Source organism: Streptomyces sp. NBC_00354 (assembly GCF_036106915.1).
Lineage (GTDB): Bacteria > Actinomycetota > Actinomycetes > Streptomycetales > Streptomycetaceae > Streptomyces.
Genome location: NZ_CP107983.1, coordinates 568,729 through 793,716, shown reverse-complemented (window position 1 = coordinate 793,716; position 224,988 = coordinate 568,729). Strand labels below are relative to the sequence as shown.

207 protein-coding genes, 1 tRNA gene, 3 pseudogenes and 1 riboswitch (2 of these 212 cut by a window edge) are annotated in these 224,988 nt (G+C 72.3%); of the genes and pseudogenes, 104 read left to right on the top strand and 107 right to left on the bottom strand.

The window, feature by feature from the left end:
- A protein-coding gene (locus OHT74_RS03835; RefSeq protein ID WP_328619314.1) for a bifunctional nitrate reductase/sulfite reductase flavoprotein subunit alpha crosses the window boundary here: on the bottom strand, positions 1-2,887 show its 5' portion. It extends 1,322 nt beyond the left edge of the window; only the first 2,887 of its 4,209 coding nucleotides appear in the window; it begins with the start codon at positions 2,885-2,887; its stop codon lies beyond the left edge, outside the window.
- Between the two features lie 250 nt (positions 2,888-3,137).
- On the opposite strand from OHT74_RS03835, the gene OHT74_RS03830 reads away from it, so the two are divergent.
- The gene (locus tag OHT74_RS03830; protein ID WP_266660608.1) at positions 3,138-3,929 is read left to right on the top strand and encodes an N-formylglutamate amidohydrolase; all 792 of its coding nucleotides are present in this window, start codon (positions 3,138-3,140) and stop codon (positions 3,927-3,929) included.
- Between the two features lie 70 nt (positions 3,930-3,999).
- On the opposite strand, the gene katG is transcribed toward OHT74_RS03830, so the two are convergent.
- The gene (gene katG / locus OHT74_RS03825; protein WP_328619313.1) at positions 4,000-6,186 is read right to left on the bottom strand and encodes a catalase/peroxidase HPI; all 2,187 of its coding nucleotides are present in this window, start codon (positions 6,184-6,186) and stop codon (positions 4,000-4,002) included.
- A 278-nt stretch (positions 6,187-6,464) separates the two neighbouring features.
- Between katG and qcrB the strand changes: the two genes are divergently transcribed.
- Positions 6,465-8,159: a cytochrome bc1 complex cytochrome b subunit gene (gene qcrB / locus OHT74_RS03820; protein WP_328619312.1), complete on the top strand. Its 1,695-nt coding sequence runs from the start codon at positions 6,465-6,467 to the stop codon at positions 8,157-8,159.
- A gap of 14 nt (positions 8,160-8,173) precedes the next feature.
- On the opposite strand, the gene ctaF is transcribed toward qcrB, so the two are convergent.
- Together ctaF and ctaD are read right to left on the bottom strand one after the other, a co-directional pair.
- Entirely contained in the window at positions 8,174-8,560 is a 387-nt protein-coding gene (gene ctaF / locus OHT74_RS03815) for an aa3-type cytochrome oxidase subunit IV (protein WP_266660602.1), read from the bottom strand.
- A complete protein-coding gene (gene ctaD, locus OHT74_RS03810) occupies positions 8,557-10,224 on the bottom strand; it encodes an aa3-type cytochrome oxidase subunit I (RefSeq protein ID WP_443047267.1) in 1,668 nt (555 codons plus the stop codon). The genes ctaF and ctaD overlap by 4 nt, the downstream gene beginning before the upstream one ends.
- Before the next feature lie 306 nt (positions 10,225-10,530).
- Here ctaD and OHT74_RS03805 point away from each other — a divergent pair, with 306 nt between their 5' ends.
- Both OHT74_RS03805 and OHT74_RS03800 read left to right on the top strand, forming a co-directional pair.
- Positions 10,531-11,004, top strand: a complete 474-nt coding sequence (locus tag OHT74_RS03805; protein WP_328619311.1) for a DUF6328 family protein — start codon at positions 10,531-10,533, stop codon at positions 11,002-11,004.
- A 123-nt stretch (positions 11,005-11,127) separates the two neighbouring features.
- Complete coding sequence (locus OHT74_RS03800) at positions 11,128-11,343, top strand: hypothetical protein (RefSeq protein WP_328619310.1); 216 nt, start codon at positions 11,128-11,130, stop codon at positions 11,341-11,343.
- A gap of 20 nt (positions 11,344-11,363) precedes the next feature.
- Here the strand turns inward: OHT74_RS03800 and OHT74_RS03795 are convergent, their stop codons facing one another.
- Positions 11,364-12,086, bottom strand: a complete 723-nt coding sequence (locus tag OHT74_RS03795; RefSeq protein ID WP_328619309.1) for a DUF72 domain-containing protein — start codon at positions 12,084-12,086, stop codon at positions 11,364-11,366.
- Between the two features lie 508 nt (positions 12,087-12,594).
- Here OHT74_RS03795 and OHT74_RS03790 point away from each other — a divergent pair.
- The 3 genes from OHT74_RS03790 (at position 12,595) to OHT74_RS03780 (ending at position 15,175) form a co-directional block, all read left to right on the top strand.
- Positions 12,595-13,311 carry a tRNA-dependent cyclodipeptide synthase gene (locus OHT74_RS03790; RefSeq protein WP_266660594.1) on the top strand — a complete coding sequence of 239 codons (717 nt, stop codon included), beginning with the start codon at positions 12,595-12,597 and terminating at the stop codon, positions 13,309-13,311.
- Positions 13,308-14,525, top strand: coding sequence for a cytochrome P450 (locus OHT74_RS03785; RefSeq protein WP_266660592.1), 1,218 nt, complete (start codon positions 13,308-13,310; stop codon positions 14,523-14,525). The genes OHT74_RS03790 and OHT74_RS03785 overlap by 4 nt, the downstream gene beginning before the upstream one ends.
- 128 nt (positions 14,526-14,653) lie before the next feature.
- Positions 14,654-15,175 (top strand): putative immunity protein, encoded by a 522-nt coding sequence (locus tag OHT74_RS03780; RefSeq protein WP_328619308.1) that lies wholly within the window; start codon positions 14,654-14,656, stop codon positions 15,173-15,175.
- Positions 15,176-15,191: 16 nt separating this feature from the next.
- Here the strand turns inward: OHT74_RS03780 and iolD are convergent, their stop codons facing one another.
- From iolD to OHT74_RS03715, 13 genes are all read right to left on the bottom strand, one after another.
- Positions 15,192-17,120, bottom strand: a complete 1,929-nt coding sequence (gene iolD, locus OHT74_RS03775) for a 3D-(3,5/4)-trihydroxycyclohexane-1,2-dione acylhydrolase (decyclizing) (protein WP_328619307.1) — start codon at positions 17,118-17,120, stop codon at positions 15,192-15,194.
- Complete coding sequence (gene iolB / locus OHT74_RS03770; protein ID WP_328619306.1) at positions 17,120-18,061, bottom strand: 5-deoxy-glucuronate isomerase; 942 nt, start codon at positions 18,059-18,061, stop codon at positions 17,120-17,122. The genes iolD and iolB overlap by 1 nt, the downstream gene beginning before the upstream one ends.
- 52 nt (positions 18,062-18,113) lie before the next feature.
- The gene (locus OHT74_RS03765) at positions 18,114-19,037 is read right to left on the bottom strand and encodes a Cgl0159 family (beta/alpha)8-fold protein (protein WP_266672461.1); all 924 of its coding nucleotides are present in this window, start codon (positions 19,035-19,037) and stop codon (positions 18,114-18,116) included.
- A 5-nt stretch (positions 19,038-19,042) separates the two neighbouring features.
- A complete protein-coding gene (gene iolC / locus OHT74_RS03760; protein WP_328619305.1) occupies positions 19,043-20,116 on the bottom strand; it encodes a 5-dehydro-2-deoxygluconokinase in 1,074 nt (357 codons plus the stop codon).
- Positions 20,113-21,030 (bottom strand): TIM barrel protein, encoded by a 918-nt coding sequence (locus OHT74_RS03755; protein WP_328619304.1) that lies wholly within the window; start codon positions 21,028-21,030, stop codon positions 20,113-20,115. Before OHT74_RS03755 ends, iolC begins: the two co-directional genes overlap by 4 nt.
- On the bottom strand, positions 21,027-22,076 hold the full coding sequence (locus tag OHT74_RS03750; protein ID WP_328619303.1) for a Gfo/Idh/MocA family protein: 1,050 nt from the start codon (positions 22,074-22,076) through the stop codon (positions 21,027-21,029). The genes OHT74_RS03755 and OHT74_RS03750 overlap by 4 nt, the downstream gene beginning before the upstream one ends.
- Before the next feature lie 54 nt (positions 22,077-22,130).
- Positions 22,131-22,943 carry an ATP-binding cassette domain-containing protein gene (locus OHT74_RS03745; RefSeq protein ID WP_328619302.1) on the bottom strand — a complete coding sequence of 271 codons (813 nt, stop codon included), beginning with the start codon at positions 22,941-22,943 and terminating at the stop codon, positions 22,131-22,133.
- Positions 22,940-24,016 carry an ABC transporter permease gene (locus OHT74_RS03740; RefSeq protein WP_266660576.1) on the bottom strand — a complete coding sequence of 359 codons (1,077 nt, stop codon included), beginning with the start codon at positions 24,014-24,016 and terminating at the stop codon, positions 22,940-22,942. The genes OHT74_RS03745 and OHT74_RS03740 overlap by 4 nt, the downstream gene beginning before the upstream one ends.
- Complete coding sequence (locus tag OHT74_RS03735) at positions 24,013-25,068, bottom strand: sugar ABC transporter substrate-binding protein (RefSeq protein WP_328619301.1); 1,056 nt, start codon at positions 25,066-25,068, stop codon at positions 24,013-24,015. The genes OHT74_RS03740 and OHT74_RS03735 overlap by 4 nt, the downstream gene beginning before the upstream one ends.
- A 216-nt stretch (positions 25,069-25,284) precedes the next feature.
- Positions 25,285-26,028: a GntR family transcriptional regulator gene (locus OHT74_RS03730; protein ID WP_266660573.1), complete on the bottom strand. Its 744-nt coding sequence runs from the start codon at positions 26,026-26,028 to the stop codon at positions 25,285-25,287.
- 129 nt (positions 26,029-26,157) lie between these two features.
- On the bottom strand, positions 26,158-27,093 hold the full coding sequence (locus OHT74_RS03725) for an alpha/beta fold hydrolase (protein ID WP_328619300.1): 936 nt from the start codon (positions 27,091-27,093) through the stop codon (positions 26,158-26,160).
- Entirely contained in the window at positions 27,090-27,833 is a 744-nt protein-coding gene (locus OHT74_RS03720) for a TetR/AcrR family transcriptional regulator (protein WP_328619299.1), read from the bottom strand. The genes OHT74_RS03725 and OHT74_RS03720 overlap by 4 nt, the downstream gene beginning before the upstream one ends.
- 12 nt (positions 27,834-27,845) lie before the next feature.
- On the bottom strand, positions 27,846-28,619 hold the full coding sequence (locus tag OHT74_RS03715) for a class II aldolase/adducin family protein (protein ID WP_266672460.1): 774 nt from the start codon (positions 28,617-28,619) through the stop codon (positions 27,846-27,848).
- Positions 28,620-28,788: 169 nt separating this feature from the next.
- Here OHT74_RS03715 and OHT74_RS03710 point away from each other — a divergent pair.
- Positions 28,789-28,968 (top strand): annotated as a pseudogene (locus tag OHT74_RS03710) (amino acid permease); the annotation flags it as partial.
- Between the two features lie 332 nt (positions 28,969-29,300).
- On the opposite strand, the gene OHT74_RS03705 reads toward OHT74_RS03710, so the two are convergent.
- Positions 29,301-30,071, bottom strand: a complete 771-nt coding sequence (locus tag OHT74_RS03705; RefSeq protein WP_328619298.1) for a CAP domain-containing protein — start codon at positions 30,069-30,071, stop codon at positions 29,301-29,303.
- Between the two features lie 699 nt (positions 30,072-30,770).
- Between OHT74_RS03705 and OHT74_RS03700 the strand changes: the two genes are divergently transcribed.
- Positions 30,771-31,538, top strand: coding sequence for an NPP1 family protein (locus tag OHT74_RS03700; protein WP_266660569.1), 768 nt, complete (start codon positions 30,771-30,773; stop codon positions 31,536-31,538).
- Between the two features lie 227 nt (positions 31,539-31,765).
- On the opposite strand, the gene OHT74_RS03695 is transcribed toward OHT74_RS03700, so the two are convergent.
- Positions 31,766-32,143 carry a hypothetical protein gene (locus OHT74_RS03695; RefSeq protein WP_328619297.1) on the bottom strand — a complete coding sequence of 126 codons (378 nt, stop codon included), beginning with the start codon at positions 32,141-32,143 and terminating at the stop codon, positions 31,766-31,768.
- A 212-nt stretch (positions 32,144-32,355) separates the two neighbouring features.
- On the opposite strand from OHT74_RS03695, the gene OHT74_RS03690 reads away from it, so the two are divergent.
- On the top strand, positions 32,356-33,048 hold the full coding sequence (locus OHT74_RS03690) for a hypothetical protein (protein WP_266660567.1): 693 nt from the start codon (positions 32,356-32,358) through the stop codon (positions 33,046-33,048).
- Between the two features lie 361 nt (positions 33,049-33,409).
- Here OHT74_RS03690 and OHT74_RS03685 read toward each other — a convergent pair.
- The 6 genes from OHT74_RS03685 to OHT74_RS03660 all read right to left on the bottom strand — a co-directional run bounded on the left by OHT74_RS03685 (position 33,410) and on the right by OHT74_RS03660 (position 41,387).
- A tRNA-Trp gene (locus OHT74_RS03685) sits at positions 33,410-33,484 on the bottom strand.
- 45 nt (positions 33,485-33,529) lie between these two features.
- Positions 33,530-34,669, bottom strand: a complete 1,140-nt coding sequence (locus OHT74_RS03680; protein ID WP_443047266.1) for a substrate-binding domain-containing protein — start codon at positions 34,667-34,669, stop codon at positions 33,530-33,532.
- 46 nt (positions 34,670-34,715) lie between these two features.
- Positions 34,716-35,795 carry an ABC transporter permease gene (locus tag OHT74_RS03675; RefSeq protein ID WP_328619296.1) on the bottom strand — a complete coding sequence of 360 codons (1,080 nt, stop codon included), beginning with the start codon at positions 35,793-35,795 and terminating at the stop codon, positions 34,716-34,718.
- Entirely contained in the window at positions 35,792-37,378 is a 1,587-nt protein-coding gene (locus OHT74_RS03670; protein ID WP_328619295.1) for a sugar ABC transporter ATP-binding protein, read from the bottom strand. The genes OHT74_RS03675 and OHT74_RS03670 overlap by 4 nt, the downstream gene beginning before the upstream one ends.
- A 169-nt stretch (positions 37,379-37,547) precedes the next feature.
- Positions 37,548-40,292, bottom strand: a complete 2,745-nt coding sequence (locus tag OHT74_RS03665) for a SpoIIE family protein phosphatase (RefSeq protein ID WP_328619294.1) — start codon at positions 40,290-40,292, stop codon at positions 37,548-37,550.
- 117 nt (positions 40,293-40,409) lie between these two features.
- Positions 40,410-41,387: a cyclase family protein gene (locus tag OHT74_RS03660; RefSeq protein ID WP_328619293.1), complete on the bottom strand. Its 978-nt coding sequence runs from the start codon at positions 41,385-41,387 to the stop codon at positions 40,410-40,412.
- Between the two features lie 251 nt (positions 41,388-41,638).
- On the opposite strand from OHT74_RS03660, the gene OHT74_RS03655 reads away from it, so the two are divergent.
- The 4 genes from OHT74_RS03655 (at position 41,639) to OHT74_RS03640 (ending at position 46,634) form a co-directional block, all read left to right on the top strand.
- Positions 41,639-42,688, top strand: coding sequence for a PP2C family protein-serine/threonine phosphatase (locus tag OHT74_RS03655; protein ID WP_266660562.1), 1,050 nt, complete (start codon positions 41,639-41,641; stop codon positions 42,686-42,688).
- A gap of 255 nt (positions 42,689-42,943) precedes the next feature.
- Positions 42,944-44,353: a family 2B encapsulin nanocompartment shell protein gene (locus tag OHT74_RS03650; protein ID WP_328619292.1), complete on the top strand. Its 1,410-nt coding sequence runs from the start codon at positions 42,944-42,946 to the stop codon at positions 44,351-44,353.
- A 137-nt stretch (positions 44,354-44,490) separates the two neighbouring features.
- Positions 44,491-45,738: a family 2 encapsulin nanocompartment cargo protein terpene cyclase gene (locus OHT74_RS03645; RefSeq protein WP_328619291.1), complete on the top strand. Its 1,248-nt coding sequence runs from the start codon at positions 44,491-44,493 to the stop codon at positions 45,736-45,738.
- A gap of 14 nt (positions 45,739-45,752) precedes the next feature.
- Positions 45,753-46,634: a geranyl diphosphate 2-C-methyltransferase gene (locus tag OHT74_RS03640; protein WP_443047265.1), complete on the top strand. Its 882-nt coding sequence runs from the start codon at positions 45,753-45,755 to the stop codon at positions 46,632-46,634.
- A 64-nt stretch (positions 46,635-46,698) separates the two neighbouring features.
- On the opposite strand, the gene OHT74_RS03635 is transcribed toward OHT74_RS03640, so the two are convergent.
- On the bottom strand, positions 46,699-47,376 hold the full coding sequence (locus OHT74_RS03635; protein WP_328619290.1) for a TetR/AcrR family transcriptional regulator: 678 nt from the start codon (positions 47,374-47,376) through the stop codon (positions 46,699-46,701).
- Positions 47,377-47,474: 98 nt separating this feature from the next.
- Here OHT74_RS03635 and OHT74_RS03630 point away from each other — a divergent pair, with 98 nt between their 5' ends.
- Together OHT74_RS03630 and OHT74_RS03625 are read left to right on the top strand one after the other, a co-directional pair.
- On the top strand, positions 47,475-49,790 hold the full coding sequence (locus OHT74_RS03630) for an MMPL family transporter (RefSeq protein WP_328619289.1): 2,316 nt from the start codon (positions 47,475-47,477) through the stop codon (positions 49,788-49,790).
- An 11-nt stretch (positions 49,791-49,801) separates the two neighbouring features.
- Positions 49,802-50,530, top strand: coding sequence for an LmeA family phospholipid-binding protein (locus OHT74_RS03625; RefSeq protein WP_266660556.1), 729 nt, complete (start codon positions 49,802-49,804; stop codon positions 50,528-50,530).
- Here OHT74_RS03625 and OHT74_RS03620 read toward each other — a convergent pair.
- Genes OHT74_RS03620 through OHT74_RS03605 form a run of 4 tightly spaced genes read right to left on the bottom strand, consistent with a single transcriptional unit; the run spans position 50,523 to position 55,885 of the window.
- Positions 50,523-51,332, bottom strand: coding sequence for a class I SAM-dependent methyltransferase (locus OHT74_RS03620; RefSeq protein WP_328619288.1), 810 nt, complete (start codon positions 51,330-51,332; stop codon positions 50,523-50,525). The genes OHT74_RS03625 and OHT74_RS03620 overlap by 8 nt on opposite strands.
- 35 nt (positions 51,333-51,367) lie before the next feature.
- Complete coding sequence (locus OHT74_RS03615) at positions 51,368-52,339, bottom strand: antibiotic biosynthesis monooxygenase (RefSeq protein WP_266660554.1); 972 nt, start codon at positions 52,337-52,339, stop codon at positions 51,368-51,370.
- A 4-nt stretch (positions 52,340-52,343) separates the two neighbouring features.
- On the bottom strand, positions 52,344-55,061 hold the full coding sequence (locus OHT74_RS03610) for a molybdopterin-dependent oxidoreductase (protein WP_328619287.1): 2,718 nt from the start codon (positions 55,059-55,061) through the stop codon (positions 52,344-52,346).
- Positions 55,058-55,885: an FAD binding domain-containing protein gene (locus OHT74_RS03605; RefSeq protein WP_328619286.1), complete on the bottom strand. Its 828-nt coding sequence runs from the start codon at positions 55,883-55,885 to the stop codon at positions 55,058-55,060. Before OHT74_RS03605 ends, OHT74_RS03610 begins: the two co-directional genes overlap by 4 nt.
- Before the next feature lie 190 nt (positions 55,886-56,075).
- Here OHT74_RS03605 and OHT74_RS03600 point away from each other — a divergent pair, with 190 nt between their 5' ends.
- Positions 56,076-58,580: an MDR family MFS transporter gene (locus tag OHT74_RS03600; protein WP_328619285.1), complete on the top strand. Its 2,505-nt coding sequence runs from the start codon at positions 56,076-56,078 to the stop codon at positions 58,578-58,580.
- A 33-nt stretch (positions 58,581-58,613) separates the two neighbouring features.
- On the opposite strand, the gene OHT74_RS03595 is transcribed toward OHT74_RS03600, so the two are convergent.
- The 4 genes from OHT74_RS03595 to OHT74_RS03580 form a co-directional block, all read right to left on the bottom strand.
- Positions 58,614-61,055 carry an ATP-binding protein gene (locus tag OHT74_RS03595; protein ID WP_328619284.1) on the bottom strand — a complete coding sequence of 814 codons (2,442 nt, stop codon included), beginning with the start codon at positions 61,053-61,055 and terminating at the stop codon, positions 58,614-58,616.
- 18 nt (positions 61,056-61,073) lie between these two features.
- The gene (locus OHT74_RS03590) at positions 61,074-61,514 is read right to left on the bottom strand and encodes a hypothetical protein (RefSeq protein ID WP_328619283.1); all 441 of its coding nucleotides are present in this window, start codon (positions 61,512-61,514) and stop codon (positions 61,074-61,076) included.
- Between the two features lie 190 nt (positions 61,515-61,704).
- Complete coding sequence (locus OHT74_RS03585) at positions 61,705-63,057, bottom strand: cytochrome P450 (protein WP_328619282.1); 1,353 nt, start codon at positions 63,055-63,057, stop codon at positions 61,705-61,707.
- A gap of 14 nt (positions 63,058-63,071) precedes the next feature.
- A complete protein-coding gene (locus OHT74_RS03580; protein WP_328619281.1) occupies positions 63,072-64,004 on the bottom strand; it encodes a terpene synthase family protein in 933 nt (310 codons plus the stop codon).
- Positions 64,005-64,794: 790 nt separating this feature from the next.
- Between OHT74_RS03580 and OHT74_RS03575 the strand changes: the two genes are divergently transcribed.
- Positions 64,795-65,244 (top strand): hypothetical protein, encoded by a 450-nt coding sequence (locus OHT74_RS03575; RefSeq protein WP_328619280.1) that lies wholly within the window; start codon positions 64,795-64,797, stop codon positions 65,242-65,244.
- Positions 65,245-65,812: 568 nt separating this feature from the next.
- On the opposite strand, the gene OHT74_RS03570 is transcribed toward OHT74_RS03575, so the two are convergent.
- On the bottom strand, positions 65,813-66,622 hold the full coding sequence (locus tag OHT74_RS03570; protein WP_328619279.1) for a dienelactone hydrolase family protein: 810 nt from the start codon (positions 66,620-66,622) through the stop codon (positions 65,813-65,815).
- Between the two features lie 427 nt (positions 66,623-67,049).
- On the opposite strand from OHT74_RS03570, the gene OHT74_RS03565 reads away from it, so the two are divergent.
- Both OHT74_RS03565 and OHT74_RS03560 read left to right on the top strand, forming a co-directional pair.
- On the top strand, positions 67,050-68,516 hold the full coding sequence (locus OHT74_RS03565) for a lipase family protein (RefSeq protein ID WP_328619278.1): 1,467 nt from the start codon (positions 67,050-67,052) through the stop codon (positions 68,514-68,516).
- Between the two features lie 57 nt (positions 68,517-68,573).
- Complete coding sequence (locus OHT74_RS03560; protein WP_328619277.1) at positions 68,574-70,070, top strand: hypothetical protein; 1,497 nt, start codon at positions 68,574-68,576, stop codon at positions 70,068-70,070.
- Positions 70,071-70,321: 251 nt separating this feature from the next.
- Here the strand turns inward: OHT74_RS03560 and OHT74_RS03555 are convergent, their stop codons facing one another.
- Positions 70,322-71,101 carry a lysophospholipid acyltransferase family protein gene (locus tag OHT74_RS03555; RefSeq protein WP_328619276.1) on the bottom strand — a complete coding sequence of 260 codons (780 nt, stop codon included), beginning with the start codon at positions 71,099-71,101 and terminating at the stop codon, positions 70,322-70,324.
- 165 nt (positions 71,102-71,266) lie between these two features.
- On the opposite strand from OHT74_RS03555, the gene OHT74_RS03550 reads away from it, so the two are divergent.
- The 9 genes from OHT74_RS03550 (at position 71,267) to OHT74_RS03510 (ending at position 80,834) form a co-directional block, all read left to right on the top strand.
- Positions 71,267-71,518: an acyl carrier protein gene (locus OHT74_RS03550; RefSeq protein ID WP_328619275.1), complete on the top strand. Its 252-nt coding sequence runs from the start codon at positions 71,267-71,269 to the stop codon at positions 71,516-71,518.
- 102 nt (positions 71,519-71,620) lie between these two features.
- Positions 71,621-73,726 carry a SpoIIE family protein phosphatase gene (locus OHT74_RS03545; RefSeq protein WP_266660539.1) on the top strand — a complete coding sequence of 702 codons (2,106 nt, stop codon included), beginning with the start codon at positions 71,621-71,623 and terminating at the stop codon, positions 73,724-73,726.
- Between the two features lie 40 nt (positions 73,727-73,766).
- Positions 73,767-74,378 carry a nucleoside/nucleotide kinase family protein gene (locus OHT74_RS03540; protein ID WP_328619274.1) on the top strand — a complete coding sequence of 204 codons (612 nt, stop codon included), beginning with the start codon at positions 73,767-73,769 and terminating at the stop codon, positions 74,376-74,378.
- Between the two features lie 345 nt (positions 74,379-74,723).
- Positions 74,724-75,302 (top strand): RNA polymerase sigma factor, encoded by a 579-nt coding sequence (locus tag OHT74_RS03535; RefSeq protein WP_266660535.1) that lies wholly within the window; start codon positions 74,724-74,726, stop codon positions 75,300-75,302.
- Positions 75,303-76,258: 956 nt separating this feature from the next.
- Positions 76,259-77,062 carry an IclR family transcriptional regulator gene (locus tag OHT74_RS03530; RefSeq protein WP_328623247.1) on the top strand — a complete coding sequence of 268 codons (804 nt, stop codon included), beginning with the start codon at positions 76,259-76,261 and terminating at the stop codon, positions 77,060-77,062.
- 140 nt (positions 77,063-77,202) lie between these two features.
- A complete protein-coding gene (locus OHT74_RS03525; protein ID WP_266660533.1) occupies positions 77,203-77,835 on the top strand; it encodes a hypothetical protein in 633 nt (210 codons plus the stop codon).
- Positions 77,836-77,942: 107 nt separating this feature from the next.
- The gene (locus OHT74_RS03520) at positions 77,943-78,185 is read left to right on the top strand and encodes a ferredoxin (protein WP_328623246.1); all 243 of its coding nucleotides are present in this window, start codon (positions 77,943-77,945) and stop codon (positions 78,183-78,185) included.
- The gene (locus OHT74_RS03515) at positions 78,178-79,569 is read left to right on the top strand and encodes an NAD(P)/FAD-dependent oxidoreductase (protein ID WP_266660531.1); all 1,392 of its coding nucleotides are present in this window, start codon (positions 78,178-78,180) and stop codon (positions 79,567-79,569) included. Before OHT74_RS03520 ends, OHT74_RS03515 begins: the two co-directional genes overlap by 8 nt.
- 26 nt (positions 79,570-79,595) lie before the next feature.
- Positions 79,596-80,834 carry a cytochrome P450 gene (locus OHT74_RS03510; RefSeq protein WP_266660529.1) on the top strand — a complete coding sequence of 413 codons (1,239 nt, stop codon included), beginning with the start codon at positions 79,596-79,598 and terminating at the stop codon, positions 80,832-80,834.
- A gap of 93 nt (positions 80,835-80,927) precedes the next feature.
- On the opposite strand, the gene metE is transcribed toward OHT74_RS03510, so the two are convergent.
- The 4 genes from metE to OHT74_RS03490 all read right to left on the bottom strand — a co-directional run bounded on the left by metE (position 80,928) and on the right by OHT74_RS03490 (position 86,471).
- Positions 80,928-83,246, bottom strand: a complete 2,319-nt coding sequence (metE, locus tag OHT74_RS03505) for a 5-methyltetrahydropteroyltriglutamate--homocysteine S-methyltransferase (protein WP_328619273.1) — start codon at positions 83,244-83,246, stop codon at positions 80,928-80,930.
- Positions 83,247-83,402: 156 nt separating this feature from the next.
- Positions 83,403-83,620, bottom strand: a riboswitch (cobalamin riboswitch).
- Between the two features lie 140 nt (positions 83,621-83,760).
- Positions 83,761-84,444 carry an HAD family acid phosphatase gene (locus OHT74_RS03500; protein WP_328619272.1) on the bottom strand — a complete coding sequence of 228 codons (684 nt, stop codon included), beginning with the start codon at positions 84,442-84,444 and terminating at the stop codon, positions 83,761-83,763.
- Between the two features lie 115 nt (positions 84,445-84,559).
- Positions 84,560-85,318: a 3-hydroxybutyrate dehydrogenase gene (locus tag OHT74_RS03495; RefSeq protein ID WP_266660523.1), complete on the bottom strand. Its 759-nt coding sequence runs from the start codon at positions 85,316-85,318 to the stop codon at positions 84,560-84,562.
- Between the two features lie 112 nt (positions 85,319-85,430).
- The gene (locus tag OHT74_RS03490; RefSeq protein ID WP_328619271.1) at positions 85,431-86,471 is read right to left on the bottom strand and encodes an alpha/beta hydrolase family esterase; all 1,041 of its coding nucleotides are present in this window, start codon (positions 86,469-86,471) and stop codon (positions 85,431-85,433) included.
- An 85-nt stretch (positions 86,472-86,556) separates the two neighbouring features.
- Here OHT74_RS03490 and OHT74_RS03485 point away from each other — a divergent pair, with 85 nt between their 5' ends.
- The 5 genes from OHT74_RS03485 to OHT74_RS03465 all read left to right on the top strand — a co-directional run bounded on the left by OHT74_RS03485 (position 86,557) and on the right by OHT74_RS03465 (position 90,831).
- Positions 86,557-87,525, top strand: coding sequence for a LysR family transcriptional regulator (locus OHT74_RS03485; RefSeq protein WP_328619270.1), 969 nt, complete (start codon positions 86,557-86,559; stop codon positions 87,523-87,525).
- Positions 87,522-88,394: a serine hydrolase gene (locus OHT74_RS03480; protein WP_266660517.1), complete on the top strand. Its 873-nt coding sequence runs from the start codon at positions 87,522-87,524 to the stop codon at positions 88,392-88,394. Before OHT74_RS03485 ends, OHT74_RS03480 begins: the two co-directional genes overlap by 4 nt.
- Positions 88,395-88,512: 118 nt before the next feature.
- The gene (locus OHT74_RS03475; protein ID WP_328619269.1) at positions 88,513-89,724 is read left to right on the top strand and encodes a sensor histidine kinase; all 1,212 of its coding nucleotides are present in this window, start codon (positions 88,513-88,515) and stop codon (positions 89,722-89,724) included.
- Positions 89,721-90,386 carry a response regulator gene (locus tag OHT74_RS03470; RefSeq protein ID WP_266660513.1) on the top strand — a complete coding sequence of 222 codons (666 nt, stop codon included), beginning with the start codon at positions 89,721-89,723 and terminating at the stop codon, positions 90,384-90,386. The genes OHT74_RS03475 and OHT74_RS03470 overlap by 4 nt, the downstream gene beginning before the upstream one ends.
- Positions 90,387-90,531: 145 nt before the next feature.
- Positions 90,532-90,831 (top strand): SHOCT domain-containing protein, encoded by a 300-nt coding sequence (locus OHT74_RS03465; protein WP_328619268.1) that lies wholly within the window; start codon positions 90,532-90,534, stop codon positions 90,829-90,831.
- A gap of 76 nt (positions 90,832-90,907) precedes the next feature.
- On the opposite strand, the gene OHT74_RS03460 is transcribed toward OHT74_RS03465, so the two are convergent.
- Positions 90,908-91,414 (bottom strand): GNAT family N-acetyltransferase, encoded by a 507-nt coding sequence (locus OHT74_RS03460; protein ID WP_328619267.1) that lies wholly within the window; start codon positions 91,412-91,414, stop codon positions 90,908-90,910.
- 169 nt (positions 91,415-91,583) lie between these two features.
- On the opposite strand from OHT74_RS03460, the gene OHT74_RS03455 reads away from it, so the two are divergent.
- Together OHT74_RS03455 and OHT74_RS03450 are read left to right on the top strand one after the other, a co-directional pair.
- The gene (locus tag OHT74_RS03455) at positions 91,584-92,345 is read left to right on the top strand and encodes a carbonic anhydrase (protein WP_328619266.1); all 762 of its coding nucleotides are present in this window, start codon (positions 91,584-91,586) and stop codon (positions 92,343-92,345) included.
- A 109-nt stretch (positions 92,346-92,454) separates the two neighbouring features.
- Positions 92,455-93,135, top strand: a complete 681-nt coding sequence (locus OHT74_RS03450; protein ID WP_328619265.1) for a hemerythrin domain-containing protein — start codon at positions 92,455-92,457, stop codon at positions 93,133-93,135.
- Between the two features lie 28 nt (positions 93,136-93,163).
- On the opposite strand, the gene OHT74_RS03445 is transcribed toward OHT74_RS03450, so the two are convergent.
- A complete protein-coding gene (locus OHT74_RS03445) occupies positions 93,164-96,103 on the bottom strand; it encodes an AfsR/SARP family transcriptional regulator (protein WP_328619264.1) in 2,940 nt (979 codons plus the stop codon).
- 119 nt (positions 96,104-96,222) lie between these two features.
- Between OHT74_RS03445 and OHT74_RS03440 the strand changes: the two genes are divergently transcribed.
- Genes OHT74_RS03440 through OHT74_RS03430 form a run of 3 tightly spaced genes read left to right on the top strand, consistent with a single transcriptional unit; the run spans position 96,223 to position 98,748 of the window.
- A complete protein-coding gene (locus OHT74_RS03440; RefSeq protein WP_328619263.1) occupies positions 96,223-97,659 on the top strand; it encodes a zinc ribbon domain-containing protein in 1,437 nt (478 codons plus the stop codon).
- A gap of 24 nt (positions 97,660-97,683) precedes the next feature.
- A complete protein-coding gene (locus OHT74_RS03435) occupies positions 97,684-98,055 on the top strand; it encodes a hypothetical protein (RefSeq protein WP_328619262.1) in 372 nt (123 codons plus the stop codon).
- Between the two features lie 54 nt (positions 98,056-98,109).
- A complete protein-coding gene (locus OHT74_RS03430; protein ID WP_328619261.1) occupies positions 98,110-98,748 on the top strand; it encodes a hypothetical protein in 639 nt (212 codons plus the stop codon).
- A gap of 25 nt (positions 98,749-98,773) precedes the next feature.
- Here OHT74_RS03430 and OHT74_RS03425 read toward each other — a convergent pair whose 3' ends face one another.
- Complete coding sequence (locus OHT74_RS03425; RefSeq protein ID WP_266660497.1) at positions 98,774-99,493, bottom strand: beta-glucanase; 720 nt, start codon at positions 99,491-99,493, stop codon at positions 98,774-98,776.
- Positions 99,494-99,576: 83 nt separating this feature from the next.
- The gene (locus tag OHT74_RS03420; protein ID WP_266660495.1) at positions 99,577-99,981 is read right to left on the bottom strand and encodes a DUF5997 family protein; all 405 of its coding nucleotides are present in this window, start codon (positions 99,979-99,981) and stop codon (positions 99,577-99,579) included.
- A 58-nt stretch (positions 99,982-100,039) separates the two neighbouring features.
- Between OHT74_RS03420 and OHT74_RS03415 the strand changes: the two genes are divergently transcribed.
- Positions 100,040-100,849, top strand: coding sequence for a LysR family substrate-binding domain-containing protein (locus tag OHT74_RS03415; RefSeq protein ID WP_328619260.1), 810 nt, complete (start codon positions 100,040-100,042; stop codon positions 100,847-100,849).
- 84 nt (positions 100,850-100,933) lie between these two features.
- On the opposite strand, the gene OHT74_RS03410 is transcribed toward OHT74_RS03415, so the two are convergent.
- The 3 genes from OHT74_RS03410 to OHT74_RS03400 all read right to left on the bottom strand — a co-directional run bounded on the left by OHT74_RS03410 (position 100,934) and on the right by OHT74_RS03400 (position 103,360).
- Positions 100,934-101,674 carry a PP2C family protein-serine/threonine phosphatase gene (locus OHT74_RS03410; RefSeq protein WP_266660491.1) on the bottom strand — a complete coding sequence of 247 codons (741 nt, stop codon included), beginning with the start codon at positions 101,672-101,674 and terminating at the stop codon, positions 100,934-100,936.
- Between the two features lie 73 nt (positions 101,675-101,747).
- Positions 101,748-102,881, bottom strand: coding sequence for a site-2 protease family protein (locus tag OHT74_RS03405; RefSeq protein WP_328623245.1), 1,134 nt, complete (start codon positions 102,879-102,881; stop codon positions 101,748-101,750).
- Positions 102,882-103,000: 119 nt separating this feature from the next.
- Entirely contained in the window at positions 103,001-103,360 is a 360-nt protein-coding gene (locus tag OHT74_RS03400) for a hypothetical protein (protein WP_266660490.1), read from the bottom strand.
- Between the two features lie 315 nt (positions 103,361-103,675).
- Here OHT74_RS03400 and OHT74_RS03395 point away from each other — a divergent pair, with 315 nt between their 5' ends.
- Positions 103,676-105,793 (top strand): hypothetical protein, encoded by a 2,118-nt coding sequence (locus OHT74_RS03395; protein WP_328619259.1) that lies wholly within the window; start codon positions 103,676-103,678, stop codon positions 105,791-105,793.
- A gap of 51 nt (positions 105,794-105,844) precedes the next feature.
- On the top strand, positions 105,845-107,491 hold the full coding sequence (locus OHT74_RS03390) for an ABC transporter substrate-binding protein (protein ID WP_328619258.1): 1,647 nt from the start codon (positions 105,845-105,847) through the stop codon (positions 107,489-107,491).
- Positions 107,492-107,605: 114 nt separating this feature from the next.
- On the opposite strand, the gene OHT74_RS03385 is transcribed toward OHT74_RS03390, so the two are convergent.
- Complete coding sequence (locus OHT74_RS03385) at positions 107,606-108,505, bottom strand: alpha/beta fold hydrolase (RefSeq protein ID WP_328619257.1); 900 nt, start codon at positions 108,503-108,505, stop codon at positions 107,606-107,608.
- A gap of 209 nt (positions 108,506-108,714) precedes the next feature.
- Here OHT74_RS03385 and OHT74_RS03380 point away from each other — a divergent pair, with 209 nt between their 5' ends.
- The 16 genes from OHT74_RS03380 to hypE all read left to right on the top strand — a co-directional run bounded on the left by OHT74_RS03380 (position 108,715) and on the right by hypE (position 124,460).
- Positions 108,715-109,188 (top strand): hypothetical protein, encoded by a 474-nt coding sequence (locus OHT74_RS03380; protein WP_328619256.1) that lies wholly within the window; start codon positions 108,715-108,717, stop codon positions 109,186-109,188.
- 227 nt (positions 109,189-109,415) lie between these two features.
- Positions 109,416-111,185: an enoyl-CoA hydratase-related protein gene (locus OHT74_RS03375; protein WP_328619255.1), complete on the top strand. Its 1,770-nt coding sequence runs from the start codon at positions 109,416-109,418 to the stop codon at positions 111,183-111,185.
- A gap of 97 nt (positions 111,186-111,282) precedes the next feature.
- Positions 111,283-112,341 (top strand): hydrogenase expression protein HypE, encoded by a 1,059-nt coding sequence (locus tag OHT74_RS03370; RefSeq protein ID WP_266660478.1) that lies wholly within the window; start codon positions 111,283-111,285, stop codon positions 112,339-112,341.
- A gap of 97 nt (positions 112,342-112,438) precedes the next feature.
- Positions 112,439-114,223: a nickel-dependent hydrogenase large subunit gene (locus OHT74_RS03365; RefSeq protein WP_266660476.1), complete on the top strand. Its 1,785-nt coding sequence runs from the start codon at positions 112,439-112,441 to the stop codon at positions 114,221-114,223.
- Positions 114,220-114,741 carry a hypothetical protein gene (locus OHT74_RS03360; RefSeq protein ID WP_328619254.1) on the top strand — a complete coding sequence of 174 codons (522 nt, stop codon included), beginning with the start codon at positions 114,220-114,222 and terminating at the stop codon, positions 114,739-114,741. Before OHT74_RS03365 ends, OHT74_RS03360 begins: the two co-directional genes overlap by 4 nt.
- Positions 114,742-114,827: 86 nt before the next feature.
- Positions 114,828-115,445, top strand: a complete 618-nt coding sequence (locus tag OHT74_RS03355; RefSeq protein ID WP_328623244.1) for a DUF5947 family protein — start codon at positions 114,828-114,830, stop codon at positions 115,443-115,445.
- The gene (locus OHT74_RS03350) at positions 115,442-116,143 is read left to right on the top strand and encodes a DUF6084 family protein (protein ID WP_328619253.1); all 702 of its coding nucleotides are present in this window, start codon (positions 115,442-115,444) and stop codon (positions 116,141-116,143) included. The genes OHT74_RS03355 and OHT74_RS03350 overlap by 4 nt, the downstream gene beginning before the upstream one ends.
- Complete coding sequence (locus OHT74_RS03345) at positions 116,140-117,570, top strand: hypothetical protein (protein WP_328619252.1); 1,431 nt, start codon at positions 116,140-116,142, stop codon at positions 117,568-117,570. The genes OHT74_RS03350 and OHT74_RS03345 overlap by 4 nt, the downstream gene beginning before the upstream one ends.
- Positions 117,567-118,097: a hydrogenase maturation protease gene (locus tag OHT74_RS03340; protein WP_266999011.1), complete on the top strand. Its 531-nt coding sequence runs from the start codon at positions 117,567-117,569 to the stop codon at positions 118,095-118,097. The genes OHT74_RS03345 and OHT74_RS03340 overlap by 4 nt, the downstream gene beginning before the upstream one ends.
- 9 nt (positions 118,098-118,106) lie before the next feature.
- Positions 118,107-118,211, top strand: a complete 105-nt coding sequence (locus OHT74_RS42070) for a DUF6893 family small protein (RefSeq protein ID WP_383513973.1) — start codon at positions 118,107-118,109, stop codon at positions 118,209-118,211.
- A 132-nt stretch (positions 118,212-118,343) separates the two neighbouring features.
- Positions 118,344-118,751, top strand: a complete 408-nt coding sequence (gene hypA / locus OHT74_RS03335) for a hydrogenase maturation nickel metallochaperone HypA (RefSeq protein WP_266660466.1) — start codon at positions 118,344-118,346, stop codon at positions 118,749-118,751.
- 3 nt (positions 118,752-118,754) lie between these two features.
- The gene (gene hypB, locus OHT74_RS03330) at positions 118,755-119,513 is read left to right on the top strand and encodes a hydrogenase nickel incorporation protein HypB (protein ID WP_266660464.1); all 759 of its coding nucleotides are present in this window, start codon (positions 118,755-118,757) and stop codon (positions 119,511-119,513) included.
- Complete coding sequence (hypF, locus tag OHT74_RS03325; protein ID WP_266660462.1) at positions 119,513-121,930, top strand: carbamoyltransferase HypF; 2,418 nt, start codon at positions 119,513-119,515, stop codon at positions 121,928-121,930. The genes hypB and hypF overlap by 1 nt, the downstream gene beginning before the upstream one ends.
- The gene (locus tag OHT74_RS03320; RefSeq protein ID WP_266660460.1) at positions 121,899-122,252 is read left to right on the top strand and encodes a HypC/HybG/HupF family hydrogenase formation chaperone; all 354 of its coding nucleotides are present in this window, start codon (positions 121,899-121,901) and stop codon (positions 122,250-122,252) included. The genes hypF and OHT74_RS03320 overlap by 32 nt, the downstream gene beginning before the upstream one ends.
- Positions 122,249-123,382 (top strand): hydrogenase formation protein HypD, encoded by a 1,134-nt coding sequence (gene hypD, locus OHT74_RS03315; RefSeq protein ID WP_328619251.1) that lies wholly within the window; start codon positions 122,249-122,251, stop codon positions 123,380-123,382. The genes OHT74_RS03320 and hypD overlap by 4 nt, the downstream gene beginning before the upstream one ends.
- Before the next feature lie 88 nt (positions 123,383-123,470).
- The gene (hypE, locus tag OHT74_RS03310) at positions 123,471-124,460 is read left to right on the top strand and encodes a hydrogenase expression/formation protein HypE (protein ID WP_443047685.1); all 990 of its coding nucleotides are present in this window, start codon (positions 123,471-123,473) and stop codon (positions 124,458-124,460) included.
- A 75-nt stretch (positions 124,461-124,535) separates the two neighbouring features.
- Here the strand turns inward: hypE and OHT74_RS03305 are convergent, their stop codons facing one another.
- Positions 124,536-125,375 (bottom strand): class II glutamine amidotransferase, encoded by an 840-nt coding sequence (locus OHT74_RS03305; RefSeq protein WP_266660456.1) that lies wholly within the window; start codon positions 125,373-125,375, stop codon positions 124,536-124,538.
- Between the two features lie 491 nt (positions 125,376-125,866).
- Between OHT74_RS03305 and OHT74_RS03300 the strand changes: the two are divergent.
- A pseudogene (locus tag OHT74_RS03300) lies at positions 125,867-125,974 on the top strand (MnhB domain-containing protein); the annotation flags it as partial.
- A 280-nt stretch (positions 125,975-126,254) separates the two neighbouring features.
- A complete protein-coding gene (locus OHT74_RS03295) occupies positions 126,255-128,153 on the top strand; it encodes a serine/threonine protein kinase (protein WP_328619249.1) in 1,899 nt (632 codons plus the stop codon).
- Positions 128,154-128,213: 60 nt separating this feature from the next.
- Here OHT74_RS03295 and OHT74_RS03290 read toward each other — a convergent pair whose 3' ends face one another.
- A complete protein-coding gene (locus OHT74_RS03290) occupies positions 128,214-128,591 on the bottom strand; it encodes a low affinity iron permease family protein (RefSeq protein WP_328619248.1) in 378 nt (125 codons plus the stop codon).
- Positions 128,592-128,876: 285 nt separating this feature from the next.
- Between OHT74_RS03290 and OHT74_RS03285 the strand changes: the two genes are divergently transcribed.
- Together OHT74_RS03285 and OHT74_RS03280 are read left to right on the top strand one after the other, a co-directional pair.
- Positions 128,877-129,521: a DUF4360 domain-containing protein gene (locus tag OHT74_RS03285; protein WP_328619247.1), complete on the top strand. Its 645-nt coding sequence runs from the start codon at positions 128,877-128,879 to the stop codon at positions 129,519-129,521.
- 64 nt (positions 129,522-129,585) lie between these two features.
- Positions 129,586-130,254, top strand: coding sequence for a DUF4360 domain-containing protein (locus tag OHT74_RS03280; RefSeq protein WP_266672447.1), 669 nt, complete (start codon positions 129,586-129,588; stop codon positions 130,252-130,254).
- A gap of 60 nt (positions 130,255-130,314) precedes the next feature.
- Here the strand turns inward: OHT74_RS03280 and OHT74_RS03275 are convergent, their stop codons facing one another.
- The 3 genes from OHT74_RS03275 to OHT74_RS03265 all read right to left on the bottom strand — a co-directional run bounded on the left by OHT74_RS03275 (position 130,315) and on the right by OHT74_RS03265 (position 132,960).
- Positions 130,315-131,484: an Ig-like domain-containing protein gene (locus tag OHT74_RS03275; protein WP_443047684.1), complete on the bottom strand. Its 1,170-nt coding sequence runs from the start codon at positions 131,482-131,484 to the stop codon at positions 130,315-130,317.
- Between the two features lie 510 nt (positions 131,485-131,994).
- The gene (locus OHT74_RS03270; RefSeq protein WP_266660447.1) at positions 131,995-132,222 is read right to left on the bottom strand and encodes a DUF6296 family protein; all 228 of its coding nucleotides are present in this window, start codon (positions 132,220-132,222) and stop codon (positions 131,995-131,997) included.
- Between the two features lie 72 nt (positions 132,223-132,294).
- Positions 132,295-132,960, bottom strand: a complete 666-nt coding sequence (locus OHT74_RS03265) for a maltokinase N-terminal cap-like domain-containing protein (RefSeq protein ID WP_328619245.1) — start codon at positions 132,958-132,960, stop codon at positions 132,295-132,297.
- A gap of 187 nt (positions 132,961-133,147) precedes the next feature.
- Between OHT74_RS03265 and OHT74_RS03260 the strand changes: the two genes are divergently transcribed.
- Entirely contained in the window at positions 133,148-133,573 is a 426-nt protein-coding gene (locus OHT74_RS03260) for a ribonuclease domain-containing protein (RefSeq protein WP_266660443.1), read from the top strand.
- Positions 133,574-133,603: 30 nt separating this feature from the next.
- Here OHT74_RS03260 and OHT74_RS03255 read toward each other — a convergent pair whose 3' ends face one another.
- Together OHT74_RS03255 and OHT74_RS03250 are read right to left on the bottom strand one after the other, a co-directional pair.
- Entirely contained in the window at positions 133,604-134,224 is a 621-nt protein-coding gene (locus tag OHT74_RS03255; protein WP_328619244.1) for an L-threonylcarbamoyladenylate synthase, read from the bottom strand.
- Between the two features lie 9 nt (positions 134,225-134,233).
- Positions 134,234-134,956, bottom strand: coding sequence for a TetR/AcrR family transcriptional regulator C-terminal domain-containing protein (locus OHT74_RS03250; protein WP_328619243.1), 723 nt, complete (start codon positions 134,954-134,956; stop codon positions 134,234-134,236).
- Positions 134,957-135,078: 122 nt separating this feature from the next.
- Between OHT74_RS03250 and OHT74_RS03245 the strand changes: the two genes are divergently transcribed.
- On the top strand, positions 135,079-135,825 hold the full coding sequence (locus OHT74_RS03245) for a DUF4386 domain-containing protein (protein WP_328619242.1): 747 nt from the start codon (positions 135,079-135,081) through the stop codon (positions 135,823-135,825).
- On the opposite strand, the gene OHT74_RS03240 is transcribed toward OHT74_RS03245, so the two are convergent.
- The 6 genes from OHT74_RS03240 to OHT74_RS03215 form a co-directional block, all read right to left on the bottom strand.
- On the bottom strand, positions 135,750-137,393 hold the full coding sequence (locus OHT74_RS03240; RefSeq protein ID WP_328619241.1) for an FAD-dependent monooxygenase: 1,644 nt from the start codon (positions 137,391-137,393) through the stop codon (positions 135,750-135,752). The genes OHT74_RS03245 and OHT74_RS03240 overlap by 76 nt on opposite strands.
- Before the next feature lie 166 nt (positions 137,394-137,559).
- Positions 137,560-138,894: a diaminopimelate decarboxylase gene (lysA, locus tag OHT74_RS03235; protein WP_328619240.1), complete on the bottom strand. Its 1,335-nt coding sequence runs from the start codon at positions 138,892-138,894 to the stop codon at positions 137,560-137,562.
- Between the two features lie 15 nt (positions 138,895-138,909).
- On the bottom strand, positions 138,910-139,272 hold the full coding sequence (locus tag OHT74_RS03230) for an SAV_915 family protein (protein ID WP_266999028.1): 363 nt from the start codon (positions 139,270-139,272) through the stop codon (positions 138,910-138,912).
- A 208-nt stretch (positions 139,273-139,480) separates the two neighbouring features.
- Complete coding sequence (locus OHT74_RS03225) at positions 139,481-141,886, bottom strand: excinuclease ABC subunit UvrA (protein WP_328619239.1); 2,406 nt, start codon at positions 141,884-141,886, stop codon at positions 139,481-139,483.
- A gap of 174 nt (positions 141,887-142,060) precedes the next feature.
- The gene (locus tag OHT74_RS03220; protein WP_328619238.1) at positions 142,061-142,417 is read right to left on the bottom strand and encodes a VOC family protein; all 357 of its coding nucleotides are present in this window, start codon (positions 142,415-142,417) and stop codon (positions 142,061-142,063) included.
- A gap of 113 nt (positions 142,418-142,530) precedes the next feature.
- The gene (locus OHT74_RS03215; RefSeq protein WP_443047263.1) at positions 142,531-143,559 is read right to left on the bottom strand and encodes a cation diffusion facilitator family transporter; all 1,029 of its coding nucleotides are present in this window, start codon (positions 143,557-143,559) and stop codon (positions 142,531-142,533) included.
- Between the two features lie 70 nt (positions 143,560-143,629).
- Here OHT74_RS03215 and OHT74_RS03210 point away from each other — a divergent pair, with 70 nt between their 5' ends.
- Both OHT74_RS03210 and OHT74_RS03205 read left to right on the top strand, forming a co-directional pair.
- Positions 143,630-143,986: an ArsR/SmtB family transcription factor gene (locus OHT74_RS03210; RefSeq protein ID WP_266660418.1), complete on the top strand. Its 357-nt coding sequence runs from the start codon at positions 143,630-143,632 to the stop codon at positions 143,984-143,986.
- 10 nt (positions 143,987-143,996) lie between these two features.
- Entirely contained in the window at positions 143,997-144,956 is a 960-nt protein-coding gene (locus OHT74_RS03205) for an alpha/beta fold hydrolase (protein ID WP_328619237.1), read from the top strand.
- A 44-nt stretch (positions 144,957-145,000) separates the two neighbouring features.
- On the opposite strand, the gene OHT74_RS03200 is transcribed toward OHT74_RS03205, so the two are convergent.
- From OHT74_RS03200 to OHT74_RS03160, 9 genes are all read right to left on the bottom strand, one after another.
- Positions 145,001-145,252 (bottom strand): hypothetical protein, encoded by a 252-nt coding sequence (locus OHT74_RS03200; RefSeq protein WP_266660414.1) that lies wholly within the window; start codon positions 145,250-145,252, stop codon positions 145,001-145,003.
- Positions 145,249-147,183 (bottom strand): peroxidase family protein, encoded by a 1,935-nt coding sequence (locus OHT74_RS03195; protein ID WP_328619236.1) that lies wholly within the window; start codon positions 147,181-147,183, stop codon positions 145,249-145,251. The genes OHT74_RS03200 and OHT74_RS03195 overlap by 4 nt, the downstream gene beginning before the upstream one ends.
- Positions 147,184-147,242: 59 nt before the next feature.
- A complete protein-coding gene (locus OHT74_RS03190; protein ID WP_328619235.1) occupies positions 147,243-148,598 on the bottom strand; it encodes a lipase family protein in 1,356 nt (451 codons plus the stop codon).
- A 132-nt stretch (positions 148,599-148,730) separates the two neighbouring features.
- A complete protein-coding gene (locus tag OHT74_RS03185; RefSeq protein WP_328619234.1) occupies positions 148,731-150,170 on the bottom strand; it encodes a cytochrome P450 in 1,440 nt (479 codons plus the stop codon).
- Positions 150,167-151,573 carry an FAD-binding oxidoreductase gene (locus OHT74_RS03180; protein ID WP_266660406.1) on the bottom strand — a complete coding sequence of 469 codons (1,407 nt, stop codon included), beginning with the start codon at positions 151,571-151,573 and terminating at the stop codon, positions 150,167-150,169. The genes OHT74_RS03185 and OHT74_RS03180 overlap by 4 nt, the downstream gene beginning before the upstream one ends.
- Positions 151,574-151,612: 39 nt before the next feature.
- Complete coding sequence (gene mdlC, locus OHT74_RS03175) at positions 151,613-153,220, bottom strand: benzoylformate decarboxylase (RefSeq protein WP_328619233.1); 1,608 nt, start codon at positions 153,218-153,220, stop codon at positions 151,613-151,615.
- Between the two features lie 296 nt (positions 153,221-153,516).
- Positions 153,517-153,903, bottom strand: a complete 387-nt coding sequence (locus tag OHT74_RS03170) for a VOC family protein (RefSeq protein WP_266660402.1) — start codon at positions 153,901-153,903, stop codon at positions 153,517-153,519.
- Positions 153,904-153,954: 51 nt separating this feature from the next.
- A complete protein-coding gene (locus tag OHT74_RS03165) occupies positions 153,955-154,287 on the bottom strand; it encodes a hypothetical protein (RefSeq protein WP_328619232.1) in 333 nt (110 codons plus the stop codon).
- Between the two features lie 97 nt (positions 154,288-154,384).
- Positions 154,385-154,858 (bottom strand): MarR family winged helix-turn-helix transcriptional regulator, encoded by a 474-nt coding sequence (locus OHT74_RS03160; RefSeq protein ID WP_030293644.1) that lies wholly within the window; start codon positions 154,856-154,858, stop codon positions 154,385-154,387.
- Between the two features lie 123 nt (positions 154,859-154,981).
- Here OHT74_RS03160 and OHT74_RS03155 point away from each other — a divergent pair, with 123 nt between their 5' ends.
- Positions 154,982-155,392, top strand: coding sequence for an organic hydroperoxide resistance protein (locus tag OHT74_RS03155; RefSeq protein WP_054220897.1), 411 nt, complete (start codon positions 154,982-154,984; stop codon positions 155,390-155,392).
- Between the two features lie 149 nt (positions 155,393-155,541).
- Entirely contained in the window at positions 155,542-156,162 is a 621-nt protein-coding gene (locus OHT74_RS03150) for a hypothetical protein (protein ID WP_266660394.1), read from the top strand.
- Positions 156,163-156,226: 64 nt separating this feature from the next.
- Here OHT74_RS03150 and OHT74_RS03145 read toward each other — a convergent pair whose 3' ends face one another.
- The 6 genes from OHT74_RS03145 to OHT74_RS03120 form a co-directional block, all read right to left on the bottom strand.
- Positions 156,227-157,282 carry a M4 family metallopeptidase gene (locus OHT74_RS03145; protein ID WP_328619231.1) on the bottom strand — a complete coding sequence of 352 codons (1,056 nt, stop codon included), beginning with the start codon at positions 157,280-157,282 and terminating at the stop codon, positions 156,227-156,229.
- Positions 157,283-157,386: 104 nt separating this feature from the next.
- The gene (locus OHT74_RS03140; protein WP_328619230.1) at positions 157,387-158,112 is read right to left on the bottom strand and encodes an alpha/beta hydrolase; all 726 of its coding nucleotides are present in this window, start codon (positions 158,110-158,112) and stop codon (positions 157,387-157,389) included.
- Entirely contained in the window at positions 158,109-158,918 is an 810-nt protein-coding gene (locus OHT74_RS03135) for a DUF1295 domain-containing protein (protein ID WP_328619229.1), read from the bottom strand. Before OHT74_RS03135 ends, OHT74_RS03140 begins: the two co-directional genes overlap by 4 nt.
- Complete coding sequence (locus tag OHT74_RS03130; RefSeq protein ID WP_443047261.1) at positions 158,915-160,192, bottom strand: class I SAM-dependent methyltransferase; 1,278 nt, start codon at positions 160,190-160,192, stop codon at positions 158,915-158,917. The genes OHT74_RS03135 and OHT74_RS03130 overlap by 4 nt, the downstream gene beginning before the upstream one ends.
- Positions 160,189-160,992, bottom strand: a complete 804-nt coding sequence (locus OHT74_RS03125) for a DUF1365 domain-containing protein (protein ID WP_328619228.1) — start codon at positions 160,990-160,992, stop codon at positions 160,189-160,191. The genes OHT74_RS03130 and OHT74_RS03125 overlap by 4 nt, the downstream gene beginning before the upstream one ends.
- Positions 160,986-162,290, bottom strand: a complete 1,305-nt coding sequence (locus OHT74_RS03120; RefSeq protein WP_266660384.1) for an NAD(P)/FAD-dependent oxidoreductase — start codon at positions 162,288-162,290, stop codon at positions 160,986-160,988. Before OHT74_RS03120 ends, OHT74_RS03125 begins: the two co-directional genes overlap by 7 nt.
- 270 nt (positions 162,291-162,560) lie before the next feature.
- Here OHT74_RS03120 and sigK point away from each other — a divergent pair, with 270 nt between their 5' ends.
- From sigK to OHT74_RS03095, 5 genes are all read left to right on the top strand, one after another.
- The gene (gene sigK / locus OHT74_RS03115; RefSeq protein WP_443047260.1) at positions 162,561-163,181 is read left to right on the top strand and encodes an ECF RNA polymerase sigma factor SigK; all 621 of its coding nucleotides are present in this window, start codon (positions 162,561-162,563) and stop codon (positions 163,179-163,181) included.
- The gene (locus OHT74_RS03110; RefSeq protein WP_328619227.1) at positions 163,178-163,927 is read left to right on the top strand and encodes an anti-sigma factor; all 750 of its coding nucleotides are present in this window, start codon (positions 163,178-163,180) and stop codon (positions 163,925-163,927) included. The genes sigK and OHT74_RS03110 overlap by 4 nt, the downstream gene beginning before the upstream one ends.
- Before the next feature lie 270 nt (positions 163,928-164,197).
- The gene (locus OHT74_RS03105; RefSeq protein ID WP_328619226.1) at positions 164,198-164,641 is read left to right on the top strand and encodes an RICIN domain-containing protein; all 444 of its coding nucleotides are present in this window, start codon (positions 164,198-164,200) and stop codon (positions 164,639-164,641) included.
- 201 nt (positions 164,642-164,842) lie between these two features.
- The gene (locus tag OHT74_RS03100) at positions 164,843-166,357 is read left to right on the top strand and encodes an alkaline phosphatase (protein ID WP_328619225.1); all 1,515 of its coding nucleotides are present in this window, start codon (positions 164,843-164,845) and stop codon (positions 166,355-166,357) included.
- Positions 166,358-166,422: 65 nt separating this feature from the next.
- A complete protein-coding gene (locus tag OHT74_RS03095; RefSeq protein ID WP_328619224.1) occupies positions 166,423-166,974 on the top strand; it encodes a hypothetical protein in 552 nt (183 codons plus the stop codon).
- Between the two features lie 51 nt (positions 166,975-167,025).
- Here the strand turns inward: OHT74_RS03095 and OHT74_RS03090 are convergent, their stop codons facing one another.
- On the bottom strand, positions 167,026-167,649 hold the full coding sequence (locus OHT74_RS03090; RefSeq protein ID WP_266999050.1) for a helix-turn-helix domain-containing protein: 624 nt from the start codon (positions 167,647-167,649) through the stop codon (positions 167,026-167,028).
- 137 nt (positions 167,650-167,786) lie between these two features.
- Here OHT74_RS03090 and OHT74_RS03085 point away from each other — a divergent pair.
- Both OHT74_RS03085 and OHT74_RS03080 read left to right on the top strand, forming a co-directional pair.
- A pseudogene (locus tag OHT74_RS03085) lies at positions 167,787-167,957 on the top strand (SAM-dependent methyltransferase); the annotation flags it as partial.
- Positions 167,958-167,992: 35 nt separating this feature from the next.
- Positions 167,993-169,441 (top strand): MFS transporter, encoded by a 1,449-nt coding sequence (locus OHT74_RS03080; protein ID WP_266660373.1) that lies wholly within the window; start codon positions 167,993-167,995, stop codon positions 169,439-169,441.
- 2 nt (positions 169,442-169,443) lie between these two features.
- Here the strand turns inward: OHT74_RS03080 and OHT74_RS03075 are convergent, their stop codons facing one another.
- Positions 169,444-172,701 carry an amidohydrolase family protein gene (locus tag OHT74_RS03075; protein ID WP_328619223.1) on the bottom strand — a complete coding sequence of 1,086 codons (3,258 nt, stop codon included), beginning with the start codon at positions 172,699-172,701 and terminating at the stop codon, positions 169,444-169,446.
- Positions 172,702-172,930: 229 nt separating this feature from the next.
- Here OHT74_RS03075 and pgm point away from each other — a divergent pair, with 229 nt between their 5' ends.
- From pgm to OHT74_RS03055, 4 genes are all read left to right on the top strand, one after another.
- The gene (gene pgm, locus OHT74_RS03070; protein ID WP_328619222.1) at positions 172,931-174,571 is read left to right on the top strand and encodes a phosphoglucomutase (alpha-D-glucose-1,6-bisphosphate-dependent); all 1,641 of its coding nucleotides are present in this window, start codon (positions 172,931-172,933) and stop codon (positions 174,569-174,571) included.
- Between the two features lie 178 nt (positions 174,572-174,749).
- Complete coding sequence (locus OHT74_RS03065) at positions 174,750-175,967, top strand: FAD-dependent monooxygenase (RefSeq protein WP_328619221.1); 1,218 nt, start codon at positions 174,750-174,752, stop codon at positions 175,965-175,967.
- Between the two features lie 198 nt (positions 175,968-176,165).
- Entirely contained in the window at positions 176,166-176,825 is a 660-nt protein-coding gene (locus OHT74_RS03060) for a hypothetical protein (protein ID WP_328619220.1), read from the top strand.
- A gap of 412 nt (positions 176,826-177,237) precedes the next feature.
- Entirely contained in the window at positions 177,238-177,966 is a 729-nt protein-coding gene (locus OHT74_RS03055) for an SOS response-associated peptidase (RefSeq protein ID WP_328619219.1), read from the top strand.
- Between the two features lie 40 nt (positions 177,967-178,006).
- On the opposite strand, the gene OHT74_RS03050 is transcribed toward OHT74_RS03055, so the two are convergent.
- Positions 178,007-178,255, bottom strand: coding sequence for a hypothetical protein (locus OHT74_RS03050; protein ID WP_328619218.1), 249 nt, complete (start codon positions 178,253-178,255; stop codon positions 178,007-178,009).
- 133 nt (positions 178,256-178,388) lie between these two features.
- Here OHT74_RS03050 and OHT74_RS03045 point away from each other — a divergent pair, with 133 nt between their 5' ends.
- Positions 178,389-178,970: a TetR family transcriptional regulator gene (locus OHT74_RS03045; RefSeq protein ID WP_328619217.1), complete on the top strand. Its 582-nt coding sequence runs from the start codon at positions 178,389-178,391 to the stop codon at positions 178,968-178,970.
- A gap of 192 nt (positions 178,971-179,162) precedes the next feature.
- On the opposite strand, the gene OHT74_RS03040 is transcribed toward OHT74_RS03045, so the two are convergent.
- The 6 genes from OHT74_RS03040 to OHT74_RS03015 all read right to left on the bottom strand — a co-directional run bounded on the left by OHT74_RS03040 (position 179,163) and on the right by OHT74_RS03015 (position 183,442).
- Positions 179,163-180,368: an anhydro-N-acetylmuramic acid kinase gene (locus tag OHT74_RS03040; protein ID WP_328619216.1), complete on the bottom strand. Its 1,206-nt coding sequence runs from the start codon at positions 180,366-180,368 to the stop codon at positions 179,163-179,165.
- A complete protein-coding gene (locus OHT74_RS03035) occupies positions 180,365-181,663 on the bottom strand; it encodes an MFS transporter (protein WP_328619215.1) in 1,299 nt (432 codons plus the stop codon). The genes OHT74_RS03040 and OHT74_RS03035 overlap by 4 nt, the downstream gene beginning before the upstream one ends.
- Before the next feature lie 92 nt (positions 181,664-181,755).
- Entirely contained in the window at positions 181,756-182,082 is a 327-nt protein-coding gene (locus OHT74_RS03030) for a DUF4288 domain-containing protein (RefSeq protein ID WP_266660354.1), read from the bottom strand.
- A gap of 9 nt (positions 182,083-182,091) precedes the next feature.
- Positions 182,092-182,394 carry a hypothetical protein gene (locus tag OHT74_RS03025; RefSeq protein ID WP_266660352.1) on the bottom strand — a complete coding sequence of 101 codons (303 nt, stop codon included), beginning with the start codon at positions 182,392-182,394 and terminating at the stop codon, positions 182,092-182,094.
- A 3-nt stretch (positions 182,395-182,397) separates the two neighbouring features.
- Positions 182,398-182,847 carry a hypothetical protein gene (locus OHT74_RS03020; protein ID WP_328619214.1) on the bottom strand — a complete coding sequence of 150 codons (450 nt, stop codon included), beginning with the start codon at positions 182,845-182,847 and terminating at the stop codon, positions 182,398-182,400.
- A gap of 70 nt (positions 182,848-182,917) precedes the next feature.
- Complete coding sequence (locus OHT74_RS03015) at positions 182,918-183,442, bottom strand: DUF5133 domain-containing protein (RefSeq protein WP_266660348.1); 525 nt, start codon at positions 183,440-183,442, stop codon at positions 182,918-182,920.
- A 293-nt stretch (positions 183,443-183,735) separates the two neighbouring features.
- Between OHT74_RS03015 and OHT74_RS03010 the strand changes: the two genes are divergently transcribed.
- Complete coding sequence (locus OHT74_RS03010) at positions 183,736-183,987, top strand: EF-hand domain-containing protein (RefSeq protein WP_266660346.1); 252 nt, start codon at positions 183,736-183,738, stop codon at positions 183,985-183,987.
- A gap of 23 nt (positions 183,988-184,010) precedes the next feature.
- Here the strand turns inward: OHT74_RS03010 and OHT74_RS03005 are convergent, their stop codons facing one another.
- Complete coding sequence (locus tag OHT74_RS03005; RefSeq protein ID WP_266999066.1) at positions 184,011-184,565, bottom strand: DoxX family membrane protein; 555 nt, start codon at positions 184,563-184,565, stop codon at positions 184,011-184,013.
- Positions 184,566-184,867: 302 nt separating this feature from the next.
- Positions 184,868-185,152, bottom strand: coding sequence for a hypothetical protein (locus OHT74_RS02995; RefSeq protein WP_328619213.1), 285 nt, complete (start codon positions 185,150-185,152; stop codon positions 184,868-184,870).
- Positions 185,153-185,422: 270 nt separating this feature from the next.
- Between OHT74_RS02995 and OHT74_RS02990 the strand changes: the two genes are divergently transcribed.
- Positions 185,423-186,313 carry a calcium-binding protein gene (locus OHT74_RS02990; protein ID WP_328619212.1) on the top strand — a complete coding sequence of 297 codons (891 nt, stop codon included), beginning with the start codon at positions 185,423-185,425 and terminating at the stop codon, positions 186,311-186,313.
- A gap of 29 nt (positions 186,314-186,342) precedes the next feature.
- On the opposite strand, the gene OHT74_RS02985 is transcribed toward OHT74_RS02990, so the two are convergent.
- Entirely contained in the window at positions 186,343-187,023 is a 681-nt protein-coding gene (locus OHT74_RS02985) for a TetR/AcrR family transcriptional regulator (protein WP_328619211.1), read from the bottom strand.
- Positions 187,024-187,153: 130 nt separating this feature from the next.
- Here OHT74_RS02985 and OHT74_RS02980 point away from each other — a divergent pair, with 130 nt between their 5' ends.
- Positions 187,154-188,716 carry an FAD-dependent monooxygenase gene (locus OHT74_RS02980; RefSeq protein ID WP_328619210.1) on the top strand — a complete coding sequence of 521 codons (1,563 nt, stop codon included), beginning with the start codon at positions 187,154-187,156 and terminating at the stop codon, positions 188,714-188,716.
- A gap of 89 nt (positions 188,717-188,805) precedes the next feature.
- On the opposite strand, the gene OHT74_RS02975 is transcribed toward OHT74_RS02980, so the two are convergent.
- The gene (locus tag OHT74_RS02975; RefSeq protein WP_328619209.1) at positions 188,806-189,810 is read right to left on the bottom strand and encodes an NADP-dependent oxidoreductase; all 1,005 of its coding nucleotides are present in this window, start codon (positions 189,808-189,810) and stop codon (positions 188,806-188,808) included.
- 71 nt (positions 189,811-189,881) lie between these two features.
- Here OHT74_RS02975 and OHT74_RS02970 point away from each other — a divergent pair, with 71 nt between their 5' ends.
- Both OHT74_RS02970 and OHT74_RS02965 read left to right on the top strand, forming a co-directional pair.
- Positions 189,882-190,886: a GlxA family transcriptional regulator gene (locus tag OHT74_RS02970; protein ID WP_328619208.1), complete on the top strand. Its 1,005-nt coding sequence runs from the start codon at positions 189,882-189,884 to the stop codon at positions 190,884-190,886.
- Between the two features lie 140 nt (positions 190,887-191,026).
- The gene (locus OHT74_RS02965; RefSeq protein ID WP_266660328.1) at positions 191,027-191,362 is read left to right on the top strand and encodes a hypothetical protein; all 336 of its coding nucleotides are present in this window, start codon (positions 191,027-191,029) and stop codon (positions 191,360-191,362) included.
- A 14-nt stretch (positions 191,363-191,376) separates the two neighbouring features.
- Here the strand turns inward: OHT74_RS02965 and OHT74_RS02960 are convergent, their stop codons facing one another.
- The 3 genes from OHT74_RS02960 to OHT74_RS02950 all read right to left on the bottom strand — a co-directional run bounded on the left by OHT74_RS02960 (position 191,377) and on the right by OHT74_RS02950 (position 194,833).
- Entirely contained in the window at positions 191,377-191,784 is a 408-nt protein-coding gene (locus tag OHT74_RS02960) for a VOC family protein (protein WP_328619207.1), read from the bottom strand.
- A gap of 214 nt (positions 191,785-191,998) precedes the next feature.
- Positions 191,999-193,468: a polyprenol phosphomannose-dependent alpha 1,6 mannosyltransferase MptB gene (gene mptB, locus OHT74_RS02955; protein WP_328619206.1), complete on the bottom strand. Its 1,470-nt coding sequence runs from the start codon at positions 193,466-193,468 to the stop codon at positions 191,999-192,001.
- Between the two features lie 132 nt (positions 193,469-193,600).
- Positions 193,601-194,833 (bottom strand): cytochrome P450 family protein, encoded by a 1,233-nt coding sequence (locus OHT74_RS02950; protein ID WP_328619205.1) that lies wholly within the window; start codon positions 194,831-194,833, stop codon positions 193,601-193,603.
- A gap of 222 nt (positions 194,834-195,055) precedes the next feature.
- On the opposite strand from OHT74_RS02950, the gene OHT74_RS02945 reads away from it, so the two are divergent.
- Positions 195,056-195,643 carry a GNAT family N-acetyltransferase gene (locus OHT74_RS02945; protein ID WP_328619204.1) on the top strand — a complete coding sequence of 196 codons (588 nt, stop codon included), beginning with the start codon at positions 195,056-195,058 and terminating at the stop codon, positions 195,641-195,643.
- A gap of 52 nt (positions 195,644-195,695) precedes the next feature.
- On the opposite strand, the gene OHT74_RS02940 is transcribed toward OHT74_RS02945, so the two are convergent.
- Positions 195,696-198,011, bottom strand: a complete 2,316-nt coding sequence (locus OHT74_RS02940; RefSeq protein ID WP_328619203.1) for a family 20 glycosylhydrolase — start codon at positions 198,009-198,011, stop codon at positions 195,696-195,698.
- A 153-nt stretch (positions 198,012-198,164) separates the two neighbouring features.
- Positions 198,165-199,553: a glycosyltransferase family 87 protein gene (locus tag OHT74_RS02935; RefSeq protein ID WP_328619202.1), complete on the bottom strand. Its 1,389-nt coding sequence runs from the start codon at positions 199,551-199,553 to the stop codon at positions 198,165-198,167.
- Between the two features lie 113 nt (positions 199,554-199,666).
- On the opposite strand from OHT74_RS02935, the gene OHT74_RS02930 reads away from it, so the two are divergent.
- Complete coding sequence (locus tag OHT74_RS02930; RefSeq protein WP_328619201.1) at positions 199,667-200,815, top strand: molybdopterin-dependent oxidoreductase; 1,149 nt, start codon at positions 199,667-199,669, stop codon at positions 200,813-200,815.
- Entirely contained in the window at positions 200,815-201,219 is a 405-nt protein-coding gene (locus tag OHT74_RS02925; protein ID WP_328619200.1) for a hypothetical protein, read from the top strand. The genes OHT74_RS02930 and OHT74_RS02925 overlap by 1 nt, the downstream gene beginning before the upstream one ends.
- Positions 201,220-201,301: 82 nt before the next feature.
- On the opposite strand, the gene OHT74_RS02920 is transcribed toward OHT74_RS02925, so the two are convergent.
- Genes OHT74_RS02920 through OHT74_RS02910 form a run of 3 tightly spaced genes read right to left on the bottom strand, consistent with a single transcriptional unit; the run spans position 201,302 to position 203,333 of the window.
- Positions 201,302-201,961 carry a class I SAM-dependent methyltransferase gene (locus OHT74_RS02920; RefSeq protein WP_266660310.1) on the bottom strand — a complete coding sequence of 220 codons (660 nt, stop codon included), beginning with the start codon at positions 201,959-201,961 and terminating at the stop codon, positions 201,302-201,304.
- A complete protein-coding gene (locus OHT74_RS02915) occupies positions 201,958-202,611 on the bottom strand; it encodes a TIGR04282 family arsenosugar biosynthesis glycosyltransferase (RefSeq protein WP_328619199.1) in 654 nt (217 codons plus the stop codon). Before OHT74_RS02915 ends, OHT74_RS02920 begins: the two co-directional genes overlap by 4 nt.
- Positions 202,608-203,333 (bottom strand): glycosyltransferase family 2 protein, encoded by a 726-nt coding sequence (locus OHT74_RS02910; protein WP_328619198.1) that lies wholly within the window; start codon positions 203,331-203,333, stop codon positions 202,608-202,610. Before OHT74_RS02910 ends, OHT74_RS02915 begins: the two co-directional genes overlap by 4 nt.
- 196 nt (positions 203,334-203,529) lie before the next feature.
- Between OHT74_RS02910 and OHT74_RS02905 the strand changes: the two genes are divergently transcribed.
- Both OHT74_RS02905 and OHT74_RS02900 read left to right on the top strand, forming a co-directional pair.
- Entirely contained in the window at positions 203,530-204,309 is a 780-nt protein-coding gene (locus tag OHT74_RS02905; RefSeq protein ID WP_266672439.1) for a response regulator transcription factor, read from the top strand.
- Entirely contained in the window at positions 204,302-205,417 is a 1,116-nt protein-coding gene (locus OHT74_RS02900) for a sensor histidine kinase (RefSeq protein ID WP_328619197.1), read from the top strand. The genes OHT74_RS02905 and OHT74_RS02900 overlap by 8 nt, the downstream gene beginning before the upstream one ends.
- A 28-nt stretch (positions 205,418-205,445) precedes the next feature.
- On the opposite strand, the gene OHT74_RS02895 is transcribed toward OHT74_RS02900, so the two are convergent.
- Positions 205,446-206,453: an NAD-dependent epimerase/dehydratase family protein gene (locus tag OHT74_RS02895; protein ID WP_266660302.1), complete on the bottom strand. Its 1,008-nt coding sequence runs from the start codon at positions 206,451-206,453 to the stop codon at positions 205,446-205,448.
- Positions 206,454-206,590: 137 nt separating this feature from the next.
- Between OHT74_RS02895 and OHT74_RS02890 the strand changes: the two genes are divergently transcribed.
- On the top strand, positions 206,591-207,163 hold the full coding sequence (locus OHT74_RS02890; protein ID WP_328619196.1) for a MepB family protein: 573 nt from the start codon (positions 206,591-206,593) through the stop codon (positions 207,161-207,163).
- A gap of 9 nt (positions 207,164-207,172) precedes the next feature.
- Here OHT74_RS02890 and OHT74_RS02885 read toward each other — a convergent pair whose 3' ends face one another.
- The 3 genes from OHT74_RS02885 to OHT74_RS02875 all read right to left on the bottom strand — a co-directional run bounded on the left by OHT74_RS02885 (position 207,173) and on the right by OHT74_RS02875 (position 212,283).
- Positions 207,173-208,276 (bottom strand): mechanosensitive ion channel family protein, encoded by a 1,104-nt coding sequence (locus tag OHT74_RS02885; RefSeq protein ID WP_328619195.1) that lies wholly within the window; start codon positions 208,274-208,276, stop codon positions 207,173-207,175.
- A 219-nt stretch (positions 208,277-208,495) separates the two neighbouring features.
- A complete protein-coding gene (locus tag OHT74_RS02880; RefSeq protein ID WP_443047258.1) occupies positions 208,496-211,318 on the bottom strand; it encodes a glycosyl hydrolase 2 galactose-binding domain-containing protein in 2,823 nt (940 codons plus the stop codon).
- Positions 211,319-211,500: 182 nt separating this feature from the next.
- Entirely contained in the window at positions 211,501-212,283 is a 783-nt protein-coding gene (locus OHT74_RS02875) for a class I SAM-dependent methyltransferase (RefSeq protein WP_328619193.1), read from the bottom strand.
- Between the two features lie 245 nt (positions 212,284-212,528).
- Here OHT74_RS02875 and OHT74_RS02870 point away from each other — a divergent pair, with 245 nt between their 5' ends.
- The 4 genes from OHT74_RS02870 to OHT74_RS02855 all read left to right on the top strand — a co-directional run bounded on the left by OHT74_RS02870 (position 212,529) and on the right by OHT74_RS02855 (position 216,629).
- Positions 212,529-213,698, top strand: coding sequence for an aminotransferase class V-fold PLP-dependent enzyme (locus OHT74_RS02870; RefSeq protein ID WP_328619192.1), 1,170 nt, complete (start codon positions 212,529-212,531; stop codon positions 213,696-213,698).
- A 147-nt stretch (positions 213,699-213,845) separates the two neighbouring features.
- On the top strand, positions 213,846-214,265 hold the full coding sequence (locus tag OHT74_RS02865; protein WP_266999092.1) for an Ig domain-containing protein: 420 nt from the start codon (positions 213,846-213,848) through the stop codon (positions 214,263-214,265).
- A 189-nt stretch (positions 214,266-214,454) separates the two neighbouring features.
- Positions 214,455-215,036, top strand: a complete 582-nt coding sequence (locus OHT74_RS02860; RefSeq protein ID WP_328619191.1) for a hypothetical protein — start codon at positions 214,455-214,457, stop codon at positions 215,034-215,036.
- Positions 215,037-215,207: 171 nt separating this feature from the next.
- A complete protein-coding gene (locus OHT74_RS02855; protein ID WP_266660286.1) occupies positions 215,208-216,629 on the top strand; it encodes an NADP-dependent succinic semialdehyde dehydrogenase in 1,422 nt (473 codons plus the stop codon).
- 77 nt (positions 216,630-216,706) lie between these two features.
- On the opposite strand, the gene OHT74_RS02850 is transcribed toward OHT74_RS02855, so the two are convergent.
- The 3 genes from OHT74_RS02850 to OHT74_RS02840 form a co-directional block, all read right to left on the bottom strand.
- The gene (locus OHT74_RS02850) at positions 216,707-217,060 is read right to left on the bottom strand and encodes a PRC-barrel domain containing protein (protein WP_328619190.1); all 354 of its coding nucleotides are present in this window, start codon (positions 217,058-217,060) and stop codon (positions 216,707-216,709) included.
- Between the two features lie 118 nt (positions 217,061-217,178).
- Complete coding sequence (locus tag OHT74_RS02845; RefSeq protein ID WP_328619189.1) at positions 217,179-217,583, bottom strand: hypothetical protein; 405 nt, start codon at positions 217,581-217,583, stop codon at positions 217,179-217,181.
- Between the two features lie 69 nt (positions 217,584-217,652).
- Entirely contained in the window at positions 217,653-217,994 is a 342-nt protein-coding gene (locus tag OHT74_RS02840) for an STAS domain-containing protein (protein WP_328619188.1), read from the bottom strand.
- Positions 217,995-218,256: 262 nt separating this feature from the next.
- Here OHT74_RS02840 and OHT74_RS02835 point away from each other — a divergent pair, with 262 nt between their 5' ends.
- The 7 genes from OHT74_RS02835 to OHT74_RS02805 all read left to right on the top strand — a co-directional run bounded on the left by OHT74_RS02835 (position 218,257) and on the right by OHT74_RS02805 (position 221,873).
- Positions 218,257-218,571, top strand: a complete 315-nt coding sequence (locus tag OHT74_RS02835; RefSeq protein ID WP_266660274.1) for a helix-turn-helix transcriptional regulator — start codon at positions 218,257-218,259, stop codon at positions 218,569-218,571.
- 151 nt (positions 218,572-218,722) lie between these two features.
- Positions 218,723-218,998 (top strand): isoamylase early set domain-containing protein, encoded by a 276-nt coding sequence (locus tag OHT74_RS02830; RefSeq protein ID WP_266672437.1) that lies wholly within the window; start codon positions 218,723-218,725, stop codon positions 218,996-218,998.
- Between the two features lie 162 nt (positions 218,999-219,160).
- On the top strand, positions 219,161-220,150 hold the full coding sequence (locus OHT74_RS02825) for a hypothetical protein (protein ID WP_328619187.1): 990 nt from the start codon (positions 219,161-219,163) through the stop codon (positions 220,148-220,150).
- Between the two features lie 71 nt (positions 220,151-220,221).
- Positions 220,222-220,611 (top strand): hypothetical protein, encoded by a 390-nt coding sequence (locus OHT74_RS02820; protein ID WP_266660270.1) that lies wholly within the window; start codon positions 220,222-220,224, stop codon positions 220,609-220,611.
- Positions 220,575-220,964, top strand: a complete 390-nt coding sequence (locus tag OHT74_RS02815; protein WP_328619186.1) for a flavin reductase family protein — start codon at positions 220,575-220,577, stop codon at positions 220,962-220,964. The genes OHT74_RS02820 and OHT74_RS02815 overlap by 37 nt, the downstream gene beginning before the upstream one ends.
- Before the next feature lie 144 nt (positions 220,965-221,108).
- The gene (locus OHT74_RS02810; RefSeq protein ID WP_266660268.1) at positions 221,109-221,264 is read left to right on the top strand and encodes a DUF6131 family protein; all 156 of its coding nucleotides are present in this window, start codon (positions 221,109-221,111) and stop codon (positions 221,262-221,264) included.
- Positions 221,265-221,507: 243 nt separating this feature from the next.
- Positions 221,508-221,873, top strand: coding sequence for an SH3 domain-containing protein (locus tag OHT74_RS02805; protein WP_328619185.1), 366 nt, complete (start codon positions 221,508-221,510; stop codon positions 221,871-221,873).
- Here OHT74_RS02805 and OHT74_RS02800 read toward each other — a convergent pair.
- A complete protein-coding gene (locus OHT74_RS02800) occupies positions 221,870-223,066 on the bottom strand; it encodes an FUSC family protein (protein ID WP_328619184.1) in 1,197 nt (398 codons plus the stop codon). The genes OHT74_RS02805 and OHT74_RS02800 overlap by 4 nt on opposite strands.
- A 282-nt stretch (positions 223,067-223,348) precedes the next feature.
- On the opposite strand from OHT74_RS02800, the gene OHT74_RS02795 reads away from it, so the two are divergent.
- Together OHT74_RS02795 and OHT74_RS02790 are read left to right on the top strand one after the other, a co-directional pair.
- Positions 223,349-224,086 (top strand): VOC family protein, encoded by a 738-nt coding sequence (locus OHT74_RS02795; RefSeq protein WP_328623242.1) that lies wholly within the window; start codon positions 223,349-223,351, stop codon positions 224,084-224,086.
- 15 nt (positions 224,087-224,101) lie between these two features.
- Positions 224,102-224,314 (top strand): hypothetical protein, encoded by a 213-nt coding sequence (locus tag OHT74_RS02790; protein WP_266660262.1) that lies wholly within the window; start codon positions 224,102-224,104, stop codon positions 224,312-224,314.
- 160 nt (positions 224,315-224,474) lie between these two features.
- Here the strand turns inward: OHT74_RS02790 and OHT74_RS02785 are convergent, their stop codons facing one another.
- Positions 224,475-224,988: the 3' end of a glycoside hydrolase family 18 protein gene (locus OHT74_RS02785; RefSeq protein ID WP_328619183.1), read on the bottom strand. Its footprint extends 983 nt past the window's final position; the window shows 514 of its 1,497 coding nt (coding positions 984-1,497); the start codon falls outside the window, past its right edge — the gene reads right to left on this strand; the stop codon is at positions 224,475-224,477.

The following is a 224,988-nucleotide window of genomic DNA, read 5'->3' as shown; positions in this document are numbered from 1 at the left end:
AGTTGGAGTCGCCGAGCGCAAGGACCGCGTACCGGACGTCCTCGAGCCGGGGCGCGTCGGACTCCTCGAGGGCCTCCCAGAACGGGGCTCCGTTGTCCGGGGCATCGCCGTCGCCGAAGGTGCTCGTGACGACCAGCAGATCCGTGCCGGGAGTGAGGGAGGCGGGGGTGCGGTCCGCCATGCTGTGCACGGTCGCCGCGGTGCCGCCGGCGGCCAGTTCCGTGCCGATGGAGGCGGCGAGGTCCTCTGCGTTCCCCGTCTGGGAAGCCCAGAGGATCACGGTCTGCCGGGTGGGCGTACCCGGTGCGGCGGGGACCGGAGCCGCGGCGGCCGGAGGCGTGGCGGCCAGGGCCGTCGCCGTACGCGAGTACGTACCGGCGAGTACTCCGTCGACCCACAGGGCGTGCCCGGCCTCGAAGGGGGCACCGGCAGGAAGGGCCGGGACGCCCGTGCCGGGCGGGGCGGAGGCGAGCCCGGCGAGGAATCCGGCGAGGTACTGGCGTTCGCGGTCGCAGAGGGCGGGCGGTGTGTGGCCCTCCAGCCCGAACAACGAGGTGAGGGCGGGTGCCACCGCGCTCGCCGCGGTCACCGGGGCGGTTACGGGACGCGTCAGCGTCGCAATGACACCGCCCGGGTGCGCCCCGGCGGCGGCGGGGCTGCCGAGGGCGGGCTCGGCAGCGGGCAGGGCCACGGGAACCGGGGTCCGTGTCTTCGTCAGCGTCACCGCGCACATCTTGAACCCGGGCTGGAAGGAAACCGGGTCGACGGCGTCGTCGGTGACCGCGTTGACGCTGAGGTACTCGCCGAACAGGTCGTTCCAGTGGAAGGGGGCGAAGCAGTTCCCCGGCCGGACCCGGTCGGTGACGACGGCGGGCAGCACGGCCCGCCCGCGCCGGGAGGCCACCTCCACCCCGTCGCCTGCCACGATCCCGAGAGCGGCCGCGTCCTGCGGGTGGATCTCCACGAACGGCCCGGGGTTGAGCTTGTTCAGCTTGGCGACCTTGCCGGTCTTGGTCAGGGTGTGCCACTGGTGTTGCAGGCGGCCCGTGTTGAGCACGAACGGGTAGTCGTCGTCCGGGAGTTCGGCGGCCGGAAGATGGGGGCGGGCGAAGAACACGGCCCGTCCCGTGGCCGTGGGGAACAGGAGACGGGGGCGGCTGCCGTCCGGGCGCTCCGCCAGGTTCTGGCTGACGCCGTCGTTGAGGTAACGGACCGGGTTGCGGTCCGGCCCGCCCGGGGCGGCCGGCCACTGCACCGGGCCCGCGCGCAGCCGCTCGTACGTGACGCCGCGCAGGTCCCAGCCGGTCTTCGGGTTCCAGGCCTGCCGCAGCTCCTCGAACACCTCCTCGGCGCAGCCGTACGTGAACGCCTCGGCGAATCCCATCGCGCAGGCGACCCGGGCGATCAGCTGCCAGTCGGGCAGGGCCTGGCCGGGCGGGTCGGCGGCCCCCTGCACCAGGGTGAGGTTGCGCTCCGAGTTGATCATCACGCCGTCCGCCTCGGCCCAGAGGGTGGCGGGGAGCACGATGTCCGCGTAGGCGTTCGTCTCGGTCTCCGCGAACACGTCCTGCGTGACGACCAGTTCGGCGGTCTCCAGCGCCTTGATGACCGTGCTGCGGTTGGCGACGGAGGCGACCGGGTTGGTGCAGATGATCCAGCACGCCTTGATCTCACCGGCGGCCATCTGCTCGAACATCTCGATGGTCCCGCGTCCGACGTCGGTGCGCAGGGTGTTCTCCGGCAGGCCCCACAGCTTCTCGGTGAAGTCGCGGTCCTCGTCGACCAGTACCGAGCGCTGGCCCGGCAGGCCGGGCCCCATGTAGCCCATCTCGCGGCCGCCCATGGCGTTGGGCTGGCCGGTGAGGGAGAACGGGCCGCTGCCGGGACGGCAGATGGCGCCCGTGGCCAGGTGCAGGTTGACCAGGACGTTGGTGTTCCAGGTGCCGTGGACGGACTGGTTGAGGCCCATGGTCCAGCAGCTCATCCACTCGCCCGCCTCGCCGATCCAGCGGGCGGCCAGCCGGATGTCCGCCTCCGGTATGCCGGTGATCTCGGCGACCTTCGCGGGCGGGTACTCCCGCAGGAAGGCCGGCATGTCCTCCCAGCCCTCGGTGTGCTCGGCGATGAAGTCCGGGTCGGTCCAGCCGCCCTCGACGAGCAGGTGCAGCAGCCCGTTGAGGAGGGCCAGGTCGGTGCCCGGCCGGATCTGCAGGAACAGGTCGGCCTTGTCGGCCGTGGCATTGCGCCGGGGATCCACCACGATCAGCTTGGCGCCGGCGGCCTTGACGCGGTCCATCATCCGCAGGAAGAGGATGGGGTGGCAGTCGGCCATGTTGGCGCCGATGACGAGGAACGTGCCCGCCCGCTCGAAGTCCTCGTACGAGCCGGGCGGCCCGTCGGCGCCCAGCGAGAGCTTGTAGCCGCTGCCGGCGCTCGCCATGCACAGCCGCGAATTGGACTCGATCCGGCTCGTCCGCAGGAACCCCTTGGCCAGCTTGTTGGCGAGGTACTGGGCCTCCAGGGACATCTGGCCGGAGACGTAGAGCGCCAGCGCGTCGGGGCCGTGCGCGTCGAGGATCTCCCGGAGGCGACGGGCCGTCTCGGCGACGGCCGCGTCCACCGCGACGGCGGCGGGCCCGTCACCCCGCTCGCCGCGGATCAGCGCGGTCTCCAGCCGGCCGGGCGCGGCCAGCATGTCGGCGTGCGTGGCGCCCTTGGTGCACAGGCGCCCGGCATTCGCGGGGTGCTCCTTGTCGCCGCTGACCTTGGCCACCGTACGGCGCCCGTCGGCGCCCCCGGCGATGTCCAGTACGACCCCGCAGCCGACGCCGCAGTACGAGCAGACCGTCCGCACCTGTTGACCGGTCGCGGCCCTCGCCTCCGCCACAGCAGACCTCCTCGCGCCGCCGGCCGACCCCACCGCCAGGGGCCGCTGCGGCCGTGTGCAGGTCGATCCCGTTGCGGCCCAAGGTAGAAAGTCGGTGTTGCGTGCATGTGACGGGCGGTGCCACCCGGGGGTTACAAGCGTCTGCGCCAAGGTCATCACGGGAGGTGAGACACCTCCCACGGGGTGCCTGCCGACCGGACATCATGTCGGTGGCACCTTGATCCGTACGCGACACGCAGCGAGGAACCAGATGAGCGACGCAGCCGCCCTCCTCCACCCCGGGGCTCCCGACTCGCCCGTGATACTCCACATGCCGCACTCGTCCCGCGCCATACCCGCGGACGTCCGCGCCGGGATCCTGCTGGACGACCGGGCACTCGAAGGGGAGCTGGACCACATCACCGACTCGCACACCGCGGAGATCGCGGCCAGGGCGGCCGAGGCCGCCCGCGTCACCCCGTGGCGGTTCGAGAACCGGCTCTCGCGGCTGGTCGTCGACCCCGAGCGGTTCCCCGACGAGCGGGAGGAGATGCTGGCGCGGGGGATGGGCGCGGTCTACACACGGACGACGCACCGCGACGAGCTCCGCCCGGCCGACTTCGACGGACGACCGCTGATCGAACGGTACTTCCACCCGTACGCGCAGGCGATGACGGAAGCGGTGGAGGAGCGGCTGGGGGCCGTCGGACGGGCGGTCATCCTCGATGTGCACTCGTATCCGGCGAAGGCGCTGCCCTACGAGCTCCACGGTGACGGACCGCGCCCGCCGATCTGCATCGGCACGGACGCCTTCCATACGCCCCGACCCCTGCTCGAGGCGGCGCAGCAGGCGTTCGCGGGTTTCGGCGGCACGGGGCTGGACAGCCCGTTCGCGGGAACGTACGTGCCGCTGCGCCACTACGGAAAGGACGCGCGGGTCGGCGCGCTGATGGTGGAGATCCGGCGGGACCTCTACATGAGCGGGCCCGGAGGACCGGCGGGCCCTGGCCTCGACGCCCTGGCGGGCGCGCTGGCCGCTCTCGTCGAGTGGGCGACGGCGTGACGTGAAAGGTATGCCGGACGTCCCGATCGGCCGGTGCGGGGCCGTCCGGGACGTCCGGCGAGGCTCGGGTTCAGGCGAGGTCGAACCGGTCGAGGTTCATCACCTTGTCCCACGCGGCGACGAAGTCACGCACGAACTTCTCCCCACCGTCCCCGGACGCGTAGACCTCTGAGATGGCTCGCAGCTGGGAGTGCGAACCGAAGACGAGGTCGACGGCGGTGGCGGTCCACTTGGCCTCGCCCGTGGCACGGTCCCGGCCCTCGAACACGTTCTCGGTCGAGGTCGACGGCTTCCACTCCGTGCCCATGTCGAGCAGGTTGACGAAGAAGTCGGTGGTCAACGCCTCCGGCCGGTCCGTGAAGACGCCGTGCGGGGATTGCCCGAACCCGGTGTTCAGGGCCCGCATGCCACCGATGAGGACCGTCATCTCGGGAGCGGTGAGCGTCAACAGGTTGGCGCGGTCCAGCAGGAGGGTCTCCGGCGACAGCTTCTCCCCCTCCCGCAGGTAGTTGCGGAACCCGTCCGCCGGGGGTTCGAGCACGGCGAACGACTCCACGTCGGTCTGCTCCTGCGAGGCGTCCGTACGCCCCGGTGCGAACGGGACCGTGATGTCGTACCCGGCGTTCTTCGCGGCCTGCTCGACAGCCGCGCACCCGCCCAGGACGATCAGGTCCGCGAGCGAAACCTTCTTGCCGCCGGCCGAGCCGTTGAACTCCTGCCGGATCTGCTCGAGGGCCTGCAGCACCTCGGCCACCTCGGGTACGGCGTTGACCTCCCAGTCCCGTTGCGGAGCGAGCCGGATCCGCGCCCCGTTGGCCCCGCCCCGCTTGTCGGTGCCGCGGAAGCTCGCGGCCGCCGCCCAGGCGGTGGTGACCAGCCGGGGGACGGACAGCCCGGAGGCGAGGATCCTGCCCTTGAGGGCGGCGATGTCCGCGTCCCCGACCAGCTCGTGATCGACCGCGGGGACAGGGTCCTGCCACAGCTGCGGCTCGGCGATCCACGGGCCGAGGTAGCGCGGCAGGGGCCCCATGTCGCGGTGCAGCAGCTTGTACCACGCCTTGGCGAAGGCCACCGCGAGCTTGTCCGGGTTCTCGTGGAAGCTCTTCACGATCGGCGCGTAGACCGGATCCATCTTCAGCGCGAGGTCCGTCGTCAGCATCATCGGCGCGTGCCGCTTCGACGGATCATGGGCATCGGGCACGGTGTCCCGGGCCGACGGATCCGTGGGAGTCCACTGCTGCGCACCGGCGGGGCTCGTCGTCAGCTCCCAGTCGTACCTGAACAGGTTGTCCAGGTAGCCGCTGTCCCACTTCGTCGGCTCGGTGGTCCATGCGCCCTCGAGCCCACTGGTCAGCGCGTTGACGCCCGTGCCGCTGCCGCACGTGTTCCGCCAGCCGAGGCCCTGCTGCTCGATGGGGCCGGCCTCGGGCTCCGGGCCGATGCAGCCGGGGTCGACCGCACCGTGGCACTTGCCGAACGTGTGGCCGCCGATGATGAGCGCAGCCGTTTCCTCGTCGTCCATGGCCATGCGCGCGAACGTCTCGCGAATGTCCTTCGCGGCGGCCATCGGATCCGGGTTGCCGTTGGGCCCTTCCGGATTGACGTAGATCAGGCCCATCTGTACGGCGCCGAAAGGACCGGTGAGTTCCCTGTCGCCGGCGTAGCGCTCATCTCCGAGCCACGTGTCCTCGGGCCCCCAGAAGATTTCCTCGGGTTCCCAGGTGTCCTCCCGCCCGAAGCCGAATCCGAACGTTTTGAAACCCATCGATTCCATGGCACAGTTTCCGGCGAAAATCAGCAGATCGGCCCAGGAGATCTTCCGGCCGTACTTCTGCTTGACCGGCCAGAGCAAACGGCGTGCCTTGTCCAGGCTCGCATTGTCCGGCCAGCTGTTGAGGGGGGCGAAGCGCTGGGATCCGGCGCCGCCACCGCCCCGGCCGTCGGCGATGCGGTACGTCCCCGCGGCATGCCAGCTCATCCGGATGAACAGCGGCCCGTAGTGGCCGTAGTCGGCAGGCCACCAGTCCTGGGACGCCGTCATCACCTCGAAGACGTCCTGCTTCAGCGCGTCGACGTCGAGGGCCGCGAATTCCTTCGCGTAGTCGAAGTCCTCGCCCATCGGATCGGACAAGGGCGAATGCTGGTGGAGGACCTGCAGGTCCAGCTGATTCGGCCACCAGTCCCGGTTCGTTCTGGGGCGGGTCGGCGCGGGGGTCGGGGAGGGGATTGCTGGGTTCTCGCTTTCGCTGCCGGACACGTCCGCCCTTCTTCCTGTCTCGGTGTTTCTTCGATGGTCGCGCACCGTGGACCGCGCGGCGGCGAGAACACGCAGAGCGCCGCTTCGTATGAAGAACTCGCGCGTGAGCAAGGGAGGTTTATTCACATGATCGGGATCATTGCGCGGTCCGCGGCGGGGCTGTCCGCGTGCTTCCGGCCGGCGGGCTGCGTGCCTACCCGGCCGTGGGACGCGGGCGCGCGATGCTCCTCCCACGCCGTTCGGGCTCGGTCGGCGGATGTGAGGAGGGCGTGGAGCCGGTGGTTCTCGAAAGGAAGAAGGCCCGTGCGGTCCGCGTGCTGCGACGCTCGGCCGGACGTACGGTGCTCGGCCTCGACGCCCGGCTGCCCCTGCTGGACGTGGCCAAGGGCGGTGTGCGGAAGGCCTTTCCGGACCACTGGGCGTTCCTGCTCGGCGAGATCGCCCTCTACAGTCTGGTGGTGCTGCTGCTGACCGGCACGTACCTCACGTTCTTCTTCGACCCGTCCATGCGCGAGGTCACGTACAAGGGTTCCTACAGCCCCCTGAGCGGCCTGCCCGTTTCATCCGCCTACGCCTCCACGCTGCGCATCAGCTTCGATGTGCGGGGCGGTCTGCTGATCCGGCAGATGCACCACTGGGCGGCCCTCGTGTTCGTGGCCGCGATCGGCGTTCACCTTCTGCGGGTGTTCTTCACCGGTGCGTTCCGCAAGCCCCGCGAGGTGAACTGGACGGTCGGCGTCACGATGCTGCTGCTCGCGCTGGTCGAGGGTTTCGCGGGCTACTCGCTCCCCGACGACCTGCTGTCGGGTACGGGCCTGCGCACGGCCCAGGGCATCATGCTGTCGCTGCCGGTCGTGGGCACTTACCTGAGCCTCTTCGTCTTCGGCGGTGAGTTCCCGGGCGAGGACATCGTGTCCCGGCTCTACCCGGTGCACATCCTCCTCGTACCAGGACTGCTGGTCGCCCTGGTCTCGCTGCACCTGTTGCTGGTCGTGCACCTCAAACACACCCAGTGGGCGGTGCCCGGCAGCAGCGGCCGCAACGTGGTGGGCAAGCCGTTCTTCGCCCAGTACACGGCGAAGTCCGCGGGACTGTTCTTCATGGTCGCCGGCGTGCTGTCCGTGCTCGGGGCGCTGGCGCAGATCAATCCCGTGTGGGCGTACGGGCCCTACCGCCCCGACCTCGTATCGACCGGGTCCCAGCCGGACTGGTACGTCGGCTTCCTCGAAGGGGCCTTGCGGCTGATGCCGGCCTTCGAAACCCGCCTGTGGGGCCACACGCTGAACTGGAATCCACTGATCGCGGGCGTCGTCCTGCCGGGACTGCTGTTCACCGGCCTGTACGGCTATCCGTTCTTCGAACGCTGGATCACCCCCGAGGGCGGGGAGCAGCACCTGTGCGACCGGCCTCGCCACCGGTCCGCCCGCACCGCGCTGGGGGTCGCCGTGCTCGCCGCCTACACGATCCTGCTGGTGGCCGGCGCGCAGGACATCGTCGCCTTCGTCTTCGAGGTCCCCCTCCAGGCGATCACCTGGTCGCTGCGCTGCGCCGTGCTCGTCGTTCCCCCGGCAGCCTTCTGGCTCACCCGTCGGATCTGTCTCGCCCTCCAGGAGGAGGACGTCAAGGCGCTGGGGAGCGGACTGCCGACGGACGAAGTACACCAGTCGGTCGAGGGCGCGTTCCACCCCACGCACCGGCCGCCGACGGGGGCGGAGCGGTACGTACGGGCCGTCCACCGCGTGCCGGCGCCCGTACGGGTACCCCAGCCCGGGCGGCCGGCAGCGGAGCGGCGGACGGCAGGCGAGCGGCGTCGGGCCGTACGGGGCTTCGCGGAGCGGCTGAGGCAGGGCCTGAGCCACTGGTACTACCGCGACCAGCTGGTGCCGCCGCTGACCGAGACGCAGCGCCGCCGCGTCGCCGCCGTGCTGGCCGGCCCTGACGACGAGGGAGCCGGGGCCGGCGGCGAGCACTGACCCCGGGTGCGGGATCAGGCGTCCTGGCCCGGGCGGAACACGAACCCGTAGAGTCCGGGGATCACGACGCCGCCGCCGATGAGGGCCAGCCAGAGCCCCTGAACGGCGCCGATGCCCATGAGCGCCGTGCCGACGGCGGTGATCACGGGCGCGAAGCTCCTCGCGGGGAACGAGAACTCCCTGCCCCCGCCCGTACGGATCTCCGCATCGGCGGTGTCCTCGGGCCGTCGGCCGCCGCGGCCGTACTGCCGCCACAGGAACGCGGCGACCAGCGCCGACATGAGGAACGACACCGCCAAGGCGGCAATCCCCGCAGGATCACGGGAGAACACCGCGTAGACGCCGCCGGTGACGGCGAAGAAGACCGCCACACCGCTGAACAGCCACGCCTCCGCCTTCATCGCGGCACCACTTCGGGGTGGTGCAGGTCGAAGGCGGGCGAGTCCGACCGGATCCGGGGCAGTGCCTCGAAGTTGTGCCGGGGCGGCGGGCAGGAGGTGGCCCACTCGAGGGACCGGCCCCACCCCCACGGGTCGTCCACGTCCACGCGCCGGCCGTGGCGATGCGTTTTCCACACGTTGTAGGCGAACGGCAGCACGGACAGCCCCAGGAGGAAGGATCCGATGGTGGAGAGCGTGTTGAGCAGGGTGAACCCGTCGGCCGCCAGGTAGTCGGCGTACCGGCGGGGCATGCCCTGCTCGCCCAGCCAGTGCTGGACGAGGAACGTCAGCTGGAAGCCGGTGAACAGGGTCCAGAAGTGCATCCGCCCCAGGCGTTCGTCGAGCAGTCTGCCCGTGAACTTGGGCCACCAGAAGTAGAACCCGGCGAAGGTGGCGAACACGATCGTGCCGAAGAGCACGTAGTGCAGGTGAGCGACCACGAAATAGCTGTCGGTGAGATGGAAGTCCATCGGGGGCGAGGCCACCAGGACCCCCGTCAGACCGCCCAGCAGGAACGTGACCAGGAATCCGATGCACCACAGCATCGGCGTCTCGAACGACAGCGACCCGCCCCACATCGTGCCGATCCAGTTGAAGAACTTCACCCCGGTCGGAACGGCGATGAGGAACGACAGCAGGGAGAAGAACGGCAACAGCACGGCGCCGGTGGCGAACATGTGATGGGCCCACACCGTCGCGGACAGACCCGTGATCGCGATCGTCGCACCGACCAGGGCGGCGTAGCCGAAGATCGGTTTCCGGCTGAACACCGGGATGATCTCGCTGACGATCCCGAAGAACGGCAACGCCACGATGTACACCTCCGGATGGCCGAAGAACCAGAACAGGTGCTGCCACAGCAGCGCGCCGCCGTACGCCGCGTCGAAGACGTGCGCCCCGAACTTCCGGTCCGCCTCCAGAACCAGCAGCGCTGCCGTGAGCACCGGAAACGCCAGCAGCGCCAGAATCGAGGTGAACAGCACGTTCCAGGTGAAGATCGGCATCCGGAACACCGTCATGCCAGGTGCCCGGAGGCACACGATCGTCGCGATGAAGTTCACCGCACCGAGGATCGTGCTCAGCCCCGACACCGCCAGCCCCATCACCCACAGGTCGGCGCCCACACCGGGGGAGTACGCCGCCGCGTTCAGCGGGGCGTAGGCGAACCAGCCGAAGGCGGCGGATCCGTTCGCGGTCAGGAGCCCGCTGATCACGGTGAGGCCCCCGAAGAGGTACACCCAGTACGTGAAGGCGTTCAGGCGGGGGAAGGCGACGTCCGGGGCGCCGATCTGCAAGGGCATGATCGCGTTGGCGAAGCCCGTGAACGTCGGGGTGGCGAACAGCAGCATCATGATCGTGCCGTGCAGGGTGAAGAGCTGGTTGTACTGCTCGGCGGAGACGATCTGCAGGCCGGGCCGGGCCAGCTCCGCCCGCATGACGAGCGCCAGCACGCCGGCGAACAGGAAGAAGCCGAAGGCGGTGACCAGGTACATGTTGCCGATCACCTTGTGGTCGGTGGTCGACAGCAGGCGCAGCACGTATGACCCCGCCCGCACCCGTCGACCGGTGACCCGGTCCTCGTCCTGCTCCTCCGCTGCTGCCGACAACGGGTCAGTGAGCGACACCAGGGCCTCCAGAAGCGACGACGGACCGGTCGGCCGACGGCCTGTCGGCCAGCCTGGCATCCGGCGTCACCTCCACCGACCAAGCGGGACGGCGCGCCGCCGAGAGTTACCCGCATCGAGGAGCGGCCGCGGTACGGGAGGGCGACGGAAGCGTCTCAATCAGCGCCGCCGGAGCGGTGGGGCCGCCGGAGGACCGCTCAACTCGCCGACATCGTGTTGCCGGGCTCCCGGCGCGGCGTCGCCATAGGCTCGGGAGCGGCAGGTGCCCGTGACCTGCTGTTTCCCTATGCGGAGGAGGTCCGCCCCATGTCGGACGATCGGGACGAGACCCCTGCGGAGCGGGCCGACCGCCGCTGGAACGAGACGCTGCAGGAGGTCCGCGTCGCCCAGACCGGAGCCCAGATCCTCTTCGGCTTCCTGCTCAGCGTCGCCTTCACCGCCCGCTTCGACGAGCTGGGCCATTTCGACCGCGGCCTGTACGTGGTGACGGTGGCGCTGGGCGCCCTGGCGACCGGGACCCTGATCGCCCCGGTCGCGTACCACCAACTGCTCGCCGGGCACCACCTCAAGCCGCAGCTGGTCAAGGCGGCCGGCCATCTGGTCTCCGTCGGCATCGTGCTCCTCGCGCTGACCGTGACCTTCTCGGTGCTGCTCCTGCTGCGGGTCGCCACCTCGCACTGGATCGCCTGGCCGGTGACCGCCTGTGTCACCGGCTGGTTCGCGATCTGCTGGCTGGTCATGCCGAGCCTGCTCCTGCGCAGCAAGGCCGGGCGCGGCTGAGGCGCACCGCCTCGTACGCCGTGTGAACAGCCGGCCGCGCAGGGCGACCGCAGGTTTTCGGCCGTGGCGTCGGGGCAGGCGCCGGGTATCGGGGACCGTACGACGTACGAGGAGGGACGGGCCATGGACGACCAAGGCGGCGCCGGAGGCGTTCCCCTGCACGGCCACGACGACAAGGAACGGCGTCGCGCCCCGCACGTCCCGCCCGCGGGCGGGGCCGGCGGCAAGGACCTGCGGCCCGTCCGAGCGGCGGACACGGACGAGGCGAGCCGTCTGGACCGGCCGAACGAGGCGGCCGAGCCGCCACGCAAGACCCGCCGCCGGGAGTCCGGAGGCTGATCTCGTCACCGGACCGCTCGTCACCGGACCAGTCGGGCGAAGGCGCGGGCGTTGACGACGGCGGCCCCGCCCGCGTCGTTGTTGAAGTACACGAAGACATCGGCGTCCGGGGGCCAGGTGCCGCCGATCCGGTCGGCCCAGGAGCGCAGCGCCGTCCGACCGTACCGGGGTGCCGGATCGGCCCGTCCCTCGTGGAACCGTACGTATCCCCAGTCGGCGGTCCGCCACAGCGGGGTCACGGGGCGTGAGCCGCGGTCGGCCCAGCACAGGGCGGCCCGGTGGTCCGCGAGGACCGCGCGCACGTCGGCTGTCCACCACGACTCGTGCCGCGGTTCGACGGCGATGCGGGCGCCGTGGGGGAAACAGGCAAGGCAGGCGTTCAGCACCTCCGGGTCGGCCTGCAAGGTCGGCGGCAGCTGGAGCAGGATCGGCCCCAGCCGGTCGCCCAGGGCCGCCGCGTGTGTCATCAGCCGGTGGACCGGTTCCTCCGGGTCGTGCAGTCGCTTGATGTGCGTCAGGTACCGGCTGGCCTTCACGGCCATGACGAAGCCCTGGGGCGTGCGTTCCCGCCACTGGGCGAAGGTCTCCGGAGAAGGCAGCCTGTAGAACGCGTTGTTGCTCTCCACGGTGGCGAAGTGCTCCGCGTACGCCTCCAGCCACAACCGCTGGGGCCGGTCGGGCGGATAGAGGACCCCTGCCCAGTCCCGGTACTGCCATCCGGAGGTGCCGACGCGCACGGCCATGTCGTCACCGGCTCACGGGGAATCCGTCGCGTCCGCCGGCGGTGATCCGGGTGGTGAGGTACCGGTCGTCGCGGGAGTACTCCTTGCCTCGCGTCACATGGCTCACGCCGTCCGCCTACCCGAGAACCACGGCGGCGAACGCGGATGCGGCCCGGAACCCGCCGCGGTTCAGTAACGCAGGGCGGTTGCCGTGTCGAGCCGGTTCCCGCCGGTGTCGCGGGAATCGACGGCCGCCGCGGCATTCAGCCGGCCGCGTGACGACGCGCGGCCAGGTGCCGGAATCCGCAGCTCCGGGCGACTGTCGAGCAGGTGACCTACGGGTGAACCGCCGGTGCCGTCAACGCCTGCCCGCCTTCGGGGCCTGCCGCCGACCACAACGAAATCCGTAGAGTAACCAGCCGGTAGCTCTAGATCATCTGATGGTTTCTCGGCTACCGTCGTGTCTGGCGCCGCCACACCCAGGGCACACGGCCCTGCTGGGACTAGCGGCGCAGGGGAATTACTCACGTTGACGACTGCCATTCAAGGCATCTTCGCCGTCCGTCCCTACACGCCTCACTGCCAGGTCATCCACGACGAGGGTGACCATGCCGTCATAGGCATCTCGTCCGGGAACTCCTACTTCACCCACGACCGCGTGCTCGATCTCGCCCGGTGGGGGCTCGAACACTTCCGGCAGGTCGATCTCATCTGGACCGACATGCACGTGGCCGAGATGTTCGTGGCCCTCGGCTATCCCGAGGTCGAGGCGCAGCGCAAGGCCGTGAAGAACCTCCGCGGCGTCCGCGCCAAGGTCACAGCCGCCGTCGCCACCCTCGACCCCGAAGGAGAGCGGCTGCGCGGCCGCCCCATGTCCGCGCTCCTGGAGCTGCCGGCTTACCAGCGCATCCGCTCCCGGCTCGACATCCTCATGACCGACGACCCCGAGTTCCGCGAGGTGTGCGACCAGCTCGCGGCCCGGTTCCTCGCCGACAAGCTGAACGGGCAACCGCCCACCGAGCTGCAGCGTGAGGTGTGCATCAAGTACGTGTGTGCCGAGGTACCCCTGTTCCTCGACACCCCGGCCATCCTCGGGGTCTCCTCCTCGCTCAACTGCTACCACCAGGCACTGCCGTTGGCAGAGCTGCTGTACGCACGGGGCTGGGGTCTGCGTGCCTCGCGCAATCAGGGCCACGCCGTCATCACCCCCGCCGAAGCACCCGAAGAACAGGACCGCTCCGCATGACCACCACCGTCGACCCCACCCCGGCCGCCCCGGCCGACGAGCTCACCCGGTTCCCGTTCGACGCCAACGGCACGCGACTGCCCGACGAGATCACGCACCTGCTCACGAATGAGCCGGTCAAGAAGGTCCGCACCATCGCCGGATCAGAGGCCTGGCTGGTGTCCTCGTATCGACTGTGCAGGCAGGTGCTCGACGACCCGCGGTTCTCCCTCAAGGACACGTCCGCCCCGGGCGCGCCCCGCCAGTACGCGCTGACCATCCCCCCGGAGGTGGTCAACAACATGGGGAACATCACGGGTGCCGGGCTCCGCAAGGCCGTGATGAAGGCCCTCAACCCGAAGGCCCCCGGGCTGGAGGAGTGGCTGACCGGCCACGCGCACGCGCTCGTCGACCAGTTGGTGGCGACGGGAGTGCCGGCGGACCTGCGCCGCGACTTCACCGTCCCCTACTCCACCGGGCTGCACTGCCACATCCTCGGCATCCCCCAGAGCGACGGCCCCGACCTCTACCGGTCGCTGCACGTCGCGTTCATGAACAGCCCCCGCACCATCCCCGCGGCGGGCATCAACTGGGACCGCGACATGGGCCACATGGTCGACCGTCTCAACGACCCGGCGACGACGGGCCTCATGGCCGAACTCGCCGCCCTGCGGGACGACCCCGACTACGCGCACCTGACGGACGAGATGCTCGCCACCGTCGGCGTCACGATGTTCGGCGCGGGCGTCATCAGCGTCATGGGCTTCCTCACCATGGCACTCGTCTCCCTGATCCAGCACCCCGAACTCAAGGACCGGTTGATCGCCGACCCGGCCCTCATCCCGGCCGCGGTGGACGAACTGCTGCGCATCAACCTGTCGATCGCCGACGGCCTGCCCCGGATCGCCACCGAGACCATGCAGCTCGGTGACGTCACCGTGCAGAAGGGGGAGCTCGTCCTCGTCCTGGTCGAGGCCGCCAACCACGACCCCGCCGAATTCGAGGACCCGCACACCGTGCGCCTCGACCGGCCGAACCCGAACGCGCACCTGTCGTTCGGCGGAGGCGGCCACTACTGCCCCGCCACCGCCCTCGGCAAGCGGCACGCACAGATCGCCGTCGAGGTCCTCCTCGAGCGGCTGCCCGGTCTCGACCTCGCCGTGCCGATCGAGCAACTGGTGTGGCGCACCGGGTTCATGAAGCGCATCCCCGAGCGGATGCCCGTGCTCTGGTGATGCCGGGCTAGGTTCCTTCGGACACCGGCAGCCGGACACCCGGCTGCCGGTGTCCGGTACCCCGTATTCCGTACGCAACAGGACGCAATTGCGGCGACAGGGGACACCGGAACCGGCAGGATGTGCGGGTGAACAGTGTGACCATCAGTGAGGAAGACCGCCGGTCCCTCGGACGCTGGGCTGCCGACTGCGCCGAGCGGGTGCTCCCGCTGTTCGAGGCGAAGGCTCCCTCGGACACCCGCCCGCGCGAGGCCGTCGAGGGTATCCGCTCCTACGCGCGCGAGGAGCTGAGGAAGGGGCCGCTGCGCTCCCTCGCCCTCGCGGCCCTCACCGCCGCGCGTGAAGTCGGGGATCCGGCTGCCACAGCCGCCGCTCGCGCCGCGGGCTACGCGGCGGCGACCCCTTACATCCATGCCTTGGCCACCCCTCACCAGGCGAAACACGCCCTGGGGCCCGCCATGTACGTGGCACGCGCTCGCGAGCTCGCGGCGGACGAGGACACCGGCGTGGGCGACCAGGAGATCCGGTGGGCGATCGAACACGCCCCGCCGGAAGTGCGCGGGATCCTGCGGCAGATGCCGGTTTTCGCCCCGGGGCGCAGCCGGCTGGACGATCTCCGCCACGAGCTCGACGCAGCTCTTCGCCACTGAGGGCCGTCCTTGCCGGTCACAGGTACCGGCGCTGGGCACACCTCGCGCTCTCGTAGCGTTCCCGGGCTTCCCGGGCGGCGGGGGACGCGGAGACCTCCGCCACCGCGACCTCCCACCAGGCGTGCGACTCCAGGGCCGGCAGGTCCGGCTCCGGGGGAACGGTCTCGACGTAGATCGCCGTGGGCCGCTCCGCCTTCCTGGCGTCGAGCACCGCCTGCCGCAACTCCGCGACCGTGCGCGGGCACAGCACGTCGACTCCCAGGCTCTCCATGTTGGCGGCGAGGTCGACCGGCAGCGGATGGCCCGCATAGCGGCCGTCCGCCGTGCGGAAGCGGTAGTCGGTGCCGTAGCGTTCCGCGCCCACGCTCTCGGACAGGGCCCCGATGGAAGCGTAGCCGTGGTTCTGCACCAGCACGGGGACGATCTTGATGCCTTCCTGGACGGCCGTCACCAGTTCCGTCGGCATCATCAGGTACGTGCCGTCGCCCACCAGCGCGAACACCTCGCGCTCCGGCGCGGCGAGCCGGACCCCGAGCGCGGCCGGGATCTCGTAGCCCATGCACGAGTAGCCGTACTCGACGTGGTACTGGCGGCGCTCGCGCGGACGCCACAGCCTGTGGAGGTCGCCGGGCATCGATCCGGCCGCGTTGACGACGACATCGGTCGGCTCAAGGAGTTCGCCCAGGATGCCGAGCAGCTGGGCCTGCGTGGGCCGGCGGCTGCCGTCAGGCGCCGCGACGGCCTCGTCGACGGCGCGCTGCCAGCGCGCCACCCCGTCGGCGTACTGCGCCCGATGGCTCTCCGGGACCCGGTACGTGCCCAGGCGCGCGGTCAGCGCCTCCAAGGCGACGCGGGCATCGGCGACCAGCGGCTGCCCGGCGAGCTTGTGCCCGTCCGAGGCGGCGACGTTGACATTGACGAAGCGGACGCCGGGCTCGGCGAACAGCGTGGCCGAGGCCGTGGTGAAGTCGCTCCAGCGGGTGCCGACCCCGATCACCACATCGGCCCGTCGCGCCACCGCGTTGGCCGCCGCCGTACCGGTGTGGCCGAGGCCGCCGAGGGCGCACGGGTGGTCCCACTCCAGCGCGCCCCGGCCGGCCTGGGTCTCCGCGACCGGGATCCCGGTGGCGTCCGCCAGCGCGCGCAGCGCATCCTCGGCGGCGCTGTGGTGGACGCCTCCGCCGGCCACGATCAGCGGGCGCTCGGCGGCGCGGACGAGCCGTACGGCGCGCTCCAGTTCGCCGAGATCGGGCTGCGGACGGCGGATGCGCCACACCCGGTCGGTGAAGAACTCCGCAGGCCAGTCGTGGGCCTGCGCCTGGACGTCCTGGGGCAGGGCCAGGGTGACGGCGCCGGTGTCCACCGGATCGGTGAGCACCCGCATGGCCTGGAGCGCCGCCGGGATCAGCATCTCCGGCCGCCAGATCCGGTCGAAGAAGCGGGAGACGGGCCGGAGCGTGTCGTTCACGCTCACGTCGCCGGCCCACGGGGTCTCGAGCTGCTGCAGTACGGGGTCGGCCGGGCGGCCCGCGAAGACGTCACCGGGCAGGAGCAGCACCGGGATCCGGTTGATCGTGGCGAGGGCGGCTCCCGTGACGAGGTTGGTCGCACCAGGGCCGATCGAGGTGGTCACCGCGTGCGTGCTCAGGCGCCCGCTCTGGCGGGCGAACCCGACGGCGGCATGGACCATCGACTGTTCGTTGCGGCCCTGGAGGAAGGGAAGGGACGCCGGGTCCTGTGCCGCGGCCTCGACCAGTGCCTGGCCGAGGCCGGCCACGTTCCCGTGGCCGAAGATGCCCCAGCAGGCCGTGATCAGGCGCTGCCGGTGGCCGTCGCGCTCCGTGTACTGGCAGGAGAGGAAGCGTACGAGCGCCTGGGCGGTGGTCAGCCGGACCGTGCCCGCGGGGGAGACGGTCGCGGGGGTGGTGTCGGGCGGGGTCAGCATCAGTGCGTGCCTTCCGGGGACGGGGCGGTGTAGAGGGGCAGCCGGGGGTCCGCGGGCTCGTCCGGCCAGGTCCCGCGGACCCAGGCGTGCGCGGGGTCGTCGCAGATCAGCCAGCGCCGCTCGGCGCCCGGACCGGCCATCACGTTGAGGTAGTACATGGGGTAGCCGGGGGCGGCCATGGACGGGCCGTGCCAGCCGTCGGGGACCAGGACGGCGTCACCCGTGCGGACTTCGGCCAGGACGTCCGAGGGACCGCCCGCGCCCGAGGGGTACACCCGGTGGTAGCCCATGCCCTCACCCTCGCCCTCACCCATGCCCCCGCCCATGCCCTCGCCCTTGCCCCCGCTGCCGTCCGGCCCCCCGCCGATGGCGAACCAGTAGACCTCCTCCAGCCGGCACTCCTCGCCCGGCCGGTCCTCGTCATGCTTGTGCGGCGGGTACGAGGACCAGTTCCCGGCCGGGGTCAGGACCTCGACCGCGATCAGCCGGTCCGCCTCGAAGGCCTCGGCGGAAGCGAAGTTGTTGACCTGGCGGGCGGCCCGGCCCGCCCCGCGGATCTCGACCGGCACCCCGGACGCCGGTCCGTAGCGCAGCGGCAGCTTCGAGGTGCACCGGGCCCCGCAGAGCGCGAAACGGCCTCCTCCCGCCGAGTCCACCCGGGCCGTCGCGTCCCGCGGCAGGTAGGCGAAATCGCTGACGGCGCTGAACACGTCCGGACGGCCGTGCAGCCGCAGCCGCGCCCCGTCGCACACGACCTCCGCAGAGCCGGACAGCGGCAGCAGGATCCACTCGCTGTCGCCGGTTTCGAGGGTGTGCGAGGCGCCCGGCGCCAGGTCGAGGATGCGCAGGGACGTGTGGGTCCAGCCGGCGGACTCCGGGTCGATCCGGCAGCGGTACCCGTCCCGCGCCGCGGCGCCGTCGGGCAGGTGGAGTTGTGTCACGTGGTGCTCCAGGTGCAGGGGCGGGGCGAGGGCGGGACGAGACGGCAGGGGTTCAGCGGTCCAGCAGGCCGACGGCCGTGTCGACGGCCCGGGCGACGTCCCCGTCCGGCGGATACAGCACGGTGCGCCCGATCATGAGCCCGCGTACCTGCGGGATGCGCAGGGCCTGACGCCAGGACTCGTACATGGCGTCGCGGTCCGGGCCGCCCTCGCCGCCCAGCAGCATCGTCGGCAGCGTCGTCGAGGACATCATCCGTTCCATGTCCGCGACGATCGGGAGCTTCAGCCAGGTGTGCGCGGTCGTACGGCCCAGGCCCTGGGCGATGTTGTTCGCCCACATCTGCTCGTCCGCGGTCAGCAGGTTGACGATCCTGCCCCGCTGCCGGCGCGAGCTGAACGGTTCGACCATGGCCATGAGGGATCGCTCGTTCAGGGCGTCCACCGCCCGGGCGGCGCTCTCCAGGGTCCGGATGGTGCGCGAGTCGTGCGGATCGATGCGCAGCAGCATCTTCCCGCCGTCGAGACCGGAGTCGGCGATGCCGGCGGCGTCGTACCCGGTGAACCGGTCGTCCATCTCGAACGTGGCGCCGCTCAGACCGCCCCGGTTCATCGAGCCGAGCACCAGCTTGCCGTCGAGGGCTCCGAGCAGCGTCAGGTCCTCGACCAGGTCGGCGGTTCCGAGGAAGCCGTCCACACCGGGACGGGCGAGTGCCTCGGCGCAGCGGGCCAGCAGCTCGTGCCGGTCGCCCATGGCGGCGGGGTCGCCGCCGGCGGCCATCGCGCCGCGGGCCGGATGGTCGGCGGCCAGGACGAACATCGGGCGGGCCAGCCGTTCCCGGTCGAACCGCGGGCGCTGGCGGACCAGCCGGCGGACGGCCTCGGGGTCGCAGGCCCGCAGCTCGGTGAGGGAGCTGAGGTCGAACGGCCGCCGCTGGAGGGGCGGGGAGCATGCGGTCGGCGCGGCGGCCACGGACATCTCGGTCATACGATCATCTCTCGGTGGCCTTCGGTACGGGAGTCCCCCAGCCGGTGTGCAGCCGGCGGCACGGCCAGGACCGGATCGTCCGGGCGCCGCCGCCAGTGGCGGGCGAGCAGCGCCTGGATCTCGTGGGGTTCGGGCATGTCGTCGGCGCACGCGAGGCGTCCGGCGACGAGGGCGCCGGCCGCGTTGGCGGTCTCGACGACCTCCCTCAGCGGGCGGCCGCGGCGCAGCCCGGCGGCCAGCGCGCCGCCGAACGCGTCACCGGCGCCCAGTCCGTTGACGACCTTGACCGCCAAGGGGGAGACCCGGACCTCCTCGCCGGCGGTACGGGCCAGGACGCCCGCCGGTCCCTGCTTGACGACGGCGAGCCGTACGCCCCGCTCCAGCAGCAGGTCGGCGGCCCGGTCGGGGTCCCGGGTACCGACGGCGACCTCGGTCTCGTCGCGGTTGCCGACGGCGACGGTGGCCAGTTCCAGACCCCGGGCGTACCAGGCGGGGGCCTCGGCCGGGTCGTCCCAGAAGGACGGGCGCCAGTCGAGGTCGAACACCACGTCGGCGTCGGGCGCGCGCTGGGCCGCCGCGAGCAGGGTGGTGGTCCGCGAGGGGTCGACGGCCAGCCCGCCGCCGGTGATCCAGACGATCGCCGCGGCACGGATGACGTCGAGGTCCAGGGCGTCCGGGGCGATGCACTGGTCGGGGGCGACGGGCCGCCGGTAGAAGACGAGCGGGAAGTCGTCCGGCGGGTGCATCTCGCAGAAGACCACGGGGGTCTGAGTGCCGGGGACGGTGACCACCTGGCGGTCGTCGACGCCGAACGCGCGCAGAGTCTGCCGTACGTACGGGCCGAAGGGGTCGTCTCCCACTCCGGTGACGACCGCGGTGCGCAGACCGTGCCGGGTGGCGGCCACGGCGACGTTGGTGGCCGTGCCGCCGAGCGATTTGGCGAAGGTCCGCACATCGGCCAGGGGTACGCCGGTCTGCTGCGGATAGAGGTCGACTCCCACGCGCCCCAGGGCCACCAGGTCGTACGACGGGGTCCGGCCCCCGCCCGCGGCGATGCCCGCGGCGCTCATCGGCCGACCGCCCACTGGCCGGCGCCCAGGCCGGCGAGGAACCGCAGCCCTGCGGTGACGTCGCGGACGGGTCCCTCGCCGGGCGCGGGCTCGGCGGCGAGGACGGCGTCCTGCTCCATCACGTACCGGCCGCCGTACCCGCTGCCCTCCAGCACCCCGACCAGTTCGGCGATCTGCGCATCGCCCTGGCCGAGCGGCCGGTACATGCCCGCTGCGACAGCGGAGGTGTAGCCGAGCCTGCCGGCGCGGACCTGCTCGGCCGTCGCGGCGTCGACGTCCTTGAGGTGGACGTGGGCGATCCGGTCGGCGGCCCGGCGGGCCAGCGCGAGCGGGTCCGTCCCGCCGACGAGGAGGTGCCCGGTGTCCAGGCAGAGCGGGACGTCGCTGCCGTCGAGCACGCGCAGGACCTCGTCCACCCGCTCGACCATCGTGCCCACATGGGGGTGGAGGGTGGGGGTGATGCCGTACTCGCGGGCTACGGCGGTGATGGAGTCGAGACGGGCGAGGAGGGTGCGCCAGCCCTCGGCGCCGAGCTTCGGGCGGCTGTCGTACCCGTCCAGGCCGGTGGCCGCGGCGAGTACGAGGGTGTCCGCGGAGCAGGCGGCGAAGGCGGTGAGGGCCGCGCGGACCGCCGGCAGCGGATCGAGGTCCGGATCGTGCAGCACGGCGGGGACGAAGCCGCCCACCGCGCGCATGCCGTGCGCGCCGAGTACGGCGAGGCGCTCGCCGGGGGCATCCGGAAGGAATCCGTCGGGCCCGAACTCGGTTGCGGTGAGGCCCAGTTCCCGCATCTCGCGCAGCACCCGGGCGGGTGACATCTGATGGCCCCAGCCGGGGACCTCGCACACGCCCCAGGAGATCGGGGCCGCGGCGATCCGGTCGGCCAGGGGCCGGGCGGTGTCCGTCGTGCTCATCGGGCATCCCCTTCGGCTTCGGCCTCGGCTTCGGCGCGGATGCCGTCGACGCGGACCGGGCTGCCGAGCCGCCGGGAGCGTTCGCAGGCCTCGGCGACGAGCAGTGCCTCGAGGGCGTCGTGCCCGCTGCACGGGCTGGGGCGCAGACCCCGCGCGACATCGAGGAACGCATCCAGCTCGGCGACGTAGGCGTCGTGGAAGCGGGCGAGGAAATCCGGCCAGGGGTCGGCGGGGGCCTTGGGGCCGGCGGGTTCGGCCGAGGTCAGCGGAGCCCGGGCGTCGAGGCCGGCGACCAGGGTGCCCCGGCTGCCGGAGACCTCCATGCGTACGTCGTACCCGGCGCCGTTGTAGCGCGTGGCGGTGCAGCTGACCAGGGTGCCGTCGTCGAGGGTCAGGAGCGCGGCCGCCGTGTCGACGTCACCGGCCTCGGAGAAGAACGGCTCACCGAGGTTGGAGCCGGTGGCGAAGACACTGACGACCTCGCGGCCGGTGACCCAGCGGACGATGTCGAAATCGTGGACGCAGCAGTCCCGGAAGAGCCCGCCGGAGGTGGGCACGTACGAGGCCGGGGGCGGGGCCGGGTCGGCGGTGACGGCCCGGATGGTGTGCACGAAGCCGAGGCCGCCGGTACGGACCGCCTCGCGGACCGCGCCGTACCCGGCGTCGAAGCGCCGCTGGAAGCCGAGCTGGAGGGCGGTGCCGCAGCGCTCGACCTCGCGCAGCGCCGCGAGCGTGCCCGGGACGTCGGTGGCGATCGGCTTCTCGCAGTAGGCGGGGAGCCCGGCCCGGGCGGCGCGGATGATCAGATCCGAATGGGCGTCCGTGGCGGTCGCGATGACCACGGCGTCGACGCCTGCCCGGAGCACGGCCTCGACCGTGTCGAGAGCGGCGACGGATGCCCGGGCGTCCGCGAGGCCGTCCGCCACGTCGTGCGCGCGGGCGGGATCGGTGTCGGCCACGAGGAGCTCGGTGACCGCGGGGTGGGTGGCCAGTGTTCTGGCGTGGAAGGAGCCGATACGGCCCGTTCCCAGAAGACCGACGCGCATGGTGTCGCCTTTCGATGGAGCGGAGATCAGGGGAGAGACGGAGCGGGCCCGTCGTCAGTCGGAGGACGCGGGGGCGGGCGCGCGGAGCTCGTGCTCCAGGGCCTCGAGTTCGGCTCCGCCGGCCATCTGGCGGGTCAGCTCGGCCAGCGAGATGTCGGCCTTCTCGAAACAGCCCAGACTGCGGCCCCGCTTGAGGAGCAGGAACCGGTCGCCGACCGGGTAGGCGTGGTGCGGGTTGTGCGTGATCAGGACCACGCCGAGACCCCGGTCCCGTGCCCCCGCCACGTAACGCAGCACCACACCGGCCTGCTTGACGCCGAGCGCGGCGGTCGGCTCGTCCAGAATGAGCACCCGGGCCCCGAAGTGGACCGCCCGGGCGATGGCGACGCACTGCCGCTCGCCGCCCGACAGCGTGCCGACCGGCTGCTCGACGTCGCGCAGGTCGATGCCCATCTCGCGCAGTGCCGTACGGGCCGTCTCCCGGCCGTACTTCCGGTCGAGGAGGCGCACCGGCCCGAAGCGGCGTACGGGCTCGGAGCCCAGGAAGAAGTTGCGCCACACGCTCATCAGCGGCACGACCGAGAGGTCCTGGAACACCGTGGCGATACCCCGGTCGAGTGCCGCGCGCGGTGAGGGGAAGTGCACCGGCTCGCCGTCGAGGAGCAGTTCGCCTCCGGTGTGCTGGTGCGCACCCGCCAGGATCTTGATCAGCGTGGACTTGCCGGCTCCGTTGTCGCCCAGTACGCAGGTGACCTGGCCGGGGTTGACGACCGCGCTCACGTCGCGCAGGGCGATGACGGAGCCGTACGACTTGCCGATGCCCTTGGCCTCCAGCAGCGGGCGTACCGCCCGGGATGCGTCCTTCATCGCCGTACCCTTTCCGCCCGACGCCGGAACGTGTTGTTCACCAGGACGGCGGAGAGCAGCATCACGCCGAGGAATGCCATGAACCAGTCGCTGTTCCACTGGGCGAAGACGATGCCCTGGCGGGCCATGCCGAAGATGAGCGCGCCGATCGCGGCGCCGACCGCCGAGCCGTACCCGCCGGTCATCAGGCAGCCGCCGATGACCGCCGCGATGATGTACTGGAACTCCAGCCCGACGCCCTGGTTGGCCTGCACGGTGGTGAACCGCAGGATGTTGATGGTGCCGACCAGCCAGGCGGCGGCCGCCGTGGTCATGAACAGCGTGATCTTCGTACGCTCCACGGGCACGCCCACCTGACGGGCGCTCAGTGCCGAGCCGCCCACCGCGAAGATCCAGTTTCCGCCTCGGGTACGCATCAGGACGAGCGAGGCGAGCACGGTCGCCACGACCCACCACACCAGCGAGATCTGGAACGATGTGCCCCCGATGTCGATGGTGGAGGCGAACACATAGCCTGCCGATTCGAATCCCGGCGCGCTGCGCATACCGCTGACCTGCACGGTTCCCGTCACCGCACGGGTCACGCCGAGGTTGAGGCCCTGGAGGGCGAGGAACGAGCCGAGGGTGACGATGAAGCTCGGAAGGCCGGTGCGCATCACCAGCCAGCCGTTCAGGGCTCCCACACCGAGGGCGAAGGCCAGCGAGACGAGGAGCGCGAGCCAGACGTTCCAGCCGAGCTCGACCGAGAGCAGCGCGGTCACCAGAGCCGTGGACGCCGTCATCACACCGGCCGAGAGGTCGAACTCGCCACCGATCATGAGCAGTGCGACGGCGACGGCGACGATGCCGAGCGTCGCCGAGTCGTCGAGCCAGGTCGCCGCGCCCAGCGGGCTGAGGAACTGACCGGTGACCGCGGAGAAGAAGGTGAAGACGAGCAACGCGCCGAGGAGCGCGCCGAGTTCGGGCCGCAGGAGCAGCCGGCCCAGCGGGCCGCGCCGGGCGAGCCGCTCGTCGGGGGCGGAACCGTGCTGCGGGGCGGCGGGGGTGGTCGTGGCGGGGGAGGTCGCCGTCATCGGGTGCCCCGGGCCGCGTACTTCGCAACCTGGTCGACGTTGGACGCATCGACGAAGGCGGGGCCGGTGAGAACGGGCAGGCCGCCGCCGACGGTGTTGCCGTTGTCGTGCTGGAGCTTCAGCATGACGACGGGCAGGTAGCCCTGCTCGTACTGCTGCTGGTCGACGGCGAAGGCGATGGTGCCGGCCTTGACGGCGCTGATCACGTCGGTGTTGAGGTCGAAGGTGGCGACCTGCGCCTTGGAGTTGAGGGCCTTGACCGCCTCGGTGGCCGTCGCGGCTATCTGGGCGTTGAGGGTCAGGACGCCGTCCACCGCAGGGTCGGCCTGAAGGGCGCCGCGGATCCGGGACAGTACGTCGGTCGGGTTGGCCGCGTCGACCTGGAGGTTGACCACATCGCCGCCGAAGCCCTTGCGGGCGCCGTCGCAGCGCTGGTTGAGGCCGATGTTGCCGGCCTCGTGGATCACGCAGAGGACCTTGTGCCGCCCGCTCTGCTTGAGCTTGGCGCCCGCGCCCTCACCGGCGACCGATTCCTCCTGCCCCACGTGCCCGATGGCGCCGAACTCCCGGCTCTTGGCGGATCCCGAGTTGATGGTGATCACCGGGATCCCGGCCGCGACGGCGGCCTTGACCGAGCTCTGGAGGGCGTCGGGGTTGGCCATCGAGACGACCAGGCCGCCGACGTGCTGGGCGACCGCATTGTCGATGAGTTTGGCCTGGCCGGACGGATCCGGGTCGGAGTTGTAGTCCACCTGCACGCCGAGCTGCTTGCCCGCATCGGTGGAACCGTTCTTCACCACGTTCCAGAAGGCGTCGCCCGGACCGCCGTGGCTGATCACCGCGATGTGCAGGGATCCGTTTCCGGGAGCCGGCTTGGCACCGGACGCGTCGGCGGCCGGACTCTTCGCGGAGCCGCCGTCGGCGGCAGGGCCGCTGCAGGCGGCGGCGAAGGCGAGGACGACGGCGACCGCGGCGGTGGGCAGCAGGCGGGGCAGGGTGCGTCTGCGGGACGCGGAGGGGCGGCGTGCGGGTACGGAGTGGTTCACGTTCATGGGGTGCGACCTCCGATGAGGGGCTGCGGGGCCGGAGGCGAGGTGTCGGCCCTGAAGGGGAGTACGTGCGCCGGTCGCTGGGGCACCCCGGGTGGCGGGTGGGTGTGCCGCAGCGATGTGGCATCACCTTCGTCCCGCGCAAGTCAGTATGTCAAGACATACGGACTTGGTTGATGGGCGTGTGAGATCGAACCGTGACGGGTCCGGGCGTACGCCTCAGCGCGCCATGAGGGTGATTTCGAAGGAGTAGAGCGAGGCACGGTAGAGGTGGTCGCCGTACTCCACGGGGCGGCCGTCGCTGTCGTACGCCGTGCGCCGCATGGCCAGCAGCGGGGCGCCCCGGACCTCGGAGAGCAGCCGGGCCTCGGCGGTGGACGCCCGCCGGGCGGTGATCGACTGGTCGGCGAGGCTCAGCCGGGTACCGGCCGCGCGCAGCAGCTCGTACAGGCCCCGGTCCGCAAGATCCTCCACCGTGAACCGGCACAGCTCGACGGGGACGTGGTTGCGGAGCAGGGCGAGCGGCTCGTCGTCCGCGTAGCGCAGCCGCTCGAGCGCGACGACCTCACTGCCCGGCGGCAGGCGCAGCGCGGCCGCCACCTCGTCCGGGGCCGCAACGCGCTCCATCGACAGGACCTCGGTGCGCGGATGCCGGTCGGCGCGGAGCAGGTCGTCGTGGAGGCTGGTCAGTTCGACCTGGCGGCGGACCCTGCTGTGCACGACCTGAGTGCCGACGCCGCGCTTGCGGACCAGCAGCCCCTTGTCGACGAGATGCTGGATGGCCTGCCGCATGGTGGGACGGGACAGGCCCAGGTCACCGGCCAGGGCGACCTCGTTCTCCAGCCGGGATCCCGCGGGCAGCTCGCCACCGGCGATCAGCTCCTCCAGCCGCACGGCCACCTGGAAGTACAGGGGAACCGGGCTGGTGCGGTCGATGCTGATCAGCGAGGCGAGCGAAGACATCGTGGGCTCCAGCGGCCGGTGGGCGAGAGTGACATTATCCCTCGCGCCGCCTCGTTGATCAGCATGATGTCCTGACGTCCTGATGCCCGGACGCCTTGACCGGTGGAACCCCGATGGACTCCTGGGGCCTCAGGGCGTGAGGAACGCGGCGAACGCGGCCGCCACCGCTTCGGGATCTTCCAGCTGCGGGTAGTGCCCGACGGCCGGCGGCCCGGCGAGCTCGACGACATGGGCCTGCGGCATCCGTGCCCGGATCCGGGGGAGTACGTGGGCCCCGCTGATCGGGTCGGCGGGTCCCCACACGAACAGGGTGGGTCCGGGGAAGCCCTCCAGGGCCGAGGTCCAGCGCGCGGCATGCCGACGGCGCTCGTCGATGTAGCGCAGCAGCCGCGGGGCGAGGCGGTGGCCGCCGGCCCGGGACGCGGCCGCCCACAGGTCGTGCAGGTCCTCGTCGTGGACCGGTCGTCCGAGCACGGCGCGCAGGGACGCGGCGAACCGCCGTTCCGTGCCGAGGGGCGCCAGCAGTGGACCCAGCGGACCGTGCAGCAGGCGCTGGATCGGCACGGGGCGGTGCAGATCGGGGTAGAGGCCACCGTTGAGCCAGGCCATGCGGGTGATCCGGGCCGGGTCGCGGGCCAGCAGCTCCTGGCCGACGCTCACCCCGTAGTCGTGTGCGACCAGGGCGGTACTGCCGATCCCGTACCGCCGCCAGACCTCCTCGACCAGTGAGGCCTGGTCGAGCACCGAGTAGCGGTGGCGCCGGGGCTTGTCGCTCTCCCCGAAGCCGAGCAGGTCCAGCGTGGTGACCCGGAGTCCGGCCGCGACGAGCGCCGGGACGACGGCGGCCCAGTCGTGGGAGGAGGTCGGGAAACCGTGGACGAGGGTGACGGGCGCGCCGTGCGCAGGCCCGTCCTGGCGTACGAAGACCGCGCGGCCGTCGATCCGTACGGTGCTGCCGCCCTCGGTCCAGCGGCGCAGCGGCGGCAGAACGCGTGGGCTGGTCATGTGGCCGCTCGTGTCGTCGGTCGTGCCGTCGGCCGTGCCGTCGCTCACGCCGTCGGTCATGCGCGGGCCTCCTCGTCGTGCAGGTGGCCCAGGCCGTGCAGCAGCGCCCGCAGGCCGAACGCGAACTCGGCCTCGGCGTCGAGCGAGTTGAGCAGTTCGGCGTGGCGGTGGACCACCGGGTGGGTGCGCGGGGAGAGGGAGGCGAACAGTCCGGCCATCGCGGCACGCTGATCGGCGGTACGGGCCGCGCCGCCGGAGTCGAGCACCGCGGCGCCGATCACGAAGTGGGTGACCGTCAGGTAGACATGGACGGCCGACCGCGGGGCCCACCCGTGTGCAAGGAGCTGTCCGAGCGCGTGCTCACGGGCCCGCAGGGCATTGGGGCCGAGCAGTTGACCGGCGGTCAGCAACGGGACGACCGCCGGGTGTGCCGCGAGCACCCGGCGGAACTCCCGGGCCCCGCCTTCCAGCCCGGCCCGCCAGTTCCCGTCGAGGGAGGGCAGCCGGATCTCCCCGAGCATGTGGTCGACCGTCTCGATCAGCAGCTCCTCGCGGCTCGCGACGTGCCGGTAGAGGGAGGTGTGGCGGACCTGGAGGTGATCGCCGAGCCGGCGCATCGTGAGCGCCTCCAGGCCCTCGCGGTCGGCCAGTTCGAGCGCGCCCGCGGTGATCCGGTCGAGCGTCAGTCCGCCCTGGCGGGGCCTGCGCCGGTCGCGCTCGGCGTACCGGTCCTGCCACCAGGCAGGGGAGCCGGGCTCCGCCGGGGCGGGTTCGGCATCGGCTTCGGGCTGGAGCGTCATGGGTGGTGGCGCCTATTCGAAGAGGTCGGGTTCCGTGCGGGCGATCTCGTCCCAGAGCGGCTGGAAGGAGAACCAGCCCGCGAGCGGGAATCCGGTCTGGTCCCGGGTGTGCCGGGCGGCCTCGGGGTCGATCAGGTGCGGGGTGCCCGCGGCTTGCGCGAGCAGCTGCGCCTGGGCGCTGCGCTCCATGGAGATGAACCACCAGGCCGCCTCGTCGACCGATTCGCCGACCGTGAAGATGCCGTGGTTCTGGTGGATGACGGCCTTGTGCTGCCCCAGCCCCGCGGCGAGCTGCCGGCCGGCCTCCTCCTCGACCACCACGGCGCCGGCGCCGTCCCTGTGGACGGTGTGCTGCTCGTACACGGCGCACGCGTCCTGGGTGATCGGGTCCAGCAGGCGCCCCAGGCTGGAGAACGCCTTCCCGTGGACGGCGTGGGCGTGACAGGCGGCGACGACGTCGGGGCGGGCGGCGTGGATGGCCGAATGGATCACGAATCCGGCCCGGTTGACCGGGCGCCTGCCGTGGCGGACCTGTCCCTCGTGGTCGACGAGGATCAGGTCGCTGACGCGGACGTGCCGGAAGGACATGCCGAACGGGTTGACCCAGAACATGTCCGGGTACTCCGGGTCCCGCACGGTGATGTGTCCCGCGACGCCTTCGGAGAAGCCGAGGCGGCCGAAGATGCGGCAGGCTCCGGCGAGCCGCTGCTTGCGGTGCTCGCGCTCCTGTGCGAGGTCGGTGAACACGGGCGGCAGGGGCAGTTCGAGGTTCTCCTGCCGCGGCACGAACGCACTCCCGCGCAGCCCGGCGCCTGCCGCCGCGCCTGTCCCCGTATCCGTCTCCGTGCCCGTCCCGTGCTGCCCTCGGGTGCCTGCCGTCCGGTCCACGCCCGCCTCCCTCTGTTATGCGTCCACTGGACGCACATAATGGGTCCAGTGGACGCATGACGCAAGACCCCCGACGGTCGCGGCACTCGGCGGGCCGCAGGCCGTCGTCGGCTTCATCGCGGGCGCCGCCCTCTCCCTCGCCGACGGCCTCATCTGGGCCGAGCCGGGGGCGTCGATGCCAGGCTCGGGCGGCAGCTACGTCTACCTGCGCCAGGCGTTCCAGTACCGTACGGGGCGGCTCACCCCGTCGGGCGACAGGGCCCGCCGCTCGAGGTGGTTCAGTTCACCGCGCCGTCGACGCGCTCGTAGGTCGCGGTCGCGGAATTGTGGGTGGAGGCCGGTACCGGCCTCCAGGCAGAGGCCGGAGCCGCTCCTCCCGCTACGGTCGCGGCGACCATCGCGACGGTGACAGACGGGGCAGGTATGCGCATGTTCCGTCTCCACGTGGCCAGTTGAGGAGACCTCACCGCCGCCGCCGCGCCGAAGGGCTGTCCCGTAATCCCCGGCGGGCGCACGCACTGACCCATCAGGGATTACGGGACAGCCCTGAGGAATTCAAGAAGTTCCTCACTCAGAACGCTAGCGGGCCGTGCCGAAGTCCTGCGTCCAGAAGAAGTTCGGCTGCGCGAGGCCGACGCCGATCTCCTTGAAGGCACAGTTGAGGATGTTCTCCCGGTGCCCGGGGCTGTTCATCCAGCCGGTCATGACCTGCTCGGGCGTGTTGTAGCCGTAGGCGACGTTCTCGCCGTAGGTCGTCCAGGTGTATCCCGCACGGGTGATGCGCTGGCCCGGGTCCGAACCGTCGGAGCCGGTGTGCGACATGTTGGCGTGCGCGGCCATGTCCTCGCTGTGCTTCAGCGCGGCATCCGTCAGCTTCGCATTGACGGTCAGCGCGGAGCACCCGACCTTGGCGCGCTCCTTGTTCACGAGGGCCACCACCTGGGCGGCCGGGCCGGAGGGCGCAGCGGTCGGGGTGGTCGGCTTCTGCGGAGTCACGGAAGCCGTCGGCCGGGCCGGGGCCGGCTGCACGGGCTTCGGCGCCGCGGGGGCCGTCGACGGCTCGGTGGGCTCCGTCGGCTGCGGAGCCTGCTCGGTCTGCTCGACCGGCACGGCCGGTGCCGTCTCGACCGGGGCGTCCGCCGGACCCGCCTGGGTCTGGATCGACTCGCTGGGGGACGGGGCAGTGTGGGAGGGGCGCATGCCGTGGTGCCGGCCGGCGGCCCTCGCAGAGCCCGCCTCCTGGGTGTCCAGGCACGCCATGGCGGCGGTGGGTATGCCCACGATGCCGAGCGTGACGGCGGCGATGGTTATTTTCTTGTAGTGCGTCCGCTTTTTACGGTGCTTTTGCATGCGTGACCTCACTTGGTTTCTGCGATGCGTCCTGCGCCTGAGCTGCTGGAGCGCCGGGGCCGGGCCGCCATTCTTAGAAGCCCTGGAAGGGGCTGGCAAGTCTCGCCGCCGGGCCGCGCGGCACCTCCGTACAGCGGGCTTGAAATGGGCGGAAACTCGTGCTGCCCGTCCGGTCGGCCGACGGCGCGAGACGAGGGCCGACCATCAGACGCGGCTGTGACGTGGCGAGTTGCCGCAGAATGCCCCGCTCCCCAAAATGCCCATTTCGATGAAGAGGGGAATGTCGATCCCAGTGGGACAAATATCGATATGTCGGGGAAGCGCGAGCGGACGTAATGCTTCCGTGATCCCGCGATCCATGGTGATGCATATCACTGTTTCGCGCGGGAACCAGGTGCCGGCGACAGGCGTCCGTCGGTTCCTGTGACGGCCCGGCGGACTGCTCGCGGCGTCGCGCGACACCGGTCACTGCGCCGGTCACCCCGTCGGCCCCCGCGCAGCGGGGGTGCTCCGGATCTCCGGGCCCACCTCAACTCGCCCTGAAATCAGCGCTGTTGTGACAGCTCGATCGCAGGTGAACAGCTGCTGTCAGGACCCTTGCCGCGTCGTCGGGGTTCGCGAATGATGCTCGCTGAGCGACGCCGGCCACACCGCCGGGATCCGACCGCCCCCCCGAATCGACCGGCCTGGAGGCCTGCTTTGCGGACGAGCCAGCACATCCGGAGATCATCCTTAGTCGTCGGCGCCGCCCTCGCGCTGGTCGTCGCCGCCGCCCAGACGGCCTTCGCGGCTCCGCCTCCGGCGCTCCCCGCCAACGCCGAGGCCATCGAGATGACCTTCCAGCCCGCGTACGACTACGACACCGACGGCTGCTATCCGACGCCCGCCATAGGCCCGACCGGCGTCCTGAACGGCGGTCTCAAGCCCAGCGGCGCCCTCGACGGCAGCTGCCGTGACGCCTCGGACCTCGCCAACACCAACGGCTACTCCCGCGCCACCTGCAACAACGGCTGGTGCGCCGTGGTGTACGCGCTGTACTTCGAGAAGGACCAAGCCGTCCCCGGAATCGGCCTCGGCGGCCACCGCCACGACTGGGAACACGTCGTGGTGTGGATCCAGGGCAACGAGGCGAAGTACGTCGCCACCTCCGCCCACGGCGACTTCGAGATCCACGCGCGCGACCAGATCCGCTGGGACGGTACCCATCCCAAGATCGTCTACCACAAGGACGGCATCGGCACGCACTGCTTCCGCGCGGCGAACACGAACGACGAACCGCCGGAGAACCACCGCCGCACCTGGCAGTTCCCCGCGCTCGTCGGCTGGTCGGGCTACCCGGCCACGCTCCGGGAGAAGCTCAGCCAGGCCGACTTCGGCAGTGCCCACTTCGGCCTGAAGGACGGTGCCTTCTCCTCCCACCTCGCGGAGGCCAAGCCGGCGGGCATCCCCTTCGACCCGTACCAGTAGGCGGCGCACACACCCCGGGGCCCGTCCGCATGCGGTGCCCCGGAGAGCCGCCCCGAGCTCGTCGACGCGGCGAACGGCGTCACGCGTACCACCAGGACCACCTGCGACGCCGTCTCCCGATATCGCCGCCGAGGCGGTCGCCGCACTGCGGCGCCTCTCGAACTCGACGGCTGCGATCGTGCCCGGCGTTGCTGCCGCGTGAGTCGCAAGCCTCCGCGACGGAGCGGTCACGCCTCCCTGCGGCGCCGCCGGACGGCGAAGACGATCGCGGCGATGACGAGCAGAACGATGAGCACGGTGCCGATAAGAGCGACGGTGCCCAACTTCTTGAAGAAGCCCTTCTTCTTGCTCTTCTTGTTCTTGTCCTTCTTCTTGTCGCCCTTCTTGTCGCCGTCGACGAGGTTGGCGGAGCCGACTGCCGAGTGCCTGAGCTGCGCAGATGCTGCCTGGGCCGGTGCACCCTGGGACGGAAGCTGCGCCATGGCAGCGGCGACCGCGACCGGACGAACCGTCACCGGCGCAGCCTGAGCCTCCGCCTGCGGACTCAGCAGCAGCCCGGCCAGCGCGAATGCGGGTATGGCACGGACGATCCTGCGACTGATCACTTGCTTCATCCCCTTGGTCCGTTGTTGTGTCCACGATCATCGCAGGCCGGTCGGCCGCCTCTTACAGGGCCCTTATACCCGGCCTGCGCCGGCCGGATACCGAAGGGTGTCACCGCGTACGGTCACAGCACCAGCCGCCGGCGCCGGCGGATTCGAACTCCCGTCGATAGTGTCGGTGGCCGGATGCAAGGGCTGGGGATTATGAGGTGGGCATGAAGATCAATCGTCCGGGGCGGCCGGAGGACCTTCCGGAAGCGAGCGTGTTGTGGGCGCGCTGGGCCGCGTTTGCCGTGGCGACCTGGAATGCCGATGAGGAGAAGGAGCGTTTCCGGAGCGGGTATTGGCTCGGCGACAGCGACAGCTACTTGCACTACGACGACGGCGCTTGCAGCCGGTGGGTGTTCATCCGGGCCGAAGGCGGCCGCGCTGTTCTCTTCGGGCAGGACGATTCCAGCAAGGTTGCGCGGTACGAGCCGCCGATCGATCTCCTCGCCGGGGCGCCCGGGTGGGTGCACCGGGAACTCCCGCACGACCGTCTGGAGCAAGGCAGGATCGAGTGCGTCTACTGGTTCGAGGACGGTTCCTGGCACCGCGCGCCGTACCCCGACGACCTTCACGATGATGGGCTCGACTGCGGGATCGGCCACCTGACTTCGCGTGACCACGCCGTCGGCGAGATCTGCGCACTTTTCGAGTTCGACAACGACTGCGAAGGCGCCGTGGAGGCCTGCGAGCAGTTCTTCGAGCACGCGGAGCGGGGCACGGTCACCGGCAAGGTCGTGCGCTCCTTCGCCGATGAGATCTTCCGGATCCAGACGGAGTACGAACTGCTCTGGCCCGAGGCCCCGATCGCCCGGTCGGAGACGGACCTTGCCGCGATGACCGCCCTGGTGCGCTGGAGGTGACGCCGCGGCCGATGTCCCCGGCGTGGACCTGAACGCCGTACACGCCCACGGCTGCGCCGTCACGGTGGCCCTGGCGACCGGTGGTTCCGGCTCGGGGAGGCAGTGAGCAGCGCTGCATCCATATTCTGGGCTGACAGCGGGGACACTCCCGCGGGTCCGTTGGCGACGTCTTCGCAGGAGGCGCCGCCCGACTGGCTTCACCGGCGTCCGAACGTGCTCCGCGTCCTCGATCTCTTCCTGATCACCTGCCCGCGGCATCGCCGACGCCACAGGGCATGGCCCGGCGCCGTTAGCTGCCATGCGCTCGGCATGACAGTGCCCCCGGCATCCGGTGCCGGGGGCCGCCGGCCGATGCCCGGGACGGAGCCGGCCGGAATCGAACCGGCGTCCTCGCGGTTTTGGAGACCGCGCGCGACGACCTCTGCGCTACGGCCCCGCCCGGGCCACATCGTACGAGGTCCGCCGGCCACCTGAGGACCGGTCAGCCGCGCCAGATCTTCTCGTACGCCTCCTGGTAGCCCTGGGGGTTCCAGGAGGTGGCCCCGCTGTTGTTCGCCGCCGTGGCGATGTGGACGGGAGCCACGTAGCCGCTGGCGGGCTGCTGGGCGAATGCCCGGTTGAACTCGTCGACGATCTGCCAGCCTTGCTGCGAGAGCGGCTCCGGGACGGTCGCGGACTGGAACTGCTTGTTGTTGATGCGCCGGAACGCGGAGGGGTCGCCGTCGCCGGCGCCGATGTTGAAGGGCGGCCCGGCGCCGGGCCTGCCGGCGGCGCGGAAGGCCGGGGCGGCATCGTCGAAGTACAGGTCGTTGATGGCGACGGAGTACGTCCAGTCCTTCGGGAAGCGGGACAGGAGCGAGGAGACCTCCTGGGGGGTGCGCCGGCTCGCGTCCGGGATCGGGATGTTCGCGTGCGCCAGGAGCTTCACGCCGGGGCAGGCGGCGAGCCGCCGCTCGATCAGCCGGGACTTCGTACCGGCGAACGGGATCGAGTCGTCGGTGAAGACGACGACCCCGGCGTCGCCGTCGGACTGGGCGATGACCCAGTCCGCGCCGGCCTTCGCCACCTCCTCCACCTTCGTGGTGATGTTGGTGAAGAGCCTGGGGCTCGTGCTCGGGCCGGGGGAGCTGACCGCGTGCCAGCCGATGAGCGGGATCCCCGCCTCCTCGGCCCGCGTCACCTGCTGTGAGGTCAGGCGGGGATCGAAGCCGCCGATGACGATGCCCGAGGGCTTGAGGGTGACGGCCTGGCTGAGCGCCGCCTGGATGCCGGCCGGGGTGCCCTCCCCGTCGATGACCCGGACGTCCCAGCCGATGGCCTGCGCCGCCTCCTTGACGCCCTTCGCGACTCCGGCGACGCCCGGGTTGGTCATGGTCTGCGCGACGTAGACGATGGTCTTGCCGGGGGCCGCCTTGGGCCCGGTGGTGGGGCCGTTCCACGAGGTGTCCTTGCTCTCGGCCCGCTGAACGGCCGCCTTCGCCTCCTGGAGGACGGCCGGGCAGCCAGCGGCCGAGGAAGGGCCGGTGGGGTTCGACGAGCCGCTCTGGCAGCCGGCGACGGCGCCGGCGGCGGCTGCCAGCAGGACGGCGGCCGCGAGGGCGTTCTTGCGGTTCGGGTACACGGTGCTCCTGACGCTGGTGTGCGCTGCGAGGTGTTCTCCGGGAGGTTCAGGGGGCGTCCCCGCCGTCGTCGCCCGCCGCCGCGGCCGGCTGTTTCGCGGGTGGCGCGCCGGTGGCCTTGGCGCCGGCGCGCAGCCGCCGGCGGGCCGCGTAGCCGGCCAGCCCGACCGCGATGAGCAGAGTGCCGCCGTTGAACAGCGGGGTGGCCCAGAAATCGGCGCCGAGCTGGCCGATCCCGGCGAGGCCGACGGCGAGTACGGTGACGGCCACCAGCGTGCCCAGGGCGTTGGCCCGACCCGGCTTGATCGTGGTGGAGCCGAGCAGGACGCCGACGAACGCGGGCAGCAGGTAGTCCAGGCCGACACTGGGGTTGCCGATCTGCTGCTGCGCGGCGAGCAGCACACCGGCGAAGCCGACGACCGTGCCCGATCCGGCGAAGGCGTAGACGCAGTACCGGTGCGTGGGGATGCCGATGATCTCGGCGGCGCGGGGATTGGAGCCGATGACGTACAGGTACCGGCCGAACGGCAGCCGCTCCAGCATCAGCCAGAGGACGGCGACGAGGCCGAGTACGTAGAAGGCGGGTAGCGGCAGGCCGAGGAACCGGGAGTCGTAGAGGCCGGTGAAGGCCGCCGGAAGGCCGTCGGGGCCGGGGACGATCCGGCTCCCCTCGGTGATCCAGCCGGTGACGGCGTACATCATGCTGCCGGTGCCGAGCGTGGCGATGAAGGAGTCGATACGGGCGAACTCGACGACGACACCGTTCACGGCGCCGGCCAGGGTCCCCCCGAGGACCACCGTGAGGCAGGCGAGCGGCCAGGGCCAGCCCGCGTCGACGATGAGGTACAGCACCAGGACGTGCGCCAGGCCCAGGGCGTAACCGATGGACAGGTCGAACTTGCCGCTCGCGATGGGGATCGTCGCGCCGAGCGCCATGACGGCCGGAATCGACTGGTTGGAGAGGATCGAGGAGACGTTGTCCCGTGTGGGGAACGTGTCGGGGAGGACGAGAGAGAAGAGCAGGAAGAGCAGGACGGTGAGGGCCAGGAGGCCGTACGTGCCGATGAAGTGCCCGTGCAGACGACCCGGCAGGGATCGGCGCGAGGCCGAGGAGGGTGCGGGGCTCACCGGCTCCCCGCGCTTCCGGTGATCGCGGGCAGGGCCGAGGCGGTGCGGGTGAGTTCGGTGACGCTCAGCGTCTCACCCGCCAGCTCGGCCACCACGCTCCCGCGCCCGAACACGAGCGCGCGGTGGCACACGTCGGCGACCTCCTCGAAATCGGTGGAGATGAGCAGGACCGCCAGGCCGGCGGCCAGCGCCTCGTCGAGGAGCCGGTGGATCGCGGCCTTGGCGCCGACGTCCACGCCGGCCGTCGGCTCCTCGAGGATCAGCAGACGCAGCTTCCCGCGGAGCGGGCGGCCGACCATGACCTTCTGCTGGTTGCCGCCGGACAGGGTGGCGATCGGCACCTCGCTGTCGCGAGGGCGTACGTGGAACCGCTCGATCAGGGCGGCGGCCTCGGCGCGCTCGCGCCGCGGGGCGACCCAGCGCCAGGCCGGCACCCCGGCTGCGCGGGGATTGGCCAGGAAGTTCTCCCGTACCGTCAGTTCCGCGGCGCAGCCCTCCTCCTGCCGGTTGGCGGCCACGAAACCGACGCCGGAACCGAGGGCGGCGGTGACCGTGCGCGGGTGGTACGGACGGCCGTCGAGCAGTGCCCGGCCGCCGAGGAGCGGCAGTGCGCCGGCGAGGGCGCGGCCCAGGTGCATGTGGCCGGCCCCGGTCAGCCCGACCATGGCGAGGATCTCGCCTTCGCGCAGCTCCAGGCTGACCGGGGCGGTGCGTTCTGTCGTCACGCCGTCGAGGCGCAGTACGGGCGGGCGGACGGGCACGGAGCGGGAAGCAGGGGCGGAACGGAACCCGGGGGCGGCTGCGGGGGGCGGGCCGCCGGCCGGTTCGGGGCCCACGATGTCGCGTACCAGACGGGCGGGGCTGTACGGGGCGAGGGGGCCGTGGCTGACGAGCCGTCCGTCGCGCAGGACGGCGAAGGTGTCGGCGACCTCGTACACCTCGTCGAGGCGGTGGCTGACGTAGAGGATGCCGTGCCCCCGGTCGCGCAGGGCGTGCAGTACGTCGAAGAGGCGGGCGCAGTCCGCGGCGGGGAGGGTGGCGGTCGGCTCGTCCAGGACGAACAGCTCCGCCTGTCTGGCCAGGGCGCGGGCGATCGCGACCAGTGAGCGTTCGGCGGGGGCCAGATCGGCGATGCGGGCGTCGGCGTCCAGGTGTCCGCCGACGATCCGCAGTGCCTCGGCGCAGTTCCTCCGGGTCTCGCGCCAGGAGATCAGGCCGCGGCGGCGGGGGTATCCGGTCCCGAGGGCGATGTTCTCGGCGACGGTCATCCACTCGACCAGACCGAGGTCCTGGTGGATGAAGGACATGGTGCGGCGTGCCGCGTCGGAGCCGAGCGGGTGCCCGGCGACGGTCACCTCGCCCGCGTCGGCGCGGTGGACCCCGGCGAGCACCTTGATGAGGGTGGACTTCCCGGCACCGTTGGGGCCGAGGAGGGCGAGGACGCTGCCGCCGTGGACGTCGAGGCCGACGCCGTCGAGGGCGACGGTGCCGCCGAACCGTTTGCCGAGACCGCGTATGCGGACGAGGGGCGCTCCGCCGGAGCGCGAGGGCGGGCTCGTCGAGGTGACGGGAGTGTCATGCACGGACTTCTCCGGGGCCGCCTGGGGAGGTGCTTCCTGAAGCGATGAGGACATCGCTGACGGACATCGCTGAGGGACATCGGTGATGCTACTGGTGACTATCGCCATATGGGCGATATGCCGCTGTCTGTGCCTCCGATGGTCGAGTGCCGAGAGGATCGAGGGGTGACGGTCAGGCCGCGTCCAGGGCGCATTCGGCCCAGATGACCTTGCCGTGGGTGGTGTAGCGGGTGCCCCAGGCGTGGGCGAGCTGTGCGACGAGGAACAGGCCGCGTCCGCCCTCCTCCGTCGTGGCCGCCCGCCGCAGGTGCGGGGCGGTGCTGCTGCCGTCGGCGACCTCGCAGATCAGGTTGCGGTCGCGGACCAGCCGTACGTGGATGGGCTCGGTGCCGTAGCGGACCGCGTTGGTGACCAGCTCGCTGAGCATCAGCTCGGCGGCGAACGCGAGCTCCTCCAGCCCCCAGTCGGCCAGCTGGCGGGTGGCGGCGGCACGGATGCCGGAGACGAGGGCCGGGTCCGCGGGCACCTCCCACGTGGCGATCCGGTCGGCGGGCACGGTCCGGGTGCGGGCGACGAGCAGCGCGATGTCGTCCGCGGGGTGGTCGGGCGCCATCGCGTCGATGACCGCCTGGCAGGTGTCCTCCGGGGTGCGGTCCGGGTGGGACAGGACACGGCTCAGCTGCTCGAGGGCGACATCGATGTCGCGATGGCGGTCCTCGACGAGCCCGTCGGTGTAGAGGACCAGCGTGCTCCCCTCGGGGAGCTGGATCTCGGCCGTTTCGAAGGGCAGACCGCCCAGGCCCAGCGGCGGTCCGGCCGGAAGGTCGGGGAACGTCACGACGCCGCCGGGGTGGACCAGGGCGGGCGGGGGGTGGCCGGCGCGGGCCATGGTGCACTGCCGCGTCGTGGGGTCGTAGACGGCGTAGAGGCAGGTGGCGCCGACGATGCCGGTACTGCCGGAGTCGTTCTCGCCGCCCTCCTCCCGGTCCAGCCGCACCAGGAGGTTGTCCAGGTGGGTGAGGAGCTCGTCCGGGGCGAGTTCCAGTTCGGCGAAGTTGCGGGCGGCGGTACGCAGCCGGCCCATGGTGGCGGCGGCGTGCAGGCCGTGGCCCACGACGTCTCCGACGAGCATGGCGACCCGGGTGCCGGAGAGCGGGATGACGTCGAACCAGTCGCCGCCCACCCCGGATTCGGCGGGCAGGTAGCGGTGCGCGACCTCGACGGCGCCCTGGTCGGGAACGCCGTGCGGGAGCAGGCTCTGCTGCAGGGCCAGGGCCAGGGTGTGTTCGTGGGTGTAGCGGCGGGCGTTGTCGATGCAGAGCGCGGCGCGGGCGGCGAGCTCCTGGGCCAGCCAGCTGTCGTCGTCCCCGAAGGGGGCGGGGTCCTCCGAGCGGTAGAAGCTGGCGACCCCCAGCAGGACGCCGCGGGCCAGCAGGGGGACGGAGACCAGGGAGTGCACGTTGTGGGCGAAGATCTGCCGAGCGTGCTCGGGCTCCTGGTCGATCCAGCCGACGGCAAGCCTCAGATCGGCCTCCAGTACCGCCTGCCCGCTGTCCAGACACCGCATGTGGGGAGTGCCGGCGCGCAGCTCCACCCGCTGCCCGACCGGGTAGAACGGGCAGTCCTCGCGAATGCCGTGGACCACCGTGCGGTGCAGCTCGGCCCGGGGATCGGCGGACTCCTCGCCGCGCAGCACGGCCTCGGGCACGTCGATGGTGACGTAGTCGGCCAGGCGCGGAACCGCCATCTCGGCGAGCTCCCAGGCGGTGCGGGTCACGTCCAGCGTGGTGCCGATACGGGTGCTGGCCTCGGCCAGCAGCTCCAGGCGGCGGCGTGCCGCGACGGCGTACTTCCCCACTTCCGGCTCGCCGACCAGCACCAGTCCTCTGACCTTGCCGCGGGTGTGGCCTGCGGCGGCCGGAGCGGCGGGAGGGGCGAGAGGGCCGGGCGGCGGACCGGAGGGCGGTGCGGTGCGGGGCAGGAGGGAGAGGTGGTGCACCGGCGCCGCATCGCCGCTGAGCACGGCCTCGACGACGACGCCCTGCACCCCCGAGCGGCTCACGAGTGGGCTGCTCATGAGCGTGACACCCCGCCCGTGGGGCAGGGCCACCTCCACGGCGGCCCGCTGGGTCGAGGAGATGAGCTCGGTGGCCTTCTCCTTGAGGATCATCTGATCGCTCCGGTCCAGCCCGCTGTCGCCGAGCTCGTCCAGTCCGATCAGATGTCCGTTCCCGGCGGCCGAGCCGGTCCGGGTGAGGTGGCTGGCGTCGAGGTACGTCCGCAGCAGGGCGCGCTCGCGCTCCGAGTGCTGCTCCATCAGCCGCCGCTCGATGGTCTCGGCCGCCCGGCGGACCAGCGCGGGCAGTGCCGGGTCCTCGTAGCCGTGCGGGTACCCGAAGCACAGGACGCCGACGACGTGTCCGCTCAGCTGGTCGCGGATCGGGGTGGCGGAGCAGGCGTTCGACTGGGAGCGCTCGGCGAAGTGCTCGGCCCCGTAGACCTGGACGAGCCGCCGCTCGGCGAGCGCGAGACCGATGCCGTTGGTCCCCGCGAAGCGCTCGGCGAAGACGAAGCCGGGGACGCTCTGGATGGGCGGGAGGTCATGGGCGAGGGTGGGCTCCCCGAAGCGGCGCTGCAGCACCGTTCCGTTCCCGTCGGCGAGGGAGACGTTCATCTGGCTGCCCGTGAAACGGGATGCCAGTTGGTCGAGCACGGGTGTGGCCGCACGGACCAGCCGGCTGTCCGGATCGAAATCGTCCCTGTAGGGGAGTTCGGTCTGGTCCGGTGACAGTCCCAGGGACTGGCAGCGCAGCCAGGAGTTCAGGATCGGGCTGCGTACCCCGCTCGCGACCGGCTCGCCCAGCAGGAACCGCTCACGGGAGCGTGCGGGGCCGATCTCGTCTCCCGTGACCCCCATACGCATCACTTCTCCTTACCGGGCCCTCGGCCTCGGTCGTACCGGAGCACTTGCCCCGAGTAAGCGTCTTTCGAGTATATTCCTCCCGGTTTATTCGGATCATTCGGATCATTCGAATCAGAGGATCCCGACCGGATCGACGGGCGAGCCCGTCCCGCCCGGCACGTTCAGCGGGGCCACGACGATCATGAACTCGTACCGCCCCGCCTCGGCGCAGGCGGCGGAGAGTGCCTCGAGGTCCAGGTTGTCCAGCAGCGGCACCCCCATGGCCGCCACGGCGAGGGCATGGACGGGGGAGTGGACGCCCTCGACCGGCGAGGGGCGCAGGTCGCTGTCCCCGTCGCCGCCGAGCAGGGCGACGGCGCGCTCGGCCAGCAGGGGCACGGCGTCCACGTGGAAGCCCGCGCTCGCGGCGTCCGAGTCCCAGGGGCCGGTCTCCCGGCGGCGCCGGAAGCGGCCGGAGCGCAGCAGCACCGCGCAGCCGTCGTCGATCGTCACTCCCAGTGCCCGCTCCGCGGCGGCGACGTCCCGCGCGTGGACCGCATGCCCGGGCTCCAGCCAGTCGAGGCCGAGCACGGCCGGCAGATCGAGGAGTACCCCCTTGGTGACGAGGGGGCCGAGCGCCGCCACCGAGCCGAAGCGCGCACCTGCGGCGCCGACGGCCTCGCCTGCCGGCCGCCCGTCGTAGAGCCGCCCCTCGTATGCGACGTGCGACAGGGCGTCCAGGTGGCTCACGGCCTTGCCGTGGTAGTCGACGCCGATGAAGTCCTTGTACGTGGCGGGTTCCCCGGGCTCCACGTCACCGAGGTCGGACATGTAGTGCAAGGCCGGCTTGCCGTTGTCCGGTCCGGTCCGGGTGTCCCAGGGCAGACCCAGCGGGACCGCCGTACCGGAGCGGATCAGGGCGGCGGCCCGCCGTACGTGGTCCGGCGTGACGCGGTTCCAGGCGCCGCGGTCGGCCGGGGCCCAGCGGCCCCACGTGCGGACCGCGGCGAAGATCGCGTCGAACTCCTGACGGGAGACCGCGGGCTCCCTTCCGGCAGGGTTCGGCGGGGGTGTCCGCGGCGTCGGGTCGTTCGCGGGGCTGCTGCTCATCCGAACTCAGCGCTCCAAGGCTCGCAGGGGCCTCGCCCTGGGGCGGGACCGGGGGACGAGCGCCCCGACGCCCGCACCGCATCACATGCCCGGCGGTCCCGGTCCCTACGCCTGAGAGGCCCCGCGCGGGGGACAGGTGGCGGCAAGCAGCTTCGACGGGGCACGCTGGTTCCATGCGGATGCCCTTCCCCTCACCTCCTCGACCGGGAGAGGGCGGCCGTCACCAGGTTCTTTTCGTACTCGCGGAGTGTGTGCCCTTCGTGATCGCGCTCTCGGTGCTGATCATCGAATTCACGCCCGCTCACGTGCTGTACACCGGCCCCCTGCTGGTCGCGACGCCGGCGCTGGCCGCGGTGGCGATGGGGCCCAAGGGCACCCTTGCGGCGGTGGCCCTGGCCGTGGCCGTGAGCGTGACCACGGCGACCTACAACGGGGCGTGGGGCACTCAGCAGGTCTACACGAACTTCCTGGCCCTGTTCCTGGTGTCGGTGGCGAGCGTCGCGACGAGCAGCACCGTCCGCAGGCGGCGGGAGGACGAACTCGACCAGGTCCGCCGGATCGCCGTGGCGGCGCAGGAGGCGGTGCTGCGGCCCGTCCCGGCCCGGCTGGGCCCCGTACGCGTGGCCGGCATGTACCTCGCGGCCGAGACGGGAGCGCAGATCGGAGGCGATCTGTACGAGGCCGTGCAGACGAAGTACGGGGTCCGCGTGATCGTCGGTGACGTCCGGGGCAAGGGGCTGCCGGCCGTACGTGCGGCCGCGGCCGTGCTCGGCGCGTTCCGCGAGGCCGTGCACTACGAGGACGAACTGGTGGGGGTCATCAACCGCTGCGAGGCGGCACTGCTGCGCGATGCCGCCGTGCCCGGCGTGATCGACGCGGAACTACTCGGGGAGGGTTTCGTCACCGCGCTGGTGGCCCAGGTGCCGGACGGGCCCGTCGTCGAGGTCGTCAACCGCGGTCATCCGCCTCCGCTGCTCCTGCGTGACGGAACGGCCGGCGCCCTGATGCCCGCCTGCCCGCTGCCGCCGCTCGGACTGGTGGAGTTCATCACCGGTCCCCCCGGCCGGGCTGACCGCTATTCCTTCGCGCCCGGAGACCGTCTGCTCCTGTACACCGACGGCGTCATCGAAGCCCGCAACAGCGGCAACGACTTCTTCGCCCTGCCCGAGGCGATGGAGGCGGTGGACGCGATGCCGGACAGCGGTCCGCAGGAGTTCCTGGACCAACTGCACCGGAGACTGCTCCGCCACACCCGGGATCGCCTGGCGGACGACGCGGCGATGTTCCTCGTCGATCGGTGACGATCCGTCAGGCCGGGCCCGGAGGGCAGATGTTCGACCGGGCTCGAACCACGCCGAAGCGGGCCGTAAACGCCCCGCCGCAAGATCACCGCATCGAGGTAATAGCAGTGGCTTCTTGAACTGATCTGCTGCTTCGACGGTTAGTGTGCTCCCGGAACCGGCTGGAATGCCCGGATTTCCGCCCCCTTTTTCTTCTTTCACCGGTGACGTGTGCCCGCATGCCATCACCGCCCTTACGCAAGGAGAACCTGCCCGATGACCGTGGACACCAGCCCGGAGGCGCAGCTCGAGCCTCCGCAGACCAGCCTGGGCACGGCGGCCGCCCGCAACCTTGCCACCACGACCAAGTCCGCCCCGCAGATGCAGGAGATCACCTCCCGCTGGCTGCTGAAGATGCTCCCCTGGGTGGAGACCAAGGGCGGCACGTACCGGGTGAACCGGCGGCTGACCTACACCGTCGGCGACGGGCGCATCGACTTCGTCCAGGACGGTGCCCAGGTCCGGGTGATCCCGCGTGAGCTCGGCGAACTCGCCATGCTGCGCGGCTTCGACGACATGGACGTGCTGACCGCCCTCGCCGGCCGGTGCGTCCAGCGTGACTTCCGCGCCGGTGAGGTGCTGGTCGAGCGCGGCACCCCCGCGAACGAGATCCACCTGATCGCCCACGGCCGGGTCGACCAGACCTCCGTCGGCAAGTACGGCGACGAGGTCGCCGTCGCCGTCCTCGCCGACGGCGACCGGTTCGGCGAGAACGCCCTGCTGGACGGTGCCGGGGGCTGGGACTACACCGCCACCGCCGCCACGCCCGGCACCCTGCTCACGCTGTCCCGCTCGGACTTCGCCGCCGTCATGTCCTCGGCGCCGCACCTCCATGCCCACGTCGAGCGGTTCGGCGCGCTTCCGCACCAGCGGCAGAACAAGCACGGCGAAGCCGAGATCGCGATGTCCGCCGGCCACACCGGCGAACCCGCGCTGCCCGGCACCTTCGTCGACTACGAGCCGCACCCGCGCGAGTACGAACTCTCCATCGCCCAGACGGTACTGCGGGTCCACACGAGGGTCGCCGACCTCTACAACGAGCCGATGAACCAGACGGAGGAGCAGCTCAGGCTCACCATCGAGGCGCTGCGCGAGCGCCAGGAGCACGAGCTGGTCAACAACCGGGAGTTCGGCCTGCTCCACAACGCCGACTTCAAGCAGCGGATCCAGACCCACTCCGGCCCTCCCACCCCGGACGACCTCGACGAGCTGCTCTGCCGCCGCCGCGGCTCCAAGCTCTTCCTGGCCCACCCCAAGGCCATCGCGGCGATCGGGCGCGAGTTCAACGCCCGCGGGCTCTACCCGGACCACGTCGACCTCGGCGGACAGCAGGTCCCGGCCTGGCGCGGGGTCCCGATCCTGCCCTGCAACAAGATCCCGATCAGCAAGGAGAACACCAGCTCGATCCTGGTGATGCGAACCGGCGAGGACAACCAGGGCGTCATCGGCCTGCGCCAGACCGGTCTGCCGGAGGAGTACGAGCCGGGCCTGTCGGTGCGCTTCATGGGCATCGACGAGAGGTCGATCATTTCCTACCTGGTCTCCACCTACTACTCCGCCGCCGTCCTGGTGCCCGACGCGCTCGGCGTGCTGGAGAACGTACAGATCGCCCGCAGGCACGACTGAGCGGACCTGCCCCACGGCCACGACAACCGCTCCGCGGCGGCCGCTACAGCCACGCCGGCCACGGCCCGGGCCCTCCCGGGCCGGCCGGGCATGCCCGGGATCCGGGACAGCCCAACCACCTCACCAAGGAGCCAAGGATGCCCGATCCCGGGCCTTCCCCTCTGCAGTCGAGTCTCCCTGCAGCCGCGGCCCGCTTCGGGGCCCACGGTCACGGCCACGGCATCGAAGCCGTCGGCTGCGTCCGGCCTGCCCTGTTCGCCCCGCCCGCCCAGCCCTCGGCCCCCGTCACCACGGCGAGCCCCGCCCTGGAGCGGATCCTGCGCGGCCCCAGCGGTCTGGGCGCGACAGGGCTGTCCCTGGCCCGGCGCGAGGAGCCGCCTGCGCCGGAGGCGGAGCCCCCGGTGGCGGGCCGTCCGATCCCGGGTCTCTACTTCCACCCGGTGCCGGAACCCGACCCCGCACGGGTCGAGGAGCTCAGCCACAGGATCAAGGCGTGGGCGGTGGACGAGGTCGAGCTGTACCCCCCGGAGTGGGAGGACCAGTTCGACGGCTTCTCCGTGGGCCGCTACATGGTCGCCTGTCATCCGGACGCCCCCACCGTCGACCACCTGATGCTCGCCACACGGCTGATGGTCGCCGAGAACGTCGTCGACGACTGCTACTGCGAGGACCACGGGGGCTCGCCCGTCGGCCTCGGCGGACGCCTGCTGCTGGCGCACACCGCCCTCGACCCCCTCCACACCACGACGGAGTACCAGCCGGAGTGGGTGCAGTCGCTCCACTCGGACGCGCCGCGGCGCGCCTACCGCTCGGCCATGGAGTACTTCGCCCAGGAGGCCACCGCCTCCCAGGCCGACCGGTTCCGGCACGACATGGCCCGTCTGCACCTGGGGTATCTCGCCGAAGCCGCCTGGGCCGAGACGGACTACGTCCCGGAGGTGTGGGAGTACCTGTCGATGCGCCAGTTCAACAACTTCCGCCCCTGCCCCACCATCACCGACACCGTCGGCGGCTACGAACTGCCGGCGGACCTGCATGCCCAGCCCGCCATGCAACGGGTCATCGCGCTCGCCGGGAACGCGACCACCATCGTCAACGACCTGTACTCCTACACCAAGGAACTCGCCAGCCCCGGCCGGCACCTCAACCTGCCCGTGGTGATCGCCGAACGCGAGGGCTGCTCCGTCCGCGACGCCTATCTGAAGGCGGTCGAGGTCCACAACGACCTCATGCACGCGTTCGAGGCCGCGGCCGCCGACCTGGCCGCCGCCTGCCCCGTCCCGAGCGTGCTGCGCTTCCTTCGGGGCGTGGCCGCGTGGGTCGACGGCAACCACTACTGGCACCAGACCAATACCTACCGCTACAGCCTGCCCGACTTCTGGTAAGGATGGATTTATCTGTGACCAACACCGAGCTCACCATGCCCCCCGCCGCCGCGTTCATCCCTGCCCCGGCGACGCCCTACCAGGGTGACATCGCCCGTTACTGGGACCACGAGGCCCGGCCGGTGAACCTGCGTCTCGGCGACGTCGACGGCCTCTACCACCACCACTACGGCATCGGTGACGTCGACCACGCAGCCCTCGGGGACACCGAGGACAGCGCATACGAGAAGAAGCTGATCGCCGAGCTCCACCGCCTGGAGTCGGCGCAGACCGACGTCCTCCTGGACCACCTGGGCGCCATCGGCCACGGCGACATGCTCGTGGACGCCGGCTGCGGCCGCGGAGGCTCGTCGGTCATGGCCCATCAGCGGTTCGGATGCAAGGTCGAGGGCGTCACGCTGTCCGCCAAGCAGGCCGAGTTCGCGAACGAGCGCGCCCGCGAACTCGGCATCGAGGACTCGGTCCGAGCCCGCGTCTGCAACATGCTGGACATGCCGTTCGAGACGGGGCAGGCCGCGGGCTCGTGGAACAACGAGTCGAGCATGTACGTAGACCTGCACGACCTGTTCGCCGAACACGCCCGCGTGCTCGCCGTCGGGGGCCGCTACGTGACCATCACCGGCTGCTGGAACCCCCGGTACGGCCAGCCCTCGAAGTGGGTCTCCCAGATCAACGCGCACTTCGAATGCAACATCCACTCCCGCCGGGAGTACATGCGGGCCATGGCCGACAACCGTCTCGTACCGCAGGCCGTCATCGACCTGACGCCCGCGACCCTGCCCTACTGGGAGCTGCGGGCCACGTCCTCCCTGGTCACAGGTATTGAAGAGGCGTTCATCAACTCCTACAAGGACGGCTCGTTCCAGTACGTCCTGATCGCAGCCGACCGCGTCTGATCCGAAGGAAGCCCGCAAGGGCGGCCGGGCCCGTGACCCACGGGCCCGGCCTTTTTTGCGTACGTCACGCAGACCGCTGCGGCGCCCCCGCGAGCGGGTCGGTCGAGGCGAGCAGGCTCAGTACGGTGGCCTGCATGGCGTGCCGCGCCTCGTCGGGGCCGAGCCCGGTGGAACGCCAGTGGTGCCAGGCGCCCCACGTGGTCACCGCGTCGAGCCCGTTGACCAGGTCCGTACGCCGCCGGCCCGACACTCGGTCGAGTTCCTCCGCCAGCACGGCTTCCATGCGTCGGCGGGCGTCGGCGAAGGTCTCCTCGGTCACCTGACGGATGCGCTCCGAGGGGTGGTCCATGCGGATCATCGCCAGGCGTGCCGGGGTGATCCATTCGAGGATCCGGGCCCGCTGTTCGACCAGGGCCGCCACTCGCGCGGCGCGCGGACCCTCGGTGGGCAACGGCCTGATCTGCTCGGCCAGTTGTTCCAGCCGCCGGGTGATGGCGGTGTCCACGAGCTGGGCCATGTCGTCGAAATGGTGGAACACCGACCGCCGTGAGACCCCCGCGTACTGGGCCACCCGGTCGGCGGGGAAGTCCGTCATGCCCTCGTCGAGGAGCGCGAGCAGCGCGTCGGCGATCTTCTCGCGGGTCTGCCGGCCGCGCTCGGTCCGGCCGTCCGTGGCGCCGACGGCCTGCGGGCTGCCCTGCTCCGGCCGCTGCGGGGTGTCCTGTTCGGGATGCCGTCCCACCTGGGGCTCCTCTCTCCGATTGACATTATTGCACTCCGAGTGCAACGGTGAATGTGCACTCGGAGTGCAACTTCATTCGTGGAGGGAAGCGCAGCACGATGTTTCTTGCCCTGGGCCGCTGGTGTGCCCTGAGACCGAGACGGATCCTCGCCGTCTGGGCGGCCGTGACGATCGCCGTCGCCGCCGTCGTGATGCTCCACGGCCGGGTCACCAGCGAGGCGGTGGCCATCCCCGGCAGCGACAGCCAGGCGGCCCGCGACGCGGCCGACTCCTTCCACGGGCCCGTCTCCGGCAATCAGCCGCTCGTCCTGCACACGGCCCCGGACGGGCCGGTGCTCACCTCCGCCGCCGCGCAGCAGGCGGTCGAGGCGGCGGCCGGGGACGTGGCCCGGGTGGACCACGTGGTGAGCGTCGCCGCGCCGTACGGGCCTTCGGGCCTGGCGGCCATGAGCCCGGACGGCCACACCGCCTACCTCTCGGTCGGGCTGGACGTGAGCGGGCGTGACATCACCCCGGAGATCAGCGAGGCCGTGCTGTCGGCCACCGGGCCCGCCCGGCAGGCCGGAATCGAGGTCACGGCCGGCGGCGACCTCGCGGCCGCCGCCGACAAGGGGTCCACCGCCCACAGCGAGCTGATCGGTCTCGCGGCGGCCGCGGTCATCCTGTTCCTCGGGCTGCGCAGGGTCCTCGCCGCCGGCCTTCCCCTGCTGGTGGGGGTCGTGGGGCTGGTCATCTCGCTCTCGGTGATCGGGCTGGTCGGGCACGTCCTCGACATGCCGTCGGCGGGTGCCACGATCGCGGCGATGATCGGCCTCGGCGTGGGCATCGACTACACCCTCTTCTGTCTGACGCGCTTCCGTGACCTCCTGGCGGAGGGGCACGGCGTGGTCGACGCCGTGGGGTACACCACGGCGAGTGCAGGCAAGGCCGCCGCCTTCGCCGGGTGTGCGGTGGCGGCCGCGCTGGCAGGTCTGGCGCTCGGCGGGCTGCCGCTGCTGTACGCGCTGGCGCTCGCACCGGCGATCGCCGTACTCGTGGCGGTCCTCGCGGCCCTGACCCTGCTGCCGGCCCTCCTCGCGCTGCTCGCCCACCGGCTGGACCGGAAGGCGGGCCACCGGCCGGCGCCGGCGAACCCTGCCGACACCGCCGACACCGCCGACGTAGCCGATGCGGGCGACGCGGCTGAGGCCGTCCGTGCGGCCGACCCCGCGGGCGTGCGCTGGCAGCGGTTCGCCGCGCACGTGGCCGGCCGCCCCTGGCGCTACCTGCTCGCGAGCCTGGTCCTGGTGGGCGTACTGGCCGCGCCGGCCGCCGGGTTGACGTTCGGCCAGCTCGACGCGGGGGACAAGGCGGCCGGCACGTCGAGCCGTACCGCGTACGAGCAGCTGGCCGAGGCTTTCGGACCGGGCGTGAACGGCCCCCTCCAGGTGACCGAGACCTTGCCCACGGCGGCCGACGGACCGTCCGACCACCGCGTCTCGGCGGTCACCGAGACCCTCGGGCAGACCCCCGGTGTGGCCGCCGTGAGCCCGGCCCGGCTCGGCCCGGACGGTCGTACCGTCCTCTGGCAGGTCACCCCCACCACCGGCCCCGGCGATCCCACCACCGTCGCGCTCGTGGACCGGCTGCGGGACAACGCCCTGCCCGAGGCCACCGCCGGCACCGGGGCCACCACCCACGTCGGCGGGCCGACGGCCGCGCAGGCCGACCTGAACGCGCGGCTCGCCGCCCGGATGCCGGCGATCATCGCCACCGTCGTGCTCGTCGCCGGCCTGCTGCTCCTGCTGGCCTTCCGTGCACCGGTGGTCGCGGCCAAGGCGGCCGTGATGAACCTGATCTCGGTGGCGGCCTCGTACGGCGTACTGACCGCCGTGTTCCAGTGGGGCTGGGGGGCGGGCCTGCTCGGCCTCGACGGCCCGGTGCCGATACCGGGATACGTCCCGCTGCTGATGTTCGCGGTGCTGTTCGGGCTCTCCATGGACTACGAGGTGTTCCTCCTGAGCGCCGTACGCGAGTCCTACCTCCGACACCGGGACAACACGCGCGCGGTCGTCGACGGACTCGCCGGGACAGCCAGGATCATCACCTCTGCGGCCATGATCATGGTCTGCGTGTTCCTGAGCTACCTGCTCTCCGAGGACCCCGTGGTGAAGATGTTCGGCATCGGGCTGGCCACGGCCGTGGCCCTGGACGCCACCGTCGTCCGCGGACTGCTCGTCCCGACCAGCATGGTGCTGCTCGGCGAGCGCAACTGGTGGCTGCCCGCCCGGCTCGACCGCATCCTGCCCCGGACGGACATCGAGGGCACCCCGACACCCCCTGCACGCGGCCGGTCCCTGGCCGCCGCCACCGCTCCGGCTGCGCCCGCCGCATCCACCGCCGCGCCCGGTCCCGACCGGCTTCCCACCCCCTGAGGTTCCCACCCATGCCCCTGAAAGCCCCGCACACCCCGACACCTCCGAAGAGCCGGACCGTACGTACGGCTCCGCCACGGCGACGGGTCCGGCGCGCCGTCGCCGTGGTCGTGCTGGCAGGCGCCCTGCTGCTCACGGTCGACGCCGTCGCCCGCCAGGTGGGCGAGGAGAGGTTCGCCGACCGGATCGCCGCACGCCAGGGCGGCGGCCTCACGTCGCCGGAGGTCACCATCGAGGGCTACCCCTTCCTGCTCGACGCCGCCCGGGGCAGCCACCCCGAGGTGCGCGTCAAGGGAGACGCCCGTACGAGCGACGGCATCCCGGTGAAGGCCGCGGTCGACCTCCACGAGGTGTCCGGGCACGCCGGTGGCTACGCGGCGCAGTCGTTGGACGCCGCGTTCACGGCCCCCTTCGACTCGCTCGGCTCCCGCGGCGACCGCAGCGTCCGGCTCTCGGATGCCGGCAACGGCCGGATCCGGATCGAGGCCGCCGTCGTGGGCATGCCGCTGGTCATCACGGCCGCGCTCCGCCTCGACGCAGGCGCCGTCACCCTGAGCGCGGACAGCGCCTCCCTGGCCGGCCGTCCGCTCGACCCGGCCACCCCCGCCATCGGCAGGGCGCTGTCGGAGCGCAGCCGGGAGATCCCGCCCCTCCCGATGGGCCTGGAGCCCACCGCCGTATCGGTGGGCCCCGGCGGGGTGACCGTGCACGCCCGAGCACGACGCACGGACCTCACCTGACGAGGCCGGCCGGCCTGCGACCCCAGGCGGTGATCATTCCGGGGGACAACGCGGCGCAGTCCGGCGAGTCGAGATACCGGACAGCCTCGTCGACCGTGGTGTCGTCGACCAGTCCGGTGGCCACGATCGCCTCCCTGGCCCGGTCCCATGTCCCGGCCCAGAAACGGCTGATGGGGCTGTGCGGGACCAGGGGCGGCACCCGTATCTCGGCCGCGACGGACACAAGTCCCGCATCGCGCAAGTGCCGTGGGTAGTCCGGGACCCACGAGATGTCGGTGCCGATGGTGTCCCGCAGCCCTTGCCACATGGCCTGCATGACCCGGGTGTACGGGGTCGGCGGTGCGGTACGGGTCGTCAAGTCGACGGCGTCGCTGAGGACCAGTACCCCGCCCTCGGCCAGCAGGCCGCCGAGCCCGGTGATCAGGCGCCGCCACGACGGCAGGTGCATCAGGACGAACCGGGCGTGGACGAGCTGGAAACGGCGGCCGGGGTCGAACTCCGGCCCGCTGATGTCCGCCTCCAGGAGGTCGAGCCCCGGCAGGGGCCGGGTGCTGAGGAAACGCACGTCGCGGTCGACCGCGAGTACGTGTCGGACCCCGGCCTCCTCGATCAGCCGCCGGGCGATCGTGCCGGTGCCCACCTCGAGGCAGTTCCAGCCCGGCCCGGCCCCCAGGGCCCGCAGGCGGTCCATCGTCATGTCGTCGTACGTGAGTGCCCCGAGGTCGATCCGACCGTCCTCGCCTGCCTGCTCGGGCCGGAACACGGCCTCGCCGTAGCGGCCGTTCCTGTCACCTGTGCTCATGCGTCGGTCACCACCTCTGCGCGGCAGGGGGTCGGTCAGGGCAGTGTCCAGATCTTCGTCGTCACGACGTAGAAGACGAAGACCCAGAACAGGTTCGCCACCGCGACGATCCCGAGGCCGATGAGGTTGGTCTTCAGCGCCGGTTGGTGCGGGTCGGGGCGCAGCCACCGCTTGAGCAGCGGGTTCACGTAGAACGGCATCGTGAAGAAGCTCATGATCAAGCTCGAGAGGAGGTTTCCCAGGAGCAGCCCGATCCAGAGCGGCAGCTTCAGCGGCGACAGGGCGAGCGCCAGCAGTACGACCGTCGGGTACAGGCCGACCCAGATCGCGATGGCGGTTTTCGTGACCGACGGCGGCGGTGCTTCCTTGCCGTTCTCGTCGAAGGCGAACCAGCTGCCGAACGAGTTGTCGATGGTGCGCATCTTGTAGTCGCTGAACTTCTCGCCCTCGGCGAGGACATCCTGCCGCTCGGCCGACGTCAGCCAGGCGTCGAGGTGCTCGGCGTTGTCGAACCGGTACAGCGTGGTCCATTCGTCCTGGACTCCCTCGACCGGCCGGAAGAGCTCGGTTCCGCGGAATCCTTCGAATTTGCTCTCCTCCTGGCTGATGTGCCGCTGCCATGCGAGGAAGTCGTCGACGGAATCCGGGTGGACGCGGTGGCTGACCACCACGGTCACCAGCGGATCTGCGGGCCGGGTTCCACCGCTGAGCACCTGCTGGGTCGCCGGACCGTCGAAGAACTCGCTGCCGGCATCGAGGAGCCGCTGCCTGGTGGCGCTGTTGATCCACGTCTGCAGATGGGCTATCGAGTCGAAGCGGTACACGGTGACCCAGTCGGGCTGCAGCGGCGTCGGCGGGGAGACCTCGGAGCCGAGGGCTCCGGGGTAGTCGGCGGCCGCGGCGTTGACCTCCTCCTGCCACGTCTCGTACTCCCGATCCCGTCCGGGCAGGACCTTCTGGCCGATGATCGCGGTCGCCGTGGATTCGTGGTGTCTCTCGGCGTTCATGGTCTCAGGCCGTCTGTACCGACCGGCTCTCGCCCAGCCGGCTGTAGATGCGTTCAGGAGTCAGGGGCAGCGCGCGGAACCGGACGCCGGTGGCGTCGTGGAGCGCATTCGCCAACGCGGGGGCCACCGGGTTGATACAGCATTCCGCCATGCCCTTCGACCGCATGGGCCCCACGGAATCCGAGGAGTTCACCAGGAGCACGTCGGTGCGGGGGATATCGGCGTAGGTGGGGATGCGGTAGTTGCGGAGGTTCGGGTTGACCATGACACCGTTCGTGTCGACGAGGAAATTCTCCGTGAGCGCGAAGCCGATTCCCTGGGCGACGCCACCCTCCACCTGCCCGCGGACCTGCGCCGGGTTGATCACGACGGCGGCGTCGGTCGCCTGGACGCTGTACAGGATGCGGATCTCGCCCGTCACCCGGTGGACGGCGATGCGGAAGCCCTGCGCATTGGAGACGACGCTCCGGGGCGAGCCGTAGGCCTTGCGGGCAGCGGTGAACCGGATCCCGCGCGCCCGGGCCAGGGCGACGAGCTCGGCCAACGACACGCGCTGGTCCCCGCAGAGGACGCCGTCGTCGGCCATCGAGCACATCACGAGGTGGACGCCCGTATGGGCGGCCGCGAATTCCAGGATGCGGTCGCGCACCGCGTTGGATGCTCGAAGTACCGCATTGCCCGATACGAAAAGGCCGGCGCTCGCGAAGGCGCCGGTGTCGAATCCCGTGCGGTCGGTGTCGGACTGCACCAGACGGATCCGCGAAGGCGTCGTGCCCAGCTGGTTGGCCGCGATCTGGACGTGGGCCGTCGAGGTACCCTCGCCGAATTCGACGGTTCCGACAGCCAGTTCGTAGATGAGGTCGTCGCCGAGTGTGACCCAGGCCTCCGAGACGTGCTCGGTCGGGGGCGCGGTCTCGTGCAGGGAACTCGCGACGCCGGCCCCGACGAGCCACCCTGGGCCGGGCGACGGCTGATCGGCTGTCCGGGCCATGGCCCGGTCCACCAGGTCGATGCACTTCGAGAGTCCGTCCTCGGTGAAGATCACGTCGTCCGGGCCGTCGTGCAGGGCGACGAGCGGTTCACCCGGCCGCACGATGTTGCGCCGTCGCAGTTCGAGCGGATCCATGTGCAGCGCGCGCGCCAGTTCGTGCATCGCCGATTCCACGGCGAACGCCGGCTGTGTCATCCCGTACCCGCGCAGGGCCCCGCTCGGCACGGTGTTCGTGTAGACCGAGTACGCGTCGTACTTCTTGTTCGGGCAGCGGTAGATCATGACGGCGGCGCCGCCCGCGTACAGCGTTTCACCGCCGTGGTTGCCGTAGGCGCCCGTGTTCGACACATTGCGGACCTGGAACGCCGTGAGCCTGCCGTCCGCCTTCGCACCGAGCTTGACCGTCAGCTTCATCGGATGCCGCGGCGACGCCGTGGTGAACTCCTCCTCGCGGGTGTACTCGAAGCAGACCGGCCGCCCGGTGTCCAGGGTGGCGAGCGCGGCCAGATCCTCCGAGATCACTTCCTGCTTGCCGCCGAAGCCGCCGCCGACACGCTTGCAGAACACGCGGAGCTGGTCGGGGCGCAGCGCGAACAGATAGGCGAGTTTGACCTTCGCGATCGACGGCGACTGCGAACTGGTGCGGACGTTCAGGCGGCCGTTCTCCATCCACGCGATCGAGCCGTGGGTCTCGAGGTGCGCGTGCTGCACGCGCGGCGAGAAGTACGTGCCCTCGTGGATCACGTCGGCCTCGGCGAAGCCGGCGTCGACGTCGCCGATGTGGGAGTGGATTTCGAGCAGGATGTTGCGGGCGGGATCGCGGGCGAACGGATCGTCCGTGCCGTGCAGCTGTGGCGCGCCCTCGGCCATGGCCTCCTCGGGGTCGAACACCGCCGGCAGCACCTCGTAGTCGACGTGAACCCTGCGGCAGCCCTCCTCCGCCGCCGCGGCCGTGTCGGCCAGGACCGCAACGACGCGCTGGCCGACGAAACGGACCGTGTCGTCGAGGATGAAGGTGTCGTCCGGATCGACCAGGTGGTCGGTGTGGATCGCCGTGGTGAACCGCCTGCGCGGCACGTCCTCCCAGGTGTAGACGCGCTGCACGCCGGGAACGGCGAGTGCGTCGGCCTTGTCGATCGAGACGATCCGGGCGTGCGCGTGCGGCGAGTGCAGCACCTTGAGGTGCAGCATGCCTTCGATGTGGGTGTCCATCGTGAACTCGGCGCGGCCGGTCACCACGTCGTCGGCGGCCGGCGCGCCAACGCTCGTCCCGACGGCCTTCCCCGGCGCGGCGCTCTCCACGCCGACGACGCCCTTCACCGCGTCCTCGATCCCCCGATAGCCGGTGCAGCGGCAGAGGTTGCCCTTCAGCGCCCGCGGCAGGTCCGCCTTCTGGGCCTCGGTGAACGTTGCCGAGGTCATGATCATCCCTGCGGTGCAGAAACCGCACTGGAACCCAGGGGCGTCGCGGAACCGGCGCTGCATCGGATGCAGATGGCCCGGCGATCCGAGCCCCTCGATCGTGGTCACCGCACAACCGTCCGCGCGGAACGCGGGGGTGATGCAGCTGTGGACCGGGCTGCCGTCCAACCAGACGGTGCAAGCGCCGCAATCGCCGGCGTCGCAGCCCTTCTTGACGCCGTAGTGGCCGAGGGAGCGCAGGAACGTACGCAGGCACTGCCCGGGTTCCGGTTCCTCGTCGAAGCTCTTGCCGTTGACGGTGTAGGTCATGCCGGGCCCCCGGTCATGAGTTCGCGACGCACCTCTTCGGCGAAGTGCTTCGTCAGGTGGCGACGGTGGTCGGGGGTTCCGTTGGGGTCTGCGAACCAGACGTCGGCGGGGATGACGTCGATGCTCTGCTGCAGGGTTGCGGCATCGGGCATGCTGTCGAACGCCATGCGCACCGGGCGTGTGGTGCCGGCCGTGACGGTGAGCAGCAGGCCGTCCGTTCCCGGCGTCTGCGTGCCGATGAGGAACACCGTCGAACGGCCGAGCTGGGTGAGCGTGAAGCGGCGGTGCGTGGTGCGTTTGCGCAGGGCGTGCACGGGGATGTCGATGCGCCGCAGGATTTCCCCGGGCGCGAGGATGTTCTGATGGTCGCCGGTCACGAAATCAAGGGCATCGACGATGCGCGTGGACCCGTCGGGGGCCCACAGCTCGTACGTCGCCTCGAGGGCGACCGTCAGCGTGATCATGGGGCCGGCAGGCAGGGACATACAGATGTTGCCGCCGACGGTCGCCGAGTTCCAGACCTTGAAGGAGGAGAGGAACGCCTCGCAGCTCGTCGCGAAAAGGCCGCCGGCGATCCAATCGGCGGGCGGCGTAAAGGCATACAGGTCGCGGATGGTGCACGTCGCACCGATCTCGAGGCCCTTGTCGTGCGGGACGAGCGGATCCCAGCGCAATGCCGTCAGGTCGATGAGGCGGTGCAGGTCCGGCTGCTCCGCCGAGAACAGCCAGGTGCCGCCGGCGAGCCAGGCGTCGCCTTCGCGCCAGTCCACACCCGGACGGTCGGACGGCCGCCGGACGACTTCGGTGACGGTGTTCAGATCCATGGGAACTGATCTCCCTCGGGGCTCTTCAAAGGATATCGCGGTACGTGTCAAGCTCGCCAAGCGAGCGTGAGGACCGACGAGCGCAGCGCAGCATGCGCTCAAATGAGCATGGAATGCGGCTCTTCCCGGCCACTGATCGATTCGGCCGATGTCCCCACCGGTGTTGGATAGTTGGACTATCCTTCTCCCCGTGGACCAGCTGATCGCCGAAGACCCGCCGCGCATAGGCCCGTACCGATTGATCGCCCGGCTGGGCGCCGGCGGCATGGGCCTGGTCTATCTGGGTCGCTCCGAGGGCGGCCGTACCGTCGCCGTGAAAGTCGTGCAGGCCGAGTACGCCGGGCACCCCGAGTTCCGCAAGCGCTTCGCCCGCGAGGTGGCCGCTGCGCGCAGGGTGGGCGGGAGTTGTACGGCGGCCGTGCTCGATGCCGATCCCGAGGCGGCGATCCCCTGGGTGGCGACCCAGTACATCCCGGGGCCCGACCTGCACGCCGTGGTCGCCAAGCACTTCGGGCCGCTGCCCGAGTACTCGGTGCACACCCTCGCCAACCGCCTCGCCCTCGCCCTCCAGGCCGTGCACGGGGCGGGCCTGATCCATCGCGACCTCAAGCCGTCCAACGTCCTCGTCACCGTCGACGGCCCCCGCGTCATCGACTTCGGCATCGCGCGGGCGATGGACAGCCTCGCCGAGGACCACAGCCTGCACACCCGCACCGGCATGCTCATCGGTTCCCCCGGCTTCATGTCGCCGGAACAGGTCCGCGGCCTCGAACTCACCCCCGCCAGCGACGTCTTCTGCCTGGGCGCCGTCCTCGTCTACGCCGCCACCGGGCGGCTCCTCTTCGGGGCCACCGACACCGGGCTCAACGCCCACCTCTTCCGGGTCGCCGAGGAGGAGGCGGACCTGGCCGGTGTGCCGGAGACGCTGGTCGACCTCGTGCGCGCATGCCTGCACAAGGACCCGGCCCGCCGGCCCACCCCCCAGGAGGTGGCCGAGCGTACGGCGACGGACCAGGCCGCGGAGTGGCTGCCGGGCACGGTCCTGGCGCAACTCGGCCGTCATGCCGCCGAGTTGCTGGACTTCGCCCCCGCGGTGCATGCCCAGGCCCCCGCCGAAACCGCCGCGCCGCAGCCCGGGCCGATGCCGCCCCCGCCGCCCGAGTACGCCCCGACGGCCGCCGGGCACTTCGATCCCGCGCAGGGGTTCGGCCCGCCCCCGGGACCGCCCCCGGGCGCCTGGACCGTACCCCCGCCCCGGGCCGCCCTCCCGGACCCGGCATCCCCGCACCCCAGGCGCTGGTGGGGCCTGGTGGTGATCGCCCTGGCGCAGCTGATGGTGCTGTTCCAGGCGGCGAACTTCAACATGGCGATCCCTGCGATCCAGGCCGACCTGGGCCTCTCCGCCGGCGACCTCGAGCCGATGGCCAACGCCTATTTCATCGCCTTCGCCGCGGTGCTCCTGATCGGCGGGCACCTCGCGGACCTCGTGGGACGCAAACAGACCGTGATCGTCGGCCTGCTCGGATGCGCAGCCGCCGCGGCGCTCGGCGGATCGGCCGGCGAGTCCGGCACGCTGGTCTGGGCCCGCGTCCTGCAGGGCGTCTTCGCCGCGCTGCTGACAGCGGCCGCGCTGTCCCTGGTGGCCACCGGCTTCACCGACCCGAAGGAACGCGGCAGGGCCTTCGGGATCTACGCCGCGATCACCGGCGGCGGTTGGGCACTCGGGCTGGCCGCGGGCGGCTGGCTCCTCGAGGTCCTGTCCTGGCGCGGGTCCCTGTACGCCGCCGTCCCCGTCGCCGTGATCGCCCTGATCGGCGCGCTCACCGTGCTCCCCGACCGCGCGGTCCGCACCTCCGGCCACTTCGACCTGCTCGGCGTGCTGCTCGGCTCCGGCGGAGTCGCCGCCCTCGTCTACGGCCTCGGCGAGGGCCAGTCGAGCGGCTGGACCACCCCCCTGGTCCTGGCCCTGCTCGCGGGGGGCGTCCTCCTGCTCGTGGCCTTCGTGTGGTGGCAGACGGCGACATCGAGCCCGCTCCTGCCGCCGTACGTCTTCAAAGACCCGAACCGTGCAGGCAGCATCCTCAGCATGATCCTGGCCGGCGCCGGCATCCTCGCGCTGTACCCGGCCGTGGGGTACTACCTCCAGAGCATCTGCGGATACGACCCCCTCATGGCCGGGCTGGCCTACCTGCCCATGGTCGCCGCCCTCGTCATCGCCTCCACCCAGGTCTCCGCCCGCCTGCTGCGCCGCGCCGCGCCCCGCGTCCTCATCCTGGCGGGCATGGTGCTCACCGCCGTCGGGCTGCTCCTGCTGACCGGCCTGAGCGTCGACGGCTCTTACCCGACCGAGGTCCTGCCCGGCACGCTCCTCGCCGGCTTCGGCATCGGCCTGGCCTTCGTACCGATCTTCGCCATCGCGACCGGGGGAGTCGCCGCCGAGCACTCCGGTGGTGCTTCGGGAGCGATCACCACGGCCCAGGAGGTGGGTGCGGCGATCGGCGGGGCAGTGCTCAGCAGCGTCCTCTCCAGCCGCCTGCGCGATGCAGCGTCGTCCGACACGGTCGGCGAAGACCTGCTGGGCGGCTACACCGCCTCGCTCTGGTGGGCGGCCGGCAGCGTGCTGCTCGCGGGCCTGGTCGCCGCGCTGATGGTCAGGGCCCGGGCACCCCGGGACGACGCCCGCCTGCCGCTGTGATTCCCACGGCGGCAGGCGGGCGGGGGCCGGCCGTCAGACTCCCAGGGCTCGGCGCAGGCCGAGCCGGTCGGTGCCCAGCTTGGTGAAGACCGCCGACAGCAGCTCCGACACCGCTTGAGCGTCGGTGTGCATCTTCGCTGCGATCGCCGTGTTGTCGAGGCCGAGTGCGGCATGCCCGGCCGCCGTGTTCTCGGCAACCGTCAAGGTGTCCTGCTCGAACGTGTGCAGACGGCGGGGGCGCAGCCCGGCCGACGCGAGCTGTGAACGGGCGCGGCGTGCAAGGGCATCGGCGCCGCAGGCGGCGGCCGTTTCCATGCCCCGGTAGAGCTGCTGCGCCGCCCGGTGCGGGTCACCCAGGGTGTGCAGGGCCGTGCCGTGATCGATGAGCGCATGGGCGAGTTCGCAGGCGGCCGGGGACTGTTCGAGATGGTCCACCGCCTCCTGCAGCAGCACGGCCGCCTGAGCGGGGTCCGTGGCCGCCGCCGACACCCGCAGGGCGTGGCCGATCACGCTCGACGTGCCGAACGCACGCGCCCGGGACACCGCTTCGGCCGCCGTGGCGCGGGCCTGCTCGGGCTCGCGGGCCACCTGTGCCAGCGCCAGGTCGAGTTGCCAGGGGCTCCAGGACGGGTTGCGGGTGCCGCGCAGATCCAGGCGCTTGCCCGCCGCGGCGAGGTGCTGCACCGCCTCCTCCACCCGGCCCTGGGCCAGGAGGAGCTTGCCCCACACGGCCTGCGGGTCGGGGTAGACGACCGCCTGCGGGAAGCCGTCCCCCAGCCTGTACGTGTCGGCGACCCGCTGGGCCTCCTCGGTGTTCCCGCGGGCGAGCAGTGTCTCGATGAGGGTTCCGATCGCGTACCACTGCGCCGGGGTCCCGTGTCCGATGCGGTCGGCGATCTGCAGGCCGTTGCGTACGAAGTCCTCGGCCTCGGCGAGGCGCCCGCGCCGGAAGCGGACGTACCCGAGCAGGGTGTACACGAACGACAGGTGCGCACCGCGCCAGCCCTTCGCCTCGAACTCGACGATGCCGGTGTTGAACAGGTCCTCGGCGCGGCCCGGCTGGTCGCAGTACATGAGGGTGACGGCGACGGAGGCAGGCACCTCGAATCCGAAGTCCTGGTCGGTCCAGCTCATGCCGCCGTCCAGCGCCTGTTCCGCGTACTCCAGGGCGGTGGTGGCGGGTTCGCCGCGCATGGCGGCGTCCCAGGCCCGCAGGCCCAGGATATGCCGCTCGGCCAGGCCGCGGCCGGTGAGCCGCTTGGCGAACTGGGCGAGGAGCCGGGAGCGGGCGGGCGAATTCTCCTCGTCGACCCGGACCGCGTTCCACTTGAACTGTTCGGCCTGCATGCGCAGCCGCGTACGGGAGCTCGTGGCGCGCTTGGCCTCCTCCGAGAGGAGGTCGGCGGCATCCGCCAGCTGACCGGTGTGGGCGAGGGCCTGGGCGAGCCGGTACGTGATCGCCTCCCGCAGGCTCTGTTCGGCCTTGGGCTCTTCCAGCGCGGCCCTGAGCTGGTTGATGGTCGTCACCGGATCGTGCAGGAGGTTGGCGGAGCCGAGTTCGAACAGCACCTCGGCCCGGTCCTCGACGTCCGGCGGCTCGCGCAGCGCCCGGGACAGATAGCGCCGTGCCGCATCGGGCGCTCCTGCCGAGAAGCTGTCGCGGGCAGCCTGGCGCAGCTGCTGCACCACCCAGGGATCGCCGTCGGGGTGCATCTCGAGCAGGTGGCGGGCCGCGGCGGCGGCACCCTGCCCGTCGTCGACGAGGGCCTGCGCGGCCATGCCGTGCATGGCGACGCGGACACTGGGCGGGATCGAACGGTAGACGGCGGTGGCGATGAGCGGATGGAAGAACTCCACGACCTCCTTGCGCCGCAGGCTGGTGAGGACGGTCAGGATGCGGGCGCTGCGCAGTTGGTCGATGGCCTCGGAGAGCTGGGCCTCACCGAGGGCCGCCACACTGCCGACGATGCTGGTCGGGACCGCGGTGCCGAGCACCGCGGCGGCCCAGGCGAACCGGACGGTGGACGGTCCGAGCTGTTCGAGGCGGGCGATCAGGCCGCTGCCCTTGACGGCGGAGGCCAGATCGCGCAGCTCGGGGATGCTGTCCTGGTGCGGCTTCAGCTCGCGGTCGCGTCCCTTCATGGCCAGCTCGACGACCTCGAAGGGGTTTCCTCCGGTGATGGCCCAGCACTCCCGGCAGAACACGTCGTCGGCACTCTGGCCGAGGGCGTCGCGCACGATGCGGGCCACCGCGCTCGTGGTGAGGGGAGCCAGCTCGTGAGGACGCGTCCCCTGGCGCCCCATCAGGGCGCGCAGGGCGCCTGCGCCGGCGGGGATCTCCTCCGGCCTGCAGGCCACCATGATCAGCATGGCCAGTTCCTCGGCCCGCGCCGTGAACGCGGTCAGCCACGCCAGGGACTCGGCGTCCGCCCAGTGTGCATCGTCGAGGACGAGGACGACGGGTGCGCTGCGCACCGTCAGATGGGTGACGACCTAGTCGAGGCCGTCGCGCACGCCTTGCGGGTCGGGCGCGGTGGGGACTTCCGGGGCGGCGGTCAGGCCGAGCGCCGGGGCGACGATGTTGTACCAGGTGCCGAGTACCTCGTGCCGTTCGGCCTCGGTCATGGCGGCGAACGCCGGCTGGATGAGCTGCCGCATCACGTGGAACGGCACCTGCTTCTCCTGCTCGCCGCCGCGGGCGAACAGTACGGTGCAGTTGCGCTCGGCGGCATGCCGGCGGGCCTCGGCGAGCAGCGTGGTCTTGCCGATGCCGGCCGACCCCGCGAAGGTCAGCACACCCCCGCGGCGGGCGGCGGGACCGGTGTCCGTGATGCCGCAGAGATCGTCCACCGCGCGGTGGATCGCGAGAATCTCGGACTCCCGTTCGAGCAGGGGCTGGGACGCCCACCCTCGCGGTTCCGTGACATGTGACATTCCTGCCCCCTCCTGCGCGTGCGGCCGAGTGTACGACCCAGGGGACGAGAAATTGCTGCTTAAGCACATTATTGCGGGATCACGTCACTCATACGGGAACGACGCTGTATCCTCCGCTGACGCCACGAGTGGTGTGACGTCAGCGGATCGGTGAACTCACCCTGAAATGAACCGGATCGACGGTCCTTCGTCAATGGCGTGAAACAGGGATCATGGGCAATTCGCTGGGCTGGGGTATGCCCGCCGGGAGCTCACGCACCGTCACACCCGGGGCGGGCACCAGCCTCCACCGGGACGCCACGGTCGCCACCGCGGTCAGGATCTCCGCCACGGCGAACGCATCACCGATGCACTTGTGCTGGCCCGCCCCGAACGGGATGAACCGGTGGGGCCGGGGCAGCTGGTCCCCGTCCTCCTGCCAGCGGTCCGGATCGAAGGCCGTGGGATCGCGGAACAGCGCGGGGTCCCGGTGCAACGCGTACGGGCTGTAGGCCAGTTCCGCCCCGGCCGGGATGGAGACACCGCCCAGGGTGAGGGGCTCCAGGGACCGCCGGGTGAAGAGCAGCGGCGAGTGCAGGCGCAGCGCCTCCTGGAACACGTTGTTCGTGTACGTCAGCCGGGGGAGGTCGTCGGGGCGGACGGGGCGCGCGCCCACCACCGCATCGACCTCGGCGTGGAGGCGCTTCTCCACCTCCGGGTGCCGGCCGAGTTCATGGAAGATCCAGGCCAGGGTGGTGGCCGGGGTCTCGGTCCCCGCGAACATGATCGCGATGACCTCGTCCCGCACCTGCTCGGGGCTCATCGTCGTGCCCGTCTCGGCGTCCACGCTGGACAGCAGCAGGGAGAGGAGGTCGTGCCGGTCCCCCTGCTCGACGCCGTACTGCGCGATCACCTGGTCGATGACGCGGCGCAGGCGGGCGGCCGCCGAGTCGAACCTCCGGTTGGGCGGGATGGGCAGCCGGTCCAGAGACTTGGGCATGACCACACGCAGGAGCATGCCCTCCAGGACGATGGGCAGCGACCGGTGCACCTCCGCGATCGCGGCCCCGCTCAGGCCTCCCGAGAAGGTCATCTCCGCGACCGAGGACAGCGCGTACCGGCGCGTCTCCGTGAGCATCGAGACCTCGCGGCCCGCCGTCCACGAGGCGCACATCGCCTCCGCCGCCCGGCCCATCACCTCGGCGTAGTCGGCGATGTGGTTGCGGTGGAAGGCGGGTTGCACCATCCGGCGCTGTTTGCGGTGGAAGTCCCCGTCGGTCGTCACGATGCCGTTGCCGAACATCGGACGGAGCCGCTCGAAGATCCTGCCGCGGCCGAACTGCTGGGCCTGCCCGACCAGTACGGCGTGCACGTGGTCCGGGCTCGTGAGCACGTGGACGGGCCAGGTGCCGATGTCGAGGCGCACGATGTCGCCGTGCTCGCGCAGCGATTCGAGGAACGCGATCGGCTGCCGCCACAGGGGGAGTGCGTGGCCCAGGAGCGGTAACCGTCCCGGGGCCGCGGGGGCGTGGACCACGGGGCCGGGATGTTCCGCGTGGGTCATGGATCGACTCCCTGTCATGCCACCGAGACCAGGTCCGGGCGGATGTACGCAGACTCCAGCCCGGCTGCGAACCGTTCGTCGCTGTACCGTGTGCACTCGTAACGCTGCCACAGATCCGTGCCGATCATCCAGTCCTCGTAACTCCGCACGCACCGGGTGACCGCGGCACGTACGGCAGGGTCCATCTCCCCCTGGGCGTCCATGACTTGAAACAGCCGTCGTTCCGCTGTCACGTAGTCCTCTATGCGGACCTGGATGCGTTCCCAGGTCGCCTGGACGGCGTCCGGGAGGGAGCATCCCTCCCAGGAGGAGATGAGGGAGACGAGGTTGTTGTTGTCCCCGCAGGCGTGCTCCTTCGGGAGGGAGAACACGTCGTTGCCCCACGAGATGATGTCGACGGCGCTCTCGACGACCGCCTGGAAGGCGGGGAGGTCGTGGATGCGCTGCGGCACATCGATTCCCAGCCCGGCCTCGACCATGTCCATCATCGGGAGCAACTGGGAACTGTGCCGGCGCATGAGGACGTAGTCCTGGATCGAAGGACGCCCGCCGGACCCCCGATTGCCCGCCTCCTGGTCCAACGACCGCAGCATCAGCGGGACGTGGGCCCGGTACCGGGCGGCGGTTCCCGGGGACATCCCGGCGAGGATCCGGTCGCACAGGTCGACGAATCCGTTCACCAGCGGATTGCGGCGCGATGAGGCCCTGCTGGTCCTGCCCGTGTCCAGATGCTGGGTGATGGCATCGGTGACGGGCCGCCAGGCCGCAAGTTCACCCGTCCTGATGAGATGATCGTGCTGATCGTCGAGGACGAACGACCAGGCCATCCACTCGGCGAGCAGGAGGATGGTGTCGTACGGCACCTCGCCGCTCACCCGGCCCGCAAGGTGGCCGCAGCCGATGCCGGCGAACTGCTCCGCGGCATCGGTGACGAGCTCGTGGCGCAACGCCCATGACGTGGCTCCGGCGTTGGCCCGTGCGGCCAGTGGATGCTTGGAGTTCCCGAACGGGAGATGGAAATCGGGAACTGGGAATGGGTCGAGCCGGGCCATTGATCCCCCCACGGAAGAGTCGGATTCGCCAATACCCGCTCAATGTACGATCGTCATGCCACGTGCGATTTCCGAGCACCCTGCTGCTGCGGTGCTGTCACGGCTCCACAACCGCGACTGTTCGGAATGAACCGGTCGCCAAGCGACCAGATCCCGCCCACACACGACTACATCAGGCCACGCGTGAACTAATTAACTCGCAGGGCGCAGCGCACTGTCAATGTAGGAAGTGGGGAGATACTGAATTCGCCGTGAAATTACCGAAGGAATATTCGTGGCGGATGTGCGGGCGGCATAGTCGCCCCGAGCGGAGGTTCGCGCGAGGGGCGTGGGGGACTCCCCGGACGGGGACTCGTTCGATGCACGCTCGGCCCCGGAGTTGCGCATGGGCCTCTTCCGGCCACTGATACGTGCGCGGGAGCGCCGGCCCCGGGTGTGCAGGTGAGCAGCGCGGGGTGGATGCTGCGCACGGGGCGCCCGGCATCCTGCGTGACGAAGCCCCTGTCGCATCGGGTGAACGTGAACTCCGCCGGGATCAATGGTCGTTGCGGGTTCGGCGCCGGCCCGGCGAAGCCAAGTCGGGGGTTCGCGCGACGGTTTGGAGGATGGCCGAAGAGCGCCGTGCGCCTACCGCAAGCTCCCTACACTGCGAAGGGACGCGGCCGTCCGGGAAAGGGCGGGGAACATGATCGAGCACCATGCGGCAGACCCGGGGGACGGCCAGGAGGACGATGTTCTGGGCCCCTACCTGGAGGTCTTGCGAGCACGCCTGGAAAGGGAGCGGTTCGAGGTACTCATCAGGGCCGTCCAGACCACCTGCGCGCTGCTGGCCGACGGACGGGAGGCCGTCCTGGAGGTGCCGGGCGACACCGACCTCGCCCCCGATCTGCAGCGCGAGTACCTGTCCCTGATGGCGGTCATGATCACGGGTCACCTCGACCACCGCCTCGTCGAACTGGCCGCCCCCGACGGCGGCAAGGGCTGGGCGGTCGTGGACAACACCCGCCCCCAGCAGCGGCTCGCGCCGTCGGCGTCCTTACAGCCCTGCGATGCGGCCGAGCAGGCCTGGATCGCCCAGGAGCTCGACGGCATCGCCCGCGCCACCGACGGCACGGACAGCACGGGCGGCGGTTGACGCACGTTCGGACAGCTGCCGTGGCGGGCGTGTCGGGTACGACGGCGCCCGGCCGGGGCCGCCCGCCAGGTGTACCGTGCTCAGGATCTTCATGATCAGCTCGTCGCCGACGGCGACGGGCGCGCCCGTCCTGGCGTAGAAGTCCCAGGCCACGAAATCGCCGCGATCAGCAGGGCGGGCCGGCCCTTGAACGGGTTCCTGCTTCCGTTGCCGGGTGCGGGAGGCAACGGGTCGCCGAAGCCCGGCTGTTGCGCCGGTTGTCCCGGATACCCGTAGCCACTGGGCAGCGGAGGCGGCGACGGCTGCGCGTACGGGTCCGGAACCAGGCGGCGGAGCCTGGTAGTTGGTGCCGTAGCCGGGCTGAACGGCAGGAGGCTGATCAGGTTCCCGCAGTTCACCGAAGTCGCGACCGGTCATGGGTCAAGTGTTGCCGGTGAGACAGGCGAATCGGACCATGTTTCCGGACGAAAGGCTGTCCTGCCCCGGACGGTGCCGGCGAAGCTGCGGGAGCTCTTCCCGCAGCGCGGAGCACACCAACGGCTCGTCGATGTCGCGGCGTTCCGTCCGGTCAGCCGCCCAGCCGCTCGTGCAGGAACGTCGTGACGTCCGCCCGGGCCTTCAAGGCGGGGTGGTCCGCCGGGGTTTCGCGGACCTCCAGGGTGAGGACGGCATGGGCCAGGCGGCCGAAGCCGTCGCCGTTGTCCGGGGCGGAGCTGAGCCGGATGACCTTGAAAGCGTCCCCGAGCCGGGAGCGCAGGGTGTCGAAGCGCTCCTCAGGGGCCATCCAGTCCCCACTGAAGCGAAGCCCCATGACGCAGAGGCCGTTGTTGCGCGTGCGGTCGACGACGCGCTGGAGCTCGTCCTCGGAGACACCGGCGTCCGCGCGCTGAGCGGCCGTCAGGGCGATCGGGGCAGAGGGCTGGCTCATGACGGGGGCCAGGACGGAGTCGTCCACGGCGGCGGCCAGGGCGAAACCGCCCGTGAAGCAGAGGCCGATGACACCGACCCCCGCGGCGGGGGTACGGGCCGCGAGGTCCCGGGCGAGGGCCCGGAGGTAGTCGGCGACGGGCCGGCGGGCGTTCGTGGCGAAGGCCCGGAACTCCGCGGAGACGCAGATACGGGCGAAGACGGCCGCGGTCCGGGCGACGGAGACGGGCTTGCCCGGCGTGCCGAACAACGACGGCATCACGACGGTGAACCCCTCGCCCACCAGGTGCTCGGCGAGGCCGAGCACCTCGGGCGTGATGCCGGGCAGCTCCGGCAGGAGCACCACGCCGGGGCCCTCGCCCTTCTCGAAGCAGTCGTACGTGAGCCCCTCGGCGGAGAAGGGAGCCCGATGCCATCCGGCGAGGGTGGCGGTCGGTGCGGTGCCTGTCATCGCTCCTGCTTTCGGTCGGCGTCGAGGGGTGGTCGGGTCCTGGCGTCGGCAGCCGACTGTACGCCGCGTCCATGCCAAGCAGTGCGCCGGAGCCCCGCCCCGCCGGGCGGCGTCCTGGAGCGGATCGCGCCGCCCCCCCCGCCCGACCTGTGGCGCAGGCTCTGGGCGGGGTGTGTCAACCGGGAGGGGGTGAGGTCATCCTCCCGGGCAAGGCCAACTCCGTCGGGTGAACCGGGCGCCCGCCGGATCCGCCGTCGCCCCCGTGGGCAGGGGCCCGCGAGGGGGTCCGGGCCGGCGGCCGCACGGCGGCTGACACGCGGAAACGAGGGTCCGGCCGCGCGGAAAGGATCACATTCGGTGCCACGATTCCCCCGCACACGGCGGGCAAGGCCGCAAAAGCCTTTGCACAGGGATGAGAGGTAGGAAAGTGGCGCCTCAGGTGGTCGACGAAACGGCTCAGCGTCTCCCCACGCGGAAGGGTCCGGATGCCGCCGCCCAGAGCACGGCCCCGGCCGCACCCGCTCCGGCGGCGCAGGAACCGGCCCCGGCGCGGATCGACTCCGAGCTCCTCATCGCGGCGTCGGTCCTGCTCGCGGACGCGGCCCTGACGGCCAAGCAGTCCGGCGCGGAGCTGACCGGAGCCCTGTTCAGCTGGCGGTTCGGGCTGGAGGCGCTGCGGCGCCCCGGCTGGGCGCTCGGTACGGCCGCCTCCTGCGCCCAGGCGCTGACCGCCTCCACCGGGCTCGGGTTCGGGGCCAACGGCGGCCTGATCGGCGAACTGGCCCGGATGGCCGGGAGCATGACGTACCGCCGCCCCGCCAAGGTGGCCATGGCCGTGGACGCCTTCGCCCTGCGGATCAAGGCGGCCGCGGCCGATCATCCGGGCCTCGACTCGCCGGCCGCACGCCGCCTCACCGACGCCATGGTGGCCGGGAACCGGCTCGAGGCACTGCGGGCGATGTACGGGCTGATCGAGCTGCTGGGCGTGACCCGCGCCCTGACCACGGTGAGCCCCGTGATCATGGAGCTGATGGCCCTGCTCGGCATGCTCGACGAGAACCCGGTCAACGACGACTTCTCGTGGGTGACGCTCGCCGGGGGCGTGCCGACCACCGACCCGTTCCTCGGACTGCCGAGTTCGGTCCTCAAGTTCCTCAACCCCGGCCCCGGCCGCGCCGAACGCACCGAGCCGGACCCGATCCTCGCGAAGGTGCTCGCCACCTCCCGCAACGACATCGTCAGCTACGTGAACGACATCGGGGCCCTCGGCAACCACGGCCTGGTACTGCTGCGCCGCGTCGCGTGCGCCGACGGCGCCGTACGGTACGTGCTCCTGCTGCCCGGCACGAGCTTCGGGCTGCTGAGCAACAGCACCCCGCAGGACCTCGTCGGCGCGTTCGACGGACTGCTGCGCACCGACACGACGTACACCCGTGCCGCGAAGAAGCTGCTCCGGCGGGCGGGGTTGCCCACCGGCTCGGAGCTCATGATCGTCGGGCACAGCCTGGGCGGGATGACCGCCATGAACCTCGCGAGCGACGTGGAGGTCTCCTCCACCTACCGGGTCACGCACGTCGTCGCGATCGGCTCCCCGATCGACAGCAAGCGGCCCGCCGACCACACCACGCGGGTGATCAGCCTCGTCAACAAGCACGACGTGATCCCGGGGCTGGACGGGCGCGGACCGGCCTCGCCCCACGACATCCCCGACAGCTGGGTCGAACTGGCCTGGCTCGACGAGTCGTACGACTACCCGCTGTCGCACGCCCCGCAGGCGTATTCCGACGCGCTGCGCGGGGAGTTCACGCACTACCGGGAGCAGGTCAACAAGCTGATCGGCGAATACGACGGCGAAGTCGTCGGCAACCAGCCGTACATGCTGCGTGACAAGTGATCGCACATGACCTCAGTGATCACAAGTGACCCAAGGGACCACAAGGGAGACCGACCGATGACCACTGCAGAGAGCCCGGCCACCACGGCGCGACGTCCCGCGACGGCCTGGCCCCTGGAGAACGCCGTGTTCAGCGCGGCGATGGTCGCCCAGCGCCTGCCCTGGGTGGACGCCCCGGCCCGCGCCCTGGGGCTGGACGCGCTGACCCGGGAAGGGGTGACGCACCGGCTGCTGGCGTTCCTGCGGCGCACCCGCTCCGGACGGCCGGTGCAGCTGCGCACCCCGTTCGGGCCCTTCCTGCTGCCGCTGGCCGCGGCCGACGCCGACGGCCTGCTCGCCCGGGCGGACGAGGCGGGGGCGCTCGCACCTGCGGTCGGCCTCACGGCCGGCGGGCAGCGGTACGGACTGTCGCCGCACGTGCCGCTGCCCCGGGACGCGGCGGTTCCGGCCGCCGAGCTGGGCGCCCTGCTGGCCGAGGACGTGGACCGGGTGATCGCAGCCCGGCGCGGGGACGGCACCCTGGAGTGGCACGACTGGCAGCGCGGCATGCAGCGGCTGGGCCGACGCGTGGTGGCGGGCGCCACAGCCGTCGAGGACACGCTGCTCAGTGAGGTGCTCGCGGCGGCGACGGCGGCTGCGGACAGCAGGTCGTACGAGGGCCGGGCCGAGGCGCTGCGGCGCCGGCTGGCACCGTACCTGGCCGCCCCGGACCCCGCCTCGCTGGCGGGCCGGATGTCGGGGCAGGGCGCGGGCCGCCAGGGCACCGAGCCGGAGGAGGCCGTACCGGCCGTCGCGCACGCGCTCGCGCTGGTCTCCGAGGCCGCCGCGGGGACCGTGCTCCAGGCGCTGGCCCTGATCGCCGTGGGCGCCGCGGAGTCCCCGGAGGCGGCCGTGGCCGAGGCGCTGCGCCGCTGGCCGCCGGTGGCCGCGGCTGTGTACCCCGTACGGGCCGACTTCGTATGGCAGGACCTCGCGGTCGCCGCCGGTACCGAGATCCTGCGGGTGCCCGGCTGGCTGCGCGGCCTGGACGGCGAGGGCCGCCCGGAGCCGGGGCCGTCGGGGACGTCGGCGACGGCGCTGACCTCGGGGATGCCGCCGCTGTGCGGAGCGCCGACCGGGTGCGCGGCGACGCGGTTCGCGGCGCTCGTCGCCGAGCAGGTCGTACGGGCAGTCACGGAGGCGGCCCACCCGGTGGTGATCGCCCCGCAGTTCACCGCGGACCGGCTGCCGGACACGCTCGATCCGCGGACGCTGGTCGTGGCGCTCAAGGACCTCGCCGCCCGGCCGGGCGACGGGCGCGTGACGGTCGGCATGTCGACGGCGGTGCCGGTCTCGGCGTTCGGCTACGCCCCGGCGGCGTACGGAGCCCTGGCGCACGCCAGCGCCGACCGGCTGGAGCGGCACGCAGAGAGCCTCGCGGCCTGTGCCGGGAACAGCGGCTGGAGCACCGATGAGGAGGGCGAGCGGTTCCGCATGGCTCTGCTGAGCCACGCCGAGCGGTGCGCGACGGCTGCCGACGGGGTTCGGCGGGCAGCCAAGCGGCTGACGGACTGAGGCGGACGGGATTCACGCACACTTCGGCTGACACCCCCGCGTCCGCGCCCGCTGCAGGGTCTGCGCCCGTGCCTGCGCGCAGCCGCGGCGCGGTCCTCGCCGGGCGGCCGCCGCCGGAACGCTGTCGCCGGGCCTGCGGGTGGTGCTCACCGCGTACGGGGCCGGGCCGGCCTGGGGGTCGACCACCCTGGTCCGGCCCGAGGCGCGGGCGGTGACCGAGGGCGGATGAGCCGTCCCCCAGAAGGCGGGCGCTACCAGAACGGCGTGTCCCGCCTGCGCCGTTCCCGGTCCACCATGGCCTGTACGGCCGCCTGCGACTCGGCGCACAGCAGGCGGGCCGCGGCGGTGCGGGCGGCGTAGGACTCGGGCCGCCGCGGCGCGGGGATCGGCTCCCCGATGGTGATGAGCCACTTCGATGGCAGCGGGAAGACCGTGGTGATCGGGAAGTAGGGGAGGTCGAAGAGGCGTGCCAGGGCCGGGATCTCGCCGAGCCGGGGGCAGGCCTCCTCGGCGCCGATGACGGACACGGGCACGACGGGGGCGCCGGCCCGGACGGCGGCTACCGCGAACCCGGGGCTGAAGGGACGGAGCTGGTAGCGCTTGCGAAAGGGCTTTTCCAGACCGGTCATTCCTTCGGGAAACACCCCGACGAGTTCCCCGGCGGTCAGGTGTTCCACCCCCAGTGTCGGATCGAGGGGAATGGCACCTTTCTTGCGGGCGTACGAACCGATGACCGGGAGCCGGAATACGAGGTGCGCCGCGGGTACGTGCAGGGGCCGGCTGAGACAGCGGGTGAGGACTTTCTGGAGGACGAAGCCGTCGAGCCCCCAGGCGCCCGAGTGGTTGGCGACGATGACGGCCGGCCCTTCGGCCGGAATGTTTTCCGACCCGGTGACTTCCAGACGGAAGTAGTCGTCGACGAGCCAGTCGAGGAAGCGGTCCCAGGCGTTCTCCCCGGCCCCGCCGAGCAGTCGCTTCACGTACCTGAGCTCGGCGCCGGCCACCTCGATCACCTCGGTCACATCGGCCATGCTTTCCGCCACGAATGATCACCACTCTCACGTTTCTAATCATCAACAAGCGCAACAGGGAAGGGTTTTGAGTAAATCCCCTGCCGTGGTACTTATTTGAGCACGAGAGGGGCCTCGCCCTGCCACCCTGCTGCAATGGCACCGATACTGCAAATGAGAGAATCCGTGACTACTTCCGCGCCGGAATCCGTCCTCGACGTGATCAGTGAACTGCTCATCGAGAGGCTCGAAATCCCCTCCGACGAGGTACGGGCGAGTACGCCCATGCGTGACCTGCTGATCGATTCGCTCATGATCGTCGAAATGGCCATCGCCGTTCACGACATGCTGGGCATCACGGTCGAGGAGGAGGAGCTCCGCGACGCCACGCTCGAGGAATTCGCCGCATCCGTCGAGGCGCGGCGCACGGACCGCTGATCCGGCGCCACCACCACGCCGCGGCCGTGCCCGCACACCCCTGACCACGCCGGGAAGCGGTTCCGGGCCGCCAGGGCGACCATGGGTGGTAGTGGAGGCCGGATGAACGAGCAGACGCCGATCGAGGATCTGATCAGCGGCGCCGCCCAGGACGCCGGCGGGTGGCTCGGCTCGCTGGCCGTGGCGCAGCTCGCCACCAGCGCGGACGGCACCATCGTCCGATGGAACCGCGCGGCGCAGGAACTGCTCGGCTACACCCCGCCACAGATCGTCGGCCGGCACATCGCCGACCTCCTCCACCCCGGAGCCGACCGCAGCCTCGGCCGCGCCCTGTGGGAGACCGCCGTCACCGGGCGCGGGGTGATGGGCACCGTGACCGCCTGGCACCAGGACGGGCACCCGCTGGAGCTGGAGATCTGGGCCAGCCCGGTGCCCGGCCGCCGCCACGGCGCCTCCGCGGTCCTGGTCTTCGCCGCCGACGCCCACGCGGCCCGGCGGATCCGGGGATCGTCGGCGGTCTGGGACGGGCTGTTCTCCCGCTCGCCCGTCGGTATCGCCATCCTCGACACGCAACTGCGATTCCTGCAGGTCAACCCGGCCCTGGAGGCGATGAACGGCCTCTCGGAGTCCTCGCACGTGGGACGCCGCCTCGCACAGGTCCTGCCCGAGGTGAACGCGGAGGACATGGAGGACGCGATGCGGCAGGTCCTGGCCACCGGGGAGCCGATGCTGGACCGGCGCCGCACGGGCCGTACCCCGGCCGACCCGGTCCACGACCGGGTGTGGTCCTGCTCGTACGTCCGGGTGGAGGACCCAGGCGGCCGCCCGATCGGCGTGATCGCCTCCCTGCTCGACATCACCGAGCAGCAGCACGACCACGTCGAGGCCGAGGCAGGCCGCCGCAGGCTGGCCCTGCTCAGCGAGGCCAGCGTCCGCATCGGCGCCAGCCTCGAGCTGGAGCGCACCGCGCAGGAGCTGGCGGACCTCGCCGTACCGCAGCTCGCCGACGCCGCCACCGTGGACGTACTGGACACCCTCGCCCGCGGCGACGAGCCCGGCCTGGGACTGGCCGGGGGCGTGGCGCTGCGGCGCCTGGGCAAGGCCCCGCTGACCGGCTCCGCCGTGATCGGCATCCTCGCCCCCCTGGGCAGGACCCTTGCCTTCCCGGCGGCCGCCCCCTACACCCAGGCCCTCGCCGCCCGCCGGCCCTTCCTGATCGCCCACCTCGACGAGCAGGTCATCGCCACCGCCGCCCGCCACACGAACAGACCCGCACAGCTCCTGCCCGTCGGAGTGCACTCGTTCATGATGGCGCCGCTGATCGCCCGGGACCTCGTACTCGGCGTCGCCACCTTCTACCGGACCAGCCCCGTCGGCCCCTTCGGGCCCGACGACGTCACCCTCGCCGGCGAGCTCGCCGCCCGCGCCGCCATCAGCATCGACAACGCGCGCCTCTACCACCGGGAACACGAGACCGCCGTCATCCTGCAGCGCAGCATGCTGCCCCAGCACATCACCCCGCCGCCCGGCATCGAGGTCGCCCACCGCTACCTGCCGGCCAGCGACGTCAACGAGATCGGCGGCGACTGGTACGACGTCCTGCACCTCCCCGGGGGCAAGGCCGCGCTGCTCATCGGCGACGTCATGGGCCACGGCATCGCGGCCGCGGCGGTCATGGGACGGCTCTCCGCCAGCGTGCGCGCCCTCGCCCGGCTCGACCTCGCCCCCGAGGCCCTGATGCACCAGCTGGAGGCGACGCTGGACGACCTCGCCGAGCCGATGATCGCCACCTTCCTGTACGCGGTGGTCGATCCGGAGACCGGCCGCTGCCGGATCACCCGCGCCGGGCATCCGCCGCCCGTGGCCGTGGACCCCGACGGCACGGTCCACCTCCTCGACCTGCCGCCCGGCACCCCGCTCGGGGTCGGCGGTACCACCTTCACCACCACCGACCTCACCCTCGCGCCGGGCAGCCTCCTCGTCCTGTACACCGACGGCCTCGTCGAAGCCCGCGGCAGCGACATCGACGAGCGCCTCAGCGAACTCACCCGCCTGCTCACCGAACCCCAGCGCTCGCTGGACCACCTGTGCGACTCGCTGATCACCCACCTGGTTCCGGCCTCGGCGGACGACGACATCGCCCTGCTCGTCGCCCGCGTCGGCACCGACCCCCACACACCACCACCCCCGCCTCAGGCCGGAGCCTGAGCCGTACCCGGCACCCGCACGGCCCGGGCAGGATGGGCGGATGGATTTCACCGAACTGGAGCGGCGCGCCCGCGCCCTCGCGGCGCCGGGCAACCGTCGGATCCTCGGCATCGCCGGGCCGCCCGGAGCCGGCAAGTCGACCCTGGCGGCCCGCCTCGCGGACGTGCTGGGCCCCGAACTGGCCGTGGTCGTACCGATGGACGGGTTCCACCTCGCCCAGGCCGAACTGGAGCGGCTGGGCCGGGCCGACCGCAAGGGAGCGCCGGACACCTTCGACGCCGCCGGGTACGCGGCGCTGCTGAGCCGGCTGCGCACACCCGCGGCCGCCGCCGTCTACGCTCCGGCCTTCGACCGGTCGCTGGAGGAGCCGGTCGCGGGGAGCATCCCGGTGGACCCGGCGGTGCGCCTGGTGATCACCGAGGGCAACTACCTGCTGTACGAGGCGGGGGAGTGGGCGGCGGTACGGGCGCTCCTCGACGAGGTCTGGTTCCTCGCACCCGACGACACCGTGCGCGTCCGGCGGCTGGTGGACCGGCACGTCCGCCACGGGAAGGCACCGGCCCACGCCGAGGAGTGGGTGACGCACTCGGACGAGGCGAACGCCCGGCTGATCTCCGCGGGCCGGAACCGGGCCGACCTGGTGGTGGAGTAGTGGAGTAGGGGCGTACGCGGCGGCAAGGGGGGCGCGCAGCGGAGCAGATGCGCCATTTCCCGAAAGAATTCCGTCGACAGCCGTGCACATTCGGGCGTCTTTTCCGATGGGGTGGTGTTGGGGGAGCAGCCGGTCCGGCCGGCTGCTGGATATGGGGGGCAGGCATGCCCGTTCCGTTCATTTCACCGGAAGGCTTCCCGCCGACGTGAATCCTGTCCAGACCGTCACTCCCGTGCTGATACTCGTCGCCTGCGATGCCGTCAGGAGACACCCACGCCACCCGGGTGCGAGGACCCGGGCCGCGACCGCTCGTACCGGCGACGACCGGCATCCCTGGAGGAGCGCATGAGTGAGGGCGAGTTCGACCCGTCCGGGGACCGGGCGGTCTCCAGCGAGCTGGCCGGCGTCCTGCCGGTGGAGTTCAGCGCGTTCCACTCCCAGCACCACCGCGCCTACCTGCGCTACGCACACCTGCAACTGGGCTCCCGCGAGGACGCCGAGGACGTCGTCGACGACGTGTTCACCTTCCTGCTGAAGGTGTGGCGCCAGGCGTTGAAGGAGGCGAGCCTGCACGGCTTCGCCTGGGCCGTGCTGCGGGAACACGTCGCGCGCAGGCTGGCGGTACTCGGCAGGCCCGCGGCGATGGTGGAGACGGCCTGGTTCGCCGCCCTGCGCCGCGCCTCCCGGCAGCGCATGGAACTGCTGGAGGCCAAGCTCGGCCTGTACGCGGCGATCGCGTGCCTGCCCGAGCGGCACTACGACGTGGTGCTGCTGGCCTTCCTGCTGGGGTACGACAGCGGAGCCGTCGGCCGGATGATGGGGATCTCCCCCGCGACGGTCCGTTCGCACATTCGAGGAGCAAGCCGAATCCTGTCCCAGAAACTCGGGGCGGACTGGGCTCCTGGAGAGGAGAAGGGCCAGTGAGCGACATGACGGCCGACCGCGACGCCGAGCTGGGGGAGGAGCTGGCGGCGGCACTGGAGCAGGCGCAGGTGCTGATGGAGGAGTACGCCGGCTACGACGAGGACGCCGCCCGGCGGCGCATCGCCCGCAGAATCGCGGCGGACCGGGCCCGCTCGGCGACCGGCGCCCCCGGCCGGGGCGGCTTCCCGGCGCCGGCCTCCCTCCGCGGACCCGCGCCTCTGCCCGCGCCGGTGCCCACCCCGGCGGACGACCTCGTACTGGACGCGGCCTGCCACGCACGGGCGGCACGGCTCCTGGACGACCTGGCCTGGTCCCTCGCGGAGAGCCGGTCCTTCGCCGAACTCGCCCTGGCCGCCGGAACCTGGCCCCACGATGCGGAACCGGCGCTGCTGTTCGGCTGCCTCCTGCACCTGTCCGACCGGATGGAGGGCGCCCAGTTCTGGTTCCAGTACGCGGCAGGAGCCGGCTCGCAGACCGCGGCCCGCCTGCTCCACCTCCACCACCTCGCACGCGCCGAGGTGGCCACCGCCCGGCACTGGAAGGCGTTCGCCGGGGTGCTGCCGCCGGACGAGGGTCTGCCGCACCTGCCGGAGATCCCGGAGAACCTGGAGGAGGCCCTCGGCGCCTCGGTCATCTGGACCTCGCCGCCGATCACCACCCAGGACCTCACCGCCCTCACGGTGCTACGGGGTCACGGCGGGCGGCCCCCCTACCGGATCCCCGCCCGGCTGCGCCGGGCCGTGACCGCCCAGAGCTGGACCGACGACCACGACCTGGGCGAGGTGTTCCTCCTCGGCCCGCAGGTGGCGGTGGCGGTGGCCCAGCACGCACGGCTCAACCTCCTGCACCTGACGGACGAGGCGAACGCGAACGCCTGGGCACTCGAGGCCCTGAGGCAGCCGCAGCCGGTCCAGGCCGGCCGCAGCTGCGCCGCATCGCGGCCGGCTCCGGTCGCGATGGAGAGCGTCCACCGGGCGCTGCGCGTCCTGGAGGTCGTCAACCGGTACTCGGGGGGCGTCAGCCTCGCGCAGGTCGCCCGTGAGACGCGGTTGCCGCAGCTGGTGCTGGCCCGGGTGATGGAGCAGCTGGTACGGGCGAACCTGGCGGTTCCGACCGGCCCCGGCGCGTACATCGCGGGCCGCGCGCTCTTACTGACGGGGGCGGCGTCCGGTGACGGGCGCGGACACCTGCAGGAGACCCTCGCCTGGGTGCGGGACGCGGTCGGCGCCGCCGTCTACGTGGCCCGCTACACCGACGGCGAGGTGTGCATCACCCAGTACGCCGACGGTCCGGCGACACCGCTCGTGGAGGAGTGGGCCGACTTCCGGACCGCCGCCCATGCCTCGGCGGTCGGCAAGGCGCTGCTGGCCCAGCTCGGTCCCGACGGCCGCAAGGACCACCTGTCCCGGCACCGGGCGGAGCGGTTCACCGCACACACCCTCACCCGTCAGGAGGACCTCTTCCGGCAGCTCGACAGCCGCCGGCCGGGCGCCCCCCTGCTCGACCTGCAGGAGTACGCCCTGGGCACGGTCTGTGCGGCCGTCCCCATCACATCGGGCCCCAACGCGGAATGCCTGGCCCTGTCCATCCCGGCCCCGGAACCGCACCGCCTGGTGCAGGCCGCCCGGATCCTGCAGAGCGAGGCCGCCGCCGTCCTGCTCGCGCTCATCGTGGCCGGCACCGGCCCGGGCGCACCCCGGACCGCGCCGCAGCAGGAAGGAGCGGGCGAGCCCGGCAGCATGCTCATCACGGCCACGTAGCCGGCCGTCCGGGATCCGGGGCGGGGGGCCGCACACCCGCGGCGGCCCCCCGCCCCGGATCCGGCCGGCTCCGTACCGCTCCGTCACCCGACCGCGCCGTCCCGCTGGCACGCGGGCCCGGCGGGCGGCTTGCTGGAGCCATGACACAGGGAGCACCCGGGACGACCCGGGAACGGAACCTGAGCACCCCCAAGGCTGCAGGCCTGGCCGGGGTCGTCTTCGCCGTACTGCTCGCGGCGGCGATGGTGCTCGCACGGATGGCACTGCCCGAAGGCGCCGGCGGCGACCAGGTGGCGGTCGCCCCGGGCAAGCAGGGGGAGCTGCGCTGGGCGATGGAGCTCGTCCCGTTCGCCGGCATCGCCTTCCTGTGGTTCATGGGCGCGCTGCGCGAGCACACCGGGGACGCCGAGGACCGGTTCATCGCCACCGTCTTCCTGGGCAGCGGGCTGGTCTTCGTCGCCTGCCTCTTCTGCGCCGTCGCGGCCGCCGGAACCGTGCTCGACGCCGAAGACCCCACCGGCTTCGGCCGGCATTTCGCGTACACGCTGCTCACGACGTACGGGATGCGGATGGCCGCCGTCTTCGTCCTCGCGACCTCGGCCATCGGACGCAAGCTAGGGGTCTTCCCGAGGCCGCTCGTCATGATCGGGACCCTGGCGGGGCTGCTCCTGCTGGTGGTCGGCTCCAGCCTGCCCTGGTCCGAGCTCGTCTTCCCGGCCTGGGCCCTGCTCCTGAGCCTGTACATCCTGCGCGCCGCCCGCCGCACCCCGTGACACCTGCCCGGCCGTCACCCCGATGGCCCCGCCGGACGGGCCCTCCCGGTCCGCGCGCCGCACGCTGGCCGGGGAGTCGGAGGGGCCAACGAAAGGACTGGACCTTGCTGAGGCTTGTCGTCGATCTCAACCGGTGCCAGGGATACGCGCAGTGCGCCTTCCTCGCACCCGACGTCTTCGCGATGCACGGAGACGAGGGCCTGCTCTACGACCCGCAGGCGCAGGACGCCCACCGCGAGCGGGTGGCCCAGGCGGTCGCCGCCTGTCCCGTCCAGGCCATCCTCGTGGACGAACTGGACATGGCCGCGGCCGCGCCCGGCGCGGGCAGCGGGGAGGCATCCGGTGTCTGACTCAGCTCTGGACCGCCTCAAGGCGGACGGCCGCATCGTCGTCGTCGGAGCCTCGCTCGCCGGCCTGCGAGGCGCCGAGACCCTGCGCGCCAAGGGCTTCAAGGGGGCGCTGACCATGATCGGCGACGAGCCGTACGAGCCGTACGACCGCCCGCCCCTGTCGAAGCAGGCCCTGCTCGGCAAGGGCGCTGCCGAGCGCACCGCGCTGCCCCGCCGCCGCGAGCTCGACGCCGAGTGGCGCCTCGGCGTACCGGCGAGCGGTCTGGACATGGCGGCCAAGCGGGTCAAGATGGCCGATGGCGACGAGGTGCCCTACGACCGGCTGCTGATCGCCACCGGCGTACGCGCCAGGCCTTGGCCCAACCCGGCCGAGGCGGAGCTCGACGGCGTGTTCGTCCTGCGGACCCGCGACGACGGCGCCGCCCTTGCCCGGCGGCTCGACGCCGGCCCCCGCCGGGTCCTGGTCATCGGCGCCGGGTTCACCGGCTCCGAGATCGCCTCCGCCTGCCGCGAGCGCGGACTCGAGGTCACCGTCGCCGAACGCGGCGACGCGCCCCTCGTCGGCGCCCTGGGCGGGGTCATCGGCGCGGTCGCCGCCGAGATGCAGCGGGAGAACGGCGTAGACCTGCGCACCGGCGTCATGGTCACCGGCCTCGAAGGCGACACCACCGGACGGGTCCGCGCCGCGCACTTCTCCGACGGCACGTCACTGGAGTGCGACGTCGTGGTCGTCTCGCTCGGCGCCCAGCGCAACACCGAGTGGCTGACCGGCTCCGGGCTCGGCGCTGGCCCGCGCGGCATCGCCTGCGATGCGGGCTGCCGGGCCTTCGACATCCGCGGCATCGTCACCGACGACATCTTCGTGGCGGGCGACGTCGCCCGCTCCCCGCACCCGCTGTTCGGCTACCAGTTCCTGTCGCTGGAGCACTGGGGCAACGCCGTCTCCCAAGCCGAGACCGCGGCCCACAACATGCTCAGCGAGAGCACCGAGCGCCGCCCCCACATCTGGGTGCCGGCGTTCTGGTCCACCCAGTTCGGGGTGAACATCAAGTCGGTCGGCGTGCCCTCGATGGGGACCGAGATCCTGATCGCCCAGGGCTCGCGCGCCGAGCGCCGCTTCACCGGCGTCTACGGCTACCAGGGCCGCGTCATCGGGGCGGTCACCTTCGACAACTCGCGCTGGCTGCAGTTCTACGAGCAGCAGATCGAGGCCACGGCCCCGTTCCCGCCGCCGTTCCCCACGGTCGACCGGCGCCCCGAAGGGCAAAAGCCCCTCCCCGCGGACTTCCCGGACCCGTCCGTGCCCACGCATGGACCGACCATCACCCTCAGCGGATATTCGCCGGCCGACCGGCGGATGACGTTCACCCCCGCCGGGCACTGACCCGCCCGCCCTCCGGAGGACCCGGCATGAAGCAAGGCATCCTGAGCGACATCCTCGACTACTCCAACCGCGCGAACCCGTACCCGCTGTACGCGGAACTGCGCAAGACCCCGGTGTTCCACGACGGGGACGGCCCGTACGTCATCAGCACCTACCACGACATCCAGAGCCTGCTGCACGACCCGCGGCTCAGCTCCGAGGCCCGCAACCTGGCCGCGACGGCGGGGGATCCGCTGGCCGAGGGCGAGGAGGAGGGGGCCGCGGCCCTGCCTCCGAGCTTCCTGAAGCTGGACCCCCCGGAACACGACCGGCTGCGCCGGATGACCAACCGGCCCTTCGGGCCGCCGCACTCCCCGCACCGCATCGACGGCATGCGCGACGACCTCAAGGGCATCGTCACCGGTCTCATCGACAACCTCGCCGACCCGGCCCGGATCGACCTGGTCGACCAGTTCGCCTACCCGTTCCCCGTCACCATGATCTGCCGGCTGCTCGGTGTGCCGCGCGAGGACGAGGCACGGTTCCACGTCTGGGCCGACACCCTGGCCGCGAGCCTGGACCCCGATCCGGGCGCCGACCCGACGGAACGCGACAAGACGACCCACGACGCCCGGATGGAACTGGGCATGTACCTGGCCGGGCTGATCGAGGAGCGCCGCAAGAACCCCGGCGACGACATGCTCTCCCAACTGGCCGTCGGGCACGGCCAGGACGAGTCGATGAGCACGATGGAGCTGCTCAGCACGGCGGCCCTGCTGCTGATCGCGGGCCACGAGACCACCGTCAACCTGATCACCAACGGGATGCTCACGCTGCTGCGCAACCCGGACGTCCTGAAGCAGCTGCGCGAGACGCCCGGGCTCGCGGTGCCGATGGTGGAGGAGCTGCTGAGGTTCGAGCCGCCGGTGCAGCTGCTGCCGCAGCGCACCCCGCTCGCCGACATCGAGGTCCGCGGGGTGACCATCCCCAAGGGCTCCTCGATGTGGCTGATCCTCGCCTCCGGCAACCGGGACCCGGACCGCTTCGAGAACCCCGACCGCTTCGATCCGTACCGCAAGGACATCCAGCACCTGGGCCTCGGCAGCGGTATCCACAGCTGTTTCGGCGCCCCGCTGGCCCGGCTGGAGGCGCAGCTCGCGCTGAGCGAGCTGGCCCGCCGCCTGGAGAACCCGCGCCTGGTCGAGGACCCGCCGCCCTACCGGCAGAACGCGGTCCTGCGCGGCCCGCGCCACCTCCAGGTCACCTGCGACGGGATCCGTCCCTGAAGCAGGGGAGCCGAGCCCGGGAGCGGTGGAACGTGTGGCTCCGGTCCGCGGGACGGACCGGAGCAGACGCATCGTACGGGCAGTCAGGACCGGTCAGAGGGCGGGGAGTTCACCGCGGACCTCGCGGGCCGCCGCCACCAGGCTCGCCAGGGAGGCGCGGGTCTCGGGCCAGCCGCGGGTCTTCAGACCGCAGTCGGGATTGACCCACAGCCGCTCGGCCGGAATGGCCTCGAGCCCCTTGCGCAGCAGCGCGGCCGCCTCCTGGGCGGACGGGATGCGCGGCGAGTGGATGTCCCAGACACCCGGACCCACCTCCCGCGGATATCCGGCGCCGGCGAGCTTGTCCGCCACCTGCATGTGCGAACGAGCGGCCTCGAGGCTGATCACGTCGGCGTCGAGGTCGTCGATGGCCCGGAGGATGTCGCCGAACTCGGCGTAGCACATGTGCGTGTGGATCTGCGTGTCCGGCCGTACCCCGGAGACGGTGAGCCGGAAGGCCTCGGTGGCCCACGCCAGGTACTCCGCGCGGTCGGCGGCGCGCAGCGGCAGCGTCTCCCGCAGCGCGGGCTCGTCCACCTGGATCACCGAAGTGCCCGCGGCCTCCAGGTCCTCGACCTCGTCGCGCAGGGCGAGCGCCACCTGTCGTGCCGTGTCCCCGAGCGGCTGGTCGTCCCGTACGAAGGACCACGCGAGCATGGTGACCGGGCCGGTCAGCATGCCCTTGACCGGCCGGGCCGTCTGAGCCTGGGCGTACGTCGTCCAGCGCACGGTCATCGGATCGGGACGGGAGATGTCCCCGGCCAGGACGGGCGGGCGGACATAGCGGGTTCCGTACGACTGGACCCAGCCGTGCCGGGTCGCCAGGTACCCGGTGAGCTGCTCCGCGAAGTACTGCACCATGTCGTTGCGTTCCGGCTCGCCGTGCACGAGGACGTCGATGCCGGCCTTCTCCTGGAAGGCGATGACCTCGCGGATCTCGTCCTCGATGCGCTCCTCGTAGCCGGCCGTGCCGATCCGGCCCGAGCGCAGGTCGGCGCGGGCGGTGCGCAGTTCGGCGGTCTGCGGGAAGGAGCCGATGGTCGTGGTCGGCAGCAGCGGCAGGCCCAGGAGGGCGCGCTGGGCGGCGGCGCGTTCGGCGTACGGCTGGGCACGGCGGGCGTCGGCCTCGCCGATCGCCGCCGTACGGCTGCGTACCGCGGGGTCTCGGGTGAGCGGGGAGTTCCTACGGGAGGCCAGGTCGGCGCGGTTGGCGGCGAGTTCGGCCGTGATCGAGGCGGGCCCCTGGCCGAGGCCGCGGGCGAGGGTGGCGATCTCGGCGGTCTTCTGCCGGGCGAAGGCCAGCCAGCGGCGGATCTGCGGGTCGATGTCGCGCTCGACGGCGGCGTCCAGCGGGACGTGCAGCAGTGAGCAGGACGCGGCGACGTCGACCCGGCCGGCGAGGCCGAGTAGGGTGCCCAGGGTGGTCAGTGACTTCTGGAGGTCGTTGATCCAGATGTTGCGGCCGTCGACCACGCCGGCGACGAGGCGCTTGCCCGGCAGCCCGCCCACCGCGGCGAGGTCCGCCAGGTTCGCGGCGGCGGCCCCGGTGAAATCGAGCGCGAGGCCTTCGACGGGGGCCTTGGCGAGGACGGGCAGGGCCTCGCCCAGCCGGTCGAAGTACGAGGCGACGAGCAGTTTCGGGCGCTCCGTCAGGGCGCCGAGCTCCCGGTACGTGCGGGTGGCGACGTTCAGCTCGGCGGGGGTGCGGTCCTGGACCAGGGCGGGCTCGTCGAGCTGCACCCACTCGGCCCCGGCCGCGCGCAGCTCGGCCAGCACCCGGGCGTACACGGGCAGCAGCCGGTCCAGCAGGGTGAGCGGCACGAAGTCGTCGGCGACGCCGGGGGCGGGCTTGGCCAGCAGCAGGTACGTGACCGGTCCCAGCAGGACGGGCCGGGCGCGGTGCCCGAGCGCAAGCGCTTCGCTCAGTTCCGCCACCTGCTTGGCGGGGTCGGCGGTGAAAACGGTGTCCGGCCCCAGCTCCGGGACGAGGAAGTGGTAGTTGGTGTCGAACCACTTGGTCATCTCCAGCGGCGCCACATCCTGCGTGCCGCGGGCCATCGCGAAGTACCCGTCCAGAGGGTCGGCCTCGACGGCGGTGCGGTGGCGGGCGGGGACGGCGCCGACCATGAGACTGGTGTCCAGTACGTGGTCGTAGTAGGAGAAGTCGCCGGTCGGGACCTCGTGGATGCCGGCATCGGCCAGCTGCTGCCAGGCGCTCCGGCGCAGTTCGCGGGCGGTCTCCCGTAGGGCGGCGGCGCCGACGCGGCCGTTCCAGTAGCCCTCGACGGCCTTCTTCAGTTCCCGGTTCGGCCCCTGGCGGGGGTATCCGTACACGGTGGCGCGTACGGCCGTGGCAGCGGACTCGGTTGTCACGTGACTCTCCTTCGCGAGCATGCGTGTGCGTGTCTTGCGACGGATCCCGGGGAAACCGGGGCGAAGGGGTGACGAACCGGACGGACCGATATGTGCCCGCCCTGAATGTGCACGCCGACCCGCCCACGAGGTCACCGGGATCACCGCACGCGAACGGTCGCGTGCGGGCAACGGGCAGGTCTTCGGACTCGCGGGCACGTCTCGTCGTACGAAACTCCTACTGGCCGTCGCTTCCCAGACCCGTCCGGGCCCAGTGCGTATGACGGCGGTCGTTCCCGCTCACCGCTGCGGGGCAGTCCCGGATTCCCACCGGGTTCCCTCTTACGACGCATCCCGCCTGGAGGACGGGGCGAACCAGCTGCGGAGTCAGCCTAAGGGCAGGCGCCGGGCGGCGGACAGGTGTGATCACCATGCGGACACGGGAATGAGACACCCCGCCCCACCGGTGCGCCGCCGGCCGCCTCTGTGTGCAGGCGGCCGGCGGCGGGGACCCCGGCGGCGGGGCCGAGAACGACTAGGAGAGCTTGCCGTCGTAGTCCGGCAGCTTGAAGGTGCGCTCCGCGTGCCCGCCGACCAGATCGCTGTTGTTGTTGCCGATGTTGGCGATGATCGTGTAGCCGCGGGCCTCGATCTCGGCGCGCTTGGCCGTCTTGTAGGCGCTGACCTCGCTGAAGAGGTCGGGCAGGTCCCGGACGTACAGGTCCGAGACGGGGTAGCCGACCGCCTTGAGGTTGTGCTCGGTGAGGGAGTGGATGATCCCCGGTCGGGCGGTGACGAAGATGATGGCGACGCCGCGCTCGTTCGCGTACCGGGTCAGGTCGCGGACCTCGGAGATCGCCGGGGTCGGGAACGTCCAGAACCAGTGGAAGTCCGTCTCCAGCGAGGAGTTGTCGATGTCGAGGACGATCGCGGGCTTCTCGCCGGCGGGCGACTGGGCGATGCGCTGCTCGACGTACGGGCGGGCCGTGGCCATGACGGCGGCGACATCGCGCTTCCACGTGCCGTAGTCGATACCGCGGATGAGCGCGTTGCCGCCGGGCGCGGAGGCCGTTGCCGCGGTCGGGGCGGCAGCCGGGGCCGGGGTGGGGACCGGGGCGGCCTGGGCGGAGGCGACGGGGGCCAGCATCAGGACGACGGTGGCCGCGGCCGTGCCGGTGGCGGTTCCGAGCGTGCGGATGCGGGCGCGGGTGCTGCGCATGTGGGGGCGCTCCTCATGGGCTTCATTGGCTGAAATGACATGTACGGGGCCAGAATCCGCATGCACGCCCTCCCTGTCTACTGACCGGTAGTTAATTTTTGGTGGCCGTCCCGCTTCACGTGGCGGTCCACCCTCCGTCGAGGGGGAGCGAGGTTCCGGTGAGGTACCCGGCATGGGGCCCGCACAGCCACACCGCGGCCGCGGCGACCTCCTCGGGCTCGATCAGGCGCTTGATCGCGGACCGGTTGAGCAGCACCTCGGACAGCACGTCGCCGGGGCCGATGCCGTGCGCGGCCGCCTGCTGCTCGATCTGGGCCTCGACCAGGGGCGTACGTACGTAGCCGGGGCTGATGCAGTTGCTGGTCACGCCGTACGGGGCGCCCTCGAGCGCGGTGACCTTGCTGAGCCCCTCCAGGCCGTGCTTGGCGGCGACGTAGGCGGACTTGTAGGCGCTCGCGCGCAGCCCGTGGACGCTGGAGATGTTGACCACCCGGCCCCAGCCGGCCGCGTACATGTGCGGCAGCACGTGGCGCAGCAGCAGGAACGGCGCGGTGAGCATCACCTGCTGGATCCGGGCGAAGCGCTCGGCAGGGAAGTCCGTGATGGGGGCGACGTGTTGCAGGCCGGCGCTGTTGACCAGGATGTCCACCGCGGCGGGCAGCCCCTCGATCGCCGCCGGGTCGGCGAGGTCGACCACGTGCGCCTGCCCGCCGACCAGTGCGGCGACGCTCCGGGCCGACTCCTCGCCGATGTCGACCACGTGCACGGCGGCGCCCGCCTCGGCCAGGGCGATCGCACAGGCCCGGCCGATGCCGCTGCCGCCGCCCGTCACCAGCGCGACGCGCTCCCGCAGGAAAGGAAGTTGGCTCGTCATGGCTGAACAGTAGGGAGGGCGGGCAGCCGCGCCCATGGCGGCGCACACCACACTCCGGGACCCTCGTGTGGTGTGCGCCGCCATGCGCGTCGCCCTGAGGCGATGCCTGCCGTCAACGCCGCTGCGGGGAAAGGAAGTCGAGCAGGGTGCTGCTCGCATCCAGTGCGGTGCTGACGGGGCCGAAGCCCGCGGGCGGCGCAGCGGCCGAGCCGGGCCAGGTGTGGCCCGCGCCGTGCATGACGAGCAGCCGTACGGCTGCCCCCGCGGGGCCGGGCTGCCAGGTGACGGAGTCGTAGCCGGGCTTGCCCTCCTCGGCCGGACCGCCCGCCCCGGCTGCGGTGGCGAACGCCTCTGCGCTCGCCCGGGCGGACATGGTCGCAGTGATGGGTTCCTCCCCGGGACCGGCCGGCCCGGGACTGGGCAGGCCGGCCAGGGGCCGTACGGGGTCCTCGGCCCCGTAGACGATCAGTACGGGGACCGGCCCGGTGGGCTTCACGGCGGCGGGCCCGGTGGGCAGTTCGCCGGAGACCGAGGCCGCGCCCGCGACCAGGTCAGGACGCTGCGCGGCCATCCGCAGGGCCATGGAGCCGCCGTTGGAGAACCCGGCGACGTAGACCCGGTGCGGGTCGGCCCGGCCGGTGCGCACGAGCTCGGAGATCAGCGCCTCGGTGAACCGGACATCGGCGTCCGGATCCGGCCGCTGCCCGGTGGGAGCGGTGCCGGCGCCCCAGGCCTTGCCCAGGGCCTCGGGGTACACGAGGAGCATGCCGCGGGCTTCGGCGGCCCGGTCCAGTCCGCTCTGCTTCCGCAGGTGCTCGGCGTCGGCGCCGCGCCCGTGGAAGGCGATGAGGAGCGGACGGGGTCCGCCGCTCTCCGCGGCGGGGCGGTGCAGGAGGTACTCCCGGGTGCCGCCGTCGACGGTCAGCCGCTCCCGGCTGTCGACGGCGGGGGCGGACGCGGACGCGGACGCGGACGCGGACGCGTTCATGCTCACGGTCGGCCCGGCCGCCTCGGGCGGCGGCGAGTCTGCCGCGCAGCCGGTGAGCGCGGCGGCCAGCGCGAGGCCGAGGGCCACCGCGGCGGTGCGCCGGAGGCGGTGGGCGCGGTGGGGGGACGGCAACGAGGTGGAGAAATTCGAGGAGTTCGTGGACATGCCGTGAGCACAACACCGGCGCCGGGTCTCCGTCCAAGATCCATATCAATCTCGGATCGATCAATCTCGGATATCGTTGCTGCCCGTGGACCTGATCCGGCATCTTCAGTGCTTCGTGGCTGTTGCAGAAGAAAGACATTTCGGCCGTGCCGCCGAGTTGCTCGGCATGGCCCAACCACCCCTGTCCCAGCGCATCCAGCGCCTGGAGCGCGAGCTCGGCGTCCGGCTCTTCGAACGCACCAGCCGCCAGGTGACGATCACCGCGGCGGGCACGATGCTACTGGAGGATGCCCGCTTGCTGCTCGCCCGCGCGGACGCCCTCGCGGCCACCGCCCGCCGCATCCGCGACGGCGAAAGCGGACTCCTGCGCGCCGCGCTGCCGCCCGACCTCGCCGGCGAGGCCATCGCCGCGATCCTGGCCGCCTTCCGGCAGCACCACCCCGGCGTGGAGCTGGAGCTGCACGAGCTGTCCACCGCCGAGCAGCTGGCCCGGTTCGCCTCCCGCGAGCTGGACGTCGGGCTCGTCCGGCACCCCTGCGACCTCGCCGGGCTGGAGCTCGGGCCGGTCCTGCGCCGCGAACTCGGCGTGCTGCTGCCCCGCGAGGCCCCGGCTGCCGCACTGGACGAGGTACCCCTCGCCGCCCTCACCGGATACGGCCTGGTCCTCTTCCCGCGTGCGGAGGCCCCCGCCCTGCACGACGACGTACTGAACACCTGCGCCCGGGGCGGCTACACCCCCGCCACCGTCCGGCAGGGCCGCGGCCCCAGCTTCGTCCGCGGCCTCGTCCTCTCCGCGAACGCCGTGGCCTTCGCCCCGCGCGACACGGGGTCGGCCGATGCCGCGGGCCCGCACGCGGACATCGTCTGGCGGCCCCTCGCCGGCTCCCCGCTGGCCTGGCGGCACAGCGTCGCCTGGCTGCAGGGCCGCGGCGACGCCGCCGTCGGAGCCTTCACCGAAGCGACCACGCGCGCCCTGTGGAACACTGCGGCGGTGACCGCCGACGTACCCGCACGGCGGCTCCACCTGCGCCCGGCAGCGGAGTACTGGCTGTGAACCACACCCTCCACCGCATTCGCGCAGCCTTCGCCGAAGCCGGCGTCACCGGCCGGCTGCACGCCGTCGACATCGATTCCGGTACGGAGATCGACGCCGGCGCGGACCAGCCGGTCGTCACCGCCAGCGTGCACAAGCTCTGCCTGCTCGTCGCCCTCCACCAGCACGCCGCGGCCGGCCGGGTGGACCTCGGCGAACAGGTCGAGTGCCCGCCGGGCGACCGCACCGCCGGCCCCACCGGACTGGCCGCGATGCTGGATCCCGTGCGCATGTCCCTGCGCGACGCCGCGTACCTGATGACGGCCCTCAGCGACAACGCCGCCGCGGACCTGCTCCTCTCACGCATAGGCATCGACGGCGTCAACGAGGCCACGGCCCGGCTCGGCCTCACCCGTACCCTCGCCGTCCACACCTTCCGCTCGCTCTTCGCCACCGTCCGGGAGGACGCGGGACCCGCAGGCGCCCAAGCCCTCGCCGATCCGCACGTCATCGCCCGGCTCCGCGCCCTCGACCCGGCCCACAGCAACCGCAGCACGCCCCGCGACATGACCCGGCTGCTGGGCGCCGTCTGGCGCGACGAGGCCTGCGTCCCCGAACACGGCGCCGCGATCCGCCGACTGCTCGGACTCCAGGTGTGGCCCCACCGGATGGCCGCCGGATTCCCCTTCGACGACGTCCACGTGGCCGGGAAGACCGGCAGCCTGCCGACCCTGCGCAACGAGGTCGGTGTCATCGAGTACCCCGACGGCGGCCGCTACGCAGTCGCCGTCTTCACCCGGGCCGCCAACCCCGCAGCCACCCTCCCCGCGGCCGACGCGGTGATCGGCACCACCGCCCGCATCGCCGTGGACGCCCTGCGCGCGGGCTAGCCGACCGGGGACCGGCGCCGGACCGGCCGGCACGAGGCGCACGTACTCCACCGGGAGTACGCCCGATCGGCCCGCCCGGCGGACGACGGTGGCGGCCGCGGCGGTCTAGCGTGGCCGCATGGCGGAGCGGCGACGGGAGTACTGGGCGGAGCGCATGCGCGCCGGGCGGCTGCCCTGGCGGTCCTCGCTGCTCGTGGCCGTGTTCACGCAGGCGGCCGCCGGGTGGGTCCACCACCTCCAGCCCGACCGGGAGCCGGTCGACGCGCTCGGACGGCTCCTGCTGCTCCTCGGGCCGGCCATGCTGCTCCTGCGGCACCGGTATCCGGTGCCCGTCGTCTACGGCGTCTGCGCGGTCACGCTGGCCTACCTCGCCGGCGGATACCCGTACGGCCCCGTCTTCATCAGCGTCGCCCTGGCCTGCTTCGCCGCCGTCGTCGCCGGACACCGCTACGCCGCCTGGGGTGCGGTGGGAGCCCTGTGGGCCGGCCATCTGCTCATCGGGCACTGGCTGTACCGCTGGCTGCCCCCGCCCGGCGACGGCCCGGCGCCGTGGGGGACCGAGGGCGGCGTCACCGCCTGGGTGATCGCCGTACTCGCCGCCTCCGAGGTGGTCCGCGTACGCCGGGAGCAGTGGGCCCGGGACCGGGCCGAGCGGAAGGCCGCCGAACGGCGCCGGGTGGACGAGGAGCGGCTGCGGATCGCCCGCGAGCTGCACGACGTACTGGCCCACAGCATCTCCGTGATCAACGTGCAGGCGGGAGTGGGCCTGGCCCTGCTCGACACGGACCCCGAGCAGGCCCGTACGGCGCTCACCACCATCAAGGCGGCCAGCAAGGAGGCGCTCGGCGAGGTCCGGCAGGTCCTGAACACCCTGCGCGCCCCCGGCGAGGCCCCCCGCACGCCCGCCCCCGGACTCGACCGGCTCTCCGAACTGGTCGACCAGGCGGCCGCGGCCGGGCTCACCGTCTCCGTGGAGGGGGAGGCCGCGGCCCGGGGGCTGTCGCCGGGCACGGGTCTCGCCGCGTTCCGGATCCTGCAGGAGGCGCTCACCAACGTGGTGCGCCACTCGGGCTCCCGGACCGCCAGGATCCGCATCACCCGGCCGCCCGGCGCGCTGGAACTGCGGGTGGACGACGAGGGGCCCGCCACCGGCGGCGACGCCGGAGGCAGCGGCACCGGCCTGATCGGGATGCGCGAGCGGGCCGCCGCGCAGGGCGGCACCATCGAGGCCGGCCCCCGGCCGGACGGCGGCTTCCGGGTGCTGGCCCGGCTCCCGCTGGGAGACACCGGATCGCCGGGTGAGCCGGCATCGAGGGAGGACCAGGAGTGATCCGCGTACTGCTCGCCGACGACCAGGCGCTGGTACGGGCCGGCTTCCGCGCGCTGCTCGACGCGCAGCCGGACATCGAGGTGGCGGGCGAGGCTGCCGACGGGGCCGAGGCCGTGCGGTTGGCGCGCGAACTGCGCCCGGACGTCGCCCTGATGGACATCCGGATGCCGGAGCTCGACGGCCTGGCCGCCACCCGCACGATCACGTCGGACCCCGGACTGGCCGCGGTGAAGGTGGTCATGCTGACCACCTTCGAGCTCGACGAGTACGTCTTCGAGGCGATCCGCTCCGGCGCGTCCGGCTTCCTGGTCAAGGACACCGAACCGGAGGAACTGCTGCGTGCGGTACGGGCCGTGGTCGCGGGCGACGCGCTGCTGTCACCCGGGGTGACGCGCCGGCTGATCGCGGAGTTCGCGGCCCGGTCGAAGGCGCCAGAGGCGGCAACGGAGCTGGACCGGCTGACCGAGCGGGAGCGCGAGGTGATGGCCCTGGTGGGGCTGGGCCTGTCCAACGAGGAGATCGCCCGCCGGCTGGTGGTGAGCCCGCTGACCGCGAAGACGCACGTCAGCCGGACCATGATCAAGCTCGGCGCCCGGGACCGGGCCCAGCTGGTGGTGCTGGCGTACGAGTCGGGGCTGGTCCGGCCCGGCTGGCTCGGCTGAAGCCACTCCCGCTGCGGGCTGCTCCCGCTGTTGGCTACTCCTCCTGTGGTAGCTGCACTGCCGCCGGCCGTACGACGACCCGGGCCCCCTCCCGGGGCGAGTCTCGGAAGTGACAAGGCAACCCCTTCCGAGGAGCTGAACCGAGATGAACACCCTGGCGTACGACGGGCCCGGCCCGTGGATCCTGTTCGTCCCGCTGATCTGGGCGGCCGTCGTCTTCGGCGTCGTCACGGTCCTGCGCCGTACGGTGTGGCGCGGCGGCCGCGGCCCGCGCGGACCCTGGGCCGCCACCCGGGGCTCGTACGGCGAGAACTCGCCGATCGCGATCCTGGGCCGCCGGTTCGCCACCGGCGAGATCGACGAGGACGAGTACTGGCGCCGGCTGTCGGTCCTGGACGAACAGTTCGGCCGCACCCGCCTCGACGGCAAGAACGGCCCCGTCTGACCATGCCGTCCGGGGTCTCAAGGGCGACGGGTGACGAGGTCCGCGCACCCGCGGACCTCCACCCCCGTCCCGCGCATCACAGGACCCGGCGCATGCAGATCCGCGGCCAGCGGTCCAGGCCGTGTTCCGCTTCGCGGTCGCGGATGTCCTTCAGGCCGGGGCTGAGCTCCCCGTCGGCGAGGCGCTCGAAGCCGCAGCGGGCGTAGTACGGGGCGTTCCACGGGACGTCCTCGAACGTGGTGAGGGTCAGTGCCGGTATGGAGTCGGCTGCCGCCCGGGCCGCCAGATGTTCCAGCAGCGACCGGCCGATACGGCGGCGCGCACCGTCCGGATGCACGGAGACCTGCTCGATGTGGAGGTTCCCGTCGACACGGTCGGCGATGAGGTAGGCCAGCGGAGCATCGGCCTCCGTGACCGCGACCCAGGCCAGTCCGGTCCGCTGGTAGCGGGCGAGTTCGTCGAGCGGCAGCGGTTCGTCGTCGGCGATCTCCGGCATGCCGATGCCGCGGAAGCATTCCCCGGCCGCCCTCTCGATGGCCTGGAGGAGGGGCAGTTCATCGATGTGCACTGCTCGAATACGCATGGCGCCCATTGTCGGCCCCCGGGCGTGCGGTGCCCCCGTCGGGGCCCGTACGTCCACAGGCTGAGACGTGTATCTCGGCCTGGTTCGTTTCGGCCGGATCCCGGCGGGCATCCCGCCATTCCTCCGCTCGCCCGGCCGGGTGGCCCGGACCCCGGGTTACGGTCCCGCGATGTATTCGAACACGCAGACAGTCGACGCACCTTCGCCCAGCCGTCGCGGCCTGCTCCGCGCCGCCGTGGCGGGCTCGGCGGCCGTGGGCTCCGTCCTCACCCTCGGTTCCGCTTTCCCCGTCTCCGCCGCTCCGGCTCCCGCTCCTGCGCCCGCCGCGCCGGAGACCGCCGGGCGGCCCGTCTCCCCGGAGGAGGCCCTGCGCCGGCTGACCGCCGGGAACCGGCGCTGGCGCACGTACCGCCAGGAGCACCCGCACGAATCGCCGTCCGTACGGCTCCAACTCACCCGGGCCCAGCACCCCTTCGCGATCGTCCTCGGCTGCGTCGACTCCCGCGTCCCCCCGGAGCTCGTCTTCGACCAGGGGCTCGGCGACCTCCTGACGGTGCGCTCCGCGGGCGAGGTGCTCGACGAAGCCGTGCTCGGCAGCATCGCGTACGGGGTCCTGGAACTGGAGATCCCGCTGGTGCTGGTCCTCGGCCACCAGTCCTGCGGGGCGGTCGGCGCCGCCGTACACGCCGACGAGACCGGCGAGCAGCTGCCCGCGCACATCCAGTACCTGGCCGACCAGATCCGGCCGTCCATCGACCACGGCCAGCACGGTGACGCCCGTGTCGACGCCACCATCGACGCGCACGCCCGGCGCACCCGCGGCCGGCTCGCCGCCGAACCGGACATCGCCCGACGCATAGCCACCGGCAAGCTGGCCGTCGTCGCCGCCCGCTACGACCTCCGCGACCAGAGAGTCCGCACCCTGGCGTAGACCAGGCTCCCCGGGGGCGCTGGAGCGCCGCCGTGCGCCCCTGGTGGAGACGGCCGGCCGGACCCCACGCTGGAACCCGGTACACCCACCAGGACGGGGGCCATGGGCGATGTCGACGTCGATGGAGAACCAGGGAAAACCGATCACCACACACGACATGGTGGTGGTCCACCGGATGTTCCGGCGCGAATTCCGGGAGGCGGCGGGCCGGGTGCGCGGGGTGCGCCACGGGAGCCGCGCGCAGGTCAGGCTGGTCGCCGACCGGCTGGCGCTGCTGCTGGACACCCTGCACCACCACCACGAGGGCGAGGACCGGCTGCTGTGGCCGAAGCTGGCCGAACGCGCCTCCGGGCACGGCGAGTTGTGGAAGCGGATGCAGGGCCAGCACGCCGACCTGGCCGACCGCCTCGGACGGGCGGGCGCCCTGCTCGGACCGTGGGCGGCCGGCGGGGCGGGCGCCCGGGGAGAGGAGCTGGCCGCCGTACTCGAGCAGGTGTCGCAGGCTGTCGAGGAGCACTTCGACCAGGAGGAACGCGAGGCGCTGCCGCTCGTCCCGGCCGTGGTGTCGCAGGCGGAGTGGGACGAGATCGGCGACGCGGCCAGCGCCGCCGTCCCCAAGAGCAAGCTGCTCACCGTCCTCGGGATGATCCTCAAGGACGCGGACCCGGGGGAGCAGATCCTGATCATGGCGCATCTGCCACTGCCGCCCCGGGTGATCTGGCGCGCCGTCGGGGAGCGCAACTTCCGACGGCTGGAAGAGCGCCTGGCAGCGGCGGTGGGGCACGGCTAGCCGGCGCCCGGCGCACGCGGGTCGGGTCCTACGAGCTCTCGCAGTCCCTGAGCCCCGCGATTGCGAGCTCGCGCTCCGCGGGGTACGCGTCCCCGCCGGGGATCGCGAGTACCGTCCGGAACTGCATGCGGGCCTCGGGGACTCGGCCTGCTGCGGAGTAGGCGTGCCCCAGCCGGCTGCGGATGGCCATCTCCATGCGGGTGTAGTGGGGCTCGTTGAGCGGGGACAGCAGCTGCTGCCGGGAGAGAGCCTCGTGCTGGAGGGCCATGGCCGCCTCCGGGTTTCCCGTGCCCAACTCCGCTGTGCCCAGCAGGCTGAGCAGGATCGCGGTCATGGGGACGTCGCCTGCCTGCTGCATCAGGTCGGCCGCCCGGCGCAGGAGCTCCTTGGCCTCGGTGAACCGGCCGAGGTCGAGCAGGACGTCGGCGGCGCAGCTCAGGGCTCTGCTGATCATGGTGGGCCGCCCGTTCGCCTCGGCGCGGGCAGTGGCCTCGGTCAGACAGAGGAGCGCCTCCCCGGTCTGCCCCAGCATGCGGTGGGCGGTGCCGAGCACGCAGAGAGTCATGGACACCAGCCAGTCGTCGTCCAGCAGCCGGGCCAGGTCGACCGCCGCGGCGAGCGGGGAGAGCGCCTGGTCGGACCGGCCCGAGTTCAGCTCGGCGGCGCCGAGCCCGCTCAGGGCCCGGGCTTCCTCGTGCCGGTCCGCGCACTGCCGGCTCAGGCGCAGTGCCTCGGTGAACGTCGCATGCGCCCGTACGGCGTTGCCCTGGTAGATGTCGATGATCCCCATGCAGTTCCGCAGCGCGGGCACCATCCGCCGGTCGGTGGCCCGGTCCGCCTGGGGGAGGGCGGCTTCCAGGGCTGCCCGGCCTTCGTGATAGCGGCCCCGGCGCAGGAAGTGGTCGGTCAGAGCCTCGGCGATCCAGCAGGCGTAGTCGGCTTCGCCGAGGCCTGCCGCGTACCCGACGACGTCGGCGAGCTCCGATGTGGCGGCGTCAAGCCAGGCATTCGCGTCCACCCGGTCCGCAAAGGGGCCTGCCGTGGGCGGCGGACCGGTGGGGAAGCCGGCGGGACCCCAGTCGCTGGCGGTCCGGGCCGCGTCCAGGTGGAGGCGGAGCGCGGCGGTGCGTGCCGCCCCGGCTTCGGCAGGGGTGGCTTCCGCGAGTCGCCGGGCATGGACCCGCACCAGGTCGTGCAGCCGGTAGCGGCCCGGACGGGGCTCCTGCAAGAGGCTCGTGTCGACCAGGCCTTCCAGGATCTGCTCGGCTTCGCGGGCCGGCCGGCCCAGCATGGCTGCTGATGTGAGCACGTCGACTTCGGCCGTCGGCGCCAGGCCCAGGGTGCGGAACCCCCGCTGCTGCGGGGGAGCGAGCTGGTCGTACGAGAGGCGGAAGGCCGCCTCGAGGCTGCGGTCCCCGGCACTGAGCTCACCGAGCCGGTGGTCGTCGTCCGCCATGCGGTGCACCAGATGTGCGAGGGTCCAGGCGGGGCGTGTCTGCAGCCGTGTCCCGGCGATGCGCAGAGCCAGCGGCAGCCCGCCGCACAGCCGGACCAGCTCGCGCGCCGCCTCCCGCTCCCCGGTCGCGCGCTCCTCCCCGACGAGATGCTCGAGCAGGGACTCCGCGTCGCCCGTCTCCAGGGGCTCCAGGGTGATCCGCCGGTCGGCGTCCAGTCCGGCCAGTCTCTGCCGGCTGGCCACGATCACCATGCTGCCCGGGCCTGCGGGCAGCAGCGGGCGTATCTGTGTGCTTCCCAGGGCGTCGTCCAGTACGAGGAGCAGCCGCAGCGAGCCGGTCGCCGCACGCCAGGCGGCGGTGAGTTCGTCCAGGTCGGCAGGTACCTCGCTGTCGGCGGTGCCGGTCGAGCGCAGGAGCCGCCGCAACACCCGCTGCGGCGAGAGCTTCTGGCGCCCCGGGCTGTGCGCGCGCAGATCGACGAAGAGGCAGCCGTCCGGATAGCGGCTGCGCAGCCCCTGGGCTGCGCGGACGACGAGTGCGGTCTTGCCGACCCCGGCAATGCCGTCGACGGCCGCGACGCCCACGGAGTCGGGTGGGGACGGCGTGGCGAGCAGGGCCCGTTCACGCTCCCGCCCGATGAGGACCCCGGTGACGCCCGGCAGTTCGTTGACCGGATGCCTGGGCCGGGGCGGGACGGGGAGGGCGGCGGGGCGGGCCGCCGCCGGTCCGAGGAGCCGTTCGTCGTCGCGGCGCAGCACGGCTTCGTACACCTGGCTCAGCGCTGCGCCGGGGCTGACCCCGAGCTCGTCGCGCAGCCGCTCGCGCATGCCCTGGTAGGCGTTCAACGCCTCGGCCTGGCGTTGGCCGGCGTACAGGGCACGCATGTGCAGCGCCAGGAGCGCCTCGTCGTACGGGGCGGAGGCCGACAGTGCGGCCAGACCGTCCAGGGCCTCGGCCGCCCGGCCCGACAGTACGAGGCATTCGAGCCGCTCGGACTGGAGGGTGATTCGCTGCTCCGCCAGCCGCCGCCGCTCGGCCTGCGCGAACGGCCCTGGAAGACCGGCCAGGGGCTCCCCCCGAAACAGGGCGAGCGCATCGGTGAGCCGAGCCATCGCGGTGACCACATCGCCGGACGCCTTCGCCCGCTGCGCGTCCTGGACCTGCTCGGCCAACTCGGCCACGTCGATGCGGATCCCGTCCACGGCGATGCCGTACCGGCCCTGGCTGCTGCGGATCACCGAGTGCTCCAGCCCGGTGCCCTCCAGGTCGAGGGCCTTGCGCAGCGCGAAGACGTAGCTCGGCAGCACCCGGCGGCCGGACCCCGGCAGCGCCGCACCCCACACCCCGTCGAGCAGGTCCTCGTGGCTGACCGAGGTGCCCGGCCGCAGCGCCATCACGGCCAGCACGGCCTGTCGCCGGACGGGTCCCAGGTCCACCGGCGTCGTTCCCCGCCAGGCCCGGACCGGCCCGAGCAGCGCGATCCGGAGCCGCTGCGGAGATTCCCCGTCCACTCGATTCCTTTCACGCGCATCATCGAAATTTCATCAGCATTGCAGCGCCCCCGGCGATGCTTGGCAAGGCTCATGGTGCACGTGACGAATGCCGGATGTCTTGAAATTCGGGGGGATGTATGACGGGTTCGACCGCCGCGCGCCGCGCCGCGGTGCCGGGATGGGGTGGCAGCAGGGACGTGACCAGGTATTTGTGCGCGGCTGCATACCTGGATCGTGATTATGCGAAGTCCCTCGTCAAGGGTGTGGCGGCCGAGCCTCATCTGGGCGTGGCCGCGGCCCCGGCCTGCGACGTCCCGGTGGTGCTCAGACACGCATACCTCGCCAACGCCCGCAGGCACGCGCGGGACATCCTGCTGGCCGTCCTGTTGCTGCTGGTCCTGGTCTTCCAGGTATGGGTCGCAATGCCCGGGATCAGCCTGCTGGTGTTGTTCCTCGCCTGGATGACGGTGTTCTCCTTCGAGCTCGCCACCAAGTACGGCAGGCCCATGCAGAGTCTGAGCCCGGACAGGTTCGACGCCGCGGCCGCTCCTGCGCCGATCAACGAGAGCGCAGCTGCGCGCTTGCGCCAGATCGGTGAGTACGCCAAGGGAAACGTCACCACGTACAGCGGTTACTCGCCGTTCGCCGGGTACGGGTCCGAACGCGACTCGTGGTCATTGGCCTTCGACGTCACGTCGCCGAGCCGGCCGGGGATCGAGCCGCAGGACTTCGACGTGACGGACCTCTACGCCCATGTCGCCGGCCGGCTCGGCACGTTGGGCCTTCCCTGTCTGGAAATCGAGGAACGGCTCTTCGTCGACGGCCGGGCCCTCCGGGAGGACAGGCGCCTCCTCCCCGATCCGCTCGGCCGTCCCGTCGCCGCCATCACGCCCGAGTCCATGGACGCCCTGAAGCGGTCGCCGCAGGAGAAGGCCCGGCCCTACCTCGCCGTGCACTCCACGGGCTGGGGCGGGGAGCTGGTGACGTCTCTGTTCATCCGTTTCGTCCGCTCGGACTCGAGCCTCGTCGTGGAGGCGGTGCCGACCGTGTTGTTCCCCCTGCGCGACCGCTACCGGGTCATCGACACCCTGATGCCCCGCCCTCCGCTGCGCGAGGTCGTCACGCTCCTGATGGGAACCCTGGTCTCCACCGTGTTCCAGCTGCTGGCCTCGCCGGTGCGCGCGATCACGGGCTTCGCACCCGACCACTGGATGTACTTCCGGGTCCGCGAGCAGGACAAGCTGATCACGCAGCTGCGCCGCTTCGACTACGGGGCCCGGCAGGCGGTGCGCCGCAACGCCGCGGACAAGAGTCATCAGCGCTACTTCCAGGAAGCGGACAGCGGCATGGTCCTGAAGGCGATCGAAAAGCGGGTACTGAACGCGATCGTGGAGTTCGCGGAGGCGCACGGCATCCACACGGATGAGCTCGTGCAACGCCAGGAGTTGATTATCAATCACGGGATCATCGCGAGCCATGGAGCGAGCGTCCAATCCAGCTCGGTCGCCTCCGGTGAGAACTCCAAGATCACAGCGAAGATTCTCAAGAAAATACCGCTTGTGAAAATGGACTGACAACGGTGAAGAGCGAGGAAAGAAATGCGGAGAAACGACGGGATCATCGCCACGGGCGGCTCGAATGTCATATCCGCCGCTGTCGCGAGCGGCAGGAACGCGCAGGCCGAGGTCAGCACCAGCGGGTCGATACAGGTCGGCGAGGGCCGACAGCAATCGCCTCAGGAGATCCGGGATCTGGTCTCCCGGCTGATCGACGAACTCCGCCGCTCCGATCACCCCGACCGCGCAGACCTGATCGAGACGGCGGAGGACGCGCGCGAGGAACTCGCCTCCGAAATCCCGCGCCTGGGCAAGCTGAGGACGCTCGCCAGGGCGCTCGTGAGTGCGGTGGCGGGGTTCACTGCCCTGGCCTCCCTCGCGGTGCCGATCGAGGAGGCAATTCGCGGCCTGTAGACAGCCCTTGGAGACCGGAAATCCGAAGGAAGGAAACGAGGGAGTTCACAGGAGATGACCACGCCATCCTCCCGGCCCACCGGGCCCGACTACGTCCGCGTCGGATTCACCGTGCTTCCACGGTGGCTGCTGTGGCTGGTGGCGGCTCTGGTGGTGGTGGGTGGGGGGAGCGCGGGCGTGCTTCTCGCCGTGGCTCCCACGCCCATGGAGCGGGCGGAGCGGGCCGCGGCCGATGGGGCCTTGAGCGGCCTGCCGTCGAGAGCGGACTCCGGCTCCTCCGTGCCGTCGGCCGTCGTCCCGCCTCCCACCCTGCGATCGGCCGAGCCTGCTCGTTCCTCCGCTCCGTCCGCAGCGGGCACCTCTCCCGTTCAGCCTCCGGCCGAGACCGGACCGGCTCGTCCCGACGACCCGGGCGAGGTCGTGGAGGAGTACTACCAGGACATCGCGAACCAGGACTTCGCAGCAGCCTGGGAGCTCGGCGGCAGGAACATCGCCCACACCTCCTACGCGAAATGGGTGGCGGGCTACGACACGACAGCGAGCATCTCGCTCAGCTCGGTGAACACCGTGAACCCCGGCCGGGTCCGTGTCCTGATCCGCGCGATCCAGGCGGACGGCTCACTGAGGGTGTACCAGGGGACCTACACGGTGTCCGGAGGCGTGATCGTCGGCGCGGACGTCACTGAGAAGTGACCCGACGGCATTTCATCGCGAACGGCTAGGAGCGGTACACGCGGAGGTCCGAGACCTCGTACGACATCTCGGAGACACCGGGGTCGGGGGCCGGGTGGTAGCGGCCCGCGCTCACCGACAGGTTCACGATGATGTACGCCCGCCAGCGCCGGCCCACCCCGCTGCGGTCGGCGAACGCGCGCGTGCCGTTGACCCACCAGACGACCGAGTTCGCACCGAACTTGACCTTGAGGTCGACCCACGCGCCGGGCTGCACGGCGGCGTCGCGGAAGTAGAACGATCCGCCGCCCCGCACATGGTTGGAGAGTTCCAGCAGGTCCGGGTTGTCGGGGTGGTACTCGAAGACGTCGACCTCCTGGCCGCCGTCCCGCCAGGTCCAGATCGCGGGCCAGGCGCCGACCGCCTCCGGCAGTCTGACCCGGGCTTCCAGCACGTCCTCCGCGCGCAGCAGGAACCCCTCGTCGCTGCCCTCGGTGGTCAGCAGGCCGGTGTCCCAGTTGCCGTCCGGCCGCCGGGTGGCGCGGAAGGTCCCGGCGCGGCTGTAGGCGGGATCGTCGGTCAGGTGATCGAGTTTGCTGTCGCCCGGATTGACCGGGCCGCCGTCGGGATAGGCCCAGGACCGCCCGGCGACCCACCGGGACGTAGAGCCGAAGTCGGCCGAGAAGACGAGTGCGCCGGGGCGCCGGAACTTGGCGAGGAGTTGCGAGATCACCCAGCAGCTCTGCCCGCGGCGCGCCGTCCGCATTCCGGTGATCTTTATCCGATCGGCCCGGGATGGGGCACTTCGGGGCACTTCGGGGCGCCGAGGGCGCCCGCGGCGCACGCCGGTCAGGAGCCGGACTGCTGGATCTTCTCGGCGCGCTCCGCGTGCTTCTCCTTGATGCGGACGGCTTCCTTGCGGACCTCGGCCTGGGTGGTGCGCTCCTTCTGGAGCCACTCCGGGTTCTCCTGCTTCAGCGCGTCGATCTGCTCCGTGGTGAGGGCCTCAGTGACCCCGCCGCGCGCGAGACCGGCGATCGAGACGCCGAGCTTGGCCGCGACCACGGGCCGGGGGTGCGGTCCGCTCTGTCGCAGATCCTGCAGCCACTGGGGCGGCTCGGCCTGCAGCGCGTTCAGCTCGCTGCGGGTCACGACACCTTCCTGGAACTCAGCGGGGGTGGCTTCGAGGTACACACCCAGCTTCTTCGCCGCGGTGGCGGGCTTCATGGTCTGGGTGGTCTTGTGCGACGTCATGGGGTCAAGAGTATCGAGCGTGTGCGCTACTTCTGACCACGGCCGGTAACCTGGCCGGGTGACAGGCCCGGAAGCATCTCCTTCAGCATCTCCTTCGTTCCGGCTCGCGTACGTCCCGGGAGTGACGCCCAGCAAGTGGGTGCGGATCTGGAACGAGCGCCTGCCCGGCATCCCGCTGACCCTCCTCCAGGTGTCCGCCGCCGAAGCCCCCGACATGCTGCGGGGCAGCGGTGCCGACGCCGGGTTCGTGCGGCTGCCGATCGACCGGACGGGCCTGGCCGCGATCCCCCTGTACACGGAGACCACGGTCGTCGTGGTCCCGAAGGACCACATCGTGGCCGCCGTGGAGGAGGTGTCCACCGGGGACCTCGCCGACGAGATCGTGCTGCACCCCCTCGACGACACCCTGGAGTGGGAGAGCCTGCCCGGGCGGCCCGCGCTCGAACGCCCCGCCACCACGGCGGACGCGATCGAACTGGTGGCGGCCGGGATCGGAGTCCTCGTCGTCCCGCAGTCCCTCGCGCGGCTGCACCACCGCAAGGACCTCACGTACCGGACGGTCACGGACGCCCCCGAGTCGCGGGTCGCGCTGTCGTTCCCGGACGGCGAACCCACCGACCTGGTCGAGGAGTTCATCGGGATCGTGCGCGGCCGGACCGTCAACAGCACCCGCGGCCGTGCCCAGACCCCGCCGCAGCCGAAGCAGCGCAAGCGCCCCGAAGCGGCCGGCGCGGGGCGCAAGCCCACGGCCGGGACGTCGGGCGGCAAGAACCCGCGCGGCGGCTCCGGCGGTGCGAAGGGCGGAGCCAAGGGCGGAGCCAAGGGCGGCAAGAGCAGCAAGGGCGGCAAGCCCCGCCGCCGGCCGTAGCGCCGCCCGCCTGCCCACCCGGTCCGCTGAAGGTCACGCACGGTCACGCTCGGGCCCACCCGGCCCCGGCCTCCGCTCGGGCCGCTATACGCCGATCCTGACCAGCGCGAGCGTGATGTTGTCGGGGCCGCCTGCGTCGATGGCGGCCTTCCACAGCTCGAAAGCGGCCTTGCCGTCGTCGTGCACCCGCAGCAGCTCGTCGAGCTCCTCGGGCGGTACCGGGTCCGTCAGCCCGTCCGAGCACACCAGGAAGCGGCCTCCGGCGGACAGCGGCTCCGTCGAGACGTGCGGCGTGATCGCGCTGCGCCGGCGGGCGCCGCCGAGCGCCTGGGTCAGCAGGGACGTGGTGCGCTGCCCCGGTTCCAGCGGCGGATTGTCGTCCACGCTCAGCTGCCGGAGCTCCTCCGCCGTGGCGTCGAAGACCCTGCTGTCGCCGACGTTGAAGGAGATCAGCGAGTCCTCCAGTACGACGGCACCCGCGACCGTGGTGCCCATGGTGGCCAGCTGCGGATCGCTGTCGGCGGCCGCATACACCGCCTGGTTGCAGAGGACGAGCGCCTCGCGGACGGCTCCCTCACTGTCCAGGGAGGGCCCGAGCATCGCGAGTTGGCGGGCGACCAGCGCGCTCGCCACCTCGCCGGCCGGCTGCCCGCCGATCCCGTCGGCGACCGCGACTACGAGCGGCGAACCGGTCGGGAAGACGAGGGTCTGCGGATTGCGCGTCACACCGGCGCACAGCGTCCACGGCCCGACGACGAGGCTGTCCTCGTTGTGGTCCCGTACCAGCCCGGCATGGCTCAATGCGCTCACGGCTATGTACGTCATCGCTCCCCCATTGTCGCGCCGCGAACCCGAAGCCGCCCTCGGAGCCGGATCGCGGCTCCCGGCGCCCGCCGCCTCACTCGGGCTCCCGGCCGCCGCGCAGCGTCTGCCGCTGCACGAGCCGGCTGATGTCCTTCGCGGTGACGATCCCCACCAGCCGGCCCCCGTCCACCACCAGCACCGGCAGCCCGGTCCCCGGGCGCAGCTCGTCCAGGGCCTCGCCGAGCAGATCGTCCGGGGCGGCGACCGCGCACTGCGCCAGCGGGGTCGCGACATCGCGCACGCGCAGTGCGTCCCGCTGCGCATCCTGGATCCGGGCCAGCGCGCGTACGTGCACCACCCCGCTGGGGCGGCCGTCGAAATCGAGCAGCGGCAGTGCGGAATGCCGGGATTCCGCGGCCACCTCGTCGATGAACTGCCGCACGCTCTGCCAGTCGGCACCGGTCGCCACCGGGCTGGACATGGCGTCGGCCACGCGCACGCCCCGCAGGGCCGTGCGCAGCACCGCGTGCTGGCGCTCCGCGCCCGCGACGAACGCGATGAAGAGCCCGAGGAAGACGAGCCACAGCCCGCCCGACGACCCGCGCACGAAGGAGATCCAGCCCACGGCCGTCAGCAGCACGCCCATGACCTGCCCGCTGCGCGAGGCCGCCCGATCCGCCCGATCCCGGTCGCCCGTACGCCACCACAGCAGCGCCTGAAGCACCCGTCCGCCGTCGAGCGGCGCGGCGGGCAGCAGGTTGAACACGGCGAGGAAGAGGTTCGTCCACCCGAGCCAGACCAGGACGGCTGCGGGCACCGCCCAGCCGAGCAGGGCGTGCAGCCCGATCCCCGCGCCGAGTGCGGCGCCGCCGAGCAGCAGGCTGGTCAGCGGCCCGCTCACCGCCACCACGAAGGCCGCCGCGGCGGTCTGCGGCCGGCCCATCCTGGTCATCCCGCCCAGCGCCCACAGGGTGACGTCCTCGACGGAGATCTTCCTCCTGCGGGCGGTCGCGGCGTGCGCCGTCTCGTGCAGCAGCAGGCTGCCCATCAGCAGCAGGGCCCCCACGACACTGGCGAAGGTGTAGACGGCGTTCGAGCGCCCCGGAGTCCACACGGGGAGGGTCTGGCGGCCGAGCCCGTACGCGAACAGCACCACCAGCAGCGGCACGCTCCAGTGCATGCGCAGTGGCACCCCTACAACACGTCCGATCGGGACCGAGCCGTTCATCGTCGTCTCCTGCCGGCTCGGCAGCGGGTCCACACCCATTGTCACTCCGGGCGCGGACCCGTGCCGGGTGCCGCCCCGGCCCGCGGACGCGGTCGGCAGGGGGCGGCACCCGGCGGGGCTCAGCCCTCGGTGGCGGCGGCCGGAGCGGCCAGGGCCTCGTCGAGCTCCCACGCGTGGCGCTTGAACTCGCGCAGGAAGTCGGCGTGGTCCTCCCACTGGCGGGCGATGCCGCGCAGCACGTCCCAGTGGTGCTCCACCGACTGGTCGATCACCCGGCGCAGCGCCGGCTCGGCCTCCGCACGCTTCTCGACGAGCCCCTTGACCGCCGAGGCCTCCAGCACCGCGTTGCGCAGGGCGCGCAGCGCACGGGAGGTGTCGTCCATCGCGAAACCGCGCTCGCTGCCGGTGGCCTCGTCGAACAGCGGGGTGAGCCGCGCCTCGATGAAGGCGGTGATCCGCTCGAAGTGCTGCACGTCCATCGGGACTCCATCTCCTGCCGCGCGCGGTGCGGCCCGGCACATCGGGTGTTGCTTCTGCTTCCAGGCGTTCTGGCTCCGCCTGCGTGGACGCAGAATATCCGTTGAAGATCGACCGCAGGATCACCGCAGGTTCCGCGTGCGGTCCCGGAATTCTGGGAAGGAGATCCGCGGTATTCACCGTCGCTCCGCGTCCTTGCGGTGTTACCTTCCGTTCCGTCGGCGCGTGCGTCGCACTTTCGGTTGGGGGGCGGGGGAATGGTGAGCGCAACGGCGGAGCTCGGTCATGCGGAGGGGACCGACGCTTTTCTTCGGCACATGATCTGGCGGTATCCGGACCAGCGGCAGCCCGTGGTGGCGCTGCTCGGGCCCCGGCAGTCGGGCAAGACCACCATGCTCCGCTCCCTGTCCCAGGGCTGCGGATCCACGGTGGTCCACGCCCACCTCGACTTCCACGAGAACCCGCTGGACCCGGTGTCGGCCGCGGCCCTGGTGGCCTTCCAGATGATGCGCGGCTGGGACACACTGCGCCGCAGCCCCGTCTTCCACCGGTTCGCCCTCGGGCTGCTGGCCCTCAACGAGAACCTCGAGGCGGACCGCTCCCGCGCCACGGACCAGATCAAAGGCCTGATCCACCAGTACACGCGCAACACCCGCCGCGGCCGGTTCGCCATCCGGCTGGAGGAGGCCGTGGACGCCACGGTGGACGTCGTGGTCACCGGGGCGCTCAGCCCGCTGGTGCAGGGGCAGGCGCGCGAAGTGGCCACAGCCGTACGGGAACGGGCCCGGCCGGTGATCGGATCGCTGCTGCAGAGCACCGCCCGCTGGGGCCTGCGAGACGCGCTGCGCTGGCACGTCGGCATCCCGGAGGCCGAGGCTGCGGGCTCCCTCGACGCGCTGATCAGACTGAGTTCCGCGTCCCGGTCGGCCGCGGTCGGGCCGCTGCTCGCCGCGTTCCTCGCCGACGCCAAGGACCAGGCGGAACGCCACCCGGCGCTGCGCTCCTCGTGCTCCTGCGAGCTGCCGGAGGAGTACGCCGGCCGGGCCGCCCGGCACGACCACGCCTGGGTCCTCTTCGTGGACGGCGCCCAGACCCCGGCCGGCCGACGCTTCCTCGCCGCACTCGTCGCGGCGCGCATACGCAACGAGCAGAACGAGCCGGGCTCGGGGGCCGCAGCCGACCCGCTCGTCGTCCTCGCCGCCTGCGACCAGTGGCAGCCGGAATGGACCACCCGCTGGTGCGAGCCCTGGCGCACCACCCCCCTGCCGGACACCCCGCAGCGCCGCGTCCCCCTCCTCAGCCGGGCCACGCGTACGCGCTGGAACCGGCAGGACGAGGCCGGCGCCGGACCGGACCCCGCCTCGGCGGCGCACTACTGGTATCCGGTGTGGCTCGATCCGATGTCCGAGGAGCGGGTCTCGTACCTCACCGACGACGCCGCGCCGCTCGCCGCACCCGTTCCGGCGTCCGTCGTCCACGCCCTCACCGGCGGCCACTGGGGCGCCGCCATCGCCCTGCAGGAGCAGCGCGAGAGCACACCGCCGGACGCGGAGACCGGCGTACCGGACAGACCCCTGCCCGCCGTGGTCGACGCGAGCGGAAGACCGCTGTGGTCGCGGGCCCTGGAGACCAGCCTTCCCGAAGGGCTCGCCGCACCCGCGCCGGAATGGACCAACCCGCCTCCCGTCGTCCTGGCGGCCGCCTACCTGGCCGACATGCGCACCGCCGACGACCCCCGCGTACCGCAGGACATAGCCGACCTGCCGCGCAGCCTCGAGCTGTTACGCCGCAACCTGTGGGTCAGCACCTTCTTCCACCGCCCCTCCCGGATCCGGGAGGTCGGCTGGGGCGAGGCGGACAGACCCCCGGTACTGCATCCCTGGCTGAGCCGCTGCGCGCTCACCGCGCTCTCCGCCGCCACCCCGGCCGGCGCACCCGCCGCCGCTGCGGACGGGGAGCGGCCCGCCGACCCGTGGCACGACGTCTTCACCCGCCAGGCCCGGGCCCTGGCCTCCGTCGCCGCCACCCACAACGGCGCGGGCCTCGCACGCGAGGAACAGCAGCTCTTCTACGACCTGGCCCTGGGCAAGTTCGCCCCCGTGGCCGAGGCGCTGGCCAGCCGTTTCGACCGTGACCACCGCGCATGGGTGCGCCTCCTCGACTACCTGGCCTCGGCGCCGTGCCGCCTGGTCCACGAGCAGTCCGCCCACGAGTCGTACGCGCTCCTCCTCGCCGGGATCGAGCAGACCGGCCGGGACGTCGTGGCGGTCGCCACGGCCAAGCTCCTGGCCCTGCTGTGGCTGTACAACGATCCGCTCACCGAGCGCAGCCGGCGCTGGGACGCCCAGATCGAAGAGGGCTTCGAACGGCTCTCGCACAACTCCCGTCTGCTCGACGTCAGCGCCCTCCAGCAGGCGGGCGCGCTGTTCGCCTGACCCCTCCGCGCCACGCCTTCGGCGTGGCCGGGCGCACCGCAAGGAGTCCTCATGCCCGCAGGTGTACGCAACCCACGGCTCGGCCGGCTGCGCCGCCATCCCGTGCTCTCGCTGACCGCCGCCCTCCTGCTCCTGGCCGGTGCCGTGTTCGGCGGCACCTGGGGCTACGGCGTGCTGTTCCCGCCCGCGCTGTCGTGCGGGCCCGGAATGACCGCTGCCGGCACGCCGTTGGCGTGCGTCGGCGTGAACCTCGGCAGCACGCCCTTCACCAAGGGCGAACCCGAGCGCATGCACAAGCTGGAGAACACGATCCGCACCGCCAACGAGGCGGTGCAGGGGAACTCCACCAGCGTGGTGCTGATGCTGAACCTCTCGCCCGTCGAAGACGTGGACACGCTGACCTACGAATCGCTCTACCACAACATCGAGGGCGCCATAGCCGCCGTCTGGCGGGCCAACAACACGGCCGCGTACGGCAGTACACCCGGAGTGAAGCTGTACCTGGCCAACATGGGCAGCCAGTACGGGTCCTGGCAGCAGGCGGTCGCCAGCGTCAAGAAGAACGCGGCGGCCGAGCACATCTCGGCGGTCGTCGGCCTGGGCCAGAGCACCGAGCAGACCCGGCAGGCCGCCGCGGCCATCTCCGCCCAGCTGCACATCCCCGTCATCGGATCGACGGTCACCGGCAATTCGATGAACCTGGACCCCGCGGACCCGGCCGGCAAGCGGACGATCCCCGACATGTTCCGGGTCTCGCCCACCAACTCCGACTCCGTGATCGCCGCCAACCAGTACGTGTCCGGGCTGCGCCCGGCCGTGACCTCGCTCGCCGTGGTGGCGGACAGCGTCGCCGACGACGACTACACGGCCACGCTGGCGGCGGAGGCCAAGAGCCGCTTCCAGGCGACGGACCGCACGGTGACGGTGCTCCCGTACACCTCGCCCCGCAGCCTCCCGAGCGGCGCCGGCCGCCAGGACTACCTGATCCAGCAGTTCAACCTGATGCACGCCAACCTGTGCCAGGCCGCACCGTCCGTCGTGTACTTCGCCGGACGCGGCCGCGACCTCGGAGCCTTCGTGCAGAACTGGGTGCAGGGCGCGCCCTGCGGCATCCCGCAGCTGCGCATCCTGGTCGGGGACGACGCCTCCGAGGCCATCCGCGACGACGCGGTCCTCAAGGGCGTCGCCTCCGGCCGGGTGACGGTGGCGTACACGGCCCTGGCCAGTCCGGACGAGTGGGGCACCGAATGCCCCGGGTCGGACGCCAAGCGCAACTACGACCAGTTCTGGTCGGCGTTCACCGGGCGGCCCGACCCGTGCACGAAGCAGCCCCTGGCCACCACGCAGTCGGGCGCGGCACCCCTGGCCTTCGACCCGGCGGACCTCGCCAGCGGCCAGGCGATGCTCACCCACGACGCCGCCGTCGCCGCGATCAGCGCGGCCCGGCACGACGAGGCGGGCCTGAAGAACCCGGGGCTGGAGACCGGCATCCTCCACCAGTTCTACTGCGCGCAGATGCTCCCGGGGGCGAGCGGCTGGCTCTCGTTCGGCGCCGACGGTAACCCGGTCGGCAAGCCCGCCCCCATCGTCCAGCTCAACCCGGACGGGACGACGAAGACGGTCACCCTCACCTGGCCGAGTTCCGCCCCCAACCTGAGCCTGCCCCAGCGCGGCGGTACGGGGGCACCGGGCTGCTGACGCGGCGGGCATCACCGTCGGCGGACGCTTCCGGGACCTGGACCTCTCCGCACACCTGACACGTCCGCCGCAGCACCTGAGGCTCGCGCCGGTGGGCTGATCCGGCCCGCCGGCTCAGTGGCAGAGCCGGGCGATCTGCTCCAGTTCGTCCGCCAGCAGCGCCGGGTTGCGCGGGCCGATGTGCGGGGCGGCCAGGGACCGTACGCGGAAGCGGTTGCGCGGGGTCGTCTCGTCGGCCTCCCGGATCATCAGGTCCTGGAGCGCCGGCGGGATCGTCCGGTCCTCGGTGAACCGCAGGAACGTGCGCGGGACCCGGCCCCACCGCTGCGGCAGGCCCCGGGAATCGGAGACCCCGATGGCGGCCGACTCGTCGGGTTCGAGGATGTTGAGCAGGGTCCGGACCTCGGTGTCGGAGTAGTCGGCGGCCAGCGCCTCCTTGGCGACCCGGAGGAACGCCGGGTCGCTGGTCCGCCAGTTGACCCGGGTGACCCCCAGCTCCGGCGGCGTGGGGACGGGGGTCATCTTGAACACGAAGCTGGTGGCCGCCTCCGGTGTGGTCATCAGCTCCGCCACCGAGCCCCGCTTGGTGGGGCAGAAGGCCGAGATGTACACGAGGTGCGAGATCAGTTCGGGCACCAGGTTGGCCACGGCGTTGAGGGTCACGCCGCCCAGGCTCTGGCCGGCCAGGACGACCGGGCCGTTGCGGTGCGCCCGCCGCACCACCGCGGCCACGTGCTCGGCGGAGTCGGCCGGCGTCCTCCCGGAGATGGGGGAGGGTTCCGTACGCAGCCGTTCCAGGTCCTGCGGAGCCTGGTACGAGAGCGGGAAGTAGGCGCCGGGGCCGTGCCCGGGCAGATCGACCGCGACCGCGCGCCGCCCGCGCAGCCCCAGCTCGGTCAGTACGGGTGACCAGGCGTACGCATTGCTGCCCGACCCGTGGACCAGGACGAAGGTGATGCCGTCGCCGGTCGTCCGGCCGCCCGTCGGTTCATCTCCACCAGTTAAGTTACTCATGAGTAGATCCTATGACTCCGCGATCAGTGGGGGCTGAATTCCGGCCAACTGCTGTCCGGTCAGGCCTCCTTGGGTGTCCGCCCCGTTCGTTGAGAAGTGGACAATCGGCTGTGCGGCGTCGATTCGTCCGGATGGATGCCGCTTCGGCCACCCCGGTGACAGCAGTCCCGAGCCGCCGTCGGTGATCGGCAGGCCGGGTCACCGGCCCGGTGGGTCCGCCGTTCCGATCGAGCCAGTCGTACGGCGCCCACCGCGCCGGCGCCGGTGTCGGCCCGGCGGCCGCCGCCGAGCAGGCGCCGGCCCCCCGGGCCGCCACGTTCTGCACCTACATCGCCGACACGGGCGAGGGCGGCTGTTTCGCGACCCGCGCCCAGGCCGCGGAGCTCGGCGCACAGGCCGACTACAAGGACCTCGGGAGGATATGGAGCGACTCCAACTCCGGCGGCAGCGAGATGACCTTCCGCGGCAGCGTCGGCTGCAACTGGCGCTACCCGGAGTTCAACGACCTCGCCTCCATGGGCTGGAACGACAACGTGAGCTCGGCCCAGGGCATCAGCTGCCCGATCACCCTCTGGGAGCACAAGGACTTCCGCGGCGCCCACCAGACGTACTACGGCTACAACGCGTACGTCGGAGACGGCATGAACGACAAGGCCTCCTCCATCAGCTTCGACGTCCGCTGACCCACCGGGCCCGGCGGCGGTGCACCGCCGCCGGGCCCTCCCGCCGCCAGGTGCCGGGCACCCGCCCCGCGTACGGCTCGTATCCACCAGGTGGCGGCCCGGGCGCCCCCTTCCGAGTGACACCCCCGTAGGTCGAGCCGGCCTGCGGACGCCCGTGGTCGACGATCTCCAGCGGCCGTACCTGTTCCGGCCGCAGATCGCCGGGGGCCGGACGCTTGGGAGATCACGTGCACATCCTGCTCGCCGCCAGCGCGTTCAACAGTCTCACTCAGCGTGTGCACGCCGAGCTGAGGGACCGCGGGCACAGTGTGGCGGTCGAGCTCGCCCTGCCCGGCGTCTCCCTCGCCGACGCCGTCGAACGCCACCGGCCGGACCTCGTGCTCGCGCCGATGCTGAAGACGGCCATCCCCCGGGAGGTCTGGTCCGCCCACACCTGCCTGATCGTCCACCCGGGACCGGTCGGCGACCGCGGGCCCTCCTCGCTCGACTGGGCCATCACCGAGGGCGCGACCCGCTGGGGCGTCACCGTCCTGCAGGCCGGCGAGGAGATGGACGCGGGCGACGTCTGGGCCACCGCGGACTGCCCGCTGCCACCCGTCGGCAAGAGCGACGCCTACCGCGGCGAGATCTCCGACGCCGCCCTGACCGCCGTGCTCACGGCCGTCGACCGCTTCGCCTCCGGCACGCACCTCCCGCAACGCCAGGAATCGGGCCGCGTCCGGCCCTACCTTCGCCAGGAACTGCGCCGGATCGACTGGCACAACGACTCCACGGAGAGCGTCGTGGGCGCGCTGCGCGCCGCCGATTCCCAGCCCGGCGTACTCGACGAACTGCTCGGCGGCCAGTGGTTCCTGCACGGCGGGCACCCCGAGGACCAGCTGCGGGGCCGTCCCGGAGAACTGCTCGCCACCCGGGCGGGCGCGATCTGCCGGGCGACCGCCGACGGAGCCGTCTGGATCCCCGAGCTCCGGGCCCGGCGCGCGCCGGGAGAGCCGGCCCCCGTCAAACTCCCCGCCACCCTCGCCCTCGGCGACCGGCTGCCGCCGCTCCCCGAGCTCCCCGCGCCGCCGTACGCCGAAGAGGGCCCGCGCACCTGGTCCGACATCGGCTACCGGGAGCAGGGCGGGGCCGGCTTCCTCAGGTTCTCCTTCCCCGGCGGAGCGATGAGCACCTCGCAGTGCCGGCGCCTGCTCGCCGCCTACCGGGAGGCCTGCACCCGCCCCGTCTCCGTCCTCGTCCTCGGCGGCGGCCGCGACTTCTTCTCGAACGGCATCCACCTGGGCGTCATCGAGGCGGCCGCCGACCCGGCCGAGGAGTCCTGGGCCAACATCAACGCCATGGACGACCTGGTGGAGGCCGTGCTCACCACCACCGACCGGTTCGTCGTGGCCGCCCTCGGCGGCAACGCGGCCGCCGGCGGGGCCATGCTCGCGCTCGCCGCCGACGAGGTCTGGTGCCGTACCGGCGTGGTGCTGAACCCGCACTACCGGCTGATGGGCCTGCACGGATCCGAGTACTGGACCTACACGCTGCCCCGCCGGACCGGGACCGGCGTAGCCGACCGCCTCACCACCGATGCCCTGCCCCTCAGCGCCGAAGCCGCCCGGCGGCTCGGGCTGGTCGACCGCACGATCGACTGCGGCCCGCAGGCCTTCGCGGACGAGACCGCCCGGCTCGCCGTCCGGGTGGCGGACTCGCCCGCCATCCGGTCCCGGATCGCCGGCAAGAAGGCCCGCCGCGACGCGGACGAGAGCATGAGGCCGCTCGCCGCCTACCGGGAGGCGGAGCTGGCGCGGATGCGGGAGACGTTCTTCGACCCGCAGGCCCCGTACCACGCCCTGCGCCGCGCCTTCGTACGCAAGGAACCCCCGGACGGCACCCCGGCCCACCTGGAGCGGACCGTACCCGGACGGCGCACCGCGCCCCTGCCCTCCCGGCGGCCCGCAGTCACTGGACCGGCCGAACAAGACAGGGCACCGGGCCCGTCCGGCTGCTAGCAAGAAGGGTGAGGCCGGCGCGGAGCACCCGCCCGTCCGCCGTCCCCGTCCCCGCCCCACCCACCCCCCCCGCATCCCTCCCCAAGGAGCGATCCTCATGGATGCAGCAACGCCGAGCACGGCAGTAGAGGACCCCACGATCCACATCCTCTGGATCAACGCCGGACTGAGCTGCGACGGCGACTCGGTGTCCCTGACGGCAGCGATGCAGCCCAGCATCGAGGAGATCGTCATGGGCGTCCTCCCGGGACTGCCCAAGATCGCCGTGCACTGGCCGCTGATCGACTTCGAATGCGGACCGGTCGGCGGCGCCGACACGTTCATCGAATGGTTCTTCAAGGGGGAGCGCGGGGAGATCGATCCCTTCGTGCTCGTCGTCGAAGGCTCCATCCCCAACGAGAAGATCAAGCCCGAGGGCTACTGGTGCGGCTTCGGCGACGACCCGGAGACCGGCCAGCCCATCACCACCAGCGAGTGGATCGACCGCCTCGCGTCCAAGGCCCTCGCCGTGGTGGCGATCGGCACCTGCGCCACGTACGGCGGCATCCACGCGATGGAGGGCAACCCCACCGGCGCCATGGGCGTGCCCGACTACCTCGGCTGGGACTGGACCTCGAAGGCCGGCATCCCGATCGTGTGCGTCCCGGGCTGCCCGATCCAGCCGGACAACTTCTCGGAGACCCTCACCTACCTGCTCTACCAGGCGGCCGGCTCCGCACCGATGATCCCGCTGGACGACAAGCTGCGCCCGACCTGGCTGTTCGGCAACACCGTGCACGAGGGCTGCGACCGGGCCGGCTACTACGAGCAGGGCCAGTTCGCGGAGACCTACGACTCGCCCAAGTGCCTGGTCAAACTCGGCTGCTGGGGCCCCGTCGTCAAGTGCAACGTTCCCAAGCGCGGCTGGATGAACGGCATCGGCGGCTGCCCCAACGTCGGCGGCATCTGCATCGCCTGCACCATGCCGGGCTTCCCCGACAAGTTCATGCCGTTCATGGACGAGCCTCCGGGCGCGAAACTCTCCGTCACCGCCAGCGGGGTCTACGGCACGCTGATCCGCAAGCTCAGGTCGATCACGGAGCACACCGTGGACCAGGAGCCGAAGTGGCGCCACCCGGGGCGTCAGCTGACCACCGGCTACCGCAAGCCCTGGTGACCCCGCCCGCGGCCCCACGTCCGCCCCGCTTCCCTCCCACCGCTCCGCCTCCAAGAACCTCCAGCTCCCGCCTCCAAGAAGGGTCACGGCAGACAAGATGACACCGAAGACGAAGGCGGCCGGTGACGGCAGCGGCCTGGTGGAGATGGCCTGGGATCCGATCACCCGGATCGTGGGCAGTCTCGGCATCCACACGAAGATCGACTTCAAGCAGAAGAAGGTCGCGGAGTGCTACAGCACCTCGTCGGTCTTCCGCGGCTACAGCGTCTTCATGCGCGGCAAGGACCCCCGCGACGCGCACTTCATCACCAGCCGCATCTGCGGCATCTGCGGCGACAACCACGCCACCTGCTCCGTCTACACGCAGAACATGGCGTACGGAGTGAAGCCTCCCCACCTCGCCGAGTGGATCATCAACCTGGGCGAGTCGGCGGAGTACATGTTCGACCACAACATCTTCCAGGAGAACCTGGTCGGGGTCGACTACTGCGAGAAGATGGTCCGCGAGACCAACCCGGGCGTCCTCGAGCTCGCCGAACGCACCGAGGCCCCGCACGCCGGCGACCACGGCTACCGCACCATCGCCGACATCATGCGCTCGCTCAACCCCATCGAGGGCGAGTTCTACCGCGAGGCCCTCCAGGTCAGCCGCTACACGCGCGAGATGTTCTGCCTGATGGAGGGCCGCCACGTGCACCCCTCCACCCTCTACCCGGGCGGCGTCGGCACCATCGCCTCCGTCCAGCTCTTCACCGACTACATGAGCCGCCTCATGCGGTACGTGGAGTTCATGAAGCGGGTCGTCCCGCTCCACGACGACCTCTTCGACTTCTTCTACGAGGCCCTGCCCGGGTACGAGGAGGTCGGCCGCCGGCGCGTCCTGCTGGGCTGCTGGGGCGCGCTCAACGACCCCGAGTACTGCGACTTCACGTACGCCAACATGACCGACTGGGGACGGAAGATGTTCGTCACCCCCGGTGTGATCGTGGACGGCAAACTCGTCACCAACGACCTCACCGAGATCAACCTCGGCATCCGCATCCTGCTGGGCAGCTCGTACTACGACGACTGGGCGGGCCAGGAGAAGTTCGTCACCCACGACCCGCTCGGCAACCCGGTCGACGCCCGCCACCCGTGGAACCAGCACACCATCCCCGCCCCGCAGAAGCGCAACTTCGACGACAAGTACAGCTGGGTGATGTCCCCGCGCTGGTTCGACGGCAAGGACCACCTCGCCCTCGACACCGGCGGCGGCCCGATCGCGCGCCTGTGGTCCACCGCCCTCTCCGGGCTCGTCGACGTCGGCTACGTCAAGGCCACCGGCAACAGCGTGATCATCAACCTGCCGCGCACGATGACCAAGCCCGAGACACGCTTCGAGTGGAAGATCCCGAAGTGGAGCAACGCGCTGGAGCGCAACCGCGCCCGCACGTACTTCCAGGCGTACGCGGCCGCCATCGCGCTGCACTGCGCCGAGAAGGGCCTGGCCGAGGTCCGCGCCGGACGCACCCAGACCTGGGAGAAGTTCGAGGTCCCGGACGAGTCCATCGGAGTCGGCTTCACGGAGGCCGTCCGCGGGGTGCTCTCGCACCACATGGTGATCCGCGACGGCAAGATCGCCAACTACCACCCCTACCCGCCCACTCCGTGGAACGCCAGCACCCGCGACACCTTCGGCACCCCCGGACCGTACGAGGACGCCGTCCAGAACACCCCGATCTTCGAGGAGAACTCCCCGGAGAACTTCAAGGGCATCGACATCATGCGCGCCGTGCGCAGCTTCGACCCCTGCCTGCCCTGCGGCGTCCACATGTACGTCGGCGGCGGCAAGACCGTGAAGCAGATGCACGTGCCCACCGGCCTGAGCGGACTGGGCGGATGAGGGCGACGGCGACCGACGCCCGCGAGGCGGGCCGGCGGGTGGACGAGGTCCTCGACCGGCTGGCCGCCACCGGGGACCGCGAGGCCTGCGCCGCGGCCGAGGAACTGGTGCGCGTGCTCATGGACTTCTACGGGGCCGGGCTCGCCCGGATCGTGGAGCGGCTCGGCGTGGAGCGACTCGGCGGGCTGCTGGACGACGAGCTCGTCGCGAGCCTGCTGGCGCTGCACGACCTGCACCCCGAGGACGTCCACACCCGGATCGCCCGCGCCCTGGACGCCGTACGGGACCCCATGGAGCTCGCCGGCTTCGACGAGGCCACCGGTGTCCTGCGGCTGCGGTCCGCGCCGGGCGGCGGCTGCGGTTGCGGTTCCGGCGGCGACGCGGTCCCGCAGAGCATCGAGGACGCCCTGGCCTGCTTCGCGCCCGAAGTGACCGCGGTGGAACTGGAACCGGCCGGGGCGCCGCTGCCCCTGCTCCAGATCGGCACCCGCCCGCAGGCCCCGGCACGGGCCCGGTGAGCGCGCGGCACCCCTGGGCACCGGCGGAGCCGCGCACCGGCTCCGCCGGCCCGGCCGGGCCCGCCGGGCTGCGCGGCCCGCGCGGCCTGCGCCGGTTCACCGGGCCCCGGCCGCCCCGGGCCGAGCGCTGCGAACTGTGCGGGGTGGCCGTGCCCGAGGACGGCCACCGCCACCTGGTGGAGGTCGAGAAGCGGGCGCTGGTCTGCGCCTGCACCGCGTGCGGCCTCCTGTTCGACCGGCCCGGCGCCGCCACCGGGCGCTTCCGCGCCGTCCCCGACCGCTACCTCACCGACCCGGAACACCGGCTCGAAGAGGGCGCCTGGGAGCAGCTGCAGATCCCGGTCGGTGTGGCCTTCTTCTTCCGCAACGCCGCCCTCGACCGGCTGGTTGCGCTCTACCCGAGCCCGGCCGGCGCCACCGAGAGCGAACTGGACCCGGCCACCTGGCAGCACGTACTCGGCGGCGGGGCGCTCGCCGCGCTGCTCGAACCCGACGTGGAGGCGCTGCTGCTGCGCCGGGCCGAGGGCCGCACCGAGTGCTACCTCGTGCCCATCGACATCTGCTACGAGCTGGTGGGGCGGATGCGGCTGCTGTGGCAGGGCTTCGACGGCGGGGCCGAGGCGCGCGCCGCGCTCAAGGACTTCTTCGCCCAGGTGGAGCGCCGGGCCAAGGTCCCCGCCGCGGCGGGGGAGGGGCGGCCATGACCGGCTTCACCTTCGCCTGTACCGGAGTGCGCGCCGACCCGTACGCGGCCGGCCCCACCCTCGTGTTCCGGCTGCGCATCACCGCTTCTGCCGACACGAGGGTCCACGCCCTCGCGCTGCGCTGCCAGATTCGCATCGAGCCGGCCCGGCGCAGCTACGGCACCGGCGAGGCCGCAGCCCTCCACGACCTGTTCGGCGAGCGGGCCCGCTGGGGAACCACCCTGCAGCCCCTCCAGTTCGCCCAGGTCTCGGTGATGGTCCCCAGCTTCACCGGGGAGACCGAGACCGACATCGTCGTACCGTGCACGTACGACATGGACATCGCCTCCGGCCGCTACCTCAGCGCCCTGGAGGACGGCGAGGCACCCCTGCTGATGCTGTTCTCCGGCACGGCCTTCACCGGGGCCGGGGGCTTCCACGTCGAGCCCGTCCCCTGGGACCGCGAAGCACCGTTCCGGATGCCCGCCGAGGTGTGGCGGGAGATGGTCGAGCAGCACTTCCCGGGCTGCGGCTGGCTGCGCCTGCCCCGCGACACCATGGCCGACCTGCTCGCCTACCGCTCCCGCCACGCGCTCGCCTCCTGGGAGGCGACCGTAAGGGCCCTGCTGGACACGGCGGTGGTGGCCGAGCCGGCGCCCCCGGACCCCGCCTGGGCCGGGGCCGTACTGCCCCGGGCCGCCGAGAGGACGGCGCCATGACCACGACGGCCCTGCCCGAATCCCGGTTCGCCGTGGCCCGCCAGGTGGCCGACGCCGTCCTCTTCGAGGGCTACGTGCTCTACCCGTACCGGGCCTCGGCGGCGAAGAACCGGCTGCGCTGGCAGTTCGGCGTACTGGTCCCGCCCGCGTGGGGGCCGGCGCACGACGAGCACTCCTTCCAGCGCACCGAGCTGGTGATGGAACCGCGCGGTGCGGCCACCCTCGCCGTCGAGCTGCGTTTCCTGCACGCGCAGCGGCGTACGGTCGAAGAGGCCCGCACGGACGGCTCGTTCGCGGCCGTGCCCGAACTGCACCTGCCCGACCGGGTCCTGGTCCCCTGGGACGAGGGAACCGAGGAACGGGTCGAAATGACCGTCCCGGTCGCCGAGTTGGAGGAGGGCGAGGTCTCCCTGCCCTTCGTACGGCCCGCCCGTGAGGAGACCGAACCCGTCCTCGGCCCCGACGGCCGGGAGGTGGGCCGGCTGGTCCGGCGCACCGAGCGGGCCGACGGTGTGCTGCGGCTGCGCGCCGAGCAACTGGACGTCCCCTACCGGGCGTTCAAGCTCACCGTGCTGGTCGAGAACACGAGCGACTGGACCCCGCACGCCGACGGGGCCGACGGCGCCGACCGTGACGCCGCCCTGCCGCGCTCCCTGGTCGCGGCCCACCTCCTGCTGGGCCTCAGCGCCGGATCCTTCCTCTCGATGACCGACCCGCCCGAGTGGGCCAAGCCCTCCGTCGCGACCTGCGCCAACCTGCACACCTGGCCCGTACTCGCCGGCGAACCGGGCAGCGCCGACGTGGTGCTGTCCTCGCCGATCATCCTCGAGGACCACCCCGGCATCGCCCCCGAGAGCATCGGGGCCATGTACGACGCCACCGAGATCGACGAGATCCTCGCCCTGCGCACGGCGGCCCTGACCGACCAGGAGAAGCGGGAGGCCCGCGGGACCGACGCCCGGGCGGCCGCCGTGATCGACCTGGCCGAGACCATGCCCCCCGAGGTGCTGGAACGCCTGCACGGCGCCGTCCGGGCACTGCGGGAGATCACCGACCCCGGTGCGCCCACCCCCGAGTCGTTCCCCGAACTCTTCGACGAGGACGCCGTGTTCAGGCCGGACACCCCTTGGTGGGACCCGGCGCACGCGGACCCCGCCGACCCGGCCCGCGACCGGATCCTGATCGACGGCATCTCGGTGGGCCCCGGCAGCCGGGTCCTCCTGCGCCCGGGCCTGCGGCGCTCCGACGCCCAGGACCTGTTCCTCCAGGGCGCCGCCGCCCAGGTCGAGGCCGTCCTCCACGACGTCGACGGCGGAGTGCACCTCGCCGTCACCGTCGAAGGCGACCCCGGCGCCGACATCCGCCGCGAACAGGGCCGGTTCCTGTACTTCCAGCCCGACGAGGTCGCCCCCCTGGAGGACGCGTGAGCGGCCGCATCCTGATCGCCGGCATCGGCAACGTCTTCCTCGGCGACGACGGCTTCGGCGTCGAGACCGTCCGGAGGCTGGCCGAACCCGGGCACGGGCTGCCCGAGCACGTCGAGGTGGTGGACATCGGCGTACGCGGGGTCCACCTCGCCTACCAGCTCCTCGACGGCTACGACACGCTCGTCCTGGTGGACGCCACCGCTCGCGGCGGAGCCCCCGGCACCCTGTACCTGATCGAGGCCGGCGAAGCCGGCTCCATCGCCCCGCAGACCCCCGTACTCGACGGGCACCAGATGTCGCCCGACGCGGTGCTGGCCCTGCTGGACACGCTGTGCGCCGGAACCGGCGGGACACCGCCCCGGCGGATCTGGGTCGTCGGCTGCGAACCCGGTTGCCTGGACGAGGGCATCGGCCTGAGCGCCCCGGTGGCCGCAGCGGTCCCGGAGGCCGTACGGATGGTCCTGGACCTGGTCCGCCACCCGGACCAGGAGCTGCTCGACGAAGAGCGCAACGCCACCGCCAACTGAGGAGAACCCATGAAGAAGGCCATCATCGGAGGCGCGGCGGCCGCCGCCCTCGCCGCCGCACTGTGCGTGGTGCTCCCCGATGTCCAGCGCTATCTGAAGATCCGCCGCATGTGACCCGTGACCCCTGACGACCGACGTGCCACCGCCCCGGCGCCCGAATGGCGTACGGGGCGTCGGCGCGTCGGCGTGCCCGACCGCCCCGTACGGCGCCGGCCGGTCTAATGAGGCCCGGCAGGACGGAGTCCCATGCACGAGATGTCGATCGCCATGGCCGTGGTGGCCCAGGTGGAGGAAGCCGCCGAGGCAGGCGGCGCGAACGCCGTCACCTCGGTCCGGCTCCAGATCGGTGAGCTGGCCGGGGTGGTGCCCGACGCCCTCGCCTTCTGCTTCGAACTGGCCTGCGCCGGAACGGTCCTGGAAGGCGCCGAGCTCGTCACGGAGCCCGTACCCGCCCGCGCGCACTGCCGCTCCTGTACGGGCGACTGGGCGGTCGGCATGCCGCCCCGGCTGGTCTGCCCCGGCTGCGGACAGGCCACGGAGGTCGAACTCCTCGCCGGGCGCGAACTGCAGATCCTCAGCGTGCACTGGGAGGACGGCCCCGTCTGCGACCGGCATCCCGCCCCCACCCGCGAACCGATCTCCGAGGAGCGCTGAACCATGTGCCGTGTGGTCGACCTGAAGCAGGCGGTCCTCGCCAAGAACGACTCGGCCGCGCACACCCTGCGCACCGAACTCACCGCCCGCGGCACCACGGTGGTCAACCTGCTGTCCAGCCCGGGCAGCGGGAAGACCGCCCTGCTGGAGCGTGAACTCGGCCTGGCGCGCGAGCGCGGCGTGCCCGTCGCCGCCCTCACCGCCGACCTCGCCACCGAGAACGACGCGCTGCGGCTGGCGCGTTCGGGCGTCCCCGTCAAGCAGGTGCTCACCGACGGGCTCTGCCACCTCGAGGCCGGGATGCTCGGGCGGCACCTCGACGGCTGGATGCCCGAGGACACCCGGCTGCTGTTCGTGGAGAACGTCGGCAACCTCGTCTGCCCTGCCTCGTACGACCTCGGCGAGACGCTGCGCGTGGTCCTGGCCTCGGTGACGGAGGGCGAGGACAAACCGCTCAAGTACCCGACGGCGTTCGGGCTCGCCCACCTCGTCGTGGTGACGAAGACGGACATCGCGCAGGCCGTGGAATTCGACGAAGCCGCCTTCCGCGCGCACGTCCAGCAGGTCAACCCGGGGGTGGAGGTGGTGCTGACCTCGGCCCGCGGCGGCGAGGGCGCGGGCATCCTGCTCGACCGGGCGCTGGCGGTCGGCGCCGGCGGCCCGGTGCACGCCCCGGTCATGGCCCAGCAGCCCCCCACGCACCACCATCACGATCACCACGCCGAGGGCCACTCGCACTCCGCCGTGGTGCCGGCCCGCTGATGGAAGCCGTACAGCGCCGCCGCGTCGTCGTGCGCGGAGTGGTGCAGGGCGTGGGCTTCCGGCCGTACGTGTACACCCGCGCGACCGGCCTCGGCCTCGCCGGGCACGTCACCAACACCCCCGAAGGCGTCGTCGCCGAGGTCGAGGGCGCACCGGCGGCCGTATCGGCCTTCTGCGAGCGGCTCGCTGCCGACGCCCCGCCCCTCGCAGTCGTCGATGCCGTCGACCACTGCGAGGTCCCCGTCGCCGGCGGCGCAGGCTTCACCATCGTGGCCTCCCGGTCCGGCGGACCCGCGCGCACCCTCGTCTCCCCGGACGTGGCCACCTGCGCCGACTGCCTCGCGGAGCTGGCCGATCCGGCCGACCGGCGCCACCGGCACCCCTTCATCACCTGCACGCACTGCGGACCCCGCTTCACCATCGTCACCGGGCTGCCGTACGACCGGGTGCACACCACCATGGCCCGCTTCCCGATGTGCCCCGACTGCGCCCGCGAGTACGCGGACCCCGCCGACCGGCGCTTCCACGCCCAGCCTGTGGCCTGTCCCGCCTGCGGACCCCGGCTGCGGCTCCTCGCCGGCTCGCCCCCGCGCGAGGCGGCGTACACCGACCCGGTGGCCGAGGCCCGCCGGCTGCTGGCCGGCGGGGCGATCCTCGCGGTCAAGGGCCTCGGCGGCTACCACCTCGCCTGCGACGCCGCCCACGCCGGCGCCGTGGCCGAGCTGCGGCGCCGCAAGGCCCGCGGGGACAAGCCGTTCGCCCTGATGGCCCGCGACCTCGCCGACATCGAGCACCTGGTCCAACTCGGCCCGGCCGAACGGGACCTGCTCACCGGGCCCGTCCGGCCCATCGTCCTGCTGCGCCGCCGCCCCGGCGCCGCCGCCGAGGAGCTCGTTGCCGACGCCGTCGCCCCGGGCAGCCCCGACCTGGGCGTGATGCTCCCCTACACCCCCGTGCACCATCTGCTGCTCGGCCTGCCCGGCGACCCGCCCGGCCCCCGGCTGCTCGTCATGACCAGCGGGAACCTGTCGGGCGAGCCGATCGTCACCGACGACACCGAGGCCCTGGACCGGCTCACCCGGCTCGCCGACGCCTGGCTCGCCCACGACCGGCCGATCCACGTCCCGTGCGACGACTCCGTGGTGCGCGTCTGCGACGCCGAGGTGCTGACCCTGCGCCGCTCGCGCGGGTACGCCCCGCTGCCCCTCGCGCTGCCGCTGTCCGTACCCGCCACACTCGCCGCCGGGGGCGACCTGAAGAACACCCTCGGCCTGGCCGAGGGGCGCCAGGCCTGGCTGTCCGCCCACATCGGCGACATGGACGACCTCGCCACCCAGTACGCGTTCGCCCGCGCCGAGGAACAGCTGGAGTCCATCACCGGCGTCACCGCCGTGCTGGCCGCCGTGGACCGGCACCCCGGCTACCGCTCGGGCCGCCTGGTCCGGGACCGGGCCGCCGGCCGTCCGGTCGTCGGAGTCCAGCACCACCACGCCCACATTGCGTCCGCGATGGCCGAACACGGCCTCGCCGGCGCCCGCCGGGTGATCGGCGTCGCCTTCGACGGCACCGGATACGGCGACGACGGGGCCGTCTGGGGCGGGGAGGTGCTGCTGGCGGACTACGCCGGGTACACCCGGTTCGCGCACCTCGCCTACGTCCCGCTGCCGGGCGGCGACGCCGCCGTGCGCCGCCCGTACCGGATGGCCCTGTCCCATCTGCGCGCCGCAGGGCTCGACTGGGACCCGGACCTGCCCTGCACGGCCGCCTGCCCGCCGGATGAACTACGGCTGCTGCGGCGTCAGCTGGAGCGGAACCTGCACTGTGTCCCGACCTCCAGCATGGGCCGCCTCTTCGATGCCGTCTCCTCCCTGGCGGGCGTCTGCCACCACGCCGGATACGAGGCCCAGGCCGCCATCGAGCTGGAGGGGGCGGCGCTCACCGCGACCGTGAGCGCAAACGCGAGCGGGTCCGGGGCCGGGGCGGATGCCGGACCGGACTACGCGTTCGCCCTCCGGCCCCCCGCGCACGGCGGCCGCGACGCCCCGCTGACCGCGGACCCGGCTCCCGTACTGGCGGCGGTGGTCCGCGACGTACGCGCGGGCATCGCGCCCGCTGTGGTCGCCGCCCGCTTCCACGCCGCCGTCGCCGCCCTCGTGCACCGGGTCTGCGTCCGGGCGCGCGAGCGGCACGGGCTCGACACCGTCGCCCTCAGCGGCGGGGTGTTCGCCAACACCGTGCTCTCCTCCGCCTGCGCCCGCGTACTGCGCGAGAGCGGCTTCACCGTACTGCGCCACCACCGCGTCCCGCCGAACGACGGCGGGCTGGCCCTCGGCCAGCTCATGGTGGCGGCCTGCGCCCCGGACCACCCACAGCAAGGAGAGGGCCATGTGCCTGGCGGTACCCGGCAGAGTGCTTGACATCGGGGAGAAGGACGGCACCCGCATGGCGACCGTCGATTTCGGCGGGGTGGTCAAGGAGGTGTGCCTCGAGTACCTGCCGGACCTCCAGGTCGGCGAGTACGCCATCGTCCACGTCGGCTTCGCCCTGCAGCGCCTCGACGAGGAGTCGGCCAAGCAGACGCTCGAACTCTTCGCCCAGCTCGGCATGCTCCAGGAAGAGTTCGGCGATCCGTGGGAGCGGGCGGCGGCCGAGGCGGGCACGGGGGACTGGCCCTTCGCCGACGACATCGCGCAGCAGCCGCACGCCGGCGACGCCGTACAGGAGGCGCAGCAGCAGTGAAGTACATCGAGGAATTCCAGGACCCCGAGCTGGCCCGCCGCCTGCTCGACGACATCCACGCCACCGTCACCCGCCCCTGGGCGCTGATGGAGGTCTGCGGCGGCCAGACCCACACCATCATCCGGCACGGCATCGACCAACTGCTGCCCGAACATGTCGAGTTGATCCACGGCCCGGGCTGCCCGGTGTGCGTCACCCCGCTGGAGGTCATCGACAAGGCGCTGGAGATCGCCTCCCGCCCCGACGTCATCTTCTGCTCGTTCGGCGACATGCTCCGCGTCCCCGGGACCGGCCGCGACCTCTTCCAGGTGCGCAGCGAGGGCGGCGACGTACGGGTGGTGTACTCCCCGCTCGACGCCCTGCGGATCGCGCAGCAGAACCCGGCGCGCGAGGTGGTGTTCTTCGGCATCGGCTTCGAAACCACGGCGCCGCCCAATGCCATGACGGTGTATCAGGCCAAAAAGCTCGGCATCCCCAACTTCAGCCTGCTCGTCTCGCACGTCCGGGTGCCCCCGGCCATCGAGGCGATCATGACCTCCCCGAGCTGCCGGGTGCAGGCCTTCCTCGCCGCCGGGCACGTGTGCAGCGTGATGGGCATGGGGGAGTACCCGGAGCTGGCCGCGCGCCACCGCGTCCCGATCGTGGTCACCGGCTTCGAGCCGCTGGACATCCTCGAAGGCGTACGCCGGGCCGTACGGCAGCTGGAACGGGGCGAGCACACCGTCGACAACGCCTACGCCCGCGCCGTCCGCCCGGAGGGGAACCCGGCGGCCCTCGCCATGCTGGAGGACGTCTTCGAGGTCACCGACCGCGCCTGGCGCGGTATCGGCGTCATCCCCGCCAGCGGCTGGCGGCTGTCCGCCCGTTACCGCGACTACGACGCCGAGCACCGCTTCTCGGTGACGGACATCGCCACACAGGAACCCGCCGAGTGCCGCAGCGGTGAGGTCCTCCAGGGCCTGATCAAGCCGCACGAGTGCGAGGCCTTCGGCACCACCTGCACCCCGCGCAACCCGCTCGGCGCCACGATGGTCTCCAGCGAGGGCGCCTGCGCCGCGTACTACCTCTACCGGCGCCTCGACCTCGCGCCGGCCCGCACCGCACCGCTGGAGGCGAGCCCCGTTGTCTGAGACCGTGTCCGACGCCGTGTCGGGGGCCGCACTCGACGTCACCGGCTGGACCTGCCCGGCCCCGCTGCGCGACCGCCCCCGGGTGGTGATGGGCCACGGAGGCGGCGGCGCGCTCTCCGCCGAGCTCGTCCAGCACGTCTTCGCACCCGCCTTCGGCGGCGAGGTGCTCGCCCAGCTCGGCGACTCCGCCGCAGTCACCCTGGGCGGGGCCCGGCTGGCCTTCTCGACCGACTCGTACGTGGTGCGGCCGCTGTTCTTCCCCGGCGGCTGCATCGGCGACCTCGCGGTCAACGGCACGGTCAACGACCTGGCCATGAGCGGGGCCCGCGCCGCCTACCTCTCCTGCGGGTTCATCCTCGAGGAGGGCGTCGAGATCTCGGTCGTGGCACGGGTCGCAGAAGCCCTCGGCGCGGCCGCGCGCGCTGCGGGCGTCGAGGTGGCGACCGGCGACACCAAGGTCGTCGAGGCCGGTCACGGCGACGGCATCTACCTCAACACCGCCGGCATCGGGCTCATCCCCGACGGGGTGGATCTGCGCCCGCAGCGCGTCGTACCGGGTGACGTCGTCATCGTCAGCGGGGAGATCGGCCTGCACGGCGTGGCCATCATGAGCGTCCGCGAGGGGCTCGGCTTCGAGGTGGAGATCGAGAGCGACTGCGCACCGCTGGGCGGGCTCGTCCAGGCCATGCTCGCGGTCACCCCCGACCTGCACGTGCTGCGCGATCCCACGCGCGGCGGGCTGGCGGCCGCCCTGAACGAGATCGCGGCCGCCTCGGGCACCGGGGTCGTCATCCAGGAGGGCCGGGTTCCGGTCCCCGAGGCCGTGGGCAACGCCTGTGCGATCCTCGGCCTCGACCCGTTCTACGTGGCGAACGAGGGCAAGCTGGTCGCCTTCGTACCCCGCGAGCACGCCGACGCCGTCCTCGACGCGATGCGCGCCCACCCGCTGGGCCGCCGCGCCACGGTGATCGGCGAGGCGGTCGAGGCCCACCCCGGCCTCGTCGTGGCCCGCACCGGCCTCGGCGGCACCCGCGTGGTCGACCTGCCGATCGGGGAGCAGCTGCCCCGCATCTGCTGAGGCCGGGGCCCAGGGAGGGGCACCGCAACCGACGGTTGGCGGAGCAGGGTCATCCTGAGGTGGTGAACTGTGAGATCAGGGGAGCTCGGGGATGAACGGGAGATAGTCCTCCGTCGCGGACGAGGGCACGACCGCGTAACTCGCCTCGGGGAGCTCGTTCCACACGCCGGGGAGGTCTCCCAGCGGTTCGGAGACCACCAGCCGGGTCGCGTCGGAGACCTCCCGCAGGAACGGAAGTTCCGGGTACAGCTGGCGTACGGTCTCGGCCTTGCTGCTGTAGTACAGCGAACGCGACTGCCCCGCGCTGGAGTAGCGGAAGGCCCACACGCGCTCGCCGTCGCTGACCGCGATCGTCATCTGGAGCGGGTCGGCGACGCCGTGTTCTTTGCCGAGCCGCTCCACCAGACCGGCCATCCGGGCGACCGCGCCGGGGGCGTCCTGGTCGAGGCCGAAGGTCACGGCCAGGTAGAACATCACCTCGGAGTCCGTGGAGCCCTCGATGCACGAGAACAGGGCCGGGTCGACGGCCATGTACAGATCGCGCTGCAACCGGTGGAAGTCGGTGATCGCGCCGTTGTGCATCCACAGCCAGCGGCCGTGGCGGAAGGGGTGGCAGTTCGTCTGCTGGATCGCCGAACCGGTGGAGGCACGGACATGGGCGAAGAACAGCGTCGAGCGGACGTGTGCGGCCAGTTCCCGCAGGTTGCGGTTGTTCCAGGCGGGCCCGATGTCCCGGAAGATCGCCGGGGTTGCGCCACCGTCGGGGCTGTACCAGCCGATGCCGAAACCGTCGCCGTTGGTCGACTCGACACCCATCCGGGCGTGGAGGCTCTGGTCGATCAGCGAGTGTTCCGGCTGGTAGAGAACCGCGTCGAGCAGCATCGGCGAACCGGAGTAGGCGAGCCATCGACACATCAGCATCATCCCTCTCCTGAGCCTCGTACGAGCCTATCGCGGCCGGGGTCCCGCTGCCCCGCGGCCGTCACGTGTCCATCCCCGGCGGGCCGGAACGCGGTGGCCCGCCGGGACGGCCCGCGGTGAGCGCCCTCCCGGTACCCGCCTGGTCGGCGCCCGCGCTCGGGTGCTGGTCTCCACCCGCTTCGGGTACCCCCGAGACGGCTGAGACGGCCGCGGCGCGTGTACCGGCGTCCGTACTGCTGTGGCTGGGCGCCGTCTCGGCTTACCGCTGACCGCCCGCGCCGTGGCCCTGCTGACCCTCCTGTTCGTCGTACTCCAGCCCCTGACGTGGCACTTTCGCAGCTCGCGGTCGGCACGGCGCTGAAACCGCTGCTGAGCCTGGTCACCCGCGCGCAAGGCCCGCCGCCCGCCGAGCATCCCGCCCCGAGCACGGCGGGCAGCACGGAGAGTGAGGCGACGATCCTCTTCGTCACCGCCCAAGGGCGACCCTGCTGGCCGTCGCCCTCGGGGTGGGCGTGTACGTGGTGGCGCACGGGCAGCTCACGCCCGGCGGTGGCTGCCAGGGCGGAGTCGTCCTCGCCACCGCCCTCCACCTGGCCCCGTCCCGCTCCTCAACGTGGCCGTCGGCGTCGAGCCCGGCCCCCGGCCCGTCGTCGACCCGGTCGTCCAGGCCCTGACCCACACGGACAGCGCCCGGCCGGCCGTCGCCCTTCAGGTGCAGGGCGCATGACCGTACGTCATGTCGCGGCGTGCTCAGACGCGTACGTGTACGGGTACGGTGGCCGGCGAAGAGGACGAGCCACGAAGTTGGGTACCCTCTCGGTTGGCTTCGGGGCTTCGGCGGGCTGAACTGCCGTGACAGGGGATGGATTTTTCATGAGTACACCTTCTACCGACCTTTTCCAGCCGCTCAGGCCCGACGACCCGGCCACGGTGGGCGGTTACCGTCTGACCGCCGTGCTGGGCGCGGGCGGAATGGGCAAGGTGTACCTCTCCTACACGCCGGGCGGGCGGCCCATCGCCCTCAAGGTGATCCGGCCCGAGTTCAGCGAGGACCCCGAGTTCCGGCGGCGCTTCCAGCAGGAAGTGCGGGCGGCGCAGCGGGTGCAGGGCCTCTACACCGCGCCCGTCATCGACTTCGACACCGAGGGCTCCCAGCCCTGGCTGGCCACGGCCTACGTACCGGGCCCCTCCCTCGCGCACGCCGTGGCCCGGCACGGGCGGCTGCCGCTGCGCAGTGTGCTGCTGCTGGCCGTCGGAGTCGCCGAGGCGCTGCACGTCATCCACGGCGCCGGCATCGTCCACCGTGACCTGAAGCCCGCGAACGTACTCCTCGCCGGCGACGGTCCTCGCGTGATCGACTTCGGCATCGCCCGCGCGGCGGACGCCACTTCCCTGACCGGCAGCGGCGTCAGCGTCGGCACGCCCGCGTTCATGGCGCCCGAACAGGCCTCCGCCGGTACGGTCACCGCCGGCACCGACATCTTCGCCCTCGGCCAGATCGTGGCGTACGCGGCCATCGGTGCGCCCGCCTATGGCGAGGGGTCCTCGCACGCCGTGCTGTACCGCATCGTGCACGAGGACCCCGACCTCAGCGCGCTGCCGGAGGAGCTGCGGCCCCTGGTGACGCGGTGCCTCAGCCGTGACCCGGCGGACCGGCCCACGCTGACCGAGGTCATCCAGATGTGCCACGACCTCTCTCCCGTCCCGCTCCGCCAGGGCGAGGACTGGCTGCCCCAGGCGGTCGCCGGGTCCATCACGGAGCGCCTCCGGCTGCCCGAACCGGCGAAGACCCCGCCGCCGCAGCCCGCCGTGGCCCCGACGCCGACCGAAGTCTCCCCGCAGCCTCCGGTGCAGGGCGCGCCCGCGTACCCGCCGACCGGTGTCGGCGTGGCCGCCGCGCCGACGCAGAGCGCCCCCGCCGCCCCGCCGCACGCACCGGCCGCTCCCGCGGCTCCGGGCGCGGTGCCGCCCGGCCATCACACGCCGCCGCCCGGGTACCAGACCCAGCCCGGATACCAGGCGCCACCGCCCGGTTACCAGACGCCGCCGCCCGGCTACCAGACCCAGCCCGGCTACCAGACGCCGCCGCCCGGGTACGTGCAGGGCTTCCACGCCCCGTCGCCCGCCCACCACCCCGGCTACCCGCCGCCCGCGCCGCAGCGCAAGCCGAAGGGGCTGATCATCGCCGGGGCCGTCGTGGCAGCGGTGATCGGCCTCGCGGTCATCGGTTCCCTGCTGCCGGACGGCTCCGGCAACAAGGCCAAGGACGGCTCGACTTCCACCGGCGGAAGTCCGAGCGCCGGAGCCCCCGGCGGCGGCTCCCAGGACAAGAGCGGGAAGCGCACCGACCCCGCCCCGGCCTCCTACCAGGGCGTCAACCTGACGGCCAACTATCAGCTCATGCTGGCCGACAACCCGCCGCGCCCCGCCAGCGGCGGCAACGTCGGCGTGCTGTACAACCACGGAGACCTGTACTTCTACCTCGACACCCTCTTCGGGGACACGAAGGTCGGGACCAACAACGGCAAGCTGGTCGTGCTGAACAACTCGCAGAAGGGCTCGCTGGAGACCTGCCGCGCCGAAACCCGCTACACCGAGAAGATCGGCCTCGATCAGCTCTCGGACGGGACGGAGATCTGCGTGCTCAGCGACGCGGGCCACATCGCGGTGGCGACGTACCGCGGCAAGTCGGGCGCGAACGACCCGAGCAACTACATCACGCTCGACCTCACGATCTGGCGCAACGCCGAGGAGCCGAAGAAGAGGAGCTGAGGCTCCGGGGCACTCGCGCCGCCCGTGCCCCGAGCGCCCCGAACGCAGGCCGTCCCGGTTCTACAGCCGCTCTTCCATCCCGATGGCGGATTCCAGGTCCTCGCGGGCCCTGCTCCGGCCCTCCTTGCCCTCCTGCTGCTCCAGCAGGGCCGCGGCGATCGCGTCGAGCTTGCGCTGGATGGCGTGCTCGGCGCGGCGCTCGGAGTTCTTCAGCAGGGCCAGCAGCAGCAGGGACACGGCGCCCATGGCGTCGCCCGCGAGGTGCTGCCACTCCGTGGACAGCCCTGCCGCATGGGTGGCCACGTACCAGGCGACCAGGAGCACGCAGAGCAGGGAGAAGACGGCGGAGCTCGTGAAGTTGGAGGCGAGCTCGGCCAGCTTCTCGAAGCGGGCGGAACGCCCCTCGCTCGTGCGTTCCGCAGGGTGCTGCAAGGCCATGCCCTGCGCCTGCCCATCCCGGACCACCGCACACACTCCTTCTGGTCATTGTCGTGCCACGGCCGTGTGCCGGGTTTCCCGGGCGGGGTGGGGGAGCGGGCCTGATGGGCGGGCGCGGCGGAGGGCCGCGGGGGATTGCGGAATTCGGCCAGGGCGTGCGGGCCGGGGGCGTTGTCCATATCGCGTCCTTCCCAGCAGGCACCCGCTGTGGTGGCATGTGCATGCCGAAATTCCCGGTTCCGCAGGACGAATTTCTCCGCGGGACGAATGAATGGAGAAACGAAGATGTTGCTCCGCAGGCTCACTGTCGGCGCGGCGGTCGCGGCGTTATCCGCCCTGGCCCTGCCCGCGCAGGCACATACCGTGTCCACACCGCCCGGAAGAATCACCGTCGACGTGGTCGGCGTCAACGGATCGGGATGCCCTCAGGGGACCGCGAGCGTCGCCGCGGCCTCCGACAACACGTCGTTCACCGTCACGTACAGCAACTACCTGGCCCAGGCCGGCGCCGGCTCCGGCGGTACCGAGTTCCGCAAGAACTGTCAGCTCGCCCTGCAGATCCACGTCCCGCAGGGGTTCACGTACGCCATCGCCCGCGCCGACTACCGCGGCTTCGCCCACCTCCAGCGCGGGGCCTACGGCCAGGAGCGCGCCAACTACTACTTCCAGGGCATGGCGCAGACGGCCCGCACGACCCACCAGTTCAACGGCCCGTACTCCGACAACTGGCAGGCGAGCGACCAGACCGAGTACCAGGACCTCGTCTATGCACCCTGCGGCGAGGAGCGCAACCTCAACGTCAACAGCGAACTGCGCGTCTACTCGGGGTCGTCGAACCCGCAGGCCCTGAGCTTCATGAGCATGGACTCGACGGACGGCAGCGTCAGCACGATCTACCACTTCGCGTGGAAGGAATGCCCCGCGGCCTGACGCGGCGTGAGTGAGCGCAGGAAACACCGATCGATGGTCAGGAGTGACAACGATGTCTCATTCCCTGTCTCGTACCCTGCTCACCGGCAGCGCGGCGGCCGTACTGATCGCCACGGCGACGACGTCCGCCGGAGCCGCAGGCCACACCCCGCAGATCACCGCACCCCCCGACAAGATCGTGATCGAACTCGCCACGGTCAACGGGTCCGGCTGTCGCGAAGGCACCGCCGAGGTGGCCGTCGCGCCGGACAACACCGCCTTCACGGTCACCTACAGTGAGTACCTCGCCCAGGTGGGCCCCGGTGCGCCGCCGACGGCATTCCGCAAGAACTGCCAGCTCAATCTCCGCGTCCACGTTCCTTCGGGATTCACCTACGCGATTGTCCAGGCGGACTACCGCGGATTCGCATTTCTCCAGCCCGGTGCATGGGGGCAGGAGCGGGCGAACTACTACTTCCAGGGAATGCCCCAGACGACTCAGCGCACCCACCAGTTCAACGGGCCGCACAACGACAACTGGCAGGCGAGCGACAAGACCGAGTACGCGGATCTGGTCTGGGCGCCGTGCGGAGAGAAACGAAACTTCAACATCAATACGGAACTGCGCGTGAATGCGGGCACGTCCAACCCGCAGACCTCCACCAGCTTCATGGCCATGGACTCCACGGACGCGAGCGTGAGCACCCTCTACCACCTCGCCTGGCAGGTCTGCCCCACTCCCAGGCACCCCTGACGGCCCGGCATGCGCTGTACCCGGCGGATCCGCCGGGTACAGCACGGCCTCATCGCGCCATCACGTCAGGGGGCGCAGCCGGGACGGGGCGTGGCGGGACACCGCCGGGTGGGCGGCGGCCGGGACAGGGGCGGACGTGAGGGCGCTGCCCGCCTGCCAGGCCCGCCAGTCCAGATTCCAGTCGCCGAAGCCGTTGTCGAAGGGCGCCATCGGCTTGCCGCCGCTGTTCACCACCTGCACGATGTCCCCTTCCCGTACCGTCTGGAAGAACCAGGCGGCGTCCGTCGTGCTCATGCCCGTGCAGCCGTGGCTCACGTTCTCCTCGCCCTGAGAGGCGACCGACCAGGGCGCGGCGTGCACGTACTCGCCGCTCCACGTCACCCGCGTCGCGTAGAACACCGGCAGGTCGTAGAACTCGCTCGTGCCGCGCTTGATGCCGACCGTGTCCCCGCGCATCCGGACCTGGTACTCCTTGCCCAGCACGACCTTGACGCCGCTGCGGGTCCGGAATCCCGCCTTGCCGGTGGTGACCGGGATCGTCCGGATGACCCGGCCGTTGCGGCGTACGGTCATCTCGTGGGCGGCGGAGTCGGTGACCGCCTCGATCCGGTCCCCGATGGTGAACTCCGTGGAGTCGGACGGGCCGCCGTAGCCGTGGTCGCCGACCTCGACCCCGTCGAGACCGCTCGTCACGTGCACCTCGGCGTGCGCCGGCCAGTACGTACGCGGCCGGTAGTGCAGCGTCGAGTCGTCCACCCAGTGCCAGCCGCCCTCGACCGCCGGCTCCGAGGTCACCTGGAGCGCCCGCTCCACCCGTGCCCGGGCGGTCCGGTCGGTGGCCGGAACCGGCCGGCTCAGGGCGGCCGTCACGATCTGCCCCGCGCCGTACGTCCCGGGCCTCGGCCCGAACTCCACCGTGAGCCTGCCCTCGTCCGGGGGCGGCGTGGTCCGGAAGGCCATGGTGACGCCGACCGGTGTCCCGGCCGCGTCCTGTGCACCGACCCGTACGGTGTAGAGCTCGCCGGCCCGCAGCGGCTCGGTGTTGGTCCAGCGGCGGCTCTTCGGGGCGAGCGTGCCGCCCACGTAGCGCCCGTGCCCGTCGCGGACGGTGACATCGGTGAGCGCTCCCGCCTGGGCGAGCGCGATCTCGAGGGGACCGCCGGCGTTCGTGGGGAGGACGACCGTACGCGCCGGCCCGTCGGCCTCGCGGGAGGCGGGCCCCCGCAGCACCGACCCGGCGCCCCGGGCGGTGGCCCGTACGCGCTGCTGCCGCCAGCCGGTGCACAGGCCGTCCCGGAAGCCCTCCACCGCGCACCGCGCGGCGATGCCGCCGTCCCCCTCGTCCAGGGCCCGGCCGACCAGCAGGGTCACGGAGGCGTGGGGGCCGCCGCCCGCCGACCCTTTGGCATCTTGCTCCGGCGCCCGGTCCGGCGTCGCGGCGACGACGAGGACGGCGCCGGTCGCGGCGGCCACCACACTCCACGCCCGGATCGTTCGTGCCCGTCTCGCCTTTCGCTCCTGTTGTGCACGGTGCGTCGATGACTTCGCCACGCAGCCCTCCCAGCTCGCCCACGGCCCGATGGGAGTATCAAAACGATTGCGCGGCTAAATGATGATCATGCGCTCGGAGGGTGCGACCGAACGGGCACGCAAGAGAACTCGTACGGAGCAACGGAGAAGGGCAGCGGAGCAACCTCGGCGGCCCGGCCGCCACTTGCCGGTGCGGCCGCGAGCGCGCGTTCAGGGCAGCGGCCGGACCCGGACCACGCGGGCCGGGTTCTGGCCGCCGCCGGAGGCCAGGACGCGTACCTCGTCCTGGTCGCTGATCTCCGCCCGGACGATGCCGGTCGCGTCTGTGTAGACCGGGTGGCCACCCGGACCGGCCTGGCCGGTGGCCGTCACCACGACGACGTCCTCGCTCGTGTCCGGTCCCTCGGAAAACACCAGCTCGTAGCGCTCGGAACTCATCCGCGCCCTCCTCTGCCGGGCGAAAGAGCGTCCCCCACCTCCATCATGCGCGCAGCGCCCGGTGCGCGCCGCCTACGCGCGGACGACGGCGTACCGGCCGCGTGCCTTCGCGCCGTCCGGCAGCGTCCAGTCCGCGGTGACGTGCCCCAGCAGCTGCCCGGCGGGATCGGCCTCCGCCGGTGCGGGCCGCAGGACGTGCTGCACGCTGATGGTCAGCTTCCCGGTGGAGGTCTGCACGAGCACATCGGAGGTGTCCGGCCCGGCGGAGACCGCCAGGACGGCGAGCGGCCCCGGGTGGCCGGCCCCCGCGGACCAGCCCGTGACGGACGGGTCGGGCGCGTCGCTCTCGCTCTGGGCCTGCGCCTCGGCCTCGCCGAGCACGAGCGCGTACAACCGGTCGACGAGCACCGGGTCGTGGGTCCCGTCGTAGATCCACCGGCGCCCCAGCACCCCGTGCTCGGAGGTGCCGATGAGGGCGTCTTCCGCCCCGTCGAGCGGGGCTCCGCGGTAGGTGAGCGGCACGAGGTACGTGACCGGCCGGTCTCCCGCACCGTCGGTGACCGCCATGAACTCGATCCCGACCTCACCCTGCGGGTCGTCGAGCCGGAAGCCCCCGGCCTTGGCCGGCTGCGGCGCACTCGCCGCTTCCGGGCTCTGGTACCAGGGCTGAGCGGGAAGCCAGGAAGCGAGCAGCTCCAGCTTGCCGGGGGTCATCGTGGTCCGGTGGACGACGGCCATGGTGCGGCACCTCTCTCGGTCGACTGGTGATCATCCTGCCATCGGCGTCGCGCGGCGCCTCAGGTTGCGTCCGCCTTAAGCGACGGCGGCATCCGCGCCAAGGGCTGCGCACACCCGGTGAACAGGTAGGAAACTCAACGGAGTTGGCGTTGACGACCGCTGCTCTACGCGCGTCATCATGGGCCGCATGAGAATCCCCCCACGCTTCGTGGCCCTCGCCGGCGCCGCGGCAGTCGCCGCCGCGCTCCTCACCGGACCGGCCGCCTCGGCGGCCCCCGCTCCCGCCTCCGCGCCCGTCTCCGTCGCCGCGGCCGCCTCCGCGGCCTCGGTCGGCAGCATCTGCTACTCGGCGCTGCCGTCCCAGGCACACCACACCCTCGACCTCATCGACGAGGGCGGTCCGTTCCCCTACTCCCAGGACGGCGTCGTCTTCCAGAACCGTGAGCGGCTGCTGCCGATCCACGGCAGCGGCTACTACCACGAGTACACCGTCGTCACTCCGGGCTCGCCGACCCGCGGGGCGCGCCGGATCATCACCGGACAGCAGTGGGAGGAGGACTACTACACCTCCGACCACTACGCGACGTTCCGGCGCATCAACTTCGGCTGCTGACCGGCCCGTCCGTACGACCTGCGGGCGGCATCACTCGAAGCGCGTGGTGTCGCCCGCTCCCCGGCGTACGATCTCGGCGCCGCCGCCGGAGAAGTCGATGACCGTCGTCGGCTCGGTCCCGCAGTCGCCCGAGTCGACCACGATGTCCACCAGGTAGTCGAGCCGCTCCTTGATCTCCCAGCCCTGCGTCAGCGGCTCCGGCTCGTCGGGCAGGAGCAGGGTGCTGGACAGCAGCGGCTCGCCGAGCTCGGCGAGCAGGGCCTGGGTCACCGCGTGGTCGGGGATGCGTACGCCGACCGTCTTCTTCTTGGGGTGCAGCAGCTGGCGCGGCACTTCCTTCGTCGCGGGGAGGATGAAGGTGTAACTGCCCGGCGTGGACGCCTTGATCGCGCGGAACACGTCGTTGTCGATCTGTACGAACTGGCCCAGCTGGGCGAAGTCCTGGCACACCAGCGTGAAGTGGTGGCGGTCGTCGAGATTGCGGATGGACCGGATCCGGGCGAGGCCGTCACGGTTGCCGAGCTGGCAGCCCAGCGCGTAGCAGGAGTCCGTGGGGTACGCGACGAGCGCGCCGGAGCGGATGCTGTCAGCGACACTGCCGATGGTGCGCTGCTGGGGGTTCTCGGGGTGCACGTCGAAGTACTTGGCCATTGGCCGAGCCTACGTGATCAGGCCACCCCCGGCGCGCGAGCGGCGGGCGCTCGACGTCCAGCCCTGCTGCCGGAGGCGTTCGAAGCCGTCCAGGAGCAGGTCCAGCGCGAACTCGAACTCGAACTGGTCGTCACAGCCGCCGCCCACGACGGAGTCCCCGTCGTGGGCGGCGGCCATGGCCAGCTCCGTGACGTGGGGGTAGGCCGCCGCGGCCTCCGGGGGGACGGCCGGCTGCCCCTCCGGATCGGGCCCCGGGGCGGCGTCGAACAGCTCCTGGGTGAATCCCAGCATGCGGCTGCCCAGTGCGTGCATCACGTGGTGGGTGAGATCGACCGAGAAGCCTCCGGCGCGGAACATCCCGATCACCGAGTCCATGTACGCGAGCACCGCCGGCGTCGGGCCGGTGCGCGACCGGATCACCTGAGCCGCCCACGGATGCCCCAGCAGGGCCGCCCGCGCCGAGAGGATCCGCTGCCGGACCGCGCCCTGCCAGTCGGATCCGGGGGCCGGGGGGTCGATCTCGCCCACGACGGCCTCCACCATGCCGTCCAGGAGCTGTTCCTTGTTGGCGACGTGCTTGTAGAGCGCCATCGGCACCACGCCCAGCTCCTGGGCGAGCCTGCGCATGCTCAGCGCCTCGATCCCGATGCCGTCGGCCAGCGTGACGGCGGCGCGCAGCACCCGGTCCCTGCTCAGGGGCGTCCGGGGCGCTGCCTCCGTCTGCCGGATCATCTCGATCAGCTCCTTCGTGGTCCGTGCGCGGGCTGAACCCCCGGCTTGACGAGTGTACGGCGTACACCTAACGTACGGCTCAAGGTGTACGCCGTACACCTGAGGAGAGGGGTCGGTTCCGCATGAGCTCAACCAGGAAAATCGCCGTCGTGACGGGTGTGCTGTTCCTCGTCACCGAGTTCGCCGCGATCGGCGGGCTCGCGCTCTACGGCCCCGTGCTGCACGACGCCGACTACGTCCTCGGCGCCGGCGCCGACACCCGGGTGTTCCTCGGGGCGCTGTTCGAGTTCGTCCTCGCGCTGGCGGTCGTCGGCACCGGGGTCGCCCTGTACCCGGTCCTCAGGAGACAGAACGAAGGCGCCGCACTCGGCTACGTCTGCGGGCGCCTCCTGGAGGCCGCCGTCATCGTCGTCGGCATCATCAGCGTCCTGTCGGTGGTGACGCTGCGCCGGGACTCCGCGGGAGTGGCGGGCGCCGATGCCCCGTCCCTCGTCACGGCCGCCGACACCCTCGTGGCGATCCACGACTGGACGTTCCTCTTCGGCCCCAACTTCGTCCTGGGCGCCAACACCCTCGTCCTGGCCTCCCTGGTGTACCGCTCACGGCTCGTCCCGCGGCCCGTCGCCGTACTGGGACTGTTCGGCGGCGCCATGATCTGCGGCTCGGCGACCGCCGTGCTGTTCGGCCTCTACGAGCAGGTCTCGGCCGCCGGATCCCTCGCTGCCCTCCCGGTGTTCGCCTGGGAAGTGACCTTGGCCGTCCGGCTCCTCGCCAAGGGGTTCACCGGGCCCGCTCAGCCCGCGAACACCGCCGAGAAGTGGGCGAGCAGCCCCACAGCGGTCGGCGGGCACAGTCTGGCGCCGAGGTAGCCGTCCGGCCGGACCACGAACGCCGCCGGCTCCCGCGCACCGTACATCCGGGCGAACTCGCCCCGGCCGTCCCGGTACACGGGCACCAGGGCCGGCGCCGGCCGGTCGGGCTCGGTCTCCGCGAGGATCGCGCACACCCCGACCCGGCCAGTGGCGAAACCCCGTACCGCGGAAGTCAGTTCGCCGAGGCCGTCCAGCGCCGGTCCGGGCCCGTACAGCAGCAGCACGTGATCGCGGCCGCGCAACAGGTCGTACAGCCGCAGCGGATAGCCGGCGAGCTCCCCGGCGAGCCCGCCGCAGTCCGGTGCCCGGTCGCCGGGCTGCGGCCCGGGAGCTGCGCCCGCGTCCGGCTCCGCCCGCTGCACCACGGGGCTGCCCCGGTAGCCGACGAGCAGCTGGGCCTGGCGCATCATCAGCGTCTCCGCGTCCTCCGGATCGGCCTGGACGCCCTCGGCGGCGTGCCGGACGGTACGGCCGACGACCTCCTCGCCCACCGGCCGGCGCTCGGCGTCGTAACTCGCGACCAGCCCCGGAGCTGCGGCACCGTCCACGGCAAGCGCCAGCTTCCAGGCCAGGTTCCAGGCGTCCTGGATCCCGGTGTTCATGCCCTGCGCGCCGGTCGGCGGATGGATGTGCGCCGCGTCCCCGGCCACGAAGACCCGCCCGGCCCCGTACCGGTCCACCAGCCGGTGGCTGATCCGGAACACGGACGACCAGCGCATGGCCGACGCGGTGGTCGGCTGCGGAGACAGCCGGTCCAGGACGGCCTGGATATGGCCGAGTCCGGGAGCCCGGCTGCCCTCCAGGCCGTGCACCACCCCGTCTCCGCCCTCGGGCGGAGCGGCGGAGAGCTCGGGCGGCACCATCATCGACACCCGGTAGCGGCGGTCGCCCGGCAGCGGGATGCACACCAGCGCGTCGTCCACGGCGCCCGCGGCATCGTGGTGCATGGCCCGCACCCCGTACGCGTACGGCAGGTCCCAGTCGACCTCCACGTCGGCGAGCATGTACTCCTCGGGGAAGGTGCCTCCCTCGAAGCTCAGCCCGAGCCCCTTGCGGACGATGCTGTGCGCGCCGTCGCAGCCCACCAGGAACCGGGTCCGGACCTCCTCCTCCCCGTTGGGAGTCGTGAGCCGGCTGGTCACCCCGTCCGCGTCCTGGACGAACGACACGAGCTCGGTGCCCCGCTCGATGCGCGTACCGAAGCGCTCCAGGAACTCCTCGATGATCCGCTCGGTCTCGTACTGCGGCAGCGCGGCGAAGCGGTACGGGACCTCGGGCGGCAGCACCATGTCCAGCCGCGGCTGCTCCACGCCGTTCACGTACGTCAGCTGCCCGCGCATCGGGACGGCCGCCTCCAGGGCGGCCTGGACGAAGCCCATACGGTCCCAGATCTCCAGGGTCCGCGGCTGGATCCCCACCGCCTTCGCGTACGGCAGCCTCGCCGGGAGCCGGTCGACGATACGGCAGGCGATCCCGCGCCGCCGCAGTTCGGCGGCCGCCGTCAGCCCGACCGGGCCGGCGCCTGCCACCAGGACGTCCGCAGCTGCTCCATCGGTGTGCACCATCGGCGCCTCCCGGTCGGGGTCCCCGTACGGATCTCCCTCCATGGTGGCCCGGAGGGCCCGCTCCCGGCGATCGGTGCGAAGGCCGACGCCCCGCCGCCCGGGAGGCGGGGCGCCGATCACTTCCGCCGGTGGCCGGTCGCCGACCGCGGCGCGTCGGCGACACTCCCTAGTCGCCGATGTCGCGGCGGCGGAAGTCGTCGAGGGTCTCGCGTCGTACGAGGAGCCGGGCGGCGCCGTCGTCGACCGCGACGACCGGGGGGCGGCCGACCATGTTGTAGCCGGAGGCCATGGACTGCTGGTAGGCGCCGGCCGCGGGGACGGCGAGGAGGTCCCCGGGGTGGATGTCGCCGGGGAGTTCGACGTCGGCGGCGAGGATGTCGCCGGCCTCGCAGTGGCGGCCGACGACGGTGGCGGTGCGGGGTTCGGCGGTGGAGCGGCGGCCGATCAGGCGGGGTGCGTAGCGGGCCCCGTAGAGGGCCGGGCGGGGGTTGTCGCTCATGCCGCCGTCGACGGCGACGAACGTCTGCTCTCCGGTGCGTTTGACGGCGAGGACCCGGTAGAGCGCCACTCCGGCGGGGCCGACGATGGCGCGGCCGGGTTCGACGGCGAGGCGGGGCACGGCCAGTCCGGCTGCTGCGCAGCTCGCCGCGAGCTCGGCGCGCAGTCGGCGGGCGAGGGTGGTGAGGTCGAGTGCGGGTTCTCCGGGTCGGTAGGCGATGCCGTGGCCGCCGCCCATGTCCAGCTCGGGGAGCGTGATGCCGTGGGTGTCGCGGACGCGGGCCATGAGGCCCACCATGCGGCGCAGGGCGCAGACGTACGGTTTGACGTCGGTGATCTGGGAGCCGATGTGGCAGTGCAGGCCGACGAGTTCGAGTGGTGGCTGGCCCAGGATGCGGGTGATGGCGTGCTGGGCCGAGCCGTCGGTGAGGGACAGGCCGAACTTCTGGCCGTCGGTGCCGGTGCGGATCTTCTCGTGGCCGCCGGCCGAGATGCCGGGGACGACGCGGACCAGTACCTTCTGGTGTCCTGTCGGGCCGATGGCGGCGGCGAGGCGGGCGATCTCGGAGGGGCTGTCGATGACGATCCGGCCGACGCCGAGACGTAGTGCGGTGTCGATGTCGTGGGGTGATTTGGCGTTGCCGTGCAGGAGGATGCGCTCCGGCGGGAAGCCGGCGGTGACGGCCAGTTCGAGCTCGCCGGCGGAGCAGACGTCGAGTCCGAGGCCTTCCTCGGCGATGCGGTGGGCCATGGCGCGGGAGAGGAAGGCCTTGGCGGCGTAGAGGACTTCGGCGTCGGGGAAGGCGTCGCGGTAGGTGCGGCAGCGGGCCCGTACCTCGCCCTCGTCCAGTACGTAGGCCGGGGTGTCGAAGCGGTCGGCGATCTCGGCCAGCGAGACCCCGCCGACGGCGATACCGCCGTGCGGGAGCCGGGTCGTCGACGCCGGCCAGACGGACAACTCGTCGGCGCCCGAGGCGATCTCGGACAGTGTGGCAGTGGTCATGGAACTCTCCCCCCTTCAGACGGCCTGGACCGGGAGCCGGCCCGGCCGGAGCGGCGCGGCCGGAGCCGCCGGAGCGGGCGCCGGAGTGGCCGACGCAGCCGACAGCGTCGGGTCGACGGTGATCAGACCCGCGCCGAGCGGTTCGCACAGCTCGCGCAGCACCGCCTCCGACAGCCGGATGTAGCGCTGGCCCTCGCCGAGCGTGGCGGCCAGCCGGCCCGTACTGGTGAATCCGACGGCCGTACGGGCGCCCAGCGGAGTACGGAACAGCCGGATCACCGCCTCCGCTCCCCTTCCCGGCCGGACGGGCACGTACAGAAGACCGGCCGGGACCCGTTCCTCGGGCTCGGGATCGTCTTCGTACCGGAACAGACACATGGGGCCCTCCCTGAGGAACCGCAAGCAGCGACGGGTGACGCCCCGAGTGCGGGGAGGCAGTCCGGGGCGCGACACCGAAGCTATCCCCGCCCGCCCACCCTTCGCGCCCCTCCCTGACGCCACCTTGACGGGAAACGGCCGAGTCCATACACGCCGCTGACGCGCACCCGCCCGGCTCGGAGGGCCGGGCGGGCGGTGCATGCCCCGGTCAGGCGCCGACGTAGGCCGCGAGGTGCTCGCCCGTGAGGGTGGAGCGGGCGGCGACGAGGTCGGCCGGTGTGCCCTCGAAGACGACCTTGCCGCCGTCGTGGCCGGCGCCGGGGCCGAGGTCGATGATCCAGTCGGCGTGCGCCATGACCGCCTGGTGGTGCTCGACGACGATGACCGACTTGCCGGAGTCGACCAGCCGGTCGAGCAGGGCGAGCAGCTGCTCGACGTCGGCGAGGTGCAGGCCGTTGGTCGGCTCGTCGAGGACGTAGACGCCGCCCTTGTCGGACATGTGGGTGGCCAGCTTGAGCCGCTGCCGCTCGCCGCCGGACAGCGTGGTGAGGGGCTGGCCGAGGCTGAGGTAGCCGAGCCCGACGTCGGCGAGCCTGCCCAGGATGCGGTGCGCGGCCGGGGTGTGGGCCTCGCCGGCGCCGAAGAACTCCTCGGCCTCGGTCACCGACATCGCCAGCACCTCGCTGATGTCGCGGCCGCCGAGGTGGTACTCCAGCACCGATGCCTGGTAGCGCTTGCCTTCGCATTCCTCGCACGGGGTGGCGACCCCGGCCATCATCGCCAGGTCGGTGTAGATGACACCTGCGCCGTTGCACGTGGGGCAGGCGCCCTCGGAATTGGCGCTGAACAGCGCCGGCTTCACGCCGTTGACCTTCGCGAAGGCCTTGCGGATCGGCTCGAGCAGCCCCGTGTACGTCGCCGGGTTGCTCCGCCGCGAGCCGCGGATCGCGGTCTGGTCGATCGAGACCACCTCCTCGCCCGCAGGCCCCGATTTTCCGGGCAGTGACCCGTGAACGAGCGAGCTCTTGCCCGAGCCGGCGACACCGGTCACGACGGCCAGCACCCCGAGCGGGATGTCGACGTCGACGTCCTGCAGGTTGTTCGCCGTCGCACCGCGGATCTCCAGCGTGCCGGTCGCCGTACGCACCTTCTCCTTGACGGCCGCCCGGTCGTCGAGATGGCGGCCGGTGAGGGTCCCGCCGGCCCGCAGCCCCTCGACGGTGCCCTCGAAGCAGACGGCGCCGCCCGCCTGACCCGCACCGGGGCCGAGGTCGACGACGTGGTCGGCAATCGCGATCATCTCCGGCTTGTGCTCCACGACGAGCACCGTGTTGCCCTTGTCCCGCAGCCGCAGCAGCAGGTCGTTCATCCGCTGGATGTCGTGCGGGTGCAGGCCCGCCGTGGGCTCGTCGAAGACGTAGGTGACGTCGGTGAGCGAGGACCCGAGGTGGCGGATCATCTTGACGCGCTGGGCCTCGCCGCCGGACAGCGTGCCCGCCGACCGGTCGAGTGCCAGGTAGCCGAGCCCGATCTCCACGAACGAATCGAGGGTCTGCCGGAGCGCCTCGAGCAGCGGCGCCACCGACGGCTCGTCGAGGCCGCGGACCCATTCGGCCAGATCGCTGATCTGCATCGCACACGCGTCGGCGATGCTGATCCGCTTGATCTTCGACGACCTGGCTCCCTCGCTGAGCCGGGTGCCTTCGCACTCGGGACAGGTGGTGAAGGTGACCGCGCGCTCCACGAACGCGCGGATGTGCGGCTGCATCGCCTCCTTGTCCTTGGACAGGAACGACTTCTGCAGCTTGGGGATCAGCCCCTCGTAGGTGAGGTTGACACCGTTGACCTTCACCTTGACCGGCGCGCCGTACAGGAAGGCCTGCATCTCCTTCTTGGTGTACTTGCGGATCGGCTTGTCCGGGTCGACGAAACCGGACTGCGCGTAGACCTGCACGGTCCACTGGCTGTCCGACTTCCAGCCGGGGATCGTGAACGCGCCTTCGGAGAGCGACTTGGAGTCGTCGTACAGCTGGGTGAGGTCGATGTCCGAGACCGAACCGCGGCCCTCGCAGCGGGTGCACATGCCACCGGTGCGGTTGAAGGTGGCCTTCACCGTCTGCTTGGCGCCGCGCTCGACGGTGATCGCACCGCTCGCCCGGACCGAGGGGACGTTGAAGGCGTACGCGCTGGGCGGGCCGATGTGCGGGGTGCCGAGCCGGCTGAAGAGGATGCGCAGCATCGCGTTGGCGTCCGTGGCGGTGCCGACGGTGGAGCGCGGGTCGGCGCCCATCCGCTGCTGGTCGACGATGATCGCGGTCGTCAGTCCTTCGAGGACGTCGACCTCGGGCCGCGCCAGCGTCGGCATGAACCCCTGTACGAAGGCGCTGTAGGTCTCGTTGATCAGCCGCTGCGACTCCGCGGCGATCGTGTCGAACACCAGGGAGCTCTTGCCCGAGCCGGAGACACCGGTGAACACCGTGAGGCGGCGCTTCGGGATCTCGATGCTGACGTCCTTGAGGTTGTTCTCACGCGCACCGTGCACGCGGATCAGGTCGTGGCTGTCCGCACCGTGCAGCGCAGGCGACCGCGTGTCCGTCCCCGTGGCCTTGCTCATCGTGTCTCCATCTGTTCAGCGGAGGCCGCTTTCGCGGTCCCCGTCGTAGTCGCCCGGCTCGATCCAACCAGCTTCCGGCCCGTACGTCCGGTCCTTGTGCGCTTCGGTCCGTACCGCCGCCGACGCCCCGGCCACGTGGTGCGCCCGGCCGGGGCGTCGCAGGACATCCGGTCCTCAGCGGTCCTGGAGCAGCCCGAGCACGTTGCCGTCGGGGTCGGTGAAGGTGGCCACCAGGCGGCCGCCGCCGACGTCGTGCGCGGGCTCCTTCACGGTGGCGCCCGCGGTGGTCACCTCGGCGAGCTTCGCCTCGATGTCCGGCACGTGCCAGTAGGCCACCGGCGAGGCCATGCCCTGCGGCCCGCCGCCCGGCACCAGTCCGATGTGCTGGCCCGCGGCCTCGAAGCCCACGTAGTACGACTCGTCGGTCTGCGGCGGCACGCCGAGCAGCGCGGCGTAGACCGCCTTGGCCTTCGCGAGGTCGGAGACGGGATGCAGCACGGTCTTGATTCCCTGGGTGGGAGAGCTGGTCATGGTCGCTCCTGAAGTAGCGGGGGTCGGGGGACGGTGAGGTCCATGACGGCCACGCTAGCCTCGGCCGCCGGGCCCGCGCTTCTCGAATCCTGACCGGTCCGGTGGCCCGTTCCTCACCGGCCGCCGTGGTGGGCGAGGGCTGCGTGCGGGTCGCCGTGGTCGGCGGTGTGGTCGATGTGCACGGTGGCGGCGGTCAGCCGGGGGACGGCGTGGATGAGGGCGTGCTCGGCATCGACGGCCAGGGCGTGTGCCTGCACCACCGTGAGGTGCGGGTCGACGACGATGTCGGCCTCGGCGCGCAGCGCGTGCCCGATCCACCGCATGCGGACCTGCCCGGTGCCCCGTACGCCGGTCACGCCGAGCAGCGCGTCGTGCGCGGTGTCGACCAGGGCCGGATCGACCGAGTCCATCAGGCGCCGGCACACCTCGCGCGCGGCATCCCGCACCACCACGAGGATGGCCGCGGTGATGAGCAGGCCGACGATCGGGTCGGCGCGCTGCCAGCCGATCGCCGCGCCTCCCGCGCCGAGCAGGACGGCGAGGGAGGTGAACCCGTCGGTACGGGCGTGCAGCCCGTCGGCGACGAGCGCTGCGGAACCGATCCGGCGGCCGGTGCGAATCCGCAGCCGGGCCACCCACTCGTTGCCGAGGAAACCGGCCACCGCGGCGCCCGCGACGGCCCACAGCCCGGTGATCTCGCGGGGGTGCAGGAGCCGGTCCACGGACTGGTAGGCGGCCAGGGCGCAGGAGGCGGCGATGGTGAGGACGACGACGATGCCGGCCAGGTCCTCGGCGCGCCCGTAGCCGTAGGTGTAGCGGCGGTTCGCCGCGCGCCGGCCGAGGACGAACGCGATGCCGAGGGGTACGGCGGTCAGCGCGTCGGCGGCGTTGTGGACGGTGTCGCCGAGCAGGGCCACCGACCCGGACACGGCGACGACGGCGGCCTGGACGGCCGTGGTCAGGCCGAGGACGCCCAGGGACAGCCACAGCGTGCGCATGCCCTGGCGGGAGGTCTCCATCGCCGGGTCGACCTTGTCGGACGCCGCGTGGCCGTGCGGGGTGAACGCGTGCGCGAGAGGGGAGAGCCGGCGCCGCAGCCGCGCCCGGAACGACCCGTGGTGGTGCTCGTGGTGGTGGCTCACAGCGCGCTCGCTTTCGACGAGGACGACGGGGAAGGGTGGATGAAAGCACCCACCCGCCTATTGTGTGCGTATGAGCGCACGCATGCACCTATCACCTGCGCAGGGTTCGCACCCGCAAGAACCGGGCCCGCAGGCCTTCGAGGCCGCGGCCGAGATCCTGGGCCTGCTGGCCGACCGCACCCGCCTCGCCCTCCTGCACGCCCTGGCCTCCGACGAAGCCGATGTCGGCACCCTGGCTGCAGCGGTGGGAGCGGCCCGGCCGGCCGTCAGCCAGCACCTGGCCCGGCTGCGGATGTCGGGGCTGGTGACCACCCGCAAGGAGGGCCGCCGCGTGGTCTACGCCCTGACCGGCGACCACCTGCGGCGCCTCGTCGCCGAGGCGCTCGCCGCAGCCGGGCCCGATCGCCCCGGTCACCGCACGGTGTGAGACTGGGTGGGTGTCCGGAGGACGCCAGGTCCTGGCTGGTGCGGTCACCGTCGTGGCAACTCTCGCGCTCGCCGCAGGCGGCGGCCCGGCCGCGGCAACGGCCACCGGTACGGCCACGGCCACGGCGACCGTGACCCCGGGCGGCACCTCCGGGGATCTCTCCCGCCCGGTGCCCATCGGCGGCGGCCGCAGCATCCGGCTGGAGTGCCGAGGAACAGGGTCCCCGACCGTCGTGCTCGTCTCCGGGACGGGCGGTGCCGCGGACGAGTGGACCCACGTCGTGGACCGTTCCGCCCCCGCGGCCGGGCTGAAACCCAGTGCGTCGGCGGTGCTTCCGAGAGTCGCCTCGTTCACGCGGGTGTGCGCCTACGACCGCCCCGGGACCACGCGGACCGACGGAAAGCCGACCTCCTCGACCCCGGTGCCCCAGCCCACCACGGCGCGAGCGGGGGTGCAGGACCTACGGGCGGTGCTGTCCGCCGCCGGCGAGCACGGGCCGTACGTGCTGGTCGGCGCCTCCTGGGGGGCGATGATCGCCGAGCTCTTCGCACGCACCGACTTCCCCCGGGTGTCCGGCCTCGTCACCGTCGACGGCGCGTCGCCGTACCTGCGCGACACCCTGACACCGGCCCAGTGGTCGGACTGGATGCACAAGATCGAGGCGATGGACCCGGGGAAGGCCCTCGAAGTGCCCGACTACGAGGCCTCCGTGGCGCAGATCCGCAGCGCGCCCCCGCTGCCGCACCGCCTGCCCGCCGCCGTGCTGACCTCCGACAAGCCGTGGGACCTCGAGGTCGGCGACAGCGGATCGACCTGGCCGGCCTGGCTTGCCGCCCAGGACGACCTCGCCCGCGAACTCCACGCCCGGCACATCACCGACACCGACAGCGGACACGGCATCGCAGTCGAGCAGCCCCGGCTGGTCGCGGACGCCGTGCACGAGGTGGTGGACGAGGCGCGGAAGCAGTGAGGAGCCCGTGGGCCCGGTTCGCGGGCCGAGCCGGGCCCCGGCCGTCAGCGGGTGCGGGTGGCCGCGTCCAGTTGCTCCGCGGAGCGCTCCAGGCCGGCCGCCGCTGTCGCGCAGCGGTCGGCCAGGGCCTCGATCCGCCACCGGAAGGCCTCGGCCTGCGGACCCTTCCAGTCCAGCGCGACCGCCCCAGCCCGCAGCCGTTCCGCGTGCCGCAGCAGCGCCGCGGAGTGGGCCCGCAGCCCCTCGGCGGGCTCGTACCGCTGCTGCTCCGTGCGCGGCGCGGGAATGGCGGTCACAGGGCCCTCCAGGGAGCGAAGGCGTTGGTCACGCCGTCGAGGGCCGGGGCCAGTTCGGGGTGGTGGCGCAGGAGGACGGACACCATGCCGTTGCGATCGACCCACTCCAGGCCCTCCGCCGTGTAGACCTCCGGCCGGTAGTCGGTGGTGAAGAAGCGGTCGCTCTTGAGCCGCCTGCTCGCCATCAGGATGAAGATCCGGAACAGGGAGTCGCTGAAGCCGAAGCCGGCCGGCCGCGGCTCCGCGAGATTGCCGACCAGCGTGTCCACCCGGTCCAGGCGCCCCTCGTACAGCTCCTTCAGCAGCGGCGTGTCGCCCGGGTGCCCGCCCGTCAGCTCCTCGAAGGAGGTGACCGGCCGCTTGCGCAGCATCTGCCGGTACGCGTTGTAGCGGGGGATCCCGCGCTCGCGGTCGCGCAGGATGTCGACGGTGCCCAGGTCGATGTGCTCGCCGGTGAGCCGGGCCAGATTGCGCAGCGCGTCGGGGTGGTTGTGCAGGACGAGGGCGCCGGGGTGGGCGGTGCCGAAGCTGTAGAAGAGGTCGCTCATGCCGTACGCGTCGACCGCCGTACGGGTGGTCGCACCCTGCATGTCGTCGAAGCCGATGGTCGCGCGGACGGCGCCCGCACGGTGGTCGCGGACGGCGAGCTCGTCGGGGATCAGCGGGTGCAGCCGGTACGCGGAGACGAACTCCTCCGTCATCGAGAACGGCGCCGCGTGGTGGTCGGTCGGGGAGCCCAGGATTCCGCTGAGCATCTCGCCCTTGCCGAGCCGCCCGTACGTCCGGCTCACCCAGCGCGGCAGCACCCCGTACCAGTTGGCGTCCATCGCGCGGCGCAGCACCGGGGTGTCGAGGATGCCCGGCGTCCACTCCACCGTGTGGATCTTCGCCATGAGCGCGGTGTTGACCAGCCGGGCGGTGTGGAAGAGCCGCTCGTCGTCCCAGGTCGGGTAGTGGGCGCGCAGGTAGTCGCAGATCGCGTTGTGCTCCTTGGCGAACAGCGTGTGCAGCAGCGACAGGCCCGTCCAGTAGTCGCTGTTCATGCCGGTCCAGTCCAGGCAGGACTTCCCGGGCCGCGGATCGGCGGGCAGCCGGCCGTCCTCGACGATGAGCCGCCCGTGCTCGCCCGTGCGCAGCGCCCGGCAGCGGGCCTCGTCGGAGCCGTAGACCTGCGAGCCGTCCCACCAGTGCGTGACGGTGTTCTCGTACGTGGGCGGCGCGTCGGCCGCGGTCTGGGCGACCGGGTCGGGGCGGGTGCGGTTCACGCGCATCGGGCAGGTGCCGCCGTGCTCGGCCCAGTCGTCGCCCTCGGCGAGCGGGACGGTGAACGGCTCGGCTTCCTCGTTGTCCCCGTGGTTGGCCCAGCCGTGGTTCTCGAACTGGATCCAGGCGGCGGCCAGGAGGTTGAGGGTGGGCGCGGGCACGAACCCCTTGCGGGCCAGCAGCTGCCTGCTGATCTCGCGCGGGCTCGGCGACATCAGCTCCTCGTCCGAGTCCGGGAAGACCAGGTGCAGCGGGGCGTTGCGGTCGAGGCGGGTGCCGACCCGGCCCATGTCCTCGTCGTACGGGTCGTAGCCCGAGCCGTCGTACGAGCGGTAGGGCGCGAGCGCCGGGGTCGGACGCCGCCGGCGCTCCCCGCCCGCGTCGTACGTGTCGTACAGGTTCTTGCGGCGCAGGTCGTCGCGGAGCACCCGGAGGTTCAGCAGCCCGAGGGGGAGCGGCAGTTCGTGCCACTCGCGGGTGCGGTTGACACGGGCGAAGGCGGCCGAGCCGAGGCGTTCGAGGAGCCCGGGCGGGCCGTACTCGGGGGCCTGGCCGGGGCGGGCGGCCTGCGCGGGACCGGCAGCCTGGGCGGGAAGGGCCGCGTCGGCGGCCGCCGGGGTCCCCTCGCGCGGGGCCGCGGTCTGCTCGGTGGAGGTGGAGTCGGTCATGGTGTTCCTCAGCGGTCGGCGCAACAGGGGCAACGGGCGGGAGATCAGCGGTGCCGCGGTCAGCGGTCGTAGAGCCGGAAGAATCGGGTGGCGGTCACCCGGCCCCGGAACGGCGTGAGGTCCGCGTCCACGAGCGCGCTCGCCTCGGGAACCTCGTGCTCGAGGTTGTGCGCGTACCGCTCGGCGGCATGGCACAGCGGGAAGGCGTGCGTGTCGTCGGTCCAGGTGAACTCGGTGAACTGCGCCGGAAGTGCGTACGGGGAGACCGAGGAGCGTCCCTCCAGGCTGGGCACCACGTCGTGCTCGTTGACCAGCGAGTACACCCGGGTCCGCGGATCCGCCGGGCGCTTGCCGTCGATGGGGGAGCCGACCGCGACGACGTGCGTGACCTGGTGGATGCCGCAGAAGTCCCGGTCGGCGGCCAGGTTCATGGCGGTGATCCCGCCCAGGCTGTGGCCCACCAGGGCCAGTTCGCAGCCCGAGGGGATCAGCTGGCGCAGCGCCTTGGAGACGGCCCTGGAGTACGGGGTGGCGGGCCTCGCGACCGCGTGCACGGCGCCCAGCAGGTCCTGGGGGCTCTCGTCGCTGACGCCGGACATGCCGGCGAGCTGGACGACGTACCGCTGGACGCCGTCCGGTCCCACGACCTGCTGGACCAGCAGCGTTCCGTCCGTGCCCACCGCGTCGATGTTGCGGACGTATCCGGCGATGGTGCCGGTGGTGTCCAGGCTCCCGGCGAGCGCCGGTGAGGGGACGAACGGTTCGGCCCGGCCGGGGCCGCGGTCGAGGAAGGCCCAGACCCGGGCGCTGACGCCGGCGATCGGCTCCGAGCCGGTCAGGGTGCGGCCGGTGGCGACCTCCCAGCCCGCCGAGTCGTTGAGGGGGTTCTCGTCGGTGAGGGCGTTCCACGCGAGGATGTCGGCGAACGAGGGGGCCAGCAGGGCGAAGGTGCGCTCGGCGCCCTTGTTCCCGAGGATGGAGCGGAAGACGCGGATCGCCTCCCGCTGGCGGTCCCCCTCGACGGCTCGCAGTACGCGCACGGTGTCGGGGTCGCCGAGCAGCTCGGGATGGGTCACGGCGGCGGCCCGGATCCGGGCCTTGAGACCTGTCACGGCCAGGCTCACCGCGAGGCTCTCGCGGCTGGTGAACACCCCGGCGAGCCAGCCGATCCCGGCGAGCCCGCGGCCGCGCGGGGCCCAGCCCAGTCCCTTGGGGTCGGTGATCGTCCGCAGCAGGGTGCGCCAGGCGGCGCCGCCGCGGGCGGTTCGCGGCAGCCGCGTGCCGAGGGCGAGTTCGGACGCGTACCGGGAGGCGTCCCCCACTCCTTCGGCGGCCTCCGCGAGCAGGCGGCACACGTGGTGCAGGGAGTCGATGTCCGGTTCTTGCCCGGTGACGGCGGTCATGGCATCGGTCATGCAGGTGCCCTCCGGGGCATGGTGGGTGAGGTGCGGCCTGGGAGAGGTGCGGGTGGGGTGCGTGGGACGTGCGGCGCGGGGCCCGGCGGCCGCCCGGCCCCGCGCCGCCGCAACGGGCTCGGCTCCGGCTGCTCAGCGCCGGGCGAGGGTGAGCCGGATGCCGGCCGAGGCGAGGATGCCGGGCAGTGGGCGACAGGGGTCCACCGCGGGCCTGCCGCCGGTGACCCGGTGGCCCCGCAGCACCGCCGCGGTCAGCACGGCCGCCGTCAGCACGCCCAGGTGCTCGCCCGGGCAGCGTCCGCCGCCGTGGCTGAACGGCGCCATCCGAAGGTCCTGCGCCGCCCCGGGCCGCAGCCACCGGGCAGGCACGAACTGGTGGGCGGCCGGGACGTGTTCGGGATCCCGTTGGTGGAACAGGGCGGGCACGAGCACCGCCGTCCCGGCGGGGTAGTGGACCCCGCCCCACTCGGTCTCGGCGCGGGTGACCCGTAGGAGGTCGGGCACGAGCGGGAACAGCCGCAGGGTCTCCTCCACGCATGCCCGCAGCCGGGGCAGTTCCGCGCCCCCGCCGTCCACCTCCGCCCGCAGGGCCTCCTGCTCGGCCGGATGGGCGGCGAGCAGCAGCAGCATGCGGGCCACGGTCTGGTCGACCGCCTCGAGGGCGAGCAGCCAGTGGTGGGCCTGGCCCACCGCGTCCAGCGCGGCGGCGTCCGGCCCCGCGGCGGCCGGGTGGCTGCGGGCGAGCGCGGCCAGGGTGTGCGGCTCCGCACGGGCCGCGTACTCCTCGACGCGGGCGGCGGCCTTGCGGTACAGCGCCTCGGCGGTCGCCGTCCGGACCTTGCGCATCCGCATCCAGTTGGCCTCCGTGCGGATCGCGAGCAGCCACCGGGCGAGCTCCTCGTCTCCCGCGGCCGCGTCGCCCAGGACCATCCGGCGCCCGATCCGGGCGACCGTACGGCGCAGCAGCGGGAAGTCCAGCTCGGAGCCCTGGATCAGGGCGGGCGCCTCCTCGGCGATCAGGGCCTGGAACTCCGTGCACGAGGGGTGCACGGGCCGGTCGGCCGCGAGCACGTCGTCGTTGACGCGCCGGCGCTCCTCGCGGGTGTCGCCGTGGGAGCAGATGACGCCGGTGGGCTCCAGCAGCGACAGGCCCTTGTACTTGTCGGGCGCGTCCATGGCGAGGGTGCGCACCGGCAGTTCGTAGAACCGCTGCACGTCGGCGTGGTCCAGCAGGACCAGCAGCGTCCCCGACAGGCCGCGTACCTCCACGGGCGCCCCGCCGTGCCGGGCGCGCATGGCCCGCAGGGTCGCGGCCGACCAGCCCTGCTGGCCGAGGGCCGCGTACGCCGCCACGACCCGGGGCCGCACGTGGAAGGCACCGCGAACGAAGGCGGGCAGCGTGTGGGTGGCGGCGAACCGGACGGTCTCGGCGCGCCCGGCCCGGGCGGGCCGCGGTACGGCGAGGGCCGGGGCGGGGGCCGTACCCGCGGTCTCGGCCGGGGCCCCGGCAGTGGTCCCGGTCTCGGTTCCGGCGTCGGTTCCGGCGGGGGTGCGGGCTGCGGCCTCGGTCATGCCTCCACGACCTTGCCGGGGTTGAGCAGGTTCTTCGGGTCGAAGAGGCGCTTGAGCCCGCGCTGCAGTTCCAGGCTGACCGGGTCGAGTTCGCGGGTCAGCCACTCGCGCTTGAGGGTGCCGATGCCGTGCTCGCCGGTGCTGGTGCCGCCGAGGGCGAGGCCCGCGGCCATGATGTCGTCGTACGCGGTCTGCGCGCGGCGGAACTCGTCCGCGTCCGATTCGTCGAAGACGACGGTCGGGTGCAGGTTGCCGTCCCCCGCGTGGCCGAGGGTGAAGATCCGCAGCCGGTTCCGTACGGCGATCTCCTCGATCGTGCCCATGAACTTGGCCAGTTCGGAGCGGGGCACGGCCACGTCCTCGATGAAGGCGGTCGGCCTCCCGCCCAGGGTCGCGGCGAACGCCCCCAGGGCCGGGGTGACCAGCCGCCGGGCCTCGATGACGTGCCGGGACTCCTCGGCGCTGGAGGCGGTGACCACGTTCTGGGACCCGGCCTCCTTGCACAGGAGGGCCATCGCCGCGAGGTCGCGTCCGGGATCGGCGGTGTCGCTCTCGATGATCAGCGTGGCGGCGGCGCCCGGGGCCAGCATCGGGTGTCCGTGGTCGGCGACCGCCTGGGAGGTGGCCCGGTCGAGGAGTTCGAGGGCGGACGGGACGTGGCCGGCCCTGGTGATCGCGGCGACGGCGTCCCCCGCCGACGTGAGGGTCGGGAACTGGGCGAGCAGGGCCAGGGCCGGCGGCCGGACGGGACGCAGCGCGAGGGTGGCGCCGACGATGACGGCCAGGGTGCCCTCGGAGCCGACGAGCAGCCGGGTCAGGTCGTAACCGGCGACCCCCTTGGCGGTGTCCCGCCCGGTCCGCATCCGGCGGCCGTCGGCGAGGACGAGGTCCAGGCCGCGGACGTAGTCGGCGGTGACCCCGTACTTGACGCAGCAGATGCCGCCGGCGCCGGTGGCGATGTTCCCGCCGATGGTGCAGTGCTCCCAGGAGGCCGGGTCGGGCGGGTACGAGAGCCCGTACTCGGCGGCGGCGTCGTTCAGGCGCTTGGTGACCACGCCGGGCTCGCAGCGCACGAGCCGGTTGGCGGGGTCGATCTCGAGGATGCGGTCCATCCGGGCGGTGCTCAGGACGACGCAGCCGTCGATCGCGTTCGCGGCGCCCGCGAGACCGGTGCGGGCGCCCTGCGGGACAACGGGGACGCCGAGCTCGTACGCGGTGCGCATGATGTGCCGGACCTGCTCGGCGGTGCGCGGGAAGGCGACGACGGCGGGGGTACCGGCCTCGGAGAACGGCGCCGCGTCGCGGGCATGCGCGGCGAGGGTCTCGGGGTCGGTGTGCAGGACGTCGGCGTGGTCGGTGAGGAGGGTGCGCAGGCGGGACAGGAGGGGGGTGTCGGGGGACATGTGGGGCCTTCTGGTGGTGGTGGGGGCTGGGATCCGGTCTCAGAGGGAGGGGAGCTCGGTGGCCACGGGCACGTCGATGAGCACCGGTCCGTCCTGCTGGGACGCGGAGTCCCGTACGAGCTTGGTGAGTTCACCCGCGCCGTGGGCCCGGTGGGTGCGCACCCCGTAGCCATCGGCGACGGCCGTGATGTCGAGACCGGGGATCTCGAGGCCGGGCGCGCCCTGGGCATGCTCGAGCTGCGCGAACCACTGGAGGATCGCGTACTTGGCGTTGCTGAGGACGACGAAGGTGACGGGGACCTTGTACGTGGCCGCGGTCCACAGGGCCTGCACGGCGTAGTGGATGGAGCCGTCTCCGATGACGCAGACCACGGGCCGCTCGGGTGCGCCGAGCTGGGCGCCGACGGCCGCGGCGGCCCCGAAGCCGAGTCCGCCGCCCGCGGAGAACAGGTAGGAGCCCGGGGTGCTGATCCGGGTGGCTTCGTGGAACTGCGGGACGTTGGAGGGCGATTCGTTGACCCAGAGGGTGTTCTCCGGGGCGCCCTGCGCGATGGCCGTCATGGCGGCGAGCGGGGTGAGGACGCCGTCGGCCGTCTCGGGGAACCGCACCTGCTCGTGCGGCGCGGGCGCGGTCCCGCCGCCGGCCGGGAGCCGGTCGGTGAGGGCCCGTACGGTCAGCGCCAGGTCCGCGACGACCGCATCCCCGACGGGGGCCTTGGCGGCCTCCTCCGCGTCCCGGGTGAGGAGCACGAGCTCGGTCCCCTCGGGCAGGTGGGACCCGGGGATGTAGGGGTAGTAGCGGAACACGGGCGCGCCGATCACGACGACCAGGTCGTGGCCCTCGAGCTGCCGGCCGAGCGGTCCGATCGCCGGGGCCAGGTCCCCGCGGAACTGCGGATGGCTGCGGGGGAAGGAGACGCGGGCCGCGACAGGCGCCGCCCAGACGGGCAGCCCGGTGCGCTCGGCGAGCGCGAGGACCGCGTCCCAGGCGCCGGAGGCGTCGACGTCGTCGCCGACGACGAGGACGGCGGAGCGGGCGCGGGAGATCCGCTCGGCGAGCGCCGCGACCGTGGCCGCGTCGGGCGCGGCGGCGTGCGTGATCCGGCGGGCCGCGGCCGCCTGGCCAGCCCGGTCCTGCGCCTCCGTGAGCTCCGCGTCGAAGTCGTCCATGGGCAGGGAGAGGAACACCGGCCCGTGGGGCGGGGTTTCGGCGACCTGTACGGCGCGGGCCAGCGCGGCCGGGACGTCTGCGGGGCGCGGGGGCTCGTACGCCCACTTGACGGCGGGCTGGGGGAGCAGCGTGGCCTGCGGGTTGGAGAGCAGGGCCTCCATGGTGAGCATGGCGCGCACCTGCTGCCCGGCGGTGACGACCATCGGGGTGCGGTTCGCGCGGGCGTTGAGGATCGCGCCCATCGCGTTTCCGGTGCCGGGGCCGGTGTGCAGGTTGACGAGGGAGGTGGTACCGGAGGCGAGGGCGAAGCCGTCGGCCATGCCGACGACGACGGCCTCCTGGAGGCCCAGTACGTACCGGAAGTCGTCGGGGAACCGCTTGAGCATCGGCAGTTCGGTCGAGCCGGGGTTGCCGAAGACCGTGGTGATACCACGTGCTCGTAGAACGTCCAGGACTGATTCTCGAACCGTGCGCATTCGGTGTCCTTCCGCGCAGCCGGGGGCACTGTCGGTGATCAATCCAGCACACTGAGTTGATCTTTACAAAAGGCCTCCACGGTCCACCCGTGTCTGCTATGCGCCTGCTGCGGACCCGCCCCGGTACGGGCCCCGAGCCCGGGCGTGGTTGACGCCGCGTCCACGGGCCGGGCCGGATGTCCCCCCGATGGGTGGAGGGCGCATTCACTCCACCGGCGGGGGCGCGCCGAATTGGCCGATCGCGCCCCCCTGCCCCGGCGGAAGCGGGCGTACGCCGATCGAGCCGTACGGAGCACTCAGGGGCGGAACCGCAGCGGGTGGTCCGCCGGGACCTCCACCACCGCGATGCGGACGCCGTCCGGGTCGGCGATCCACATCTCGATCAGGCCCCAGGGCTCCCGCCGGGGCGGCCGCAGCACCTCGGCCCCGCGCATCCGCAGCTCCTCGTACGCCGCCTGCACGTCGGCGACTTGCAGCCACAGCCGGAGCCCGGGCGCCGGCGGGGTCTCGGCGCGGCCCGAGACCTCGAGGAAGCCGCCGCCCAGGAAGTAGACCGTGCCGCGTTCCGGCCCGGTGCCGAACTCCCGGTAGACGGCGAGCCCCAGCGTGACCCCGTAGAAGGCGCGCGAGCGCTCCGGGTCCGTGGGGGTCACCAGGACCCTGCTGCCCAGTACATGCACCATGCCGACGAACCTAAGGCCTCTGCGCAGCGGGCGCCTTGCGGACGGCGCCCGTCAGCTGCAGCCCGGGGCGTACGGGGTGCCCGGTACGTGGCGCTGCCACAGCTCCCGGTCGTGCGGCCCGGCGGTGGCCGCGCACAGCCGGGGCAGCAGCCGCGCCGGGTCGGTCTCCCGGAGCCGGACGGTGTCGTCCCGGCAGGCCGTGACGAGGGTGTGGCCGTCCGGCGCGAAGGCCACGTCGCCGACCGGCAGCTCCGCTTCGTGCACTGCCGGACCCGTACGGACCCGTCTCCACAGGGCGACCGCGCCGTCCGGCGCCTGCCCCCGGGCGTCCGTCGCCGTCGCCCCCGACAAGGGCGCGGCCGCAGACATCACGATCTCTTCCACGGTGAACCACTCCCCTCGCGGACGAGGGCAGGAGCCCCGACGCCCCCGGGAAGCGGTGCGCCCGCTTTCGCGCCGGCCGATGGAAATCGGGCGCCCGTCAGACCTCCGGGACGGCGGCGTCCAGCGCGGCGGTGAGGCGGTGCAGCCGGGTCTGGAGGTCGCGGATCTCGGCGAGCTCGAAGCCCGTCGCGGCCGCGATCCGGCGCGGTACCTCCGCCGCACGTGCGCGCAGTGCCGTACCGGCCTCGGTGGGGCCGACGTGTACGGACCGCTCGTCCTCGGTGCTGCGCTCGCGGTGGACCAGCCCTGCGGCCTCGAGGCGCTTGAGCAGGGGGGACAGCGTCCCCGAGTCGAGCCTCAGGTGGTTCCCGAGCTCCTTGACGGGCGTCGTGCCGTGCTCCCAGAGCACCAGCATCACCAGGTACTGGGGGTAGGTCAGGCCGAGGTCCTTGAGGACGACCCGGTAGAGGCCGTTGAAGGCCCTGCTCGCCGCGTTCAGCGCGAAGCAGATCTGGCCGTCCAGGCGGAGGAAGTCCTCCTCGCGGAGGGTTTCGGTGGGCTGCTCGCTCATGGGGGAAAGTGTACCCGGGCAAAGCTTGCGGGTCATTTAGTTGTGCACAACTGAATTGTGTGCTCTAGTAGTGGACGTCAGCCGATCACCGGCTGACACGGTCACCCCGCGAGAGGAACCCCGATGGACGCGCTGTACACCGCTGTCGCCACCGCCAACGGCCGCGAAGGCCGCACGGTCAGCTCCGACGGCCAGATCGACCTCGCGCTCGCCATGCCGCCGGCGCTCGGCGGCAACGGCCAGGGCACCAACCCCGAGCAGCTCTTCGCGGCGGGCTACGCGGCCTGCTTCGCCAGCGCGCTCGGCCTGGTCGGCCGGCAGGCCAAGGTCGACACCGGTGAGGTGTCGGTCACCGCGGAGGCCTCGATCGGCAAGGACGACACGGGCTTCGGCCTGGCGGTCACCCTGCGTGTCGAGCTCCCGGAGTCCCTCGCCGGCGAGACGGGCGCCCTGCTGGTCAAGCAGGCCCACGAGGTCTGCCCCTACTCCAAGGCCACCCGCGGCAACATCCCGGTCGAGCTGGTGATCGAGTAGTCCCGATCGGGGGCCCTGTCGCCAGGGCCTCCGGCCTGCCCCTGACCCGCCCCTGACCCGGTCCCCGGACCGGCCGTCAGGGGTGCCTCAGGGTCGGCTCAGGGCGTTCCCCGAGGGTGGGACGATCCCGGCGCCGACATGATCGGCGCATGTCGAACACACCATGGCAGCGGACGGCGTTCACGGTCGGTCCGCTCTGCATGACGGCCTACGGACTCATCCGGCTGACCGACGGGGAACACGGCCCCGGATGGTCCTGGTCCCTGGGGCATCTCGCCTTCCTGGCCGGCGTGTTGTGCTTCATCCCGATCGTGCTGGGGATGCGGCGGTTGGCGGTGCGGGGGCGCGGCCCGACCGGCCGCGGGCTCGCCGCCGCAGGGACGGTGACGGGCCTGCTCGGCGCTGCCGCGGTCGCCGCGCAGGCGGTCATCGACCTCTTCGCCGGGTTCCTCGGCGAGGACCGTGAGGCCATGCGGGAATTCTTCCGGCGCGTCAAGAGCCACGCGGGTGTGGAGCCCGCCGTCTACAGCGTCGGGCCGCTCCTGTTCTACGTCGGCCTCTTGCTGCTCATGACCCAGCTGGCGGCGCTGCGGCGAATAGCCGCCTGGCGGCCAGCCGCCGTGGTCGCGGGCATCGTGGCCACGGGCATCAGCCTGGACCTGCTGCCGCTGGCAGGGCTGCTGTTCCTCCTCGCCATCGCGCCCCTGGGCCGGCAGATCGACACCCAGGACCGCAGCCCCCACACGGCCGTGGCCCGACCGGGCACGTGACGGGGAGCACCGGATCCCGGTACCGACCGCTGCTCCGGACCGAAACCCGGAGCAGCGGACAGGGCTACGCGATCCCCGGAATCTGCCGGGCCTTGAAAGCGGCGCGGACCGCGTCCGCGGCGCTCTTGCCGTACATCCGCTGTGCCGTCGCGATCGTCGTCAGCGCCGCGTCCTGGAAGCTCGTGTCGGGGCGGAAGCCGAACTGCGCGTTCACGATGATCCGGTCGGCGGTCCGGGCGCCCAGCGCCCCGCGGATGTCGAAGAGCGCGCGGGACCAGATCTCACCGTCCGCGTGGACCTCGCCGACCCGGTCGGCGTACACCTTGTTCCCATCCACCCGGCGCAGGCAGTGCGGGGCGGTGCTGTAGGAGCTCGAGTCCCAGTCGGCGACACAGGCCAGGTCCGCCTTGCGCGGCCATCCGTACGCGGCGTCCACGTGGTCACCGACCTCGACCGCAAGGTAGTCGCCGAACGCCTCGCCGATCGCACCGGCCTCCGGCGACGTGCCGAAGCCGGGAATCTGCGCGTTGTGCACCGCGTGGCCGTACTCGTGGACGATCACCTCGGCATCCTCGGCGTCGTCCACGCCGCCCTTGCCGAAGCGGATCTCGGCCTTCTTGTCGGTGAAGAAGGAGTTGTCGGCCCCGTACTGGTTGATGCGAACCGGCTGCGCGCGGTCGTTGGCGCCCGGCAGCTCGCTCCCGAAGCCCAGGCCCTGCAGGTACTCCTGCGCCTCGTTGACCCAGAAGTACGCCATGACCTGCTCGAACTGGTCATCGGTACGGCTGTACGCACCCACGTCCGCGACCTTCGCGGAGGCGCCGGTATCCGACCGGACGTACGCCCACTTCCCCGACATCGAGCCGCTGCCGTCCAGGTTCCGCAGTGCGGCCAGGGCATAGGCGGAAGCGGGCACGGCCCCTGCGGAGTCCTTGCCGTCGACGAGGCTCTGATCGCCCGAAGACTGGACGGGGTTGACCATGAAGAGGCGGGCCTGCGGCAGCCCGGGGTAGGTCGTGTCGGCCGCCGAGGGCAGCGCCGAAACAGGGCCGGCCAGGGTGAACAGTGCTGCGGTGGTGGTGGCCGCGGCTATCAGGCCGCGGGATGTGCGGCGAGCCATAGACATCCTCCCGTAGTGGGGTGGTGGCGAGGTGCGGCCGTGATCCTTGCGCATCCCCGGCCCCTTTGACCAGGTCCTCGACCGATTTCGTGGCCACTCCTCGCTCACTGCTGCCGCATACCGGACGAGTCGCTCCCGGCGACGGTGCACCGAGACCCGGTCGGCCCGGGGACCCGGCCGGTGAACAGTTCCTCGGGGAGAGCGGTCAGGCCGAGCAGGCCCAGCGTGGTGTCGGTGGCGATCCGGTGCCAGGTGCGCGCCTGGCGGAGCATCGCGTGCCCCCCGTGCGGCATGACGATTCCTCCGGCCCGGGCGCCCCGCGCACGGGCCCGCCGTACGTAGTCCCACGACGCCCGCGCATCGGTGACGCCGTCCGCCTCGTCGTGCAGGAGCACCACGGCCGTGTCCCCGAGATGCACCACCGGTTCGCCCGGCGGGCACCACGGCGCGAGCCCGACCACGGCGCGGACCAGCGGGTCGGCGGCCGCCCGCAGCGCGGCCCGCCCTCCCATGGAATGCCCGACCAGCACCACGGGCAGCGCTCCGGCCACGCAGCGCAGTTCGCGCAGGGCCTGCCAGACGTCGTGGACCGGATCCGCACGGTGGCCGTTCCAGCCCCGGTGCACGTAGCGGACCTCCGCCACCACCACGTCCTGCGCCGGCCCGGCGTCCGCGATGGCCCGCGCGAACGGAAGCATCCGCAGCCCCGGAAGGTTCGGCCGCGGCGGTGCCTCGAGCCCCTCCGGACGGCCGCCGTGCAGCAGGAGCACCGCGGCGCTCGGGTCCCGCGGCACCCGGCGCAGCGCCAGCGCACCCGTCGGCTGCTTCATGCGTGGCCCCGCCGGGGCGGCAGCGGGAGGAACCCGCTGGTACGGGCGATGTAGCCGGCGTAGCCGGGACGGTCTGCCATATGGGCCTCCAACAGGCGCTTGCCGCTCCCCTTGACCAGCAGCAGTGTCATGACCACCGGCGACACCAGGCAGAGCAGGGCGGCCTGCCACGTCCCGCAGGCCATCAGGTAGAGCCCCCACCAGACGAGGAAGTCGCCGAAGTAGTTGGGGTGGCGGGTCCATGCCCACAGCCCCCGGTCCATGACCGTACCGCGGTGCGCGGGATCGGCCTTGAACCGGGCGAGCTGGAAGTCCCCGACGGCCTCGAAGACCAGGCCCACCGCCCAGAGCACGCCGCCGAGCACGGCGAGGGCGCCGATGGGGTAGCCGGCGTACGAGGCGCTCTGCACGGGCAGCGAGACCAGCCAGACCAGGCCCGCCTGGAGCACGTACACCTTGAGCAGGGCGCGCAGATGCGGGTTGCCCCGCCCCCGGGCGAGGAGCTTCGCGTACCGGGGGTCCTCGCCGTGCCCGCGGCCGCGCCAGGCGATGTGCGTGGCCAGCCGCACCCCCCACACGACGGTGGCGGCGGCGACCAGGAGCCGCCGGCCGCCGTCCCCGTACCCGGACGACAGGGCGTACGAGACCGTCGCGACCGCGGCGAAGGCGAGGCCCCAGGCGATGTCCACCGTCCGGTGCAGGCGGCGGGCCGTCCCGACCGCGAAGGCCAGGAGCAGCACGCCCGCGGCCGTGGCGGCGGCAGCGGCCAGATTGCTCCCGAGGGCCTCCCAGGAGGCCGGGTTCACGGCCGCGCTCCCAGCGAGACGTCCTCCGTCAGCAGCAGTTGCCGGACATCGAGGTAGCGGGCCCGGAAGCCGGCCTCGGAGTAGGCGAGGTAGAACTCCCACATGCGCCGGAACGTCGGGTCGAAGCCGAGCGCCGCCACGGCGCCGGCCTGCTCCGTGAAGCGCTCCCGCCACAGGCACAGGGTCTGCGCGTAGTGGTCGCCGTACCCCTGGTCGGAGACGATCCGCAGCCCCGCGCCGGCCGAGTGCGCCTCGATGGCCTCGCGGGAGGGGATGAGGCCGCCGGGGAAGACGTACTTGCTGATCCAGGTGTGCGTACGGGAGGTGTTCAGCATCTGCTCGTGGCCCATGGTGATGGCCTGCAGGGCGATCCGCCCGCCGGGCGCCACCGCATCGCGGAGGGCGGCGAAGTACGTCGGCCAGAAATCCCTGCCGACCGCCTCGATCATCTCCACGCTCACCACCGCGTCGTACCGGCCCTCCAGCTCGCGGTAGTCGCGCAGTTCGACGTCCACCCGGTCGGCCAGCCCCGCGGCGGCGATACGGCGGCGCGCTAGGTGCTGCTGCTCGGCGGAGAGAGTCACGGTGGTCACGCGCGCCCCACGGGCGGCAGCGCGCAGGGCGAGTTCGCCCCAGCCGGTGCCGATCTCCAGCAGGCGCTTGCCCGGGCCGACGCAGGCGAGGTCCAGAAGCCGGTCGATCTTCCGGTGCTGCGCGGCCGGCAGGCTCTCGCGGCGCGCGGGGAACGCGGTGAACACGGCGGAGGAGTACGAGAGGGTCTCGTCGAGGAAGAGCGCGAACAGCTCGTTCGACAGGTCGTAGTGGCGGTGGACGTTCTGCCGGGCCCCGGCCCGGGAGTTCAGCTGGGCCTCGGGCCTGCGCTGCACCCATGCCCCGCGCAGCCGGCGCAGCGGGGCGGGAACGAGGTCGTCGACGTGCACGGCGAGGACGGTCAGCAGGCCGGTCAGGTCGTCGCTGTCCCATTCCCCCGCCATGTAGGACTCGCCGAAGCCGATCAGGCCGTGCGCCCCGATCCGGCGGAAGAACGCGTCCGGGTCGTGGACCGTCAGCGACGGCCCGCTGCCGCGCGGTGGCTCGGCGCCGAACCGGCAGCGCAGGGGAAGCGCCGTCACGGCGCGGCGGACGAGCCGGCGGGCGACGGCCGCGTGCCCGAACGGGGCCGCCGGCGGGCGCGCCACGTCCGGCCACGCCTGTGCGTCGATGGAGCACCGCTCCGCGGATCGGTCGGCGGGGCGGGGGAGGGAAAGGGTCACGGGGCGATGCCTTCCTCGGGTGCGCGGTCGGGCCGGGGCTGGACGGGCAGCCCGCGGAGCAGCAGGTGGATGCCGTGGCGGCGGATCCCGGCCCAGACGGCGGCGGTGGACCACGGCCGCCGGGCGGCGGCGCGCAGCAGGGCGAGGGGGGTGGCGGGGCGGTGCCGGCCGCGCAGGGTCGCGGTGAACGGCCGCTGCCCGGCGCGCTCGAGCTGGACGGTGACCTCCAGCTGCTCCCGGGGCTCCGGCAGCCGCATGCGGTAGCGGCCGTCGACGGGGAAGAACGGGGAGACGTACAGCTCCTTCGCCGCCTCGGCCCGGCCGGCGCCGTCGGTCCGCAGCAGGTGGCAGTGGCGCTGCCCGTACGTGTTGTGGACCTCGGCCACCACGCAGACCAGGGCGCCGGAGCGGTCGTGGCACCAGTACAGGGTCAGCGGGTTGAAGACGTACCCCAGGACCCGGGCGTGGGCCAGCATCAGGACCCGCCCGCCGTCGAGGTGCACGTCCCGGGAGGCCAGGTAGGCCTCGAGGCCGGCCCGGACGGTCGGTGCGGCGGCGTCGAAGTGGTCGCGGGCGTCGAACCGGGCCAGGGCGCGCAGCGGCCACGGGAGCCGGGGGAGGGCGTCCAGGTCCACGAGCCACATGTACGTGCGGTGCCGGAAGGCGTGCCGCACCGGGGCCGTCCGCGCATGCGAGACGACGCAGTCGTACAGGGCCGGTACGGCCACGGCGGGGTGGGCCGGACTGGTTCCCGGCGCCGCCCCCGGGGCCACCACGCGCGCCACCGCCGGGGTCACCATCGGACACCCAGCGCGGCGGCGGCCCGTACGCCCGACCGGCAGCCGTCCTCGTGGAACCCCCACCCGTGGTACGCCCCGGCGAAGGCGGTGACCGAGGTGTTGAGGCGGGGCAGCGCACGCTGCGCGGCCACCGACTCGGGCGTGTAGACGGGGTGCGCGTACTCCATGCGGGCCAGGACGTGCTCGGGGTCGATCCGCCCGCCCGCGTTCAGGGTGACGACGTAGCCGGTGTCGCCCGGCAGCCGCTGCAGCCGCGTCATGTCGTAGCTGACCCGGACCCCCTCCGCCCCCGGGCGGCAGTCGGTGAGGTGGTAGTTCCAGGAGGCCCGGGCCCTCGGTGAGCGGGGCAGCAGGCCGGTGTCGGTGTGCAGCACGGTCGGGTTCGCCTCGTACCGGAAGGCGCCGAGGACCCGCTGCTCGTCCCGGGTGGGGTCGGCCAGCAGACGCAGTGCCTGGTCGGGGTGCGTGGCGATGACGACGGCGTCGTAGGCGTCGGTGATGCCGTCGTCGCTGCCCACCAGGACGCCGCTCGGTATGCGGTCCACGCGGACGACCGGGGTGGCGGTCCGGATGTTGCTGATCTCCTTGGCGACCTTGTCGACGTAGGCCGCGCTGCCGCCGGTGACGGTCCTCCACCGCGGGGAGCCCGTCACGGACAGCAGCCCGTGGTGGTCGAGGAAGCGGAACAGGTACGCGGCCGGGTACTCCAGCGCGGTGTGGGCGGGGCAGGACCACACGGCCGACACCAGCGGGGTGATGAAGTGGGTGACGAAGTACGGGGAGAACCCGCCGTCGGCGAGGAACGCCCGGAGGGTGTACCGCTCCGGGCTGCCGCCGCCGGAACTTCCGCCGCCGGGGCTGTCGGCGACCGGACCGCCCCCGTCCAGCATGCGGCGCGCGCGGCGGTGGAAGAGCGGTACCTCCGCCAGCAGCCGCAGGTACCGGGCGCGCAGGGCCGCCCGCCCGGTGAACAGGCCGAGGGGCCCGCGGGCACCGGCGTACTCCAGGCCGCAGCCGTCGCACCGCACCGACATGCTCATCTCGGAGTCCTGCGTGGCCACTCCGAGCTCGCGGAAGAGCCGGAGCAACAGCGGGTAGGTGCGCGCGTTGTGGACGATGAACCCCGAGTCCACGCCCATCGTTCCGCCGCCCGGGGCGGGCAGTTCATGGGTGTGCGCGTGGCCTCCCAGCCGGGGGTCCGCCTCGTACAGCGTGACGTCGCACGCCTTCTGCAGGACGTAGGCGGCGGTCAGTCCCGCCACACCGCCGCCGATCACGGCCACGTTCCTCGTACGCACAGTTCTTCACTCCCCACCGTTCGCCACGCCGTCGTCCGTGACGGCGGTTCACCCCTGGTTCGCAGCCGGAGCACCCACGGATTGGTGGCAGTTGCCGAAACCGGAATCAGCCGCGGCGCAGGTGGATCACATCGATCGGGAATTGGCGAGCGAGTTGACCAATCCGCACAGATGTCCGCTCCGAAGACCGGTCAAGAACGCGTACCTGGCACCATCCGGAGCGGTCGGCTCTTTGTGGAAGGGCCGGTCCCTTCGACAGGAAGGACTGTCATGCGACGGACCGACCCCGGCGGACGATCCGCCACCACCGGGCAACCGCTGCCCTTCGGCGTCCCCGACGCGGTGGGCCCCCGGCTCGAGGACCTGATGTCCCGGGTGGCCCGCGGTGACAAGGACGCCTTCTCCGCCCTGTACGACGCCCTGTCCGGGACCGTCTTCGGGATAGTCGTCCGGGTCGTACGCGACCGTGCCCAGTCAGAGGAGGTGGCACAGGAGGTGATGATCGACCTGTGGCGGCAAGCCGCCCGCTACCGCCCCGAACAGGGCAGCGTGCGCACCTGGGCCGCCACCCTGGCCCACCGCCGGTCCGTCGACCGCGTCCGCTCCGCCCAGGCGGCGATCAACCGCGAGAACGACCAGGCCGCCCGCGAGCAGGCGCGCCCGTTCGACGAGGTCGCGGAACAGGTCGAAACCCGTCTGGAGAGCGAACAGGTACGGCGCTGCATGCGCGGCCTGACCGAGATCCAGCGCCAGGCCGTCACACTGGCCTACTACCAGGGCCTGTCCTACCGCGAGGTCGCCGAGACCCTGCGCACTCCACTGCCCACGATCAAGACACGCATGCGCGACGGGCTCATCCGGCTGCGCGACTGCATGGGGGTGACCACATGAAGCACGACGGGGAACTGCACACCCTCACCGGCGCGTACGCCCTCCACTCGCTCACACCTGCGGAGCACGAGGTGTTCAGCGCGCACCTCACCGACTGCCCCTCCTGCCGGCAGGAGGTGGCCGAATTCTCCGCCACCGCCGCCCGTCTGGGCGCCGCTGCCGCACTCCCGCCGCCCCCGCGGATGAAGGACGAGGTCCTGTACGGCATCGACTCCGTCCGCCAACTGCCCCCGCTGCTGCCCGCGGCGGGCAAGCCGATGACGTTCACCGCGATCCTGCGCCGCAAGGCCATCACGCTGACCATCGCTGCAGGCATCGCCGGGGTGGCCGTGCTCGGGGGCGCCACCCTCTGGCAGAACCAGCGCGCCGACGAGGCCCGGCAGCAGGCGGAGACCTCCGAACGCCGCCTCCAGGACCTCACGGCAGTGATGGCCGCCCCCGACGTCCGTACGGTGCACGGCCGCACCACCGGCGGCGCCACCACCTCCGTGGTCAGCTCCAGGGTGCAGAACAGGGCGGTCTTCATCGGCACCGGGCTCCCCGACCCCGGCGAGGGCAGGACGTACCAGCTGTGGTTCGACGACCACGGCACCATGCGCCCGGCCGGGCTCCTCACCAGGGAGGGGGCCACGCTCATGCAGGGCGGCATCCGCGGCGCCTCCGGGGTGGGACTCACCGTCGAGCCCGCCGGCGGATCCGCCCAGCCCACCAGCCGCCCCCTGATGCTCCTTGCGCTGCCGGCCTGACAGGGGGAAACGGGTCGAGGGGAATAAACAGCTCGTACCTCTTGACTCGCGCGAAATAGGGAGGAAACTCGTCAATACACCGGACAACCAGAGAGAGCCGCACTCACTTCCGGAGACGTCCGGAAGTCCGCGTGACCCCCATCTCGGCTCTGGCCAGGCCCCCGGCAGATCCTGTCGGTGCGGGAGCCGTCAGCGACGGCTGAACTCCCGGAACCGGAACAGGACCGCCGGGGACTGCTCTGTCCGGGGACGGTGCCGCGGAGGACTGCGGTGTGCCGCCTTGCAGCCCTGCCCGTCCTCGCCATGGCGCCGACCGCCCACGCCACCGGATCCGCGGCCCGCGAGACCTTCGAGTTCCACAGCGCCCTGAACGACAAGTGCCTCGCGACCAACGGGGACAACGTCGAAGTGCAGACCTGTCACGGAACCGGCAACCAGCTCCAGCTCTGGTTCTGGGAGGGCAAGGTCCTGCGGAACCTGGCCGAGCTGCACTGCCTCGACGTACGCAGCGGCGAACTCGACGCCGCGGCCCAGGCCGTGGGCGACTGCCACGGGCCGGCCAACCAGCGCTGGACGCGCGAGGGCCAGTGGCTCCGCACCGAGGTCAACAACCAGTGCCTGAGCATCCAGAACTACGGCGACCCGAGCGAGCACGCCGGGATCAACGTGCGCAACTGCGGCAACGTGGCCTGGCAGTTCTGGAAGACGGTGTGACCCTGACTCCCTGACGACTGCGACGGCCGGCCCCCGGGCCGGCCGTCGCCATGAGCGGGGCAAGGGCCTGCCGCGTTCGACTCGGCGCCATCCCCGGATAGGGACGTGTTCATGTCGCCCTCCTACCGTCGGCATGCCCGAGCAGCACCTTCCGAGGGGGATCTCCCACACATGCGTCGCAGTGCCGTGAATACACCGAAGATGCTGACCGTCCTGGCCCTGGCCGGCGCCGTGGCCGCCGGTACGGCCGTCACCGCCAACTCCGCCGGCCGGCAGGGCGACCAGGGGAGGGAGATCCACAACGTCATCTACCTCCTCGGCGACGGCATGGGCCGCACCCATGTCACCGCCGCCCGCGACCGCTACTACGGGCCCGGCGGCAAGCTCACCATGGAGTCCCTCCCGTTCACGGGCGCGGTCGCCACGTACGCCGTGGAGAAGGGCAGCCAGAAGCCCGCGCTGGTCACCGACTCGGCCAGCTCCGCCACTGCCTGGTCCTCCGGCGTCAAGACGTACAACGCGGCCATTGGCGTCGACTCGTACGAGAAGAAGACCGCCACGCTGATGGAGCAGGCGAAGACGGCCGGCTTCGCCACCGGCAACGTCTCCACCGCCGAGATCACCGACGCCACCCCGGCGGCCCAGTTCAGCCACGCACTGCTGCGCGGCTGCCAGGGCCCGGTGTACTCCGAGGCCGCCTGCCTCCCCAAGAAGGAGGACGGCACGTACGAGCCGGCGCCGCAGGACAAGACGCTGATCACGCCGATCGCCGAGCAGATCGCCCGCAACGGCACCGCCGACGTCATCCTCGGCGGCGGCCTCGCCCGCTTCGAGCCGGACGACCAGAAGGCGCTGCAGGCGCAGGGCTACCAGGTGCTCGGCAGCTTCGGCGACCCGGCGCTGCCCGCCCAGACCGCCGCCAGCCAGAAGGCCGCCACCAAGGGCGACCTGGACAAGGCCGACGGCAAGAAGGTCGTCGGCCTGTTCAACCGCGGCAACCTGACCGTCGAGCAGGCCAAGGCGGGCCTGCCCGCCGACGCTCCGCAGAAGCAGGAGCCGACGCTCGCGGACATGACCAAGAAGTCGATCTCGCTGCTGACCGACCGCAAGCAGCAGGACCGCAAGAAGGGCAAGGGCTTCTTCCTCCAGGTCGAGGGCGCCCAGATCGACAAGCGCTCGCACGCCAACGACGCCGCGCAGACGCTCGCCGAGGTCAAGGCCTTCGACGACGCGGTCAAGGCCGCTTACGAGTTCGCGAAGAAGGACGGCCACACCCTCGTGATCGTCACGGCGGACCACGAGTGCGCCGGCTTCAACATCATCGAGAAGGGCTCGTACACGAACGCCGAGGCCGTCGCGCCCCCGGCCAACGCGGACGCGGGCAACCCGGCGAACAACAGCGCCCCCTCCCGCGCGGCCTCCGGTGCCAAGGACCCGGCGCGCTCGAGCGGAGCCGTCAACGGTGCGGGCTCGGCCGACGCGAAGAACTTCGCGCCCGCCACGTTCCGTACGCCCGACGACCCGGCCGGCGTCAAGGACGGCAGCCCGGACGCGAGCCTGTGGCTGACGTACCTGTCCGGCAACCACACCGGCGCCGACGTGCCGATCTTCGCCTACGGCCCCAGCGGCAGCGTGTTCGCCGCCAGCCAGAACAACACGGAGCTGTACGGGAAGATGTACCGCGCGCTGTTCAGCCGGGCTCCCCAGGAGCACTGACCTTCGGGCAGCCGGGGCCGGGAGGGCAGGTCCCTCCCGGCCCCGGCCCTTTCAGGAGCGTACCGATGAGAAACCTCCCCCGCGGAGCGGCCGCCGCGCTGGCCGCCACCGCCTTCCTCGTGCTCGCCGCAGGCTGCTCCGGCAGCACGGACGCCGACGGCGCCCGGGGCGGCGCCGGGAAGCCGGCCGGTTCCGCGGCCCCGGTCGCGATGCCCGCGCCGAGCGGCGCACCCGCACCGGCCGCGGTCCTCGCCCCGTCGGCCGAGCCGGGCGAAATCCGCGTCGAGCCGGGCCCGTTCACCGACCGGGTGCAGCTGACGGCGCTCATACTCGCGCCCACCGGGAAGCCGGGCGTCACCGGGCACCTGGCCATCACCTCGGACGTCAGCGACGTACTGAGCCTGGACCTGCGCGCCGCGTACTACGACGCAGGCGGCCGGCTGCTGGGAACCGGCACCTTCCACTACCAGGAGGAAGGCGCGGACGCGCCCGCCGGCGACCACCACGACGGCCCGCGCGCGGCCGGCGACGGGATCGACTTCACCGTGCCCGCGGAGCAGCTCACCGGTACCCCGTCGAGCGCCGTCCTCTCCCTCCCGGTCCTGGTCAACGAATAGGGTCCCGGCCGACGGCGATACCCGTTCGGGCGCACCGGCCTCCGGCCACCGTCAGCCGCGGGGCTTCGCGCGGACGTGCATGCGCTCGCCCTGTCTCCCGAAGAGGCTGAGGATCTCGACGGGCCGTCCGTCGGCGCTGCTGAACCAGTGGGGCAGCCGGGTGTCGAACTCGGCGACCTCGCCGGGGCCGAGGACCAGATCGTGCTCGGCGAGCACCAGCCGAAGCCGGCCCTCCAGCACGTACATCCACTCGTAGCCCTCGTGCGTACGGAGGTCCGGCTCGGCACCCCGGTCGGAGATGACCATCTTGTACGCCTGGAGGGGGCCCGGGCTCCGGGACAGCGGGACGAACGAACCGCCGCTCGGCAGCGTACGGGGCGTCAGCCGGACCCGGGGATCGCCCACTTCGGGGGCGCCGACCAGGTCGTCCAGCGGCACGTGGTACGCAGCGGCCAGCGGCAGCAGCAGCTCCAGGCTGGGGCGGCGCTGCCCGGACTCCAGCCGGGACAGGGTGCTCTTGGAGATGCCGGTCGCCTCGGAGAGCGCGGCCAGGGTGAGACCGCGTTTGGCGCGCAGCCGTTTGAGCCTGGGGCCGACCTCGTCGAGGACCGCCCGGTACGGCAGCGGCGGTGTGTCCGATGGCGCGTCGGACGGCGTGCCGGATGGTGTGTCCATGGAGGCATTCCACCCCGCTGTCCCGGAAACAGCAACAAGAGTTGTCGTCACCGGGCCGCGGGGGCAGGCTCCACGGCATGAACCCACACAGTGATTCCAGACCCGGACACGGAGCTGGTCTCGGAGCTGGTCACGGACACCACTGCGCCGACATCGACCAGCAGGGCGCGCTGAACGCACTCGCCGTTCTGCTGAAGCCCGGCGGGCTGCTCGCCGTGGCCGAAGGCGGCCTGCCGATGCGCTTCCTCCCGCGCGACATCGCGATCGGCACCCCCGGTCTCCAGGCCCGGCTCGACGCCGTCCAGGAGCACGCGTGCGCGGCCGACGGCGAACGCAGTGCACGATGAAGCGCCTCGATGCAGGGCGCGTCGAGGCGCCGGCCGGGAGTGCCGAAGGGAAGACGGCTTCGGTCCGGTGGGCGCTCGCCGGCCTGTCCCTGTCCATGCTGCTGTCCTCGCTCGGCACCAGCACCGCCAACGTCGGCCTGCCGACCTTGGCGCGGGTGTTCAGCGCCTCGTTCCAGCAGGTCCAGTGGATCGTCCTTGCCTATCTCCTCGCCATCACCACCCTGATCGTCAGCGTCGGTCGGCTCGGTGACATGATCGGCCGCCGCAGGCTGCTGCTGTCCGGGATCTCCCTGTTCACGGTGGCCTCGGTGCTGTGCGGCCTCGCCCCGTCGCTCTGGCTGCTGATCGCCGCCCGGGCTGCGCAGGGCCTCGGAGCGGCCACCATGATGGCCCTGACCATGGCGTTCGTCGGCGAGACGGTGCCGAAGGAGAGGACCGGCAGCGCCATGGGGCTGCTCGGCACCATGTCCTCGATCGGCACGGCCCTCGGCCCTTCGCTCGGCGGTCTGCTGATCGCCGGACCGGGCTGGCGGGCGATCTTCCTCGTCAACGCGCCGCTGGGCGTCCTCGCACTCGTCCTGGCCCACCGCCACCTGCCCGTCGACGGGCAGGACGCGAAGACCGGCAGGGGCCGCTTCGACCACGTGGGCACGCTGTTCCTCGCGCTGACGCTCGGGGCCTATGCCCTGGCCATGACCGTGGGGCGCGGCAGTTTCGGTCCGCTCAACATCGCCCTCCTGCTGGCTGCCGTCCTCGGAGTGGGCCTGTTCGTACGGGCCGAGGCGAGAGTGGCATCCCCGCTGATCCGGTTGGCCGTGTTCCGCGATCCGCTGCTCGGTGCGAGCCTCTGCACGAGCGCGCTCGTCTCCACCGTGATGATGACGACGCTGGTGGTCGGGCCGTTCTACCTCTCCCGTGCACTCGGGCTCGGCGAGGCCCTGGTGGGACTCGTCCTGTCGGTCGGTCCGCTCGTCGCCGCGCTGACCGGCGTGCCCGCCGGTCGTATCGCGGACCGCTTCGGCGCCCGGCGCATGACAGTCGCCGGGCTCGCCGGCGTGGCCGTGGGCTGCGGTGCCCTGTCCCTCACGTCGGTGACGCTCGGCGTGGCCGGCTACATCGTCCCGCTCGTGGTCACCACCGCCGGGTACGCGGTGTTCCAGACGGCCAACAACACCGCCGTCATGGCAGACGTCGGCCCCGACCAGCGGGGCGTCATCTCCGGAGTGCTCAACCTGTCCCGCAACCTGGGGCTCGTCACCGGCGCATCCGTGATGGGCGCCGTGTTTGCGCTCGCATCGGCCACGACCGACGTGACGACGGCGCAGCCCGAAGCCGTGGCCCACGGGATGCGGATCACGTTCGCCGTCGCGGCGACGCTGATCGTCGCCGCGATCGCCCTGGCCGTGGGAGGCCGTACGCTCGCGCGACGCCGCCCGGGCGGCTGACGCTACCCGTAGGCGTGACAGCAGCCGTCGCGCAGCATCAGGAGCCGTTCGCGGCGCCAGTCCACGGGTTCGGCCTGCCGGTGGGCCGGGCTGCCGGCCGCCGGACTGCCGGCCGCCGGGGTGCAGGCCGCCGGGGTGCAGGCGGCCACGAGGTCGTCGGTCGTGTGGGGTACGCCGCCTCTGAGGACGCCGGATGTGCGGACCAGCGTGTCGAAATCGGTGAACGGGTCCCCGTCCACGATCGTCAGGTCGGCGATCCTGCCGGGCCGGACCGTGCCGAGTTCGTCGCCGAGGCCGAAGAGCCGGGCCGGCAGGACGGTCACCGTGCGCAGGGCCTCGGCCGGGGACAGCCCGCCCCGGTGCAGGGCGCGCAGCCCCAGGTGCAAGGAGAGCCCGACCGGGACCAGCGGCGCGTCCGTGCCGAGGGCGACCAGGCCTCCCGCGGCCAGCAGCCTCCGGTAGATGTCGGTCTCCCTGCCCAGCGTCGCCAACTGGGCTGCCGTCGGGGCGGCTGCGGCGGACCGGCGCACCAGATCGGCGTCCCAGGGCGCCATGACGGCCGTGACCCGCCGGTCGTCGGCCAGCGCCGGATCGGCCCCGAGCAGTGCGGTCGCCGCGAACGGGGTGGCGATCATCGCGAGCCGCCCGTCGCCCCCGCCGTAGATCTCGGTCACGTCCTGGTGGGAACAGCCGGAGGCGGTCAGCACGTGCCCCGCCTCGGCGCGTTCGGTCGCCTGCAGATGGGTGGTCAGATCCTGGCCCAACTGAAGGGCCAGAGAGGCCAGATGGCTTCCGCAGCGGACCCCGAGCCGGTCGTGGGCGAACCGGGCGGCCTCCTCCATCACCCAGGACGGGGCCCGCACATAGGTCTTGACGAAGTCCCAGTCGAGCGCGGCACCCCGCTCCAAGGACCGCCGCAGACCCTCCGCCGTGCGGTGCGCGCGCCCCATGCTGTACGCGACGCGCGCTCCGTCGAGGAGTTCGCCGCTGGTCAGCAGCCGCGGCCCGGCGAGCTGCCCGGACGCCACGGCCTCGCGGATCCGGGCCTGTTCGTACGCGAACCCGCCGAGCGAGACGGCGGTCGTGATCCCGTACGTCAGCTGGCCCACGCTCTGGCGGCCCCCGTACGTGCTCTGCCACGGGTGGGTGTGGGTGTCCCACAGGCCCGGGACGACCGTCCGGGCGGAGGCGTCGATGAACCGGGCGCCACCCGATGCCGGCAGCCGGGACGCGCGGTGGGGCTCGACGGCGGCGATGCGTCCGGAGCGGACGAGGATGTCCACGTCCTCCCGCACCGTCTCGCCCGTACCGTCCCACAGCCGTCCGGCGTGTACGACGGTGTCGGGCGGCGTGGGCCTGCGCCGGTCGAGGGGCAGCCGCACCGTCCTCGGCGATCCGCCGTCCACGCCGATGAGGCGCAGCCGTGTGCCCGAGAGGTACAGCAGGGTCTTCGAGTCACCGGACCACGAGGGATGGTCGGCGGGTTCGGCCGTCAGCGTGCGCAGGGCGCCCCGCGGGGAGCCGTCGGGCGCGACGGGCAGCAGGCACAGCGCGGATTCCACGATCACCGCCATGAAACGGCCGTCGGGCGACCAGACGGGCCCGCTGTCGTACCGGTCGGCGACGGAGGTGTGGGGGGCGACGGGATGGAGCCGGTCGGAGCCAGAGGCCGCGTCGACCACCCGGATCAGGTTGTAGCCCTCCCTGAACCGCATGTTGAGCCGATTGCGGTCACACAGGGCGATGCGGGTGCCGTCGGGCGACCAGCTGGGCCGGCCCGGCAGCCCGCCCCCGCCGAGCGGCGCGGCGAGGACGCGCTCCGCGCCGCTCGCCAGGTCGCGTACGAGGAGCCGCCCGACCAGATCGAGGCAGGCGAGCCGCCGACCGTCGGGCGACAGCGCGGGGAAGACCCGGCCGCCGCTCGCGACCGTGCTCTCCGCTCCCGTGGCGAGATCTCGCCGGTGCACCGCCATCAGTCCGTCACGGTCGTCGCAGTACAGCAGGGACCGCCCGTCGGGCGCCCACGAAGGGGCGAGCAGGTAGCGGGTGGGGGCCGCCTGGCACAGCCGCCGGGGCGGGCGGCCGCCCGAGGTGCTGCCGAGCCACAGCGTGTTCAGGGCGGCGAAGGCGACGTACCGTCCGTCAGGGGACAGCGCGGGCAGATGAATGCCCCGGACCGGGTGCACGCGGCCTTCGCCGCCGAGGTCGTACTGCTTGGTCCGGTAGCGCGGCCGGTCCGCCGCCACCCGTGCGCGGAAGGGGATCGTCCGGGGCGCCTGCGGCTGCTGCGGTCGGACGAGGGTGAACCGGCCGTCGACCGTGACCAGCAGCTCCCCGGCGGTCGTCCAACGCGGCGGCTGAGCCGCCACATCCCCGGCGACGGGCACCGGCCGGCCGTCGACGACGAGGGTGCAGGAGGCGTTCGGCGGGGGCGTGGTCCGCAGCCAGGCCGTATGCCGCCCGTCCGGCGCGACCGCCGGGGCCAGGAGCTGCGCGGCCGGTCCCTGCTCGGTGAAGGCGACGGTGACCGGACCCGATCCGTCCGCGGCGACGGAGGCGATGGTCCGCGCATCCGCCCGGGGCCCGGTCGCGGCGGCCGTCACCGTCGCCCGGACGAAAAGGATCCGCTTCCCGTCCGGCGACCACGTGGGGTCGAAGTCCTCCCAGGCACCGCTTTGCAGGGGCCCGTCCTGCCCGGCCGGTCCGGTCACCTGGGTGACTGCGCCGCTCGCCGGCTCCAGCACGTGGATCCGGTACGGGGCCCCGCCGACCGGACTCCCGGCGCGCTCGGAGGCGAAGGCGAGGCGCGTGCCGTCGGGCGACCAGGCCGGCGCGCGGTGGTCGAAGGGGCCCTTGGTGCGCTGCCGCAGCCCGGTTCCGTCGGGGCGCATGGTCCAGATGTGGTACGTGCCGCTGCCGTAGGCGCAGAAGGCCACCGACGCGCCGTCGGGGGAGTGCACGGGCCGGCACGCCTCCAGCGCCGCCGCGGTGAGCGGCACGGCGTCGCCCCCGGAACCCGGCACCGACCAGAGCACGTTGTGGATCGCGGCGATCAGCCGGTCCCCGCCCGGAGACAGGCTCGCCGCGCCGTTCGTGGCCGCCGTGAAGGACAACGGGGCCGGCGCGGCCGACGGACTGACGGTACGCGCCGCTGCCGGGGGTCCCGCCCCGAGGAGCTCGGCGGCGCCGACGGCGCCCGCGGCCGCGAGCAGCCGGCGGCGGGACAGGGTCCGCGGGTCGAGGCCGTAGGGGGCATCCATCAGCTGCCACGTCTCCGCGGTCGGGGTTCCGGGGGCCGGGGTTCCTGCCGCCGGGCTCAACGACCGGCCGCCCCCGCGGTCACCCGTAGGACACAGGAGGGCTGCGTGACCGGGCGCACAGGTGCGGGCCGAGTGGCGATGCGGCGGTGCGGGCACGTTCAGGGGGCGACACAATGACCACGGTTGTTCTCTTTGATTCAGTTCGGATCCACTACGGAGGAATGGGCGGATGCTCAACGAAAGAGCGGGGCGGCAGGCGCGCCCGGAGGACCTGATCGACGTGGCCCGGCTCGTGACCGCCTACTACGCCCTGCACCCCGATCCGGCGGATCCCGGCCAGCGCGTCAGCTTCGGCACCTCGGGACACCGCGGATCCTCCCTCGCCACGGCCTTCAACGAGGACCACATCGCCGCGACGAGCCAGGCGATCTGCGAGTACCGGGCCCAGCAGGGCATCGACGGCCCCCTCTTCCTCGGCGCGGACACCCATGCCCTGTCCGAACCCGCCCGGGTGACCGCCCTCGAGGTCTTCGCCGCCAACGATGTGACCGTGCTCGTCGATGCCGCGGACGGCTACACCCCGACGCCCGCGGTCTCGCACGCCATCCTCACCCACAACCGCGGACGCACCTCGGCCCTGGCCGACGGAGTGGTGGTCACCCCCTCGCACAACCCGCCGGCGGACGGCGGCTTCAAGTACAACCCGCCGCACGGCGGGCCCGCCGGCTCCGAGGCGACCGGCTGGATCCAGGAGCGCGCCAACGAGATCATCAGCGGGGGCATGAAGGAGGTCCGGCGCATCCCGTTCGCGCGCGCGTCGGCGGCCTCGACCACGGGTACGTACGACTACCTCGGCACGTACGTGCGCGATCTGCCGTCCGTGCTCGACCTGGACGCCGTACGCGCCGCGGGCGTGCGCATCGGGGCCGACCCGCTCGGCGGGGCCTCCGTGGCGTACTGGGGGCGGATCGCCGAGGAGCACCGCCTCGACCTGACCGTGGTCAACCCGCACACCGACCCCACCTGGCGGTTCATGACGCTGGACTGGGACGGCAAGATCCGGATGGACTGCTCCTCCCCGTACGCGATGGCCTCGCTGATCGAGGGCCGCGACCGGTTCCAGATCGCCACCGGCAACGACGCGGACGCCGACCGGCACGGCATCGTGACCCCGGACGGCGGTCTGATGAACCCCAACCACTACCTCGCCACGGCGATCGAGTACCTGTACGGCCACCGCGAGCAGTGGCCGTCGGCAGCGGGCGTCGGCAAGACGCTGGTGTCCTCGAGCATGATCGACCGGGTGGCCGCCGACCTGGGCCGCGAACTGGTCGAGGTACCCGTCGGTTTCAAGTGGTTCGTGGACGGACTCTCCGCGGGCACCATCGGCTTCGGCGGCGAGGAGTCGGCCGGAGCCTCGTTCCTGCGCCGCGACGGCTCCGTGTGGACCACCGACAAGGACGGCATCATCCTGGCCCTGCTGGCCTCGGAGATGCTGGCGGTCACGGGGCAGACCCCGAGCGAGCGGTACGCCGGCCTGACGGCCCGCTTCGGCGAGCCCGCGTACGCCCGTATCGACGCGCCGGCCACCCGCGAGGAGAAGGCGGTACTGGGCCGGCTGTCACCCCGGCAGGTCACCGCCGACACCCTGGCGGGGGAGCCGGTCACGGCGGTGCTGTCGGAGGCTCCCGGGAACGGGGCCGCCATCGGAGGCATCAAGGTCACGACGGAGCACGCCTGGTTCGCGGCCCGGCCGTCGGGCACGGAGGACGTCTACAAGATCTACGCCGAATCCTTCCTGGGCCCCGACCACCTGACGCGCGTACAGGAGGAGGCCCGCTCCGTCGTATCGGCGGCACTCGCCGACTGACCGGCGCGAGGAGCCACGTGCGGTGCGGGCCGGTCCGGCCCGCAACATCCGAGCCGGCCGTACCGCGCCCGCGGGTTTCGCGCCGGCCCGGGTGTCCGGCATCGGACGAACCTCCTGCCTCGGCCGGAAAGCCCCAGTAGGGTGACGGGCCCCGGGAGAGCACGCGGAGGGAGCACGTATGCGAGGCGGTACGGTCGCGGTGGTGGGCGGCAGCATTGCGGGCTGTGCCCTGGCGTCGGCGGCGGCCCGCGCGGGCGCGGACGAGGTGGTGGTGCTGGAGCGCACCCACGGACGGCTGGCGGACCGCGGACTCGGGCTGTGCATCCACGACGGGCGCGCCGCCGAACTCGCCGCCACCGGCGCGCTGCCCGCCGGCATCGCCGCGCACCGGCTGACCCGGCGCAGGTGGGTGGTCCGGGACGACACGGCGGCCGGTCCGGCCGGCAGGGTGTTCTGGGAGCAGCCGTTCCCGTTCCACTCGTACCACTGGGGTCTGCTGTGGAGAGGGCTGCGCGAGGCGACACCGGCTTCGGTGGTCTACCGGCAGGGCGCGGCGGTGACGGGCGTGGCCGGCGACGGCGGGCGGGCCGAGGTACGGCTGGCACAGGGCACCGCCGAGGCGTTCGACCTGGTCGTCGGCGCCGACGGGTACCGCTCGGTGGTGCGCGAGGCGGTCTGCCCCGAATCCCGGCCGGCCTACGCCGGGTACGTCTGCTGGCGCGGGAACTTCGACGCCCGGCGGCTGGAGGCGCTCGGCGACGGCGGCTGGCCCACCGATTCGGTGACCACCGTCTGCTTCAGCGGCGGAAGCTGTGTCATCTACCGCATTCCCGGGCCGGACGGCCCCCGCGTGAACTGGGTCCTGTACGCCATGCCCCCGCAGACCGGGCGGCTGCCGTTCGACGACCCGACGAGCTTCCCGCCGGGGCGGATCACCGAGGAACTCACCGCGCACCTCGGCGCGTTACTGGACCGGGAGTTCCCGCCGTACTGGGCGCAGGTGATCGCGCTGACGGAGCCCGCGGACACCTTCGTCCAGCCCATCTACGACCTGGAGACGGCGCGGACGACGGCCGGTCGTCTGCTGCTCGCAGGCGACGCGGCCACCGTGGTGCGCCCGCACAACACCAGCGGGGCGGCCAAGGCCCTCCAGGACGCCACCGCGTTCGAGGATGCGTGGCGCCGGGCCGGCACCTGGGACGAGCTGCTGCGCGCGTACCAGGCCGCGCGGGGCGCAGCCGGGCGGGAGATGGTCGCCCTGGCCCGCCGTCTCGGCCGCGGCCAGGTCGAGCAGACACCCGCCTGGGCCGCGATGAACCACCGCGAGGCGGAGTCGTGGTGGCAGGGGCAGCTCGGCGGCGCCGCGGACATCGGCGGCCAGGCCATGACGCCGTAGGGGGTGTCCTGCCGATCGGGCCGGGCTCCGGCCCGATCGACAAGACACCCCCTGGACCCGCAACTGACCGGACAGTCCTGCCACTTGTTATCGGCCAAGCGGAGCGTTGCCGCGCGCGGCGCTGTGCCGCAGGCCCTACGGTGATCCCGATGCGCCCTTGGGCGCAGCACCGTGAGCCCGTGGGCAGGGAGTTGAGGCATGAAGCAACGGTTGGGTGTCCTGGTCGCGGTCGGCGTCCTGGCGTTGGGGGCCGCCGGTACGGGAACCGCGCAGGCCAGCCCCGATACGCATGGCTGCCCGGCCGGGGAGATCTTCGCCACCAACAACACCGCGGTCATCACGGACCCCGACGACGCACGGCTGCGGACCCGGCTGACGCGCTTCGACCACGAGGTGCGCGAGATCATCCGTACCAACGGTGCCAGGCCGGGGGCGTCGACCCTGCTGGACGGCGTCTTCTGGTCCGGCGACCTGAAGCAGACCACGTACGAGCGCTCGCGGGAGTTCGACGTCGACAAGGTCGGCGCCGACGGGCTCCATCACATCGCCGACGTCATCCGCAAGCAGTACCGCCAGGAGTCGGTGCTCACCTTCCGCTGCCTGCCGCGCACGTCACCGGACACCGACGCGGTGGAGATCCAGGCCCCCGGCGTCTCCGCGGCCCGGCTCCGCGAGGCGCTGCTCGCGAACCCCGAGGCCCGCGAACGCCTCGGCGGCGGCTCGGTCACCCTGGGCGGCCGCCTCATCCTGATCACCCCGGTCGCCGACCTCCCCATGGCCAGGCAGCTCACGGCCGAGCTCGGGGTCGACTGGAACACCGCGAGGGTGCGCTACGGGGACGAGGAGTTCGTCTCGTAGCCCCGCGGCCGCACGGGACTCACCTGATGGCCGTGCCCTCCGAGCGGCTGCACCCGTAACTGCCGGTCATGTCGTACTCGTGGCCGACGAGGACGGGCGTGCGACAGACGGAGCAGATCGTTGGCGTCACGGGGTCGGCTCCGACCGTTCGATGCTCGCCCGTCGGCCGCCGCCGCGGCGGCCTCCGACGGGGGCGGGCGATCGGTGGCCGCCCGTACGAGCGGGTCCCGCCGGGTGGCCGTCACTGTGCGGGGCGGCGGCACTGCGGCCTACGCTGGAGACGGCGGCCGTCCGCGGTGAGCGGCCCGGGCGGCCGCCCCGGTGGCTGCGGGCACGTACCCCTCCTTGAATCCCGCGCCCGCGGCGCCGGCCCGGCGGCCGGGGGAGCCGTCGCGGTGGGAGAGTGGATGCCATGTGCGGTCGATATGCCTCCAGCCGAGCCCCCGAAGACCTGGCCGGCCTGTTCGAGGCCCGCTGGGATCACCGGGAGACGCTGGCGCCGAGCTGGAACGTTGCCCCCACCGACCAGGTCTGGGCCGTCCTCGAACGCCCCGACCGCGGGACCGGGGAGGTGGAGCGCAGGCTCCGTACGCTTCGGTGGGGCCTGGTCCCTTCCTGGGCGAAGGACCCGAACGGGGGCGCCCGGATGATCAACGCGCGGGTCGAGACGGTGCACGAGAAGCCGGCGTACCGCCGTGCCTTCACCCGGCGCCGGTGCCTGCTGCCCGCGGACGGCTTCTACGAGTGGCAGTCCGTGGCCGCCACGGCCACGGCGAAGGCGTACAAGCAGCCGTACTTCATCGCCCCCGACGACGCCGGGGTGATGGCCATGGCCGGGCTGTACGAGTTCTGGCGCGACCCTGCCGTGACCGACGAGGACGACCCGGCCGCCTGGCTCCTCACCACCACGATCATCACCACCGAGGCCGCCGACGCGGCCGGCCGGATCCACCCCCGCATGCCGCTGACCGTGTCCCCCGAGGATCACGACGCCTGGCTGGATCCCGCCCACCAGGACGTCCACGGCCTCCGGGCACTCCTCCACACCCCGGCCGACGGCCGCCTCGACGTACGGGCGGTCTCCACGGCGGTCAACAGCGTCCGCAACAACGGCCCGGAGCTGCTGGACGCCCCCGCCTAGGGGGAGTCTTTGGGAGGACCGGCGCCGGCCCTCCGGCGGGTCAGGCGCCCGCGGACCGGCGGGGGAGCGACGCCGTCGCTTTCAGCAGGGTCGGGATCAGCCAGTAGGCCACGATCGGGACCACGACCACCGTGAGTATCAGGGTGCGCAGGACCAGGGGGAGGTCGTTCATGTACGGGCCCAGCAGGGCGAGGGCGAGGGTGATCGTCGGGTAGACCGCGAGCCAGGTGATGAAGGCGCGGCGGTGGGAGGAGGGCGGGGCGGGCGGAGTCGTCGGAGCTGCGGACATGAGGCGGTTCCCCCTGGATGCGTTACGACGGGCGGATCAAATTTCCAACCGAGCGGTTGGAGTCTTGCACGGACATGATCTTAAGTCCAACCATCAGGTTGGAATTCCGCTCGAGGGCACTACAGTGCATGCCATGGCCTGGGACACAGCACGCACCAAACAACTCCTGCTCGACGCGGCGGTGGAGGAGTTCGCCGAGCACGGGTTCGACGGCGCCCGGGTTGCGCGCGTGGCCACCGGCGCAGGCGTCAACAAGGAGCGGATCTACCAGTATTTCGGCAGCAAGGAGAAGCTGTTCTGCGCGGTGCTGGAGACCGAGCTGAAGAAGGTCGCGGCAGCCGTCCCGCTCACGGAGGCGCAGGCTCGCGACCTGGGCGACTACGCCGGCCGGGTCTACGACTACCACCGCGCCCACCCGCACTTCATGCGGCTCCTGGCCTGGGAGGGCCTGCAGTGCCAGGACCAGCTGGCCGCCCAGTGCGAGCGCACCGACCACTACGCCGAGAAGATCGCAGCGATCGCCGCGGCCCAGCAGGGCGGCGCGCTCAGCGGCGAGTCCAGCCCGGCACGGCTGCTTCACACGGTGATGTCGATGGTCGCCTCGTGGTTCACACTGCCGCAGCTCGCCCGCATCCTCGTGCCGGAGGACCTGGACGCGGGACCGGACGCGCAGCGGGCGGCGCTGGTCGAGGTGGTCCGCCGGCTGACGTCCTGACCTCGTGGGTGGCGGTCTTCGACGAGGCCGGGGGGAGCAGCAACCGCACCGTGACCGGCGCGTCGATCTCGGGCGAGGTGACGGTGAGGTCGAGCGTCCGCGCGTCGATGCGCTGCTCCTGGACCACCTGGGCCGGGTTGCCGGCCACGCGGGCAGCTCCGGCTCCGCTTCCGGTTCCGGGCTTCGAGCCGATCACACCGCGGCTCCTGCGGTCGCCGGACCCCGTACGGACAGGGCATGCGGCGCGCCGCCCGGATGCGCGGGCAGACGCAGCGGACGGCTGCCCGGCGTGAGCGAGCCCAGCACGCGCGGCCCGGCGGCTCCGGTGCACCCCGGGGCATTGCCCGGGAGGCCGTGCAGGGTGAGGTACCCGAGCACCGCGAACGCGTACGCCTCCTTCGCCTCCGCGGGCAGCCCCAGCTCCTGCGAAGCACGGACCGCCGTGCTGCCGGCCAGCTCGTCGCGGAGCATCGCCATCAGCGTCGGGTTGCGCACCCCTCCGCCCGACACGAAGACCTCGGTGGCCGCGAGAGGGCGCAGCGCATCGGCCACCGTACGGGCGGTCAGGCGCGTCAGCGTGGCGACGAGGTCCTGCGGCCGTAGCTCACCGCAACCCGCGAGCCGCGCCCGGAGGTAGCCCGCGTGGAACAGCTCCTTGCCCGTCGTCCGGGGCGCCGGCATCCGGTAGTACGGCTCCCCGGACAGCAGCCGATCGAGCAGCCCCTCGTGGACCCGCCCGGCGGCGGCGAGCACGCCGTCCTCGTCGTACGCGCACCGCCCGGCGCTCAGTTCACGGACCGCGGCGTCGATCAGCGCGTTGCCCGGGCCGGTGTCGAACGCCATGGGATCGGCGCCCGCCGGCAGCACGGTGACGTTGGCGATCCCCCCGATGTTCAGGGCCGCGGGCACGCCGGGGCGCCCGCGCAGGAGCATCAGGTCGACCAGGCTGACCAGCGGAGCCCCCTGCCCGCCCGCCGCCACGTCCCGCGTCCGGAAGCCGGAGACGACCGGGCAGCCACTGCGCTCCGCGATCCAGGCCGGTTCGCCGAGCTGCAGCGTGCCGTGCACCCGGCCCTCCTCGGCCCAGTGGTACACCGTCTGCCCGTGCGAGGCGACCAACTCGGCGCGCCCCGCGCACAGTTCCCGGTCGGCGCGCGCGGCGACCGCCGCGAAGGCCTGGCCGATCCGGGTGTCGAGGCGGCAGACGCCGGCCAGGGTGGTCGCCGCGGGCGGCAGGGCGGCGGCGAGGGCCTCCCGTACGTCGGGCGCGTACGGCTCGCTGACCATGCCGAGCGGCACGAGGTGCAGCGTGCCGTCCTCGGCGGACAGTTCGAGGTCGGCGGCCGCGGCGTCGACGGCGTCGTACGAGGTCCCCGACATCAGCCCGATCACCCTCATCGCAGCGGCTCCCGGTGGGCGCGCCCGCGCAGGGCCAGCAGCGCGGGACAGCTGAGGGCGCAGGCGCCGGCGGCGTAGTACGCGGGCACGGCAGGGTCTCCCGTCCGGGCGATCAGGGCGGTGATGACGAGTCCGGCGCAGCCGGAGAACACCGCGTTGGCGAGGGAGTAGGCCAGGCCGAGCCCCGTACAGCGGACCCTGCGCGGGAACATCTCGGCGAGCATGGCCGGTCCGGGCCCGGCCAGCAGGCCGACCAGCGCACCCGCGAGCAGCACGGCACCGGCTCTGGCCCACGGCGATGCACCGGGGGACTGGAGCAGGTGGACGAGGGGGAGGGCGAGCAACGCGACGCCGAGGGCTCCGGACAGCATCACCGGGCGCCGGCCGATCCGGTCGCTGAGCGCCCCGGCGGGCAGGATCGACGCCGCGAACCCTGCATTGGCGAGGGCGGTGGCGAGCAGGGCCTCGCGGAGGGAGGCGCCGAGCGTCGCCTGGAGATAGGACGGCAGGACGACGAGGAAGGTGTACCCGGCCGCAGACCAGCCCATGATCCGCCCGATCCCGAGTACGACGGCGCGCGCAAGCTCCCGGGCGCCGACCGGACCGTCCCGGCCGTCTCCCGGGGGAGCCCCGGGCGGCTCTTCCAGCGCCGTACGCAGCCACAGGGCCACCGCGCCCAGCGGCAGGGCCAGCAGGAACGGGATCCGCCATCCCCACGCGTACAGGGCCTCGGCGGGCAGTGCGGTCGCCAGGGCGGCGGCCGTACCGGCCCCGGTGAGCAGGCCGAGCGCGACGGTGAAGGACTGCCACGCCCCGTAGAGGCCGCGGCGGCCGACGGGCGCGTACTCGGTCATGAGGGAGACGGCCCCGCCGAACTCGCCGCCGGCGGAGAGTCCTTGCAGTACGCGCAGGAGCGTCAGGAGCCAGGGGGCGGCGCCGCCGATGGCGGCGCGGGTCGGAAGGAGGCCGATCATCGCGGTGGCGAGGGTCATGAGGCCGACGACCACGATGAGGGTGGGCCGCCGCCCGAGGCGGTCGCCGAGCCGCCCGAACAGTACGGCGCCGACGGGCCGGAAGAAGAACGCGAGTGCGAACGAGGCGTACGTGGCCACCAGCGCCTCGGCGCCGCTGCTCCCCTCGTGCCGGAAGAAGTTCGCGGCGATGACGGTGGCCAGGCAGCCGTAGACACCGAACTCGTACCACTCGACGAGATTGCCGGCCGAACCGGCGAGCAGCGCCCGACGCGACGTGGTGGTGCGGCGCGCGGCCGCGGGGCGCAGCTCGAGAGGTCTCACCCGTCCTCCGTGCCCCCTCGGCGCCGCAGCGACGCCTCCGCCGGTGCCGTTTCAGCAGTTCGGCGGACCCCCGACCGGTCGCGGGCCGGAGCTCAGAGGTCCTCGCCGGACAACAGGGGTTCGAAGGCCGTGTAGGCGGCGAAGTCGCGGAAGTGGCGGGTATAGATCTCCGCGCCGTCGCCTAGCGGGTCCTCGGGTACCTCGGCGACGTCCACGAGCTGCCGGAACGTCCAGGTGATCAGCTCGCCCTTCTCGTTCCGGTAGCTCGCCTCGAGGGCTTCGCCGTGGGCCCGGGCCTTGGACCTGGCCTCGTCCTCGGTCCGGGCCGACAGCAGGACGAAGCTCTCCCGGTACAGGGGCGCCTGCCCGCCGGCCGTGGCCGTGGCGACACAGACCAGCACTGCGACGTAAGTCCTCATCGGCGCACGCTACTTCTTGAACCGGTTGTCGTTCAGCAGTTTCCACGCCGTCTGGCAGGACTTGAGCCCGCACCCCCGGATGTACCCGAGCGAATCCCCGTAGTGCTCCCCGGGGAACGCCTGCCGGATGGACCCCTTGCGGCACCGCGAGATGAAGTTGTTCGCGATCTCGCCCAGGTTGTCGCTCGCCACGCAGGCATCCGACGGCTGCACCGGTACGGCGGCGAGGCCGGCCGCCGGTACCCCGAGCAGGACGCCGCACGTGAGGACGAGCGCGCTCGCACCGCGCGCCAAGGTCCGGGTGATCCCCATGGGTCAGCAGCCCGCGAGCTTGCCGTAGGCGATCCAGACCTCGCCCTTGCTGTTGATGCTCACGTTGCCGGTCTTGTGCAGTCCGGTGTACTTCCCGCGGTACTTCCTGAGCTGCCCGAACTGCGATTCCAGGGACAGGTAAGGGGAGTCGGGCCGCCAGTCGCCGGAGAACTCGGCGTAGACCCCGTCGGTTCCGTCCGTGCCGCTCGCCCAGCAGGCGCGATCGCCCGAGTAGAGAACCAGGTTGCCGTCGTACTGCATGTCCAGGCGATAGCCGCCGTTGCTGATGCACTGCCCGGGGATCAGCTTGTCCGTGAACGCCGTTCCGATGTTGCGGCACGCCGCCGCCTGCTCCGTCGCGGCGGAGACCTGCCCGGCCGACACGGTTGCCGCCGCCAGCAGGCTCACCACCGCGCACGTCAGTGCACGGGTCGTATTCCTGACCGTCTTCATGGGACGCACCCCTCTACGCATGATCACTTCCATCGGCGATCACGAAAGGTAGCAGTCTCACTACGGGAAGTCACAACCCGTGGCGCTCCGTTGACGCGTCCCGGACCCTCCCCCTCACCGTGGTGCCGAGCCACTCGGCGCCGACGAGCAGTTCGGCCGAGCGGAGTGCGGTGGAGGCGTTCCGCTGGCCCATCAGGATGCACAGGGTGTAGGTGGCGTCGTCGAGCTCGCCCCGCACGGCGAGGTCGTGCGGCGCGGCCAGGGCGCGGCGGCGCAGGCCGCGGTGCCGCTTCAGCAACTCGCCGATGGTCTGCGGATCGGGGAGCAGTCGCGTGTACGGCTGCGCCACGGGCGGGGCGGTGGCGGACCTGGCCCCGTCCATCGCGGCCTTCAGGGCCGTGCCGAGCGAAGCCGGCAGTGCGCGGCAGCCGCCCAGGGCGAGCACGGCCTCGGCCGTCTCGAGCAGGGCGACTCCGGCGGCCCGCGCCGTGTCCGCCAGGATCCGGCGCGCGGTGTCGGAGCCGCACGGCACCACCGCCATCAGGACGGTCACGGCCTGCTCCGTGGCGGCGTGCTCGGGTGTTGTCTCGCTCATCCGCGTGGTTCCTCCGGCTGCTGGGTCGGCTTGCGCACGCTGTGCGCGTCGTTGCCTGGGATGGGGCACGGCCTCGTACGCCGAAAGGTTCGGATCCCGCCGGGGAAGATGCCGCGGCCCGGCCGCCCGGCCCCACGACCCGTGCCCGGACCGGGCGTCCGCCGCTCCTCGCGCTCCGCGGGACCCGCGGGACCCGCGGGACCCGCGGGACCCGCGCCCGTCAGCCGAGGTGGGCGGCGCCGTAGGCTGGCGGCAGGCAGCCCCTGCCGACTCCTCCCGGAAGGACGTACGTGATGAGTGCGAAGGCCCGCAAGCTGTTCGAGGCGCTCGATCTCAACCATGACGGCACCCTGACCCGCCTGGAAGTGATCACCGCCCTGCGGACGAAGGGCCCGACCCTGGCCGCCAACGGCGACCTGCCGTTCTGGGGCCTGGGTGACATCGACGCCTCGTCCGCGCTCTTCGACGCCGCCGACAAGAACGGCGACAACGTGCTGACGTTCGAGGAGTTCGCCCAGGAGGTCGACCGCCGCTTCGGCTGGTAGCCCCTGCGAGCCGGCGATGGCGGCTACGCCGTCTGCCTGTCGGCGTCCGGGCCCGGGCCGGACGCTTCGGCGGCGGCGAGCGTGGCGGCCCGCCGGTTGAGGACGACGGTGGCCGCGGCCGCGCTGAGCGTGAAGGCCATCACCACCGTGGCCGGCCGGTCCAGCCGGTGCCGGGTGAGATGGTCGAGCGAGAAGCAGCCGGGCCCGGAAAGGCCGAGGCAGGCCGCGACGAAGCCGAGGAAGGCCGGGTACTCGAAGCCGCCGCCCTGGGCGAAGAATCCGGCAGGTGCGTGCACCGCGGCGGCGCCGGCCATGGCGCCCGCCGCGGCGGCGCCGGCCGCCGGGGTCGCAAGCCCCAGCGCGAGAAGCGCGCCGCCGCCGGCCTCGCCGAGCCCGGCTGCGATCGCGCTCTCCCGTCCCGGGGTGAATCCCATATGCTCCATGCCCCGGGCCGTGCCCTCGATACCGGCTCCGCCGAACCAGCCGAAGAGCTTCTGCGCTCCGTGTGCGATCAGCACACCGCCTGCTCCCAGGCGCAGGGCGAGCAGTCCGAGATCCTTGCGATGGGTGAGCGGCATGAGGACAGACCTTTCCTTGGGCGCGGTCGCCACGACCTGGTACGTGCGGGGTGGTGCGTGTCAGCTGGTCTCAAGCTTCACGTGAGCGCACCGCGTGCGCATGCGGTGTGCCGCCACCGGCGCGTTCTGCACCCCTTCCGGACGCGAGGAAGCCGGTGACGGCCGCGGTGAAGGCGTGCGGATCGTCCAGCCAGGGGTAGTGGCCGGCGTACGGCTGGATGGTCGGCCGGGCGTCCGGGAAGAGCACCGCCGCCCGGGGTGGTCGGCTGCAGACGGGCTCGTCGGCGTCGAACGGTTCTCGATCAGCTGTCTTCCATCGCCGCATCGCAGGAGGAGCACACCAGGCTCGCCTCCTGCGGCGGGTACCACGGGGAGCCCGGCTGCCCGGACGGGGTCCAGCGGGCCGGTTCCATCGCGAACGTGTCCTTGCCGCAGAGCGTGCGCGGCCCCGGCTCGGTGGTCGTGCCCGGCGCCGCAGGCGCAGCATGCACCTGGCGGACGGGTACCTCGGCGCCCGGGGCCGACCCCTTGCCGGCTCGGGCCGGCGCCGGCCTGTCGAGCTCGTGCACCACGATGATCCCGCTCATACCTCGACGGTAGGCGACCGTCCGGGAACCCGCTCCCTCGAGGCGGAGCGGACCCGTCCGGGTGCCCGGCCCTCTCCGCGGAGGGGCCAACCCGGAGCGGACCCGTCCGGGTGCCCGGCCCTCTCCGCGGAGGGGCCAACCGAGCGTAAGACATACAAAAGGCTATGCATTTCATTGCCTTCGAGGCTTTCACGCCATATGTTCCCGACGGATTCGAGCCTGGTCCCTCGGACGGCCGGGCAGCTGTGACCACTCCCACCGGAGGCCTGAATGCCTTGTCGTAAGTCACTCACCCTGCTGACCGCAGCCGCGCTGCTCTCCAGCGGATCCCCGGCAGCGGCCGCCGACGCGCCCGGGGCCACCTGCTTCGGCCGCGCGGCGACCATTACCGGGGCAGGCACGATCGTCGGGACGGAGGGCGACGACGTCATCATCGGGTCGGCGGGTGCGGACACCATCGACGGGCTCGGCGGGGACGACCTGATCTGCGGCCTGGCCGGCAACGACACGATCGCCGGAGGCCTGGGCAACGACCGATTGGACGGCGGCGAAGGCGCGGACCTCCTGCGCGGCGACCTGATCGCCACCGGAGCCTCCGTCGCCGGTGGGGGCGACGACGTCCTCTTCGGCGGGCCGGGTGACGACCGCATGGGCGGGGACAGCATGGCCTTCGGCTCCAGCGCGTCCGGCGGAGGCAACGACGTCCTGTTCGGCGAGGACGGGAACGACGCCATCATCGGCGACAGCCGCGGCGGCATCAACGCGACGGGCGGCGGCAAGGACGTCATCGACGGTGGGCCTGGTGACGACAGCATCACCGGCGACTCGTCCGCCGAGGCCAGCGCGGCCGGCCACGGCGCCGACGTACTCATGGGCGGGCCCGGCGCCGATGCCATCATCGGCGACAGCAACTCGGGTCACGCCGCGCACGGGAGGGGCGAGAACGGGGTGGCCGCGAAGCCGGCCCGGCCGGGCCGCGAGAGCCGCCCGACCTCGTCGGCGAAGCCCGCTCAGAGCGCGCCGGCACCGCTCTCACCGGCGGACGAGGCGGCAAGCGGTAACGACGTGATGGACGGGGGCGACGACGTGAAGGACACCTGCGACGGCAATGACGGAAGCGACGTGGCCGTCCGCTGCGAGACCACGACCAACGTCCCGTAGCGGACGGCGCTCACGGCTCGCCGCGCGGCTCAGCGGATGCCGTACCGCGCGGCGATGCCGTCGATGACGATCTGCAGGCCCTCTTCGAAGTGTTCGTCGTACTCCTGGAAGAGGTGCGCACCGGCGGCCGCCGCGAGCGGGTAGTCGGCCAGGCGCTCGCTGCGCTCCGCCACGTCGTAGCCGTCCCGGCGCTCGCCCGGGACGGGGTGGACGCCCTGTTCCTCGATCACGAAACCGAGCGTGTACGAGAACGCGGTCGTCATGGCGCGTACGGCCTGCGGCAGCTCGAACCCCTGGGCCAGCAGGGCCCGCAGATAGGCCTCGGACTGTTCCGCGTGCTCGGTTCCGGTGAAGCGTGACCCGGTGAACACGCGGGCTCCGTCGCGATAGGCGAGCAGGGCGCGGCGCAGACCGTGATTGGCGACCAGCATCCTCTCGCGCCACGGTGTCGAGGGGGCGTCCGCCCGGGGCTGCGCCGGGCTCGTGGCCATGCGCCGGAACATCTCGGTGGCCATCTCGTCGATCAGCTCTTGTTTGTTCTTGAAGTGCCAGTACAGCGCCGGCGCCTTCACGTCCAGCTCCTGCGCGATGGCGCGGAGCGTGAGCTTGTCGAGCCCACCCTTGTTGAGGAGCCGCAGCGCGGTCTCGGCGACGGTCAGGCGACTCAGCGGCGGGACTCGAGGGGGTGTCTGCTGCGGCTTGGCGTTCATCGACTGCCTGTCTCCCGGGGCGGTGCACTCGTTCGAGGGTTGACAGCTTAACAACGTTAAGGGCACTCTTGCGATACGAGCCTCCTTAACGTTGTTAAGGAGAAGTCTCGCTATGTGAATGGGGAGATCGATGACGCAGCACGAGCACGAGCACGAGAGTCGGCGCGAGCACGAGGCCGGGCAGCAGCGGGGCGCCGCCGTGGGGATCGCGGCCCTGGGGGGCCGGCGCAGCGATGTCCTGATCGTGGGCGCCGGCCCCACCGGCCTGGTTCTGGCCTGTGACCTCGCCCGGCGCGGCGTGCGCGCGCTGGTCGTCGAGCGGTCGGCGGAACTGTTCCCCGGTTCCCGCGGCAAGGGCATCCAGCCGCGGACCCTGGAGGTCTTCCACGACCTGGGCATCCTCGAGGAGATCATGAAGTGGGGCGGCCACGCACCGATCGGCATGACGTGGCAGGGCGGCACCCGTGCGGGCGAGTACCGCATGTTCGACGGCGCCGAGCCGACCGAGGACGCGCCCTATACGGGGCCCTGGATCCTGCCCCAGTGGCGCACCCAGCGGATCCTGCTCGACCGGCTCCGCGAACTGGGCGGTGACGTCGTGTTCGGGGTCGAGCTGACCGGGCTCACCCAGGACGCCGAGGCCGTCACGGCCACGCTCATACCGACGGAAGGCGGGAGTCCGGTGACCGTCCGCGCGGCGTACGCCGTCGCTGCCGACGGCGGCCGGTCCACGGTCCGCCGGCTCGTCGGCATCAAGATGACCGGCGAGCGCGTCGACCCCGCCCCGATGCTCGTGGCCGACGTGGTCATCCCGACGCTCGACCGGGAGAACTGGCACATCTTCCCGCCCGCCGCGGACGGTACGGGCTTCGCGGCCCTGTGTCCTTTGCCGCATTCGCGGGAATTCCAGTTCGTCGCACAGCCGGCGCCGGTCGGCAACGAGATCGCGGCGGAGGATGTGCGGGCTCTGGTTGCCGCATTCACCCATATACCGGCCGAGGAGGTCAGCGAGGTTCGCTGGGCATCGGACTTCACCGTGAACGCCGCCCTCGCCGATCGCTTCCGTGACGGCAGGGTCTTCCTCGCAGGCGATGCCGCCCACATCCACTCGCCGGCAGGCGGCCAGGGACTCAACACCAGCGTCCAGGACGCCTACAACCTGGGCTGGAAGCTCGCCGCCGTTCTGCGTGACGGAGCCCCCGAGGCGCTGCTGGACACGTATGAGGAGGAGCGCCTTCCCAACGCCGCCGCCATGCTGGGGCTGTCCACCCGCATCCACCGTGGCGAGGAGCGGCGTGGCGCCGCCACCCGCCAACTCGGCCTCGACCAGCGGGACTCGTCGCTCACCTGCGAGACACGCACGGGTCTGGCCGAGGACGCCCTTACCGCCGGAGACCGTGCGCCCGATGGCAACCGCGACGGCGTGCGGCTCTTCGACCTCTACCGAGGCCCCCACTTCACCCTGCTCGCGGTCGACACCCCGCTGCCGGACCGACTGCCGCCCCTCCCGGGCCTGCGCACCGCACAGACAGGTCCGTACGAGGCGTACGGACGCGGCCTGTACCTGGTCCGCCCGGACGGTTACATAGCCTGGGCCGGCTCCGCCACCGACCCGGTCGAAGCCTCGGCCGACGACCTGCACGCCTGGGCGGCCCACGTTGCGCAGCCGGACCGGGTCGGGTCACACGGTTAGCGGTCGGCGGAGAGCGGCACGGGCTGCGTCCGCGTGCCAGGCACCGGGGGCAAGGATGTACGTCGTCGTCGTGGGTTTCCCTGGATTCCTCACAGTCCGGTGGTCAGGACGATCTTGCCGCTCGTGCGGCCGGACTGCGAGAGCTCGTGTGCCACGCCCGCCTTCGCGAGCGGCAGGATCTCCGCGATGTGCGGGCGCAGTTCACCCCGCGCGGCGAGCGCGGCGATCTCCCGCATACCGGCGTGATCGGCCTCCACCGCCATGAACACGGCCCGGAGCCCGAGTCGTTCCGCCTCCTCCGCGAGGGCGGCCTCGGCCGGCGAGGCCAGGGAGACCACGATGCCGCCGGGGCGCAGGGTGCGCAGCGAGCGCGGTCCGTATGCGCCGCCGATCGTGTCGAGGACGACGTCGACGTCCGTGACGGTCTCGGCGAAGTCGGCCGTGCGGTAGTCGACCACCTCGTCCGCGCCGAGGGAGCGGACGAACGCGTGCTTGGCCGCGCTCGCGGTGCCGATCACGTACGCGCCCCGGGCCTTGGCGATCTGGACGGCGAGGTGCCCGACGCCCCCGGCCGCCGCGTGCACCAGCACCCGCTGCCCGGGCTGCACGTCCGCGGTGTCCACCAGGGCCTGCCAGGCGGTGAGGCCGGCCAGCGGGAGGGCGGCGGCCTGGACGTGGTCGAGGCCGGCCGGCTTGTGGGCGAGGTGCCGGGCGGGGGAGGTCGCGTACTCGGCGTACGTGCCGGCCGGCACCGGGTGCCGGGGCATGCCGAACACCTCGTCGCCGGGGCGGAACAGGGTGACGCCGATACCGACGGCCTCGACGGTGCCCGACAGGTCCCAGCCGAGCCGGACGGGCGGTAGGCCGGTGCCGGCGAGGCCGCCGGTGGCGCGGTGCCAGACGTCGGTGGGGTTGACCGCTGCCGCGTGGATGCGTACGAGCACCTCGGCGGGACCGGGCTCGGGCCGGTCGGTCTCGGCGAGCCGGAGTACCTCCGGGCCGCCGAACGCGGTCTGGGTGATGGCCCGCATGCTGTGCGGAGCTGAGGTCTGGCGGGCCGTCTGTGCCGTCTGTGCTGCCTGTGTCGTCGTCATGCGATCAAGCGTGCCGGGCGGGATCCACGGGAACGAGTGGCCGGACTGCCACGATGTGAAAAGATCTGGCCATGGCTGTTGCGCTCGCACACCGGGTCGTCGTCCTCGCCCTCGACGGCGTCTACCCCTTCGAGATGACCATCCCCGTACGGATCTTCGGTACGGCCGAGGGCCCGGCCGGAGAACCCCTGTACGAGGTCCTGACCTGCAGCCTCGACGGGCGCCCGGTCCGCACCAGCGCCGACTTCGGTGTCACGGTGGAGCATGGCGCCGAAGTCGTCGCCACGGCGGACACCCTCGTCATCCCGCCCTTCATCTGCGGCCCCGGCGCGGACGGCAACGACCCCGCCGCAATGGACTGGCTGCCCAGTGAACTCGCCGAGACCCTCGCGCGGTTGCCGGCCGGCGCGCGGATCGTCTCGATGTGCACGGCCTCGTACGTCCTGGCCACGGCCGGCCTGCTCGACGGCCGCCGGGCGACGACCCACTGGAACGAGGCGGAGCACTTCCAGCGCGCCTTCCCCCAGGTCGAGGTCGACGCGGACGTGCTGTTCGTGGACGGCGGCCAGGTCCTGACGGCCGCCGGGGTCGCCGCCGGAGTGGACCTCTGCCTGCACCTGCTGCGCCGCGACCACGGCAGCGCGGTGGCCAACCGGGTGGCCCGGCTGTGCGTCGTGCCGCCGTGGCGGGAGGGCGGCCAGGCGCAGTTCATCGAGCGGCCGGTGCCGGAGGCCTCGCAGGCGAGCACCGCTGCGACCCGCGACTGGGCTCTGGGCCGGCTGGGCCGGCCCATCGCGCTGGCGGAGCTGGCCCGGCACGCGGGGATGAGCGTGCGGACCTTCTCGCGACGGTTCCGCGACGAGGTCGGCATGACCCCGGGCCAGTGGCTGACCAGGCAGCGCATCGAGCACGCACGGCGGCTGCTGGAGGTGACCGACCTGCCCGTGGACCGGATCGCGGACGAGGCGGGACTGGGCACGGGCGCCTCGCTGCGGCGCCACATGGCGCAGGCGATCGGGGTGGCGCCGCTGGCCTACCGGCAGACCTTCCGCGCCAAGGCGAGCGAGGCGTACTGAGGTCTGCGCCGCCGGACCGCCTTCGCCCTGACGCCGCCGACTTGGAACGCAACCGCGCCGGCACCCGTCTACCTGACCGGCAAGGAACATGGCCGGCCGACATGGCCGGCCTGCCCCGTCCCCACCGACAGGAGCATGCCGTGTCCCTCTTACGCCGCCCGCGTGCGGCTGTGCTCGGCTTCGCCGTGGCCGCCGCTTTGCTCGCGTTCACGGCCTTCAGCGTCTACCGGGGCGCGGCGCCGGGCCTGCTGCCGGAGAGCAGTTGGGGCGCCTGGCGACAGGAAGAGGTCGCCAACTGGTCGGCGCACATCCGGGTCAACCGCTGGAGCCACGCCGCCGAAGCCGAGATCCACTGGGGCAAGGCCGAGCAGATCAGCCTCCGGGCGTACGGCGATGCGGACCACGGCACCTCCGGCATGATGAACACCACCTTCACCCTGACCCCCGACGGCAGGCTCACCGGCAGCCGACGCTGAGGCCCGCGTACCCGCTACGGACGGGCGTAGGGCCGGGTCATGATCTCCATGTTGTGGCCGTCCGGGTCGGCGAAGTACGCGCCGCGGCCGCCGAACAGGCGGTTGATGTGCCCGGGTTCGGTGTGGTGGGGGTCGGCGTAGTAGGTGACCCCGACCGCCTCCAGCCGGGCGATCATGGTGTCGAACCGCTCGTCGGGTACGAGGAACGCGTAGTGCTGCGGCTGGATCGGCTCGTCGGTCATCGCGTAGTAGTCGAGCGTCACGCCGTTGCCGAGGTCGACGGGCAGGAACGGCCCGAACGGAGCGCCGACCTCCAGTCCCAGGATCACGGCGAGGAACTCGGCCGACAGCTGCCGGTCCCTGGCATGCACGACGGTGTGGTTCAACTGGACGGCGTTCGGGTACTGCTGAGTGTTCTGCATGAGTGGTGTGTCTCCGGTTTCGGGATCCGCTGGAACGGCGCCACACGCGGGCGCCCGGGAACAAAACGCGGAAAAGCGGCGGGCCCCTGGCCCGCCCCGTGCTCACGCCGAGGCCGGAAACCCTACTCGTACATGGCTCAAGGCCGACCCGGCAGTCACACAGCCGACCTTAGTGATCACCACGGGCCGGGACAACCCCGTTTCCTCGCCACGCTCAACGGCGCGTTCTGGCCGCTGCGCGCACCCACCCGCGCTCCTGCAGGAGAAGGCGGGGCACCGCCCCCAGCCGCAGCGGACCCCACGCCACGAGTGCCGCCACGGCTGCCGACGCTCCCGTGACGGCCGCGAGCACGTAGGGCCAGGTGGGCGCGGTCCCGCTGGGCAGCACGATCACCAGCAGCCCCAGCATCGCCAGCCTCGCCCGGGTGTCCTCCAGCAGCCGCCAGGCGACCGCCGCGAGTGGCACCATCCCCCACAGCACGTACCAGGGCTGTACGACCGGAGCGGTCACCACCAGTCCCAGCAGCGCCATGCCGGTGGCGTACTCGGGACCCGTACGCGGGGCACGCCACGCGCAGAAGGCCACCGCGCACACGCCCAGCAGCATCCCCACCGACCGCGCGGCGGCGATCGCATCGGCCGCCGTACCCACGCCGAGCCCCTCGGCGAAGAGTCCGAGCACACGGCCCACGTCCGTGCTGGGCGAGAGCACCGTGTACACCTGCGTAGGGCCCTTCAGCGTCGACAGCCACCCCCAGCCCTGGCCGCACACACCCACGCCCAGCACCAGCGCCGCGAGGGCCACCAGCGAGATCCCTGCCGCCCGCGACCAGCCCGAACGCCGGTCCGGCCGCCCGCCGACGGACCACGCGGCGGCACACAGCAGAGCCACCGCGGCGGGAACCTTGACCAGCGCGGCCGACGTGAGGACGACGGTGCCCAGCACCCAGCGGCCCCGGCGGAAGGCCACCAGCCCCGCCACCATCAGCCCGATCATCAGCGCCTCGTTGTGGGCCCCGCCGACCAGATGCACCAGGGCCAGCGGGTTGAGCGCCGCCGCCCACAGCGCCCCGGCCTCCCCGATGCCCCACTCGGACGCGAGACGGCTCAAGCCCCACACGATCAGCCCCAGCCCCACGAGGGCCACCAGCCGCATCCCCAGCACCGCCGCCACCGTGTGGTGTTCGCCCGTGACGGCCACCACGGCCCGCGTCGCCGCGACGGCCAGCGGCCCGTAGGGCGCCGGTGCGTCCTGCCACATCTCCGGCACGTTGTCCGCCAGCGGACCGCCGAGCGCCGACGGCCCCAGCCGGTACACGTCCCAGCCCCGGCCCGCCAGCGCGCCCTGCGCGACATAGCTGTACGCGTCGTTGCTGAACAACAGCGGGCCCGGTACGAGGGGCAGAACCCAGGACCACAGCACGGAGCGCAGCTGTCTGCGGCCGACGGGCTCCCCGCTCCGCAGCAGCCCGCCCAGCCGCCACCAGGCGATCACGAGCAGCACCAGTCCGGCGTACGACGCCGCAGCTCCCAGCACCGTGTGGGCGGGGCTCCGCTGCGCCCACACCCCGTCGGGAACCCCGAACGGCAGTGCGCCGGCCGACCAGCTCCCGGCCGCCAGCAGCACCGACCCGAGCGTTCCGAGCAGCCGGCAACCCCGGACCGTGACCCCCACCTCAGCCATGGCGGCAGCCTAGGGCGGACGTGGTCGGTGATCGGCCTGCGACAGGCGTCGGGGGAGTGAACTTCGGGGGTTTTTCCGCCCTTGCACCGGTCGGCTCCGCATGAGGGCGCCGGCTCCGCCGCGCTCAGTGGGTCATGCCGAGGGGCCGAGACGGACGGGCAGGGTCCGGTGGCCGTTGCTGATCAGGGAGGCGACGGGCAGCAGCTCTTCGGCGGGAACCACCAGTTCGAGGTCCGGGAAGCGGTCGAAGAGGGCCTCGAGCGCGGCCGCGACCTCGAGCCGGGCCAGCGGGGCGCCGAGGCAGAAGTGGACGCCGTGCCCGAAGGCGAGGTGGTCCTTCGTGACCCTCGTGACGTCGAAGGCATCGGCATCCGGGCCGTGCCAGTCGGGATGCCGGTTGGCGGCGCCATACGAGGCGAGGATCGCCTCCCCCTTGGCGATGGTCCGTCCGTCGGGCAGGGGTATGTCCGCCAGGGCGAAGCGCATCGGCAGGTGCTTCACGGCCGGCTCGTGGCGCAGGGTCTCCTCGACGACGTCGTTCCAGCTGCTGCGGCCGGCGCGGACGTGGCCGAGCTGGTCCGGGTGTGTGAGCAGGGCGGTCACCGCCTGGTCGATGACGTTCACGGTCGTCTCGTACCCGGCACTGACCATCAGCAGCAGGGTGTCGCTCAGCTCGGCGTCGGAGAGTGCGGAGCCGTCCCCTTCCTCGTCACGGGCGGCGATGAGGAGGGAGGTCATGTCGTCGCCGGGCTCGGCGCGCTTGGCGGCGATGAGCTGCGCGAGGACTTCGTAGGCCCGTCCCGTGTTCGCGGCGGCCTGTTCGGGGGTGAGGGTCGTGTCGAAGAACCTGTCCACCACGGTACGGAAGTCACTGCGCTGCTCCTCGGGGAGGCCCATGAGGTGGGCTATGACCGCGATGGGCAGCGGGTAGGCGAGCCGTTCGCGCAGGTCTGCCACCTCACCCGGCGGGAGGGCGGCGAGCTCGTCCAGGAGGCCGGCCACGATCGTCTCGACCGTGCCGCGGAGCAGGGAGACACGGCGTGCGCCGAACGCGGGAGCCACCATCCGCCGCAGCCGGCGGTGGTCGGCTCCGTACGCGGTGAACATGTTGTTCACGGCCACCCAGAGGGCGAGCGGCCACGTCTGTACGGCCTGTTCGAACTCGGGCCAGTGCGCGCGGGCGTCCTTGGACACGTCCGGGCTCGTCAGCAACTCCTTGAGGAGGGCCGGGTCGGTGACGGACCAGGCCGACACGCCGAGGACGTCGACGCGGGCTGCGGGCCCCTGGGCGCGCAGCAGCCGGTCCTCGGCATGCCGGTCGGCGCCTGCGGGGTCGAGGACGAGCGGGGCGGTGGGGCGATTCACGCGGGACTCCTTCGGGAGACGGTCGTGGCGGTGGGACGATCCTCCGCCTCCCGCACAACGCGCGTGGTGGACAAGGCGTTCCACGGGCGAGGGCAGCTGTCGACGCGGGCCGCGCCCGGTGCGGCGCATGTGACACGGATGCACCGGAGGGGGCCTTGAGAAGATCCTTTCGCCGCGGCCCGACGGCGTGGTGTGCGCTGGTTCCGACCGTGGAAGGTGACGATGTTCGCGATATCCCTGGGCGACGACGGCGCGGAGCTGCGCCCGCTCGAACCCTGGCAGGCCGAGGAGTTCCTGGCCCACGTGGACCGAGGACGGGAGTTCATAGGGCAGTTCAACGGACTCCCCGACGTCGTCACGGACCTGGACTCCAGCCGGGCGCTCCTCCAGGCGTACGCGGAGAAGACCGCGGCCGACGCCGGGCGGCTCTACGGCATCCGGACCGACGGGAAGCTGGTCGGAGCGGTCCTCTTCCGCAGGTTCGACGTGGCGCAGGGCGTGGCCGAGGCGGGCTGCTGGCTGGAGCCGTCCGCGGTGGGCAAGGGGCTGGTGACCCGGGCCGTGCGCGCGATCACCGACTGGGCCGTCGAGGAGCGGGGCATCCACCGCGTGGAGTGGGTGGTCTCGGTCGGGAACGAGCCCAGCATCGCCGTGGCCCGGCGGCTCGGGATGACCAAGGACGGCGTGCTGCGGGAGAGTTACCTGTACCGCGGGAAGCGGCACGACGAGGAGGTCTGGTCGGTCCTCGCCCCGGAATGGCGAGCGCACCGGGCACACCGGGCGGACCGGCCACACCGGGCGGAAGGCTGAACGTCCCCCGGCACGGGCCGTCGCCGGGAGACGTCCACGAGCTGCCCTCCCGTCAGGTGATCTGCCACCGCTGGTAGCCCGAACCGGAACTCGGCTGCTGCGTGACCAGGGCGCCGTCCGTACCCGATGCGGTGGTCAGCAGGAGCGTGCTCTTCCTGTTGGCCACCGCGTACTCGCCCCCGCCGAGGGCGGTGATCAGCCAGCGCTGGCTGTCGCCGCCGCTGCACGTGGCCTGGACGACGGCTGCACCGGGCGCGGTGGACCCGCCCGAGACGTCCGCGCAGAGCCTGGACGAGCCGTTGACCATGGAGTAGGAGCCGTCGGCGTCGAGTGCCAGTTGCCACTGCTGGTTGGGGCCCCCGTGGGGTGTCCAGGTGATCAGCTGAGTGCCGGAGGCGCTGGAACTCGCCGGGTCGTCGAGGGCCTTGCCGGCTGCGCCCAGGGTCCGGGTGCCGCTCAACTGGCCCCCGTACACCTCGAACTCGTACAGCGAATAGCCGTACGCGGTGCCGCGCCGGGTTCCGTACACGCGGATGTAGCGGCCGGATCCGGACAGGCCGGTGAGCTCCTGCACCCCGCCCGCGCCGGTCGTGGTGGAGTGCACCGTGCGCCAGGTGGTCGCGTCGTCGGAGAGCTGGATCTGGAAGGCCTTTCCGTACGCCGCCTCCCAGCGCAGCACCACCCGGCTCACGGCCTGGCTCGAGCCGAGGTCCACCTGGAGCCACTGCGGGTCGCTGTAGGCGCTGGACCAGCGGGTTCCGGGGTCGCCGTCGGTGGCCGAGGAGGCCGGGAAGTTGGCGGTCTCGGTGCTGGAGGCGGTGGTCGGCCGGTTGCGGGCGAGGTTGCCGGGCTGGGCGAGGCCCGGCCAGGCGGGGTTGTGTCCGACCGCAGCCGCGATGGGGGTGAAGTCGGCGTACGCGCTCGCCGACTTCGGGGAACCCCAGGTCTGCTGGGCCAGGGCGCGCAGCGGGTACATGATGCCCGCCGCGATCTGGTCCTCCGTCTCGGCGGTCGGGTTGTCGCACCACACGTGGATCAGCGAGCCGGGGTTCTTCGAGGGGTCGGTGAGGGTGGCCCCGCCCTCGAAGCGGTCGGGGGTCCAGGTCTCGTACATCCACTTGGTGTCGGGTTTGGCGCCGCCGAGCACGTAATAGGTCGGAGTCCAGGACTCGTTGGCCACGGTGTGGCCGGCCGCGGCCAGTTGCTGCGGGGTGAGCCCGTAGCTGTACCAGTACTCGACGAGGATGCCCGCGTGCGGAGTGACGGTCCCGTCCCCGGCCTTGATGCCGTCGTTCCACATCCGGGTGGTCTTGCCGGCCGCCCGGACCAGGTCGTCGGCCCAGTTCACGAACCCGTAGTAGGTGTCCTTGGCGGTGGCGCCCGCTCCGTAGTGGGCGCGGGCATAGCTGAGCAGCTGCGGGTACTTGGCGTAGTCGGTGACGTATTCGTCCGCGCCGATGTGCCAGTACGGGGCCGGGAACAAGGGCAGGTACTCGTTCACCAGATCCTTGATCAGGGTGTACGAGGCCGGCAGTGACAGGTCGATGAAATCGGGGCTGGCCGTGCCGGAGCTGTTCTTGAGCCTGAGCTCGGGGTGGGCGCCCAGGACGGCGTTCATGTGCCCCGGGGTGTCGATCTCGGGAACGATCGTGACGTGGTACTTCTGCCCGAGCGCGACCAGGTCGGCGATGTCCTGCTTGGAGTAGTGGTCGGCGGAGACGATCTCCGGGTGGGTGGAGCTCTCGAGGCGGAAGCCGAACGTGTCCGACAGGTGGAAGTGGAAGTAGTTGAGCTTGAGGTAGGCCAGCTCCTTGATGTGCTGCCTGACCCAGTCGACGGTGAAGAACTTCCGGCCCTGGTCGATCATGAGCCCGCGCTCCGCCTTGGTGGGCCAGTCCACCGCGGTGCCGGCGGGCACCGAGAGCGACTGGTGCAGGAGCTGGAGCACGGTACGGGTGCCGTAGAACGCGCCGGTGTCGGTCGCGGCCCGGATGCCGACGGACTGACCGACGGTCAGCCGGTAGCCCTCGGCGGGCAGGCCGGGGTCACCGAGGCTCAGTGCGATGTCGCCGGGGGCTGCGCTCCCGGTGACGACGGCGACGGGACGCCCGGCCAGCGCGCCCAGATCCTCGGCGAGTGTGGCGGCCTCGTCGGAGAGCTGGGCGGTGTAGGCGGGGTCGACGACGATACGGCCGGCGGTGGTGAAGGCGTACGTACCGGTCCCGGCCGTCCACTGCCGCAGCGCCGGGACGGTCCGGGGCGGCCCGGCGGCGGCCTGTGCGGGCACGGGTCCGGCGGCGGCGACACCGGGTAAGGAGAGCGCGGCCACCGCGCAGACGGCGGCGATCAGCAATCTGAGCAGACGCATGGCAAGTCCCCAAGTCGTGGGAGGGAAGGGGAGTTCAGAGAGTCGGCCAAAGTGCAGCCAAAGTGCAGCGCAGTGCGGGATGCATGTCAATACCTGCTCGAAACCCCGTCCCACCGAGCAGGATCACGCATCCGCACGGGCAGCCCTGACGGGTCAGCAGCGGCGATCAGCCGTGCGGAGCCCTCGCCGGCGTACCGCGGTGACCACCAGCACCAGGAGTACCGCGAGGCCGTACGCCGTGGCGCTCACCGCCTCGCGCGAGCCGAACACCTGGCCCGTGACGTACACGGCGGGGCCCGCGACGGCGATGCCCAGCCACTCCCAGCGTCCGTCCAGCGCCACGAGCGCGACCAGCAGCAGGGCGTACCACGAATAGCCCGGCGTGAGCAGCCCGAACGCCCACCCCGTCACCAACAGCGCGCCGCTCCACGGGCGTCGGGGATCCCCGCGCCACAGCACGTACGCGCACACGCCCGCCATCGCGGCGAGCAGCACCGGCAGCGCCCAGTCGTCCGGCAGCACCAACCGCAGCAGCGCATAGCGGGAACCGGCCGAGGCGTCCTCGTACCCCTCCTCCTCCACGTAGCCGCCGAGGTAGCCGAAGACGGAGCCGCGCGAGAGCAGGACGTACGGCACGTACGCGAGCGCAGTGAAGGCGGCAGCCGGCAGCAGCACGGCGACCGCATCGCGTACCCGGCGGACGCCCGACAGGGCGCCCGGGAGCACGATCGCGGGCATCAGCTTGGTGGCGACGGCGGTGCCGAGGACCAGCCCGCCGGCCGCCCGGCGCCCGAGGCGCTCCGCGGCCACGAGCCCGAGACCGGCCACGGCGAGCAGCACTCCCAGGACGTCGACGTGCGCATTGTTCACCGCCTCGATCGGGACGGCCGGGCACCATGCCCAGTACGCGGCCCTGCGCGGGTCCGTGCCCCGGCGGCGCAGGATCAGCAGCAGCGCGCCGGTCACGCCGAGGGACAGCACCCCGGCGCCGATCTGGAGCGGCTTGTGCCGGGCGCCTTCGGGGGAGAGCCGGTCGACGGCCAGGAAGTACGCCTCGGCGACCGGCGGATAAATGGTGTGCACGGCGGGCCGGTTGATCCGGGTGCAGTGCGGGGTGTCCCCGGTGTACGGGATCCGGGCCAGGTCCGGGCCGGTGCATGCGGCGGCGCCCGTGGGGAAGAGCCACGGATCGCGCAGCCGGGCCGGCTCGGCGTCCTGCGGAGCGTGGTCGTACGGGGAGATGCCCGCGGACTGGACCCGGCCGTCCCAGGCGTAGCGGTACGAGTCGGTGCTGGTCCGGGGCGCCGCCACCAGCCCCGCCGCCGCCACCGCGACGGCCCCCGCCAGCACCAGCGGCACGACGGCGGCGGCCGGGACCCGGCGCAGCGCGAGCACAGCGACCGCGAACAGCGCCCAGCAGGCCGCGTACCGCCAGGACAGTCCGGCGGGGTCGGTGAAGTAGCCGTCGTAGCGGATGGTCCACACGAGGGCGGCGACGAGGGCGGCGAGGGCGGAGAGGCCGAGGGCGGTACGCAGGTTCACAGCCGCAGCGTTCCAGGCAAAGGCCGTACATCGGGGTACGGCGCCGTTCATGTCCGTGTTTCGTAAGGAGTCCGAACCGCCTCCGTGAGCCTTGTCGGGGGTGTCATGGGTGCATGCGCTTCCCTCTGCGACTTCCTCCCGACCCGCCCGTCACCTTCAAGGCGCGGTTGCACGACGCCCGTACCGCGACCGCCGTCGGCCGCTGGCTCGGGCTCGCCTTCGCCGTGTGTTTCGCCACCGGTGTGCTCAGCCACTACTTCCAGCACCCGCCGGTGTGGCTCGCCGACCGGCTGCCGAGCCGCCCTTACTGGGGTTACCGGTTCACCCAGGGACTCCATGTGGTCTCCGGGATCGCGGCGATCCCGCTGCTGCTGGCGAAGCTGTGGGCGGTGTACCCGCGGCTGTTCGAATGGCCGCCGCTCAAGTCGGTGCGGCACGCGCTCGAGCGGGCCTCCGTGGCGGTGTTGGTGGCGGCCGGTGTGTTCGAGCTGTTCAGCGGGCTGCTCAACACCTTCCAGTGGTACCCCTGGCCCTTCTCCTTCGTACCCGTGCACTTCGCGCTGGCCTGGCTCCTGGTGGGCGCGCTGATGGTGCACATCGCCGTGAAGTGGCCGGAGATCCAAGCCCATTGGACCCGCCGCTCCCGGGGGACGCTCGCGCTGCCCGAGGCCGACGGCCCGGACCGGCGCGCGCTGCTGGTGGGCGTTGCGGCGGCGGTGGGGGCGGTGACGCTGACGACCGCCGGGCAGTCCGTGACCGCGCTCGGGCGGCTCGACCTGTTCGCCCCGCGCGATCCCGCCGTCGGACCGCAGGGGCTCCCTGTGAACCGTACGGCGAAGGCGGCCGGGGTCACCGCGGCCTCCGTACAGGACTGGCGGCTGACCGTCGCCGGCCCGCGCCCGTACACCCTCACCCTCGACGAACTGTGCGCGATGCCGCAGTACGAGGTGACGCTGCCGATCGCGTGCGTCGAGGGCTGGAGCAAGAACGCCCGGTGGACCGGGGTACGCGTGCGCGACCTGCTGGACCGGGCCGGAGGCGGCCCGGCCGCACGTGCCCGGGTGGAGTCGCTGGAGCCGGTCGGCGCGTACCGGGTGATGGAGATGGGCCGCGAGTACGCCCAGGACCCGCTCACCCTGCTGGCGCTGCGCCTGAACGGCGAGGAACTGTCCCCGGACCACGGCTACCCGGCGCGGATCATCGCCCCGAACCGCCCCGGTGTGCTCCAGACCAAGTGGGTCGGCCGACTGGAGGTGGCGTGATGGCGTACCGGTACCTGGTGGCGGGCCTCGGGCTGGCCCTGATGGGCCTGGGCGGCGCCCTGCTGATCGAGCAGCCCTCGCCCTGGCGGATCGCGCTGTGGCTCGCGGGCGCGGTCGTCGTGCACGACGGGCTGATCGCGCCCCTCCTGATCGCCGTCGCCGCGCTCACCGGCGCCCTCGGCCTGCGCCTGCACGGGATCCCGCGCGCGGCCCTGATCGTCGCGGGCTCCCTGACGGCGATCGCCCTCCCGCCGCTCCTGCGCCCGGGCGGCGCGGCCAACCCGACGGTCGTGCCGCTGGACTACCTGCGCAACTGGCTGCTCGCGATGGCGGCCGTCGCCGTGGCCGCGGGCCTGTGGGCCGGGACGCGCACGGCGCTGCGCGGCATGCGCCGACAGCCTTGAACGACGGGACATACGACATACGAGAGCGGCTGACGCGGATTCGCGTCAGCCGCTCTCGTATGTCGTATGTCCCGGTCTGCGGTCAGCGTCGCAGCTGCACGAACGCGCGGCCCGCGGCATGCCAGGTCACCGCTCGGGTCCAGCCCGCTTCGGCCGCTTCGACGCGGAGTGCACCGGTACCGAGCCGGGCCCACAGGAACGGTGCCCCGCGGCCGCCGTGACCGTCGTCGACGTGGACCTCGACGCGCTCGTCGACGTCCACGGTGGCCACCTCGACCAGCAGCGAGCCGCCGGGCGCCGCGAGCCGCGCGGCGCGGCGCAGCAGGGCGCCGGGGTCGCCCCCGATGCCGATGTTGCCGTCGATCAGCAGGACCGTGCCCCACCGGCCCTCGCTGGGCAGCGGGTCGAACACGGACCGGCACAGGGCGCTGCCGCCCGCGCGTACGGTACGGGCCACCGCCTCCGGGGTGACGTCCACGCCCAGCGCGGGGTGCCCGCGGAGGGCGAGGGCGGCGACCAGGCGGCCCGGTCCGCAGCCTATGTCCAGCACCGGGCCGTCGCAGCGGGACAGGACGGTGGCGTCGGCGGTGTCGGGCTCTGCGCACCAGCGCTCCACGTCCAGCGGCAGCAGCCAGCCGTCGCTGCGGCGCAGGTAGAGAGGGCCCTGGCCGGTGCGCAGGGCGTCGGAGTACGGATCGGCCCGCCAGGCCTGGGCGGCGGGCTCCGCCAGTTGCGCGGTCATCGGACGGCCGCGCACAGCTCGGTGTGCAGGGCGGCGAAGCGGGTCCCCGGCGCGGCGGCCGCGACCAGCGCCGCATCGTCCGGGGTGTCGACGTCGCGGAGCGCCGGCAGGTCCCGTACGGCCCGCCCGGACGCGGTCAGCCGCCGGCGCTGCACCTCCCCGGTGTGCGGTACGGACATGGGGACGCCGAGCAGCAGCGCCGGGTCGGGTTCGGCGAGTCCGAGGGCCCAGAATCCGCCGTCCAGGGCCGGGCCGAACCAGGCGCTGGTCCGGGTGAAGTCGAGGCCCTGGGCGAGGAGTTCCGGAGTGACCTGGGGGGTGTCCATGCCGATCAGGAGCGCGGGACCGTCGTACAGGCCGAAGGCCGCGGCCAGCCGGGCGTCGAGCCCGCCCGCGCACTGCGGAACCACCTCGATGCCGTCGGGCAGCCAGTGCCTCGGCGCCCCGTCGAGGTAGAGGACGCGCCGCCGGGCCGGCGTGGCGAGGACGGCGTCCAGGGTGTCCTGGAGCGCGGCGCGGGCCAGGGCGGCGGCCTGCTGCGGGGTGAAGTGCGGGGTCAGCCGCGTCTTGACCCGGCCTGGTACGGGGGCCTTGGCGACGACGAGGAGAGTGCCCTCGTCGTTGTCGTGGCTGCTCTCGAAAGTAGTCATGCGGAGACCCCGCCGGCCGGTGCGGACAGGGTGCCGGGCGCCTCGGTCAGCACCCGCTGCATGTCCCGTACCGCATGCCAGGTGCCCCGCCAGGTGCCGGTGACCTTCGACTTCCCGGAGCGCGGCAGGTACGGGACGTCCGTCTCGGCCACCCGCCAGCCTGCGTCGGCGGCACGTACGACCATCTGCAGCGGGTAGCCGCTGCGCCGGTCGGTCAGGTCCAGGCCCAGCAGTGCCTCGCGGCGCGCGACCCGCATCGGTCCGAGGTCGTGCAGCCGCAGTCCCGTACGGCGGCGCAGCATCCGCGCCAGCGCGAGGTTCCCGGCGCGGGCGTGCGCGGGCCACGCGCCGCGGCCCTGCGGGCGGCGCCGGCCGAGCAGCAGGTCGGCCTCGCCGGCCGCGACCCGCGCCGCCATGGGAGCGAGCAGGGCGGGGTCGAGGGAGGCGTCGCAGTCGCAGAAGCAGACGAGGTCGGCGCTCGCGGCGAGCAGTCCGGCGTGGCAGGCGGCGCCGAAGCCGCGCCGGGGTTCGCGCACCACGGTCGCCCCCAGGCTGCGGGCGATGTCGGCGGAGCCGTCGGTGGAGCCGTTGTCGACGACGATGGCCCGCCAGCCGGCCGGCACCCGCGCCAGCACCCAGGGGAGCGCCTCCGCCTCGTCGAGGCACGGCAGTACGAGGTCCGCCCGGGGCGGCACACAAGCAGAATCAGTCACGGTCCACACCGTAGGAAGCGGACGCGGACGAAAGGGGCTTTGAGTCCTTACGAAACGCGGACGCCGTGCGCGATCGGCGGAGGTCGCATTCCACGCGGCCCGGGGCGGATGTCAGGCTGGGGCCATGGCAGTCAGCAATGCGCAGAGTACGGACGAGGGCCCGGAAGCCGTCGGCCCCGGCGGGGCGGGTACCCCGGAGCGGTCCATGGGCAGCGTCCTGGTCGTGGAGGACGACCCGACCGTTTCGGAGGTCGTGGCCGGATACCTCGACCGGGCCGGCTTCGCCGTGCGCCGGGCCGCCGACGGACCGGCCGCCCTCCGCGCCGCCGAGGAGCAGCGCCCGGACCTGGTGGTCCTCGACCTCATGCTCCCGGGCATGGACGGGCTGGAGGTCTGCCGGCGGCTGCGGGCGCGCGAGCGCGGCGCCGACCCGCGCGGCGGTCAGGGCGGCACCCCGCGCCTCCCGCCCGTCCCGGTCATCATGCTCACCGCACGCGGCGACGAGGACGACCGGATCCTGGGCCTGGAAGTCGGCGCGGACGACTACGTGACCAAGCCCTTCAGCCCGCGCGAGCTCGTTCTGCGCGTGCAGTCGGTGCTGCGCCGGGCCGTCCCCGCCCCGCCGGCCGCCGGCCCCCGGCTCACCGCGGCGGGCCTGAGCCTGGACCCGGCGGCCCGCCGGGTGAGCAAGGACGGCCAGGAGCTCGCCCTCACGCTGCGGGAGTTCGACCTCCTCGCCCACTTCCTGCGCCACCCCGGGCAGGTCTGCGACCGGGAGCGGCTCATGCGCGAGGTCTGGGGCTGGGACTTCGGAGACCTGTCCACCGTCACCGTCCACGTCCGCAGGCTCCGCGGAAAGATCGAGGACGATCCGGCGAGCCCCCGGCTGATCCAGACCGTCTGGGGGGCCGGCTACCGCTTCGACGCCCACCCCGCCCCGGCGGCCCCCGCGACGGACCCCCGGACGGAGAACGGACATGCGTGACCAGGACCTGCTGCTGATCGCCCTGTACGCGCTCCTCGGCGCGGGCGGCGCCGGCGCGCTGGGGGCCGTCGCCCTGCGGACCCTGCGGCGGCGCAGCATCGCCGTCTCCCTCGCCGTCGTGACCGCCGTCGCCGTGTCCGCGATGCTCGCCGGAACGCTGACGGTGGCCTGGGCGATGTTCCTCTCCACCCACGACCTGACCGTGATGACCACGGTCGTCGCGGTGGCGGCCGCCGTCTCCCTGGGCACCGCCCTGCTGCTGGGCCGGCAGGTCGTACTGCGCTGCCGCGAACTCGTCGCCGCCGCGCGGGTCTTCGGCGAGGAGGGTACGTTCACCACGCCCACCGTGCCCGCCCCCGCCGAACTCACCGCGCTCAGCCGCGAACTGGCCCTGACCAGCGAGCGCCTGGATGAGTCCCGGGAGCGCGAGCGGGCCCTGGAAACCTCACGCCGTGAACTGGTCGCCTGGATCTCGCACGATCTGCGCACCCCGCTGGCCGGTCTGCGCGCCATGTCGGAGGCGCTGGAGGACGGCATGGCCGCCGACCCCGCGCGCTACCACCGGCAGATGCGCACCGAGGTCGACCGCCTCAACTCCATGGTCGGCGACCTCTTCGAGCTCTCCCGCATCCACGCGGGCGCCCTGAGTCTCAGCCCCACCCGGATGTCCCTCTACGACCTGGTGGGCGACGCTCTGGCCGGAACCGACGCCCTCGCCCGCGAGCACGGCGTACGGCTGGTCGGCGACGGCATCGCACCGCTCCCGGTGGAGGTGGACGGCAAGGAGATGACCCGCGTCCTGTCGAACCTGCTGGTCAACGCCATCCGCCACACCCCGGCCGACGGTACGGTCGCGATCGCGGCCGAATCCCGTGAGGGAGCGGTGGTGCTGTCGGTCACCGACGCCTGCGGCGGCATTCCCGAGGAGGACCTCACGCGCGTGTTCGACACCGGCTGGCGCGGCACGCAGGCCCGCACGCCTCCGGGAGGTGCGGGCCTGGGCCTGGCGATCGTCCGGGGCATCGTGGAGGCCCATGACGGGCACGCTCACGTCCGCAACGTCTCCGGCGGCTGCCGTTTCGAACTGACCCTCCCGGCACCCGCCTAAGGGCGGGCCGGGAGCCCGGCGGGGCGGTTCAGTGCGTGTCAGCACCGGCCGCCAGCTCCGCCATCCCGGCGGCGAACGGCACCACCGGACGCCAGCCCAGTTCCCGGCGCAGGCGCGCCGAGTCGGCGGTGATGTGCCGGACGTCGCCCAGCCGGTACTCGCCGGTGACGACCGGGTCCGGGCCCCCGCATGCGGAGGCCAGCGCCTTGGCCATGTCCCCGACGGTCCGCGGATCGCCGCTGCCGACGTTGTACGCGGCGAAGCCGTCCGTCGCGGCCCCCGGGGACTCCAGTGACTCCAGGGCCACCGCGTTGGCCACCGCCACGTCCCGCACATGGACGAAGTCCCGCCGCTGGCCGCCGTCCTCGAAGACGCGCGGCGCCTCTCCCCTGGCCAGCGCCGAACGGAACAGCGCGGCGACCCCCGCGTACGGGGTGTCGCGGGGCATCCCCGGCCCGTAGACGTTGTGGTAGCGCAGCGAGATCCCGCGCCCGCCGGTGGCCCGCGCCCAGGAGGCCACGAGGTGCTCCTGGGCCAGCTTGGTGGTGGCGTAGACGTTCCGCGGATCCATCGGCGCATCCTCCCCGACCAGGCCGGGCGCCAGGTCGGCGCCGCAGGCCGGGCACCGCGGCTCGAACCGGCCGGCCGCCAGATCGGCCTCGGCGCGCGGCCCGGGCCGGACCACGCCGTGGGCGGTGCACTCGTACCGCCCCTCGCCGTAGACGACCATCGACCCGGCGAGCAGCAGCCGGCGCACCCCCGCCTCGGCCATCCGGGCCAGCAGTACCGCCGTACCGAGATCGTTGGCCGACACATAGCCGGGTGCGTCCCCGAAATCCTTGCCGAGGCCGACCTTCGCCGCCTGGTGGCAGACCGCGTCGACGCCGGCCAGGGCCTCCCGCACCTGGCCGGGATCCCGTACGTCCCTCCCGTCCTCCGCCAGGTCGAACACCACCGGGTCGTGCCCCCGGCCGGCCAGTTCGGAGACGATGTGCGAGCCGATGAAGCCCGCTCCTCCAGTCACAAGTACGCGCATGATCCGACGCTATGCCGCCCCACGGCCCGGGAGGCACTCACCCGGCCGGACGTCATGGATCCGTAAGAACGAACCCGGACCCGACCGTCGCCCGTCCAAATGTTCGAATGTCCGGGGATCCGTGACAAGGTGGTCGGGTGACGAAACACCGCGAGAGCCCTGTCCCTCACCACCCCCGTACCGGATCCGAACCGTGGTCGGACACGGTCGGGGTCCCCGGCGACCTCCTCGCGGCGAAGGCGCGCGTCTACGACCCCTGCGGATTCGCCTGCTCGCAGCCGGTGCCCGAGGCCGAGAGTGCCGAATACGCTGCGCATGCGTTCACCCTCGACGGCCGCCGTGTCCGGTTCCGTGCAGCCAAGACGACGCCCACCAAGGTCGGCCAGTTCGTCACCGTGTGGAAGAGGTCCGCGCGCGGGCCCATCGAGCCTTTCGACGCCGCGGATCCCGTCGACCTCTTCGTCATCGGCAGCCGCGACGACGACGGCTTCGGCCAGTTCGTCTTCCCGATGGACGCGCTGCGCCGGAACGGCGTCGTATCGGTGGACGGTTCCGGCGGCAAGCGCGGCTTCCGCGTCTACCCGCCGTGGGTGACCACCGCCAACCGCCAGGCCGGGCGGGCGCAGGCGTGGCAGGTGGAGCACTTCCTCCACCTGCCACAGGACGGCCCCGTCGACCCGGCCCGCGCCGAGGAGCTGTACCACCCGTAGGAGCGCGGTTCAGCCGGTGGTGGCCGGCGAACGCGTCGGAGCCTCGCGCTGGTGCGGGACCGGGGGATGCGTCGGCGCCTGGAGGTCGTCCCGGTGGAGTGCGACCGTCCGGGTGGGAGCCGGGATCGAGATGCCCTCCGCCCGGAACCGCTGGTGCAGGCGCTTGATGAACTCGTGCTTGATCCGGTACTGGTCGCTGAACTCGCCGACACCCAGGATCACCGTGAAGTTGATCCTGGAGTCCGCGAACGTGTGGAACCGGACGGCCCCTTCGTGGTCGGGGACCGCGCCGTTGATGTCGGCCATCACGCCGTCGACCACCTCGAGGGTCACCCGCTCGACCTGCTCCAGATCGCTCTCGTAGCCCACACCCACCTGGACCGGGATCGACAACTGCTGCTCGGGCTGGGTGAAGTTGGTCATGTTCGTCCGCGCGAGACGCCCGTTGGGGATGATCACCAGGTTGTTCGACAGGTTGCGGACCACGGTGTTGCGCCAGTTGATGTCGACGACGTACCCCTCCTCACCACTGCTGAGGCGGATGTAGTCACCGGGCTGCACGGTCTTCGAGGCGAGGATGTGGACGCCCGCGAAGAGGTTGGCGAGCGTGTCCTGCAACGCCAGGGCCACCGCCAGACCGCCTACGCCGAGGGCCGTGACCAGCGGTGCGATGGACACGCCCATGGTTTCGAGCGCGACGAGCACACCCATCACGAGCACCACGATCCGCGTGATGTTCACGAAGATGGTCGCCGATCCGGCCACTCCGGTCCGGGCCCCCGCCACCGACTGGACGAGCCCGGAGATCACCCGGGCCGCACTGAGCGTGGCGATGAGGATGATCAGAGCGGTCAGGGACTGGTTCACGAACCCCAGGACCCGTGCGTGAAGCGGCAGGGTCGAGGCGGCCACGGCGGCGCCGGCGATGACCGCCGCCCAGGGTGCGAGCGTGCGCAGCGCGTCGACGATGATGTCGTCCCCGCTCCACCGCGTCCGCTCGGCGTGCCGCCCCAGCCAGCGCATCAGGGCGCGCAGCAGCAGCCCGGCCAGGGCGCCCGCGGCGATCGCGATTCCGGCCACCAGCCAGTCGTGCAGGACGAGTTCCCGGTTCAACGGACGCCCTCCGCTTCGCGCCGGACCGGCGGAGCGGCGACGGGCGCTGCGGGTCGTCGTATGAGGTGTGTCGTCACCTTGTCACCTGTCAGTTTGTCGTGCATGGAGCCTCGTTCGGGCGCATGTACGCATTCCGGAACGGGCTGCCATCCTGCCCCATGGGGCAGGGGGCCACTGCAGGCGGGCCGGTGTCCGCCGCCCCGGCCCGGGCCGGCCGGTCTACCGGCGCCCGGCGGCCGGGACCGTGGCCGTCGGTGTGTTCCAGCCCGAGACCCTGATCCGGGGCGCGGACCCGTGCAGATCGGCGGTGCGGTACGTCGCCGTCAGGGTCGCCGACTCACCGGGCCACAGGCTGATCTGATTGTCGGACCACTGGACGGGCAGGACGGGGACGTCCTTGCCGTCCACCAGATGGAGGTCGGTGAGCAGGGCCGGCGTGTTCCCGGTGCCGGTGTTGCGTACCGTGACGGTGGTCGTGGAGGTCGCCGGGGCATCGGTGCCCACGGCCGTCGTCGCCGTCGCGGACACGGAGGCCTGCGCCATGGACCGCAGCCCGGTGAGGTCGGCGTAGGCGGTGGTCGGGGTGTGGTACCAGTCGCTCTCGTCGTAGTCGGAGACATCCCGGCGCGTGGAGAGCCAGTACACGTTGCGGCTCACCTCGCGGCCGGCGGCGTCAGTCAGGATCAGCCGTGCGAGATGGGTGGTGGACAGCCCCTCCACCGAGGCCGGAAGGGTCAGCGCGGTGGCCTTCGCGCCGTCCCCGCCGACGCCGAGACCGGTCACGGTCCGGTCGTACTTCTGTGTCCCGTCCGTGTTGAAGAGGGAGACCCGCGCGGTCAGCCCCGACACCGCCGCCGGGCGACGGTTGACGACGGCCACAGTGCGGTCGTCGTAGGAGTACTGGATGTGCAGCGGCTCGTTCGCCTTCTTCGCGCCGAAGTAGGCGCCGCCCTGGTCGAGGAAGCGGTCCACGAGCTGCCAGTGCAGCGAGGTCCAGCCGCTGTTGAACATCCAGTAGATCACCCCCGTCGAGGGCTTCGAGGCGTCGGTGGCATTGCGCGCGTACGCCTCGAACTGCGCGCGGACGTTCTCGTACTGGGCGAGCTGCGCCTTGGCGACGTAGTCCTCGAGGCTGCGCGGGGCGCCGTACCGGGCGGCCAGCGCATCGTCGTACAGCTTGAGCGTGGCGTAGGTACGGGAGGGGGAGCGGTGGTACTGCGGCGCGGCCGGGTCCTTCCAGAGGGCGGTCAGCTCCGCGGGGGACATCATGCGGCGCAGGGTGTCGAGGGTGGGGACATCGGGGCCGGCGCTGGTCTCGGAGTTGAAGCCGGTGGCTCCGCCCTCCCGTTTGTCGTACCAGTAGCCGGGCGGCACCCAGTCGTACGGGCCGGGCATCCGCATCCCCGAAGGGCCGCTCAGAGGTGCCGACTTGGCGGAGGCGGCGGGGATCACCGGGGTGGGCCAGTCGGCGGCCTTCAGCGCCTCGAGGTAGCCCTTCTCGATCTCCTCGTCCGGGGCGAAATCGCTGCCGATGAGGAAGGAGATGACGCTGGGGTGATCGCGCAGGCGCGCGGCCTCGGCCGCCATGGAGGCTTTGGCGACCGGGTAGTCGGCCGTGGTCCAGCTCTCTCCGGCCTCGGTCCCGTTGACCTCGCCCTCCCACTTGGTACAGCACTGCCAGCCCGGCAGGGTGAGGATCCCGTACCGGTCGGCGAGGTCGAAGAACTCGTCCGGTTCGAGGTGCCCTTCCAGGCGCAGGGTGTTGAGGCCGAGGTCGCGTGCGTACGCCAGCCGGTCCTCGGTGTAGGTCGGGTCCCAGCGGAGCAGCTGGTCGGGGGACCAGCCGGCGCCCCGGACGAGCAGGGGCCGGCCGTTGACGGAGTACTGGCGGGCGCCGTCCTGGTTGAGCGGGGCCTGTACGTTGCGGATGCCGAATCCGTGGCGGGAGCGGTCGGACACGGCTCCGGACTCGGCCCCGGACCGGGCTCCGGCACCTGGGACCGGCACCGTCACCGTCAGGTCGAGGACGTACAGCTCCTGCGCGCCCATCCCGGCTGGCCACCACACGCGCGGCGCGTCGAGGTGCAGCCCCGGCGTGTCGGCAGGGGCGAAGGCCACCGTCTTCGTCTCGCGGGCGCGCAGGGGCACGTCCCGGCGGAAGGCGATGCCGGTGCTGGTGGGGCCGGTGGGATCAGTGGCGCCGATGGTGCCGGAGAGGGTGGCGGTGACGGCTTCGGCCGAGTCGTTGCGTACCTGCGCCTTGACGGTCAGGTCCGCGGCGGCGAGGGACGGCAGGGCCAGGCTGGTGACCACGTGCGCATCGCGCAGGGCGACGGGGCCGCCGCGCCGTACCAGCACGTCGCGGACGATGCCCATGTTCTCGTCCGGGGGCGGCTGCAACCAGTCGAGCCAGCCCATGGTGAGGTTCTTGCGGGGGTTGTTGGGCTTGATCCGGAAGGCCACCGCATTGGCGCCGGCCCGCACCAGACCGGTGACGTCGAGCTCGTGACGGGTGTACGCGCCGGCGACCGCGGACGCGGTGGCGACCTGTTTGCCGTTGACGAACACGTCCGCTGCGGAGACCACCCCGCTGAAGTCCAGGTACGTGCGCGAGGAGGTGTCCTCGACGGTGAACTCGGCGCGGAACCACCATGGCACGGTGAAATCGGCGGCCGGGATGCGCTGCTGGTCGGTGGAGTAGAAGGGGTCGGGGTGCTTGCCGTCCGCGACCAGGGCCGCGAGCACGGTGGAACGCGGCCCGGCCGGGTACCAGCCCGTCGTCCGGTAGCCCGGGGCCGAGACGGCGGCCGCCGCGTCGGAGACCTCCGCCGTCGACCGGATGGCGTACCCGGACAGGGGCGTGGCGCTTCCCGGCGCCGCGGGGACGGCGGTCACGGCCCGTACGTGCGCTGCCCGAGGGAAAGGAGCCGCAGCCGGAGCACCTGCGATGAGCGCACCCAACAGGCCGAGTACGGCCAGGGCTGCTGATTCCCACCGAACAAACGGGACAACCCGAAAGACACGCACAGGAGAGGGGAACACGGTGGTCTCCGGGGAGGCTGGCCGGGAATCCGCGTCATACGCGCTGGAGGAGCGGCCCTCAACCTAACGGAACCGACGTGCCGGATCGCTGAACGCGCCGCACGCGTCCGGACCAATCACGGGTGTGGGTGGTTCCGGTCTACCGGGTGACGACGTACGTCCCCGTACCGCTGACAACGCCCTCAGGCCGCGAGGGCCGAGGTGATCACCAGCGGCGGTTCGGCCCGCTCCGCGGCCCACGCGTACCGCTGTACGAGAGCCGGGTCGGCGATGGCCAGGGCCTTGTCCACGGTCGGCCGGTGCTGGGCGGCATCACGGAAGCGGGCGCGTTCCAGCAGGGCCGGCAGCAGGTCCACGGGCCAGGCGTGATTGCGTACCTCCTGCCAGGAACCGTCGGTGCGCCGCAGCCGTAGCGGCATCTCCTCGCCCGGCAGGTACGCGGCCCCCGCCGTGCCCACGCGCAGCGAGGCGTACTCCAACCCCGTACAGGCGGGGTCGGTGGTCAGCAGCACGAGCGGTGCCCCGGGCCGCAGCAGGCGGCGGATCTCGGCGAGCACCGCGAGCACGGCCTCCTCGGTCGGCAGCGAGGCCAGGACGTGATTGCACATCACGGCGTCCGCGCACCCGTCGGACAGGCCGGTCACGCGACCGTCCCTGACCAGGTGGAACTCCGCCACCTCCGTCGCCGTGCTCCGGGCCAGCGCCAGCATCTCGGCGGACGTGTCCACCCCCAGCACCCGTGCGCCCAGCACGCGCGCCGCCTGGTCGGCCACCCGTCCGGGCCCGCAGCCGTAGTCCACGAGCACCCCTTCCTCGCCGATCCGGTGGCGGGCCAGGGCCTCGAAGACGAACGGATAGCCGAGCAGCCAGTCCGTGGCCGCCTCCACCGCCGCGAACGCCTCTGCCCCGGCAGACCCGGACCAGGCGCCGCCCTCTTGCATGTGTCCCTCTGACCCGTTGCTCACAGCTCCCCACTATCGGCCCGGCGGGCCGGGCGACGGCAGCGGCGCGCCCGTCCCGTACGCGGCGCAGGGTCGCGGGACCGGAACTGTCGGCCGATCCGCCGCGGCCGCCACGACGGGTCGGCCAAGTGGGGCGAGTGCGCCCTTCCGCCGGGGCGGCTGATGTTTCCGGCCCCCGAGGCCGGGCAGTGTGGTGGACTCCGGCCCAGGCCCGGCTCTGCGGAGCCGGACGTCTCGAAAGGCATGACATGACCTCGCCTGTCGGCAGCGAGCTGCTCCCCAACGCCCGTGAGCTGTTCGACATCCCCGACGGCATCGCCTACTTCAACACCGCGAGCCTGGCACCGACCCTGCGCACCGGCCTCGTCGCAGGGGAGGGCGCCCTCCTCAAGCGCGCCCAGCCGTGGCGGATCCAGAGCGCCGACTGGTTCACCGCGGCCGAGGAGCGCAGAGCGCTGTTCGCGGAGCTCATCGGGACAGCCGCAGACGACATCGCCCTCGTACCGGCGACCAGCTACGGGTTCGCGGTGGCCGCCGCCAACCTGACGGCGCAGGCCGGCAGCCGGGTCCTGGTCCTCGCCGGCGAGTACCCGTCAGGGATCTACACCTGGTGGCGGTTCGCCGAGCGTACGGGGGCCTCGATGCTCACCGTGGACCGGGAGCCCGGCCAAACCTGGACCGAGGCCGTCCTCGGCGCACTCGCCGCACACGACGACGGCGTGGCCGTGGTCTCGGTTCCCCGGGTGCACTGGACCGACGGCGCCTTGCTCGACCTCGACCGGATCGCCGAGGCCACCCGGGCCGCGGGCGCCGCCCTGGTCGTCGACGCCAGCCAGTCCGCCGGGGCGATCCCGATCGACATGCGCACGCTGCAGCCCGATTTCCTCGTCAGCGTCGGCTACAAGTGGCTGCTCGGCCCCTTCGGGCTCGGCTACCTGTACGTGGCTCCGGAACACCAGGAGGGGCGGCCGCTGGAGGAGAACTGGATCCTGCGCAAGGACTCCCAGGATTTCGCGCGGCTCGTCGACTACCGCACCGAGTACCAGCCCGGGGCCCGCCGCTTCGACGTGGGCGCGCGCACCGCCTTCGAAATCACCCCCATGGCCATCGCAGCCCTGGAACAGCTGTCGGCCTGGACCGTCCCCCGCATCGCCGTCACCTTGGCGGCGACCACGGCCCGTATCGCCTCGGCGGCCCGCGAGCGGGGCCTGCCCGTCCCCGCGCCGCGGGGACCGCACATGCTCGGCATCACGGTCCCCGAGGGGCTCCAGCAGCGCGTGGTGGCCGCACTGGAGGAGGCGAACGTGTTCGTCGGGGCCAGGGGCCCGGCGATCCGCATCAGCCCGCACCTCCACACCACCGGCGCCGACATCGACCAGCTGCTCACTGCGCTGGACGCCGCCCTGAACCGGCCCTGAACCCGCCTTGAACCCGCCCTGAACCGGCCATCGGTCGGCCGGAACTGCCCCCTGCGGCGTGCTAGAGGAAAACGTGTACTCGTGCGTAGGATTCCGACGTCCCATCGCACTTTGAACACAGCTTCTCCACAAGCGAGTTCGGAGGTCATGTTGAGATCGAACAAGCGTGTCCCGCGTCGATTAGCGGTCCTGGCCGTGGGCTTGGCGGCCGTCCTGGCCGTCCCCGTCGGCTCGTCGGCCGCGGTTGCCGCCGTGCAGCCCGCCACAACCGCGGTCAGCTCCGTGGCCGCAGCGCCGGTGGTGGGCTTCCCCGGCAACCAGGTCAACTACCAGTACGACAGCGTCCGGCTGCAGATGACGGCAGGCGGCGGCACGACCCCGTACGCCTGGTCGGCAGCCAGTCTGCCGCTCGGTCTGACGATCAACCCGTCGACCGGGCTGATCTCCGGCCTGCTGCGCGGCAGCGGCACCCGCACCGTGACGGTCTCCATCAAGGACGCTGCGGGCGCCACGGCCTCCACCACGTTCACCTGGCGCGTGATCCGCGACGCCTGCCCGCGTTGCTGATCCGCCGGCCCTGAGAACTCCGTCGCGGGCGGGGCGCCGGTGTACGCCGCGCCCCGCCCGCGACACCGGGGGAGCCGTCCGCCGGAAACCCTCGGGACGCTGAACTGCCGAACTGCCGAACTGCCGAAATGCCGAACGCGTGAACCATCGGTGCGGCGCAGGCGTCCCAGCGGTGAGGGGGTGGTGCTCATGCCAGGGGCCGAACCGCAGGTGTGGCGGCTCGCCGCGCTGGTGCCCGTCGCGGCGGCCGCGGCCGTGTACGCCTGGGCCCACTGGTGCTACGGCGGCGCCTCGGCGCCGTCCGGCACGGTCGCGTTGGCGGGCGGAGCGGTGCTCGTCATCGGCGGCTCGGTGGCGTACTTCGCGCTCGTGCGCGGGAGTGGCAGTCTCTTCGGGGCGCTCTTCCTGGCCCTGGGGCTGCTGCTGACCGTGACGGCCGCGGATCAGGCCGCCTCGCGGGGGGAGGTCGCCCTGTGCGTCGTACGTGACGTCCAGGCCAGGGTGCAGGGCTCCGCCGGAGAGGGCGCTCCCGCGGAGAAGACCGTGTACCGCCATGTGCTGAACTGCCCCGGCGGCTACCCCGATGAGCTCAGGGACGACCGGCGCATCGCTGCCGCGGGAGCGGAGCTCCGGGTCGCCTACGACTCCCGGCACCGGGTGTCCCCGGCCCCGGAGGGCGAGAACTCACCCTGGACGGCCGGGTTGTGGGCCGTGGCCCTGCTGGCCATGAGTACGCTGCTGGCTGCTGTCAGGCGCGGCCCGGACGCGTAGCCGGCGCAGACCGCGGCCGCGGCGGTGCGAACCGCTCGGGCAGACGTTCCGGTGGCTTCGGCGATCGAGTGAATGCGTTTCCCGGACTGACACGCCACGGCGCCGTCCCGGGCGGACCCGGCCGGCCCGGTACGGTCCGATGCGACGCATCGAGGACGAGGAGAGCCTGACGTGCCCATCGCAACCGTCAACCCCGCGAACGGCGAGACGCTCAAGACGTTCGACGAGCTGGGGGCCGAGCAGATCGAGCAGCGCCTGGCGGCCGCCGACTCGGCGTTCAGGAGCTACCGCTCGACGGAATTCGCCGAGCGCGCCCGCCTCCTCGACCGCGCGGCCGACCTGCTGGACCAGGAGCAGGACACCATCGCCCGTACGATGACGCTCGAGATGGGCAAGCCGCTCGCCGCCGCCCGGGCGGAAGCGGCCAAGTGCGCCAAGGCCATGCGCTGGTACGCGCGCAACGCCGAGGAACTGCTGGCCGACGAGCACCCCGCCCAGGCCGAGGTGGCGGACGCCGGAGCCTCCCGCGCCCGGGTCCACTACCGCCCCCTCGGCGTGGTCCTCGCCGTGATGCCTTGGAACTTCCCCCTCTGGCAGGTCGTCCGCTTCGCGGCGCCCGCCCTGATGGCGGGCAATGCGGGCCTGCTCAAGCACGCGTCGAACGTGCCGCAGACCGCGCTGTACCTGGGCGACCTCTTCCGGCGCGCCGGCTTCCCCGCCGGGGTGTTCCAGACGCTGCTGGTGTCCTCCCGCGCCGTCGAGGGCATCCTGCGCGACCCCAGGGTCGCGGCGGCGACCCTCACCGGGAGCGAGCCGGCCGGCCGGTCCGTCGCCGCGATCGCCGGTGACGAGGTGAAGAAGACCGTCCTGGAGCTGGGCGGCAGCGACCCGTTCGTGGTGATGCCGTCGGCCGACGTGGAACGGGCCGCAGCGGTCGCCGTCACGGCCCGGGTGCAGAACAACGGGCAGTCCTGCATCGCTGCCAAGCGCTTCCTCGTGCACGCCGATGTCCACGAGGAGTTCACCCGCATCTTCACGGCGCGGATGGCCGCGCTGACCGTCGGCGACCCGCTGTCGGAGTCCACGGACGTCGGTCCGCTCGCCACCGAGCAGGGCCGCGCCGACGTCGAGGCGCTGGTCGAGGACGCCGTACGCCGCGGGGCCACCGCGCTGTGCGGCGGGCAGCGGCCGAAGGGCCTGCCGGAGGACCTGTCGGGGGGCTGGTTCTACGAACCGACCGTGCTCTCCGGGATCACCCCGGAGATGCGGATCCACCGCGAGGAGGCGTTCGGCCCGGTGGCCACCGTGTACCGGGTACAGGACCTCGACGAGGCGGTGGAGCTCGCCAACGACACCCCCTTCGGCCTGAGTTCGAACGTCTGGACCCGTGACAAGGCCGAGCAGGAGCGCTTCGTACGGGACATCGAGGCCGGCGGGATCTTCTTCAACGGCATGACCGCCTCCCACCCGGCACTGCCCTTCGGCGGGGTGAAGCGCTCGGGTTACGGGCGCGAGCTGTCGGGTCACGGCATCCGCGAGTTCTGCAACGCGACGACGGTGTGGCACGCGGCCGAGCCCGGCAGCGGCTCGTAGGCGCGGTCGAGCCCGGGCTCGAGGTGGCCGGCCCGGCGGTGGATTCCCGCGGTCGACGACGACGCCGCGCCGCCGGGTCAGGCCCGGTGCGAAAAGCCCCCGTAGTAGCCGCCCAGCACGCTGTGGTAGTCCGCGTCGTCGAGGTGCTTCTCCTGGTCGAACTCCGGGGCGGACTTGATCTGGTCCTTGGTGAGGCCGACGTGGATCCTGCCCTCGTCCATGTCGATTCGGGTGACGGTGCCGGCCGGCAGCAGTACGTGCTTGCCGAAGATCCACGGGCCCGTGTCGACGACGATGTAGGAGGCGTCGACCTCGTCGGAGTGCTTGTCGACCTTGCCGATGCTGCCGTCGAGCGCCTCGACCTTGTAACCGGTCAGGTCGGTTCCGGTCAGGCGCCCGGTCGTCTCGCGGTAGATCCACACGTTGATCATCGCGATTCACTCCTTCGTCCCTGGGGCGGGGGTTCCCGGGGGCGCCTGCCCAGCCCGTTCCGGTCCACACCTGAGGGCGGCGACCGGCGCGGCCTCCTGGCCGTCCGGCGCTCACAGGTCAGGCACCACGGCCCCCGCTCAGGCGCCCCGGCACGTCCGACGCGCACAGGATCTGCCAGACCACCGCCGCGACCAGCCCCCAGAGCAGCCACACCGCACCGAAGCGGCCCGCCGACACGGCCAGGAGCAGCGTCAGCAGCAGGCAGGGCAACGCCCACAGCAGAATCCGGCGCCAGGAGGCACCGGCCACCACGGCGGCCAGGACGCCGACGCCGAAGTACCCGGCCAGGCTTCTGCACAGCAGCCAGCGCGCCCCGTCGGGGGTGTGGCCGTGCGGGTGCGTGATCGCCGATCCGAGCCCCGCGGCCAGGACCGCGATCGCGCAGGTCGTCGCGCAGTGCAGGGCCATGGTGACGCGTACGGGAAGGTCGTTCGGTCTTGCCCGGCAAGTCATCGGCCCCATGCCCGCCCTGCTGGAGACTCGCGTGGCCGGACCGGGTTCCGCCCCGACCGGGCGGTTCAGCGGCGGAGCTCAGCCCGACGGGGTGTCCGGCGGCCCGTCGAGGGAACTGACCGCCACCTCGGCCGGATACGCCCGGGGCCCGTCGCCGTTCGGGAAGTACGCGAGGGTGTCCGTCAGCGCGAGCAGGCGGGCAACGCGGGCACTCATGTTCCGGACCTTGAAGGGCCGGCCGGGATCGGCGCCTGCTCTCAGACGGGCGTGCAGCAGGACGTTCAGGCACGAGCAGTCGCAGAAGGTCACTGCAGCCAGATCGAGCACCACCCCTCCGTGATGGGCGCCCAGGGCGGACATCAGGATGTCCTGAACCTCCGCGGCACAGTCCTGATCGATTTCTCCGGCGAGGACGACCACTGCGCCGCCCGCGCCATCCGGTTCCACGTCGACGGTCGGCCGTGCTTCGTCCGTCCGTGTCGTTGCTGCGCCTTGCCGAGCTGGGATCATCTCCGACTCCCTTGGCCCAGTCGGATCGCTGTCATCTCGATCGTCCGCCGCGTCCTGTCATGCGTCAAGAATTACGGGAAAACTATTTCGCGTCTTCTCTTGCACGTCTTCTGTCTCGCGTCTTGCTTTACGCGACTTGTCTCACGCGAATGGAGCGGCGCATGATGGAGACATGGAAAGCAGCTCAGAGCGCCGCCCCACGTGGACGTTCCTGACCAACCATGCACGGGTCCTCGTCGCCATCTCACGGGACCCCGGGGTGCGGCTGCGCGATGTCGCGGCCACCTGCGGACTCACCGAGCGGACGGTCCAGGCGATCGTCGCCGACCTCGAAGCGGACGGGTACCTGACCCGCTCCCGCGACGGCAGGCGCAACCGGTACGAAATCGCCGAGGGGGCGATGTTCCGGCACCCCGCCGAGGCCGGCCACGAGGTTGCGGGCCTGCTCGCCCTGCTCGCCGAGGACGTGTCCCCGGCGAGGCGATAGCGGGTCGGGCAGCCGGATCCGGAGCGGCTTCCGGAAGGCAGGGAGCAGCCACACGAGTGGTGTGGCGGCCGTGTTGCCGGGTGTGGAACCCCGGGGGCGACACGATGGAGCGGGCTCCATGCCCGTCCGTGTCTTCGTGGGAGGCCTGTCCATGCTGGAACGCAAGCTGCGCAAGGACCGTACCGAGGTGACGTTCGTCCTGCCGGGCGACGAGCCACCCGGCCCGGTCAGCGTCGTCGGTGACTTCAACGACTGGAAGCCGGGTACGCACACGCTGACTCCGCGTGCCGACGGCTCGCGCGCCGTCACCGTCAAGCTGCCGATCAAGCAGGTGCACTCTTTCCGGTACCTGGCGGCCGGCGACTACTGGTTCGACGACGCGCACGCGGACGCCCACGACGGCACCAACGGCCGTCTCCACACCTGAGGCTCCTCTTCCCGATCGAGACTCGGGGAGACATGAACGCCTCCCGGCACCACGCGGGTGCTCGGGAGGCGGGGCCCCATGTCCGAGGGCGTCAGTCCTTGAGGGTGTCCTTGATCTTTTGTACTGATCCTGAATTACACCCGGTCGTTCGAGGAGCCGGTCATGGTCCTGCCACCCTCGATCCGCGAGAACCCGTCCGAGGGCGTCGGACGCCGTTCGCTGCTGATGGGAACGGCCGTCTGGTGCGCCGGTGCGGCAGGCTGCTCGCCGGGTACGGAAGCCTCGCCCGCCTCGCCCGCACCCTCGGCGAGTCTTCCGGCCGCGGTTCCGTGGCGGCCGGGGCCCGGCGAGATCGAACCCGCGGCCAAACTCGCCGCCGTACGGCTCGTCGAGGCGCTCGGGACCTGGCCGCCGGGCCAAGGCGGCCCGCGCAACGCGGCGCAGCGGGTCGCGGCGCTGGGCATCGCAGGGCCCCTGGCCGCCCGGCTCGCCGCCGAAGCGGGGCCGTTGACACCCCCGGCGGACCAAGCGGTCGTCCGCGTGATCGACGCGCAGTACGGGGGCCTCCTGCCGGACACCGCGAGCGTCCTGATCCCCTGCGCCCAGAGCACCCGTACCGGCGGGGTCGTCCGCGAGGGCGGAACCACCGCCGACGTCCGCCTCGACCGCACCTCCGCGGGCTGGGCCGTCACCTCTCTGCACCCCGGGCGCCCGGGGCCGGCGGCGCCGCCCGGCGCCTCGGCACGGGCGGTGCTCGCCCAGCCCCGGATCGAACTGCCGCCCGCCTCTGCCGCGGACATCCGCAGCGGGGCGGTGCACGAGAGCGTGCTGCGCGCCATGCTCCGGCTCGCCGAGACCTACCGGGTGTCGGTCAGCGTGGTCCGGTCGGGACACCCGCTCAACGTGTTCGGCACGAGCCGGCCGAGCGACCACCCGGCCGGCCGGGCCTTCGACGTCTGGGGCATCGACGGCCGTCCGATCGTCGACCCCGCGACCCCGCGCAGCCTGATCACCGTATTCATGCGCTCGGCAGCGGCCGCGGGCTCGTACAACGTCGGCGGCCCCGTGCGCGTTTCGGGCGGAGCCACGCCGAACCAGTTCTTCTCCGACGACACGCACCACGACCACGTGCACCTCGGCTTCGCCGGCTGACGCCGCGCCCCGTCCCGGCTCACGGGGGGACACGCCCGGGTTCCGCGGCGGAGCTTGTAGCATTCCTGCCCATGTCGAAGCCTGACGACCTGCTCGTTGCCATCGCCGCCGCGGTGGAGTCGCAGCAGACCAATCAGATGTCGTTGACCGTCCTGGTGCACGGGGCCGTGATCACCGGCCGCCTCGCTCCCGAGAGCGCATGGCGGCGGCGGGTGGCCGAAGTCCTGGCGGATTCGGACCGGCTCGGTCCGTTCGCAAGCCTCTTCATGGATGCCGAAGGGGTCGAGGAGACGGACGTCCCCCCGCGCAGCGCACCACATCCCCCGTCCTACTTGCACTTCCACGTGGCCAGGATCCTCCAGGGCACCGTGGGCATCCCCGAGACCGGCGGCATGTACCGGATCGCGATCAAGGACGTCAGCGCGTGGACTATGGGCGACTTCAGCTATTCCGAACCCTGAGACCCGCGGGCAGCGGGAGGAACCACACGTACCGCGTCGCCTGCCGCGCCTCGCACCTCGCCGTGCATGTGATGTGCCGTGACCGGCAGGCGCCGGCCGAGCTGTTCGGCGGCCGGACCGGTGACCGGGTGGACACGTTCCAGTCGGTCACCTGGCGGCGCAGCACGGACGGCAGTCCCGTGCTCGCCGACGCCTGCGCCTGGTTCGTGGGCCGTATCGAGCGGCACGTCCGAGGCGGCGATCACGTGGGCTTCCTGCTGTCGCCGACCGAACAGTCCCCGCCGGTCGAAGGCGTCCCCGCCCTGCTGCGGTACAGCGACGTCAAGGACCTCGAGCCCGGTCACCCTGCCTGACCCGCGCGACGAGCGCGACGGACGGCACCAGGGCCTGCGCTTACGGATTCAATTTACAGGCGCCATCGAGGCATGAAATGCGGCATTTATGGTACGCGCAGGGTGTCCTGGTGCACTCAAGTACCGGGGCGCTGGGAGGTTGTCGTGATTGTCCTCGGAGTGATCCTGCTGATCATAGGATTCGTCACCGGAATCTCGATTCTGTGGACGATTGGCCTGATCCTCGTCGTGGTGGGCCTGGTCCTCTGGCTGCTCGGCGCGGTCGGGCACGCGGTCGGAGGCCGCAACCACTACTGGTGACGCAGCCCCGTGCGGCCCGGTGAGCGGCCCCACGCGCGCACTCCCCGGCAGGGCGGCGGGTGTCCTGCCGGGGACTCGCCATGGCGGGCGCAGCGTCGGCGGGCGGCGAAGCCGCTGCGCCACAAGGGTGAGTGGGCGGCATGCCGCCGGGCCCGGGCGGCCGTTGCCGATGCAGTGTCGATCGCAGGGCCGGCCGCGAACGGCAGGCCGAGGCATGCATGCACCACGGATCGGGAGAAACGCATGGGGCAGCGGAACATGCAGACGGCGGTGGCGATGGCAGCGGTGGGCCTGGGGCTGCTGCTCCAGGGGGTGCCGGCGGCAGCGGCGGAGGCTGTGCCGGGACCGGCCACCACTGCCGCGGGCGCCCGGAACGTGCACGTGAAGGGCGTGGTGGTCGCCCGCGCGCCCCTCCACGTACGGAACAGGCCGACGACCTCGGCCAAGGTGATCGGGACGCTGGGCCCGAACGAGAAGGTCGAGCTGTCCTGCCAGGCCAAGGGCTCCTGGGTGGAGGGCAACAACATCTGGTACCGGCTGCACGGCGAGCCCGGCTGGGTCTCGGCCCGCTTCGTCCACAACCACACCCCGGTCCAGTGGTGCCGTTAGCTGGCACGACGCCGCCACAGCCGCCGGAGCTGCGGGCGCCGGGCGCGCGCCGTGCGCGAGTGCCGGTCGAGCTCCTCCACCAGCCGTTCGGAGCGCTTCTCCACCCCCAGTTCGTCCAGTACCCGGTCGGCTTCCGCGAGCAGGGCCCCGTACAACTGCCACGCCCCCGGCCGCGATCGCGCCTCCTCCTGCAGAAGACGCGCGGCCCGCTCGCGGCTGATCCGCGCCGCCGCGAGCTCCTGCGTCAGCCGGACTTCCGCCTCCTCGGCACTGGCCGTGATCTGCGCGGTGATCAGTACGGCGAAGTTCTCGAGCGCGATCGCCATGTGCGCGAACAGCTCCCGCAGCGCCTGCGCGACGTGTTCCGGGAAGAGCGGGCCGTCCGTGCGCGTCTTGGCCAGGTCGGTCAGCGTGCGGCAGCAGACCCGCAGGACCACGGCGCAGATCTCCAGCGTGTCGAGTCCCGTACGGAGCACCAGGCGGAAGAGGAGTGCCTCCTTCACCCGAGGATTGAGGCGCAGGCTGTCCTCGGCCTGCCGCAGCGCCGAGTCCACGTGCGCGATGTCGTTGTCCAGCCGCCGTGCCTCGTGCAGTCGTGCCGCCGCCCGCTCCACGGGCGTGTGCTGGTCCAGCTCGTCGCCGATGTGGACCAGCAGGTCGCGCATGCGGCCGGTCAGCGAGGTGATCGCCTCACTCGCCGGCGCCACCCATACGGGCGGTGCGAGGAAGACGTTGAACAGGAGCCCCACAACGGCTCCGATCAGGGTCTCCAGCACGCGGTCCCAGGCAGTGGCCGCCACCTGTGTCACCCCGAGCACCAGCATCGCGCTGATCGCGACCTCGGGGACGAACTCGTCGACCCGCACCAGATGACCCACGACGAGCGAGGTGAGGATGACCAGGCCCAGGCTCCACCAGGTGAGACCGACGAGGGCGCTGAACCCGATGGCGACCAGGACACCCGCGACGACCGAGTTCACCCGGCGGATGCCGGTGGTGAGGGTGGTGTAGAGGGTCACCTGGACGACGAGCAGCGCCGTCAGCGGTGCGGTCAGGGGCGCCGGCTCGCTGCTCAGCCAGAGCGCGACGACGTAGGACACCACGGCCGCCGCCGTCGACCGGAGGGCCTGTACGACGACAGGTTCCCGGTGGCGGCGGACGAGGGAGCGTACGGTGACGATGACTTCCGGCATACGTGCCTTCCTTCCCGGACTCGGCGGCACCACGCGTCACACGGATCAAGAAGCCACGTCCGGCCGCGCGGCCGCTGCCCGCATCCGCCACCGGTACGCCGTACGCCGTACGCTGTTTTTCGGCGACGGTGGCGGAGGCCTCGCCCGAGACACGAGCGGCCCAGCCTCGGAGCCGGTCACCCGGCCCCGGGCTAGTGTGGGTCGGGGGGAGGTCGAGGGAGGTCGGTGCCGGTGTCGACGTCAAGCCATGAGGTGTTCGGCGCGCCGTGCTGGGTCACCCTGATGGCACGCGATCTCGATTCCGCCCATCAGTTCTACGGCGCCGTGCTCGGCTGGAAGTTTCGCCCGACCCGCCTCGGCGAGGGCTTTTCCGTCGCGCTGCAGGACGGCGTACCGGTCGCCGGAATCGGTGCGCTGGCCCCGCGCCTGGGTGTCCCGGTGGCGTGGACCCCGTACTTCGCCGTGGATGACGCGGACGACACCGCCGCCCGGGTGCGCGAGCGCGGTGCCACGATGGCGGTGGGCCCGCTGGCCTTCGGCACCGGGCGCGCCGCGCTCGCGGCCGACCCCGACGGCGCGGTCTTCGGCTTCTGGCAGGGCGAGGTGATCCCGGACTGGACGGCACATCCCGGCGGCGCTGCCGGATGGCTCGAACTGCGTACCCGCGACGCCTTCGCCGCGGCCGTGTTCTACGGCGAGGTGCTCGACTGGGCCTGTGAGCGCGCCGGGTGCTGCGACGTCTCGTACGAGCACGGCCACGTGGTCGTCCGGCGCGGCCGCGACACCGTGGCCCTGATCAGCGGCGGAGCCGTCGAGCAGGCCCCGGATCCGCAGGTCAGGCCGCGCTGGCACGTCCACTTCCACGTGCCCGACCTCGAAACCGCCGTGGAGACCGCCGTCCAGCTCGGCGGCCGGACCGTCTCACCCGTCCACACCACGGCCACGGGGCGCCGGGTCACCCTGAGCGACCCGGACGGCGGCCTCTTCACGGTGGTCACGCCCCCGGACACGCCCGCTTGACGAAGGAGGAGAACGATGGCCATGGACGAGCTCTCGCGGTTCCTGAAGGCCCTGACACCGGCCCGCCGGGAAGAGATCGAGCAGCTGCCGCGTGAGCGGCAGGAGGAGCTGGCAGCTGCCTGGGAGGCAGAACTGCGGGACGATCACGCGCTCGACACCCTCTCCGAGCTGTCACCGCCTGCGGCCGAGAGCGAAGCGGCCAAGCGCGTCACCGGAGGCAGCCCTTAGCGCTGCGCGACCGGGAGCGCCCTGCCGGCAGCGGTCCGACGGTGCTGTGTGTCGCCGTCCTGGCGGGTGGCGGCCTGATCGCCGCCACCCGCCGCGGGTGCCCGGCGGCGAACCGGGCCTTCGCGCTGATCGCGCCGCGGCCTTCGCCCCTCAAGGCGGGCTAGCCGCGGGCAGCGAAGGCCTTCGTGAAGGCGAGGGGTTCCTGGACGATGGACGAGCACGTCGCGTCGGCGGAGTTCTTCGCGCCGCCCGGGCACTGCTTGTCACGGGCGCCAGACCACATCGCGAGCCAGCCGAGACCCTTGGAGCGGGCGAACTCCACGAGCTGGGTGGCGTCGTCCACCTTGAAGATCTCGCTGGAGACGTCGTTGACGCCGATCATCGGCGTGACGGCCACCGTCTTCCACGCCGCCGCGTCGCTCAGGCCCAGTACGCCCTTGATCTGCGCCTGCGTCGCGGTGGCCGCCTGGATGGCGTAGCCGCCCATGTCGCCGCTGTACGCCGGGCCGTAGTCCATCGCCATGATGTTGACGGCGGAGACCGCCACCCCGTTCTGCCGGGCATTGCCGACCAGGTCGACGCCGGGCTGGGTGAGCCCCTCGGGCATCACGGGCAGGGTGAACGAGACGTCGAGCCCGGGGTGCGACTTCTGCAGCTGGGCTATGGCCTGCGCG

Bases quoted from the DNA above. Each gene is read 5' to 3' on its own strand.
- OHT74_RS03060 (WP_328619220.1), top strand. From the start codon at position 176,166: ATGAAGCAACGGTTGGGTGTCCTGGTCGCGGTCGGCGTCCTGGCGTTG.
- OHT74_RS03320 (WP_266660460.1), top strand. From the start codon at position 121,899: ATGTGCCTGGCGGTACCCGGCAGAGTGCTTGACATCGGGGAGAAGGAC.
- OHT74_RS02915 (WP_328619199.1), bottom strand. From the start codon at position 202,611: ATGACTACTTTCGAGAGCAGCCACGACAACGACGAGGGCACTCTCCTC.
- OHT74_RS03265 (WP_328619245.1), bottom strand. From the start codon at position 132,960: ATGGCCGTCGTCCACCGGACCACGATGACCCCCGGCAAGCTGGAGCTG.
- OHT74_RS03625 (WP_266660556.1), top strand. From the start codon at position 49,802: ATGCCCCTGAAAGCCCCGCACACCCCGACACCTCCGAAGAGCCGGACC.
- OHT74_RS03125 (WP_328619228.1), bottom strand. From the start codon at position 160,992: ATGGTGACCCCGGCGGTGGCGCGCGTGGTGGCCCCGGGGGCGGCGCCG.
- OHT74_RS03025 (WP_266660352.1), bottom strand. From the start codon at position 182,394: ATGGGGATCACCCGGACCTTGGCGCGCGGTGCGAGCGCGCTCGTCCTC.
- OHT74_RS03570 (WP_328619279.1), bottom strand. From the start codon at position 66,622: ATGACAGGCACCGCACCGACCGCCACCCTCGCCGGATGGCATCGGGCT.
- hypF (WP_266660462.1), top strand. From the start codon at position 119,513: ATGGAAGCCGTACAGCGCCGCCGCGTCGTCGTGCGCGGAGTGGTGCAG.
- OHT74_RS03665 (WP_328619294.1), bottom strand. From the start codon at position 40,292: ATGGGGGTCACGGGAGACGAGATCGGCCCCGCACGCTCCCGTGAGCGG.
- OHT74_RS03605 (WP_328619286.1), bottom strand. From the start codon at position 55,885: ATGGATCTGAACACCGTCACCGAAGTCGTCCGGCGGCCGTCCGACCGT.
- OHT74_RS03230 (WP_266999028.1), bottom strand. From the start codon at position 139,272: ATGTGTCTGTTCCGGTACGAAGACGATCCCGAGCCCGAGGAACGGGTC.
- OHT74_RS02845 (WP_328619189.1), bottom strand. From the start codon at position 217,583: ATGGGGCCGATGACTTGCCGGGCAAGACCGAACGACCTTCCCGTACGC.
- OHT74_RS02865 (WP_266999092.1), top strand. From the start codon at position 213,846: ATGTTGAGATCGAACAAGCGTGTCCCGCGTCGATTAGCGGTCCTGGCC.
- OHT74_RS03390 (WP_328619258.1), top strand. From the start codon at position 105,845: ATGCCCGCAGGTGTACGCAACCCACGGCTCGGCCGGCTGCGCCGCCAT.
- iolC (WP_328619305.1), bottom strand. From the start codon at position 20,116: ATGAGCGCCGCGGGCATCGCCGCGGGCGGGGGCCGGACCCCGTCGTAC.
- OHT74_RS03735 (WP_328619301.1), bottom strand. From the start codon at position 25,068: ATGAACGTGAACCACTCCGTACCCGCACGCCGCCCCTCCGCGTCCCGC.
- OHT74_RS02985 (WP_328619211.1), bottom strand. From the start codon at position 187,023: ATGAACGCCAAGCCGCAGCAGACACCCCCTCGAGTCCCGCCGCTGAGT.
- OHT74_RS03050 (WP_328619218.1), bottom strand. From the start codon at position 178,255: ATGTCCGCAGCTCCGACGACTCCGCCCGCCCCGCCCTCCTCCCACCGC.
- OHT74_RS03555 (WP_328619276.1), bottom strand. From the start codon at position 71,101: ATGGCCGATGTGACCGAGGTGATCGAGGTGGCCGGCGCCGAGCTCAGG.
- OHT74_RS03090 (WP_266999050.1), bottom strand. From the start codon at position 167,649: ATGGACACACCATCCGGCACGCCGTCCGACGCGCCATCGGACACACCG.
- OHT74_RS02930 (WP_328619201.1), top strand. From the start codon at position 199,667: ATGCGCTTCCCTCTGCGACTTCCTCCCGACCCGCCCGTCACCTTCAAG.
- OHT74_RS03370 (WP_266660478.1), top strand. From the start codon at position 111,283: ATGGATGCAGCAACGCCGAGCACGGCAGTAGAGGACCCCACGATCCAC.
- OHT74_RS02900 (WP_328619197.1), top strand. From the start codon at position 204,302: ATGCGTGACCAGGACCTGCTGCTGATCGCCCTGTACGCGCTCCTCGGC.
- OHT74_RS03620 (WP_328619288.1), bottom strand. From the start codon at position 51,332: ATGAGCACAGGTGACAGGAACGGCCGCTACGGCGAGGCCGTGTTCCGG.
- OHT74_RS03285 (WP_328619247.1), top strand. From the start codon at position 128,877: ATGTTGCTCCGCAGGCTCACTGTCGGCGCGGCGGTCGCGGCGTTATCC.
- OHT74_RS02870 (WP_328619192.1), top strand. From the start codon at position 212,529: ATGACCTCGCCTGTCGGCAGCGAGCTGCTCCCCAACGCCCGTGAGCTG.
- OHT74_RS03365 (WP_266660476.1), top strand. From the start codon at position 112,439: ATGACACCGAAGACGAAGGCGGCCGGTGACGGCAGCGGCCTGGTGGAG.
- OHT74_RS03005 (WP_266999066.1), bottom strand. From the start codon at position 184,565: ATGCCGCTCACCCATCGCAAGGATCTCGGACTGCTCGCCCTGCGCCTG.
- OHT74_RS03250 (WP_328619243.1), bottom strand. From the start codon at position 134,956: ATGATCCGGCAGACGGAGGCAGCGCCCCGGACGCCCCTGAGCAGGGAC.
- OHT74_RS03065 (WP_328619221.1), top strand. From the start codon at position 174,750: ATGCGAGGCGGTACGGTCGCGGTGGTGGGCGGCAGCATTGCGGGCTGT.
- OHT74_RS03630 (WP_328619289.1), top strand. From the start codon at position 47,475: ATGTTTCTTGCCCTGGGCCGCTGGTGTGCCCTGAGACCGAGACGGATC.
- OHT74_RS02905 (WP_266672439.1), top strand. From the start codon at position 203,530: ATGGGCAGCGTCCTGGTCGTGGAGGACGACCCGACCGTTTCGGAGGTC.
- OHT74_RS03805 (WP_328619311.1), top strand. From the start codon at position 10,531: ATGTCGGACGATCGGGACGAGACCCCTGCGGAGCGGGCCGACCGCCGC.
- OHT74_RS03440 (WP_328619263.1), top strand. From the start codon at position 96,223: ATGACGGGTTCGACCGCCGCGCGCCGCGCCGCGGTGCCGGGATGGGGT.
- OHT74_RS03245 (WP_328619242.1), top strand. From the start codon at position 135,079: ATGAGCTCAACCAGGAAAATCGCCGTCGTGACGGGTGTGCTGTTCCTC.
- hypA (WP_266660466.1), top strand. From the start codon at position 118,344: ATGCACGAGATGTCGATCGCCATGGCCGTGGTGGCCCAGGTGGAGGAA.
- OHT74_RS03725 (WP_328619300.1), bottom strand. From the start codon at position 27,093: ATGACCGACGGCGTGAGCGACGGCACGGCCGACGGCACGACCGACGAC.
- ctaF (WP_266660602.1), bottom strand. From the start codon at position 8,560: ATGAAGGCGGAGGCGTGGCTGTTCAGCGGTGTGGCGGTCTTCTTCGCC.
- OHT74_RS03410 (WP_266660491.1), bottom strand. From the start codon at position 101,674: ATGACGTACATAGCCGTGAGCGCATTGAGCCATGCCGGGCTGGTACGG.
- OHT74_RS03405 (WP_328623245.1), bottom strand. From the start codon at position 102,881: ATGAACGGCTCGGTCCCGATCGGACGTGTTGTAGGGGTGCCACTGCGC.
- OHT74_RS03100 (WP_328619225.1), top strand. From the start codon at position 164,843: ATGCTGACCGTCCTGGCCCTGGCCGGCGCCGTGGCCGCCGGTACGGCC.
- OHT74_RS03590 (WP_328619283.1), bottom strand. From the start codon at position 61,514: ATGTCACATGTCACGGAACCGCGAGGGTGGGCGTCCCAGCCCCTGCTC.
- pgm (WP_328619222.1), top strand. From the start codon at position 172,931: ATGCTCAACGAAAGAGCGGGGCGGCAGGCGCGCCCGGAGGACCTGATC.
- mptB (WP_328619206.1), bottom strand. From the start codon at position 193,468: ATGGCTGAGGTGGGGGTCACGGTCCGGGGTTGCCGGCTGCTCGGAACG.
- OHT74_RS02925 (WP_328619200.1), top strand. From the start codon at position 200,815: ATGGCGTACCGGTACCTGGTGGCGGGCCTCGGGCTGGCCCTGATGGGC.
- OHT74_RS02945 (WP_328619204.1), top strand. From the start codon at position 195,056: ATGTTCGCGATATCCCTGGGCGACGACGGCGCGGAGCTGCGCCCGCTC.
- OHT74_RS03145 (WP_328619231.1), bottom strand. From the start codon at position 157,282: ATGGCTCGCCGCACATCCCGCGGCCTGATAGCCGCGGCCACCACCACC.
- OHT74_RS02850 (WP_328619190.1), bottom strand. From the start codon at position 217,060: ATGATCAACGTGTGGATCTACCGCGAGACGACCGGGCGCCTGACCGGA.
- OHT74_RS02835 (WP_266660274.1), top strand. From the start codon at position 218,257: ATGGAAAGCAGCTCAGAGCGCCGCCCCACGTGGACGTTCCTGACCAAC.
- OHT74_RS03110 (WP_328619227.1), top strand. From the start codon at position 163,178: ATGAAGCACGACGGGGAACTGCACACCCTCACCGGCGCGTACGCCCTC.
- OHT74_RS03720 (WP_328619299.1), bottom strand. From the start codon at position 27,833: ATGACGCTCCAGCCCGAAGCCGATGCCGAACCCGCCCCGGCGGAGCCC.
- OHT74_RS03030 (WP_266660354.1), bottom strand. From the start codon at position 182,082: ATGAGGACTTACGTCGCAGTGCTGGTCTGTGTCGCCACGGCCACGGCC.
- OHT74_RS03545 (WP_266660539.1), top strand. From the start codon at position 71,621: ATGAACGAGCAGACGCCGATCGAGGATCTGATCAGCGGCGCCGCCCAG.
- OHT74_RS03260 (WP_266660443.1), top strand. From the start codon at position 133,148: ATGAGAATCCCCCCACGCTTCGTGGCCCTCGCCGGCGCCGCGGCAGTC.
- OHT74_RS03210 (WP_266660418.1), top strand. From the start codon at position 143,630: ATGAGCGCACGCATGCACCTATCACCTGCGCAGGGTTCGCACCCGCAA.
- OHT74_RS02995 (WP_328619213.1), bottom strand. From the start codon at position 185,152: ATGAGCGGGATCATCGTGGTGCACGAGCTCGACAGGCCGGCGCCGGCC.
- OHT74_RS02800 (WP_328619184.1), bottom strand. From the start codon at position 223,066: ATGCCGGAAGTCATCGTCACCGTACGCTCCCTCGTCCGCCGCCACCGG.
- OHT74_RS02940 (WP_328619203.1), bottom strand. From the start codon at position 198,011: ATGCGTCTGCTCAGATTGCTGATCGCCGCCGTCTGCGCGGTGGCCGCG.
- OHT74_RS02830 (WP_266672437.1), top strand. From the start codon at position 218,723: ATGCTGGAACGCAAGCTGCGCAAGGACCGTACCGAGGTGACGTTCGTC.
- OHT74_RS02795 (WP_328623242.1), top strand. From the start codon at position 223,349: ATGGCACGCGATCTCGATTCCGCCCATCAGTTCTACGGCGCCGTGCTC.
- OHT74_RS03180 (WP_266660406.1), bottom strand. From the start codon at position 151,573: ATGTCCCCCGACACCCCCCTCCTGTCCCGCCTGCGCACCCTCCTCACC.
- OHT74_RS03490 (WP_328619271.1), bottom strand. From the start codon at position 86,471: ATGTCCACGAACTCCTCGAATTTCTCCACCTCGTTGCCGTCCCCCCAC.
- OHT74_RS03705 (WP_328619298.1), bottom strand. From the start codon at position 30,071: ATGCAAAAGCACCGTAAAAAGCGGACGCACTACAAGAAAATAACCATC.
- OHT74_RS03350 (WP_328619253.1), top strand. From the start codon at position 115,442: ATGACCGGCTTCACCTTCGCCTGTACCGGAGTGCGCGCCGACCCGTAC.
- OHT74_RS03385 (WP_328619257.1), bottom strand. From the start codon at position 108,505: ATGAGTAACTTAACTGGTGGAGATGAACCGACGGGCGGCCGGACGACC.
- OHT74_RS02895 (WP_266660302.1), bottom strand. From the start codon at position 206,453: ATGCGCGTACTTGTGACTGGAGGAGCGGGCTTCATCGGCTCGCACATC.
- OHT74_RS03040 (WP_328619216.1), bottom strand. From the start codon at position 180,368: ATGAGGGTGATCGGGCTGATGTCGGGGACCTCGTACGACGCCGTCGAC.
- OHT74_RS03540 (WP_328619274.1), top strand. From the start codon at position 73,767: ATGGATTTCACCGAACTGGAGCGGCGCGCCCGCGCCCTCGCGGCGCCG.
- OHT74_RS03660 (WP_328619293.1), bottom strand. From the start codon at position 41,387: ATGAGCAGCAGCCCCGCGAACGACCCGACGCCGCGGACACCCCCGCCG.
- OHT74_RS03745 (WP_328619302.1), bottom strand. From the start codon at position 22,943: ATGAAGGACGCATCCCGGGCGGTACGCCCGCTGCTGGAGGCCAAGGGC.
- OHT74_RS03730 (WP_266660573.1), bottom strand. From the start codon at position 26,028: ATGTCTTCGCTCGCCTCGCTGATCAGCATCGACCGCACCAGCCCGGTT.
- OHT74_RS03435 (WP_328619262.1), top strand. From the start codon at position 97,684: ATGCGGAGAAACGACGGGATCATCGCCACGGGCGGCTCGAATGTCATA.
- iolD (WP_328619307.1), bottom strand. From the start codon at position 17,120: ATGCTGACCCCGCCCGACACCACCCCCGCGACCGTCTCCCCCGCGGGC.
- OHT74_RS03225 (WP_328619239.1), bottom strand. From the start codon at position 141,886: ATGAGCAAGGCCACGGGGACGGACACGCGGTCGCCTGCGCTGCACGGT.
- OHT74_RS03020 (WP_328619214.1), bottom strand. From the start codon at position 182,847: ATGAAGACGGTCAGGAATACGACCCGTGCACTGACGTGCGCGGTGGTG.
- OHT74_RS02980 (WP_328619210.1), top strand. From the start codon at position 187,154: ATGACGCAGCACGAGCACGAGCACGAGAGTCGGCGCGAGCACGAGGCC.
- OHT74_RS03155 (WP_054220897.1), top strand. From the start codon at position 154,982: ATGGACGCGCTGTACACCGCTGTCGCCACCGCCAACGGCCGCGAAGGC.
- OHT74_RS03525 (WP_266660533.1), top strand. From the start codon at position 77,203: ATGACACAGGGAGCACCCGGGACGACCCGGGAACGGAACCTGAGCACC.
- OHT74_RS03305 (WP_266660456.1), bottom strand. From the start codon at position 125,375: ATGTGTCGATGGCTCGCCTACTCCGGTTCGCCGATGCTGCTCGACGCG.
- OHT74_RS03755 (WP_328619304.1), bottom strand. From the start codon at position 21,030: ATGAGCACGACGGACACCGCCCGGCCCCTGGCCGACCGGATCGCCGCG.
- OHT74_RS03185 (WP_328619234.1), bottom strand. From the start codon at position 150,170: ATGACCGAGGCCGCAGCCCGCACCCCCGCCGGAACCGACGCCGGAACC.
- OHT74_RS03740 (WP_266660576.1), bottom strand. From the start codon at position 24,016: ATGACGGCGACCTCCCCCGCCACGACCACCCCCGCCGCCCCGCAGCAC.
- OHT74_RS03095 (WP_328619224.1), top strand. From the start codon at position 166,423: ATGAGAAACCTCCCCCGCGGAGCGGCCGCCGCGCTGGCCGCCACCGCC.
- OHT74_RS03055 (WP_328619219.1), top strand. From the start codon at position 177,238: ATGTGCGGTCGATATGCCTCCAGCCGAGCCCCCGAAGACCTGGCCGGC.
- OHT74_RS03560 (WP_328619277.1), top strand. From the start codon at position 68,574: ATGACCACTGCAGAGAGCCCGGCCACCACGGCGCGACGTCCCGCGACG.
- OHT74_RS03450 (WP_328619265.1), top strand. From the start codon at position 92,455: ATGTCGACGTCGATGGAGAACCAGGGAAAACCGATCACCACACACGAC.
- OHT74_RS02825 (WP_328619187.1), top strand. From the start codon at position 219,161: ATGGTCCTGCCACCCTCGATCCGCGAGAACCCGTCCGAGGGCGTCGGA.
- OHT74_RS03830 (WP_266660608.1), top strand. From the start codon at position 3,138: ATGAGCGACGCAGCCGCCCTCCTCCACCCCGGGGCTCCCGACTCGCCC.
- OHT74_RS03140 (WP_328619230.1), bottom strand. From the start codon at position 158,112: ATGAAGCAGCCGACGGGTGCGCTGGCGCTGCGCCGGGTGCCGCGGGAC.
- OHT74_RS03255 (WP_328619244.1), bottom strand. From the start codon at position 134,224: ATGGCCAAGTACTTCGACGTGCACCCCGAGAACCCCCAGCAGCGCACC.
- OHT74_RS03150 (WP_266660394.1), top strand. From the start codon at position 155,542: ATGTCGAACACACCATGGCAGCGGACGGCGTTCACGGTCGGTCCGCTC.
- OHT74_RS03395 (WP_328619259.1), top strand. From the start codon at position 103,676: ATGATCTGGCGGTATCCGGACCAGCGGCAGCCCGTGGTGGCGCTGCTC.
- hypB (WP_266660464.1), top strand. From the start codon at position 118,755: ATGTGCCGTGTGGTCGACCTGAAGCAGGCGGTCCTCGCCAAGAACGAC.
- OHT74_RS03195 (WP_328619236.1), bottom strand. From the start codon at position 147,183: ATGACCGACTCCACCTCCACCGAGCAGACCGCGGCCCCGCGCGAGGGG.
- OHT74_RS42070 (WP_383513973.1), top strand. From the start codon at position 118,107: ATGAAGAAGGCCATCATCGGAGGCGCGGCGGCCGCCGCCCTCGCCGCC.
- OHT74_RS03690 (WP_266660567.1), top strand. From the start codon at position 32,356: ATGAAGATCAATCGTCCGGGGCGGCCGGAGGACCTTCCGGAAGCGAGC.
- OHT74_RS03585 (WP_328619282.1), bottom strand. From the start codon at position 63,057: ATGACCCACGCGGAACATCCCGGCCCCGTGGTCCACGCCCCCGCGGCC.
- OHT74_RS03785 (WP_266660592.1), top strand. From the start codon at position 13,308: ATGACCACCACCGTCGACCCCACCCCGGCCGCCCCGGCCGACGAGCTC.
- OHT74_RS03360 (WP_328619254.1), top strand. From the start codon at position 114,220: ATGAGGGCGACGGCGACCGACGCCCGCGAGGCGGGCCGGCGGGTGGAC.
- OHT74_RS03575 (WP_328619280.1), top strand. From the start codon at position 64,795: ATGATCGAGCACCATGCGGCAGACCCGGGGGACGGCCAGGAGGACGAT.
- mdlC (WP_328619233.1), bottom strand. From the start codon at position 153,220: ATGCGCACGGTTCGAGAATCAGTCCTGGACGTTCTACGAGCACGTGGT.
- OHT74_RS03645 (WP_328619291.1), top strand. From the start codon at position 44,491: ATGCCCGATCCCGGGCCTTCCCCTCTGCAGTCGAGTCTCCCTGCAGCC.
- OHT74_RS02975 (WP_328619209.1), bottom strand. From the start codon at position 189,810: ATGACGACGACACAGGCAGCACAGACGGCACAGACGGCCCGCCAGACC.
- OHT74_RS03290 (WP_328619248.1), bottom strand. From the start codon at position 128,591: ATGGCCTTGCAGCACCCTGCGGAACGCACGAGCGAGGGGCGTTCCGCC.
- OHT74_RS03430 (WP_328619261.1), top strand. From the start codon at position 98,110: ATGACCACGCCATCCTCCCGGCCCACCGGGCCCGACTACGTCCGCGTC.
- OHT74_RS02805 (WP_328619185.1), top strand. From the start codon at position 221,508: ATGGGGCAGCGGAACATGCAGACGGCGGTGGCGATGGCAGCGGTGGGC.
- OHT74_RS03650 (WP_328619292.1), top strand. From the start codon at position 42,944: ATGACCGTGGACACCAGCCCGGAGGCGCAGCTCGAGCCTCCGCAGACC.
- OHT74_RS03530 (WP_328623247.1), top strand. From the start codon at position 76,259: ATGGAGAGCGTCCACCGGGCGCTGCGCGTCCTGGAGGTCGTCAACCGG.
- OHT74_RS02990 (WP_328619212.1), top strand. From the start codon at position 185,423: ATGCCTTGTCGTAAGTCACTCACCCTGCTGACCGCAGCCGCGCTGCTC.
- OHT74_RS03295 (WP_328619249.1), top strand. From the start codon at position 126,255: ATGAGTACACCTTCTACCGACCTTTTCCAGCCGCTCAGGCCCGACGAC.
- OHT74_RS02790 (WP_266660262.1), top strand. From the start codon at position 224,102: ATGGCCATGGACGAGCTCTCGCGGTTCCTGAAGGCCCTGACACCGGCC.
- OHT74_RS03610 (WP_328619287.1), bottom strand. From the start codon at position 55,061: ATGACCTACACCGTCAACGGCAAGAGCTTCGACGAGGAACCGGAACCC.
- OHT74_RS03455 (WP_328619266.1), top strand. From the start codon at position 91,584: ATGTATTCGAACACGCAGACAGTCGACGCACCTTCGCCCAGCCGTCGC.
- OHT74_RS02820 (WP_266660270.1), top strand. From the start codon at position 220,222: ATGTCGAAGCCTGACGACCTGCTCGTTGCCATCGCCGCCGCGGTGGAG.
- OHT74_RS03465 (WP_328619268.1), top strand. From the start codon at position 90,532: ATGAACACCCTGGCGTACGACGGGCCCGGCCCGTGGATCCTGTTCGTC.
- OHT74_RS02960 (WP_328619207.1), bottom strand. From the start codon at position 191,784: ATGCAGAACACTCAGCAGTACCCGAACGCCGTCCAGTTGAACCACACC.
- OHT74_RS03075 (WP_328619223.1), bottom strand. From the start codon at position 172,701: ATGGATGCCCCCTACGGCCTCGACCCGCGGACCCTGTCCCGCCGCCGG.
- OHT74_RS03460 (WP_328619267.1), bottom strand. From the start codon at position 91,414: ATGCGTATTCGAGCAGTGCACATCGATGAACTGCCCCTCCTCCAGGCC.
- OHT74_RS03270 (WP_266660447.1), bottom strand. From the start codon at position 132,222: ATGAGTTCCGAGCGCTACGAGCTGGTGTTTTCCGAGGGACCGGACACG.
- OHT74_RS03765 (WP_266672461.1), bottom strand. From the start codon at position 19,037: ATGTCCGTGGCCGCCGCGCCGACCGCATGCTCCCCGCCCCTCCAGCGG.
- OHT74_RS03420 (WP_266660495.1), bottom strand. From the start codon at position 99,981: ATGACGTCGCACAAGACCACCCAGACCATGAAGCCCGCCACCGCGGCG.
- OHT74_RS03400 (WP_266660490.1), bottom strand. From the start codon at position 103,360: ATGGACGTGCAGCACTTCGAGCGGATCACCGCCTTCATCGAGGCGCGG.
- OHT74_RS02920 (WP_266660310.1), bottom strand. From the start codon at position 201,961: ATGACCGCGCAACTGGCGGAGCCCGCCGCCCAGGCCTGGCGGGCCGAT.
- OHT74_RS03160 (WP_030293644.1), bottom strand. From the start codon at position 154,858: ATGAGCGAGCAGCCCACCGAAACCCTCCGCGAGGAGGACTTCCTCCGC.
- hypE (WP_443047685.1), top strand. From the start codon at position 123,471: ATGGGCCACGGAGGCGGCGGCGCGCTCTCCGCCGAGCTCGTCCAGCAC.
- OHT74_RS02970 (WP_328619208.1), top strand. From the start codon at position 189,882: ATGGCTGTTGCGCTCGCACACCGGGTCGTCGTCCTCGCCCTCGACGGC.
- OHT74_RS03615 (WP_266660554.1), bottom strand. From the start codon at position 52,339: ATGAACGCCGAGAGACACCACGAATCCACGGCGACCGCGATCATCGGC.
- OHT74_RS03015 (WP_266660348.1), bottom strand. From the start codon at position 183,442: ATGAGCGAGACAACACCCGAGCACGCCGCCACGGAGCAGGCCGTGACC.
- OHT74_RS03795 (WP_328619309.1), bottom strand. From the start codon at position 12,086: ATGGCCGTGCGCGTCGGCACCTCCGGATGGCAGTACCGGGACTGGGCA.
- OHT74_RS03170 (WP_266660402.1), bottom strand. From the start codon at position 153,903: ATGGTGCATGTACTGGGCAGCAGGGTCCTGGTGACCCCCACGGACCCG.
- OHT74_RS03510 (WP_266660529.1), top strand. From the start codon at position 79,596: ATGAAGCAAGGCATCCTGAGCGACATCCTCGACTACTCCAACCGCGCG.
- OHT74_RS03425 (WP_266660497.1), bottom strand. From the start codon at position 99,493: ATGCGGACGGCGCGCCGCGGGCAGAGCTGCTGGGTGATCTCGCAACTC.
- OHT74_RS03535 (WP_266660535.1), top strand. From the start codon at position 74,724: ATGAGTGAGGGCGAGTTCGACCCGTCCGGGGACCGGGCGGTCTCCAGC.
- OHT74_RS03800 (WP_328619310.1), top strand. From the start codon at position 11,128: ATGGACGACCAAGGCGGCGCCGGAGGCGTTCCCCTGCACGGCCACGAC.
- OHT74_RS02860 (WP_328619191.1), top strand. From the start codon at position 214,455: ATGCCAGGGGCCGAACCGCAGGTGTGGCGGCTCGCCGCGCTGGTGCCC.
- sigK (WP_443047260.1), top strand. From the start codon at position 162,561: ATGCGACGGACCGACCCCGGCGGACGATCCGCCACCACCGGGCAACCG.
- OHT74_RS03495 (WP_266660523.1), bottom strand. From the start codon at position 85,318: ATGACGAGCCAACTTCCTTTCCTGCGGGAGCGCGTCGCGCTGGTGACG.
- OHT74_RS03345 (WP_328619252.1), top strand. From the start codon at position 116,140: ATGACCACGACGGCCCTGCCCGAATCCCGGTTCGCCGTGGCCCGCCAG.
- OHT74_RS03045 (WP_328619217.1), top strand. From the start codon at position 178,389: ATGGCCTGGGACACAGCACGCACCAAACAACTCCTGCTCGACGCGGCG.
- OHT74_RS03220 (WP_328619238.1), bottom strand. From the start codon at position 142,417: ATGACCAGCTCTCCCACCCAGGGAATCAAGACCGTGCTGCATCCCGTC.
- OHT74_RS03080 (WP_266660373.1), top strand. From the start codon at position 167,993: ATGAAGCGCCTCGATGCAGGGCGCGTCGAGGCGCCGGCCGGGAGTGCC.
- OHT74_RS03190 (WP_328619235.1), bottom strand. From the start codon at position 148,598: ATGACCGATGCCATGACCGCCGTCACCGGGCAAGAACCGGACATCGAC.
- OHT74_RS03500 (WP_328619272.1), bottom strand. From the start codon at position 84,444: ATGCGCAGCACCCGCGCCCGCATCCGCACGCTCGGAACCGCCACCGGC.
- OHT74_RS03750 (WP_328619303.1), bottom strand. From the start codon at position 22,076: ATGCGCGTCGGTCTTCTGGGAACGGGCCGTATCGGCTCCTTCCACGCC.
- OHT74_RS03240 (WP_328619241.1), bottom strand. From the start codon at position 137,393: ATGGTGCACACCGATGGAGCAGCTGCGGACGTCCTGGTGGCAGGCGCC.
- OHT74_RS03475 (WP_328619269.1), top strand. From the start codon at position 88,513: ATGGCGGAGCGGCGACGGGAGTACTGGGCGGAGCGCATGCGCGCCGGG.
- lysA (WP_328619240.1), bottom strand. From the start codon at position 138,894: ATGACCACTGCCACACTGTCCGAGATCGCCTCGGGCGCCGACGAGTTG.
- OHT74_RS03010 (WP_266660346.1), top strand. From the start codon at position 183,736: ATGAGTGCGAAGGCCCGCAAGCTGTTCGAGGCGCTCGATCTCAACCAT.